Source organism: Streptomyces sp. NBC_00820 (assembly GCF_036347055.1).
GTDB lineage: Bacteria > Actinomycetota > Actinomycetes > Streptomycetales > Streptomycetaceae > Streptomyces.
The window spans coordinates 1,935,001-2,161,534 of record NZ_CP108882.1; the positions used below are offsets into that span (position 1 = coordinate 1,935,001).

Annotated in this window: 206 protein-coding genes, 1 pseudogene and 1 riboswitch (2 of these 208 running past the window's edge); of the genes and pseudogenes, 98 read left to right on the forward strand and 109 right to left on the reverse strand. The window is 71.9% G+C overall.

What is annotated here, in order from left to right:
• From OIB37_RS08860 to OIB37_RS08870, 3 genes are all read left to right on the forward strand, one after another.
• Positions 1-385: the 3' portion of a sporulation protein gene (locus OIB37_RS08860; protein WP_330456980.1), read on the forward strand. It extends 398 nt beyond the left edge of the window; 385 of the gene's 783 nt are visible here — the last part of the coding sequence; the start codon falls outside the window, past its left edge; it ends in the stop codon at positions 383-385.
• Between the two features lie 204 nt (positions 386-589).
• Positions 590-1,129 carry a YbhB/YbcL family Raf kinase inhibitor-like protein gene (locus tag OIB37_RS08865; RefSeq protein ID WP_330456981.1) on the forward strand — a complete coding sequence of 180 codons (540 nt, stop codon included), beginning with the start codon at positions 590-592 and terminating at the stop codon, positions 1,127-1,129.
• A 170-nt stretch (positions 1,130-1,299) separates the two neighbouring features.
• Entirely contained in the window at positions 1,300-1,806 is a 507-nt protein-coding gene (locus OIB37_RS08870) for an HNH endonuclease (protein ID WP_330456982.1), read from the forward strand.
• Between the two features lie 81 nt (positions 1,807-1,887).
• On the opposite strand, the gene OIB37_RS08875 is transcribed toward OIB37_RS08870, so the two are convergent.
• The 3 genes from OIB37_RS08875 to OIB37_RS08885 all read right to left on the reverse strand — a co-directional run bounded on the left by OIB37_RS08875 (position 1,888) and on the right by OIB37_RS08885 (position 4,253).
• Positions 1,888-2,847, reverse strand: coding sequence for an SPFH domain-containing protein (locus OIB37_RS08875; RefSeq protein ID WP_330456983.1), 960 nt, complete (start codon positions 2,845-2,847; stop codon positions 1,888-1,890).
• A gap of 111 nt (positions 2,848-2,958) precedes the next feature.
• Entirely contained in the window at positions 2,959-3,390 is a 432-nt protein-coding gene (locus OIB37_RS08880; RefSeq protein WP_330456984.1) for an NfeD family protein, read from the reverse strand.
• Positions 3,391-3,461: 71 nt separating this feature from the next.
• The gene (locus OIB37_RS08885) at positions 3,462-4,253 is read right to left on the reverse strand and encodes an ABC transporter ATP-binding protein (RefSeq protein ID WP_330456985.1); all 792 of its coding nucleotides are present in this window, start codon (positions 4,251-4,253) and stop codon (positions 3,462-3,464) included.
• 150 nt (positions 4,254-4,403) lie between these two features.
• On the opposite strand from OIB37_RS08885, the gene OIB37_RS08890 reads away from it, so the two are divergent.
• Entirely contained in the window at positions 4,404-5,192 is a 789-nt protein-coding gene (locus tag OIB37_RS08890; protein WP_330456986.1) for a hypothetical protein, read from the forward strand.
• Positions 5,193-5,385: 193 nt separating this feature from the next.
• Here OIB37_RS08890 and OIB37_RS08895 read toward each other — a convergent pair whose 3' ends face one another.
• The 3 genes from OIB37_RS08895 to OIB37_RS08905 form a co-directional block, all read right to left on the reverse strand.
• A complete protein-coding gene (locus tag OIB37_RS08895; RefSeq protein WP_330456987.1) occupies positions 5,386-5,634 on the reverse strand; it encodes a chaplin in 249 nt (82 codons plus the stop codon).
• 171 nt (positions 5,635-5,805) lie between these two features.
• A complete protein-coding gene (locus OIB37_RS08900; RefSeq protein ID WP_330456988.1) occupies positions 5,806-6,447 on the reverse strand; it encodes a response regulator transcription factor in 642 nt (213 codons plus the stop codon).
• Positions 6,440-7,585 (reverse strand): GAF domain-containing sensor histidine kinase, encoded by a 1,146-nt coding sequence (locus tag OIB37_RS08905; RefSeq protein WP_330456989.1) that lies wholly within the window; start codon positions 7,583-7,585, stop codon positions 6,440-6,442. The genes OIB37_RS08900 and OIB37_RS08905 overlap by 8 nt, the downstream gene beginning before the upstream one ends.
• Positions 7,586-8,377: 792 nt before the next feature.
• Between OIB37_RS08905 and OIB37_RS08915 the strand changes: the two genes are divergently transcribed.
• Positions 8,378-9,070, forward strand: a complete 693-nt coding sequence (locus OIB37_RS08915) for a transglycosylase SLT domain-containing protein (RefSeq protein WP_443058129.1) — start codon at positions 8,378-8,380, stop codon at positions 9,068-9,070.
• A gap of 114 nt (positions 9,071-9,184) precedes the next feature.
• On the opposite strand, the gene OIB37_RS08920 is transcribed toward OIB37_RS08915, so the two are convergent.
• A complete protein-coding gene (locus OIB37_RS08920; RefSeq protein ID WP_330456991.1) occupies positions 9,185-11,740 on the reverse strand; it encodes an ABC transporter ATP-binding protein/permease in 2,556 nt (851 codons plus the stop codon).
• Positions 11,741-11,981: 241 nt separating this feature from the next.
• Between OIB37_RS08920 and OIB37_RS08925 the strand changes: the two genes are divergently transcribed.
• A complete protein-coding gene (locus OIB37_RS08925) occupies positions 11,982-14,099 on the forward strand; it encodes a streptophobe family protein (protein WP_330456992.1) in 2,118 nt (705 codons plus the stop codon).
• Between the two features lie 259 nt (positions 14,100-14,358).
• The gene (serB, locus tag OIB37_RS08930) at positions 14,359-15,567 is read left to right on the forward strand and encodes a phosphoserine phosphatase SerB (RefSeq protein ID WP_330456993.1); all 1,209 of its coding nucleotides are present in this window, start codon (positions 14,359-14,361) and stop codon (positions 15,565-15,567) included.
• A 60-nt stretch (positions 15,568-15,627) separates the two neighbouring features.
• On the opposite strand, the gene OIB37_RS08935 is transcribed toward serB, so the two are convergent.
• From OIB37_RS08935 to OIB37_RS08950, 4 genes are all read right to left on the reverse strand, one after another.
• On the reverse strand, positions 15,628-16,146 hold the full coding sequence (locus tag OIB37_RS08935) for a SixA phosphatase family protein (protein WP_330456994.1): 519 nt from the start codon (positions 16,144-16,146) through the stop codon (positions 15,628-15,630).
• A 79-nt stretch (positions 16,147-16,225) separates the two neighbouring features.
• Positions 16,226-16,432 carry a hypothetical protein gene (locus OIB37_RS08940; protein WP_330456995.1) on the reverse strand — a complete coding sequence of 69 codons (207 nt, stop codon included), beginning with the start codon at positions 16,430-16,432 and terminating at the stop codon, positions 16,226-16,228.
• 174 nt (positions 16,433-16,606) lie between these two features.
• Positions 16,607-16,726, reverse strand: a complete 120-nt coding sequence (locus OIB37_RS08945; protein WP_330456996.1) for an SGM_5486 family transporter-associated protein — start codon at positions 16,724-16,726, stop codon at positions 16,607-16,609.
• Positions 16,727-17,035: 309 nt separating this feature from the next.
• Positions 17,036-18,418, reverse strand: coding sequence for a CynX/NimT family MFS transporter (locus tag OIB37_RS08950; protein ID WP_443058130.1), 1,383 nt, complete (start codon positions 18,416-18,418; stop codon positions 17,036-17,038).
• Between the two features lie 73 nt (positions 18,419-18,491).
• Between OIB37_RS08950 and OIB37_RS08955 the strand changes: the two genes are divergently transcribed.
• On the forward strand, positions 18,492-19,184 hold the full coding sequence (locus OIB37_RS08955) for a FadR/GntR family transcriptional regulator (protein ID WP_330456998.1): 693 nt from the start codon (positions 18,492-18,494) through the stop codon (positions 19,182-19,184).
• On the opposite strand, the gene OIB37_RS08960 is transcribed toward OIB37_RS08955, so the two are convergent.
• From OIB37_RS08960 to fabG, 3 genes are all read right to left on the reverse strand, one after another.
• Positions 19,162-19,512: a hypothetical protein gene (locus OIB37_RS08960; protein ID WP_330456999.1), complete on the reverse strand. Its 351-nt coding sequence runs from the start codon at positions 19,510-19,512 to the stop codon at positions 19,162-19,164. The genes OIB37_RS08955 and OIB37_RS08960 overlap by 23 nt on opposite strands.
• A gap of 256 nt (positions 19,513-19,768) precedes the next feature.
• Entirely contained in the window at positions 19,769-20,536 is a 768-nt protein-coding gene (gene fabI, locus OIB37_RS08965) for an enoyl-ACP reductase FabI (protein WP_330457000.1), read from the reverse strand.
• A gap of 5 nt (positions 20,537-20,541) precedes the next feature.
• Positions 20,542-21,246 carry a 3-oxoacyl-[acyl-carrier-protein] reductase gene (gene fabG / locus OIB37_RS08970; RefSeq protein ID WP_330457001.1) on the reverse strand — a complete coding sequence of 235 codons (705 nt, stop codon included), beginning with the start codon at positions 21,244-21,246 and terminating at the stop codon, positions 20,542-20,544.
• Between the two features lie 248 nt (positions 21,247-21,494).
• On the opposite strand from fabG, the gene OIB37_RS08975 reads away from it, so the two are divergent.
• The 3 genes from OIB37_RS08975 to tyrS are packed head-to-tail and all read left to right on the forward strand — an operon-like array spanning position 21,495 to position 25,734.
• Positions 21,495-23,018, forward strand: a complete 1,524-nt coding sequence (locus tag OIB37_RS08975; RefSeq protein WP_330457002.1) for a TldD/PmbA family protein — start codon at positions 21,495-21,497, stop codon at positions 23,016-23,018.
• The gene (locus tag OIB37_RS08980; RefSeq protein ID WP_330457003.1) at positions 23,015-24,409 is read left to right on the forward strand and encodes a metallopeptidase TldD-related protein; all 1,395 of its coding nucleotides are present in this window, start codon (positions 23,015-23,017) and stop codon (positions 24,407-24,409) included. Before OIB37_RS08975 ends, OIB37_RS08980 begins: the two co-directional genes overlap by 4 nt.
• 56 nt (positions 24,410-24,465) lie before the next feature.
• The gene (gene tyrS, locus OIB37_RS08985) at positions 24,466-25,734 is read left to right on the forward strand and encodes a tyrosine--tRNA ligase (RefSeq protein WP_330457004.1); all 1,269 of its coding nucleotides are present in this window, start codon (positions 24,466-24,468) and stop codon (positions 25,732-25,734) included.
• Positions 25,735-25,791: 57 nt separating this feature from the next.
• Here tyrS and OIB37_RS08990 read toward each other — a convergent pair whose 3' ends face one another.
• A complete protein-coding gene (locus tag OIB37_RS08990; protein ID WP_330457005.1) occupies positions 25,792-26,070 on the reverse strand; it encodes a GlsB/YeaQ/YmgE family stress response membrane protein in 279 nt (92 codons plus the stop codon).
• 246 nt (positions 26,071-26,316) lie between these two features.
• Here OIB37_RS08990 and OIB37_RS08995 point away from each other — a divergent pair, with 246 nt between their 5' ends.
• Complete coding sequence (locus OIB37_RS08995; protein ID WP_330457006.1) at positions 26,317-26,751, forward strand: DUF3099 domain-containing protein; 435 nt, start codon at positions 26,317-26,319, stop codon at positions 26,749-26,751.
• A 213-nt stretch (positions 26,752-26,964) separates the two neighbouring features.
• Entirely contained in the window at positions 26,965-27,192 is a 228-nt protein-coding gene (locus OIB37_RS09000; RefSeq protein WP_330457007.1) for a hypothetical protein, read from the forward strand.
• Here OIB37_RS09000 and moaA read toward each other — a convergent pair.
• The 3 genes from moaA to OIB37_RS09015 form a co-directional block, all read right to left on the reverse strand.
• Complete coding sequence (gene moaA / locus OIB37_RS09005) at positions 27,175-28,164, reverse strand: GTP 3',8-cyclase MoaA (protein WP_330457008.1); 990 nt, start codon at positions 28,162-28,164, stop codon at positions 27,175-27,177. The two genes, OIB37_RS09000 and moaA, sit on opposite strands and share 18 nt — an antisense overlap.
• Before the next feature lie 163 nt (positions 28,165-28,327).
• Positions 28,328-29,953: a solute symporter family protein gene (locus tag OIB37_RS09010; RefSeq protein WP_330457009.1), complete on the reverse strand. Its 1,626-nt coding sequence runs from the start codon at positions 29,951-29,953 to the stop codon at positions 28,328-28,330.
• Positions 29,950-30,306, reverse strand: a complete 357-nt coding sequence (locus OIB37_RS09015; RefSeq protein ID WP_330457010.1) for a DUF485 domain-containing protein — start codon at positions 30,304-30,306, stop codon at positions 29,950-29,952. The genes OIB37_RS09010 and OIB37_RS09015 overlap by 4 nt, the downstream gene beginning before the upstream one ends.
• Positions 30,307-30,604: 298 nt before the next feature.
• Between OIB37_RS09015 and OIB37_RS09020 the strand changes: the two genes are divergently transcribed.
• From OIB37_RS09020 to OIB37_RS09030, 3 genes are all read left to right on the forward strand, one after another.
• Positions 30,605-32,137, forward strand: coding sequence for a S8 family peptidase (locus OIB37_RS09020; RefSeq protein WP_330457011.1), 1,533 nt, complete (start codon positions 30,605-30,607; stop codon positions 32,135-32,137).
• 64 nt (positions 32,138-32,201) lie between these two features.
• Positions 32,202-33,743: a S8 family peptidase gene (locus OIB37_RS09025; protein WP_330457012.1), complete on the forward strand. Its 1,542-nt coding sequence runs from the start codon at positions 32,202-32,204 to the stop codon at positions 33,741-33,743.
• A 92-nt stretch (positions 33,744-33,835) separates the two neighbouring features.
• Positions 33,836-35,212 (forward strand): CoA transferase, encoded by a 1,377-nt coding sequence (locus tag OIB37_RS09030; protein ID WP_330457013.1) that lies wholly within the window; start codon positions 33,836-33,838, stop codon positions 35,210-35,212.
• 129 nt (positions 35,213-35,341) lie between these two features.
• On the opposite strand, the gene OIB37_RS09035 is transcribed toward OIB37_RS09030, so the two are convergent.
• Both OIB37_RS09035 and OIB37_RS09040 read right to left on the reverse strand, forming a co-directional pair.
• Positions 35,342-36,388, reverse strand: coding sequence for a zinc-dependent alcohol dehydrogenase family protein (locus tag OIB37_RS09035; RefSeq protein WP_330457014.1), 1,047 nt, complete (start codon positions 36,386-36,388; stop codon positions 35,342-35,344).
• Positions 36,389-36,464: 76 nt separating this feature from the next.
• On the reverse strand, positions 36,465-37,319 hold the full coding sequence (locus OIB37_RS09040) for a sterol desaturase family protein (protein ID WP_330457015.1): 855 nt from the start codon (positions 37,317-37,319) through the stop codon (positions 36,465-36,467).
• 365 nt (positions 37,320-37,684) lie between these two features.
• Between OIB37_RS09040 and OIB37_RS09045 the strand changes: the two genes are divergently transcribed.
• From OIB37_RS09045 to OIB37_RS09065, 5 genes are all read left to right on the forward strand, one after another.
• Positions 37,685-38,671: a DEDDh family exonuclease gene (locus OIB37_RS09045; RefSeq protein WP_330457016.1), complete on the forward strand. Its 987-nt coding sequence runs from the start codon at positions 37,685-37,687 to the stop codon at positions 38,669-38,671.
• Positions 38,672-38,817: 146 nt separating this feature from the next.
• The gene (locus OIB37_RS09050; protein ID WP_330457017.1) at positions 38,818-39,051 is read left to right on the forward strand and encodes a hypothetical protein; all 234 of its coding nucleotides are present in this window, start codon (positions 38,818-38,820) and stop codon (positions 39,049-39,051) included.
• A gap of 16 nt (positions 39,052-39,067) precedes the next feature.
• On the forward strand, positions 39,068-39,898 hold the full coding sequence (locus OIB37_RS09055) for an SURF1 family cytochrome oxidase biogenesis protein (protein ID WP_330457018.1): 831 nt from the start codon (positions 39,068-39,070) through the stop codon (positions 39,896-39,898).
• 134 nt (positions 39,899-40,032) lie between these two features.
• A complete protein-coding gene (locus tag OIB37_RS09060; protein WP_330457019.1) occupies positions 40,033-41,853 on the forward strand; it encodes a glycoside hydrolase family 15 protein in 1,821 nt (606 codons plus the stop codon).
• Between the two features lie 5 nt (positions 41,854-41,858).
• Complete coding sequence (locus OIB37_RS09065) at positions 41,859-42,614, forward strand: SDR family oxidoreductase (RefSeq protein ID WP_330457020.1); 756 nt, start codon at positions 41,859-41,861, stop codon at positions 42,612-42,614.
• 140 nt (positions 42,615-42,754) lie between these two features.
• Here OIB37_RS09065 and amaP read toward each other — a convergent pair whose 3' ends face one another.
• Genes amaP through OIB37_RS09090 form a run of 5 tightly spaced genes read right to left on the reverse strand, consistent with a single transcriptional unit; the run spans position 42,755 to position 45,127 of the window.
• Positions 42,755-43,336: an alkaline shock response membrane anchor protein AmaP gene (gene amaP / locus OIB37_RS09070; RefSeq protein WP_330457021.1), complete on the reverse strand. Its 582-nt coding sequence runs from the start codon at positions 43,334-43,336 to the stop codon at positions 42,755-42,757.
• 5 nt (positions 43,337-43,341) lie between these two features.
• A complete protein-coding gene (locus OIB37_RS09075) occupies positions 43,342-43,986 on the reverse strand; it encodes a DUF6286 domain-containing protein (protein ID WP_330457022.1) in 645 nt (214 codons plus the stop codon).
• Complete coding sequence (locus tag OIB37_RS09080) at positions 43,983-44,405, reverse strand: hypothetical protein (RefSeq protein ID WP_443058131.1); 423 nt, start codon at positions 44,403-44,405, stop codon at positions 43,983-43,985. The genes OIB37_RS09075 and OIB37_RS09080 overlap by 4 nt, the downstream gene beginning before the upstream one ends.
• The gene (locus OIB37_RS09085; protein WP_330457024.1) at positions 44,402-44,596 is read right to left on the reverse strand and encodes a hypothetical protein; all 195 of its coding nucleotides are present in this window, start codon (positions 44,594-44,596) and stop codon (positions 44,402-44,404) included. Before OIB37_RS09085 ends, OIB37_RS09080 begins: the two co-directional genes overlap by 4 nt.
• A gap of 54 nt (positions 44,597-44,650) precedes the next feature.
• Complete coding sequence (locus OIB37_RS09090) at positions 44,651-45,127, reverse strand: Asp23/Gls24 family envelope stress response protein (protein ID WP_330457025.1); 477 nt, start codon at positions 45,125-45,127, stop codon at positions 44,651-44,653.
• An 87-nt stretch (positions 45,128-45,214) separates the two neighbouring features.
• Between OIB37_RS09090 and OIB37_RS09095 the strand changes: the two genes are divergently transcribed.
• Positions 45,215-45,949, forward strand: a complete 735-nt coding sequence (locus tag OIB37_RS09095; RefSeq protein ID WP_330457026.1) for a nucleopolyhedrovirus P10 family protein — start codon at positions 45,215-45,217, stop codon at positions 45,947-45,949.
• Positions 45,950-46,045: 96 nt separating this feature from the next.
• On the opposite strand, the gene OIB37_RS09100 is transcribed toward OIB37_RS09095, so the two are convergent.
• From OIB37_RS09100 to abc-f, 3 genes are all read right to left on the reverse strand, one after another.
• Complete coding sequence (locus OIB37_RS09100; protein ID WP_330457027.1) at positions 46,046-46,846, reverse strand: enoyl-CoA hydratase/isomerase family protein; 801 nt, start codon at positions 46,844-46,846, stop codon at positions 46,046-46,048.
• A gap of 129 nt (positions 46,847-46,975) precedes the next feature.
• Entirely contained in the window at positions 46,976-47,197 is a 222-nt protein-coding gene (locus tag OIB37_RS09105; RefSeq protein WP_004002281.1) for a helix-turn-helix domain-containing protein, read from the reverse strand.
• Between the two features lie 335 nt (positions 47,198-47,532).
• Entirely contained in the window at positions 47,533-49,131 is a 1,599-nt protein-coding gene (abc-f, locus tag OIB37_RS09110; protein ID WP_330461799.1) for a ribosomal protection-like ABC-F family protein, read from the reverse strand.
• Between the two features lie 342 nt (positions 49,132-49,473).
• On the opposite strand from abc-f, the gene ypfJ reads away from it, so the two are divergent.
• Complete coding sequence (gene ypfJ / locus OIB37_RS09115; RefSeq protein WP_330457028.1) at positions 49,474-50,361, forward strand: KPN_02809 family neutral zinc metallopeptidase; 888 nt, start codon at positions 49,474-49,476, stop codon at positions 50,359-50,361.
• Positions 50,362-50,451: 90 nt separating this feature from the next.
• Positions 50,452-50,865, forward strand: a complete 414-nt coding sequence (locus tag OIB37_RS09120; RefSeq protein ID WP_330457029.1) for a VOC family protein — start codon at positions 50,452-50,454, stop codon at positions 50,863-50,865.
• 148 nt (positions 50,866-51,013) lie between these two features.
• Here OIB37_RS09120 and OIB37_RS09125 read toward each other — a convergent pair whose 3' ends face one another.
• The 3 genes from OIB37_RS09125 to OIB37_RS09135 all read right to left on the reverse strand — a co-directional run bounded on the left by OIB37_RS09125 (position 51,014) and on the right by OIB37_RS09135 (position 54,524).
• Positions 51,014-52,294, reverse strand: coding sequence for a hypothetical protein (locus OIB37_RS09125; RefSeq protein ID WP_330457030.1), 1,281 nt, complete (start codon positions 52,292-52,294; stop codon positions 51,014-51,016).
• A gap of 341 nt (positions 52,295-52,635) precedes the next feature.
• Positions 52,636-53,763, reverse strand: coding sequence for an alpha/beta hydrolase (locus tag OIB37_RS09130; protein ID WP_330457031.1), 1,128 nt, complete (start codon positions 53,761-53,763; stop codon positions 52,636-52,638).
• Positions 53,764-53,834: 71 nt separating this feature from the next.
• Positions 53,835-54,524: a class II aldolase/adducin family protein gene (locus OIB37_RS09135; protein ID WP_330457032.1), complete on the reverse strand. Its 690-nt coding sequence runs from the start codon at positions 54,522-54,524 to the stop codon at positions 53,835-53,837.
• Positions 54,525-54,763: 239 nt separating this feature from the next.
• On the opposite strand from OIB37_RS09135, the gene OIB37_RS09140 reads away from it, so the two are divergent.
• From OIB37_RS09140 to cobI, 10 genes are all read left to right on the forward strand, one after another.
• Positions 54,764-55,519 (forward strand): lysozyme, encoded by a 756-nt coding sequence (locus tag OIB37_RS09140; protein WP_330457033.1) that lies wholly within the window; start codon positions 54,764-54,766, stop codon positions 55,517-55,519.
• A gap of 143 nt (positions 55,520-55,662) precedes the next feature.
• Positions 55,663-56,925: an inorganic phosphate transporter gene (locus OIB37_RS09145; RefSeq protein ID WP_330457034.1), complete on the forward strand. Its 1,263-nt coding sequence runs from the start codon at positions 55,663-55,665 to the stop codon at positions 56,923-56,925.
• Between the two features lie 34 nt (positions 56,926-56,959).
• Entirely contained in the window at positions 56,960-57,187 is a 228-nt protein-coding gene (locus tag OIB37_RS09150; protein WP_330457035.1) for a hypothetical protein, read from the forward strand.
• 323 nt (positions 57,188-57,510) lie between these two features.
• A riboswitch (cobalamin riboswitch) is annotated at positions 57,511-57,631 on the forward strand.
• Between the two features lie 98 nt (positions 57,632-57,729).
• Complete coding sequence (locus OIB37_RS09155; protein WP_330457036.1) at positions 57,730-58,674, forward strand: cobalamin biosynthesis protein; 945 nt, start codon at positions 57,730-57,732, stop codon at positions 58,672-58,674.
• Positions 58,671-60,179 carry a cobyric acid synthase gene (locus OIB37_RS09160; RefSeq protein ID WP_330457037.1) on the forward strand — a complete coding sequence of 503 codons (1,509 nt, stop codon included), beginning with the start codon at positions 58,671-58,673 and terminating at the stop codon, positions 60,177-60,179. The genes OIB37_RS09155 and OIB37_RS09160 overlap by 4 nt, the downstream gene beginning before the upstream one ends.
• Positions 60,176-63,898, forward strand: coding sequence for a cobaltochelatase subunit CobN (gene cobN / locus OIB37_RS09165; RefSeq protein ID WP_330457038.1), 3,723 nt, complete (start codon positions 60,176-60,178; stop codon positions 63,896-63,898). The genes OIB37_RS09160 and cobN overlap by 4 nt, the downstream gene beginning before the upstream one ends.
• Positions 63,895-65,901: a putative cobaltochelatase gene (locus tag OIB37_RS09170; protein WP_330457039.1), complete on the forward strand. Its 2,007-nt coding sequence runs from the start codon at positions 63,895-63,897 to the stop codon at positions 65,899-65,901. Before cobN ends, OIB37_RS09170 begins: the two co-directional genes overlap by 4 nt.
• Positions 65,901-66,500 carry a cob(I)yrinic acid a,c-diamide adenosyltransferase gene (gene cobO / locus OIB37_RS09175; RefSeq protein WP_330457040.1) on the forward strand — a complete coding sequence of 200 codons (600 nt, stop codon included), beginning with the start codon at positions 65,901-65,903 and terminating at the stop codon, positions 66,498-66,500. The genes OIB37_RS09170 and cobO overlap by 1 nt, the downstream gene beginning before the upstream one ends.
• Positions 66,494-67,879 (forward strand): cobyrinate a,c-diamide synthase, encoded by a 1,386-nt coding sequence (locus tag OIB37_RS09180; RefSeq protein WP_330457041.1) that lies wholly within the window; start codon positions 66,494-66,496, stop codon positions 67,877-67,879. The genes cobO and OIB37_RS09180 overlap by 7 nt, the downstream gene beginning before the upstream one ends.
• Positions 67,876-68,607 (forward strand): precorrin-2 C(20)-methyltransferase, encoded by a 732-nt coding sequence (gene cobI, locus OIB37_RS09185; RefSeq protein ID WP_330457042.1) that lies wholly within the window; start codon positions 67,876-67,878, stop codon positions 68,605-68,607. Before OIB37_RS09180 ends, cobI begins: the two co-directional genes overlap by 4 nt.
• Before the next feature lie 14 nt (positions 68,608-68,621).
• On the opposite strand, the gene OIB37_RS09190 is transcribed toward cobI, so the two are convergent.
• On the reverse strand, positions 68,622-69,353 hold the full coding sequence (locus tag OIB37_RS09190) for a ZIP family metal transporter (protein WP_330457043.1): 732 nt from the start codon (positions 69,351-69,353) through the stop codon (positions 68,622-68,624).
• A 204-nt stretch (positions 69,354-69,557) separates the two neighbouring features.
• Here OIB37_RS09190 and cobM point away from each other — a divergent pair, with 204 nt between their 5' ends.
• The 6 genes from cobM to cobC are packed head-to-tail and all read left to right on the forward strand — an operon-like array spanning position 69,558 to position 76,142.
• Positions 69,558-70,376 (forward strand): precorrin-4 C(11)-methyltransferase, encoded by an 819-nt coding sequence (cobM, locus tag OIB37_RS09195; protein ID WP_330461800.1) that lies wholly within the window; start codon positions 69,558-69,560, stop codon positions 70,374-70,376.
• On the forward strand, positions 70,373-71,674 hold the full coding sequence (gene cbiE, locus OIB37_RS09200; protein WP_330457044.1) for a precorrin-6y C5,15-methyltransferase (decarboxylating) subunit CbiE: 1,302 nt from the start codon (positions 70,373-70,375) through the stop codon (positions 71,672-71,674). The genes cobM and cbiE overlap by 4 nt, the downstream gene beginning before the upstream one ends.
• Positions 71,671-73,374 (forward strand): precorrin-3B C(17)-methyltransferase, encoded by a 1,704-nt coding sequence (gene cobJ / locus OIB37_RS09205; protein WP_330457045.1) that lies wholly within the window; start codon positions 71,671-71,673, stop codon positions 73,372-73,374. Before cbiE ends, cobJ begins: the two co-directional genes overlap by 4 nt.
• Complete coding sequence (locus tag OIB37_RS09210) at positions 73,371-74,021, forward strand: precorrin-8X methylmutase (RefSeq protein ID WP_330457046.1); 651 nt, start codon at positions 73,371-73,373, stop codon at positions 74,019-74,021. The genes cobJ and OIB37_RS09210 overlap by 4 nt, the downstream gene beginning before the upstream one ends.
• Complete coding sequence (locus tag OIB37_RS09215; protein WP_330457047.1) at positions 74,018-74,971, forward strand: sirohydrochlorin chelatase; 954 nt, start codon at positions 74,018-74,020, stop codon at positions 74,969-74,971. Before OIB37_RS09210 ends, OIB37_RS09215 begins: the two co-directional genes overlap by 4 nt.
• A complete protein-coding gene (gene cobC / locus OIB37_RS09220; protein WP_330457048.1) occupies positions 74,961-76,142 on the forward strand; it encodes an Rv2231c family pyridoxal phosphate-dependent protein CobC in 1,182 nt (393 codons plus the stop codon). The genes OIB37_RS09215 and cobC overlap by 11 nt, the downstream gene beginning before the upstream one ends.
• 151 nt (positions 76,143-76,293) lie before the next feature.
• On the opposite strand, the gene OIB37_RS09225 is transcribed toward cobC, so the two are convergent.
• Positions 76,294-77,361 (reverse strand): SCO1860 family LAETG-anchored protein, encoded by a 1,068-nt coding sequence (locus OIB37_RS09225; RefSeq protein ID WP_330457049.1) that lies wholly within the window; start codon positions 77,359-77,361, stop codon positions 76,294-76,296.
• Positions 77,362-77,722: 361 nt separating this feature from the next.
• Positions 77,723-78,139 (reverse strand): IS200/IS605 family transposase, encoded by a 417-nt coding sequence (gene tnpA, locus OIB37_RS09230; protein WP_330455731.1) that lies wholly within the window; start codon positions 78,137-78,139, stop codon positions 77,723-77,725.
• A 25-nt stretch (positions 78,140-78,164) separates the two neighbouring features.
• On the opposite strand from tnpA, the gene OIB37_RS09235 reads away from it, so the two are divergent.
• A complete protein-coding gene (locus OIB37_RS09235; RefSeq protein WP_330457050.1) occupies positions 78,165-79,388 on the forward strand; it encodes an RNA-guided endonuclease InsQ/TnpB family protein in 1,224 nt (407 codons plus the stop codon).
• A gap of 56 nt (positions 79,389-79,444) precedes the next feature.
• Here the strand turns inward: OIB37_RS09235 and OIB37_RS09240 are convergent, their stop codons facing one another.
• From OIB37_RS09240 to OIB37_RS09255, 4 genes are all read right to left on the reverse strand, one after another.
• A complete protein-coding gene (locus OIB37_RS09240) occupies positions 79,445-80,536 on the reverse strand; it encodes an amidohydrolase family protein (protein ID WP_330457051.1) in 1,092 nt (363 codons plus the stop codon).
• A gap of 42 nt (positions 80,537-80,578) precedes the next feature.
• Positions 80,579-81,418: an amino acid ABC transporter ATP-binding protein gene (locus OIB37_RS09245; RefSeq protein ID WP_330457052.1), complete on the reverse strand. Its 840-nt coding sequence runs from the start codon at positions 81,416-81,418 to the stop codon at positions 80,579-80,581.
• Positions 81,415-82,248: an amino acid ABC transporter permease gene (locus tag OIB37_RS09250; RefSeq protein ID WP_330457053.1), complete on the reverse strand. Its 834-nt coding sequence runs from the start codon at positions 82,246-82,248 to the stop codon at positions 81,415-81,417. Before OIB37_RS09250 ends, OIB37_RS09245 begins: the two co-directional genes overlap by 4 nt.
• Positions 82,249-82,385: 137 nt before the next feature.
• Positions 82,386-83,225 (reverse strand): transporter substrate-binding domain-containing protein, encoded by an 840-nt coding sequence (locus OIB37_RS09255; RefSeq protein WP_330457054.1) that lies wholly within the window; start codon positions 83,223-83,225, stop codon positions 82,386-82,388.
• A gap of 219 nt (positions 83,226-83,444) precedes the next feature.
• Here OIB37_RS09255 and OIB37_RS09260 point away from each other — a divergent pair, with 219 nt between their 5' ends.
• From OIB37_RS09260 to thpD, 5 genes are all read left to right on the forward strand, one after another.
• Positions 83,445-84,545 (forward strand): pyridoxal-phosphate-dependent aminotransferase family protein, encoded by a 1,101-nt coding sequence (locus tag OIB37_RS09260; protein WP_330461801.1) that lies wholly within the window; start codon positions 83,445-83,447, stop codon positions 84,543-84,545.
• 311 nt (positions 84,546-84,856) lie between these two features.
• Positions 84,857-85,375, forward strand: a complete 519-nt coding sequence (gene ectA, locus OIB37_RS09265) for a diaminobutyrate acetyltransferase (RefSeq protein ID WP_330457055.1) — start codon at positions 84,857-84,859, stop codon at positions 85,373-85,375.
• 168 nt (positions 85,376-85,543) lie between these two features.
• Complete coding sequence (gene ectB, locus OIB37_RS09270; protein ID WP_330457056.1) at positions 85,544-86,815, forward strand: diaminobutyrate--2-oxoglutarate transaminase; 1,272 nt, start codon at positions 85,544-85,546, stop codon at positions 86,813-86,815.
• 21 nt (positions 86,816-86,836) lie between these two features.
• Complete coding sequence (locus OIB37_RS09275; protein ID WP_330457057.1) at positions 86,837-87,241, forward strand: ectoine synthase; 405 nt, start codon at positions 86,837-86,839, stop codon at positions 87,239-87,241.
• Positions 87,242-87,246: 5 nt separating this feature from the next.
• The gene (gene thpD, locus OIB37_RS09280) at positions 87,247-88,134 is read left to right on the forward strand and encodes an ectoine hydroxylase (protein WP_330457058.1); all 888 of its coding nucleotides are present in this window, start codon (positions 87,247-87,249) and stop codon (positions 88,132-88,134) included.
• 81 nt (positions 88,135-88,215) lie between these two features.
• Here the strand turns inward: thpD and OIB37_RS09285 are convergent, their stop codons facing one another.
• The 3 genes from OIB37_RS09285 to OIB37_RS09295 all read right to left on the reverse strand — a co-directional run bounded on the left by OIB37_RS09285 (position 88,216) and on the right by OIB37_RS09295 (position 91,303).
• A complete protein-coding gene (locus OIB37_RS09285; protein WP_330457059.1) occupies positions 88,216-89,277 on the reverse strand; it encodes an aminotransferase class V-fold PLP-dependent enzyme in 1,062 nt (353 codons plus the stop codon).
• Positions 89,278-89,371: 94 nt separating this feature from the next.
• Complete coding sequence (locus tag OIB37_RS09290) at positions 89,372-90,091, reverse strand: DsbA family oxidoreductase (protein ID WP_330457060.1); 720 nt, start codon at positions 90,089-90,091, stop codon at positions 89,372-89,374.
• A gap of 213 nt (positions 90,092-90,304) precedes the next feature.
• Positions 90,305-91,303 carry a GlxA family transcriptional regulator gene (locus OIB37_RS09295; RefSeq protein WP_330457061.1) on the reverse strand — a complete coding sequence of 333 codons (999 nt, stop codon included), beginning with the start codon at positions 91,301-91,303 and terminating at the stop codon, positions 90,305-90,307.
• Between the two features lie 49 nt (positions 91,304-91,352).
• On the opposite strand from OIB37_RS09295, the gene OIB37_RS09300 reads away from it, so the two are divergent.
• On the forward strand, positions 91,353-92,738 hold the full coding sequence (locus OIB37_RS09300) for an MFS transporter (RefSeq protein WP_330457062.1): 1,386 nt from the start codon (positions 91,353-91,355) through the stop codon (positions 92,736-92,738).
• Here OIB37_RS09300 and OIB37_RS09305 read toward each other — a convergent pair.
• Positions 92,698-93,306 (reverse strand): DUF1349 domain-containing protein, encoded by a 609-nt coding sequence (locus OIB37_RS09305; protein WP_330457063.1) that lies wholly within the window; start codon positions 93,304-93,306, stop codon positions 92,698-92,700. The genes OIB37_RS09300 and OIB37_RS09305 overlap by 41 nt on opposite strands.
• Before the next feature lie 51 nt (positions 93,307-93,357).
• Positions 93,358-94,887 (reverse strand): aldehyde dehydrogenase (NADP(+)), encoded by a 1,530-nt coding sequence (locus OIB37_RS09310; RefSeq protein ID WP_330457064.1) that lies wholly within the window; start codon positions 94,885-94,887, stop codon positions 93,358-93,360.
• Positions 94,888-95,102: 215 nt separating this feature from the next.
• On the opposite strand from OIB37_RS09310, the gene OIB37_RS09315 reads away from it, so the two are divergent.
• Both OIB37_RS09315 and OIB37_RS09320 read left to right on the forward strand, forming a co-directional pair.
• A complete protein-coding gene (locus tag OIB37_RS09315; RefSeq protein ID WP_330457065.1) occupies positions 95,103-95,876 on the forward strand; it encodes an IclR family transcriptional regulator in 774 nt (257 codons plus the stop codon).
• A gap of 134 nt (positions 95,877-96,010) precedes the next feature.
• A complete protein-coding gene (locus OIB37_RS09320) occupies positions 96,011-97,462 on the forward strand; it encodes a peptidoglycan D,D-transpeptidase FtsI family protein (protein WP_330457066.1) in 1,452 nt (483 codons plus the stop codon).
• Between the two features lie 48 nt (positions 97,463-97,510).
• Here OIB37_RS09320 and OIB37_RS09325 read toward each other — a convergent pair whose 3' ends face one another.
• The 6 genes from OIB37_RS09325 to OIB37_RS09350 form a co-directional block, all read right to left on the reverse strand.
• Complete coding sequence (locus OIB37_RS09325; protein ID WP_330457067.1) at positions 97,511-98,962, reverse strand: NCS2 family permease; 1,452 nt, start codon at positions 98,960-98,962, stop codon at positions 97,511-97,513.
• A 187-nt stretch (positions 98,963-99,149) separates the two neighbouring features.
• Positions 99,150-99,944 (reverse strand): HAD family acid phosphatase, encoded by a 795-nt coding sequence (locus OIB37_RS09330; protein WP_330457068.1) that lies wholly within the window; start codon positions 99,942-99,944, stop codon positions 99,150-99,152.
• A gap of 163 nt (positions 99,945-100,107) precedes the next feature.
• A complete protein-coding gene (araD, locus tag OIB37_RS09335) occupies positions 100,108-101,829 on the reverse strand; it encodes an L-arabinonate dehydratase (RefSeq protein WP_330457069.1) in 1,722 nt (573 codons plus the stop codon).
• Positions 101,830-101,837: 8 nt separating this feature from the next.
• Positions 101,838-102,737: a dihydrodipicolinate synthase family protein gene (locus OIB37_RS09340; RefSeq protein ID WP_330461802.1), complete on the reverse strand. Its 900-nt coding sequence runs from the start codon at positions 102,735-102,737 to the stop codon at positions 101,838-101,840.
• A gap of 8 nt (positions 102,738-102,745) precedes the next feature.
• Entirely contained in the window at positions 102,746-103,402 is a 657-nt protein-coding gene (locus OIB37_RS09345) for a GntR family transcriptional regulator (protein WP_330457070.1), read from the reverse strand.
• A 193-nt stretch (positions 103,403-103,595) separates the two neighbouring features.
• Positions 103,596-104,183 (reverse strand): TIGR03086 family metal-binding protein, encoded by a 588-nt coding sequence (locus OIB37_RS09350; protein ID WP_330457071.1) that lies wholly within the window; start codon positions 104,181-104,183, stop codon positions 103,596-103,598.
• Between the two features lie 177 nt (positions 104,184-104,360).
• On the opposite strand from OIB37_RS09350, the gene OIB37_RS09355 reads away from it, so the two are divergent.
• Positions 104,361-105,599 carry an MFS transporter gene (locus OIB37_RS09355; protein ID WP_330457072.1) on the forward strand — a complete coding sequence of 413 codons (1,239 nt, stop codon included), beginning with the start codon at positions 104,361-104,363 and terminating at the stop codon, positions 105,597-105,599.
• Here OIB37_RS09355 and OIB37_RS09360 read toward each other — a convergent pair.
• Entirely contained in the window at positions 105,536-106,708 is a 1,173-nt protein-coding gene (locus tag OIB37_RS09360; protein ID WP_330457073.1) for a hypothetical protein, read from the reverse strand. The genes OIB37_RS09355 and OIB37_RS09360 overlap by 64 nt on opposite strands.
• Positions 106,705-107,646 carry a 5-dehydro-4-deoxyglucarate dehydratase gene (locus tag OIB37_RS09365; protein WP_330457074.1) on the reverse strand — a complete coding sequence of 314 codons (942 nt, stop codon included), beginning with the start codon at positions 107,644-107,646 and terminating at the stop codon, positions 106,705-106,707. The genes OIB37_RS09360 and OIB37_RS09365 overlap by 4 nt, the downstream gene beginning before the upstream one ends.
• A gap of 243 nt (positions 107,647-107,889) precedes the next feature.
• Here OIB37_RS09365 and OIB37_RS09370 point away from each other — a divergent pair, with 243 nt between their 5' ends.
• Positions 107,890-108,714 carry an NAD-dependent epimerase/dehydratase family protein gene (locus tag OIB37_RS09370; RefSeq protein ID WP_330457075.1) on the forward strand — a complete coding sequence of 275 codons (825 nt, stop codon included), beginning with the start codon at positions 107,890-107,892 and terminating at the stop codon, positions 108,712-108,714.
• A gap of 214 nt (positions 108,715-108,928) precedes the next feature.
• Here OIB37_RS09370 and OIB37_RS09375 read toward each other — a convergent pair whose 3' ends face one another.
• Entirely contained in the window at positions 108,929-109,300 is a 372-nt protein-coding gene (locus tag OIB37_RS09375; protein ID WP_330457076.1) for a hypothetical protein, read from the reverse strand.
• A 569-nt stretch (positions 109,301-109,869) separates the two neighbouring features.
• Here OIB37_RS09375 and OIB37_RS09380 point away from each other — a divergent pair.
• The 6 genes from OIB37_RS09380 (at position 109,870) to OIB37_RS09405 (ending at position 116,368) form a co-directional block, all read left to right on the forward strand.
• A complete protein-coding gene (locus OIB37_RS09380; protein ID WP_330457077.1) occupies positions 109,870-110,640 on the forward strand; it encodes a DeoR/GlpR family DNA-binding transcription regulator in 771 nt (256 codons plus the stop codon).
• 222 nt (positions 110,641-110,862) lie between these two features.
• Positions 110,863-112,239: an ABC transporter substrate-binding protein gene (locus OIB37_RS09385; protein WP_330457078.1), complete on the forward strand. Its 1,377-nt coding sequence runs from the start codon at positions 110,863-110,865 to the stop codon at positions 112,237-112,239.
• Entirely contained in the window at positions 112,236-113,183 is a 948-nt protein-coding gene (locus OIB37_RS09390; protein ID WP_330457079.1) for a carbohydrate ABC transporter permease, read from the forward strand. The genes OIB37_RS09385 and OIB37_RS09390 overlap by 4 nt, the downstream gene beginning before the upstream one ends.
• Positions 113,180-114,061, forward strand: a complete 882-nt coding sequence (locus OIB37_RS09395; RefSeq protein WP_330457080.1) for a carbohydrate ABC transporter permease — start codon at positions 113,180-113,182, stop codon at positions 114,059-114,061. Before OIB37_RS09390 ends, OIB37_RS09395 begins: the two co-directional genes overlap by 4 nt.
• The gene (locus tag OIB37_RS09400; protein ID WP_330457081.1) at positions 114,058-115,047 is read left to right on the forward strand and encodes a zinc-dependent alcohol dehydrogenase family protein; all 990 of its coding nucleotides are present in this window, start codon (positions 114,058-114,060) and stop codon (positions 115,045-115,047) included. Before OIB37_RS09395 ends, OIB37_RS09400 begins: the two co-directional genes overlap by 4 nt.
• A 103-nt stretch (positions 115,048-115,150) precedes the next feature.
• Positions 115,151-116,368 carry a TerD family protein gene (locus OIB37_RS09405; protein WP_330457082.1) on the forward strand — a complete coding sequence of 406 codons (1,218 nt, stop codon included), beginning with the start codon at positions 115,151-115,153 and terminating at the stop codon, positions 116,366-116,368.
• Positions 116,369-116,695: 327 nt separating this feature from the next.
• Here OIB37_RS09405 and OIB37_RS09410 read toward each other — a convergent pair whose 3' ends face one another.
• Positions 116,696-118,123, reverse strand: a complete 1,428-nt coding sequence (locus OIB37_RS09410) for a hypothetical protein (RefSeq protein WP_330457083.1) — start codon at positions 118,121-118,123, stop codon at positions 116,696-116,698.
• Positions 118,124-118,391: 268 nt separating this feature from the next.
• Between OIB37_RS09410 and OIB37_RS09415 the strand changes: the two genes are divergently transcribed.
• Positions 118,392-120,218, forward strand: a complete 1,827-nt coding sequence (locus OIB37_RS09415) for an endonuclease/exonuclease/phosphatase family protein (protein WP_330457084.1) — start codon at positions 118,392-118,394, stop codon at positions 120,216-120,218.
• 21 nt (positions 120,219-120,239) lie between these two features.
• Here the strand turns inward: OIB37_RS09415 and OIB37_RS09420 are convergent, their stop codons facing one another.
• Both OIB37_RS09420 and OIB37_RS09425 read right to left on the reverse strand, forming a co-directional pair.
• Entirely contained in the window at positions 120,240-120,977 is a 738-nt protein-coding gene (locus tag OIB37_RS09420) for an SRPBCC family protein (RefSeq protein ID WP_330457085.1), read from the reverse strand.
• Positions 120,978-120,991: 14 nt separating this feature from the next.
• The gene (locus tag OIB37_RS09425; protein WP_330457086.1) at positions 120,992-121,594 is read right to left on the reverse strand and encodes an ArsR/SmtB family transcription factor; all 603 of its coding nucleotides are present in this window, start codon (positions 121,592-121,594) and stop codon (positions 120,992-120,994) included.
• 152 nt (positions 121,595-121,746) lie between these two features.
• Here OIB37_RS09425 and dapA point away from each other — a divergent pair, with 152 nt between their 5' ends.
• Positions 121,747-122,640 (forward strand): 4-hydroxy-tetrahydrodipicolinate synthase, encoded by an 894-nt coding sequence (gene dapA / locus OIB37_RS09430; protein ID WP_330457087.1) that lies wholly within the window; start codon positions 121,747-121,749, stop codon positions 122,638-122,640.
• Here the strand turns inward: dapA and OIB37_RS09435 are convergent, their stop codons facing one another.
• Entirely contained in the window at positions 122,641-123,864 is a 1,224-nt protein-coding gene (locus OIB37_RS09435; RefSeq protein WP_330457088.1) for a WD40 repeat domain-containing protein, read from the reverse strand. It abuts the gene before it with no gap.
• Positions 123,861-124,412 carry a SigE family RNA polymerase sigma factor gene (locus tag OIB37_RS09440; RefSeq protein WP_330457089.1) on the reverse strand — a complete coding sequence of 184 codons (552 nt, stop codon included), beginning with the start codon at positions 124,410-124,412 and terminating at the stop codon, positions 123,861-123,863. Before OIB37_RS09440 ends, OIB37_RS09435 begins: the two co-directional genes overlap by 4 nt.
• 318 nt (positions 124,413-124,730) lie before the next feature.
• Here OIB37_RS09440 and OIB37_RS09445 point away from each other — a divergent pair, with 318 nt between their 5' ends.
• Positions 124,731-128,204, forward strand: coding sequence for a GH92 family glycosyl hydrolase (locus OIB37_RS09445; protein ID WP_330457090.1), 3,474 nt, complete (start codon positions 124,731-124,733; stop codon positions 128,202-128,204).
• A gap of 101 nt (positions 128,205-128,305) precedes the next feature.
• Here the strand turns inward: OIB37_RS09445 and dapD are convergent, their stop codons facing one another.
• The 9 genes from dapD to OIB37_RS09490 all read right to left on the reverse strand — a co-directional run bounded on the left by dapD (position 128,306) and on the right by OIB37_RS09490 (position 136,047).
• Positions 128,306-129,292, reverse strand: a complete 987-nt coding sequence (gene dapD / locus OIB37_RS09450) for a 2,3,4,5-tetrahydropyridine-2,6-dicarboxylate N-succinyltransferase (RefSeq protein WP_330457091.1) — start codon at positions 129,290-129,292, stop codon at positions 128,306-128,308.
• Positions 129,293-129,482: 190 nt separating this feature from the next.
• Entirely contained in the window at positions 129,483-129,815 is a 333-nt protein-coding gene (locus tag OIB37_RS09455; RefSeq protein WP_330457092.1) for a metal-sulfur cluster assembly factor, read from the reverse strand.
• A complete protein-coding gene (sufU, locus tag OIB37_RS09460; protein WP_330457093.1) occupies positions 129,812-130,279 on the reverse strand; it encodes a Fe-S cluster assembly sulfur transfer protein SufU in 468 nt (155 codons plus the stop codon). The genes OIB37_RS09455 and sufU overlap by 4 nt, the downstream gene beginning before the upstream one ends.
• 16 nt (positions 130,280-130,295) lie before the next feature.
• Positions 130,296-131,552, reverse strand: coding sequence for a cysteine desulfurase (locus tag OIB37_RS09465; protein WP_330457094.1), 1,257 nt, complete (start codon positions 131,550-131,552; stop codon positions 130,296-130,298).
• Positions 131,549-132,313: a Fe-S cluster assembly ATPase SufC gene (gene sufC / locus OIB37_RS09470; protein ID WP_330457095.1), complete on the reverse strand. Its 765-nt coding sequence runs from the start codon at positions 132,311-132,313 to the stop codon at positions 131,549-131,551. The genes OIB37_RS09465 and sufC overlap by 4 nt, the downstream gene beginning before the upstream one ends.
• A gap of 7 nt (positions 132,314-132,320) precedes the next feature.
• Positions 132,321-132,641: a non-heme iron oxygenase ferredoxin subunit gene (locus OIB37_RS09475; protein ID WP_330457096.1), complete on the reverse strand. Its 321-nt coding sequence runs from the start codon at positions 132,639-132,641 to the stop codon at positions 132,321-132,323.
• Positions 132,638-133,822, reverse strand: a complete 1,185-nt coding sequence (sufD, locus tag OIB37_RS09480; RefSeq protein WP_330457097.1) for a Fe-S cluster assembly protein SufD — start codon at positions 133,820-133,822, stop codon at positions 132,638-132,640. The genes OIB37_RS09475 and sufD overlap by 4 nt, the downstream gene beginning before the upstream one ends.
• 60 nt (positions 133,823-133,882) lie before the next feature.
• Positions 133,883-135,304 carry a Fe-S cluster assembly protein SufB gene (sufB, locus tag OIB37_RS09485; protein ID WP_330457098.1) on the reverse strand — a complete coding sequence of 474 codons (1,422 nt, stop codon included), beginning with the start codon at positions 135,302-135,304 and terminating at the stop codon, positions 133,883-133,885.
• Positions 135,301-136,047 (reverse strand): helix-turn-helix transcriptional regulator, encoded by a 747-nt coding sequence (locus OIB37_RS09490; RefSeq protein ID WP_330457099.1) that lies wholly within the window; start codon positions 136,045-136,047, stop codon positions 135,301-135,303. Before OIB37_RS09490 ends, sufB begins: the two co-directional genes overlap by 4 nt.
• A gap of 183 nt (positions 136,048-136,230) precedes the next feature.
• Here OIB37_RS09490 and OIB37_RS09495 point away from each other — a divergent pair, with 183 nt between their 5' ends.
• The 4 genes from OIB37_RS09495 (at position 136,231) to OIB37_RS09510 (ending at position 139,952) form a co-directional block, all read left to right on the forward strand.
• A complete protein-coding gene (locus OIB37_RS09495; RefSeq protein ID WP_330457100.1) occupies positions 136,231-137,022 on the forward strand; it encodes an aminoglycoside N(3)-acetyltransferase in 792 nt (263 codons plus the stop codon).
• Between the two features lie 77 nt (positions 137,023-137,099).
• A complete protein-coding gene (locus tag OIB37_RS09500; RefSeq protein WP_330457101.1) occupies positions 137,100-138,077 on the forward strand; it encodes an ABC transporter ATP-binding protein in 978 nt (325 codons plus the stop codon).
• Positions 138,074-138,862, forward strand: coding sequence for an ABC transporter permease (locus OIB37_RS09505; RefSeq protein ID WP_443058132.1), 789 nt, complete (start codon positions 138,074-138,076; stop codon positions 138,860-138,862). Before OIB37_RS09500 ends, OIB37_RS09505 begins: the two co-directional genes overlap by 4 nt.
• Before the next feature lie 79 nt (positions 138,863-138,941).
• The gene (locus OIB37_RS09510) at positions 138,942-139,952 is read left to right on the forward strand and encodes a COX15/CtaA family protein (RefSeq protein ID WP_330457102.1); all 1,011 of its coding nucleotides are present in this window, start codon (positions 138,942-138,944) and stop codon (positions 139,950-139,952) included.
• A 1-nt stretch (position 139,953) separates the two neighbouring features.
• Here the strand turns inward: OIB37_RS09510 and OIB37_RS09515 are convergent, their stop codons facing one another.
• The 4 genes from OIB37_RS09515 to OIB37_RS09530 all read right to left on the reverse strand — a co-directional run bounded on the left by OIB37_RS09515 (position 139,954) and on the right by OIB37_RS09530 (position 143,458).
• On the reverse strand, positions 139,954-140,694 hold the full coding sequence (locus OIB37_RS09515) for a nucleotidyltransferase domain-containing protein (protein ID WP_330457103.1): 741 nt from the start codon (positions 140,692-140,694) through the stop codon (positions 139,954-139,956).
• Between the two features lie 41 nt (positions 140,695-140,735).
• On the reverse strand, positions 140,736-141,842 hold the full coding sequence (locus OIB37_RS09520; RefSeq protein ID WP_330457104.1) for an amidohydrolase family protein: 1,107 nt from the start codon (positions 141,840-141,842) through the stop codon (positions 140,736-140,738).
• A 202-nt stretch (positions 141,843-142,044) separates the two neighbouring features.
• On the reverse strand, positions 142,045-142,359 hold the full coding sequence (locus OIB37_RS09525) for a hypothetical protein (RefSeq protein ID WP_330457105.1): 315 nt from the start codon (positions 142,357-142,359) through the stop codon (positions 142,045-142,047).
• 109 nt (positions 142,360-142,468) lie between these two features.
• Positions 142,469-143,458: a heme o synthase gene (locus OIB37_RS09530; RefSeq protein WP_330461804.1), complete on the reverse strand. Its 990-nt coding sequence runs from the start codon at positions 143,456-143,458 to the stop codon at positions 142,469-142,471.
• A gap of 388 nt (positions 143,459-143,846) precedes the next feature.
• Between OIB37_RS09530 and tkt the strand changes: the two genes are divergently transcribed.
• Genes tkt through pgl form a run of 5 tightly spaced genes read left to right on the forward strand, consistent with a single transcriptional unit; the run spans position 143,847 to position 150,521 of the window.
• Positions 143,847-145,949, forward strand: a complete 2,103-nt coding sequence (gene tkt, locus OIB37_RS09535) for a transketolase (protein ID WP_330457106.1) — start codon at positions 143,847-143,849, stop codon at positions 145,947-145,949.
• Positions 145,950-145,983: 34 nt separating this feature from the next.
• Positions 145,984-147,102, forward strand: coding sequence for a transaldolase (tal, locus tag OIB37_RS09540; RefSeq protein ID WP_330457107.1), 1,119 nt, complete (start codon positions 145,984-145,986; stop codon positions 147,100-147,102).
• A gap of 1 nt (position 147,103) precedes the next feature.
• Positions 147,104-148,642, forward strand: coding sequence for a glucose-6-phosphate dehydrogenase (gene zwf / locus OIB37_RS09545; RefSeq protein ID WP_330457108.1), 1,539 nt, complete (start codon positions 147,104-147,106; stop codon positions 148,640-148,642).
• Positions 148,639-149,742 carry a glucose-6-phosphate dehydrogenase assembly protein OpcA gene (gene opcA / locus OIB37_RS09550; RefSeq protein ID WP_330457109.1) on the forward strand — a complete coding sequence of 368 codons (1,104 nt, stop codon included), beginning with the start codon at positions 148,639-148,641 and terminating at the stop codon, positions 149,740-149,742. Before zwf ends, opcA begins: the two co-directional genes overlap by 4 nt.
• Positions 149,739-150,521, forward strand: coding sequence for a 6-phosphogluconolactonase (gene pgl / locus OIB37_RS09555; RefSeq protein WP_330457110.1), 783 nt, complete (start codon positions 149,739-149,741; stop codon positions 150,519-150,521). Before opcA ends, pgl begins: the two co-directional genes overlap by 4 nt.
• Positions 150,522-150,592: 71 nt before the next feature.
• On the opposite strand, the gene OIB37_RS09560 is transcribed toward pgl, so the two are convergent.
• The 5 genes from OIB37_RS09560 to OIB37_RS09580 form a co-directional block, all read right to left on the reverse strand.
• Positions 150,593-151,432 (reverse strand): carbohydrate ABC transporter permease, encoded by an 840-nt coding sequence (locus OIB37_RS09560; protein ID WP_330457111.1) that lies wholly within the window; start codon positions 151,430-151,432, stop codon positions 150,593-150,595.
• Positions 151,429-152,787 carry an ABC transporter permease subunit gene (locus OIB37_RS09565; protein ID WP_330457112.1) on the reverse strand — a complete coding sequence of 453 codons (1,359 nt, stop codon included), beginning with the start codon at positions 152,785-152,787 and terminating at the stop codon, positions 151,429-151,431. The genes OIB37_RS09560 and OIB37_RS09565 overlap by 4 nt, the downstream gene beginning before the upstream one ends.
• 8 nt (positions 152,788-152,795) lie before the next feature.
• Complete coding sequence (locus OIB37_RS09570) at positions 152,796-154,130, reverse strand: ABC transporter substrate-binding protein (RefSeq protein WP_330457113.1); 1,335 nt, start codon at positions 154,128-154,130, stop codon at positions 152,796-152,798.
• Positions 154,131-154,168: 38 nt separating this feature from the next.
• Positions 154,169-155,791 carry a glycoside hydrolase family 13 protein gene (locus OIB37_RS09575; RefSeq protein WP_330457114.1) on the reverse strand — a complete coding sequence of 541 codons (1,623 nt, stop codon included), beginning with the start codon at positions 155,789-155,791 and terminating at the stop codon, positions 154,169-154,171.
• Between the two features lie 222 nt (positions 155,792-156,013).
• Complete coding sequence (locus OIB37_RS09580) at positions 156,014-157,285, reverse strand: ABC transporter substrate-binding protein (protein ID WP_330457115.1); 1,272 nt, start codon at positions 157,283-157,285, stop codon at positions 156,014-156,016.
• Between the two features lie 122 nt (positions 157,286-157,407).
• Here OIB37_RS09580 and OIB37_RS09585 point away from each other — a divergent pair, with 122 nt between their 5' ends.
• From OIB37_RS09585 to OIB37_RS09595, 3 genes are read left to right on the forward strand one after another with little or no spacing between them, the layout of a single operon-like run.
• Positions 157,408-157,926: a PadR family transcriptional regulator gene (locus OIB37_RS09585; protein WP_330457116.1), complete on the forward strand. Its 519-nt coding sequence runs from the start codon at positions 157,408-157,410 to the stop codon at positions 157,924-157,926.
• Positions 157,919-158,668, forward strand: coding sequence for an ABC transporter ATP-binding protein (locus OIB37_RS09590; protein WP_330457117.1), 750 nt, complete (start codon positions 157,919-157,921; stop codon positions 158,666-158,668). Before OIB37_RS09585 ends, OIB37_RS09590 begins: the two co-directional genes overlap by 8 nt.
• Before the next feature lie 51 nt (positions 158,669-158,719).
• Positions 158,720-161,002: an ABC transporter permease gene (locus tag OIB37_RS09595; protein ID WP_330457118.1), complete on the forward strand. Its 2,283-nt coding sequence runs from the start codon at positions 158,720-158,722 to the stop codon at positions 161,000-161,002.
• A gap of 69 nt (positions 161,003-161,071) precedes the next feature.
• Here the strand turns inward: OIB37_RS09595 and OIB37_RS09600 are convergent, their stop codons facing one another.
• From OIB37_RS09600 to uvrC, 12 genes are all read right to left on the reverse strand, one after another.
• Entirely contained in the window at positions 161,072-161,833 is a 762-nt protein-coding gene (locus OIB37_RS09600; protein WP_330457119.1) for a DsbA family protein, read from the reverse strand.
• Positions 161,834-161,958: 125 nt separating this feature from the next.
• On the reverse strand, positions 161,959-163,647 hold the full coding sequence (gene pgi, locus OIB37_RS09605) for a glucose-6-phosphate isomerase (RefSeq protein ID WP_330457120.1): 1,689 nt from the start codon (positions 163,645-163,647) through the stop codon (positions 161,959-161,961).
• A gap of 441 nt (positions 163,648-164,088) precedes the next feature.
• A complete protein-coding gene (locus tag OIB37_RS09610) occupies positions 164,089-164,424 on the reverse strand; it encodes an RNA polymerase-binding protein RbpA (RefSeq protein WP_003957010.1) in 336 nt (111 codons plus the stop codon).
• A gap of 232 nt (positions 164,425-164,656) precedes the next feature.
• Positions 164,657-164,893 (reverse strand): preprotein translocase subunit SecG, encoded by a 237-nt coding sequence (gene secG, locus OIB37_RS09615; RefSeq protein ID WP_330457121.1) that lies wholly within the window; start codon positions 164,891-164,893, stop codon positions 164,657-164,659.
• A 107-nt stretch (positions 164,894-165,000) separates the two neighbouring features.
• Positions 165,001-165,756: a triose-phosphate isomerase gene (tpiA, locus tag OIB37_RS09620; RefSeq protein WP_330461805.1), complete on the reverse strand. Its 756-nt coding sequence runs from the start codon at positions 165,754-165,756 to the stop codon at positions 165,001-165,003.
• Between the two features lie 39 nt (positions 165,757-165,795).
• Positions 165,796-167,007: a phosphoglycerate kinase gene (locus tag OIB37_RS09625; protein ID WP_330457122.1), complete on the reverse strand. Its 1,212-nt coding sequence runs from the start codon at positions 167,005-167,007 to the stop codon at positions 165,796-165,798.
• Between the two features lie 135 nt (positions 167,008-167,142).
• The gene (gene gap, locus OIB37_RS09630; protein ID WP_330457123.1) at positions 167,143-168,153 is read right to left on the reverse strand and encodes a type I glyceraldehyde-3-phosphate dehydrogenase; all 1,011 of its coding nucleotides are present in this window, start codon (positions 168,151-168,153) and stop codon (positions 167,143-167,145) included.
• A 298-nt stretch (positions 168,154-168,451) separates the two neighbouring features.
• Positions 168,452-171,415: a M14 family metallopeptidase gene (locus OIB37_RS09635; protein ID WP_330457124.1), complete on the reverse strand. Its 2,964-nt coding sequence runs from the start codon at positions 171,413-171,415 to the stop codon at positions 168,452-168,454.
• A gap of 202 nt (positions 171,416-171,617) precedes the next feature.
• Positions 171,618-172,607 carry a DNA-binding protein WhiA gene (gene whiA, locus OIB37_RS09640; RefSeq protein WP_330457125.1) on the reverse strand — a complete coding sequence of 330 codons (990 nt, stop codon included), beginning with the start codon at positions 172,605-172,607 and terminating at the stop codon, positions 171,618-171,620.
• The gene (locus OIB37_RS09645) at positions 172,598-173,692 is read right to left on the reverse strand and encodes a gluconeogenesis factor YvcK family protein (protein WP_330457126.1); all 1,095 of its coding nucleotides are present in this window, start codon (positions 173,690-173,692) and stop codon (positions 172,598-172,600) included. Before OIB37_RS09645 ends, whiA begins: the two co-directional genes overlap by 10 nt.
• Positions 173,689-174,678: an RNase adapter RapZ gene (gene rapZ, locus OIB37_RS09650; protein WP_330457127.1), complete on the reverse strand. Its 990-nt coding sequence runs from the start codon at positions 174,676-174,678 to the stop codon at positions 173,689-173,691. The genes OIB37_RS09645 and rapZ overlap by 4 nt, the downstream gene beginning before the upstream one ends.
• Entirely contained in the window at positions 174,675-176,852 is a 2,178-nt protein-coding gene (gene uvrC, locus OIB37_RS09655) for an excinuclease ABC subunit UvrC (RefSeq protein ID WP_330457128.1), read from the reverse strand. Before uvrC ends, rapZ begins: the two co-directional genes overlap by 4 nt.
• Positions 176,853-177,184: 332 nt before the next feature.
• Here uvrC and OIB37_RS09660 point away from each other — a divergent pair, with 332 nt between their 5' ends.
• Positions 177,185-178,132, forward strand: a complete 948-nt coding sequence (locus OIB37_RS09660; protein ID WP_330457129.1) for a hypothetical protein — start codon at positions 177,185-177,187, stop codon at positions 178,130-178,132.
• Between the two features lie 130 nt (positions 178,133-178,262).
• On the opposite strand, the gene OIB37_RS09665 is transcribed toward OIB37_RS09660, so the two are convergent.
• Positions 178,263-178,691 carry a Rieske (2Fe-2S) protein gene (locus OIB37_RS09665; RefSeq protein WP_330457130.1) on the reverse strand — a complete coding sequence of 143 codons (429 nt, stop codon included), beginning with the start codon at positions 178,689-178,691 and terminating at the stop codon, positions 178,263-178,265.
• A gap of 278 nt (positions 178,692-178,969) precedes the next feature.
• Here OIB37_RS09665 and OIB37_RS09670 point away from each other — a divergent pair, with 278 nt between their 5' ends.
• On the forward strand, positions 178,970-179,143 hold the full coding sequence (locus OIB37_RS09670; RefSeq protein WP_330457131.1) for a hypothetical protein: 174 nt from the start codon (positions 178,970-178,972) through the stop codon (positions 179,141-179,143).
• Positions 179,140-180,069, forward strand: a complete 930-nt coding sequence (locus tag OIB37_RS09675; RefSeq protein WP_330457132.1) for a carbohydrate kinase family protein — start codon at positions 179,140-179,142, stop codon at positions 180,067-180,069. Before OIB37_RS09670 ends, OIB37_RS09675 begins: the two co-directional genes overlap by 4 nt.
• A gap of 260 nt (positions 180,070-180,329) precedes the next feature.
• Here the strand turns inward: OIB37_RS09675 and uvrA are convergent, their stop codons facing one another.
• Positions 180,330-183,389, reverse strand: a complete 3,060-nt coding sequence (uvrA, locus tag OIB37_RS09680) for an excinuclease ABC subunit UvrA (protein ID WP_330457133.1) — start codon at positions 183,387-183,389, stop codon at positions 180,330-180,332.
• A gap of 226 nt (positions 183,390-183,615) precedes the next feature.
• On the opposite strand from uvrA, the gene OIB37_RS09685 reads away from it, so the two are divergent.
• Entirely contained in the window at positions 183,616-184,305 is a 690-nt protein-coding gene (locus tag OIB37_RS09685) for a maleylpyruvate isomerase family mycothiol-dependent enzyme (RefSeq protein WP_330457134.1), read from the forward strand.
• 46 nt (positions 184,306-184,351) lie between these two features.
• Positions 184,352-185,008, forward strand: a complete 657-nt coding sequence (locus OIB37_RS09690; RefSeq protein WP_330457135.1) for an MBL fold metallo-hydrolase — start codon at positions 184,352-184,354, stop codon at positions 185,006-185,008.
• Between the two features lie 38 nt (positions 185,009-185,046).
• Here OIB37_RS09690 and aroQ read toward each other — a convergent pair whose 3' ends face one another.
• Entirely contained in the window at positions 185,047-185,520 is a 474-nt protein-coding gene (aroQ, locus tag OIB37_RS09695) for a type II 3-dehydroquinate dehydratase (RefSeq protein ID WP_330457136.1), read from the reverse strand.
• A 211-nt stretch (positions 185,521-185,731) separates the two neighbouring features.
• Between aroQ and OIB37_RS09700 the strand changes: the two genes are divergently transcribed.
• Positions 185,732-187,006: an MFS transporter gene (locus tag OIB37_RS09700; protein WP_330457137.1), complete on the forward strand. Its 1,275-nt coding sequence runs from the start codon at positions 185,732-185,734 to the stop codon at positions 187,004-187,006.
• Positions 187,007-187,079: 73 nt separating this feature from the next.
• On the opposite strand, the gene OIB37_RS09705 is transcribed toward OIB37_RS09700, so the two are convergent.
• The 3 genes from OIB37_RS09705 to OIB37_RS09715 form a co-directional block, all read right to left on the reverse strand.
• Positions 187,080-188,180 carry a calcium:proton antiporter gene (locus tag OIB37_RS09705; RefSeq protein ID WP_330457138.1) on the reverse strand — a complete coding sequence of 367 codons (1,101 nt, stop codon included), beginning with the start codon at positions 188,178-188,180 and terminating at the stop codon, positions 187,080-187,082.
• 99 nt (positions 188,181-188,279) lie between these two features.
• Complete coding sequence (locus tag OIB37_RS09710) at positions 188,280-189,281, reverse strand: TerC/Alx family metal homeostasis membrane protein (protein ID WP_330457139.1); 1,002 nt, start codon at positions 189,279-189,281, stop codon at positions 188,280-188,282.
• Positions 189,282-189,602: 321 nt separating this feature from the next.
• A complete protein-coding gene (locus OIB37_RS09715) occupies positions 189,603-190,181 on the reverse strand; it encodes a TerD family protein (RefSeq protein ID WP_330457140.1) in 579 nt (192 codons plus the stop codon).
• A gap of 320 nt (positions 190,182-190,501) precedes the next feature.
• On the opposite strand from OIB37_RS09715, the gene OIB37_RS09720 reads away from it, so the two are divergent.
• The 5 genes and pseudogenes from OIB37_RS09720 (at position 190,502) to OIB37_RS09740 (ending at position 196,836) form a co-directional block, all read left to right on the forward strand.
• A complete protein-coding gene (locus OIB37_RS09720) occupies positions 190,502-191,488 on the forward strand; it encodes a hypothetical protein (RefSeq protein WP_330457141.1) in 987 nt (328 codons plus the stop codon).
• Positions 191,485-193,563 carry a hypothetical protein gene (locus OIB37_RS09725; protein ID WP_330457142.1) on the forward strand — a complete coding sequence of 693 codons (2,079 nt, stop codon included), beginning with the start codon at positions 191,485-191,487 and terminating at the stop codon, positions 193,561-193,563. The genes OIB37_RS09720 and OIB37_RS09725 overlap by 4 nt, the downstream gene beginning before the upstream one ends.
• A complete protein-coding gene (locus OIB37_RS09730; RefSeq protein ID WP_330457143.1) occupies positions 193,560-194,507 on the forward strand; it encodes an AAA family ATPase in 948 nt (315 codons plus the stop codon). The genes OIB37_RS09725 and OIB37_RS09730 overlap by 4 nt, the downstream gene beginning before the upstream one ends.
• A 52-nt stretch (positions 194,508-194,559) precedes the next feature.
• Positions 194,560-195,909, forward strand: a pseudogene (locus OIB37_RS09735) (SAV_2336 N-terminal domain-related protein); the annotation flags it as partial.
• 333 nt (positions 195,910-196,242) lie between these two features.
• Complete coding sequence (locus OIB37_RS09740) at positions 196,243-196,836, forward strand: TerD family protein (RefSeq protein WP_330461806.1); 594 nt, start codon at positions 196,243-196,245, stop codon at positions 196,834-196,836.
• A gap of 49 nt (positions 196,837-196,885) precedes the next feature.
• Here OIB37_RS09740 and uvrB read toward each other — a convergent pair whose 3' ends face one another.
• The gene (uvrB, locus tag OIB37_RS09745; RefSeq protein ID WP_330457144.1) at positions 196,886-199,033 is read right to left on the reverse strand and encodes an excinuclease ABC subunit UvrB; all 2,148 of its coding nucleotides are present in this window, start codon (positions 199,031-199,033) and stop codon (positions 196,886-196,888) included.
• A gap of 40 nt (positions 199,034-199,073) precedes the next feature.
• A complete protein-coding gene (locus tag OIB37_RS09750; protein ID WP_330457145.1) occupies positions 199,074-199,952 on the reverse strand; it encodes an MHYT domain-containing protein in 879 nt (292 codons plus the stop codon).
• A gap of 279 nt (positions 199,953-200,231) precedes the next feature.
• On the opposite strand from OIB37_RS09750, the gene OIB37_RS09755 reads away from it, so the two are divergent.
• The 4 genes from OIB37_RS09755 (at position 200,232) to OIB37_RS09770 (ending at position 203,738) form a co-directional block, all read left to right on the forward strand.
• Positions 200,232-201,101, forward strand: a complete 870-nt coding sequence (locus OIB37_RS09755) for a glycerophosphodiester phosphodiesterase (RefSeq protein WP_330457146.1) — start codon at positions 200,232-200,234, stop codon at positions 201,099-201,101.
• A gap of 55 nt (positions 201,102-201,156) precedes the next feature.
• The gene (locus OIB37_RS09760) at positions 201,157-201,711 is read left to right on the forward strand and encodes a methylated-DNA--[protein]-cysteine S-methyltransferase (RefSeq protein WP_330457147.1); all 555 of its coding nucleotides are present in this window, start codon (positions 201,157-201,159) and stop codon (positions 201,709-201,711) included.
• Between the two features lie 192 nt (positions 201,712-201,903).
• Positions 201,904-202,812 (forward strand): pseudouridine-5'-phosphate glycosidase, encoded by a 909-nt coding sequence (locus OIB37_RS09765; RefSeq protein WP_330457148.1) that lies wholly within the window; start codon positions 201,904-201,906, stop codon positions 202,810-202,812.
• Positions 202,797-203,738 (forward strand): carbohydrate kinase family protein, encoded by a 942-nt coding sequence (locus OIB37_RS09770; protein WP_443058133.1) that lies wholly within the window; start codon positions 202,797-202,799, stop codon positions 203,736-203,738. Before OIB37_RS09765 ends, OIB37_RS09770 begins: the two co-directional genes overlap by 16 nt.
• Before the next feature lie 384 nt (positions 203,739-204,122).
• On the opposite strand, the gene OIB37_RS09775 is transcribed toward OIB37_RS09770, so the two are convergent.
• The gene (locus tag OIB37_RS09775; RefSeq protein WP_330457150.1) at positions 204,123-204,917 is read right to left on the reverse strand and encodes a methyltransferase; all 795 of its coding nucleotides are present in this window, start codon (positions 204,915-204,917) and stop codon (positions 204,123-204,125) included.
• Between the two features lie 176 nt (positions 204,918-205,093).
• Between OIB37_RS09775 and corA the strand changes: the two genes are divergently transcribed.
• Complete coding sequence (gene corA / locus OIB37_RS09780) at positions 205,094-206,221, forward strand: magnesium/cobalt transporter CorA (protein WP_330457151.1); 1,128 nt, start codon at positions 205,094-205,096, stop codon at positions 206,219-206,221.
• A gap of 43 nt (positions 206,222-206,264) precedes the next feature.
• Here corA and OIB37_RS09785 read toward each other — a convergent pair whose 3' ends face one another.
• Entirely contained in the window at positions 206,265-206,897 is a 633-nt protein-coding gene (locus tag OIB37_RS09785) for a uridine kinase (protein WP_330457152.1), read from the reverse strand.
• A gap of 63 nt (positions 206,898-206,960) precedes the next feature.
• Here OIB37_RS09785 and OIB37_RS09790 point away from each other — a divergent pair, with 63 nt between their 5' ends.
• Both OIB37_RS09790 and OIB37_RS09795 read left to right on the forward strand, forming a co-directional pair.
• A complete protein-coding gene (locus OIB37_RS09790) occupies positions 206,961-207,662 on the forward strand; it encodes a DUF2293 domain-containing protein (RefSeq protein ID WP_330457153.1) in 702 nt (233 codons plus the stop codon).
• A gap of 466 nt (positions 207,663-208,128) precedes the next feature.
• Positions 208,129-209,616 (forward strand): glutamate synthase subunit beta, encoded by a 1,488-nt coding sequence (locus tag OIB37_RS09795; RefSeq protein ID WP_330457154.1) that lies wholly within the window; start codon positions 208,129-208,131, stop codon positions 209,614-209,616.
• Positions 209,617-209,658: 42 nt separating this feature from the next.
• Here the strand turns inward: OIB37_RS09795 and OIB37_RS09800 are convergent, their stop codons facing one another.
• Positions 209,659-210,213, reverse strand: a complete 555-nt coding sequence (locus OIB37_RS09800; protein WP_330457155.1) for a carboxymuconolactone decarboxylase family protein — start codon at positions 210,211-210,213, stop codon at positions 209,659-209,661.
• A gap of 47 nt (positions 210,214-210,260) precedes the next feature.
• Between OIB37_RS09800 and pdxR the strand changes: the two genes are divergently transcribed.
• Positions 210,261-211,706: a MocR-like pyridoxine biosynthesis transcription factor PdxR gene (pdxR, locus tag OIB37_RS09805; protein ID WP_330457156.1), complete on the forward strand. Its 1,446-nt coding sequence runs from the start codon at positions 210,261-210,263 to the stop codon at positions 211,704-211,706.
• A gap of 176 nt (positions 211,707-211,882) precedes the next feature.
• Here the strand turns inward: pdxR and OIB37_RS09810 are convergent, their stop codons facing one another.
• On the reverse strand, positions 211,883-212,137 hold the full coding sequence (locus OIB37_RS09810) for a DUF397 domain-containing protein (protein WP_330457157.1): 255 nt from the start codon (positions 212,135-212,137) through the stop codon (positions 211,883-211,885).
• Positions 212,138-212,998 (reverse strand): helix-turn-helix domain-containing protein, encoded by an 861-nt coding sequence (locus tag OIB37_RS09815; RefSeq protein WP_330457158.1) that lies wholly within the window; start codon positions 212,996-212,998, stop codon positions 212,138-212,140.
• A 217-nt stretch (positions 212,999-213,215) separates the two neighbouring features.
• On the opposite strand from OIB37_RS09815, the gene OIB37_RS09820 reads away from it, so the two are divergent.
• From OIB37_RS09820 to OIB37_RS09830, 3 genes are all read left to right on the forward strand, one after another.
• Positions 213,216-214,019, forward strand: a complete 804-nt coding sequence (locus OIB37_RS09820) for an ATP-binding protein (protein WP_330457159.1) — start codon at positions 213,216-213,218, stop codon at positions 214,017-214,019.
• A gap of 44 nt (positions 214,020-214,063) precedes the next feature.
• Positions 214,064-214,468 (forward strand): hypothetical protein, encoded by a 405-nt coding sequence (locus OIB37_RS09825; protein WP_330457160.1) that lies wholly within the window; start codon positions 214,064-214,066, stop codon positions 214,466-214,468.
• A gap of 329 nt (positions 214,469-214,797) precedes the next feature.
• On the forward strand, positions 214,798-216,744 hold the full coding sequence (locus OIB37_RS09830; RefSeq protein ID WP_330457161.1) for an ABC transporter ATP-binding protein: 1,947 nt from the start codon (positions 214,798-214,800) through the stop codon (positions 216,742-216,744).
• A gap of 20 nt (positions 216,745-216,764) precedes the next feature.
• Here the strand turns inward: OIB37_RS09830 and OIB37_RS09835 are convergent, their stop codons facing one another.
• The 3 genes from OIB37_RS09835 to OIB37_RS09845 all read right to left on the reverse strand — a co-directional run bounded on the left by OIB37_RS09835 (position 216,765) and on the right by OIB37_RS09845 (position 218,749).
• Positions 216,765-216,941, reverse strand: a complete 177-nt coding sequence (locus OIB37_RS09835; protein WP_330457162.1) for a hypothetical protein — start codon at positions 216,939-216,941, stop codon at positions 216,765-216,767.
• Positions 216,942-217,063: 122 nt separating this feature from the next.
• Positions 217,064-217,708, reverse strand: a complete 645-nt coding sequence (locus OIB37_RS09840; RefSeq protein ID WP_330457163.1) for a DUF899 domain-containing protein — start codon at positions 217,706-217,708, stop codon at positions 217,064-217,066.
• A 267-nt stretch (positions 217,709-217,975) separates the two neighbouring features.
• Entirely contained in the window at positions 217,976-218,749 is a 774-nt protein-coding gene (locus tag OIB37_RS09845; protein ID WP_330457164.1) for a nucleotidyltransferase domain-containing protein, read from the reverse strand.
• Positions 218,750-218,935: 186 nt separating this feature from the next.
• Here OIB37_RS09845 and OIB37_RS09850 point away from each other — a divergent pair, with 186 nt between their 5' ends.
• Both OIB37_RS09850 and OIB37_RS09855 read left to right on the forward strand, forming a co-directional pair.
• The gene (locus OIB37_RS09850) at positions 218,936-219,349 is read left to right on the forward strand and encodes a RidA family protein (RefSeq protein WP_330457165.1); all 414 of its coding nucleotides are present in this window, start codon (positions 218,936-218,938) and stop codon (positions 219,347-219,349) included.
• Positions 219,349-219,837: a GNAT family N-acetyltransferase gene (locus OIB37_RS09855; RefSeq protein WP_330457166.1), complete on the forward strand. Its 489-nt coding sequence runs from the start codon at positions 219,349-219,351 to the stop codon at positions 219,835-219,837. The genes OIB37_RS09850 and OIB37_RS09855 overlap by 1 nt, the downstream gene beginning before the upstream one ends.
• A gap of 15 nt (positions 219,838-219,852) precedes the next feature.
• On the opposite strand, the gene OIB37_RS09860 is transcribed toward OIB37_RS09855, so the two are convergent.
• Positions 219,853-220,566 carry a uracil-DNA glycosylase gene (locus tag OIB37_RS09860; RefSeq protein WP_330457167.1) on the reverse strand — a complete coding sequence of 238 codons (714 nt, stop codon included), beginning with the start codon at positions 220,564-220,566 and terminating at the stop codon, positions 219,853-219,855.
• Positions 220,567-220,932: 366 nt separating this feature from the next.
• Here OIB37_RS09860 and OIB37_RS09865 point away from each other — a divergent pair, with 366 nt between their 5' ends.
• Positions 220,933-221,442, forward strand: coding sequence for an RNA-binding S4 domain-containing protein (locus OIB37_RS09865; protein ID WP_330461807.1), 510 nt, complete (start codon positions 220,933-220,935; stop codon positions 221,440-221,442).
• 259 nt (positions 221,443-221,701) lie between these two features.
• Here OIB37_RS09865 and OIB37_RS09870 read toward each other — a convergent pair whose 3' ends face one another.
• Positions 221,702-222,394: a class I SAM-dependent methyltransferase gene (locus OIB37_RS09870; protein WP_330457168.1), complete on the reverse strand. Its 693-nt coding sequence runs from the start codon at positions 222,392-222,394 to the stop codon at positions 221,702-221,704.
• 418 nt (positions 222,395-222,812) lie between these two features.
• Here OIB37_RS09870 and OIB37_RS09875 point away from each other — a divergent pair, with 418 nt between their 5' ends.
• Entirely contained in the window at positions 222,813-223,109 is a 297-nt protein-coding gene (locus tag OIB37_RS09875; protein ID WP_330457169.1) for a DUF6343 family protein, read from the forward strand.
• A 123-nt stretch (positions 223,110-223,232) separates the two neighbouring features.
• Here the strand turns inward: OIB37_RS09875 and OIB37_RS09880 are convergent, their stop codons facing one another.
• From OIB37_RS09880 to rpsA, 4 genes are all read right to left on the reverse strand, one after another.
• Positions 223,233-223,613, reverse strand: a complete 381-nt coding sequence (locus tag OIB37_RS09880; RefSeq protein WP_330457170.1) for a tetratricopeptide repeat protein — start codon at positions 223,611-223,613, stop codon at positions 223,233-223,235.
• Between the two features lie 49 nt (positions 223,614-223,662).
• Positions 223,663-224,301, reverse strand: a complete 639-nt coding sequence (coaE, locus tag OIB37_RS09885; RefSeq protein WP_330457171.1) for a dephospho-CoA kinase — start codon at positions 224,299-224,301, stop codon at positions 223,663-223,665.
• 212 nt (positions 224,302-224,513) lie between these two features.
• Complete coding sequence (locus tag OIB37_RS09890; protein WP_330457172.1) at positions 224,514-225,452, reverse strand: PAC2 family protein; 939 nt, start codon at positions 225,450-225,452, stop codon at positions 224,514-224,516.
• A 282-nt stretch (positions 225,453-225,734) separates the two neighbouring features.
• A protein-coding gene (rpsA, locus tag OIB37_RS09895; protein WP_330457173.1) for a 30S ribosomal protein S1 crosses the window boundary here: on the reverse strand, positions 225,735-226,534 show its 3' portion. The gene runs 700 nt beyond the window's last position; only the last 800 of its 1,500 coding nucleotides appear in the window; its start codon lies off the right edge, out of view; the stop codon is at positions 225,735-225,737.

The window sequence follows — 226,534 nt, forward strand, 5'->3', positions numbered from 1 at the left end:
CCTCGACCCGATCAACGTGCACCCGCTGCCGGCGCAGAAGGCGATCCTCGACGCCTTCATCCAGCTGGGCTTCCGCTTCAAGCACGCGGACATGGAGCGCGGCCACATCCGGGGCACCCGGCAGCGGCTGCCGTTCTACCAGGAGATCGAGTTCCACCCGCCGGCGCAGTACCGGGGACTGAACCAGGTCGAGCTGAGCTTCGTGGCGGACGAGCACGCGATGGACGTCATCCTGGAGATGGACAAGAAGCCGGGTCTGTTCAGCGAGGGCTCGGACACCTTCCGGTCCTTCCAGGTGGGGCTGCACGACTTCCACACCACCGACTGGGCGGCGTACCTCAACCAGTGGCTGTCCGAGGTCGGCAGCCGGCGCAACTGGTTCTAGGGGGTGTCTCCCCGATCTTCGCGGGTCCGCGACGCCCGGCACGGCACCTCGCCACACGGCCGAACCGCCCACGTACGCCCAGTACGAGGACGATCCGACCGCACGCCGAGGCACCGCACCGGACGCCGCGGCCTGATCCACAAAGATCGAAGAGACACCCCCTAGGCTCAAACCACTGAACGGAACCGATCAGGAGGTATCCAGGTGACCGAGCTCAAGCGGCGGCCGCTCCCCCATGACTTCCATCCGCCCGTGCCGTCGTTCACGGTGACGAGTGAGGACGTCGAGGAGGGCGGGATTCTGCGGGACGCCCAGGTCTACGCGGAGGGGAACATGTCTCCGCAGCTGAGCTGGGCGGGCTTCCCGCCGGAGACCAAGAGCTTCGCCGTGACCTGCTACGACCCCGACGCACCGACCGGCAGCGGGTTCTGGCACTGGGTCCTGTTCGACATCCCGGCCTCCGTGACGGAGCTGCCGGCGGGTGCGGGCAGCGGCACTTTCGTGGGGCTGCCCGAGGGTGCCGTACAGGTGCGCAACGACTACGGGACGAAGGACTTCGGCGGTGCGGCTCCGCCGCCCGGTGACGGTCCGCACCGATACGTCTTCACCGTGTACGCGGTGGACGAGGAGAAGCTCGGTCCGGACTCGGACGTGTCTCCCGCCGTCGTCGGTTTCAATCTGCGGTTCCACACGATCGCGCGTGGACAGCTCGTCGGGGAGTACGAGAACCCCGGAAAGGGCTGACGGCCCGCCGCCGATCTCAGCCGAGCGTTCCTGGAACGTTTGCCCGCCTCTGGTCTTGGAAGTGATCGGAGGCGGGCATTTTTTTATTGCGTTGTCCATCTCGGCGCGCCCGTACAGAGTTGATCCGAGCCCGCCCGGGGGTGGGCGGGCGCACACGGGAGGTGGGCGGGATGCGTGACACGTTGGTCCTCAACGCGAGCTTCGAGCCGCTGTCGACGGTGACTCTGAACCGAGCGGTCGTCCTGGTGCTGCAGGACAAGGCGGTGGTCGAGCAGGCCCATCCCGAGCTGCGCATGCGCGGTGCGGATCTGGACATACCCGCACCCCGGGTGATCAGGCTGTGCCGGTACGTACGAGTGCCGTTCCGAAGACAAGCGCCCTGGTCGAGGCGGGGGGTGCTGGTCAGGGACCGGCACCGGTGCGCGTACTGCGGGCGGCGGGCGACGACCGTGGACCACGTGGTGCCGCGGGCGCAGGGTGGGCAGGACACGTGGCTGAACACGGTCGCCGCGTGCGCGGAGGACAACCACCGCAAGGCCGCCAGGACACCGGAGGAGGCGGGGATGACGCTGCTGCGCCCGCCGTTCGAACCGACGCCCCAGGACGCGATGCTGCTGGCGCTGGGGCCGGACGACTTCGACGCGCTGCCGCAGTGGCTGGCTCAGCCCGCCGCCTAGGGGGTGCGCGAAAGAGGGGCTCGCCTTCCTGGGAAGGCGAGCCCCTCTTTCGCGTGCGGGTGAGATCGCGTGCGGGTGAGATCAGTCGATCGACGGCTTCTCTCGGCGTTCCGTGCTCGCGCCACCGCTCTGGTGCGGGACGGAACCGCCGCCACCGCCACCGCCCAGGCCGCCGAAGTTGCCCATCGCGCCGGACAGGCCCTTGAGGGCGTCGCCGATCTCGCTGGGGACGATCCAGAGCTTGTTGGCGTTGCCCTCGGCGATCTTGGGGAGCATCTGGAGGTACTGGTAGGAGAGGAGCTTCTGGTCGGGGTCGCCGGCGTGGATCGCCTCGAAGACCGTACGGACCGCCTGCGCCTCGCCCTCGGCGCGCAGGGCGGCGGCCTTGGCCTCGCCCTCGGCGCGCAGGATCTGGGACTGCTTCTCGCCCTCGGCGGTGAGGATGGCCGCCTGGCGTGTGCCCTCGGCGGTGAGGATCGCGGCGCGCTTGTCCCGGTCGGCGCGCATCTGCTTCTCCATCGAGTCCTGGATGGAGGTCGGCGGCTCGATGGCCTTCAGCTCGACACGGTTGACGCGGATGCCCCACTTGCCGGTGGCCTCGTCGAGGACGCCGCGCAGCGCCGCGTTGATCTCCTCGCGGGAGGTCAGGGTCCGCTCCAGGTCCATGCCGCCGATGATGTTGCGCAGTGTGGTGACGGTGAGCTGCTCGATCGCCTGGATGTAGCTGGCGACCTCGTAGGTGGCGGCCCGGGCGTCGGTCACCTGGTAGTAGATGACGGTGTCGATGTTCACGACCAGGTTGTCCTGGGTGATCACCGGCTGGGGCGGGAACGGTACGACCTGCTCGCGCAGGTCGATGCGGTTGCGGATGGTGTCGATGAACGGGACCACGATGTTGAGGCCCGCGTTCAGGGTGCGTGTGTAGCGGCCGAAGCGCTCGACGATGGCGGCGCTGGCCTGTGGGATGACCTGGATGGTCTTGATCAGGGCGATGAAGACCAACACCACCAGAATGATCAGGACGATGATGACCGGTTCCATCGTGTTCCCCGTACCCCTCTCTGCCTGGGCGACTGCGGCAGATCCTGTGGTTGTCGAAGATCTTGCTGGTCGAGTCTGACAGACCGTTGGGCAACTCGGGGGCCAGATAGCTCAGATGACGATCGCGGTGGCCCCTTCGATCTCCACGACGTCCACCTCCTGGCCGACGTCGTAGGCGCGGCCGGTGTCGAGGGAGCGGGCCGACCAGACCTCCCCGGCGAGCTTGATGCGGCCGCCGGAGGAGTCGACGCGCTCCAGGACGACGGCCTGCCTGCCCTTCAACGCGTCCACGCCGGTGGCCAGTCGGGGGAGCCCGCGTGCGTGCCGGGCCGCGATGGGGCGGACGACGGCGATGAGGGCGACCGAGACGACGACGAAGGCGAGGACCTGGGGGACGGCGCCGAAGCCGAGGCCGGCGACGATCGCGGCCGCGACGGCTCCCACCGCGAGCATGCCGAACTCCGGCATCGCGGTGACCACGAGCGGGATTCCGAGCGCCGCCGCACCGACGAGCCACCACACCCATGCCCCGATGTCGTTCACGTGGTCATGGTAGGGCCGGGGCCGGGCGGCGGACAGGGTGCGTACCGGATGCGGACCGGGACGCGGCGGCGTCAGGACAGGGGCAGACCGTGGGCGGTCCAGCGGTCGCCGACCTGCTCGACGACGAGGGGGAGGCCGAAGCAGAGGGAGAGGTTGCGGGAGGTGAGTTCCAGCTCGATCGGTCCGGCGGCGAGGACCTTGCCCTGGCGGATCATGAGGACGTGGGTGAAGCCGGGGGCGATCTCCTCGACATGGTGGGTGACCATGATCATCGAGGGGGCGATGGGGTCGCGGGCGAGGCGGCCGAGGCGGCGGACCAGGTCCTCGCGGCCGCCGAGGTCGAGACCGGCGGCGGGCTCGTCGAGCAGGAGCAGCTCGGGGTCGGTCATCAGGGCGCGGGCGATGAGGGTGCGCTTGCGTTCGCCCTCGGAGAGGGTGCCGAACTTGCGGTCCAGGTAGTCGCTCATGCCGAGGCGGTCGAGGAAGGCGCGGGCGCGCAGCTCGTCGACCTCGTCGTACTCCTCCTGCCAGTGGGCCGTCATGCCGTAGGCGGCGGTCAGGACGGTCTCCAGGACGGTCTGGCTCTTGGGGAGCTTCTCGGCCATGGCGATGCCGGCCACGCCGATGCGCGGGCGCAGCTCGAAGACGTCGACCTTGCCGAGGGTGTCGCCGAGGATGCTGGCGGTGCCCTTGCTGGGGAAGAGGTAGCTGGAGGCGACGTTCAGGAGGGTGGTCTTGCCGGCGCCGTTGGGGCCGAGGATGGCCCAGCGCTCGCCCTCCTTCACCGACCAGGAGACCTGGTCCACGAGAGCCCGGCCCTCACGGACCACGGATACGTCCTGAAGCTCCAGAACATCGCTCATGAGCGCGTTGTCTCCCCTTGCAGTGTGCCGGTCTCGGCTGTCGCGTACGCCTGTGGGCTCGGTCCGCCGCGCCGTGGGCGCAGCCCCCTATGAAATCTACGCCACGCGTACACCGCTCCATCCCATCGGTCCGGTCCTTAGGGTGGGTGCATGCTCTCGGAACCACGTTCAGGACGTCTCGCCGCTTGGGGAAATGCCCTATTGGCCGGATTTACCTCTCCGGATGACGCCGCACTCGCCATCGTCGGGGAGGACGCGGTGCACCGGGTGGAGGGGCTGCCGGGTGAGTCCGCTCCGGTCGGGCTGACCCTCGCCCTGGGGCGGCTGCGGTCGCTGGGGGCGACGGGGCTGCGGGTGGCGCTGCCCGTGCCGGGGCATCCGCTGGGGCTGAGCGGGCCGCCGGAGTTCAACGCGCGGGCGCTGGAGGCCGAGGAGGCCGCGGTCTGCTTCGGTGCCGCGTTCGGGCTGGTGCCGAAGGTGTACGAGGCCGGGCCCGCGGGCGATGTGCACGTCGAGGTGGTCTGGCACGTGCTGCCGGTGCGGGAGGCGCCGCCCGCCGACGTGCCGTCGCTGGGCGAGGCCGAGCGGGAGCTGGCCGAGGCCCTGCGGGAGGCGACCGTGGTGCTGTCGCGGCTGGACGTGGCCGGGTCGGGTCCGGTGGCGGAGGCGGCCATCGAGGCGTACCGGGCGCGGGCCGAGCACGGGCGGGAGGTTCTGGCGCCGGGTTATCCGCAGCGGGCGGTGCGGGTGCTGGAGCTGGCGCGGCGGGTCGGGCTGCTGGTGTCCCTGGCGTACGACAACGGGCACGGGGGCGCGGTCAGTTCCGCCGAGATGGCGGCGCGGGCGGAGGCGCTGCGGCCGGTGGAGCGTACGGCCCGGCGGGCGCAGGTGGCGGCGTACAACTCCGTTGTGGAGGAGCGGGAGCGCGGGAGCCGCTGAGCGGTGGCGTCCGTTGCCCGGTGTTCAGGGGGGCGCGGTGCGCCCGCGTGCGTGTCCGCGTGTGTGTCCGCGTGTGTGTCCGTGGGGCTGGGCGCTCCCAGATCCCCGCTGCGGCCCTGAGCGGGCCGCCTCCTCGACGCCGGACGGGCTGGAGTGCCCGTCCGGCGTCGAGGAGTGAACCTGGTTACGTCGCTCAGCGGTTGAGGCCGAGGTTGCCGAAGGCCGGGTTCAGGATGCCGATGACGCTCACGCTGTTGCCGACGGCGTTCACCGGGACGTGCACCGGGACCTGGATGACGTTGCCCGAGACGACACCCGGGGAGCCCTTGGCCTGACCGTCGGCGTGCGAGCCGTGGGTGGTGGCGGAGGCCATCCCCGCGCCGGCGGCCACCAGGCCTCCGGCCACCATCGTCACGGCTGCTGCCTTCTTCAGGTTCTTCACTGTCCAACCCCTCCTAGGCGTTCACCGCGACGATTCGCCGCGGCACGCACTGGAGAACGGCCGCGAGGGCCGGAGGATGCGCCATCCGGGTGACATTCCCACGACGGTATGAATCTCAGTCCGGAGTGGAACCCTCCGTATTGTCGTGGGCGACGCGGAGGCCAGGACGTCTCAGCCGGTCACCCCGTGGCGTACGGCCCACAGCGCGGCCTGGGTGCGGTCGGAGAGGTCGAGCTTCATCAGGATGTTCGAGACGTGTGTCTTGACGGTCTTCTCGGACAGCACCAGGGCGCGGGCGATCTCCCGGTTGGAGCGGCCGTCGGCTATCAGACCGAGCACCTCGCGCTCCCGCTCGGTGAGCGAACCGCCTCTGCCCTGACCGGAGGTGGCCTCCTCCTGGGAGAGCAGGGCACCGGCCACCTCGGGCTGGAGCAGGATGTGGCCGGCGTGGACCGAGCGGATGGCGCCCGCGAGCGCGTCGGGGTCCACGTCCTTGTAGACGTATCCGGCCGCGCCCGCGCGCAGGGCCGGTACGACCGTGCGCTGTTCGGTGAAGCTGGTGACGATCAGCACGCGCGCGGGGTTGTCGAGTTCGCGCAGTCCGCGCAGGGCGTCGATGCCGTCCATGCCCGGCATCTTGATGTCCATGAGGACGACGTCGGGGCGCAACTCCTCGGCGCGGGCGACCCCTTCGGCACCGTCGGCGGCCTCGCCGACGACCTCGATGTCGTCCTGGACCTCCAGGAAGGTGCGCAGGCCCCGGCGGACGACCTGGTGGTCGTCGACGAGCAGCACCTTGATCGCGTCAGCCACCGGGGACCTCCATCTCGATCGTGGCGCCCTTGCCGGGCGCCGATTCCACGGTCAGCGTGCCGCCCACGCCGCTCGCCCGGTCCCGCATGGAGACGAGGCCGAGGTGGCGTCCGGCGCGGCGGACCGTCGTGGGGTCGAAGCCGCCGCCGTCGTCGGTGACGCGCAGGACGACCCCGCCTCCGCGCCGGCCGACGGTGACCTCGACGTGCTCGGCGCCGGAGTGGCGCAGGGCGTTGTGCAGGGCCTCCTGGGCGACGCGGAGCAGCGCCTCCTCCTGGGCCGCGGGCAGGGCGCGGAAGCCGGTGGCGGCGAACGTCACCCGGGCGGTGTGGGCGCGGTCGAGCACCTGTATCTGGGTGCGCAGGGTGGCGACGAGGCCGTCCTCGTCCAGGGCCGCGGGGCGCAGCTCGACCACGGCGGCGCGCAGTTCGTCGGCGGCCTCGGCGGCGAGCGCGGCCACCTGGTGCAGTTCGCCCTTGGCGCGGGCGGGGTCGCGGTCGACGAGGGCGGCGGCGGCCTGGGCGGTCAGGCGCAGGGAGAAGAGTTTCTGGCTGACCGCGTCGTGCAGTTCATGGGCGAGGCGGGAGCGCTCCTCGGCGATGGTCAGTTCGCGGCTGCGCTCGTACAGGCGGGCGTTGGTGAGGGCGATGGCGGCGTGCTGGGCCAGGGTGTCGAGCAGTTCCTCGTCCTCCGCGGTGAAGCCGCAGCCCCCCTCGGGTTTCGGGCAGTTCTTGTTGGCGAGGAAGAGCGCGCCGATGACTTCGTCGCCGTCGCGGATCGGCAGGCCGAGGAAGTCGACGAGGTCCGGGTGGGCGGCGGGCCAGCCTTCGAAGCGCGGGTCCTTGCGCACGTCGGCGAGACGCTCGGGCCGGGCCTCGTGCAGCATCGCGGCGAGGATGCCGTGCTGGCGGGGCAGCGGGCCGATGGCCTTCCACTGGGCGTCGCTGACGCCGTCGACGACGAACTGGGCGAAGCCGCCGTGGTCGTCGGGGACGCCGAGGGCGGCGTACTGGGCGTCGAGCAGTTCACGGGCGGAGGCGACGATCGTCTTGAGGACGTCGCGCACCTCCAGGTGCCTGCTCATGGCCAGCAACGCGGCGCTCACCGCGGCGAGGCCGGACCGGGGACCTTGACTCATGTCCTCACGGTACCGGCGGGGTGTGACAACGCGGATCGGACCTGTGACGGCCCGCCCGGGGCCGATGGGCCTAGGTCTCACGGGGTAGGCCGCCGGGCACGGCCGTACGACGTACGCCGAGGGTGCCGGCCGTGCGACGCGCCTCGCGGGTGCCCGGGCGGGCGGTGGGCCGTGCGACGCGGGTGCCGGGCGGGCGGTGGGCGGTCGAGCTGCTGGAGGCCGCCGGAGGCCGTGGTACCCGCGCGCGAGCGGGCGGGCCCGCAGGAGTAGGGGTGCGGTTGCCGGGCGGGGCGTGACCGGTGCCCGAGGAGTCGCCGAGCGGGCGCGGCGACGGGCCGTGGTGGGCGCGGGTGTCCGGTGCGGAGGGGCTCGGGGCGCCGCGGGAGCACGGGCGGACACCGCTGCTCCTCTACGGAGCGGGACCGGACGCGTCCGGCCGACCCTCCCCGGAGAGGTCCTCACCCAGAGCATTGCGTCAGCAACTCCCGGTGAGACCGATCTTCGCGCCATGTGAGGCCGCACATAGGGTGCACATCACGTACGAACGGACATAGGAGATAAAGCCATCCCGTGCGAGCGGGACAGACGTACCGATCTGTACCGATTTGCCCTTGGCTGATCCACTACCCGGCTTCGTACATCACACCTTTGCCAGGGCATTTTGCTGCCGCTAAGAATTGCTCTCGTCGCTCAGCGCCGTGGGTTTCCCCCCGCGGCGTTCGTGTGGGAGGAGCCGATTCCCCCGGCGGACGCAGGAGCGACCTCCGCGCTCATACGAGAGGTCCATCAGCTATGCCCGAGAACATCCTCAACCGTCTCCATCGTCGTGGTCGAGCCATGAACAAGCAGCAGAGGACCGCCCTCGCCGGTGTCAGCGTGCTCGGTGCCGCTGCCATCGCGCTGTCCGCGGTTCCCGCGCACACCGGGACCGTCGACACCGGTGCCACGGCCGCCGCCGCTGCCCCGGTGCAGTACGACGGCTCCGCGGTCAAGACCATCAAGGGCACGCTCACCGACCAGCTCGCGACCGACACCGTCAAGCTGGACACCATCGAGGCGCACAAGCAGGCCGACGCCAAGAAGACCACCGAGGTGCGCGCCGAGCAGGCCACGAGCCGCTCCGCGCAGCGTCTGCCGATGCAGACCGTGGCCGCGAAGACCTACGCGAACTCCCTCGACGGCTGGATCCGCCACTCCCTGGACATCATGCACTCCAAGGGCATCCCGGGCAGCTACTCGGGCCTGCACCGCAACATCATCCGGGAGTCCTCCGGCAACCCGATGGCCATCAACAACTGGGACATCAACGCGATCAACGGCATCCCGTCGAAGGGTCTGCTCCAGGTCATCCAGCCGACCTTCAACACGTACCACGTGACCGGCACCTCGTGGAACATCTACGACCCGGTCGCCAACATCACCGCCGCCGCCAACTACGCGGCTCACCGGTACGGCTCCATCGACAACGTCAACAGCGCGTACTGAGGCCTGCGCGGACCTCTCGCCCGACGGGTGAAGGGCGGCACCCCCACAAGGGGTGCCGCCCTTCACGTCGTGGCGCCGCGGACGCTGCCGCCGCTGCCGGCGCGCCCTCTGCCGCTACTTCCGCATGACCTCCGGCTCGTGCCGGCGCAGGAAGCGGGAGACGAAGAAGCCGCAGATCACACCGAGGACGATCAGCGCGGCCATGTCCAGACCCCAGGCGGAGGCCTGGTGGTCCCAGAGCGGGTCCGTGCTGCCGGGGTCGTCGGTGTTCGGGGCGATGTTGTTGAAGTCCAGCGTGGTGCCCGCGGCCCCCACCGCCCAGCGCGACGGCATCAGGTACGAGAACTCGTTGACGCCGATCGTGCCGTGCAGGGTGAAGAGGCAGCCGGTGAAGACGACCTGGATGATCGCGAACATCACCAGCAGCGGCATGGTCTTCTCGGCGGTCTTCACCAGCGAGGAGATCACCAGGCCGAACATCATCGAGGTGAAGCCGAGCGCCATGATCGGCAGGCACAGCTCCAACAGGGTCGAGCCGCCGAGGACGAGGCCCCGGTCGGGGAGCTCCCGGCTGGAGAAGCCGATCAGGCCGACCATCAGGCCCTGGAGCACGGTGATGGCACCGAGCACGACCACCTTCGACATCAGGTACGCCGACCGGGACAGACCCGTCGCGCGCTCCCGCTCGTAGATGACCCGTTCCTTGATCAGCTCACGGACCGAGTTCGCGGCGCCCGCGAAGCACGCGCCGACCGCGAGGATCAGCAGGACGGTGGTCGCCGTGCCGTTCGGCACGGGGAATCCGGTCTTGGCGTTGACCGGGTTCACCAGCAGGCCTCTGTTGTGGTCGATCAGCAGGCTGACCGCGCCGAGCACCGCCGGCAGGATCACCGTCAGCGCCAGGAAGCCCCGGTCGGAGCCGATGACCGACACGTACCGCCGTATCAGGGTCATCAGCTGTGAGCCCCAGCTCTGCGGCTTGTGCGGCTTGACGGCCTGCGGCGGGGGCATGTGTACGGACTGCGGGGCGACCGCGTCGATGTCCGCGGCGTACATCTGGTAGTGCTGCGAGCCCTTCCAGCGGCCGGCCCAGTCGTAGTCGCGGTAGTTCTCGAAGGCGGAGAAGACGTCGGCCCAGCTGTCGTAGCCGAAGAAGTTCAGGGCCTCCTCCGGGGGCCCGAAGTAGGCGACCGCGCCGCCCGGGGCCATCACCAGCAGCTTGTCGCACAGGGCCAGCTCGGCCACCGAGTGGGTGACCACCAGGACCGTGCGGCCGTCGTCGGCCAGGCCGCGCAGCAGCTGCATGACATCGCGGTCCATGCCCGGGTCCAGGCCCGAGGTCGGCTCGTCCAGGAAGATCAGCGACGGCTTGGTGAGCAGCTCCAGGGCCACCGAGACACGCTTGCGCTGGCCACCGGACAGGGAGGTGACCTTCTTGTCCTTGTGGATGTCCAGCTTGAGCTCGCGCAGCACCTCGTGGATGCGGGCGTCGCGCTCCTTCGGCGTGGTGTCGGCCGGGAAGCGCAGCTTGGCCGCGTACTTCAGGGCCTTCTTGACGGTCAGCTCCTTGTGCAGGATGTCGTCCTGCGGGACCAGACCGATGCGCTGACGCAGCTCGGCGAACTGCTTGTACAGGTTCCGGTTGTCGTACAGCACCTCGCCCTCGTTGGCGGGCCGGTAGCCGGTGAGCGCCTTGAGCAGCGTCGACTTGCCGGAACCGGAGGGGCCGATGACCGCGATCACCGACTTCTCCGGGACGCCGAAGGAGACGTCCTTCAGGATCTGCTTGCCGCCCTCGACCGTGACGGTCAGGTGGCGCGCGGAGAAGGAGACCTCACCGGTGTCGACGAACTCTTCCAGGCGGTCGTCGACGATGCGGAACGTGGAGTGGCCGACGCCGACGATGTCGTTCGGGCCGAGCAGCGTCGTGCCGCCCTTGGCGATCGGCTGGCCGTTGACGAACGTGCCGTTGTGCGAACCCAGGTCGCGGATCTCGAAGCGGCCGTCGGGAGTCGACTGGAACTCGGCGTGGTGCCGGGAGACCTGCAGGTCGGAGACGACCAGCTCGTTGTCCAGGGCACGGCCGATGCGCATCACGCGGCCGAGGGCGAACTGGTGGAACGTCGTGGGGCTGCGGTCGGTGTAGACCGGCGGCGCCCCCGCGCCACCACCGGGGACCTTCTGGACGTACTGCTCGCTCGGGCCGCCCTGCTGCTGCGGGAACGGCGCGGGCTGCTGCCAGTCGTTCTGCGGTGCCTGCTGGTGCGCGGCGGCCTGGTACGGGTCCTGCTGCTGCGGCGCCTGCTGCGCCCAGCCGGCCCCCGCGCCCTGCGCGGCGTACGGTGCCGCCTGCTGCTCGGGCTGCGCGGCCGGGGCGGCGGCACCGGAGAGGTTCAGACGCGGCCCGTCGGTCGCGTTGCCGAGGTGCACCGCCGAACCGGGGCCGATCTCCGTCTGCTGGATCCGCCGGCCCTGCACGAACGTGCCGTTGGTGCTGCCGTGGTCCTCGATGACCCAACTGCGGCCGTTGAAGCCGACCGTGGCGTGACGCCAGGAGACCCTGGCGTCTTCGAAGACGATGTCACCCTGCGGATCGCGTCCGAGGGCATAGGGCCTGGACGGGTCGAGCGTCCAGGTCCGTCCGTTTGATTCCAGTACGAGTTCAGGCACTCCATGCCCCACTGAGTTGTCCCCCGAATTACCCCCGTCATGGGGAGTCTAGGGATGTCGAACATCGTGGGGAACTATTCCAGGCTCCGCCTCCTGACCGAAAGCCGGGCCTTGCGCGGCGCGCCCGCACGCGCTTCAACTCGCCCCGTTGACGGGGTTGAAACCGGGCCGGAGAGTGGTAATCCCCCGCGAGGGGGACAAGCGCGGCCGCGGTACCGCGCCGCGGATCGGGGGGTCTGCCATGACTTCGGCAACCGGCATCGAGCGGACAAGGCAAGGGACTTCGCTGCCCTGGGGGGATGTGCTGCTGTCGGCGATCGCCGCTGTCAGCTGGGCGTTGATCGGGATGGCGGCCACGGCCGCACTCGGCCTCCATCTGCTGGGGGCGGACACGGCGGGCTCACTGGGCCCCATGACAGCGGCAGTTGTGGCCCTCGGGGCGGGTGGTTCGGTCTCCCCCTCGGGCGATGTGTCCGCCTTCGGTCTGAAGGGCGCCGAGGCGCACACCGCCATCGAGATCACGCCACTGGGGGTGAGCCTGGCCGGCGCCCTGCTCCTGTCGTGGTTCTTCCTACGGTCCCTGCGCGCGGCCGGAGTTGAGATCGCTCCGGCCGAACTCCTGGCCCGGGCGGGGACGGTGGTTGGGCTCTTCGCGGCGATGCTCGGTGGGCTGGCCTGGGCCGGACACGACGTCATCACGATCGACGGCGGCTCGCTCGGCCTCGACCGGCTGACCGGCGGGGGCGGCAAGGGAGACGGAGGCGGAGGCGGAGGCGGGATCAGCATCCCCGGCATCGGCGATCTCGGGGACATCGGGGGGATCGGGGACATCGGCGGGCTGCTGCCGGACCGGATAGGCGACCTGATCCATGCCAAGGCGGCCGTCGGCTTCACCGTCGACACCGTGCCCACCGTCCTCGGCGCGCTCGGCTGGTCCACCGGAGTCCTGCTGATCGCCCTGCTCGCCTCCCGCCGCACTCCCCTGCCGCCCGGCTGGAACGCCGTGCACCGGGTGGTACGGCCGGCCTGTTCGGCGCTCGTCACCGTGTTCCTGGCCGCCGTCGCGGCCGGGCTCGCGGCGGCGGCGTACGCGGCGATCGGCGACGACCACCCACGGCGGATCGCCGGCGCGGCCCTGCTGGGCGCGCCCAACGGGGTCTGGCTCGGCGTCCCGCTCGGCCTCTTCGTCCCCTGGGACGGCAAGGCCACCGGCGTGCTGGGCACCCTGCTCCCCCACCCGCTGGACCGGCTGCTGAGCGACGGGTCCGACCGGCCGGTCACCCTGAGCCGGCTCGCCGGCCTGGACGGGCGGGTGTGGCTGCTGGCGGTGGCGGCGGCCCTGGCGATGCTGCTCGCGGGCGTACTGACGGCGGTACGCACACCGGTGCCGGTGCCGGTGCCGGGTCCGGGTCCGGGTCCCGGTTCGGGTCCGGGTTCGGGTTCGGGTCCCGGTTCGGCGGCGGTACGGACACCGGTGCCGGGCACGGGGCCGACACCGGTACCGACGCCGAGGCCGGGCACGGGCGTCGACCTGCGCTTCGTCGGACACTGCGCGCTCCGGCTCGGCACCGCGACCGCGCTCGCGCTGCCCTTGCTCGCCTGGCTGACGGACGTCTCGGCGAACGCCTCGCTGTCCGTGCTCGGCTTCGACGCCTTCGGCGCCGGCATCACCCTGCACGGCCGGCTCGGCATGGCGTTCCTGCTGGGTGCCGGGTGGGGGGCGGCAGCCGGGGCCGCGGGGGCGCTGCTGGCCGGGGTCACGGGAGCGGCGGGGGCTCGGGCGGTGCGGCCGGGGCGGCCCGGGCGGGTGGCCGGGGGTCAGCCGGGGGGCTACGGCCGTGCGGGCGAGGCCTCAGGAGACGGCGGCGGGGCCGGAGCCCGTGGCCCTGGGGACAGGGGTGGACCGTACACGCCGGGCACGCCGTACCGGCCGCCGAACCCGGACACGAACCCATACCTCCGGGTGCCGGGGGAGCTGCGCGAGGGGCCGCAGGACGCGCGGCCGCCGTCGCCGTGGGGGCCGGGCGGTACGGGGAACTCCGGGGGACACGGAGCTCCTGGAGGAGGCAGGGGTCCCGGAGGTCCCGGGAATCCCGGAGGTCCGGGAGGCGTCGCAGGTCCCGGAGACCCCGGAAGGGCCGGAGACCCCGGGAATCCCGGGAATCCCGGGGACGATGTCTCCGGTGCCCCCACCATCGCCGGCTCCTTCGGCTCGCTTCCGCCGCTGCCCCGGAACCGTCCCGGCAGGCGGCCGCGCGACCCCTCGCGGGACAGGTCGGACGGACCCGGCGAGGGGCCACCGCCACCACCTCCGCCTCCCCCGATGCCCCCGCCGCCGTCCGGGAGGCCCAGGAGGTGAGCCCGCCCGCGGGCGGACGCGGGCATAGGAGGGCGCCCGCGGACGGAGGAGGAGACCCCGGCGTGCCCGGGAAATGGGGCGCCGGCGTCGTCGCCATGGGACAGTCGGGGTGGGTCCGGGGTCCTGTCGGGGTGCCGGACCGGATGAACCGTCGTCGGCAGGCAAGATCCCCGACACCGGCCGGACACTCATTGTTCCGTGTCCGTCAGGCGGACCACTCGGGCGAAGGGCACTGGGTGCCGGATACGGTGGTGACACCATGAGCGCTTCGCAGACCTCCGAGGTCCCCACTCTCCTCGTCAAGATTTTCGGCAAGGACAGGCCGGGCATCACGGCCGGCCTCTTCGACACCCTTGCCGCCTATGTCGTCGACGTGGTCGACATCGAGCAGGTCGTCACGCGGGGCCGGCTGGTGCTGTGCGTGCTGATCACTCCGCCGCCGGCCGGGCTCGAGGGCGACCTCAGGGCCACGGTGCACAGCTGGGCCGAGTCGATGAAGATGCAGGCGGAGATCATCTCCGGCCACGGCGACAACCGTCCGCGCGGCATCGGGCGCTCGCTGGTGACCGTCCTCGGCCATCCGCTGACCGCCGAGTCGACGGCCGCCATCGCCGACCGGATCGCGAAGGCCGGCGGCAACATCGACCGTATCTTCCGCCTCGCCAAGTATCCGGTGACCGCGGTGGAGTTCGCCGTGTCCGGTGTCGGGACCGAGTCGCTGCGCACGGCGCTGGCGTCCGACGCGGCGGCACTCGGTGTCGACATCGCCGTCGTCTCGGCGGGCCTGCACCGGCGTGCCCAGCGGCTGGTGGTGATGGACGTGGACTCCACCCTCATCCAGGACGAGGTCATCGAGTTGTTCGCAGCGCACGCCGGCTGCGAGGACGAGGTCGCCGCGGTGACGGCGGCCGCGATGCGCGGGGAGCTGGACTTCGAGCAGTCGCTGCACGCGCGTGTGGCCCTGCTGAAGGGGCTGGACGCCTCGGTGGTGGAGAAGGTGCGCGCCGAGGTCCGGCTGACGCCGGGCGCGCGTACCCTCATCCGGACCCTGAAGCGGCTCGGCTACCAGGTCGGGGTGGTGTCCGGCGGGTTCACCCAGGTCACGGACGATCTGAAGGAACGGCTGGGGCTGGACTTCGCGCAGGCCAACACGCTGGAGATCGTCGACGGGAAGCTGACCGGCCGGGTCACCGGGGAGATCGTGGACCGGGCGGGCAAGGCGCGGCTGCTGCGCAGGTTCGCCGCGGTGGCGGGGGTGCCGCTGGCGCAGACGGTGGCGATCGGTGACGGCGCCAACGACCTGGACATGCTGAACGCGGCCGGTCTGGGCGTCGCCTTCAACGCCAAGCCGGTGGTCCGCGAGGCGGCGCACACGGCGGTGAACTTCCCCTTCCTGGACACGGTCCTGTATCTGCTGGGCATCACCCGCGAAGAGGTCGAGGCGGCCGACACGCACGACGAGGACTGACCCGGACACGAGGAGGGCCCGGTACCGCCGCGGTACCGGGCCCTTCTGTCGTGTGTGGGGTCACTCGGAGGGTTCCCAGTAGTCCTGGAGCGTGGCGGTGCCCGGCTCCAGGCTCTTCCAGCTGCCGCCGTAGGACAGCAGCGCGAAGCCCGCGGCGGGGAAACCGCGACGCCTCATCCGCTCGCGGGCCTCGCCCTCGGACTCGCCGGCCAGGATGTCGGCCACGCCGTGCATGCCGGGGTTGTGGCCGATCAGGATCACGTTGCGCACGTCGTCCGGGATCTCGTTCAGCAGGGCGATCAGCTCGCCGGGCGAGGCCTCGTAGGCCCGCTCCTCGTAGACGGTTTTCGGCCGGTGCGCGAGTTCCGGGACGGCGAGCTTCCAGGTCTCGCGGGTCCGGACGGCACTGGAGCACAGGGCCAGGTCGAAGACGATGCCGGTGCCGGCCAGCCTGCGGCCAGCGACCACGGCGTCCTTGCGGCCCCGCTCGGCGAGCGGGCGGTCGTGGTCGGACACCTGGGGCCAGTCGGCTTTCGCATGCCGGAAGAGGACGATCTTGCGGGGTTCTGCGACGCTCATGCGACCCAGCTTCGCATGAAACAGGCCACCTGGCGCAGGGAGTTGACATGCGGATTCACCCCTGCGGGAGGGTCAGGATTCAGCGCGCCATGAACTGCTGGACGTACGCGAAGAGCTGGGTGACGGCCGGGTCGCCGCTCGCCGCGTGCGCGTCCGTCGGGTTCAGTATCAGCGCGAGCAGGGCGACGAAAGCGAGCGCGGGCAGGGCGAGCGCCCACCAGGGCAGCCGGATGTCGACGGCACCCGTGGTCGCCGGGTGGGACCGGGTGTGCGTTCGGGCCCGCATGGCGGCCTCCGTTGGTCTCCGAGTGCTCCCACGGCCCTGTGCCGCGGTCACATCTCGAAGTTACGGACTTCCGGACCCTCAACCCATCCGGAAAGCCACCCACTTGACCCTGAACCTCACCCCCTAGGGGACAGGGGGGCCAGCCCCACCATCAGGGCACCGGGCACCCACGGTTCAGGGCGAGGCGAGCGTCGCGATGATGCCGATGATCACGAAGATGGCGAAGAACGAGCCGAAGACGATCAGCATCTTCTTCTGGCCGTTCTTCGGGTTCGGGTCGAGCACAGGCTGCATACGCCCAGTCTCGCACCCTTCGTCCGGGGCGGACGCGGTGGGGCGGCGCGACGCGCCGCGTCCGGCGGTTCGTGACCGGCGTACCGCGTCCGGCGGTTCGTGACCGGCCGGTCACTGCGGTTCGTGACCGGCGGCCCGCCAAGGCCTAGGGGGTGTCGTTTGGATCAGGCCGGATCAGGCCGCGGCGTCCGGTGCGGTGCCTCGCAAGGCGGAGGATCTGCCGCGTACCGGACGTACTCGGCTGATCCGACAACGCGGCGAGGTGCCGTGCCGGGCGTCGCGGACCCGAGCTGATCCAAACGACACCCCCTAGCGGGCCGCTTCGCTCTCGACCGTACGGTCGCGGCCCGCCAGGAAGCCGACCGCCATCTGCGGCAGCATCAGGGCCGCCATGAGGGCGAGCGGCACTCCCCAGCCGCCGCTGTGCTGGTAGAGCACGCCGACCAGCAGCGGACCGGGGATGGAGATCAGGTAGCCCGTGCTCTGCGCGAAGGCGGACAGCTGGACGACGCCCGGACCGGTCCTGGCACGCATGCCGACCATCGTCAGCGCCAGTGGGAAGGCGCAGTTGGAGACGCCGAGCAGCAGGGCCCAGGCCCACGCTCCGGCGGCCGGGGCCAGGTACAGGCCGGTGTAGCCGGCGAGGCCGCAGACGCCGAGGGCCAGCACGATGGGCCCCTGGTGGGGCAGCCGGGTGGCGAGGCGCGGGATGACGAAGGCCAGCGGCACGCCCATCACCATGGTGACCGCGAGCAGCACGCCCGCCGTGCCGGCCGGGACGCCCGCGTCGCGGAAGATCTGCGGCATCCAGCCCATGGTGATGTAGGCGGCGGTGGCCTGGAGCCCGAAGAAGACGGCGAGCGCCCAGGCGGTACGGCTCCGGGTGATCCGCAGCGGGGCGGCCCGGGGGTCCTCCGCCGCGCGGGCCGGCTCCTGGGCGGGCCCGGCGCCCCGGCCGCGCACCAGCGGGATCCAGGGCAGTACGGCGGCGGCCGCGAGCCCTGCCCACACGGCGAGGCCGGTCCGCCAACTGCCCCCCAGGGCATCCGTCATGGGCACGGTGACGGCGGCGGCGAGGGAGGTGCCGAGGGCGAGGGCCATCGAGTAGAGGCCGGTCATGGAGCCGACCCGGTCGGGGAACCAGCGCTTGACGATGACCGGCATCAGCACGTTGCTGACGGCGATGCCCATGAGGGCGAGCGCGCTGGCGGCCAGGAATCCGGCCGTGCCGCCGGCGTAGGGCCGTATCAGCAGGCCCGCGGTGATGGCGACCATGCCGGCGCACACCACGGCACCCGCGCCGAAGCGGCGGGCCAGGCGGGGCGCGGTGATGCCGAAGACGGCGAAGCAGAGCGGCGGCACGGAGGTGAGCAGTCCGGCGACGCTGCCGCTCATCCCGAGTCCGTCACGGACCTCCTCCAGGAGTGCGCCCAGGCTGGTGATGGCCGGGCGGAGGTTCAGCGCGGACAGCACGATGCCGACGACGACCAGCCGTGTCGCCCACGCGCGCGTGGCGGGCGTGGGCGCGGGAGCCGCCCCGGCCGGCGTCCGCGCGGGGCTCGCTCCGGATGCCGTCTCCGTGCCGCTCACCTCGGCCGGCACCTCTGGGCGCGTCTCGTGCGTCCTCTCCTCGGCGAACTTCTCCGTACGGGTTTCCGCGGTCCGTGTTTCCTCGCTGGCCATGCCGACCATCATAGAATCATGGGATGATTGGTTGTCCATCCCCGGGACGCCTCCGCCCCGGCTCCTCGTGCGAAGGTGTGCCATGCCCCTGAGCCACCCCCGCCGTTCGGCGCTGTCCGAGCAGGTCATCGCCGAGCTGCGCCAGCAGATCACCTCGGGCGAGTGGCCGGTCGGCGCCCGCATCCCCACCGAGCCGGAACTGGTGGAACAGCTCGGCGTCGCCCGCAACACCGTCCGCGAGGCCGTACGGGCGCTCGCGCACAACGGTCTGCTGGACATCCGCCAGGGCTCCGGCACCTACGTCGTGGCGACGAGCGAGCTGGCCGGCGTGATGCAGCGCAGGTTCGCCGCCGCCGACACCCGGCACATCGCCGAGCTGCGCTCCACGCTGGAGTCCGCGGCGGCGAAGCTGGCCGCCGAGCGGCGCACCGAGAAGGACCTCAAGCAGCTGGACACGCTCCTGGTGCGGCGCGAGGAGGCCTGGGAGAGCGGGGACGCGGAGGCCTTCGTGACCGCCGACGCGACGTTCCACCTGGCCGTGGTGGCCGCCTCGCACAACGACGTCATGACGGCGATGTACGCCGACCTGGGCGAGGTGCTGCGGGACTGGCTGCGCGCGGACGTCGGCACCCGGCTGACGCCGGAGGCGCACATGGATCACACCCGGCTGGTGGACGCGATCCGCGCGGGCGACGCGGAGGCGGCCGCAGCGGAGGCCGCGAGCTACCCGTTCCTTTGCCGTCCGGACAGGTTCAGCGCACCTTCTGGTGGCTGATCCAGACCGAGCGGACTTCCTTCCAGCACCGGCCGGTCAGCCGTACGGTCATGGCGGCCCCGGTGTCCGCGGGGGCGCTGTCGGTGTCGATGTCCCACCAGCGGGCGCACTCGATGTGCAGGCGTACCCGGTCCGTGTCGACGTAGGGGTTGTGGCAGTAGGTCACGACGTGCGAGCCGTCCACGGCGGTACGGCAGGCGGCGCCGAACAGTTCCGGCGCGGGAGGCTTGCCGTCGCTCACGCGCGCGTGGGGCGTCGCTTCGCACGGCAGGGACAGGACGAGGGCCGCGGCCACGGTCACCGGGGTCAGGCTGCGGAACAGACGCACAAGGGAACCTCCTCGGCAGGGCTGCGGAGGGATGCGCGAGAGGTGTGCGAGGCGCACGAAGTGTGCGAGGTGTACGCGGTCTGCGAGGGGTGCGAGGTCTGCGAGAGGTTTACGTAATCCAGGGTGCGCGGCGAGGGCGGTGATCACCCGGCCGGTGGGCCGAACGGGTGACGGCCGTCCGGGTCATACGAGCCGAGGCCCGCACCCGGGTGGGTGCGGGCCTCGGCCGTGGTCCGAGCCTCGGCGGCGGCTGTGATCAGGCGCCGATGGCGTGCAGGCCGCCGTCGACGTGGATGATCTCGCCGGTGGTCTTCGGGAACCAGTCGCTCAGCAGGGCGACGATGCCCTTGCCGGCCGGCTCCGGGTCCTTCAGGTCCCACTCCAGCGGGGCGCGGGTGTCCCACACGGAGGCCAGCTCGCTGAAGCCCGGGATGGACTTGGCGGCCATGGAGCCGAGCGGGCCGGCCGAGACGAGGTTGCAGCGGATGTTCTGCTTGCCCAGGTCGCGCGCCATGTAACGGCTGGTGGCCTCCAGGGCGGCCTTGGCCGGGCCCATCCAGTCGTACTGCGGCCAGGCGTACTGCGCGTCGAAGGTCAGACCGACGACGGAGCCGCCGTTCTGCATCAGCGGCAGGCAGGCCATGGTCAGCGACTTCAGGGAGAACGCCGAGACGTGCATGGCGGTGGCGACCGACTCGAACGGCGTGTTGAGGAAGTTGCCGCCGAGCGCGTCCTGGGGCGCGAAGCCGATGGAGTGGACGACGCCGTCGAGGCCGCCCAGCTCCTCGCCGACCACGTCGGCCAGGCGCGCGAGGTGCTCCTCGTTGGTGACGTCCAGCTCGATGACCTTGACCGGCTTCGGCAGCTTCTTGGCGATGCGCTCGGTCAGCGTGGGTCGCGGGAACGCGGTCAGGATGATCTCCGCGCCCTGTTCCTGGGCCAGCCGGGCCGCGTGGAAGGCGATGGAGGCCTCCGTCAGCACACCCGTGATCAGGATGCGCTTGCCCTCGAGAATTCCGCTCATGGTGATCAGTGACCCATTCCCAGTCCGCCGTCAACGGGGATGACGGCTCCAGTGATGTACGAGGCGTCGTCCGAGGCGAGGAACCGCACCGTCGCGGCGATCTCCTCCGGCTGCGCGTAACGGCCGAGCGGCACCTGCGACATGATGCCCTCGCGCTGCTCGTCGCTGAGGGCGCGGGTCATGTCGGTGTCGACGAAGCCGGGGGCGACGACGTTGAAGGTGATGTTGCGCGAGCCCAGCTCTCGGGCCAGGGAGCGCGCGAAGCCGACCAGGGCGGCCTTGGAGGCGGCATAGTTCGCCTGCCCCGCCGAGCCGAGCAGTCCGACCACGGAGGAGATCAGGACGACGCGGCCCTTCTTGGCCCGCAGCATGCCGCGGTTGGCACGCTTGACGACCCGGAAGGTGCCCGTGAGGTTGGTGTCGATGACCGAGGTGAAGTCCTCCTCGGACATGCGCATCAGCAGCTGGTCCTTGGTGACGCCGGCGTTGGCGACGAGGACCTCGACCGGACCGTGCTGGTCCTCGATCTCCTTGTAGGCCTGCTCCACCTGCTCGGAGTCGGTGATGTCGCACTTGACCGCGAGGAAGCCGGCCGGCGGCTCACCCGAGCGGTACGTGATCGCGACCTTGTCGCCGGCGTCGGCGAATGCGCGGGCGATGGCGAGGCCGATGCCCCGGTTGCCTCCGGTGACGAGAACCGAGCGGCTCAACGGATCACCCTTTCAATTGCGGTCTGCTGCGTTTCGACAACCCGCCCGAACACCTCGATGACAGGCGGCTTCATCGAAAACCTATCGGTAGTGCCGCTTCGCGGGGCAAGGGGGCACCGACAGTGGCTCGGGTGTGTCCCTGTCGGATCCCTACAGAAAGCACCGGAGCCCGGCCGAAACCTGTAGTGCCCGGGCCGGCTCCCGCGACATGATCTGACCCGACAGGCGACGACAGCAGGGAGACCTCCGTGCCCCATTCCATCGACGAAGCGTTCCTCGCGCTTCCGCTACGCGCTCTGGCCGACGCCGCGCTCGCACGGGCGCGTGCGCTCGGTGCAGAGCACGCGGACTTCCGGTTCGAGCGGGTGCGCAGCGCGTCCTGGCGGCTGAGGGACGCGAAGCCGGCCGGTACGTCGGACACCACCGACCTCGGCTACGCGGTCCGGGTCGTGCACGGCGGTACGTGGGGCTTCGCCTCCGGGGTGGACCTGACCATGGACGCGGCGGCGAAGGTCGCCTCGCAGGCGGTGGCGATGGCGAAGCTCTCCGCCAAGGTGATCAAGGCGGCGGGCTCGGACGAGCGAGTGGAGCTGGCCGACGAGCCGGTGCACGCCGACCGGACGTGGGTCTCGTCGTACGAGATCGACCCGTTCTCGGTACCCGCCGAGGAGAAGGCGACGCTGCTCGCCGAGTGGAGCGCGCGGCTGCTGGCCGCGAAGGGCGTGAACCACGTGGACGCCTCGCTGCTCACCGTGCACGAGAACAAGTTCTACGCCGACACCGCGGGCACCGTGACCACCCAGCAGCGGGTGCGGCTGCACCCGGAACTGACCGCGGTGTCGGTGGACGAGTCCAGCGGCGAGTTCGACTCGATGCGGACCGTCGCGCCGCCCGTGGGGCGCGGCTGGGAGTACCTGACGGGTACGGGCTGGGACTGGGACGGCGAGCTGGAGCGGATCCCGGAGCTGCTGGCCGAGAAGATGCGGGCGCCGAGCGTGCGGCCGGGGCTGTACGACCTGGTGGTCGACCCGTCAAACCTGTGGCTGACCATCCACGAGTCCATCGGCCACGCCACCGAGCTGGACCGCGCGCTCGGCTACGAGGCCGCCTACGCCGGCACCTCCTTCGCCACCTTCGACCAGCTCGGCAAGCTGCGCTACGGCTCGGAGCTGATGAACGTCACCGGCGACCGCACCGCCGAGCACGGCCTCGCGACCATCGGGTACGACGACGAAGGTGTCGCGGCGCAGTCCTGGGACCTGGTGAAGGACGGCACGCTCGTCGGGTACCAGCTGGACCGCAGGATCGCGAAGCTGACCGGGTCCGAGCGGTCCAACGGGTGCGCGTACGCCGACTCCCCCGCGCACGTGCCGGTGCAGCGCATGGCCAACGTGTCCCTGCGGCCGGATCCGGCCGGGCTCTCCACCGAGGACCTGATCGGGGGCGTCGACCGGGGCATCTACGTCGTCGGCGACCGGTCCTGGTCGATCGACATGCAGCGCTACAACTTCCAGTTCACCGGGCAGCGCTTCTTCAAGATCGAGAACGGGCGGATCACCGGGCAGCTGAAGGACGTCGCCTACCAGGCGACGACCACCGACTTCTGGGGCTCGATGACGGCCGTCGGCGGCCCTCAGACCTATGTCCTCGGCGGTGCCTTCAACTGCGGCAAGGCCCAGCCGGGCCAGGTCGCCGCGGTGTCCCACGGCTGCCCCTCGGCCCTCTTCCGAGGCGTCAACATTCTGAACACCACGCAGGAGGCAGGCCGATGAGCGCCCGCAGCAACAAGCCGCACGAGATCGTCGAGCAGGCCCTCGCGCTGTCCCGGGCCGACGGCTGCGTCGTCATCGCCGACGAGCAGTCGACCGCCAACCTGCGCTGGGCCGGCAACGCGCTCACCACCAACGGCGTCACCCGCGGCCGTACCCTCACGGTGATCGCGACCGTGGACGGCCAGGAGGGCACCGCCTCCGGTGTCGTGTCGCGCTCCGCGGTGACGGCGCGGGAACTGGAGCCGCTGGTGCGGGCCGCCGAGGCCGCCGCGCGCGGGGCCGGGCCCGCCGAGGACGCGCAGCCGCTGGTCGGCGGTGTGCCGGAGTCCCCGGACTTCCGGGACGCGCCCGCCGAGACCTCCTCCGCGGTGTTCGCCGACTTCGCCCCGGCGCTCGGTGAGGCCTTCGCGACGGCGCGTGCGGGCGGTCGCGAGCTGTACGGCTTCGCCAACCACGAGATGGTGTCGACGTACGTGGGGACCTCCACGGGGCTGCGGCTCAGGCACGACCAGCCGACCGGCACGCTGGAACTGAACGCCAAGTCCCCGGACCACACGCGCTCGGCTTGGGCGGGCCGCTCGACGCGGACCTTCAAGGACGTCGACCCGGGCGCCCTCGACGCCGAGCTGGCCGTACGCCTGGGCTGGGCCGAGCGGCGGGTGGAGCTGCCCGCGGGCCGCTACGAGACGCTGCTGCCGCCGACCGCGGTCGCGGACCTGCTGATCTACCAGCTGTGGTCGGCGTCGGGCAGGGACGCGGCCGAGGGCCGGACGGTGTTCTCCCGGCCGGGCGGCGGCACCCGCGTCGGCGAGCGGCTCACCGGGCTGCCGCTGAGCCTGCGCAGCGACCCGAACGAGCCGGGCCTGGAGTGCTCGCCGTTCGTGGTCGCCCACTCCTCCGGCGGCGACCAGTCGGTGTTCGACAACGGGCTGCCGGTGCGCTCCACCGAGTGGATCGACGAGGGGGTGCTCCGGAATCTGACCACCACCCGGCACAGTGCGGGCCTGACCGGGCTGCCGGTCGCCCCGGCCCTCGGGAACCTGATCCTGGACGGCGGCGAGGACCGTTCCCTGGAGGAGATGGTCGCGGACACCGAGCGCGGGCTGCTGCTGACCTGCCTGTGGTACATCCGCGAGGTCGACCCGGCGACGCTGCTGCTCACGGGCCTGACCCGGGACGGCGTCTACCTCGTGGAGAACGGCGAGGTGACCGGTCAGGTGAACAACTTCCGGTTCAACGAGTCGCCGGTGGACGTGCTCGGCAGGGCCTCGGAGGCGGGCCGTACGGAGAAGACGCTGCCGCGCGAGTGGAGCGACTGGTTCACCCGTGCCGCGATGCCCGCGCTGCGCATCCCGGATTTCAATATGAGCTCTGTCAGCCAGGGCGTATAACCTCGTAGTCGGCTGTCACCCGACGGCCGACTGATCATCAAGGAGACACGAGAACCGTGACGGACATCGTCGACGAGCTGAAGTGGCGTGGGCTGTTCGCCCTGTCCACCGACGAGGACGCTTTGCGCAAGGCGCTCGCGGACGGTCCCGTCACGTTCTATTGCGGCTTCGACCCGACCGCGCCGTCGCTCCATGTGGGACATCTGGTGCAGGTGCTCACCGTGCGCCGGCTCCAGCAGGCCGGACACCGGCCGCTGGCGCTGGTCGGCGGCGCGACGGGCCAGATCGGTGACCCGCGCCCCACCGCCGAGCGTACGCTGAACGACCCGGAGACGGTGGCCGGCTGGGTGGGCAGGCTGCGCTCCCAGATCGAGCCGTTCCTGTCCTTCGAGGGCGAGAACGCGGCGATCATGGTGAACAACCTCGACTGGACCGCGAACCTCACCGCGATCGAGTTCCTGCGGGACATCGGCAAGCACTTCCGCGTCAACAAGATGCTGACGAAGGACTCCGTGGCCCGCCGCCTGGAGTCCGACCAGGGCATCAGCTACACCGAGTTCAGCTACCAGCTCCTGCAGGGCATGGACTTCCTGCAGCTGTACCGGCGGTACGGCTGCACGCTCCAGCAGGGCGGCAGCGACCAGTGGGGCAACCTCACGGCCGGTCTCGACCTGATCCACCGGCTGGAGCCGGAGGCGGAGGCGCACGCGCTGGCCACCCCGCTGATGACCAAGGCCGACGGCACCAAGTTCGGCAAGACCGAGGGCGGCGCCATCTGGCTCGACCCGGAGATGACGACGCCGTACGCGTTCTACCAGTTCTGGCTGAACGTGGACGACCGGGACATCACGAAGTACATGCGGATCCTCTCCTTCAAGTCCCGCGAGGAGATCGAGGAGCTGGAGCGGCAGACCGAGGAGCGCCCGCAGGCCCGTGCCGCGCAGCGTGCGCTGGCCGAGGAGCTGACGACGCTGGTGCACGGTGCCGAGCAGACGGCCGCCGTGATCGCCGCGTCCAAGGCGCTGTTCGGTCAGGGCGAGCTGGCGGAGCTGGACGAGCGGACGCTGGCGGCGGCGCTGTCCGAGGTGCCGCACGTCCAGGTCGCCGAGCTGGGTCTGGTGACCGACCTGCTCGCCGAGACCGGCCTGGTCGCGAGCAAGTCGGCGGCGCGCCGGACGGTCAAGGAGGGCGGTGCCTACGTGAACAACGTGAAGGTGACCGCCGAGGACGCGGTGCCGGCCGCCGGGGACCTGATCCACGGCCGCTGGCTGGTGCTGCGCCGGGGCAAGAAGAACCTGGCGGCGGTCGAGGTCAAGGGCGCCTGAGTCAGAGTGAAGGGCGGCTTCCCGTGCGCGGGGAGCCGCCCTTCGCCGTGTCCGCCCTCAGGCCCGCGCTCTGCGTTTGCCCAGCGTCTCGCGGTAGAGGATGTCGCCGACGAACACGATGATGATCGCCGCGACGAGCTGGAAGACGTGCCGGCTCCAGTCGATGCCGCGGGTCGTCTCGACGCCTGCCGCGCGGGCGACGGCGTTGCCCACGAGGGCGCCGAGAATGCCACAGATGGTGGTCAGCCACAGGGGGCTGTGCTGCTTGCCCGGGATGAGCGCCTTCGCGATGAGGCCGAGCACGAATCCCACGATGATCGCCCACAGCCAGCCCATGGCCGCCTCCTCGTCCGTATGTATGTGTGCATTGGGGCCAGTCTGGGCGCACGGGCCGTACGGCGCCTGCCGGATACCCTCGTACGTACCCCGGGTGGTGGTGTTCGCGCAGGCGGGAGGCGACCCGGTCTCGTGGGCGGCGGGGGCGCGGCGTACCGTGGGAGGTGTTCCGGCCCGGTTCCCCGCCGAGCCCGGGCGTCGAGTGCGGGCCGGGGAGAGTCCGATGCGGGCGGATGGTGGAATGTGATGCGGAAGCAGCACGGCGGCGGCGTCCAGGTGTTCCGGATCACCGGCGCCCGGACCGGGCTCGCCGAGGACGTACGGGGCCGGCAGCGGCGGTACGTCATCTCGATGGCGATCCGTACCGTGTCGGTGATTCTCGCGGCCTCGCTCTGGAACGTGGAACGGTACGTCGCGATCGTGGCGCTGGTGCTGGGCGCGCTGCTGCCCTATGTCGCCGTGGTGATCGCGAACGCCGGCCGGGAACGGCCGCCTTCGCTTCCGTCGACCTTCGTCACCACGCCGATGAAGGTGGGGGCGCCTTCCACGCTTTCGCCGGTGGCGGAGATCGCGCCGCCCGCGCGGGAGGCAGAGGCGGAATCCGCGAAGGGTGACGTACCGCCGGATCCCGCGGCGGGGGCGGCCGGGAGCGGTCCTACCGGGCCTGACCACGGAGCGTGAGGCAAGCGGAGCGCGGGTTCCCGCCAAGCTCAGGAAAAGCTCAGATCAATCGTGCAGTTCCGGTGCCGGGCGGCAGGTGACCCGTGACATACTGCGTACGCGCTCCGCATCCCCCGTCGGAGCGACAGACCGACGCCGGGCAGCTCCCCCCGTGGCTGCTCGGCGTCGCCTTGTTCGCACCCGTTTTCCGCACCCGTTCTGTGAGACGAAGCCGTGAGTGAGCCGACGCCGATCTGTTCCGCCAAGGGGTGTCGTGCCGACGCCGTGTGGGTGCTGGCGTGGAACAACCCCAAGGTCCACACGCCGGAGCGGCGCAAGACGTGGCTCGCGTGCGACGAGCATCGCGAGCATCTGTCGCAGTTCCTCGGGGTCCGGGGCTTCCTGAAGGATGTCGTGCCGTTCACCGAGTGGGACGGGACCGGTTCAGCCGCCGATCGCTGACATGGGCCGGTCCGGCTGCACGAACGACGGGTCGTCCAGTCCCGCTCCCGCCTTCTTGCCCCACATCGCCTGACGCCAGACGCGGGCGATCTCCTCGTCGGGCGCGTCGGAGCGCAGGGCCGTGCGCAGGTCGGTCTCCTCCGTGGCGAAGAGGCAGGAACGTATCTGACCGTCCGCGGTGAGACGGGTGCGGTCGCAGGCCGCGCAGAACGGGCGGGTGACCGAGGCGATCACGCCGACCCGCTGCGGGCCGCCGTCGACCAGCCAGCGCTCCGCCGGTGCCGAGCCGCGCTCCGCCGTCCCCTCGGGGGTGAGGTCGAAGCGGGTGCGCAGCGAGGCCAGGATGTCGGCGGCGGTGACCATGCCCTCGCGCTTCCAGCCGTGCTGGGCGTCCAGGGGCATCTGCTCGATGAAGCGCAGTTCGTACTCGTGCTCCAGGGCCCAGGCCAGCAGGTCGGGGGCCTCGTCGGCGTTCAGGCCGGGCATCAGGACCGAGTTGACCTTGACCGGGGTGAGACCGGCGTCGTGGGCGGCCGCGAGACCGTCGAGGACGTCCTTGTGGCGGTCGCGGCGGGTCAGGGTCTTGAAGACGTCCGGGCGCAGGGTGTCGAGGGAGACGTTGACCCGGTCCAGGCCCGCCTGCTTCAGGGCGGCGGCGGTCCGCTTGAGACCGATGCCGTTGGTGGTGATCGACATCTGGGGGCGCGGGGCGAGGGCCGCGACGCGCTCGACGATGCCCACGACGCCGGGGCGCAGCAGCGGCTCGCCGCCGGTGAAGCGGACCTCCTCGATGCCGAGCAGGCGTACCGCGATGTCGATCAGGCGGACGATCTCGTCGTCCGTGAGCAGATCGGGCTTCGCCAGCCACTGCAGGCCCTCCTCGGGCATGCAGTAGGTGCAGCGCAGATTGCACCGGTCGGTCAGCGAGACCCTCAGGTCGGTGGCCACTCGGCCATAGGTGTCGATGAGCACGTGGGCCCCCTCCCTCGTTCTTCGGTACGGAGCGTTCATCTCCTGCCACCTGCGAGCCTACGCGAGACCACCGACATCGACAGCCGCTCAGCCCCCGTGCGATACGACGAAGCCGCGTCGCGGGGACCGTGCGGGCCCCGCGGCGCGGCTGATGTCGCGGATCTCAGTGCGCTCCGGTGCCGGTCAGGGACCGTACCTCCAGTTCGGCGTACTTGCCGGCGTCCGGGACCTCCTTGGACAGCAGGGTGCCCACCACGCCCAGCAGGAAGCCGACCGGGATCGAGATGATTCCCGGGTTCTCCAGCGGGAACCAGTGGAAGTCGGCGTCGGGGAACATCGAGGTGGGTTTGCCCGACACGACCGGCGAGAACAGCACCAGGCCGACCGCGGTGACCAGGCCGCCGTAGATCGACCACAGGGCGCCGGAGGTGGTGAACCGCTTCCAGAACAGGCTGTAGAGGAGGGTCGGCAGGTTCGCGGAGGCGGCGACGGCGAAGGCGAGGGCCACCAGGCCGGCCACGTTCAGGTCGCGGGAGAGGGTGCCCAGGACGATCGAGACGGCGCCGATGCCGACGGTCGCGTACCGGGCCGCGTTGATCTCCTGCTTCTCCGTCGCCTGGCCCTTCCTGATGACGTTGGCGTAGATGTCGTGGGCGAACGACGAGGACGAGGCCAGGGTGAGGCCGGCGACGACCGCGAGGATGGTGGCGAAGGCGACCGCGGAGATGGTGGCCAGCAGGATGGCGCCCCAGCTGGAGTCCACGCCCCCGAGGTGCAGCGCGAGCAGGGGGGCGGCGGTGTTGCCCGCCTTGTTGGAGGCGATGATCTCGTCCGGCTTGATCAGCGCGGCCGCGCCGAAGCCGAGGGCGAGGGTCATCAGGTAGAAGGCGCCGATCAGGCCGATCGCCCAGATCACGGACTTGCGGGCGGCCTTGGCGGTCGGGACCGTGTAGAAGCGGATCAGGATGTGCGGCAGGCCCGCGGTGCCGAGGACCAGGGCGATGCCGAGGGAGAGGAAGTCCAGCTTGGTGGTGCCGGTGGCGCCGTACTTCAGGCCGGGCTCCAGGAACGCCGAGCCCTTGCCGCTGTTGTCGGCGGCCTTGCCGAGCAGGTCCGAGACGTCGAAGTGGAACTTCAGCAGGACCAGGAAGGTCAGCAGGACGGCACCGGCGATCAGCAGGACCGCCTTGACCATCTGGACCCAGGTGGTGCCCTTCATGCCGCCGATGGTGACGTACACGATCATCAGGACGCCGACCAGGGCGACGATGCCGATCTTGCCGCCGTCGCTGGTGATGCCCAGGAGCAGGGAGACGAGGACGCCCGCGCCGGCCATCTGGGCGAGCAGGTAGAAGATCGACACGACGATGGTGGAGACGCCGGCGGCCGTACGGACGGGCCGCTGGCGCATCCGGTAGGCCAGGACGTCGCCCATCGTGTAGCGGCCGGAGTTGCGCAGCGGCTCGGCGACCAGGAGCAGGGCGACCAGCCAGGCGACCAGGAAGCCGATGGAGTACAGGAAGCCGTCGTAGCCGAACAGGGCGATGGCGCCGGCGATGCCGAGGAAGGACGCGGCGGACATGTAGTCGCCGGAGACGGCGAGGCCGTTCTGGAAGCCTGTGAACTGCCGTCCGCCGGCGTAGAAGTCGGCGGCGTCCTTGGTCTGGCGGCCGGCCCAGACGGTGATAACGAGGGTCGCGGCGACGAACACCGCGAACAGTGTGATGATCAGCGGCCGGTGTTCGCTCGCCTCGCCGGCGGCGAGCAGGGTGTGCTGTGCGGGGCTCATGCGCCGCCCTCCATCCGGGACTTGATGGCCTCGGCCTTGGGGTCGAGCTTGGCGGCGGCGTGGCGCGCGTACCACCAGGCGATGAGGAACGTGGTGAGGAACTGAGCGAGGCCCAGGACGAGGGCCACGTTGATGTTGCCGGCCACCTTGGTGCCCATGAAGCCGCCCGCGTAGTTGGAGAGCAGGACGTACAGCAGGTACCAGGCGATGAAGGCGATGGTCAGCGGGAAGGCGAAGGAGCGGTGCGCGCGGCGCAGTTCACCGAACTCCGCGCTGTGCTGCACCTCGGTGAACTCCTCGGTGGAGGGAAGGTGGGCCGGTGATTTGGCGGGGGGCGGTGTCTCGGTAGCCACGGAGTCTCCTCGTGTCACGGACATGCGCTGTCGGACTTCGCTCGGACAGGGATCACGCTACCGGGAGTCACCGTTCGCATTCCGAAGGTGATCCCGGCGGGGGGCCGCGATCCTGATGGGCCCCCCGTCCACGGTCACGGCGCCACGCGCGGAGGGGTTCAAGTCCGTCCGGCTCTTTCGGATTGCCCCTTTCGTAGATCAGCCCGTGGAGATAGCTTCACCCTGCGCACTCGTCATGTACCTGCCCGAGCACCACCGTGTCTCGGGCGGATCCGTCTTCGGATGATGTGGAGATCCCATGGCTCATCTGCGTTCCAGACGCCGGCTCGCACTGGCCGTGCCGGTCGTACTGTCCCTGACCGCGTCGTTCGGCTTCCTGCCCTCGGCGGCCTCGGCGGCGACAGTGACGGCGACGACCACGGCGGCGCGGGCGGCGGACTCTCCCCTCCTCGCCTATGTGGTCAACACCAGAGCGGACCATCACACGATCGAGTCGGTGCTGCGGGCGGTCGCCCGCAACGGCGGAACCGTCGTGGCGAGTTACGACCGCATCGGGGTGATCGTCGCGCACTCGGCGAACCCCGGATTCGCGGAGCGGATGCGCGCGGTGCGCGGCGTCGACTCCGCGGGCGCGACGCGCACCGCGCCGCTGGCCCCGGCGGGGACCACGGACGAGGGAGCCGTGCGGGTCCTGTCGAAGGCGGAGGCGGCGAAGGCCGCCAGGAGCGCGACGGCCGGTCAGGAGCCCCTGGAGGCCGACCAGTGGGACCTGCGGGCGATCGGCGCCGACAAGGCGGCGGCCGTCAACCCGGGGAGCAGGAATGTGACCGTCGGGGTGATCGACACAGGCGTCGACGACACCCACCCGGACATCGCCCCGAACTTCTCCCCCTCGCAGAGCGCCAACTGCGTGAGCGGCAAGGCGGACACGACCTACGGCGCCTGGCGTCCGGCGGACGCCGACCACTACCACGGCACCCATGTGGCGGGCGAGATCGCCGCGGCCCGCAACGGGATCGGCGTGGCGGGTGTGGCCCCCGGGGTGAAGGTGGCGAGCATCACCGTGGCCCAGCCGGACGCCACCTCGCTGTTCTACCCGGAGAGCGTGGTCTGCGCCTTCGTGTTCGCGGCGGACCACGGCATCGAGGTCACCAACAACAGCTACTACGTCGACCCGTGGCTGTACAACTGCATGGACGACCCCGATCAACGTGCCATCGTCGACGCGGTCAACAGGGCCCAGCTGTACGCACAGCGCAAGGGCACGCTCAATGTGGCCTCGGCCGGCAACTCCAACGACGACCTGGACGCGGACGCGCTCACGGACGACTCCAGCCCGGACGACTCGACGGCCGGCACGCGCACGGTCGACCCGCACACGTGCTTCGACGTGCCGACCCAGCTGCCCGGGGTGGTCACCGTCAGCGCGGTGGGCGTCAAGGGCACGAAGTCGTACTACTCCAGCTACGGCCGGGGCGTCGTCGACGTGGCGGCACCGGGCGGGGACAAGTTCCAGATCCCGGACACGCCGTCGCAGAACGGCCGCATCCTGTCCACGCTGCCGAACGGCCAGTACGGCTTCCTCCAGGGCACGTCGATGGCGTCCCCGCACGTCGCCGCCGTGGCCGCGCTGCTGAAGTCGGCCCACCCGCACGCCACCCCGGCCCAGTTGCAGGCCCTGCTGAAGGCCCAGGCGGACAACCCGGGTTGCCCGAGCGCGCCCTACGACGGTGACGGCGACGGGGTCGTGGACGCGACCTGCGCCGGCGGCAAGCGCGTGAACGGCTTCTACGGCTTCGGGGTCGTCGACGCGCTGCGCGCGGTCAGGTAGACGCCACCGGCACGGCTTCCCGCACGGCACGCTCGTACCGCGAACGAACTGGAGAGACAGACACATGACAGCGCCCCAGCCGCGCTTCCGCCGCGCCCTGGTGATCCCGGTCGGGATGGCCATGGCCACGGCCCTCGCGTTCCTGCCCGACGTCACCGCGTCCGCGGCCGACGGCACGTCCCCGGCAGCCGCCGTCCGCACCACGGCCGGCGACGGAACCTCGCTCAGCTACGTCGTCAACGTCCGTCCCGGGCACGGCGTCTCCGCGCGCGTGAAGAAGGCCATCGCCGAGGCCGGCGGGTCGGTGGTGATCGCGTACGACCGGATCGGCGTGATCGTCGTCCACTCCGCGAACCCGGACTTCGCCAGGACCGTCCGCGGGGTCCGCGGGGTGGACTCGGCCGGCGCCACGCGCAACGCGCCGCTGCCCGCCCAGTCCACCACCGACGTGGGCACACCGAAGGTGCTCAGCGCCGGGGAGGTCGCGGCGGCCGGCGCCGGGGCGGCGGCCGGGCAGGACCCGCTGGAGCCGCTCCAGTGGGACCTGCCGGCCATCAAGGCGGAAAAGGCGCACGAGAAGACGCTGGGCAGCCGGAACGTCACGGTCGCCGTCATCGACACGGGCGTCGACGACACCCACCCGGACATCGCGCCCAACTTCGACCGCGACGCCTCCGCCAACTGCGTGTCGGGCAAGCCGGACACGACGGACGGCGCCTGGCGTCCGAGCGCGTCGGAGAGCCCGCACGGCACGCACGTGGCGGGCGAGATCGCGGCCGCGAAGAACGGCGTGGGCGTCACGGGCGTGGCGCCGGGCGTCAAGGTGGCGGGCATCAAGGTCGCCAACCCGAACGGCTACTTCTACACGGAGGCCGTGGTCTGCGGCTTCGTGTGGGCGGCCGAGCACCACGTGGACGTGACCAACAACAGCTATTACACCGACCCGTGGTACTTCAACTGCACCACCGACCCGGACCAGAAGGCGCTCGTCGACGCCGTCACCCGGGCCTCTCGGTACGCGGAGAGGAAGGGCACGGTCAACGTCGCGGCGGCGGGCAACGAGAGCTACGACCTCGCCTCCCGCTCGATCACGGACCCGGTGTCCCCGAACGACGGCACCCCGTCGGACCGGGTGATCGACCCGCGCAAGTGCTTCGACATACCGACCCAGCTGCCGGGCGTGGTGACCGTCGCCGCGACCGGGGCGAAGGGCCTGAAGTCGTCCTTCTCCAACTACGGCCTCGGTGTCGTCGACATCGCGGCGCCCGGCGGCGACTCGACGGGCTATCAGAAGCCGGAGCCCCCGGCGACCAGCGGTCTCATCCTGGGCCCGCTGCCGGGTGGCAAGTGGGGCTACATGGCCGGTACGTCGATGGCGACGCCGCACGTCGTCGGTGTTGCCGCATTGATCAAGTCAACCCATCCGCACGCCTCCGCCGCACTGGTCAAGGCTCTGCTGTACGCGGAGGCCAACGCCACGCCGTGCACGGATCCGTACGACATCGACGGTGACGGCAAGGTCGACGCGGTGTGCCAGGGGTCGAAGAACCACAACGGCTTCTACGGCTGGGGCACGGCGGACGCGCTGGCCGCGGTGACCAGGTAGGGCCCTGTGCGGGGCGGGTCGGCCGGGCGGCGAGCCCGGTCGACCCGCCCCGCACGCATATGTTGATTGAATCAATAATGCATAGTGCAGTCATGACAGACATCAAGTTCGCCTGGACCGCACTGGGCGGCGACCCCGCGCTGACTTCGCGCCTGTCCACGGTCGAGCGCACGGGGACCCTGGAATCGCGCCTGCCGGTACGGCAGCTGGCGCGCGCCTGCGTCGGCGCGTGTGCGCTGGCCGCCGCCGAACTGGGGGCGCGGCGGGCCGGGCTCGGCGAAGTTCCCCGGGCGGTGGTGGACGACGGGGCGGTCGCCGCCGCCTTCCACAGTGAGCGGCTGCTGCGGATGGACGGGCGGGCGCCGGTGTCCTTCGCACCGCTGTCGCGTTTCTGGCGGACGACCGACGGCTGGGTGCGCACCCACGCCAACTACCCGCACCACCGGGCCCGGTTGCTCGCCGCGCTGGGCCTGTCAGAGGGCGCCTCGGTGGAGGAGGCGGCGGGCCGGTTCGCCGAGCGCACCGCCCTGGAGACGGAGGAGGCGGTGTACGAGGCCGGCGGCCTCGCCGTGGCCCTGCGCACCCCCAAGGAGTGGGCGGCCCACGAGCAGTCCGCCCACCTGGCCGCGCGGCCGCTGGTCGAACGCGAACTGCTCGGCCCGGCACGCGCACGCGTGCTCCCGCCACTCGACCCGGCCACCGCTCCCCTGCTGCCGGCCGCCGGGCTCCGCGTCCTGGACCTGACCCGGGTCCTGGCCGGTCCGGTCGCCACCCGCACCCTCGGGCTGCTCGGCGCCGAAGTGCTGCGCCTGGACGCGCCGCACCTGCCCGAACTGGCCGACCAGCACGCCGACACGGGCTTCGGGAAGCGGTCGGCGGCCCTCGATCTCGCCGTCGGCCGGGACGCCTTCGAGGAACTGCTCGCCTCCGCGGACGTCGTGGTCACCGGCTACCGGCCGGGCGCCCTGGACCGGTTCGGGCTGTCCCCCGAGGCGCTGGCCGAGCGGCGCCCGGGCCTGGTCGTGGCGCAGGTGTCGGCGTGGGGCGCTTACGGCCCCTGGCGCGGACGGCGCGGCTTCGACAGCCTGGTCCAGGTGGCCACCGGGATCGCGGCGACCGAGGGCTCGGCCGGGGAACCCGGCGCGCTGCCCGCGCAGGCCCTGGACCACGGCAGCGGCTATCTGCTGGCGGCGGCCGTGCTGCGGGCGCTGGCCGAGCAGTCGTACGACGGGCACAGCCGGCTGGTGCGGCTGGCGCTCGCCCGGACCGCGCGCTGGCTGACGGACGGGATCGAGCCCGCGCCGGCCACGGGTGCCGCCCATGAGGGGCCGGACGCCTGGCTGGCCGAGACGGACAGCCGTCTCGGCCTGCTGCGGTACGCCCTGCCACCGGTGTCCTTCACGGGCGGCCCGGCCGACTGGGCGCGGCCTCCGGTGCCGTGGGGTTCGGACGCGCCGGTCTGGAGCTGAGTACGGTCCGGAGCCGAGCAGGCGAACGGCCGGGCTGTGCGCGCTGTCGCACGGCCCGGCCGTCACGTGTGTGCCGCGACGGCCGGCCGGCGGGTCGGTCCGGTCGCCGGTGACGCGGTCGTCGTCGGCTCAGCCGTTGGTGACGATCACCTTGAGCGCGGTGCGCTCGTCCATCGCCTTGTAGCCGTCCGGCACGCCCTCGATGCCGACGGTCATGTCGAACACCGGCGAGGGGTCGATCGTGCCGTCGAGGACGTCGGGCAGCAGCTCCGGGATGTAGGTGCGGACCGGGGCGACGCCGCCGCGCAGGGCGATGTTGCGGTCGAACATGACGCTGAGGTCCAGGCCGGTGCCGCTGCCGTGGGGCACGCCCACGAAGCCGATCGCGCCGCCGTCGCGGGTGATGTTCACGGCCGTCCGCATGGACTGCTCGGTGCCGACCGCCTCGACCACGCCGTGCGCGCCCTGGCCGCGGGTGAGCTCGCGCACGGCCTCGACGGCCGCGTCCCCGCGCTCGGCAACGACGTCGGTGGCGCCGAAGCGGCGCGCGATGTCGGTGCGGGCCTCGTGGCGGCCGAGGGCGATGATGCGCTCGGCGCCGAGCCGCTTGGCGGCCAGCACGGCGCACAGGCCGACAGCGCCGTCACCGACCACGGCGACCGTGGCACCGGGGCGGGCGCCCGCGCCGAGGGCGGCGTGGTGGCCGGTGCCGAGGACGTCGGAGAGGGTCAGCAGGGCGGACAGCAGGTGGTCGTCGGAGGCCGCCTCCTTGGGCAGCTGGACGAGGGTGCCGTCGGCGAACGGCACGCGGACGGCCTCGCCCTGGCCGCCGTCGTAGCCGACGGAGCCCCAGAAGCCGCCGTGTTCGCAGGAGGTCGTCAGGCCCTCGCGGCAGTAGTCGCAGACGCCGTCGGACCACATGAAGGGCGCGACCACCAGGTCGCCGCGCTTGAGGGTGCCGACCTCGGAGCCGATCTCCTCGACGATGCCGAGGAACTCGTGCCCGATGCGCTGTCCGGCCTGACGCGCCGCCTCACCGCGGTAGGCCCACAGGTCGCTGCCGCAGATGCAGGAGCGCAGCACGCGCACGACGGCGTCGGTGGGCAACTGCACCACGGGCTCGGGGACGTCCTCCACGCGCATGTCGAACGGGGCGTGGATGGTGGTGGCGCGCATGGCGAGGATCCTTCTCGTGCGGTGTCGTGCGGTGCGCCCGAAGGGTGGTCGAGCGCAGTTCACGGTACGCCGTCGCTCACTCGGGCCGCGCGTCGAGGGTGGGTGCCGGCTGCCAGCCGGGTCCCCGGAACACCCGCCCGGCGCGTTCGCGCCACCCGGACGCGTTCCTGAGGTCCCGCGCGATGGCCGCGTACTCGTGCGTGGCCACCTTGATCGGGTTGAACGTGTCGATGTTCTTGGTCAACCCGTAGACGGGCCGTTCCGCCTCCGCGGCGAACGTGCCGAAGAGGCGGTCCCAGACGATGAGGATCCCGCCGAAGTTCCGGTCGAGGTAGCCGCCCTGGGAGGCGTGGTGCACGCGGTGGTGGGAGGGCGTGTTGAACACGGACTCGAACCACCGGGGCATCTTGTCGATCCGCTCGGTGTGGATCCAGAACTGGTAGACGAGGTTGACCGAGGAACAGAAGGCGAGCGCGGCCGGGTGCACGCCGGCGGCGACGAGGGGGACGTAGAACGGCCAGACGGTCAGCGAGGTCCAGGGCTGGCGGAGCGCGGTGCTGAGGTTGAACTTCCTGCTGGAGTGGTGGACGACATGGCAGGCCCACAGGACGCGGATCACGTGGTGGCCGCGGTGGGACCAGTAGTAGAGGAAGTCCTGCGCGAGCAGCATCGGCGCCGGCGTCCACCACAGGACGGGCACGCGCAGCGGGGTGAGGGCGTAGACAGCCGTGTAGATCGCGACGACGGGGATCTTCCACAAGGCGTCGAAGGCGAGGCTGCCGAGCCCCATGGACATGCTCGTCGCGGTGTCCTTCGCCTCGTATCCGGCCGCCTCCTCGTCGGGATGGAGGCGGACGCCGATCATCTCGACGACGGTCAGCAGCAGGAAGGCGGGTATCGACCAGACCACGGCATCGGGGAGGTTCGGCATGGGTGCACCGTAGAGCCGCCGGCCGGCCGGGAACAGAGGTTGTTACCCATAAGTATGGCCGGGCCCCCGCCGCCCGCGGTGAAGGCGAGGAGGCCGGCCCAGGCCGCGTGACCGGGGCCGGCCGGTTCGTCCGGGCCGCCGCTCGGCTCCACGCGCACGTGCGCCTTCCGCGCGTCCCGCGCGGTGAGGCCCGGCCGCCGCCCGGACCAGGCCCCGCGCCCCCAACAGCCGTGCCGGCTCGGCCGGTTCCGCGGCCTTCCGGGCACGCACGGGCGTACGGGAGCCGAGCGCGGGGCCGGACCGCGGGCCGGACCGCGGCACCTCAGGGGCGGCGCTGTCAGTCGGGGCCCGTATCCTCAGTGACCATGCTCGAAGACCGTGCGACCGCAGTGTCCGCCCCCACCCAGTGGCCGGCCGCGTACCCGAAGGGATACGCGGTCGTTGACGTGGAGACCACCGGCCTGGCCCGGGACGACCGGATCATCTCCGCGGCCGTGTACCGGCTGGACACGCGCGGCGAGGTCGAGGACCACTGGTACACGCTGGTCAACCCCGAGCGCGATCCGGGCCCCGTGTGGATACACGGACTGACGAGCGACGTGCTCGAAGGGGCGCCGCTCTTCGCGGACGTCGCGGAGGAGTTCGCGGCCCGCCTGGACGGCCGGGTGCTGGTGGCGCACAACGCGGTCTTCGACTGGCAGATGATCGCGCGGGAGTACGCGCGCGCAGAGCGCGAGGCGCCGGTACGGCAACGGCTGTGCACCATCGCGCTGTCCAAGGAGCTGGCGCTGCCGCTGCCCAACTTCAAGCTGGAGTCGCTGGCAGCGCACTTCGGGGTCGTACAGCAGCGGGCGCACCACGCGCTGGACGACGCGCGCGTGCTCGCGGAGGCGTTCCGGCCCAGCCTGCGGGCCGCGGCGGCAGGCGGCGTACGGCTGCCGCTGCTGGAGTGCCGCCCGCTGACGGAGTGGTCGGACGCGCCCCGGATCGGCCGGCAGGCGAGCGGAAGTCACGGCGACCACCGGCAGGGCGGTTGGCGCCCGTCCCGGAAGCGGCCCGCCTGTCCCTACCCCAACCCGGGGCGGTACGAAGACGGCAGACCTCTCAAGCAGGGCATGCGGGTGGCGTTCTCCGGCGACACGTCCACCGAACGGGAGCTGCTGGAGGACCGGGCGACCGAGGCCGGGCTGCACGTGGCGACCAGCCTGTCCCGGCTGACCAGCCTGCTGGTCACCAACGACCCCGACTCCGGCACCTCGAAGGTGGTGAAGGCCCGCCAGTTCGGCACGCCGGTCGTGGACGAGGCGGCCTTCGGGCAACTGCTCCGGGACGTCGAGCCCGCCGCCGGATGACCGCGCCCGGGCGACCACGCCCGGGTGACCGTGCCCGGGCGATCGCGCCGAGCGACCGCACCGAGTGACCGTACGGATGGGTGATTGTCGGCGACTCGCCCGGCGCCCGCTCGCCCGGGAGTCGGTGACGGCTCACCCTGTGGCGCATGGCGAGATGCGAAGTTTGCGGCAATGACTACGGAATGACCTTCGAGGTCCACGCACAGGGTGCTGTGCACGTGTTCGACTGCTTCTCCTGCGCGATCCACCGTATGGCCCCGATCTGCGAGCACTGCCGGGTGCAGATCATCGGGCAGGGCGTGGAGGTGGACGGCCACTGGTACTGCGGCGCCCACTGCGCGCGGGCCGAGGGGAAGACGGGGGTGGTGGACCGGGTGTGACCCGGTACCCGCCCGAATGCACCCCACGGCCCGGGGGTACCGTCGTGGGGTGCACCGCTACCGCTTCCTGCTGACCCTCCAGTGGGTGATCCTCACCCTCGTCTCGATCGCCCTGATCCCGACGATGATCAAGCTCGGTTTCTGGCAGCAGCACCGGTACGAGGAGCGCACGGCCCGCAACAACCTGGTCACGAGCGCGCTGCACGCCAAGCCGGTGCCGGTGGAACGGCTCACCTCCCCCGGGCACGCCGTGACCCGCACCGAGAGGTACCGGACCGTCACCGCGACCGGCGCCTTCGACCCCTCCCGCGAGGTCGTGGTCCGCCGTCGGACCAACTCCGACGGCGAGGTCGGCTTCCACGTCCTGACCCCGTTCGTCCTGGCGGACGGCAGGGTGCTGCTGGTCAACCGCGGCTGGATCCCGGCGAACGGGGTGCAGACCGCCTTCCCCAGGATCCCCGCGCCACCGGCCGGCCGGGTCACCATCACCGGCCGGCTGAAGCCCGACGAGACCACCGCGGCGAGCGGCATCAAGAACGTCAAGGGCCTGCCCGACCGGCAGATCATGCTGATCGACAGCGCGCAGCAGGCGCGCCGGCTCGGCGCGAAGGTGGTCGGCGGCTACGTCGAGCAGACCGCGCCGGAGCCCAGGGGCGACTCACCGGAGCAGATCACCGACCCCGGCAGCGAGGACGCCCCGCTGAACTACGCGTACATGATCCAGTGGTGGCTGTTCGCCGCGGCCGTGCCGGTGGGCTGGTGGTTCCTGGTCCGCCGCGAGATCCGCGACCAGGAGGAGGCGGTGGCCGAGGGCACGCCGGAGGAGCCGGAACCGGCCGCCGTCTGACGGCCGCCCGAGCCACCCTCCCGGTGGGCCCGGCGCACCTGGCACACCCGGCGCGCCCGGCGTGTCCCGGAGAAACGTCACTCCCCCGGCGCACCACCTGATTGGCCCCCAGGGTCGCAGGGAAACCGCATCCCGTGAACGCGCGCATCGAGGACTACGCCCTCATCGGGGACGAGCAGACCGCGGCCCTGGTCGGCCTGGACGGCTCGATCGACTGGCTGTGCCTGCCCCGCTTCGACTCCGGCGCCTGTTTCGCCCGGCTCCTGGGGGACGAGGACAACGGTCACTGGCGGATCGCCCCGAAGGGCGCGGACGTCTGCACGCGCCGCGCCTACCGCCCCGACACCCTCGTCCTGGACACCGAGTGGGAGACCGCCGAGGGCACGCTCCGCGTCACCGACCTGATGCCCCAGCGCGAACGCGCCCCCGACGTCGTCCGCATCGTCGAGGGCGTCAGCGGGCGGGTCACCGTACGCAGCACGCTCCGGCTGCGCTTCGACTACGGGTCCATCGTCCCGTGGATGCGCCGCTCCAACGGCCATCGGGTGGCCGTCGCCGGGCCGGACTCGGTGTGGCTGCGCACCGAGCCCCATGTGCGCATCTGGGGCGAGGACTTCGGCACCCACGCGGAGTTCACCGTGGGCGAGGGCGAGCGGGTCGCGTTCGTGCTGACCTGGCACCCCTCGCACGAACCGCGTCCGCCGCTGATCGACCCCTACGCGGCGCTCAGCACCAGCGTCCGGGACTGGCGGCGCTGGACGAACCGCTGCCGCTACGAGGGGCCGTACCGGGACGCCGTCGTACGGTCCCTGCTCACGCTCAAGGCCCTCACCTACCGCCCGACCGGCGGGATCGTCGCCGCGGCCACCACCTCGCTGCCCGAGGAACTGGGCGGGGTGCGCAACTGGGACTACCGCTACTGCTGGCTGCGCGACTCCACGCTCACCCTCGGCGCCCTGCTGTCCGCCGGTTACAAGCAGGAGGCCGAGGCCTGGCGCGACTGGCTGCTGCGCGCGGTCGCGGGCGACCCCGCGGACCTGCAGATCATGTACGGCCTGGCGGGCGAGCGGCGGCTGCCGGAGTGGGAGCTGCCCTGGCTGGCCGGCATGGCCGGCTCCCGCCCCGTACGGGTCGGCAACGGCGCCGTCGACCAGCTCCAGCTGGACGTGTACGGCGAGGTGATGGACTCGCTGGAGCTGGCACGCGCCGCCGGCCTGTCCACCAAGCCGCACATGTGGTCGCTGCAGTGCGCGCTGATGAAGTTCCTGGAGTCGGCCTGGCGGCAGCCCGACGAGGGCCTGTGGGAGGTGCGCGGCGGTCGGCGGCAGTTCGTGCACTCCAAGGTGATGGTGTGGGTGGCCGCCGACCGCGCCGTACGGACGCTGGAGCGGCATCCCGAGCTGACCGGCGACCTGGCGGCCTGGCGGGCGATGCGCGACGAGGTACACGCCGAGGTGTGCGAGCGGGGCTACGACCCACGGCGCAACACCTTCACCCAGTACTACGGTTCGCGTGAACTGGACGCCTCGGCGCTGCTGATCCCCCGCTTCGGCTTCCTGCCGCCCGACGATCCGCGGGTGATCGGCACGGTCGACGCGATCCGCGCGGACCTGGGCCACGACGGCCTCGTGCGCCGGTACGACACCGACGCCGTCGGCGTCGACGGGATGCCCGGCGGCGAGGGCGCCTTCCTCGCCTGCTCGTTCTGGCTGGCGGACGCCCTGCACATGACGGGCCGCCCCGACGAGGCCCGGGAGCTGTTCGAGGAGCTGGTGGGCCTCACCAACGACGTGGGTCTGCTGGCCGAGGAGTACGACGCGGTGGCCGGCTGCCAGTTGGGCAACTACCCGCAGGCCTTCAGCCACATCGCCCTGGTGAACAGCGCCCTCACCCTGTTCGGGGACGAGCCGGTCGTGGGGGCCGGAGACTGCCGGGACGGCCACGGGGCAGGATAGGGGCCATGGATCTTGGACTGAAGGACCGGGTGTACATCGTCACCGGCGCCACGCGCGGGCTGGGCCACGCCGCCGCGCGGCAGCTGGTGGCCGACGGGGCGAAGGTGGTCATCACCGGGCGCGACGAGAAGCGGGTGGCCGAGGCGGCCGCCGAACTGGGCCCGGACGCGGTGGGCGTGGCCGCCGACAACAGCGACACGTCGGCTCCGGAGCGGCTGATCGCGGCCGCGCGGGAGCGTTTCGGCCGTTTCGACGGCATTCTCATCAGCGTCGGCGGACCGCCGCCCGGGTTCGTCGCCGACAACACGGACGAGCAGTGGCGTGACGCGTTCGAGACGGTGTTCCTCGGCGCGGTGCGGTTCGCCCGCGCCGCCGCGGCCGCGCTGGAGCCGGGCGGGGTCATCGGGTTCGTGCTGTCCGGGTCGGTGTACGAGCCGATTCCGGCACTGACGATCTCCAACGGGCTGCGGCCCGGACTCGCCGGTTTCGCCAAGTCCCTCGCGGACGAGCTGGGGCCCCGGGGCATCCGGGTGCTGGGGCTGCTCCCGGCGCGCATCGACACGGATCGCGTGCGCGAGCTGGACGGGATGTCGGCGGACCCCGAGGCCACCCGCGCGGCCAACGAGTCCCGGATCCCGCTGCGGAGGTACGGGAAGCCGGAGGAGTTCGGGAAGACCGCGGCGTTCCTGCTGTCTCCCGCGGCCTCTTATCTGACCGGGATCATGGTGCCGGTGGACGGGGGCATGCGGCACGGGTTCTGACGGCCCGCCTGTTTGAGGAGGTACGTGGCCGCGCGGGACGCATGACACGCGCGGGGACGCTCGGGCCGCGCGGGCCGCACACGGATACGCGCTGGATGCGTCCCTTGGGCCGGCGTCACCGCCCGGGCCGGGCCCGGTGGTCAGGTCACCCGGTCCGCACGGTGTCTGACCGCCTTCAGCCGTACCTCCGTCGGGAGTGACGCCAGGCCCGCCGACTCCCGCGCGTGGGCCAGCGCATGGGTGGTGAAGTCGGTCAGCGCCGCCTCCGGGGCCGCGTCCGGCTCCAGCCGGAGCCACGCGCGGGCCCTCGGGGCCGTACGGCGGCCCGTCAGGACGACCGTCGCCGAGGCCACGCCCTGCCGACGGGCAGCGTCCTCGGCGACGGCGGCTTCCAGCGTCCTGCCCCTCAGCAGGGCGCTCCCGCCGTCGCCGGTGTCGATCAGGAGCTCGGCCGTCCGGTGGCGGCGCAGGACGGACGCCAGCCACCACAGGGCGAGCAGGACGAGGACGGCCAGGCCCGCGATGACGGCCGGCCACCACCAGCCGGCGTTCCGCCAGCGGGTGCGCTCGGCGGCGCTGAGCAGGGCGTCGTGCGGGCCGGAGTGGATCCACCAGTGGGGCGGCGGCGCGCCGAGGCCGACGGCGAGCACCGACCCGCCGAGCGCGAGCAGCAGCAGGCCCACGAGTGCGAGCAGGACGCGGTTGACGGTACCTCCGCGCATGGTTGTCAGCCCTTCTTCCGTCCGGGGCGCCGGACCCGCACCGACACCGCGGGCGGGCGGGTCAGACCGAGTCCCTGGACCGCGTCGGCGAGCGTGGCGTCCAGGTCGGCGTGGACCTCGTCGAGGTCGCGGAAATGCGCGTCCGCGCGGACGTCGGCCTTGCCGCGGCGCATCCGCACGCGTACCGCCCGTACGCCGGAGATCTCCATGGCCCGGTCGCGCAGCACCAGGGCCGCCGCCTCGCGCGCCAGCGCGGCACGCACGTCGGGGCGCGGGCGCAGCATGGGCAGCAGGCGGCGCAGGCCGGGAGTGACGGCGAGGAGGATCAGCCACATGCCGAGGGCGGCGACGACGGCCGCCCCCGCCAGCACCCAGGTGTCGTCCAGCGGGCGTCCCGCGAGCTGCCGGGCCAGCGCGCGGCGCCAGTACATGGCGGGGTGGTCGGCGCGGACGGCGCAGACGTCGTACAGCAGGAGGCCGGCGCCGGCCAGGAGGAGCAGGGCGACGATGCCCGCCGGGACGCGGCGCGGCGACCAGAAGCGGCCGCTGCCGGCGGGGAGCGGGAGCGCCGGGGTCTTGGGGGGCCTGCCCGGGTCCTCGGGGACGGGCAGGGGCCGGGTGGGGTGCTCGGTCGGCCGGGGCTCGCTCATGGCGTCCTCCCGTGTGGCTCGCCGGGTGCCGGGGTCAGGTGCAGCCGCTCGATCTCGACGGCGACCTCCGGCACCGCCATGCCCGCCAGCTCGCCCACCCGCTCCACGACGTGGCGGCGTACGGCGGCACAGCGGGCGCCGATGTCGCAGGGATGGGCGAGTTCGAGGTGGACGCGGACGCGGGCCGTGGCGACCGGGGTGGCCTCCCCCTGCGCGCGGCGGGGGGACTGATGGCGTACGACGACCGTGGCGTGCGGGGCCGCGGCGCCCTCGGGCAGCGGGGTGAGCGCCTCGCGCGCGGCCTGCGCGGCGATCTTCGCGACGACCCGGTCGGCGATCCGGGTGGCGCCGCGTTCTCCCGGCGGCACGACGGTCAGGGGCGGGCGTGCCGTGCCGGTCTCCGGGTTCACGGCGGTCACCGCCGCCGGTCGCGCCGGTCGCCCCGGGTGTGGAAGAGGTCGCCCAGCTCCAGGTCGCCCTCCACGAACCTGCCGACCACGAAGCCGACGGCCCCCAGCGCGGCCACCAGCAGAAACGCCCCGAACCCGCCGAAGTATCCGGCGAATCCCAGTGCCATTCCGGCGATCATGCCGACCACGGCCATGCTCATTCCGCGCTCCTCAGCTCGTCAGACATGCTCTGCCGGATGTCCCGTGCCCGGGTCTCACTGGATACGAGGCTGCTCGGGCTGCTCCTCCTCCTCGTCCGGGAGTTTGACGTCGCTCACCGCGATGTTGACCTCGACGACCTCGAGTCCGGTCATGCGTTCCACGGCGGCGATCACGTTCTCGCGTACGGCGTGGGCGACATCGCCGATGGACACGCCGTAGTCCACGACGATCTCCAGGTCCAGCGCGGTCTGCACCTCGCCGACCTCGGCCTTCACACCCCGGCTCACCGCCTTGGAGCCGCCGGGCACGCGGTCGCGCACGGCTCCGAAGGTGCGGGCGAGACCGCTGCCCATGGCGTGGACCCCGACCACGTCCCGTGCGGCGAGCCCGGCGATCTTCTCCACGACTCCGTCGGCGATGGTCGTCCGTCCGCGGGTCGCCGGGTCCCCGCCGCCACGCCGGATGGCCTTGCGGACGGACACCTGCGCCTCGGTGTCGGTCTCCAGCGTCGTCGTTGTGTTCTCGGTCATCGTGGCCCGTCCCTTTCGGTCGTCCTTCACGGACCACCGTAAGCACGCTTTCCCCATCGCGCGCCGGAGATGCGGCAGGCTGGAGGAATGACGTCGGACGGATGGACCCAGGCGGTACGGCAACAGCTCGGGCTGGGCAGGCTGCTGCCGCTCGGCAGCGCGCGGGACGGCGCGTGGATCGCGGAAGGGGCGGTCGCGGCGGTGCTGGGGGGTGCGGTGGCGCGGGAGGTGCCGGAGGTGCGGCTGGGCGTGCCGCGGATCTCGCTCGCCGATCCGGAGGACGTCGACGAGCCCGTCGTACCGCCCCCGCCGAGTGCGCTGCCGCCGGGCGCGCTGCGGGTGACGGCGGACTTCGCGGCGGCTCCGGGCGAGCCGCTGCCCGCGACGGCGGCCCGGCTGCGGGCGGTGCTGGCGGCGGCGTCCCGGCGCCTCGGCCTCGAGGTCACGGAGGTGGACCTGCGGGTGACCGACCTGCTGGAGGCGGCCGACGGGCAGCCCGCGCCGGTGCGCCCGCCGCGGCCGCCGGCGGCCCGGGAGGCCACGGACCCCGAGGAGTCCCGCGCGGCCGCGGCCGCGCTCGCCGTCCCCGGGGTCGCCCGGCTGACCGGCTCGCTGGGGGGTCTGGGCCGTGCGGTGCACATCGAGCAGCGGGCGGAGGGGGCCGGGGAAACGGCCTCCCTGCCGCGGCTGCACGCGCGCGTGGAGCTGGCGACGGCCGCGGACGAGCGGGCCGTGGAGGTGGCCCGGCGGGTACGCGAGGCCGTACGGGGCGCGCTGGCCGGTCACCCGACGGTGGCGGTGCTGGTCACGTCGGTGGGGTGACCGGCTGCATCCGGGAACTGGGGCGACCGGCTCTGCCCGGGAAGCGGGGCGACAGGCTCTGCCCGGGAAGTGAGCCGGTCCGCGTGGCGCGGGCGGTCAGTCGCCGATGCCGGCCAGGTCCCGCAGGCGCCGGGCCTGGGCGGCGCGTTCGGCGGCGCGCTGCTCCTCGTACGTCCGGTCCGCGGCACCGCGCAGCAGCGCCTTGGTCTCCACCACGGCGTCGCGCGGTGCGGCAAGGAGCGCGGTGACCAGGTCCTGGACGGCGCCGTCGAGTTCCTCGGTGGGCACGGCGAGGTTGGCCAGCCCGGAGGCCACCGCCTCCCCGGCCTGGACGAAGCGCCCGGTCGCGCAGATCTCGAGCGCGCGGGCGTACCCCACGAGACCGACGAGCGGATGCGTGCCGGTCAGGTCCGGGACCAGGCCGAGGCTCGTCTCACGCATGGCGAACTGCACGTCGTCCGCGACGATGCGCAGGTCGCAGGCGAGCGCGAGCTGGAACCCGGCACCGACGGCGTGTCCCTGGACAGCGGCGACGGACACGAGGTCGCTGCGTCGCCACCAGGTGAACGCCTCCTGGTATCCGGCGATGACCGCGTCGAGCCCGGCGTCGTCACGGCGCGCGAGATCGATGAAGGTCGGCTCGCCCTCGATCCCCTCGGGGGTGAACATCTGCCGGTCCAGCCCTGCGGAGAAGGACTTGCCCTCACCGCGCAGCACGACGACACGGACGGAGCCCGGCAGCAGTCGGCCCGCTTCGGCCAGGGCACGCCACAGAGCGGGGCTCTGCGCGTTGCGCTTGGCCGGGTTGGTCAGCGTCACCGTGGCGAGCGCGTCGTCGACGGTGAGCCGTACGCCGTCCTTGTCGAGGACAGGAGCGACGTCCTGGGGCGAAGCCATGGTTGCGCCTCCGATGGGTGCGGTCGTCACGCAGTGCCGTACGGCATGCGAAGTGACTGCACAGTAACCACCCGGCCGATCAGGTCATCGACCGGGTGGCCACCATCGAAGCCGATGGGCCGCCCGGAATCAGGACGATGCGGCCTTCTTGCCCCGCGTCGCACCGCCACGCCCACGAAGCGTGACGCCCGACTCGCTGAGCATCCGGTGCACGAAGCCATACGAGCGGCCGGTCTCCTCGGCCAGCGCTCGGATGCTCGCACCGGAGTCGTACTTCTTCTTCAGGTCTGCCGCGAGCTTGTCGCGCGCGGCGCCGGTAACCCGGCTGCCCTTCTTCAGAGTCTCGGCCACCCGTGCCTCCTCATGGGAAGTGCGCTCTGGTCTCCTCATGATCACCCCTCCGGGGCGTGATGGCCACCCATTCGGCAAGGTCCGTGAGACATCGTTGTGACGACAGGAGCGGGTCCCCACATACGGAATCACGCATTCCACGGCGTGGCGCTCGCACGGCCGAACGGGTGGATTCGCGAAGTGCCAGGTCAGGGACGCGAAACGGCCGACCCCTTGGTGCTCAAGGGATCGGCCGCGAAATCCGTGTACGACACACCTCGGTACGAGGAGATCTCACACAGATGGTGGATCACGGATCGGCTGAATGATCCATACGCAGTGGATCAGGCGTTCGATCAAGCCAGGGCGACGAGATCCGCGTAGTCGGAGCCCCACAGGTCCTCCACGCCGTCCGGGAGCAGGATGATCCGCTCCGGCTGGAGCGCCTCCACGGCGCCCTCGTCGTGGGTGACCAGGACGACCGCGCCCTTGTAGGTGCGCAGGGCACCGAGGATCTCCTCGCGGCTGGCGGGGTCGAGGTTGTTGGTCGGCTCGTCGAGGAGCAGGACGTTCGCGGAGGAGACGACCAGGGTGGCGAGGGCGAGACGGGTCTTCTCGCCGCCGGAGAGGACTCCGGCGGGCTTGTCGACGTCGTCGCCGGAGAACAGGAACGAGCCGAGCGTCTTGCGGACCTCGACCAGGTCCAGGTCCGGGGCGGCCGAGCGCATGTTCTCCAGGACCGTGCGCTCGGGGTCCAGGGTCTCGTGCTCCTGGGCGTAGTAGCCGAGCTTGAGGCCGTGGCCGGGGACGACCTCGCCGGTGTCGGGCTGCTCCGCTCCGCCGAGGAGGCGCAGCAGGGTCGTCTTGCCGGCGCCGTTGAGGCCGAGGATGACGACCCGGGAGCCCTTGTCGATGGCCAGGTCGACGTCGGTGAAGATCTCCAGCGAGCCGTACGACTTCGACAGGCCCTCGGCCATCAGCGGGGTCTTGCCGCAGGGCGCGGGCTCGGGGAAGCGGAGCTTGGCGACCTTGTCGGACTGGCGGACCGCCTCCAGGCCGGCGAGCAGCTTGTCGGCGCGCTTGGCCATGTTCTGCGCGGCGACCGTCTTGGTGGCCTTGGCGCGCATCTTGTCGGCCTGCGAGTTCAGCGCGGCGGCCTTCTTCTCGGCGTTCTGCCGCTCGCGCTTGCGGCGCTTCTCGTCGGCCTCGCGCTGCTGCTGGTAGAGCTTCCAGCCCATGTTGTAGACGTCGATCTGGGCGCGGTTGGCGTCCAGGTAGAACACCTTGTTGACGACCGTCTCGACCAGGTCGACGTCGTGGGAGATCACGATGAAGCCGCCGCGGTAGGTCTTCAGGTAGTCGCGCAGCCAGACGATCGAGTCGGCGTCGAGGTGGTTGGTGGGCTCGTCGAGCAGGAGCGTGTCGGCGTCGGAGAAGAGGATCCGGGCCAGTTCGATACGGCGGCGCTGACCGCCGGAGAGCGTGTGCAGCGGCTGGCCGAGGACGCGGTCGGGCAGGTTGAGCGCGGCGGCGATGGTGGCGGCCTCGGCCTCGGCGGAGTATCCGCCCTTGGTGAGGAACTCCGTCTCCTGGCGCTCGTACTGCTTGAGGGCCTTCTCGCGGGTGGCACCCGCGCCGTTGGCGATGCGCTGCTCGTTCTCGCGCATCTTGCGGATCAGCACGTCGAGGCCGCGCGCGGACAGGATGCGGTCGCGGGCCAGGACGTCGAGGTCGCCGGTGCGGGGGTCCTGCGGGAGGTAGCCGACCTCGCCGGAACGGGCGATCTGGCCGGCGGCCGGGATGCCTTCACCGGCCAGACACTTGGTGAGGGTGGTCTTGCCCGCGCCGTTGCGGCCGACGAGGCCGATGCGGTCACCCTTGGCGATACGGAAGGTGGCGTTCTCGATGAGGACGCGCGCACCCGCGCGCAGCTCGATACCGGAGGCGGAGATCACGGACATACTCCAGGGCGTACAGGGTGGGCGGTGGGCGGCTGAGGGCGTTCCCGCCGTCTAATGCGCGAGGAGAATGGCCATGGGCCAAGTCTAACGGGGCCGTGCAAGGGGTTTTCCTTGCGCCCGCGTGTCCGCGCCGGTCCCCGGGGCGGACGTTGCCTGGTGGCGCGCGGTCCGGGGACCCCCGAGCGGGGCGGGCTGTGGCGTACGGCACTCCGCCGGGGGTGATCGGCGCGGGCGTACCCCGTTCGGGGGTTCGTTCGGCGGGGTCGGAGCTGGTCGGGTAAGGATGGCGCCAGGACGCGGGCGACGGGCGCGGCGTGGGCAGAGGACGGTGGGCGCGTGCAGTTCGACGACGACGCGGGTCTGGACACGTCCGAGGTCCAGGACGCCCGCAGGAGCCGGATCCCGGGCGGCCGGGCGACCATCGGCGGCGGTCTCGTCGGCCTGGTCGGCCTGCTGCTGGCGCTCTTCGTGGGCGTCGGCCCCGATCAGCTCGGCCTGACCGACGGGGACTCGCCCACGTCGACCTCCTCCTCCCTCTCCGAGGTCCAGCAGACGTGCCGCACCGGGCGCGACGCGAACACCCGGGACGACTGCCGGGTGGTGGCGGTGGTCAACAGCGTGCAGGACTACTGGACGCAGGAGTTCCGGCAGCACGAGGCCAGGTACACCCCGGCGCCGACCGTCTTCTTCAACGGGCAGATCTACACCGCCTGCGGCGCGGCGACGTCGGCGGTGGGGCCGTTCTACTGCCCCCGGGACCGGAAGGTCTATCTGGACCTCGGTTTCTTCGACGAACTGCGGACGAAGTTCGGGGCGAGCGGCGGGGCGTTCGCCCAGGCGTACGTCGTGGCGCACGAGTACGGCCATCACGTGCAGGACCTGATGGGCACCCTGGGCCGCACCCAGGACGGGCTGGCCGGCGCCAACAGCAACTCGGTGCGGACGGAGCTGCAGGCGGACTGCTACGCCGGGGTGTGGGCGCACCACGCGACGACGACGCCGGACGAATCGACGGGCCGGCCGCTGATCACCAGCCTGACGCAGGCCGACATCCAGGACGGTCTGGACGCGGCGGCGGCCGTGGGTGACGACCGGATCCAGGAGCGGTTCCAGGCGAGGGTGACGCCGGAGACGTGGACGCACGGCTCGGCACAACAGCGGCAGCAGTGGTTCGGGCAGGGGTTCCGGACCGGGGACCCGGCCCGGTGCGACACGTTCCGCTGAGGCGGGGCCTGCCGCGCCGAGGCGTTGTCGGTGGCGGCTGCGAGACTGAACGGCGAGTCTCCACAGGACCGGCACGAAGGAGTGATCGGTATGGCGGGTACGGGCGGTGGACGGCCGAGTGTCTATCCGGCGCTGCTGTACACGGACGCGAGGGCGGCGATCAGACAGCTCACGGAGGCCTTCGGTTTCACCGAGCTGTCGGTGTACGAGACGGAGAGCGGCACCGTGCTCCACGCCGAGCTGGTCCAGGGTGCCGGCGCGGTGATGGTCGGCTCCAAGGGGCGCGGTGGCGTCTTCGACACGGTGATGAAGGACGCGGGGCCCGCGGGGGTGTACGTCGTCGTGGACGACGTCGACGCCCACCACCAGCGGGCCGTGGAGCACGGCGCCGAGATCCTGATGCCCCCGACCGACCAGGACTACGGATCGCGGGACTACATGGCCCGGGACGCCGAGGGCAACATCTGGAGCTTCGGGACGTACGCCCCGGAGATCGGCGTCTGAGCGGCACCTGAGAGGCCCGCGCACCGCTGCCGCGGGCCGTCCCCCGGCGCCGCCCACTCCCCCGGTCGGCGCCCGGCCGCCCCGAAACCCCCGACGGCGCCCGGTCGCCCACCCGGCCGCGCCTGCCTGTCCCTCGGCTGTCCCGCGGCTATCCCCCGGTGTGGACCTGGAAGGCGGCGCGGCGTACGGCCTTGGCGAGGGCCGGGTCGGGGTGGGCGGCGGCGAGCGCGACCAGGACCTGCACGGTGCGCGGGTGACCGACGGCACGCACCTCGTCCAGCAGCATGGGCACGGTGGGCTGCACCGCGGCCTCCAGGTGCCGTACCAGCACGTCCGTCTCTCCGTGGTCGGCGACGGCGGCGGCCGTGTCGACCCACAGCCACGTGGCCTCCTCGCGGGTGAGCACCTCGTGGGCGTCCTCCGGGTCGACGCCGTCGTGCTCGGCGAGCCACAGCAGTGCGTACGGTCTGAGCGCCGGCTCGTCCAGCACGGCGCGCACGTCGGGCTCGGCGGGGGCGCCGACGACGCGCAGCGCCTCGAAGGCGAGGCCGCGCAGCAGGGCGTCCTCACCGCGGGCGGCGTGGATCAGTTCGCCCACGGCGCTGCCGACGGGGCGGGCGGCGAGCCAGGCGCGGTACTCGGCGCGGGCCGCGTTGGGGCGGAGCTGGGCGCAGCCGCGGAGCATGTCCTCGGCGGCGTGCTCGATGTTGCCTGCGGGGCTCTGCGCGGCCACGCAGATCTGCTCCAGCTTGACCCAGACCGCCCAGCTGCCGAGCGGGGTGAGCGTGGCGTGGCCGTCGCCGTGGGTGAGGGCGCCGACGGCGGCGAGGGCCTCGACGGCCCAGTCCAGGAGGGGGTCCAGCCGGGTGCCGGGGGCGGCGGGCACGGGCTCGGGCGCGGGTGCGGGTGCGGCCTGGCCGAGCGGTTCGGCGGAGCCGGGCGCGTAGGAGACCTCGCAGCGCGCGGTGCGCAGTTCGGTGACCCGCTGCTGGAGCAGGTCGAGCAGCTGCTCGACCGGGACGGGACCGGCGGAGAGCTGGAGGAAGGAGAGCACCTGGGGCATGGCCGAGACCACTTCGGCGACAGCGGCCGGCTCGTGGTCCTCGGGCTCGGGGCAGGCGAGGGACCAGGCGTCGAAGAGCGCGACCCAGCCGCGCAGCACGGCGCTGTCGTCGCGGTCCCAGGCGCGCAGGCGCCAGCTGGGGCGCGCGGTGTCCCCGTGCACCTCGACGAGTCCTGCGAGGCGGGCGGTGTCCCACTCGGCGCGGACCTGGGCGGCGCTCAGGCCGAGTTCGGCGGCGGCGAGTTCGGCGGTCGCCGCGGAGAGGGTGGCCTTGCCGTCGGCGGTGGCGCCGTCCCGGCCGGGGCCCAGGGAGGCATCGGCCCAGCGCGCGACGCGGACCGCGCCGAGCAGACCGGTGCGCGCCATTCTGGCCAGTTCGGAGGGGGCGGGGGTGCCCTCCGGAGGCCGGGGTGCGGAGCGGCGGGGGCGGCGCTGGTTCACAGCTCTGGGGGCGGCGGCCAGGGGTCGAGGTCGGACGAGTCGGAGCCTGGAGTCGCGCGGGATACGGGACGTCACGGGGTGCAGTCTTCCGGTTGACGGTCCGAAAACCCAAACGGAATGTCACGGGGGGCGACGAAGCTGGCCAACGCACGGTGCGACGTGACGGGTGAGGAGACGTGATCAGGCCAGTCGTACGGCTGTGCGCGCCCTTGAGCGGAACGGCGGGAACCGGTCCGCGGCCCGGTTCCCGGAACGTGCCGGGCGGCTCACATCAGCGGGATCAGGAAGCGGCGCAGGCGCTCCTCGTACTCCTCGGGGTTCACGTTCCACATCGCCGCGTGCGGGGCCTGCGGCACGGGGTGCAGGGCGACGAGGTCGGGGCGGCGCTCGGCGAGGCGGCGGGAGTACTCCCACGGGGCCACCTGGTCGTCCGGGCCGTGGAAGATCAGGGTGGGTACGGCGAGCAGTTCGGGGTCGGTGGTCTCGGTGACCTGGTCGGCGGTCAGTCCGGCACGGCCCTGCGCGGCCCGCACCGCGAGCGGCAGCAGGGGTCCGGGGGTGTGGTGGGCCCGGGCGAGGGCGCGCAGCGTGGCCTCCCAGTCGAGCACCGGCGAGTCGAGGACCAGGCCGGCGATGCGGTCGCGCACGGCGGAGTGCTCGGCGGCGCGCAGGGCCATGGTGGCGCCGGTGGACCAGCCGAGCAGGACGACCCGGCGGGCGCCGTAGCGGACGGCGTAGCGGATCGCCGCGTCGACGTCGCGCCACTCGGTCTCGCCGAGGTGGCTCAGGCCGTCCGGCGGGCGCGGGGCGCCGAGGTCGCCGCGGTAGGCGAGGGCGAGGACGGGCACGTGGCGCTCGTGCAGGAACCGCATGACGTTCATGGCCTGCTCGCGGGTGGTGCCCAGGCCGTGCACCGCGATCACCCAGGTGTCCCGTGCGCCGGGCACGAACCAGGCGGGCAGGGCGCCCAGCTCGCCGGGCACGTCGATGTCGGCGTGGTCGAGGCCGAGGGCGGTGCTCGGGTTGCCGACGTACACGTTCGGGGTGAGCCAGACGTCGTCGCCGGCGGCGAGGGTGCCGTGGGTGACGCGTTCGAGGCGGCGTACGACGGTGTCGGCGGTCTGCCCGGCCGAGGGCGTCACCGGGCCGACGACCGCGTGGGAGCCGTCACCGGCCAGGCCGTAGGTGCCGGGGCGCAGGGAGGCCAGGTGGCGGGTGAGCGTGATCCGGCCGGGCGCCGTCGCGTGCACGGTGAGCCGTGGCTCGGTGGGCAGCGGGCGTCCCGGAGGCGCCTTCAGCGCGGCGGCACTCGCCAGCCGTCCGGCGGCCACGGCCGCCGCCCCGGCGGCCAGCACGGTGGTGAGGGCGGCGGCGGCCGCTTTGGCTGTACGCACCCGTCCAGTGTCGTGGGCGTCACCGGCCCCGGCCAGCGGAGGGGCGGGGCCGGTGCGGGTGCGGGCGGCCGTCACGCCCGCTGGCCGTACCCCTTCAGCCGTCCTGCGACCTCCGACAGCTGGGTCTGCGTCAGGAGGGACGGGCTCAGCCCCGGCACCGAGGACGCGGTGAGCCACAGGCGGCACATCCACTCCAGTTGGGCGGTGTGGTCGTAGGCGCGGCCGAGGGTGGGGGCGTAGGTGATCGTGCCGTGGTTCTGCAGGAGGCAGGCGGAGCGGCCGGCGAGGGCGCGGAGCATGTTCCGGGCCAGTTCGTCGGTGCCGTACGTCGCGTAGGGCGCGACCCGGACGGGGCCGCCGAGGGCTGCGGTCATGTAGTGGATCGCGGGCAGCTCGGTGACGAGGGTGGAGACGGCGGTGGCGTGCACGGCGTGGGTGTGGACGACCGCGCGGGCGTCGGTGGTGCGGTAGACGGCGAGGTGCATGGGCAGTTCGCTGGTCGGTACCAGCGTGCCGAGCAGTTGCCGGCCGTCGAGGTCGACGCCGGTGATGTCCTCGGGGGTCAGCCGGTCGTAGGGCACGCCCGAGGGCGTGACCAGCACGATGTCCCCGACGCGCGCCGAGACGTTGCCGGAGGTGCCGACGACCAGCCCGTCGGCCACGGTCCGCCGGGCCGTCGCGACCAGCTCCTCCCAGACCCGCGCCTCCTCGCCGTCCGCTTCCCTGACTTCCCCGTCCGCGTGCCGCCGCTGTTCAGCCATGCGGCGATCCTGCCAGGCGGCCCGGCCTGCGGGGAGAGGGCCGACCGCCCGATTCGGCCCGCCGGGGCGGACGTACGCCGGCCGCCGCCGAACGGCCGTCCCCGGCGCGGCGGTCGTACCACCGAACGAGCGGACATCGCCGCGAGGCGGCCGTAAATCGGCGGCCCCGGCGACGGCCCGGCGTTCAATGATCCTTCTCGCCCGCTGGACCCCGCTCCGCCGCCACCCCGGGGGGACGCATGGCCCGTGATCGCACACCTTCCCGCAGCCGCGCCGGCGTCCTCGCGGCGGCCACGGCGGCGCTCGCCCTCGCGGGTTCCCAGGCCGTCGCCGCCGGGCCGTCGGCGGCCGTGGCGGGCCTGCCCAGGGGGCACGACGTGTCGTCCCATCAGAAGCACGTCGACTGGGCAGCCGTCCGGTCGCGGGGCGCACGGTTCGTATACGTCAAGGCGACCGAGTCCACGGACTACCGCAACCCGTACTTCGCCCGGCAGTACGGGGGCGCGCGGCGGGCGGGCCTGATCCGGGGCGCGTACCACTTCGCCCTGCCGGACCGGTCCTCCGGCGCACGTCAGGCCGCCTTCTTCGTGCGGCACGGCGGAGCCTGGCGGGCGGACGGGCGGACGCTGCCGCCCGCGCTCGACATCGAGTACAACCCGTACGACGCGCACCACAAGTGCTACGGGCTGAGCCGGACCCGGATGGTGCGCTGGATCCGGTCGTTCAGCGACGAGATCAAGCGGGAGACGGGCCGCCGTCCGGCCATCTACACCACCACCCACTGGTGGAAGGCGTGCACCGGCAACAGCCGCGCCTTCGCCGCGAACCACGCGCTGTGGATCGCCAGTCACGGCACGCCGGACCCCGGATCGCTGCCCGGCGGCTGGCGGCACTGGACCTTCTGGCAGTACGGCATCAAGGGCGGTCTACCGGGTGACCAGAATCTCTTCAACGGGTCCCCCGGCAGGCTGCGGGCCTTCGCGCGCGGCCGTTGACCAAGTGGCGCCTGGGGCGTCGGTCCCGAGCGGAATCCAGACCCCCCGATCCGGACACCACCGAGCCTGCCTCAGTTCACCTTCCGTTCACCCGGGTTGCTTACGGTCCAACAGCCAATGACCTCGAACGATTGCCTGGGTAAATGGAAAACTTCTCGCTGATCCTCGCGATTGTGGTGGTAACCGCACTCGCGTTCGATTTCACGAACGGTTTTCATGACACCGCCAACGCGATGGCCACGACCATCTCGACCGGTGCACTCAAGCCCAAGGTCGCGGTGGCCATGTCCGCCGCCCTCAACCTTGTGGGCGCTTTCCTCTCCGTGGAGGTCGCCAACACGATCTCCAAGGGTCTCGTCGATGAGAACGGCATCCGTCCCGAGGTCATCTTCGCCGCCCTGACCGGCGCGATCCTCTGGAACCTGGTGACCTGGCTGGTGGGGCTGCCCTCCAGTTCCTCCCACGCCCTGATGGGCGGCCTGATCGGCGCCACCGTCGCCTCCGCCGGCTTCGGCGCGGTCCACGGTGACGTCCTCGTCACCAAGGTGCTGCTCCCGGCGGTCGCCGCACCGATCGTGGCCGGCCTCGCCGCCATGCTCTCCACCCGCTTCTCCTACGGCATCGGCAAGAACGCCGACGGCGAGGCCACCCGCAAGGGCTACCGCGCCGGCCAGATAGCCTCCGCCGGCCTGGTCTCCCTGGCCCACGGCACCAACGACGCCCAGAAGACGATGGGCATCATCACCCTCGCGCTGATCGCGGGCGGCACCATCGCCCCCGGCTCGAACCCTCCCACCTGGGTGATCCTCTCCGCCGGCCTGGCCATCGCGCTCGGCACCTACATCGGCGGCTGGCGGATCATCCGCACCATGGGCAAGGGTCTGACCGACCTGGAGCCGCGCCAGGGCTTCGCCGCGCAGACCAGCGCCGCCACGGCCATCCTGGCCTCCTCCCACCTCGGCTTCTCCCTCTCCACCACCCACGTCGTCTCCGGCGCGGTGATGGGCGCGGGTGTCGGCCGCAAGGGCGGCGTGGTCCGCTGGTCCACCGCGACCCGCATGTTCGTCGCCTGGGCGCTGACCCTGCCGGCCGCCGCGCTGGTCGGCGCGGGCGCCGAGTCCGTGACGGACCTCGGCGACTGGGGTACCGCGCTCGTCGCCGTCTTCCTGATCGCCTCCAGCGCCGCGATCTGGAAGTTCTCCCGCCGCGAGGTCGTCGACCACACCAACGTCACCGCCGACGACGCCACCACCGAGCCGATCGGCGCGGTCACCGCCGCCATGGCCGCGGTCGCCCCGCCGCCCACCGGCGCGGTCACCGAGGACCTGGCGATCACCATCCCGGCCCAGGCCATCGCCGAACCGGCCCCCGCGACCCCGGCCATCCCGCCGGCCGCCACGGTCTGACCCCCGCGCCCCGGTAACCGAAGGAAGCATCCTCATGAAGATCGACTGGGCGGCCATCGGCTCCGTCTTCGGCGTCAGCCTCCTGGTGGCCGTCGGCCTGGTGGCCCTGTTCACCCTCGGCATCAACGGCCTGGCCCGCCGCGAGAAGGCCGTCGCGCAGGGCGGCTCGGCGGCGCTCGCGCTGGCCGGCGCCTACGTCTGCTTCGCGGCGTGCGCGGCCGCGGTGGCGTACGGCATCAGCCTGATCGTCGCGAAGCCCTGACCCGACGGTCCTGACTGCGCGCCCTGGCTCGACGGTCCTGACTGCGCGCCCTGGCTCGACGGTCCTGACTGCGCGCCCTGGCTCGGCGGTCCTGACTGCGTGTCCTGACTGCGCGTGCAGACTCGGCCGGTCGCGGCCGGGTCGCCCGGCCGAACGAACGACCCGGCCACTGAACGACCGGCTGAACGGCTCCTCCCGGCATGTGCCGCGGGGAGCCGTTCGCATGTCCCGGTGGCGCTCGGGCGGCCGGGGTGTGGGGCTCAGCACACTCTCCCCCCGCAGGTCAACGGCAGGTTGACGTCGTTCCGGGCGCATGGTGGACTTCCCAGGCCATGTACGGCGGCAGCAGAGGAAGTCCGGTGCGAATCCGGCGCGGTCCCGCCACTGTCACCGGGGTAGGAACCCCCGGGAGCCAGGAACTCTCGCCGCCGGTCTCGTCGAACCAGGGCGTGGACACCCTGAGTGAGGACATACCGCCATGCTCGGCTGCCCGTTGAGGACAAGTACCAGGATCGCCCCTGTGCCCACGGCCGGCTGAGCCGATGGGTGCCGATCGCACTTACGCGTACGGTGCCGCCGCCGGCCTCCTGGGCGACCTGCTCCTCGGCGATCCCCGCCGCGGGCACCCCGTCGCCGCGTTCGGCCGGGCCGCCGGAGCCGTGGAACGCGTGCTGTGGCACGACCACCGCGGCTGGGGCGCGCTGCACACCGCCGTGTGCGCCGGTGGCGCCGTGGCCCTGGGTGCCGTGGCCGAGCGCGCCGTACGCCGCTCCCCCGCCGCCCGCCTCGCGCTGACCGCCGCCGCCGCCTGGTCCGTCGTCGGCGGGACCTCGCTGGCCCGGGAGGCGCGGGCCGTCGGGCGTGCCCTGGAGGCCGGGGACGTGCCGGCCGCCCGCGCCCGGCTGCCGCATCTGTGCGGCCGCGACCCGCAGGCCCTCGACGCCGACGGGATCGCCCGGGCGGTGGTCGAGTCGGTCGCCGAGAACACCTCCGACGCCGTCGTGGGCGCGCTGGTGTGGGGCGCCGTGGCCGGGGTGCCGGGGCTGCTGGGCTTCCGGGCGGTCAACACCCTCGACGCGATGGTGGGCCACAAGTCGCCCCGCCACCGGCGCTACGGCTGGGCCTCCGCCCGCCTCGACGACGTCGCCGGCTGGCCCGGCGCCCGACTGACCGCCGTACTCGCCACGCTCGCCGGACCCGACCCGCGCGGGGCCGCACGGGCCTGGCGGGCCGACGCCCGCCGGCACCCGAGCCCCAACGCCGGGCCCGTCGAGGCCTCGTTCGCGGGCGCCCTCGGCGTGCGGCTCGGTGGAACGCTGGCCTACGGCGGCCGCGTCGAACACCGGCCCGTGCTCAACGGGGCCGCCGGGCGGTCCGTCAGCGTGGCCGACATCGACCGGGCCGTACGGCTCTCCCGCCGCGTCGGCCTGCTCGCGCTCGGCGTCACCGTCGCCGCGCGCACCATCGTGAAGGGACGTGGAAAGTGAACGGTGGTCTCCTCGTCGCCGGCACCACCTCCGACGCCGGCAAGAGCGTCGTGACGGCCGGCATCTGCCGGTGGCTGGTGCGCCAGGGCGTCAAGGTGGCGCCCTTCAAGGCGCAGAACATGTCCCTCAACTCCTTCGTCACCCGCGAGGGCGCGGAGATCGGGCGGGCACAGGCCATGCAGGCCCAGGCGTGCCGCGTCGAGCCGACCGCGCTGATGAACCCCGTGCTGCTCAAGCCCGGTGGTGAACAGAGCAGCCAAGTGGTGCTGCTGGGAAAGCCGGTGGGCGAGATGAGCGCCCGCGGCTACCACGGCGGGCGCCAACAGCGGCTCCTCGGCACGGTGCTGGACTGTCTGGCCGAGTTGCGGGGCACGTATGACGCGGTGATCTGTGAGGGGGCCGGTTCACCCGCCGAGATCAATCTGCGGCGCACCGACATCGTCAACATGGGGATCGCGCGGGGGGCGCGGCTGCCCGTGCTCGTCGTCGGCGACATCGACCGCGGCGGCGTGTTCGCCTCCTTCTTCGGCACGGTCGCCCTGCTCTCGCCCGAGGACCAGGAGCTGGTCGCCGGGTTCCTGGTGAACAAGTTCCGCGGGGACGTCTCGCTGCTGGAGCCCGGCCTGGACATGCTGCACGGGCTCACCGGACGGCACACCTACGGCGTGCTGCCGTTCCGGCACGGCCTCGGCATCGACGAGGAGGACGGCCTCAGGGTCTCCCTGCGCGGCACGGTCCGGGAGTCGACGGTGGCTCCCCCGCACGGCGAGGACGTGCTGCGGGTCGCCGTCTGCGCGATCCCCCTGATGTCCAACTTCACCGACGTGGACGCGCTGGCCGCAGAACCGGGCGTCGTCGTGCGGTTCGTGGACCGGCCCGAGGAACTGGCGGACGCGGACCTGGTGGTGGTCCCCGGCACGCGCGGGACCGTACGGGCGCTGGAGTGGCTGCGCGAGCGCGGCCTGGCGGACGCCCTCGTGCGCAGGGCCGCCGAGGGGCGGCCGGTCCTCGGCGTCTGCGGCGGCTTCCAGCTGCTCGGGGAGCACATCGAGGACGAGGTCGAGTCGCGCGCCGGGTCCGTCCCGGGGCTCGGCGTGCTCCCGGTGCGGGTGCGGTTCGCCCGCGAGAAGACCCTGACCCGGCCGGTGGGCGAGGCCCTCGGCGAGCGGGTCGAGGGGTACGAGATCCATCACGGGGTCGCCGAAGTCCTCGGTGGAGAGCGCTTCTTGGACGGCTGCCGGGTCGGCCGGACCTGGGGCACCCACTGGCACGGTTCGCTGGAGTCGGACGGCTTCCGGCGGGCCTTCCTGCGCGAGGTGGCCGCCGCCGCGGGGCGCCGCTTCGTGCCGGCCCCCGACACCTCGTTCGCCGAGCTGCGCGAGGAGCAGCTGGACCGGCTCGGCGACCTGATCGAACAGCACGCGGACACGGACGCGCTCTGGCGGCTCATCGAGTCGGGCGCGCCGCAAGGACTGCCTTTCATTCCACCGGGAGCGCCCGCATGAGCACAGTGTTGTTGTTGTCGACCGCCGACACCGATCTGCTGGCGGCCAGGGCCTCCGGCGCCGGGTACCGCATCGGCAACCCGACCCGCGTCGACGTCGCCGGCGAGCTGCCCGGACTGGTCGACGGCGCGGACATCGCCGTCGTACGGCTGCTGGGCGGCAAGCGCGCCTGGGAGGACGGGCTGGCGGCGCTGCGGGTGGCCGGGGTGCCGACCGTGCTGCTGGGCGGCGAGAGCGTGCCGGACGCCGAGCTGATGGCCGAGTCGTCGGTGCCGGCGGGTGTGGTCGCGGAGGCGCTCAGGTACCTGGTCGAGGGCGGGTCCGCCAACCTGCTGGAGCTGTCCCGGTTCCTGTCCGACACCGTGCTGCTGACCGGCGAGGGTTTCGAAGAGCCGCGGAAGATGCCGGAGTTCGGGGTGCACGGCGAGCGTGCCCTGGTGGCCGGCCGGCCGACCGTGGGTGTGCTCTTCTACCGGGCGCACGAGCTGAGCGGCAACACCGCCTTCGTGGACACCCTGTGCGACGCGATCGAGGACCGGGGGGCCAACGCCCTTCCCGTGTACTGCGGTTCGCTGCGCGGCGCGGACGCCGGGCTGTACGAGCTGCTGGCGAAGGCGGACACCCTGGTCGCCACCGTGCTGGCCGCGGGCGGCACGCACGCCTCGCAGGCCTCGGCGGGCGGAAAGGATCCAGTGGTGCGAAGCACCTCCGTTGAGGGTGGTGGTGGGAGACGGGCGGGCGAGGAGGCGTGGGACGTCGGGGCGCTCGCCGACCTCGACGTGCCGGTGCTGCAGGGGCTCTGCCTGACCTCCTCGCGGAGCGCCTGGGACGAGTCGGACGCCGCCCTGTCCCCCATGGACGCGGCGATGCAGGTCGCGATCCCGGAGTTCGACGGGCGGCTGATCACCGTGCCGTTCTCCTTCAAGGAGCAGGGCCCCGACGAGGTCCCGGTGTACGTCGCCGACCCCGAGCGGGCCGGCCGGGTCGCCGGAATCGCCGTACGGCACGCCGCGTTGCGGCACAGGCCGAACGCGGAGAAGAAGGTCGCGCTCGTCTTCACCGCCTATCCGACGAAGCACTCGCGGGTCGGCAACGCGGTCGGCCTGGACACTCCGGCGTCGGCCGTGCGGGTGCTGGACGCGCTGCGCGACGCCGGCTACGGCGTCACCGGACACCCCGCCGAGGGCGACGAGTTGATCCACCGGCTCATCGCGGCCGGCGGCCACGACGTGGAGTGGCTGACCGAGGAGCAGCTGGCGGCCGCGCCCGCGCGGGTGCCGCTCGCGGACTACCGGGCCTGGTTCGACCGGCTCGAACCAGGGCTGCGGGAGGGCATGCTGGAGGCCTGGGGCGAGCCGCCGGGCAGCCTGTACGTGGACGGCGACGACATCGTGCTCGCCTCCCTCCGGTTCGGGAACGTCGTGGTGATGATCCAGCCGCCGCGCGGCTTCGGCGAGAACCCGATCGCGATCTACCACGACCCCGACATGCCGCCCTCCCACCACTACATGGCGGCCTACCGCTGGCTGGAGGCCGCGACGTCGGAGGGGGGCTTCGGCGCGGACGCGATCGTGCACATGGGCAAGCACGGCACGATGGAGTGGCTGCCCGGCAAGGGGCTGGGGCTGTCGCGCGGATGCGCGCCGGACGCCGTACTCGGTGAACTGCCGCTGATCTACCCGTTCATCGTCAACGACCCCGGCGAGGGCACCCAGGCCAAGCGGCGCGGGCACGCCACCGTGGTCGACCACCTGGTGCCGCCGATGGCGCGCGCCGACACCTACGGGGATCTGGCCAAGCTGGAGCAGCTGCTCGACGAGTACGCCCTCGTCTCCGACCTGGACCCGACCAAGGCGCCGGCCGTGCGCGCGCAGATCTGGACGCTGGTCAAGGCGGCCGAACTCCACCACGACCTGCACGTGGACGACCAGCCGGACGACGACGACTTCGACGCGTTCGTCATGCACATCGACGGCTACCTGTGCGAGATCAAGGACGTGCAGATCCGGGACGGTCTGCACATCCTCGGCGGCGGCCCGGAGGGCGAGCCGCGCGTGAACCTCGTGCTGGCCGTGCTGCGCGCCTCGCAGATATGGGGCGGGCAGGCCGACGCGCTGCCCGGACTGCGCGCCTCGCTCGCGGCCCACTTCGATCTGGTGGAGAAGGAGTTGCTGGCCGAGCCGGGCGCGCCGGTGAAGGTGCCGGTGGAGCTGACGGACCTGGTGGAGGGGCCGTCCCGTACGGCGTCCGACGCGATCGACCTGCTGGAGCAGCTGTGCCGGCGGCTCGCGGAGGGCATGGAGTCCCGGGCGTGGGACGGCGCGGCCGTACGACCGCTGCTGCGTGACGTGCTCGGCTTCGAACTCGCCGACGCGGTGTCCGTGCTGGAGTTCGCCTGCGCCGAGGTCGTACCGCGCCTCGCCCGGACCACCGACGAGATCGGGCACATCCTGCGCGCGCTGGACGGCGGTTACGTCCCGGCGGGCCCCTCGGGCTCCCCGACCCGCGGCCTGGTCAACGTGCTGCCGACCGGCCGCAACTTCTACTCCGTCGACCCCAAGGCCATTCCGTCCCGCCTGAGTTGGGAGGTCGGGCAGTCGCTGGCGGACTCCCTCGTCCAGCGGTACCTCCAGGACACCGGCGCGTATCCGAAGTCGGTCGGCCTGACGGTGTGGGGCACGTCGGCCATGCGGACCCAGGGCGACGACATCGCCGAGATCCTGGCCCTGCTGGGCTGTCGCCCGGTGTGGGACGACGCCTCGCGCCGGGTGACCGGCTTCGAGGTCGTGCCCCTGGCGGAACTGGGCCGGCCGCGCATCGACGTCACGGTCCGCATCTCCGGTTTCTTCCGCGACGCGTTCCCGCACGTGGTCGGGCTGATCGACGACGCGGTACGGGCGGTGGCGGAGCTGGACGAGCCGGCCGAGTCCAACTACGTGCGGGCGCACGTGGAGGAGGACACGGCGGAGCACGGTGACCGGCGGCGCGCGACGGCCCGCGTCTTCGGCTCGAAGCCGGGTGCCTACGGGGCGGGGCTGCTGCCGCTGATCGACGCGCGGAACTGGCGCTCGGACGCCGACCTCGCCGAGGTGTACGCGGTGTGGGGCGGTTACGCGTACGGGCGCGGGCTCGACGGGCGCGCGGCGCGCGGGGACATGGAGACGGCGTTCCGGCGGATCGCGGTGGCGGCGAAGAACGTCGACACCCGCGAACACGATCTGGTCGACGCGGACGACTACTTCCAGTACCACGGCGGCATGGTCGCCATGGTGCGGCACCTGACGGGCGCCAGCCCCGAGGCGTACGTGGGTGATTCTGCGGTACCGGACCAGGTGAAGACCCGCACGCTCGGCGAGGAGACGCACCGCGTCTTCCGTGCGCGCGTGGTCAACCCCCGCTGGATGGCGGCCATGCGCCGACACGGCTACAAGGGCGCCTTCGAGATGGCGGCGACCGTGGACTACCTGTTCGGGTACGACGCCACGGCGGGTGTGGTCGACGACTGGATGTACGAGAAGTTGTCGGCCGAGTACGTGTTCTCGCCGGAGAACCAGGACTTCATGCGGAAGTCCAACCCGTGGGCCCTGCGCGGCATCACGGAGCGCCTGCTGGAGGCGGCGGACCGGGGGCTGTGGGCGGAGCCGGACGCGGACACGCTGGAGCGGCTGCGCGCCACCTACCTCGAACTTGAAGGCGACTTGGAGGGCGACGAGAAGTGAGTACCCCCTTTCCGTTCACGGCCGTCGTCGGCCAGGACGACCTGCGGCTCGCGCTGCTGCTGAACGCGGTGTCGCCCGCGGTCGGCGGTGTGCTGGTGCGCGGCGAGAAGGGCACGGCCAAGTCGACTGCGGTGAGGGCCCTTTCGGCGCTGCTTCCCGAGGTGGCCGTCGTCTCCGGCTGCCGTTTCTCCTGCGATCCGGCGGCACCGGACCCGTCCTGCCCGGACGGGCCGCACGAGGTCGGGAGTGGGGCGCAACGGCCCGCGCGCATGGTCGAGTTGCCCGTCGGCGCCTCCGAGGACCGGCTGGTCGGAGCCCTCGACATCGAGCGGGCTCTCGCCGAGGGCGTGAAGGCCTTCGAGCCGGGGCTGCTGGCCGACGCGCACCGCGGCATCCTGTACGTCGACGAGGTCAATCTGCTCCACGACCATCTGGTCGACCTGCTGCTGGACGCCGCCGCGATGGGCGCCTCGTACGTGGAGCGCGAGGGTGTCTCCGTACGGCACGCCTCGAAGTTCCTGCTCGTCGGCACCATGAACCCCGAAGAGGGCGAACTGCGGCCCCAGTTGCTCGACCGGTTCGGACTGACCGTGGAGGTCGCGGCCTCGCGGGAGCCGGAGCAGCGCGTGGAGGTCGTGCGGCGCCGGCTGGCGTACGACGACGATCCGGCCGGGTTCGCCGCACGGTGGGCCGGCGAGGAGGCCGCCGTACGGCAACGGATCATCGCCGCAAGGAAGTTGTTGCCGCAGGTGCGGCTGGGCGACGGGGCGCTGCGGCAGATCGCGGCGACCTGTGCCGCGTTCGAGGTCGACGGCATGCGCGCCGACATCGTGATGGCGCGGACCGCCACCGCGCTGGCCGCGTGGGCCGGACGGACGGATGTGCTCGCCGAGGACGTGCGGCAGGCCGCCCTGCTGGCGTTGCCGCATCGGCGCAGGCGGAACCCGTTCGACGCTCCGGGGCTGGACGAGGACAAGCTGGACGAGACGCTGGAGGAGTTCTCCGGGGACGACGACCCCGATCCCGACGGGCCCGGCGGCGGAGGCGACGGCGGGCAGCCGTCGCCCGACGAAGGTCCGCAGGGCGGCGACACGGGCGCCCAGCCCGAGGCCGGCGAGGGCGGGGAGCCTCAGCCTGCCGGTGCCGGGCCGGGAGAGCGGTCCCCCGCGCGGGCCGCCGAACCCTTCCGCACCAAGGTGCTCAGCGTGCCCGGTATCGGTGAGGGCGCGGCCGGGCGGCGGTCGCGGGCCCGGACCGAGCACGGGCGGACCACCGGGTCCCGGCGTCCTCGGGGCGCGCTGACCAAGCTGCACCTGGCCGCCACCGTGCAGGCCGCCGCCCCGCATCAGCGGGCGCGCGGGCGCTCGGGTCCGGGGCTGGTGCTGCGCCGGGACGATCTTCGGCAGGCGACGCGTGAGGGGCGCGAGGGGAACCTCGTGCTGTTCGTCGTGGACGCCTCCGGGTCGATGGCGGCGCGGCAGCGGATGAGCGCCGTGAAGGGCGCTGTGCTGTCGCTGCTGCTCGATGCCTACCAGCGGCGGGACAAGGTCGGTCTGGTGACCTTCCGCGGCTCTTCCGCGGACGTGGCGCTGCCGCCGACCTCCTCCGTGGACGCGGCCGCCGTCCGGCTGGAGTCGCTGCCGACCGGTGGCCGTACGCCGCTCGCGGCCGGGCTGCTCAAGGCGCACGAGGTGCTGCGGGTGGAGCGGCTGCGGGATCCGGCGCGGCGGGCGCTGGTCGTGGTGGTGACCGACGGGCGGGCCACCGGTGGCCCGGAGCCGGTCGCGCTGGCGGGGCGGGCGGCGCGGCTGTTCGCGGCCGATTCGGTCGCCTCCGTGGTCGTGGACTGCGAGTCGGGGCCGGTACGGCTCGGGCTCGCGGGGCGGCTCGCGGGTGAGCTGGGCGGTACGGCGGTGACGCTGGAGGAGTTGCGGGCCGACTCGATCGCCGGGCTGGTCAGGGATGTACAGGGGACCAAGGGAACTTCCAGGAGGGCCGCGTAGTGCCGCAGGGACAGCCGAGTGTCGTACCCGAGGACGGCCTGACCACGCGTCAGCGGCGTAACCGCCCGCTGGTCGTCGTGCACACAGGTGTCGGCAAGGGCAAGTCGACGGCCGCGTTCGGGCTCGCGCTGCGGGCCTGGAACCAGGGGTGGCCGATCGGGGTGTTCCAGTTCGTCAAGTCCGCGAAGTGGAAGGTCGGCGAGGAGCGGGCGCTGCGCGTGCTCGGGGACTCCGGCGAGGGCGGGACCGTCGACTGGCACAAGATGGGCGAGGGCTGGTCCTGGGTGCAGCGGGACGCGCAGATGGACAACGAGGAGAAGGCGCGCGAGGGCTGGGAGCAGGTCAAGCGTGACCTGGCGGCCGAGTCGTACCAGCTGTACGTGCTGGACGAGTTCGCGTACCCGATGCACTGGGGCTGGATCGACACCGAGGAGGTGGTCGAGGTGCTGCGGAAGCGGCCCGGTACCCAGCACGTGGTGATCACCGGGCGGAACGCGCCGGAGAAGCTGGTGGACTTCGCGGACCTCGTGACGGACATGTCCAAGGTCAAGCACCCCATGGACGTGGGGCAGAAGGGGCAGAGGGGCATCGAGTGGTGACCTCCGTTCCCCGGCTGGTGATCGCCGCGCCGGCGTCCGGCAGCGGCAAGACCACCGTCGCCACCGGGCTGATGGCCGCGTTCACCGCGCGGGGGCTCGCCGTGTCTCCGCACAAGGTCGGGCCGGACTACATCGACCCCGGGTACCACTCGCTCGCGACGGGGCGGCTGGGGCGGAACCTCGACGCCTATCTGTGCGGGCCGGAGCTGGTCGCTCCGCTGTTCCTGCACGGTGCGCGGGGGGCCGATCTGGCCGTCGTCGAGGGTGTGATGGGGCTGTACGACGGGGCCGCGGGTGAGGGTGAGCTGGCGTCCACGGCGCATGTCGCGAAGCTGTTGCGGGCGCCGGTGGTGCTGGTCGTGGACGCGTCGTCGCAGTCGCGGTCGGTGGCGGCGCTGGTGCACGGGTTCGCGTCGTGGGATCCGGAGGTCCGGGTCGGGGGCGTGATCCTGAACAAGGTCGGGTCGGACCGGCACGAGGAGCTGCTGCGGGAGGCGCTGGATTCGGCGGGGGTGCCGGTGCTGGGGGTGCTGCGGCGGGCGGCTCAGGTGGACACGCCGTCGCGGCATCTGGGGCTGGTGCCGGTCGCCGAGCGGCGTGCGGCCGCGGTCGAGGCGGTGGCGGCCATGGGCGCGCAGGTCGCCGACGGGTGTGACCTGGACGCGCTGATGGCGCTGGCGCGGAGCGCGGGTGCGATGTCGTGTGCGGCCTGGGACGCGGCCGAGGCCGTGGATTCGCCCGCCCAGGACCACCCGACCCGGTCGGCCGACAAGCGTGCGCCCCGGATCGCCGTCGCCGGTGGTGCCGCCTTCACCTTCTCCTACGCCGAGCACGCCGAGCTGCTCACCGCCGCCGGCGCCGACGTCGTCACCTTCGATCCGCTGCGGGACGAGGAACTGCCCGAGGGGACGGGCGGGTTGGTGATCGGTGGCGGGTTTCCCGAGGTGTACGGCGGTGAGCTGTCCGCCAACGAACCCCTGCGCAAGGCCGTCGCCGAACTCGCCTTCAGCGGCGCTCCCGTGGCCGCCGAGTGTGCCGGGCTGCTGTACCTGTGCCGGGAGTTGGACGACCTGCCGATGTGCGGGGTGCTGGACGCCTCGGCGCGGATGAGCGAGCGGCTGACTCTCGGCTACCAGGACGCCGTGGCGCTCGGAGACAGTGTGCTGGCCGTCGCCGGGACCCGGATGCGGGGGCACGAGTTCCACCGGACGGTCGTCGAGCCCGGGGCCGGAGCCGCTCCCGCGTGGGGCGTGCGGGCGCCGGTGCGGCGGGTCGAGGGTTTCGTGCAGGGGGGCGTGCACGCGAGTTATCTGCACACGCACTGGGCGGCCGAGCCCGGTGTGGCCCGTCGGTTCGTGGAGAGGTGCCGGACGTCATGAGCAGCAGGCTGGTCGGAGTCGGGGTGGGTCCCGGTGACCCGGAGCTGGTGACCGTGAAGGGGGTCAACGCCCTGCGCGCGGCCGAGGTCGTCGTCGTACCGGTGATGGACACGGGTGAGCGCGGACGGGCCGAGGCGACGGTGTCGCACTACGTGCCGCCGGAGAAGGTGGTCCGCGTGGTGTTCGCGCTGAACGAGCGGACGGACCGGGCGCGCCGGGAGGCCGCGTGGGACGCGGCGGGCGCGAGGGTCGCCGAGTTGCTCGCGGCGCACGGGTCGGTGGCCTTCGCGACCATCGGGGATCCGAACGTGTACTCGACGTTCACGTATCTGGCGCAGACCATCGCGGAGCTGGTGCCGGATGTCGTGGTCGAGACCGTGCCCGGGATCACCGCGATGCAGGACCTCGCGGCACGGTCGGGTGCCGTGCTGACGGAGGGGACCGAGCCGCTGACGCTGGTGCCGGTGACGGCGGGCGCCGCGGCGCTCAAGGAGGCGCTGGCCGGGCCGGGGACGGTCGTGGCGTACAAGTTCGGGCGGCAGGCCGCCGAGGTCGCCGACGCGCTGCGGGAGACCGGGCGGCTCGGGGACGCGGTGTGGGGGTCGGCGCTCGGCCTCGCGGAGGAGTCGGTACGGCCGGCCGCGGAGCTGGACGGGACGCCGCTGCCGTATCTCTCCACGCTGATCGCGCCCCCGCGGCGCGACGGCGGGCGGGGCGGGAAGTTGTGAGGCGGGCGCCGGGCTCAGCCGCCGGAGACGCCGACCACCAGCCAGATGAACGCCGCGCCGGCGATCGTGCACAGCAGGGTGGAGCGGGCGGGGTGCTCGTGGTGGGCCTCGGGGAGGATCTCGGCGGCGGCGAGATAGAGCAGCACGCCGCCGAAGAGGCCGAGATAGCCGCCGAGCAGCGCTTCCGGGATGTGGAAGAAGATGGTCGACAGGGCGCCGACGACGGGCGCGAAGGCGTCGGCCAGCAGCATCGCCACGGCCCGGCGGCGGGCGTTGCCGTACAGGCTCGTGATGGTGAAGGTGTTGAAGCCGTCGGCGAAGTCGTGCGCGATCACGGCGAGCGCGACGGACGTGCCCATGCCGCCGCCCACCTGGAAGGCCGCGCCGATCGCCACGCCGTCCATGGCGCTGTGGCCGACCATCGCCGCGGCGGCCGTCAGGCCCACCTCGGGCGCGCGATGGTTGTGCTCGTCGCCGCCGTGGGCAGCCTGGCGCGCGGCCAGGGTGCGCTCCACCAGGTGGGCGAGCAGGAAGCCGGCCACGAAGAGCAGCAGGGCCGCGGGTACGCCGAAGATCTCGTTGCCGGCCGCGCGCAGCGCCTCCGGCAGCAGGTCGAGGCCGACCACGCCCAGCATCAGGCCGCCCGCCAGGCCCAGGACCAGGTGGCGACGGTCGGTCACACGCTGTGCCGTCCAGCCGCCGGCCAGCGTCATCAGGAACGCGCCGAGCGCGACGAAGACCGCCATAAGCACTTGCTATCCGATGGAGGCCCCTTTGCGCACATCCGGCGCCTCCGAAAACGCCCCAGATCCTGACTTTCCACACATCTCATCAGCGTATTTGCGCCATCCCCGCCGTCGCTGACCTCCCGCTCTGTCATCTCCATCCCGCTTCATTCCCGCCGCCGCGCGGGTTTCCGTACGAGAGGACTCCCCTCCATGGCCGCTTCCATGGCCGATGCCCCCACCGGCAAGGTGACGTTCGTCGGTGCCGGCCCCGGCGCCGCCGATCTGCTGACGTTCCGCGCCGCGCGCGCGATCGCCGAGGCGGACGTGGTGATCTGGGCGGCCAGCCTGGTGCAGGCGGACGTGCTCGACCACGCGCGTGAGGACGCGGAGATCCTGGACTCGGCGGCCATGCCCCTGGAGGACGTCGTGGCCGTCTACCGGCGGGCGCACGACACGGGCCTGCGGGTGGCGCGGATCCACTCCGGGGACCCGGCGCTGTGGGGCGGGACGCAGGAGCAGGTGGACCGGTGCGCGGAGATCGGGATCGCCACGGAGATCGTGCCGGGCGTCTCGTCCTTCTCCGCCGTCGCCGCGCTCGCGGGGCGCGAGCTGACGATCCCGGAGGTGGCCCAGTCCGTGATCCTCACCCGGCTCGGCGGCGGCAAGACGCCGATGCCGCCCGGCGAGGAGGTGCGCGAGTTCGCCCGGCACGGCACCACCATGGCGGTCTTCCTCTCGGCGGCGCGCAGCGGGCAGCTGGTGCGCGAGCTGCTGGAGGGCGGCTACCCGACCAGCACCCCCGTGGTCGTCGCCCATCAGGCGACCTGGCCGGAGGAGCTGATCGTGCGATGCACGATCGGAACGCTGGAGGAGACGGTCAAGGAGCACAAGCTCTGGAAGCACACCCTCTTCCTGGTCGGCCCGGCCCTGGACGCCCACGGGACCCGCTCGCACCTGTACCACCCCGGCCACTTCCACGGCTACCGCAAGGCCGACCCCGAGGCGCGGCGGGCGTTGCGCGAGCGGGGGGCGAACAGTTGATCACGGTCGTCGGTACGGGGACGGGCGCGCCGGTTCCCGAGGACGTGCTCGCCGGGGCCGCGCTGGTGGTCGGCGGGCGGCGGCATCTGGACGCGGTACGGCTGCCCTCGGGTGCGGAGCGGATCGTGCTCGGACCGCCGGCGCCCGCCCTGGACGCGATCGCGGAGTACGTCGGCAAGGAGCTGCCGGTGGTCGTGCTGGCCTCCGGCGATCCCGGGTTCTTCGGGATCGTGCGGGCGCTGGCCGAGCGGTTCGGGGCCGGGTCGCTGGACGTGCGGCCGGGGGTGTCCTCGGTGGCCGGCGCGTTCGCGCGGATCGGGCTGCCGTGGGACGACGCGGTCGTGGTCAGCGCGCACGGGCGTGATCTGCGTACGGCCGTCAACATGTGCCGGGCGCATCCGAAGGTGGCGGTGCTGACCGGGCCCGGCTCCGGTCCGGCCGAGCTGGGCGCCGCGCTGGCCGCCGACGCCGAGGACACCGTCACCGGCACCGGCACCGGCCACCGGGGCGGCGACGCTCACGGCCCCGGCCGGCGAACGCTCGTCGTGGTGCGCGCGCTCGGCGATCCGGAGCGCGAGCGCGTGGAGCGGGTGACGCCCGCCGAGGCCGCGGCCCGCGACTGGGGCACGGCGGTGAGCGTGGTGCTGTGCCTGGACGAGGCACGGGCGCTGGGCGGGGTCCGTACGGTCGCCGGGGTGCCCGCGCGGCCCGCGCGCTGGGCGCTGGAGGAGAGCGCGTTCGCGCACCGCGACTCGATGATCACGAAGTTCGAGGTGCGGGCGCTGGCGCTGGCCCGGCTCGGGCCGGGTCCGGGCGACCTGGTGTGGGACGTCGGCGCGGGCTCGGGCTCGGTGGCCGTGGAGTGCGCGCGGCTCGGCGCGGCCGTGGTCGCCGTCGAGAAGGCCCCGGACGGGGTGGAGCGGATCCGCGCCAACGCGGACGCGCACGGCGTCGGCGTGCGCGTGGTACACGGCACCGCGCCGGACGCGCTGTCCGGCCTGGCCGACGATCCCGACGCCGTGTTCATCGGCGGCGGCGGGCGCGAACTGCCCGCCGTGGTCGACGCGTGCGCGCGTCGGGCGCGGCGGACCGTCGTCGTCGCCATGGCCGCGCTGGACCGGGTGCCGGCGGCGCGCGAGGCGCTGGCACGGGCCGGATTCACCTGTGACGGCGTGCTGTTGCAGTCGTCGCGGCTGGCACCGCTGCCGGGAGACGTGACCCGGCTGGCCGCGACCAATCCCGTTTTCCTGCTGTGGGGCGTCAGAACCCCCGTTCCCGATGAAGGAGTTGCTCAGTGATCGGCCTCATTTCCGCCACCGCGGCGGGGGCGGTGGCACGCGACCGGCTGGCCGCGGCGTGGCCCGACCGCACCCGGGTGTACGACGGCCCCGTCGGGGAGGCCGTGCGGGTCGCCTTCGCGGAGTGCGAACAACTGGTGTGCTTCCTGGCGACGGGCGCGGTCGTACGGCTGCTCGCACCACTGCTCGGCGACAAGGCGGCCGACCCGGGCGTGGTGTGCGTGGACGAGACGGGCCGGTTCGCGGTGTCGCTGCTCGGCGGCCACGGTGGCGGTGCCAACGAACTCGCCCGCGAGGTGGGCGCGTCGCTCGGCGCCGAGCCGGTGGTGACGACCGCGACGGACTCCGCCGGCCTGCCGGGTCTCGACACCCTCGGGTTCCCCTTCGAGGGGTCACTCGCCGCGGTGTCGCGGGCCCTGCTGGACGGCGAACCGGTCACCCTGGAGGCCGAGTTGGCGTGGCCGCTGCCCGCGCTGCCGACCTCGGCGCAGGGGTCGTACACCATCCGGCTCACCGACCGGGCGGTCGAACCGGGCGAGCGTGAGGTGCTGTTGCGGCCGCCGTCCCTCGTCGTCGGCGTGGGCGCCTCCAGGGGTGCCCCGGCCGAGGAGGTGCTCGGGCTGATCCAGGATGCGCTCCGGGAGGCGGGTCTGTCGGCGGCGTCGGTGGCCGAACTCGCCACCGTGGACGCCAAGTCGGAGGAGCCGGGCATCGTGGCGGCCGCCGAGCGGCTGGGGGTGCCCCTGGTGACCTACCCGGCCGGGCGGTTGGCGGCCGTCGAGGTGCCGAACCCCTCCGACGCGCCCCTCGCCGCTGTCGGCACCCCGTCGGTGGCCGAGGCGGCGGCGCTGGCGCGCGGCGGTGAACTCCTCGTGCCCAAGCGGAAGTCCGAGCGTGCCGACGGGCAGCCGGCCATGGCGACCTGTGCCGTCGTACGGCGTCCGGGGCGCGGGCGGCTCGCGGTGGTGGGGCTCGGACCCGGCGCCCGGGACCTGCTCACGCCGCGCGCGGCCGACGAACTGCGGCGCGCCTCTGTGCTGGTGGGGCTCGACCAGTACGTCGACCAGATCCGCGATCTGCTGCGGCCGGGCACCCGGGTGCTGGAGTCGGGGCTCGGGGCCGAGGAGGAACGCGCCCGTACGGCGGTCTCAATGGCCCGCGAGGGGCACGCGGTGGCGCTGATCGGCAGCGGGGACGCGGGGGTGTACGCGATGGCGTCGCCCGCGCTCGCCGAGGCCGCCGACGACATCGACGTGGTCGGCGTGCCGGGCGTGACGGCGGCGCTGGCCGCCGGGGCGATCCTGGGCGCGCCGCTGGGCCACGACCACGTGTCGATCAGCCTGTCCGACCTGCACACGCCGTGGGAGGTCATCGAGCGGCGGGTACGGGCGGCGGCCGAGGCCGACATCGTCGTCACCTTCTACAACCCGCGTTCCCGGGGCCGGGACTGGCAGTTGCCGAAGGCGCTCGCGATCCTCGCGGAGCACCGGGAACCGGCGACGCCGGTCGGGGTCGTCCGCAACGCCTCGCGGCCGGACGAGTCGAGCCGGCTGACCACGCTGGCCGCGCTGGACCCGGCGACGGTCGACATGATGACGGTGGTCACCGTGGGCAACACCGCGACCCGGAACATCGCCGGGCGGATGGTGACCCCGCGCGGCTACCGCTGGCAGGAGAGCACGCGGGAGGACGCCCGATGAACGCTGCGAACGCCGCGAACGCCGTGACCGCCGTGAATGCCGTGACCGCCGTGAACCCCGCCGACCGTGTGGTCCACCCGATCGAGCAGGAGTCCTTCCGGCGGCTGCGCGCCCGTCTGGACACCTCGCACCTCGCGCCGCTGACCCGGGCCGTGGTGGAGCGGGTCATCCACTCCGCGGCCGACCTGGAGTACGCGGACGACCTCGTCCTGGCCGAGGGCGACCTGGTGAAGGCGCATGCCGCGCTGCACGCCGGGGCGCCCGTGGTCGTGGACGTGGAGATGGTCGCGGCCGGCATCACCCGCCGGGAGACCGTCTGCCGGCTGAAGGACGCCAAGTCCGGCCCTGGACTGACTCGTTCGGCCCATGCGGTCCGGCTCGCGTACGAGGAGGTCGGGCCCGGAGCCCTGTGGGTGATCGGCTGTGCGCCGACCGCCCTGGAGGAGCTGCTGACCCTGGACGCCGCCCCCGCGCTCGTCATCGGCCTGCCCGTCGGCTTCGTCGGCGCGGCCGAGTCCAAGGAGGCGCTGCGCGCGAGCGGGCTGCCCGCCGTGAGCAACGTGTCCGAGAAGGGCGGCTCGGCGGTCGCCGCCGCCGCCCTCAACGCCTTGCTGTACCATCCGATCACCCCGGAGGAGACCCCGTGACCACCCCGCCGCCCGCCCTGCTCATCGCCGGCCACGGCACCCGGGACGAGGCCGGAGCCGAGGCGTTCCGCGACTTCGTACGGGAGTTGGGCCGCCGTCACCCCGAACTGCCCGTCGCGGGCGGCTTCATCGAGCTGTCCCCGCCGCCGCTGGGCGACGCCGTGACCGAGCTGGTCGGACAGGGCGTACGGCGGTTCGCCGCCGTGCCGTTGATGCTGGTGTCCGCCGGACACGCCAAGGGTGACATCCCGGCCGCGCTGGCCCGCGAGAAGGAGCGGCACCCGGGCATCTCGTACAGCTACGGGCGCCCGCTCGGCCCGCATCCGGCGCTGCTGAACGTGCTGGAGCGGCGCCTCGACGAGGCCCTCGGGGACACCGCCCGTACGCCCGAGGAGCGCGCGGAGGTGACCGTGCTGCTGGTGGGGCGCGGGTCCACCGACCCGGACGCCAACGCCGAGGTGCACAAGGCGGCGCGGCTGCTGTGGGAGGGGCGCGGGTACGCAGGTGTGGAGACGGCGTTCGTGTCGCTGGCGGCGCCGGACGTACCGAGCGGGCTCGACCGGTGCGCCCGGCTGGGGGCGCGGCGGATCGTGGTGCTGCCCTACTTCCTGTTCACGGGGATCCTGCCGGACCGGGTGCGGCGGCAGACCGGGGACTGGGCGGCCGCGCATCCCGAGACCGAGGTGCGGTCGGCGGACGTCATCGGGCCCGAGCCGGAGCTGCTGGACCTGGTGATGGAGCGGTACAGGGAGGCCGTCGAGGGCGACCTGCGCATGAACTGCGACTCGTGCGTGTACCGGATCGCGCTGCCGGGGTTCGCGGACAAGGTGGGGCTGCCGCAGCAGCCGCACTTCCACCCGGACGACGACGACCACCACCACGGGCCGGGGCAGGAGCACGGTCACGGGCACCACCATCACGGGGGGCACTCACACAGCCATGCGCACTGACGGCACCGGGAACGGACCGGGTGGCGGGCACGGCCTGGGCACCCGGGGCGGGCTGGACGGCGGGTACGACCGGGAGACCCGGGGCGGGCCCGACAGCGAGCACGACCGGGAGACCCAGGGCGGGCCCGACAACGGCCACGACCTGCGGCATCACGGGGACGCCGAGGTGCGGGACGACGGGGCCGCGCTGGTCGACCTCGCCGTCAACGTGCGCGCGGACACGCCGCCGGCCTGGCTGCGGGACGAGATCGCCGCGTCGCTGTCCTCGCTGGCGGCCTATCCGGACGGACGGGCCGCGCGGGCGGCGGTGGCGGCGCGGCACGGGCTGCCGGTGGACCGGGTACTGCTGACGGCGGGGGCGGCGGAGGCGTTCGTGCTGCTGGCGCGCGCGCTGAAGGTGCGTCGACCGGTCGTCGTGCACCCGCAGTTCACCGAGCCCGAGGCGGCGCTGCGGGACGCGGGGCACACCGTGGACCGGGTGCTGCTGCGGGCCGAGGACGGGTTCCGGCTGGACGCGGCGGCGGTTCCCGAGGACGCGGATCTGGTGGTGATCGGGAATCCGACGAACCCCACGTCCGTGCTGCATCCCGCGGACAGCGTGGCGCGGCTCGCCCGTCCCGGGCGGACGCTGGTGGTCGACGAGGCGTTCATGGACGCGGTGCCGGGTGAGCGGGAGGCGCTGGCCGGACGGACGGACGTACCCGGGCTGGTGGTATTGCGCAGCCTGACCAAGACGTGGGGGCTGGCGGGGCTGCGGATCGGGTACGTGCTGGCCGACCCCGAGGTCGTCGCCTCGCTGGAGCGGGCGCAGCCGCTGTGGCCCGTCTCCACCCCCGCGCTGGCCGCGGCCGAGGCGTGTGTGGCGCCTAGGGCGCTGGCGGAGGCGGCGCACGCGGCGCACCGGATCGCGTCGGACCGGGGCCATCTGGTGGCGGGGCTGGCCGCGTTCGCCCCGTACGGGGTGCGGGTGGTGGAACCCGCCGAGGGGCCGTTCCTGCTCGTACGGATTCCCGGGGCCGCCTCGGTACGACGGCGGTTGCGCGAACTCGGCTACGCGGTACGGCGTGGGGACACGTTCCCGGGGCTCGGCGAGGAGTGGGTACGGGTGGCGGTGCGGGACCGGGGCACGGTCAGGGGGTTCCTGCGGGCACTGTCCGCCGTGCTGACGTGACCGGACCCCCGTAGCCCCCTCGCCCACCCGCGCCGGGCGGGGTCCCGCCCGGGTGCCTCGGCGCGATCGCCTCGGCACCGGTGAGACCCCGCCCGGCGCGGGTGCCGGCCGCCGGCCCGTGCCGCGGTCGGCGACCGCGCCGGCCGTCGGCTCAGCCCTTGCGCCTGCGCACCACCGTCACCACTCCCCCGCCCACCAGCAGCAACGCCACCGCGCCGCCCGCGATGTACGGCGTCGCCGAGGCGCCGCCGGTCGCCGCCAGGTCGGCCCGGACCGTCTGGGGCTTGACCCCGGAGGCCGCGTCAGGGCTCGACGTTGTCCGAACGGCCGGGTCCTGACCGGATGCCGGGGAGTCGGCCTGGTCCTGGCCCGATGCCGGGGAGCCACCGTGGTCCTGACCGGATACCGGGGAGCCGGCCGGGTCCTGACCGGATGCCTGAGAGCCGGCCGGGTCGTGACTCTGTGCCGGATGGCCGGTGGGGCGGTGCATCGGGGACTCGCAGGTGGCCTTGGCGAGGGTCAGAGTGCCCTCCACCTCCGCCACGTTCAGCTTCAGGGGGTTGACGGACACCTTGAGTTCGAGGGCGGTGGCGGCCGCCGTGCGGGTCGTCGTGCGGTGCTGGGCGTAGGAGAGGCCGACCTCGCCCACGCCGGGGACCTTCACCCGGGTCGGGCCGCCGACGGTGAGGGTGACGCGCCTGCCCAGGATCGTGATGCTGCCGAGGGCGTTCGCGGAGGCGGTGGGCGCCTTGCCCACCTCGCAGACGGCGTCGGCGGTGACCGTGCCGACCTCGACGAGGGACAGCAGCGGCAGTCCGGGAACGTGGAGCCGGGCGTTGACCAGGCGGACCGAGCCCTCGGCGCGTTTCGCGGTCACCGTGGCCCTGGCCGAGGCGACGTCCGCGCCGAGGACGGTGAAGGGCCTGCCCCCGTTCACGCCGTCGAGCCGGGCCGACAGCGCCGTCCTGTCGGCGCTGCTCGGTGCCTGGACCTCGTTGAGCGAGACCGCGAGCGGGACGTTCACGGTCTTGTTGAGCAGGGACACGTCGAGCCCGGCGCGCAGGACGACGGCGGAGGCGCGACCGTGCTTCCCGGTCGTGTGCTCACCGGTCGCGTGCGCCGCGCTCGCGCCGAGGAGCACGGGAGCCGCGGTCACGGCGGTCACCGTCGCGAGAGCGGCGAGACGACGTGCGGGCATAAGGAAGTTGTTGCTGTTCAAGGCGGTGGGACCCCCAGACGGGACATGCTTGGGACCCGACCACCCTTACGCACTGTGGGTGAACGGTCAGCAATCCTGAGTTACTTCACTCATTCGTGGATATTCCGCACGCCTCTTCGAATCATCAAGCACACGCGTTCCCTTCGTTCCGCGTGCCCTCGACGTGCCCTCCGTGAGCTCTCCGCGTGCCGCTACCGGGATTCATTCGCAGCGCATAGGGCTTCAGTCCGGTGGTGAAGTGAATCTTGTCGTGGCGACGCGGAGCGTTGCGGATTCCTGGCCGGCGGAGCCGGACATCGCGTGTTCACCACCCGTGGTGCGGAGCACCGCGATGGCTGGTCCCGGCGGAGCCGGGTGATGCTCACACGGGCCGGTTCTGTTGCTCGATGTACTGCTTGACCACGGAGAGCGGGGCGCCGCCGACAGTTCCGGCGAAGTAGGACCCGGACCAGAGCTTGTTGGCCCGCCAGTAGTGGCGCACCAGGTCGGGGAACTCCTGGCGCAGACGGCGGGAGGAGACACCCTTGAGGGAGTTGACCAGCTTCGTGACGGCGACCTTGGGCGGAAAGTTCACCAGGAGGTGGACGTGATTGTCCTCGCCGTTGAACTCCACCAGTTCGCACTCGAAGTCCTCGCACACCGACCGCATGATCTCCTCCATGCGTGTCAGATGAACATCCGTGAACACCTTGTGCCGGAACTTGGTCACGAAGACCAAGTGCACATGCATCACGAAAACACAGTGCCGGCCAGTCCTGATCTTCTGCATTTCGCCCATAACCCAAGTATGTATCGTGGCCGTCATGCAGCTTCGGTACAGCTTCCGCCTGTACCCGGACACCGCCCAGCGCGCCGCGCTGGCCCAGGCATTCGGGTGCGCCCGCGTCGTGTTCAACGACGCGGTGCGCGCCCGCGAGGAAGCCCGGAGGACGGGCGCAGTGTTCCCGACGGCCGGTGAGCTGTCCAAAAAGCTGATCACCCAGGCCAAACAGACTGCGGAGCGCTCCTGGCTGGGGGAGGTGTCCTCGGTTGTGCTCCAGCAGGCCCTGCGCGACGTGGAGGCCGCCTACCGCAACTTTTTCACCTCCCTCAAGGGCATCCGCAAGGGACCGAGAACGGGTGCACCGAGGTTCAAGTCCCGCAAGGACAAGCGGCAGTCGATCCGGTTCACGGCCAATGCCCGCTGGTCGGTCACTGACAGTGGGCGGCTGAACCTGCCGAAGGTCGGCGCGGTGAAAGTGAAGTGGTCCCGCGCCCTGCCCGCCACCCCGACGTCGGTCGCCGTGATCAAGGATGCGGCCGGGCGCTACTTCGCCTCGTTCGTCATCGACACCGACCCGGCCGCCGACGCCGTCCGGATGCCCGACAGTGACCAGACAGTCGGCATCGACCTCGGGCTGACGCACTTCGCCGTCCTTTCCGACGGCACGAAGATTGACTCCCCGCGGTTCCTGCGGCGCGCGGAGAAGAAACTCAAGAAGACCCAACGCGAGCTGTCCCGTAAACAGAAGGGATCGAAGAACCGCGAGAAGGCCCGACTCAAGGTCGCTCGCGCCCACGCACAAGTGTCCGACGCCCGCCGTGAGTTCCACCACCGGCTCTCCACACAGCTGATCCGCGACAACCAAGCGATCGGCGTGGAAGACCTGGCGGTCAAAGGACTCGCACGCACCAGACTGGCGAAGAGTGTGCATGACGCGGGCTGGTCGCAGTTCGTACACATGCTGGAGTACAAAGCGGTCAGGTACGGGCGGACCCTGGTGAAGATCGGCCGGTTCGAGCCGACCAGCCAGGTCTGCTCACAGTGCGGGGCCAAGGACGGCCCCAAGCCCTTGCGCATCCGGACCTGGACCTGTGCCGCCTGCGGTGCGGTCCATGACCGGGACCACAACGCCGCGAAGAACGTCAAGACGGCCGCCGGACTGGCGGTTGCAGCCTGTGGAGCGCAGATAAGACCAGGACCCGTCCTGGCGCAGCGCGACGAAGCAGGAAGCCACGGATTCTCCCCCGAACCTCGTGCCGCGTAGCGGCACGGCATCGGACGAGAAGGCCAGAATCCTCGGGCTTCAGCCCGAGGAGCAAGTCAATCCACCACGCGCCCGTTCAGCACCACCCGTCGCGGCGCCGCCAGTACGCGCACGTCCGCCCGGGGGTCCGCCTCGTACACGACGAGGTCGGCGGGTGCGCCCTCCTCCAGGCCGGGGCGGCCGAGCCAGGCGCGGGCCGACCAGCTCGTCGCGGCGAGCGCGTCCACCGGGGGGATGCCCGCGGTGACCAGTTCGGCGACCTCGGCCGCGACCAGGCCGTGGGCCAGGGAGCCGCCCGCGTCCGTGCCGACGTACACCGGGATCCCGGCGTCGTAGGCCCCGCGGACGGTGTCGTAGCGGCGCTTGTGCAGCCGGCGCATATGGGCCGACCAGCGCGGGAACTTGTCATCGCCGCCGGCCGCGAGGCGCGGGAAGGTGGCGATGTTGACGAGGGTCGGGACGATCGCGACGCCGCGCTCGGCGAACAGCGGGATCAGGTCCTCGGTCAGCCCCGTGGCGTGTTCGACGCAGTCGATGCCTGCCTCGACCAGGTCGCGCAGCGAGCTCTCGGCGAAGCAGTGCGCGGTGACGCGGGCGCCGAGGCGGTGGGCCTCGGCGATGGCGGCCTGTACGGCCTCGCGGGGCCAGCAGGGGGAGAGGTCGCCGAGGTCGCGGTCGATCCAGTCGCCGACGAGCTTGACCCAGCCGTCGCCGCGCCGGGCCTCCTGGGCGACGTACGCGACGAGTTGGTCCGGCTCGATCTCGTGGGCGTAGTTGCGGATGTAGCGGCGGGTGCGGGCGATGTGCCGGCCGGCCCGGATGATCTTCGGAAGGTCGTCGCGGTCGTCGGTCCAGCGGGTGTCGGAGGGCGAGCCCGCGTCACGGATGAGGAGGGTGCCGGCCTCCCGGTCGGTGAGCGCCTGCTTCTCGGCGGTGTCCGCGTCCACCGGGCCGTGCGCGTCGAGCCCGACGTGGCAGTGGGCGTCGACGAGGCCGGGCAGCGCCCAGCCCTCGACGGTGCGGACGTCACCGGCGCCGGCGGGGCGGTCGTAGGAGATCCGGCCCCCGACCACCCACAGCTCGTCGCGGACGTCCTCGGGCCCGGCCAGGACCCGGCCCCTCACGTGCAGCACCGCGTGATCGCTCATGTACCGCACCTTAGTGAGCGACCGGGCCGCCCCGACAGGGTGCTAGGACTTCGTCCCGTCGGACCCGGCGGCGCCCGTGGCCCCGGCAGCCCCGTCGGACCCGGAGGCCCGGTCGGAGGTCCCCTCCTCCACCTCGGCCATGGCCGGGTCGAGGACGCGGGAGAGGAAGTGACGGGTGCGCTCGTGCTGCGGGTTGCCGATGACCTGCTCGGGGCTGCCGTCCTCGACGATCACGCCGCCGTCCATGAAGACGACGCGGTCGGCGACCTCGCGGGCGAAGCTCATCTCGTGCGTGACCACCATCATGGTCATGCCCTCCTCGGCGAGCCCGCGCATCACCGCGAGGACGTCACCGACGAGTTCCGGGTCGAGGGCGGAGGTCGGCTCGTCGAACAGCATGACCTCGGGGCCCATGGCGAGCGCGCGGGCGATGGCCACGCGCTGCTGCTGGCCGCCGGAGAGGGAGGCGGGGTGCGCGGACGCCTTCTCGGAGAGGCCGACACGGGCCAGGTTCTCGGCGGCGATCCGCTCGGCCGTCGCCTTGTCCCGCCCGAGGACCCTGCGCTGCGGGAGCGTGAGGTTCTCGGTGACGCTGAGATGCGGGAAGAGGTTGAACTGCTGGAAGACCATGCCGATACGGCGGCGTACGGCGTCGATGTCGACGTCGGGGTCGGTCACCTCGGTGCCGCCGACGAAGACCTTGCCGTCGGTGGGCTCCTCGAGCAGGTTCACGCAGCGCAGCAGGGTGGACTTGCCGGAGCCGGACGGGCCGATGACGCAGACGACCTCGCCCTGGCCGATCTCCAGGTCGATGCCGCGCAGGACCTGGTTGCCGCCGAAGGACTTGTGCAGGCCCTCGACCTGGATTTCGGGACGGCTCACCGGATCTCCTTCTGGGCCTTGGCCTCCATGCGGCGCGCGACGAAGCCGAGCGGGATCGTGATCAGCAGGTAGCAGAGACCGGCGACCAGGATGGGCGTGGAGTTGGCGGTGGTGCTGGCCAGGTCGTTGCCGAACTTGGACAGTTCGCGCTCCTCCAGCGTGACGCCGAGGAAGAGCACGAGCGAGGAGTCCTTGACGACCTGGACGAGTTCGTTGGTCAGCGGGGGCAGGATGACGCGGAACGCCTGCGGGATGATGACGGAGACCATGGCCCGCACGGGCGAGAAGCCCAGGGAGCGGGCCGCCTCCATCTGGCCCTTGGGCACCGCCTGGATGCCGGCGCGGATCGTCTCCGCCATGTAGGCGGAGGAGACGAGGCCGAGCGCGACGGCGACCTTGCCGTAGATGCCGCCCGGATACTCGATGTCCGGGAAGGCGAGCGGCACGCCGACGCCGACGAAGATGAAGATCAGCAACGCGGGCAGCCCGCGGAAGATCTCGATGTAGATGCCGGCGACCCAGCGGTACGGCCCCACGGACGACAGGCGCATCAGGGCGACGATCATGCCGAGCGCCAGTCCCACGACGAAGCCGGACAGGGTGTAGAGCGCGGTGTTCTTCAGCGCCAGGATGATGATGTCCGGGAACATCTGCCCGGCGATGCCGACCTGGGCGAACTGGTTCCGCAGGCGTCCCCAGTCCGCCGTCGCCGCGAACGCGGCCACGGCGGCGACGAAGAGGGCGTACTGCGCCCCACGGGAGAGCCTGCGCCGCTGCCGGCGTGTCAGGCCCGTCTTCCTGGGCTGTATGCGGGTGTCGGTTTCGGTCATCGGGTCAGCGTGTCCGTACGGGTCGTGGGGGGGGAGGGCGGAATCGGCCGTGATCCGGCGGGCGGAACAGGCCGGGGCCGGACCGGACCGGCCGGGGCCGGGCGGATCAGGCCCGGGCCGGGCGGATCAGGCCGGGGTCAGGAGGCCGGGGAGGCGGCGGCGGCGTCGTACGGGCCGATCCACTGCTCGTAGATCTTCTTGTAGGTGCCGTCGGCCTTCGCGTCGCCCAGCGCCTTGTTGATCGCGGCGAGGAGCTTGGTGTTGCCCTTCTTCACCGTGAAGCCGTACTGCTCACCGGTCTTGATGTTGTCGACGACCTTGAAGGCGTCGGCGTTGGCCTTGTCCTTCAGCCAGCCCTGGACCACCGGGTAGTCGATGACGACCGCCTGCACCTGGCCGGTGCGCAGGCCGTTGAGGAGCGCGTCGGAGGAGTGGAAGGAGACCGGGTCGAGGCCCTTGCTCTTGGCGAAGTCCTCACCGGTGGTCTGCGCCTGGGCGCCGAGCTTCTTGCCCTTGGCCTTGGCGTCGGCGAGGGAGTGGATACCGCTCTTCTTGTCGACGAGGACGGCCTGGGTGGCCTCGAAGTACGGGTCGGAGAAGTCGACGTTCTTCTTGCGCTCGGGGGTGATCGTCATGCCCGCGGCGGCCAGGTCGCACTGGCCGGAGTTGAGGAAGGCGCCGGTCTTGAAGTTCTCGAACGGCGTGTCCAGGGTCTGCTGCTTGACGCCGAGGTCCTTGGCGACGAGGTCGACGAGGGAGACGTCGAAGCCCTGCACCTTACCGTCGACCTCCGACTGGAAGGGCGGGTAGGGCAGGTGGGTGCAGACGGTCAGCTGGCCGGCCTTGACGAGGTGGACTCCCTTGGCGGTGGTCTTGCCGCTCCCCCCGCCCGACGAGCAGCCGGCCACGAGCGCGAGCCCGGCCGTCGCGGCGATGGCTACCAGGAGGCGGGTCCTGCGTCCGAGGATCGTGTTCATGGGCGGATCTCCCTGTGGGGGGAATGCGACGTCTGGGGGGAACTGCGGGTTCCGATTATAAGGAGATGTTTGGGGTCCTCAAATCAAACCCATGGCCTCAGGGCCGTCCGGCCTAAGAAGTCGCCGGTCGCAGGGCGTATGGAGGGGAGAGTTACCCTCGTCTCGGCCGGCCGTCCGGGCCGGCCCCCGTGGACCCTCGTGAGCGAAGAGAGCACCGCCGTGACCCACCCCTTCCTCGATCTGCCCCCGCTGGACGCCGGGCGGTTCGCCGCCATCGAGGACCGGGTGGCCCGGCTGCTGGACACCCGGCAGGACGTCGTGATCACGCAGGGCGAGGCGCTGCTGCCGCTCGAGGGAGCGATCCGCGCGGCGGCGAGCCCCGGGACCGTGGCCCTGAACGTGATCACGGGTCCGTACGGGCAGACCTTCGGCGACTGGCTGCGGGACTGCGGCGCGACCGTGCACGACCTGTCCGTCCCCTTCCACACGGCGGTGACGGCCGAGCAGATCCGGGCGGCGCTCGCCGAACACCCGGAGATCGACTTCGTGTCGCTGGTCCACGCGGAGGCGGCGACCGGCAACACCAACCCGGTCGCGGAGATCGGCGAGGTGGTCCGGGAGCACGGCGCGCTGTTCTACCTGGACGCGGTCGCCTCCGTCGGGGCGGAGCCGGTGCTGCCGGACGCCTGGGGCGTGGACCTGTGCGTGATCGGGGCACAGAAGGCGATGGGCGGCCCGGCGGGCGTGTCGGCGATCTCGGTGAGCGAGCGGGCCTGGGCCCGGATGGCGGCGAACCCGAACGCCCCGCGCCGCTCCTACCTCTCCCTCCTCGACTGGAAGGAGCGCTGGATCGACGGCGGCCGCAAGGCGCTGCTGCACGCTCCGGCGCAGCTGGAGATGCTGGCGCTGGAGGCGTGCCTGGAGCGGATCGAGGCGGCGGGCCTGGAGACGGTGATGGACCGGCACCGTGACGCGGCGCTGGCCGTGCGGGCCGGTGTGGCGGCCCTGGGCGGGGGCCTGGAGCCGTACGTGTACGAGGCGCGGGACGCGGCGCCGGTCGCGACGACCCTCCGGGTGCCGTCGGAGCTGGTGGCCTCCGAGCTGGTGGCCCTGGCCCTGGCGGGCGACCCCACGCTGCCGCTGGCCGCCGGTGGCGGAGCGCTGGCCAAGGAGATGATCCGGGTCAACCACTACGGCGCCGACGCGACCTCGGACACCGTGCACCGCTGCCTGGCGGCCCTCGGCGCCGCGCTCGCCGAGCGGGGGCTGACGGTGGACCTGGCGGCGGCGCGCCGCGCGGCGGACGAGGCGTGGCACTGACGGCAGACGCCCACGAAACAGCGGCTCACGCGAAAGGCGCGGGCCGCTTTTCGTTTCCCCGGCGCGAATTCGAATCGTCTTCAGCATTCTCGCGAATTCATCGATGATGGCCTTCCATATGCGTCTGCCCGCTTTTTGCGAGGCTAAACAGGGTGGGTTTCCAGCGCGTTTCGATGTTGTGACGGACCCCACAACCAAGCACTTTTGCCCTATTTTGAGCTAGGTCAAAACCGACATAACGCAGAGTCTGAGGGTCGTCGCCGCCACCCCGGCCGTGCATTTATGAATTTGCCTCGCTAAATTCCTGCCCCATGACTGCCGCACCAGCAGACCTGTTCATCGACCGCCCGGCACCTGCCGACGGGGCCGCCCTGTGGCGGCTCGCGAAGGACTCGAAAACCCTCGACCTGAACTCCTCCTACAGCTATCTGCTGTGGTGCCGGGACTTCGCCGGCACCTCCGCGGTGGCCCGGGACGAGGACGGTCGGCCGGTCGGCTTCGTCACCGGGTACGTGCGGCCCGAGCGTCCCCGCACCCTGCTCGTCTGGCAGGTGGCCGTCGACCCCGCCCACCGGGGACGCGGCATCGCCGCCGCGCTCCTGGACGGGCTGACCGCGCGCCTCGCCGCCGAACGCGGGATCACGGGCGTGGAGACCACCATCACGCCCGGCAACACCGCCTCCGAGCGCCTGTTCTCCTCGTTCGCCGCCCGGCACGGGGCGGACCTCACCCGCGAGGTGCTGTTCCCTGCCGACCTCTTCCCCGACGGCCCGCACGATCCCGAGGTCCTGCACCGCATCGGCCCGCTGACCCGGATCCCGGCGCACTGACCGACGCCGGCCGCACCGGCCGCACACGCCGCACGCCGACCGCACCGCCGGGTGCCCGGCAGCACCGCCGCACCACACCGCCGCACCGCCGGGCGCACCCGCACCCACCGCACCGACCCCGCCCAGCGCATCGACGCCGTACCGACGCCGTACCGAGGAGCGATTCACGTGACCATCACCCAGCCCGACCTCAGCGTCTTCGAGACCGTGGAGTCCGAGGTGCGCAGCTACTGCCGGAGCTGGCCCACCGTGTTCGACCGCGCGCGGGACAGCCGGATGTACGACGAGGACGGCCACGCCTACCTCGACTTCTTCGCCGGCGCCGGCTCACTCAACTACGGCCACAACAACCCGGTCCTGAAACGGGCCCTGATCGACTATCTGTCCCGGGACGGGGTCACCCACGGCCTGGACATGTCGACCACGGCCAAGCGGACCTTCCTGCAGACCTTCCAGGACCTGGTGCTGCGCCCGCGCGATCTGCCGTACAAGGTCATGTTCCCCGGGCCGACGGGCACCAACGCCGTCGAGTCGGCGCTCAAGCTCGCCCGCAAGGTGAAGGGGCGGGAGGCGATCGTGTCGTTCACGAACGCCTTCCACGGCATGTCGCTGGGCTCCCTCGCCGTGACCGGCAACGCCTTCAAGCGGGCCGGCGCCGGTGTTCCGCTGGTGCACGGCACGCCGATGCCGTTCGACAACTACTTCGACGGCCAGGTCCCCGACTTCCTGTGGTTCGAGCGGCTGCTGGAGGACCAGGGCTCCGGCCTGAACAAGCCCGCCGCCGTGATCGTGGAGACCGTGCAGGGCGAGGGCGGCATCAACGTCGCCCGGCCCGAGTGGCTGCGCGCGCTCAAGGAGCTGTGCGAGCGGCAGGACATGCTGCTGATCGTCGACGACATCCAGATGGGCTGTGGCCGTACGGGCGCCTTCTTCTCCTTCGAGGAGTCCGGCATCACGCCCGACATCGTCACCGTGTCGAAGTCGATCAGCGGCTACGGTCTGCCGATGTCGCTGTGCCTGTTCAGGCCCGAGCTCGACATCTGGGAGCCGGGCGAGCACAACGGCACCTTCCGCGGCAACAACCCCGCCTTCGTCACCGCCACCGCGGCCCTGGAGGCGTACTGGACCGACGGCGCCGCGATGGAGAAGCAGACCCGGACCCGGGGCGAGCAGGTCGAGCGCGAGCTGATCTCGATCACCGAGGAGAACCTCGCCGACGTGAAGGACTACCGCGGCCGCGGCCTGGTGTGGGGCCTGGAGTTCCACGAGAAGGCGCGGGCCTCACGGGTCGCCCGGCGGGCCTTCGAGCTCGGTCTGCTGATCGAGACGTCAGGACCGGAGGGCGAGGTGGTCAAACTGCTGCCCGCCCTCACCATCACCCCCGACGAGCTGGACGAGGGTCTGAGCATCCTCGCCCGCGCCGTCCGGGAAACCGTCTAGCGAGGAGGAGGCACACACTCCATGATCGTTCGATCGTTCAAGGACATCGAGGGAACCGACCGGCACGTCAAGGCGAAGTCCGGCACCTGGGAGAGCAAGCGGATCGTCCTCGCCAAGGAGCGCGTCGGCTTCTCCCTGCACGAGACGATCCTGTACGCCGGGACCGAGACGTCGATGTGGTACGCCAACCACGTCGAGGCCGTCGTCTGCACCAGGGGCGAGGCCGAACTGACCGACCACGAGACCGGGGAGACGTACACCATCACCCCCGGCACCCTGTACCTCCTCGACGGCCACGAGCGGCACACGCTGCGCGTCAAGGAGGACTTCCACTGCCTCTGCGTGTTCAACCCGCCCGTGACCGGACGGGAGGACCACGACGAGAACGGCGTCTATCCCCTGCTCACCGAGCCCGAGGAGGTCTGACTCCCATGACCACCGTCACCGACCTGTACCCGAGCCGCGGCACGAGCGAGGTGGCCGTCCCGCGCCAGGACCCGGTCGTCTGGGGCGCCCCGGACACCCCGGGCCCGGTGCCGGCCGCCGGTCTTCAGGCCTACGAACGGGACGGCTTCCTCACCGTCGACCAGTTGATCACCCCGGACGAGGCCGCGGTCTGCCGGCGTGAGCTGGACCGGATCGTCGCCGACCCGGCGATCCGGGCCGACGAGCGCGCGATCGTCGAGCCGCGGTCGAACGAGATCCGCTCGGTCTTCGAAGTGCACCGGATCAGCGAGGTGTTCGCGAACCTGGTGCGCGACGAGCGGGTGGCCGGCATGGCCCGGCAGATCCTCGGCTCGGACGTGTACGTCCACCAGTCCCGGATCAACGTCAAGCCGGGCTTCGGCGCGAGCGGCTTCTACTGGCACTCGGACTTCGAGACCTGGCACGCCGAGGACGGCCTGCCGAACATGCGCACGGTGTCCGTCTCGATCGCGCTGACCGAGAACCACGACACCAACGGCGGCCTCATGATCATGCCGGGCTCGCACCGGACGTTCCTGGGATGCGCCGGGGCCACGCCCGAGGACAACTACCGCAAGTCGCTGCGGATGCAGGACGCGGGCACGCCGTCCGACGCGGCACTGACCGAGCTGGCGGGCGAGCACGGCATCCGGCTGTTCACCGGCCGGGCGGGCTCGGCGACCTGGTTCGACTGCAACTGCATGCACGGCTCCGGCGACAACATCACGCCGTTCGCGCGCAGCAACGTCTTCATCGTGTTCAACAGCGTGGAGAACACGGCGGTGGAGCCGTTCGCTGCGCCGGTGCGGCGGCCGGAGTTCATCGGCGCGCGGGACTTCACCCCGGTGAGGTAGCCGCACGGTGGCCCACCGCGGCCACTCCCCCGGACACCGGGCCGGGCCTCTTCGTGGGACAGGAGGCCCGGCCCGGTCATGTCAGCCGGAGAGCACGTCCAGCAGGCGGTCGACGTCCGCGGGCGTGTTGTAGAGGTGGAAGGACGCGCGGAGGTTGCCCGCGCGGTCGGACACCTCGATCCCCGCCTCGCTCAACTCCCTTTGCCGGGAGCCGAGTCCGGGCACCGAGACGATCGCCGAGCCGGGAGCGGGCAGGGCCTCGTGGCCCAGGGTCGCGAGGCCCGCGCGGAAGCGGTCGGCCAGGCCCAGGTCGTGAGCCTGTACGGCGGCCACCCCGAGTTCCTCGATCAGTTCGAGGGAACGGCGCACCCCGGCATAGGTGAACAGGGCCGGACTCACGTCGAACCGCCGTGCGGAGTGGGCGAGTTCGAGGACCGGTCCGTAGCAGCTCTCCCACGGCCGCTCGGCCGCCACCCAGCCGGCCAGCAGCGGGGTCAGGCCCCCGAAGTCCTCCGGGACGGCCAGGAACGCCGCTCCGTGCGGGCCGGCCAGCCACTTGAAGGTGGTGGCGACGGTGAAGTCGTAGGCGCCGGCGTCCATCGGCAGCCAGCCGGCGGCCTGGGAGAAGTCGACGTAGGTGCGCGCGCCGTGCGTGCGGGCCGCCTCGCGCAGGTCCGCCAGGCCGGCGATCCGGCCGTCGGCGGACTGCGCGGCGCTGACCGCGACGAGGGCGGTGCCCGGCCGGACGGACTCGGCGAGGCGTTCCAGCGGCACCGCGCGGACCTTGAGGTCACCGCGCGCGTGGAAGGGGTTCACGACGGAGGTGAAGTCGTCCTCGACGGTGAGGACTTCGGAGCCCCCGGGCAGGGACGCGGCGATCAGCCCGGTCTGGGCCGCGACGGAGGGGCCGGCCACCACCCGGGTGACGGGGACACCCGCCAGCCGGGCGAACGCCGCCCTGGCGGCCTCGACGTCTTCGAACAGCGGGTCGAGCGGCCGGCCCTCCGCGCGGATCGCCACCGCCTCGTGCAGGGCGCGGACGGTACGGGCCGGGAGCAGGCCGCTGCTCGCGGTGTTCAGGTAGGTGTTCTTCGGGGCGAACTCGGCGCGGACGAGGCTCTCGAACGTCTCCGTGGTCTCCATGGGACCACTCTGCGGCCCCGCCGGGACCCCGTCCATCGAGATGTGTTGCACGGATCCACTCAGGAACGCTTATACATCCGCGCCACCTGCGGTTTCAGCCCTGCTGCGGCACCGCGCACCCGTCCGGGCCGCAGGCGCCGGCGTCACCCTGATCGACCAGCTTCAGCGGGGAGCGCTCGCCCCACGCCTGGGTGAGGGCCTGGGTGAAGACCTCGGCGGGCTGGGCGCCCGAGACGCCGTACTTGCGGTCCAGGACGAAGAACGGCACGCCGTTCGCGCCGAGCTGGGCGGCCTCGCGCTCGTCGGCGCGGACGTCGTCGGCGTAGGCGGTGGGGTCGGCGAGCACCTTGCGGGCCGCGTCGGCGTCCAGGCCGGCCTCGGCGGCCAGCTCCACGAGCCGCTCGTCGCCCTCGGTGAAGACGGACCGCTCCTCGGCGAAGTTCGCCCGGTACAGGATCTGGATCAGCTCGTCCTGCCTGCCCTGCTCCTTGGCGAAGTGCAGCAGGCGGTGCATGTCGAAGGTGTTGCCGTGGTCGCGACCCCGGGTGCGGTAGTCCAGGCCCTCTGCGGTGGCCTGGGCGCCCAGGTTGTCCTCGCCGGCCTCGGCCTGTGCCTCGCTCATGCCGTACTTCTTGGTGAGCATGGCGAGCACCGGCTGGGCGTCGCCCTTGGCGCGGCCGGGGTCCAGCTCGAAGGAGCGGTGGATCACCTCGACGTCGTCGCGGTGCGGGAACGCCGCCAGCGCCTTGTCGAAACGGGCCTTTCCGACGTAACACCAGGGGCAAGCGATGTCGGTCCAGATTTCGACGCGCATGGTTCGGCTCTTTCCGGGGTCGTACGGGGGCGGAGGCTCTCCCCACCGGGTACGTGAACGTTCAAGCAGCCGCGTTCATTCCCCGGGCTCGGCGTTACGCGGGAACGGATGGTTGTCGCCCTCGGCGGGCGGCGCGGCACGGATCACCGGAGCGCCGATCGCGCGGCCGCACGTCCGCACGTCCGCACGCCGGCACGTCCACACGCCCGCTGATCACGCGGCCGAGGTCGCGACCGCGCCGTCGGCGGTTACCCGCCGGGTGAACTGCGCGCGGTAGGCGCTCGGGGTGAGGCCGGTCCGGCGGACCAGGTGGGCGCGCAGCGAGTCGGCGGTCCCGAGGCCGCAGGCGGTGGCCACCCGGTCCATCGGCAGGGTGGTGGTCTCCAGCAGTTCCTTCGCGCGTTCGACGCGCTGGTGCAGCAGCCACTGCAGGGGGCTGACCCCGCTCTCGGCGTGGAAGCGGCGGGTGAGGGTGCGCACGCTGACACCGGCGTGCCGGGCCAGGTCGGTGAGGGTGAGCGGCTTGTCGAGGTTGCGCATGGCCCAGCCCCGGGTGTCGGCGCAGGCGTTGCCGCGCTCGGGCGGCAGCGGCGTCTGGGTGAACTGGGTCTGGCCGCCGGGGCGGACGGGTGCGACCAGGGTGAGCCGGGCGACCTGGTTGGCGACGGCGGCGCCGTAGTCGGTGCGGATGAGGTGCAGGCACAGGTCGAGGCCGGCGGCGTAGCCGGAGGAGGTGAGGAACTGGCCGTCCTGGGCGTAGAGGACGTCGCCCTGGACCTCGATGTCGGGGTGGCGGCGGCGCAGTTCCTCCGCGTGCGCCCAGTAGGTGGTGGCCTTTCGGCCCTTGAGCAGGCCCGCCTCGGCGAGCGAGAAGGCGCCGGTGCAGATGGAGGCGATGCGCACGCCCGCGGCGGCGGCCTCGCGCAGGACCTGCGGCACCCTCGGGTCCGGCGAGAGGGGCTTGCCGGTGCCCGCCACGATCACGGTGTCCGCGTCCCGCAGCGCCTCCAGTCCGTGCGGCACGTGCAGGGCGAGGGCGCCGGTGGTGGGCACGGGGCCCGGGTCGGGCGCGCAGATCACCACCTCGTAGCCGGGACGTCCGCCGATCTCGACCTTCCCGAAGAGCAGCTCGGGGATGGCGAGGGTGAACATCGACACGGGCGGCGACGCGAGGACCGCGACACGGAGCATGGCCAGAACCTCCGGATGCATGGCGTTCAGGCCACTACTGTACGCCGGAAGAGATCCGCAGCATGGGGGCATGCCGACAGACCAGATCCTCACCGAGCCACAACTGAACAAGAAGTCACGGGAGTTGACGCACAGAGTCGCTCCGGCGCTCACCCTGGCGGCCGCCATGCTCGGCTCAGCGCTGATCACCCTCGACGCGACCGTGGTGAACGTGGCCCTGCCGGCCATCGGTTCCTCGCTGGGCGGCGGAATGGCCGGACTGCAGTGGGTGGTCGACGCCTACACCCTCGCCTTCGCCGCCCTGATGCTGTCCACGGGCGCCTTCTCGGACCGGGCCGGGGCGAGCAGGGCGTACGCCGTCGGCATCGCCGTCTTCACCCTCGCCTCGGCGGCCTGCGGGCTGGCGCCGAACCTCCCGGCGCTGATCGGGGCGCGGGCGGTGCAGGGCGTGGCCGCGGCCGTGGTCCTGCCCGCCTCGCTGGCCCTGGTGCGGCAGGCGTATCCCGACCCGGTACGGCGGGGCCGCGCGGTGGCCACCTGGGCGGCCGGCGGGTCGACGGCGCTGGCGCTGGGCCCGGTGGCGGGCGGGGCGCTGACCACGGCCTGGGACTGGCGGGGGATCTTCTTCGTCAACCTGCCGCTGGGCCTGGCCGCGCTCGCCCTGCTGCTGCGCGCGCCCCGCTCGGAGCGCCGGCCCGCGCCGCTGGACCTGCCGGGCCAGGCGGCGGCCGTACTCGCCCTGACGGCACTGACGTTCGCCGTGATCGAGGACGGTACGACATCGGTCGTGGCCTGGGTCGTGGCTGTCGCCGCCGCCGCGCTGTTCGTGCGGATCGAGTCACGGCAGCCGCACCCCGTCGTCCCGCTCGGGCTGTTCCGCGACCGGGCGGTGCGCGTGGCCGTCGCCACGGGGGCGGCGTGCAGCGTGGCGTTCTACGGGATGATCTTCCTCTTCTCGCTCTTCTTCCAGCAGGTACAGGGCCGTTCGGCGCTGTACGCCGGACTGCTGTTCCTGCCGATGACCGGGCTGATCGCGGTGACGAACGTGGTGGCCGGCAAGCTCGCGGGACGCTACGGACCCCGGCTGCCGCTCCTGCTCGGGCAGGCGCTCGCGGTGGCGGGCCTGCTGGCGCTGTTCGCCGTCGACGTCCGCACGCCCGCCGTCGTGGTGGCCGTCCTCCTCGTCCCGATGGCCCTCGGTGTGGCGCTGGCCATCCCCACCCTGACGGCCGTGATGCTGGACGCCGTGCCGGCCGAGCGGGCGGGGCTGGCGGCCGGGGTGCTCAACTCGGCGCGGCAGGTGTCCGGCGGGCTGGGGATCGCGGTGTTCGGTGCGCTGGTCTCCGGCGGCTTCGCCACGGGGACGCGGGCGAGCCTGGCCGTCGCCGCGGCCCTGCTCGCCGCGACCCTCCTCCTCAGCTGCCGTCTCGGAGGTCGCCCGGCCACGCGTCCCTGAACTCGATGTGGTCGTAGGTGACCACGCACCCCTCCCCCAGCGGGGACTGGGTCATGAACCCGACCAGCGCGGCGCCCGTCTCCTTCTCCTCGCCCAGGGTGAAGAGCCGGACGAAGGTCCAGCGCACACCGTCCCGGGAGGCGTGGAAGGCGAGCGCCCGCCCGGTCCGGCTGATCCGCAGCCACACCGAACTCCCCTCCACCGTGAAGGCGTTGGAGTCGTCGGAGTGTCCCCGGGTGACCACCGTGCAGACGGTGGGCACGTCCGGGGAGTACTCCAGGCAGAGTTTGGCCCAGGCCCGGTCGCCGACGTGGACGTAGAGCACGCCGGCGTCGAAGGCGGCGGCGAAGCCCACGGTGACCCGCGCGATCAGCTGGAAGTCGCCCTCGGGCGCCCCGAGCAGCCGGGGCGCGTCGGAGGCCGGGTCCAGGGCTTCCCCCGTCGGCGTCACGAACCGGTCCTGCCGGGGGCCCGCCCAGCCGGTGAGCACACCGTCCTCGTACGACCAGTTGCCGTCGGGCCCGTAGGTCCGCAGGGAGAAGGGGAGTTCGGGGATTTCGAGATCCATTGCCGGATTCTCGCAGGACCGCCCTGCGGGCCCGCCCGACGGCGGCGGGGGCTACCGCTCCAGAACTCCGTCGATCCGCCGGGGAAGCCCCAGCGGGTTCCCGTCGCGGAGCTCCTCCGGCAGCAGCGCCTCGGGCGCGTTCTGGTAGACGACCGGCCGCAGCCACCGCTCGATGGCCGTGCCTCCGACGGACGTCGAGGTGGAGGTCGTCGCGGGGTAGGGCCCGCCGTGGTGCTGCGCCGGTGCGACCGCCACCCCCGTCGGCCACCCGTTCACCACCACACGCCCGGCCAACGGCGTCAGCTCGGCCAGGAGTTCGGCGCCACGCCCCTCCCCCGCGGCCTCCTCGGAGGACAGCTGGACGGTCGCGGTGAGGTTGCCCGGCAGCCGCCGCAGCACCGCGGCCGCCTCGGCCTCGTCCTCGTACCGCACCACCACGCCGACCGGCCCGAAACACTCCTCCAGAAGCAGGTCGTGCGCCCCCTCCCCGGCCAGCCTGCTCGCCGGCACCGTGAGGAACCCCGCGCTGACCGTGTGCTCGCCGCCCGCCCCCGGTGTGACGGGCGAGCCCACCCCGGGCAGCGCGGCCCGCTCGGCGACGCCCCTGACGAAGGCGTCCCGCATGCGGTGGTCGAGCAGTACACCGGCCTCGGTGGCGCTGACGGCGTCGGTGAGGGACTTGACCAGCCCGTCTCCCGCCGCACCGGACGGCACCAGCACCAGTCCGGGCTTCACGCAGAACTGGCCGACGCCGAGCGTCATGGACCCGGCGAGTCCGGCGCCTATGGCCTCCGCCCGTTCGGCCGCCGCCGCCTCGGTCACCAGGACCGGGTTCAGCGAGCCCAGCTCGCCGTGGAAGGGGATGGGCACCGGACGCGCGGCGGCCGCGTCGAACAGGGCGCGCCCGCCCCGCACCGACCCGGTGAAGCCCGCGGCGGCGACCAGCGGATGCCCGATCAGCTCGACGCCCGCGTCGAAGCCGTGCACGAGTCCGACGACGCCCTCGGGGATGCCGTGGGCCGCGGCGGCCCGGCGCAGCACCTTGGCGACCAGCTCGGACAGGGCCGGGTGGTCGGGCTGGGCCTTGACGACCACCGGGCACCCGGCGGCCAGCGCGCTCGCGGTGTCGCCGCCGGCGACGGAGAAGGCGAAGGGGAAGTTGGAGGCGGCGTAGACGGCCACGACACCGAGCGGGATCTTGTAGCGGCGCAGGTCCGGAACGGGCGGGGTGGCGGTGTCGTCGGGGTGGTCGACGACGACGTCCAGGAAGGCACCTTCGTCGACGATGCCGGCGAAGGCCCTCAACTGATATGCGGTCCGGGCGAGTTCGCCGGTCAGCCGGACGGGGCCGAGGGCGGTCTCGGCGTCGGCGGCCTCGATCAGCCGGTCCCCGGCCGCCTCCAGGCCCGCGGCGGCCGAGCGCAGGAAGGCGGAACGGACCGCGCGGTCGGCCAGGGCGCCGCGGGCGGCCCGCGCCGCCGTGACGGCCGCGTCCACCTCCTGGGCGGTGGCCTCCACCGCGACCTGTTCGCGCTGCTTTCCGGTGCGCGGGTCGACACTCCAGACTGGTGCTGCTGCCACCGCGGGTACCTCCAGACAAGGCCGCATTTTCCCGGTCGGCCATCAGGGCGTTCGATATACTGAACGCCGTCTCTGATGGTGAATGAGCTGATCGGAGACTACCTATCCGGGCCCTCGTATATCTAGATCCTCTGTCCAGGTATCCAGGTCCTCGAACCAGGTTCTTCCATCAGGTTCTCCAAGCAGGTTCTCCTCCAACGAAGGGGTCACGGGCGATGTCGGCAGGCGAGGCAGGCGGCGGGGCGCAGGTCAAGTCCGCGGTGCGGACCGTGGAGTTGCTCGAGTACTTCGCCGGCCGTCCCGGCATGCACTCCCTCGCGGCAGTCCAGGAGGCCGTGGGCTACCCCAAGTCCAGCCTGTACATGCTGCTGCGCACGCTCGTGGAGCTGGGCTGGGTGGAGACGGACGCGACGGGCACGCGGTACGGCATCGGGGTGCGGGCGCTGCTGGTCGGCACCTCCTACATCGACGGCGACGAGGTGGTGGCGGCGGCCCGGGCGACTCTGGACCGGCTCTCCGACGACACCTCGGAGACCATCCACCTGGCCCGCCTCGACGGCACGAACGTGGTCTACCTGGCCACCCGCCAGTCGCAGCACTACCTGCGCCCCTTCACCCGCGTCGGCCGCCGGCTGCCCGCGCACTCCACCTCGCTCGGCAAGGCGCTGCTCGCCACGCACACCGACGAGCAGGTGCGGGGGCTGCTGCCCGAGACGCTGCCCGCGCTTACCGAGCACACCATCACCGACCGGGAGCAGCTGATCGAGGAGCTGCGCCAGGTCCGCGAGCAGGGCTTCGCCGTGGACCGCGAGGAGAACACCCTCGGCCTGCGCTGCTTCGGCGTCGCCATCCCCTACCGCACCCCGGCACGCGACGCCATCAGCTGCTCGGTCCCGGTGGCCCGGCTCACCCCGGCCCACGAGCAGCTGATCAAGGACGCCCTGTTCGACGCACGGGACCGGCTGACCCTGGCGACACGCAGACTCTGACCCGGCAGCGCCGGGCTCCGAGGCCCGCGTGAGGTCCGCGTGAGGTCCGCACGCGGAACGCGAGCTGAGCGTGTGATGAGAAAAACGGCCGCGCGGGAACGTTCACGCCCGCTCCGCTCGTCCTGACGGGTGGGATGAACACAACGATCAGGCGGGCGTCCGTCTTCGCGCTGCTGCTCGTGCTCGCTCTGCTGGTCAGGGCGACCTGGGTGCAGTTCTACGACGGCCAGGCTCTCGCGGACGACAACAACAACCGTCGGAACGCGATCAAGACGTACTCCCGGCCACTGGGCAACATCATCGTGGCCGGGAACTCGATCACGGGTTCGGCACGGACGAAAGGCGGCGACCTCGCCTACAAGCGCACGTACAAGGACGGCGAGCTCTACGCCCCGGTGACGGGCTACGCCTCGCAGGCCTATGCCCCGACCCAGCTGGAGGGCATCTACAAGGACCTGCTCAACGGCTCGGACACCCGGCTGAAGACGGTGCTGAACGTCGTCACCGGCGAGCACACCGATCCGGGCAACGTGCTCACCACGATCGACCCGGCCGTGCAGAAGGCCGGTTACCGGGCGCTCGCCGGCAAGAAGGGCGGGGCCGTGGCCATCGACCCGAAGACCGGCAAGATCCTCGCGATGGTGTCGACGCCGTCGTACGACCCCACCGAGCTGACGGACGCGAACACCGCGGGGCCCGCCTGGAAGCGGCTCACCACGGACAAGGACAAGCCGCTCGTCAACCGGGCGCTGCGCCAGCCGCTGCCGCCGGGCTCGACGTTCAAGCTGGTCGTGGCCGCGGCCGCGCTGGAGAGCGGGCTGTACAAGGACGTCGACACGAACACCGACAGCCCGGATCCCTACACCCCGCCGGGCACGACACACGTGCTGGTCAACGAGAACAAGTCGGCCCCTTGCAGGAACGCCCGGATCCGGGTCGCCCTGGAGTACTCCTGCAACAACGTCTTCGGCAAGATGGCCGTCGACCTGGGCCAGGACAAGGTGCGGGCCATGGCCGAGAAGTTCGGCTTCAACGACGAGAAGCGGGACGTGCCCTTCCGGGCCTGGGCCAGCGTCTACCCGTCGGACATGGACAAGCCCCAGACCGCCTACTCCGGCATCGGCCAGTTCGACGTCACCGCGACCCCGCTGCAGATGGCCATGGTGTCGGCGGTGATGGCGAACGGCGGCAAGCTGGTCTCGCCGCACATGGTCTCGCAGATCACCGACAGTGGTGGTGAGGTGCTGGAGGACTACGACGACGCGGGGACGAAGCAGATCGTCAGCTCCTCGACCGCCGAGCAGCTGCGGTCGGCGATGGAGTCCGTGGTGAAGGACGGCACCGGTACGAACGCCCTGATCGACGGGGTGACCGTCGGCGGCAAGACCGGTACCGCCCAGCACGGCGAGAACAACAGCAAGACGCCGTACGCCTGGTTCACGTCCTACGGCAGGTCCGACAGCACCAGCAAGGAGATCGCCGTCGCGGTGATGGTCGAGCAGTCGGGCGCCCTGCGCTCGGAGGTCAGCGGCAACGGCCTGGCGGCGCCGGTGGCCAGGGCGATGATGCAGGCGGCACTCAAGTAGGCGCCCCGTGCGCGGGGGCGGTTCGTCCGAACCGCCCCCGCGCTCGCCTCACTTGACGCCCAGCACCTGCTCCACGGGGTCGATCGCGAAGTACACGAGGAACAGCGCCGAGACGCCCCACAGCAGCCAGTTGACCTCCCTGGCCTTGCCCACCACCGTCTTGATGACCACGTAGGCCACGAAGCCCGCGCCGATACCGTCGGTGATGGAGTAGGTGAACGGCATCGTGGCGATGGTGAGGAAGGCCGGGACGGCGATCTCGTGGTCGTCCCAGTCGATGTGCTTGACGTGGGTCATCATCAGGAAGCCCACCGCGATCAGCGCGGGCGCCGCCGCCTGGAGCGGGACGATGGTGAGCAGCGGGGTGAGGAAGAGCGCGAGGCCGAAGAGACCGCCGGTGACCAGGTTGGCGAAGCCGGTGCGGGCGCCCTCGCCGACGCCGGCGGCGGACTCGATGTAGGCGGTGCTGGAGGAGGCCGAGCCGACACCGCCGGCGACGGCCGCGGCGCCGTCGATGAGCAGGACCCGGCCGATGCCCGGCACCTGCCCCTCGTCGTCGAGGAGCCCGGCCTCGGCGCTGATGCCGACGATGGTGCCCATGGCGTCGAAGAAGTCGGACAGCACGAGGGTGAAGACGAGCAGGACGGCGGTCAGGACACCGGCCTTGGCGAAGCCGCCGAACAGGCTGAAGTGACCGATCAGCCCGAAGTCCGGGGCTGCGACGACCTTGTCGGGGACCTTCGGGGTGGTCAGGCCCCAGCTCTTGATGTCGGCGACGGTGTCGACGGCGATCGCGACGGCCGTCATCGCGACGATGCTGATCAGGATGGCGCCCTTCACCTTCCGGGTCAGCAGCGCGATGGTCAGCAGCACGCCGAGGCAGAAGACGAGGACGGGCCAGCCGGTCAGTCTGCCGACGGCGCCGAGCTGGACGGGCACGGTGGTGTGCGCGGCGTCGGGGACGCGGCTGACGAAGCCGGCGTCCACGAAGCCGATGAAGGCGATGAACAGGCCGATGCCGACTCCGATGGCCTGCTTCAGCTGCCGCGGGATCGCGTCCATGATCGCCTTGCGGAGCCCGGTGAGGACCAGGAGGCAGATGACGAGGCCTTCCAGGACGACCAGGCCCATCGCGTCGGGCCAGCTCATCAGCGGCGCCAGCTGGAAAGCGACGACGGCGTTCAGGCCGAGCCCCGCGGCGATGGCGAGCGGAAGGTTGCCGCCGACGCCCATGACCACCGTCATCACGCAGGCCACCAGCGCGGTGGCGGTGACGAGCTGGCCGGTGTCGAGGGAGTGCCCGAACTTGTCCTTGGCGCTGCCCAGGATGATCGGGTTCAGGACGAGGATGTACGCCATGGTGAAGAACGTGGCGAGGCCGCCGCGTATCTCCCGGCCGAAGGTCGATCCCCGTTCGGAGATTCTGAAGTACCGGTCGACGCCGTTGCCCGTGGGTGGCACGGCGCCGGACCGCTGGTCCGCCTTCTGCGTCTCGGACATGCCCGACACCAACTCCTAATCATCAACGGGGTGTTGTGCGGATGCTGGCTGGATTGTTCCCCCGGGCGACCGGTTTCAGGTTCCCTTCGTGTTACGGAATGGACGCGGGAAGCGGGCCGGCCCCCGCCCCGGCGGGAACCGCCGGGGACGAGGGCCGGATGCGGACAGCCGCCCGGGACGCGGGACTTCAGGACACGAAGTACGTCGGGTTCGGCAGCTTGTAGGTGCGGTCGGCGTGGCCGCCGTCCAGGTCCGAGTACTGGTCGCCGAAGTTGGCGATGATGTCGTACCCGAGGTCCTCGATGTGTCCTCGGGTGCCGCCCTTGTACTGCACGGTCGTACAGGTCCAGGTCGTCGCGGTGGCGCATCCGCTCAGGTAGGCCGGCGGGTTGGCCTTGTCCTTGAGGAACATGTGGCCGGCGTCGAGGTTCACGTCGGCGCCGATCTTCTTCAGGTTCTCCACGGCGCCGGCGCGCTGGGCCTCGCTGAGACCGGAGTTGTAGAAGACCTCGACGCCCTTGGACTGGGCGTACCGGACCAGCTCGGCGCTGCCGAACACGGCCGGACGGTCGGCCCGGTTCACGTAGTCGTTCCACGTCGTGGCGTTGTACGTGTAGTTGTAGCGCTTCTCGTAGTCGAGGCTGAGCAGCAGCGTGTCGTCGATGTCGAAGACGACGGCCGGCTTCTTTCCGTGGCGGTGGTCCTTGCGGGCCGCCTTGTCTATGTAGTTCCTGGCGTCGGCGTCGATCCGCGCCAGGTCCTTGGCGTACGGGCTGTCCGGGGACGCCTGGTACACGCCGCTCGCGTCGGCGGTGGTGCCGTAGTACGTGTCGATGTCCTTCACCAGGAGCCCGATGTTGTAGGGCTCGTGGGTCGAGTTCGCCGTCGACTGACCGGCACCGGCCGCGCCGGCACCGTACAGCGCCGTACCGCCGAGAACGCAGGCGGCGCCGACGGCGGCCGCTCTGAGGGACTTCCGCATGGAATCTCCGGATCTGATGAGTGAGGATCAGGCCACGCACTGTCTACGCGCATCAACCCGGCGTTGCGAGGCGTGTTATCCGATCGATACGCATCCCGGGCGGTCCCGGGCAGTTCCCAGCAGTCCCGAACAGGACGGCCCGCGAGGAGGGCGGCGGGAGGGGTCAGCCCGCGTACGGGTCCGGTGCCTCGCCCGGGCGGGCGAGGAAGGCGAAGTCGCAGCCCGCGTCGGCCTGGGTGATCTGGTCCTCGTAGAGGGCGCCGTAGCCGCGCGTGTACCGGGCGGGCGGTGGGGTCCACTCGGCTTTCCTGCGCGCCAACTCCGCTTCCTCCACGTGGAGACGGAGACTGCGGGCGTCCACGTCCAGGGTGATGAGGTCGCCGGTGCGGACCAGCGCGAGCGGGCCGCCGACGTAGGACTCGGGGGCCACGTGCAGTACGCAGGTGCCGTAACTCGTGCCGCTCATACGGGCGTCGGAGACACGGACCATGTCCCGCACGCCCTGCTTGAGCAGGTGGTCCGGGATCGGGAGCATGCCGTACTCGGGCATGCCCGGTCCGCCCTTGGGGCCGGCGTTGCGCAGCACGAGCACGCTGTCGGCGGTGATGCCGAGCGCGGGGTCGTCGATGGTGCGCTGCATCGTGCGGTAGTCGTCGAAGACGACGGCGGGGCCGGTGTGCCGGAGCAGGCGGGGCTCGGCGGCGATGTGCTTGATGACGGCGCCGTCCGGGCAGAGGTTGCCGCGCAGCACGGCCACCCCGCCCTCGGGCGCGACCGGGTTGTCCCGTGGCCGGATGACGCCGTCGTGGTGCACCCGCGCGCCCGCGAGCTGCTCGCGCAGGGTGTCGTACGAGACCGTGGGCCGGTCGAGGTGGAGCAGGTCGGGAATGCGGGAGAGGAATCCGGGCAGGCCGCCCGCGAAGTGGAAGTCCTCCATGAGGTACCGCTGTCCGCCGGGGCGGACGTCGGCGAGGACGGGGACCGTGCGGGCGATGCGGTCGAAGTCGTCCAGGGTGAGCCGTACCCCGGCCCGGCCCGCCATGGCGATCAGGTGGATCACGGCGTTGGTGGAGCCGCCGAGACCGAGAACGGTGGTGACGGCGTCCTCGAAGGCCTCCCGGGTGAGGATGTCGCCCGGCCCGCGGTCCTGGTGGATCAGTTCGACGACCGTCCGGCCCGCCGTGGCGGCCATCCGTTCGTGCCCGGAGTCCACCGCCGGGATGCTGGAGGCGCCCGGCACGGTCATGCCGAGGGCCTCCGCCGCGGCCGTGAGCGTGGACGCCGTGCCCATGGTCATGCAGTGGCCGGGGGAACGGGCCAGGCCGCTCTCCAGCTCGGCCATCTCGCAGTCGCCGATGAGGCCGGCCCGCCGGTCGTCCCAGTACTTCCACATGTCGGTGCCGGAGCCGAGGGTCTCACCGCGCCAGTGGCCCGGCAGCATGGGTCCGGCCGGGACGAAGACGGCGGGCAGGCCGGCCGAGGCCGCGCCCATCAGCAGCGCGGGCGTGGACTTGTCGCAGCCGCCCATGAGCACCGCGCCGTCGACGGGGTACGACCGCAGCAGTTCCTCGGTCTCCATCGCGAGGAGGTTGCGGTAGAGCATGGGCGTCGGCTTCTGGAAGGTCTCGCTGAGCGTGGAGACCGGGAATTCGAGGGGGAAGCCGCCCGCCTGCCACACCCCGCGTTTGACGGCCTGGGCGCGCTCGCGCAGGTGGACGTGGCAGGGGTTGATGTCGGACCAGGTGTTGAGGACGGCGACGACCGGCTTGCCGAGGTGTTCCTCGGGCAGGTAGCCGAGCTGGCGGGTGCGGGCGCGGTGGCTGAAGGAGCGCAGGCCCTCGGTGCCGTACCACTGGTGGCTGCGCAGCTCCTGCGGTTCACGCACGGCCTTCCTCACCGCACCCACGAGGCGGCGATGGCGGCGACCTCGGCGCGCTCGTCCCCGGACAGCGGCGAGCTCGGCGGGCGGACGTCCGCGCGGCACAGGCCGAGCGCGGCGAGGGCTTCCTTGACGACGGTGACGTTGTTCGCCGAGCCGTGGGCGGCCCGCAGTTCCTCGAAGCGGCGGATCCGTTCCCACACCCTCATGGCGGCCGGGTGGTCGCCGGCCCGCAGCGCCTCCAGCATGGTCAGGGACAGGGCCGGGGCGACGTTGACGAGTCCGGAGGTGAACCCGGTGGCGCCCGCGCCGAAGTAGCCGGGGGCGTAGCTCTCGGCGAGGCCCGCCACCCAGGTGAAGCGGTCCAGGCCGGCGTCCCGGGCGAAGGCGGCGAAGCGCGCAGCGTCCGGGACGGCGTACTTGACGCCGATGACGTTCGGGCAGTGGCCGGCCAGTTCGGCGAGGAGGGCGCCGGGGAGGCGGGGGTCGCGGACGTAGGGGACCACCCCGAGGCCGGGCACGGACTCGGCGACGGCACGGTGGTAGGCGACCCAGCCGGCCTCCGAGACGTAGGGGTGGACGGGCTGGTGGACCATGACCATCCGGACGCCGAGGGCGTGGGCGTGCCGGGCGGAGGCGACGGCGGTGGGCAGGTCGTGGCCGACGCCGGCCAGGACGGTGGCGCGGTCTCCCGCCTCGTCCACGGCCAGTTCGACCACCAGACGGCGTTCCTCGGGGGCGAGGGCGTAGAACTCGCCCGTGTTCCCGCACGGGGTGAGGGTCTTGATCCCGGCGTCGATGAGGCGGCGCAGCAAGGCCCGGCAGGCGGTCCGGTCGACCTGGCCGTCCTCGGCGAAGGGGGTCACGGGGATGGCCACCACGTCGGCCAGGGCGGCCCGTTCGGCCGCGAACATCGGGCTGCTCACTGTTGTCCTTCCTCCGGGCGCGACGCGGGGAAGGCCCGCCGGGTGAACGAGGTGATGTGGGTGTGCAGGGCGCTCGCGGCGCCGTCCGCGTCGCCGCCTCGCGCGAGGCGGAGGATCTCCCGGTGCTCGGCGGCCTCCCGCTCCCAGGAGGGGTCGGCCGCCCAGGCCACGGCCGAGACGAGCGCGGCCTGGTCGCGGACGTCGTCCAGCATCCGGGTGAGCAGCGGGTTGCCGCACGGCAGGTAGAGGGCGCGGTGGAACGCGCGGTTGGCGAGGGCCCGTTCGGCGGGGCCGGGGGCGGTGTCCGCCCGGTCCAGCGCGTCCGCGGCGGCGTCGAGAGGAGCCCCGCGGGTGACCGTGCGGCGCAGGGCCTCCGGTTCCAGCAGCAGCCGTACGTCGTGGACCTGGCGCGCCATGTCCGCGTCCACCGTGCGTACGGTGACGCCCTTGTACTGGCTCGTCACGACGAGGCCGGTGCCGGCGAGCGTCTTCAGCGCCTCGCGCACCGGGGTCTTGGACACCCCGAACGACGCGGCCAGTTCCGTCTCGACGAGCGCCTGCCCGGGAGCCAGCGCGCCGGTCAGGATGCGGTGTCTGATCGCCTCCAGCACGTACTGCGTGCGGGACGGGATCGGCGTGGGCACAGCGGTCACGGGCGCCTCCCGGTGACACGGCCGCGCGGGCCCGCGGCCGTGAACTCACGTACCGCGCCTCGTATATGACGTATGACGTATGACGTACGAGGCGCGACGCGTCGAAGTTAGGAGGGGGGCCGCGTTTCGTCAATGCCGCTGACGAAAGAGGCCCGCGGGGGTCCGCCGCGGCGCGGCGGGTGTCCCCCCGGCCCTACGGCCGCCATCCCGGGTCGCGGCCGCTCAGGCTCACCGCGTGCTCCAGCGGCGGGGCGTCCTGCGGGACCGGTACGACGGGGCCGAAGGGGCCGCGTTCGCGGTCGAGGCCGGCCGCCGCACCGGTGAGGAAGCCGAGGGCCGCCTCGACGACGGCGGCGTCGGGTTCGTAGGGCAGGCCGAGGGCGCGGGCCAGGTCCCAGCCGTGGATCACCAGCTCGTCGGCGACGACGGCGCCGGCGACCGCGCCGGGCAGGTCCACGCCCCCGGCGCGGGTCGTGCCGGTCCACGCCGACGGCTCGCGCCAGGCCTCGGCCAGTTCGTCGAGCGCCTCGGCCAGCCGCTCGCGCCAGTCGGGGGCGAGTTCGGGGAGCCCGGCCTCCGGGCTGGTGTCGGTCGTCGGGCCGAGGTCCTTGCGGGCGGCGTCCCGGAAGGCGACGGCCAGCCCGGTCAGATGGGCCAGCAGGTCCCGCACCGTGTAGTCCGGACACGGGGTGGGATCCGGCAGCCGCTCGTCGCTCACCTTGCCGGCGAGCTCCGTGAGGACCCGGGTCTGGGCACCGAGATCGAAGATGGGGTGGGTCATGCCGTGCTCCTTGCGCGTGGGGGGCGGGGACATCCGTACCCGGGTACGGGGGTGACATCCGTACCCATGAGTGACCCGCCGGGGCACGGGAACTCATCGGTACGCCCCTCACCGGCGCGCCGGACGAGGCATCCGCCCGATCCGCGCCCACCCTCCTTAGGGCCACGATGACCAGGCATGACGAAAACGAAAAACGGCGGTACGAGGCGCGTGCTGCGCGACCGCGACGCCGGTCTGTACCTCGCGAGTGTGGTGGTGTCCGCGTTCGGCACGTCCGCGCTGGGCCCGGCCTGCGGCATGTGGGTGAAGGACCTCACCGGCTCGAACGGCCTGGCCGCCCTGTGTCTGCTCGCCACCTGGGCGCCCACGCTCGCCGGCCCGCTGCTCGGCACGATCGCCGACCGCCTGCCCCGCAAACCCCTGCTGATCTGGGCCGACCTCGGCCTCGGTGCCGTCCTCCTCACCCTCTTCGCGGTGCGCTCCCGCGACGACCTGTGGCTGCTCTTCACCGTGCTGCTGGTGTACGGCACGGTCGTCGCCGTCCGTGATCCGGCCGAGTCCGCCGTCGTCACCGGCGTCGTCGGCCCGGAGCTGCTGGGTGACCTGGGCGGGCTCCGGACGACCGCCGTGGAGGGCATGAAGCTGGTGGCCCCGCTGACCGGTGCGGCCCTGTACGCGGCGTACGGCGGGGCCGCGGTCGCCTGCCTCGACGCCGGCACGTTCGCGCTGGCCGCCGCCGTGTGGCCGTTCGTCCGCGTCCGCGAGGAGCCGCCGCGGCCCCGGGCGGGCGGCGGGCGCGCGCAGGCGGCCGAGGGCGTCCGCGAGCTGTGGGGGCATCCGCTCCTGCGTCCGCTGGTGCTGGCCGGCGGTGCCACGATGTTCCTCTCCAGCCTGAGCAGCACCATGACGTACGGCGTCGTGGACGCCCTCGGGCACTCCCCCGCCTACGCGGGTGTCCTGTACGCCGTCCAGGGCGCCGGCTCGACGGCGGTCGGGCTGGTGTCGGGAGCGGCGCTGCGCCGGCTGGGCGCGCGCCGGTTCGCGGCGGCCGGGATCGCGCTCACGGCGGTCGCGGTGGCCGCGCGGGCGGTCCCGTCGGACCCGGTGGTGCTGGCGGGCAGCCTGGGGATCGGCCTGGGGCTGCCGTGCGTGCTGATCGCCGCGTTCACCGCCGTGCAGCTCGAGACGCCCGGCCCGCTGCTGGGCCGGGTGACCGCCACCGCCGGCACGCTGATCTTCACACCGACCGCCGTCGGGCTGGCCGTCGGGGCCGGCCTGGTCGAACTGGCCGGCCCCGCGCCGCTGTTGCCCGTGTACGGCGTGGCGCTCCTCGCCACGGCGGCGTCACTCGTTCAGCGCGTGGACAGCGCCTCGCGCACTACCGACAGGTCCCCGTCGGACGCCAACCCGGCGTGATACAGGCGCAGTTCCGTCGCCCCCTCGGCACGCGCGCGTGCCGCGTCGGCCGCGAGGGTGCCCGGGCTGCCGCCCATGCCGGTGACCACCGGGAAGTTGGCGGCGAGGACCGCGCCCTCCCGCGCCCGCTCGGCGAAGGGTGCCAGCAGCGCCGTACCGTCCGTGCCGCCCGCGCACGGGACGACCACGCCGTCCGCGACGGACAGGATGTGGGCGGGGTCGACGCCGGCGTTGGCGCCGCAGTGGTACGGCACCGGGTCCGCGTGCAGCAGCACCTGGAAGCCGTCGGGCGCGGCGGCGCGTACAGCGGTGACGGCCGCTTCCTGGAGGGTGTGGGCCGTCCGCTCGCGCCACGCGCGCGTGGCGGACGCCGTCTCCTCGCCGAGGAGCTTTCGGACGGCCGCCCAGTCCCCGTCGTCCGCCGCACCGCGCCACAGCGGTTCCAGCGCGGCCCGTACGGCTCCCGCCAACGCGTCGGCGTCCAGGCCCTGTTCGCCGTAGCCGGCGCGGCAGTCCGGGCAGAAGCACAGCGACAACAGGTACTGCCCGGCGTCCCCGAGGGCGATCCCGGCGGTCTTGTCGTGGGCGTGCAGGTGCTGGAGGCCGTACCAGCCGAGGGATTCCAGTTCGGTGCCGCGGGCGCCGGGGCGTACGGCGGCCTCGGCGGCGAGGCCGGTCAGGTACGCGCGGGTGGCGGGCTGGGCGATGCAGGGCGCCCACGGGTAGCGGTCGCCGTAGGCGTTGACGACCGAGGTGTCCGGGTGTTCGGCGCCCAGGCGGGAGCTGTGCGCCAGGACCACCCAGCTGTGCACCTCCAGGCCGGCCGCGGCGAGTGCCTCGGCGGCCTGCCCGTAGGCGTCGCCGGGGGCCCAGTGTCCCGCGGGGTACGGCCGCAGGGCCCGGCCCGCCCAGCGGTCGCCGGCGGGGTAGAGGACGGCCGCGTGCTCGGCGGTGACGACGCGGTGGCGGGGGTGGCGCGGGGTCAGGGCGCGGGTGGAGTGGTAGGCGGAGGCGAGGGTCACCTGCTCCACGCCGAGTCCGGCGATCCGGGCGGGGGCGTCGGGGTCCCCATTGACGTCCCAGGGGTAGACGAACGCCGACGCCTTCACGCACCCTCCTCCAGCAGCGCGTGGCCGCGGTCGACGAGCCGGGCGAGTTGCTTGACGTGATCCTCGGCGGGCTCGTGCAGCGGGGGCCGGACCTCGCCGACGTCCAGGCCGCGCAGCCGTACGCCCGCCTTGACGAGGGAGACGGCGTATCCGTGGCCCTGGGCGCGCAGTTCGACGAACGGGCGGTAGAAACCGTCCAGCAGGCGGCGCGCGGTGGCCTCGTCGCCCGTCTCCAGCGCCCGGTGGAAGGCCAGGGCGATCTCGGGGGCGAAGCAGAAGACGGCGGAGGAGTACAGGGTGATGCCGAGGGCACGGTAGGCGAGCTGGGTCTGCTCGGCGGTGGGCAGGCCGTTGAAGTACAGGAAGTCGCCCGGGACTTCGGTGCGGACGGCGCTGACGATGCGCTGCATCAGGTCCAGGTCGCCGACGCCGTCCTTGAGGCCGATGACGCCTTCGGTGCGGGCGAGTTCGACCACGGTCGGCGGGGTGAAGACGGCGTTGTCGCGCTGGTAGACGATGACCGGCAGGGCGGTCGCCGCGGCGATCTCCCGGTAGTGCCGCAGCAGACCCTCCTGCCCGGCGACGACGAGGTACGGCGGCAGGGCGAGGAGTCCGTCGGCGCCCGCCTCCTCGGCGAGCCGCGCGTAGCGGACGGCGAGCGCGGTGCCGTAGCCGGCGCCCGCGATCACCGGGACCCGGCCCTCCGCCGCCTCGACGGCCGCGCGCACGCAGGCCTCGAACTCCTCCGGGAGCAGCGCGTGGAACTCGCCGGTGCCGCAGGCGGCGAACACGGCGGCGGCTCCGGCCTCGACGCCGCGGCGCACATGGGCGCGGTAGACGTCGAGGTCGACCGAGCCGTCGGGGCCGTAGGCGGTGACGGGGAAGAACAGCGGCCCGCTGGGGTCGCTGAGCCGGGCGGCGAGAGGGACTGACGTCACGGGCGCTCCCTGTCGGTGCGTGCCACGGGTGCACGAATCTGATCGGTGTCCATATCTCTGAACGGCATCACGCTAAAGGCCGCCCACAAGGGCGGTCAAGCGGGCGAACCACCAACACAGCACCGGATTTCCGCACTCCACGGCACACTTGACCGCACGGCTCGGCCCTCTCTAGCGTGTCCACGGATGTGAATCGCATCCACACATGCGGCCGTTGACTCAAGAACCGCAAGGAGATCGAGGATGCCCGCTCCCCGCACCCTGCTGCTCACCGGCGCCGCCGGCGGCCTCGGCACCCTGATGCGGTCCCTGCTGCCGGCGTACGGCTACACGCTGCGCCTGTTCGACGTGCGCCCCGTCGAGGACGAGCCGGACGCCATCACCGCGGACCTCGCCGACAAGGAGGCGCTGCGCGAGGCGGTGCGGGGCGTGGACGCGGTCCTCCATCTCGCGGGCATCTCCCTGGAGGCGCCGTTCGAGAAGATCCTCAAGGCGAACATCGAGGGCACGTACAACCTCTACGAGGCCGCCCGCCACGAAGGAGTGCCCCGGATCGTCTTCGCCTCCTCCAACCACGCCGTCGGCTACACCGCGGCGCCACAGGGTGCCGTACCGCTCGATCCCGGCGCGCTGATCCCGGTCGGCACCCCGCGCCGCCCGGACACCTTCTACGGCCTGTCCAAGTCCTTCGGCGAGGACCTGGCGCAGCTCTACTGGGACCGGCACGGCCTGGAGACCGTCTCCGTGCGCATCGGCTCCTGCTTCCCCGAGCCCACCAGTGTGCGCATGCTCTCGCTGTGGCTGAGCCCCGCCGACGGCGCCCGCCTCTTCCACGCGTCCCTGACCGCCGAGGAGGTCGGCCACACGGTCGTCTACGGCTCCTCGGCCAACACCCGTCTGTGGTGGGACCTGTCGTCCGCCCGGGCGCTCGGCTACGAGCCGCGGGACGACTCCGAGCCGTACGCCGCCGAACTGATCGCCGCACAGGGCGAAATGGACTCGGCGAACCCGGCCCACAGCCACCTGGGCGGCCATTTCGTGAACGACCCGCCGATCTGGCCGTACTGAACGATCCGGAACGGCACCGGGCCTCTTGCGCGCGCCCCGGACGAGCAAGGCCGCTCCGCGACGACCACCGGGCGCGGGCGGGGCCCTGCGGGATTCCGCCGGGGATTCCGCCGGGGATCACCGAAGAGCGGCCTCCCGGCGCCGCCTCACGGTCGACACCGGTCAACGCCGGTCGGCGCCGGTCAACACCGGGACTCGTCGTCGTGCTTGGCGACTAGTTTGCCGCCGTACCGCCCTCCGGGGCGTCGAAGCGCACGGAACGGACCTCCAGGGTGTCCTTGGCCGGCTTGCCGTGTGCCCTCAGCCGCCAGGCGGAACCCTCGCAGTTCGCGCCGAGGTAGACGGTCACGGCGGTGTCGGTGTCGTTCTGCGGGCCGTAGCCGGGGAGTTCCTCGTCGTCGCCGACGCCGTAGAGGTTGATGCACTTGCCGCTGTGCGGGTCGGCGAGGGCGACGTGCTGCTCCTGGCCGTAGCCGTCGACGTACTTGTAGTGGAAGCTGCCCTGGGCCGCCTGGGCGGAGCCGGCCATGGACAGGGCGAGGGCGAGGGCGCCGAGGGAGGCGCCGAGGGTGGTGCGGAGCTTCATGACGGGAGGGATCCCTTCCGAAGATGATCAAGGGGTACCGCGGAGCCGACCCTAGAAGGGCGGACGGCGGCGAACCGGTCCGCCGGGCCGTCGGCTCCCGCACGCCCCCGGAGTGTCACCCGCTCGGGTCAGGCACAGGCCGGCGCCGGACGGTCGCCACCGCCGCCGCCCCGGCGGAACACACCGGCCCCCCGGTTCCCTCGCGGACCGTCACCCGTGCCCGGCCCCCCACGACCGTCACGAAACGACTGTCACGAAACGACCGTCCCGAAGTGTCCGCCGCGGCCTTCGGCCCGGCCGAAAACGATCGATCTTCATGGCGGGCGGGCAGCAAACGGGCGCGCCCGCCGCCGTGTTCGGGCATCGGAGCTGCCCGATCTCACGTCCCGGCACACAGCAGCCCAGGTCCGAGGCGGGCACAGCCAGAACCGAACGGGCACATGCGGGCACCATCGGACGCGCAACAGGCCTGGTCACCGCCGCGCACGCGCTGTAGAACTTTCCCCCGAGGGCCTCACCGGGCCCGAACGGGCACAGCACGGCAAGGCAAGGCAGGGGAGGTGTCGGCGATGACGGCGATGACCGCGGAGGAACGACAGCGCGAGATCGTCCAGGCCGCCCGCCGCACGGGTTCGGTCGACGTCACCACGCTCGCCACCGAACTGGGCGTCGCCAAGGAGACCGTACGACGCGATCTGCGGGCCCTGGAGGACCACGGGCTGGTCCGCCGCACGCACGGCGGCGCCTATCCCGTGGAGAGCGCCGGCTTCGAGACGACCCTCGCCTTCCGCGCCACCAGTCACGTCCCCGAGAAGCGCCGGATCGCGGCCGCGGCGGCCGAGCTGCTCGGGGACGCCGAGACCGTCTTCGTCGACGAGGGCTTCACCCCGCAGCTCATCGCCGAGGCGCTCCCCCGCGACCGGCCGCTGACGGTGGTCACCGCCTCCCTGGCCACCGCCGGGGCGCTCGCGGAGGCCGAGAACACGACGGTGCTGCTGCTGGGCGGCCGGGTGCGCGCCGGCACGCTGGCCACCGTCGACCACTGGACGACCAGGATGCTGGCCGGGTTCGTCATCGACCTGGCGTACATCGGCGCCAACGGCATCTCCCGCGACCACGGGCTGACCACCCCCGACCCGGCGGTCAGCGAGGTCAAGGCCCAGGCGATCCGTGCCTCCCGCCGCACGGTCTTCGCCGGGACGCACACCAAGTTCGGCGCGGTGAGCTTCTGCCGGTTCGCCGAGGTCGGCGCCCTGGAGGCCGTCGTCACCAGCACGCTGCTGCCGGCCGCCGAGGCCCACCGCTACTCGCTCCAGGGCCCGCAGGTCATCCGGGTCTGACCGCACGCCCGAGGCCCCTCCGGGCCACCGCACCACCGCCGCCGCTCCACGGTCACCGCACCGCAGTCACCGTTCCACTTTCACCGCACCGCACCGCAGTCACCGCACCGCCCGGCCGTCCGCCGTACCTCCAGCGAGCCGCACGGCCGCTCCAGCACACCTCGACACCCGCATCCCGTCCCCGTCTTCCCAAGACCATCAGCGATCAGGAGTACCCCTTCCATGCGAACCCAGAGCCGACGAACGCCACGCGTCCTCCTCGCCGCGGCCGCCGCGGGAACGCTCGCCACCCCCCTGCTCACCGGCTGCGCGGGCGCAGGCGGCGCGGGCGGGAGCGGATCCTCCGCCCACTCCATCAACGTCCTGATGGTGAACAACCCGCAGATGGTGGAGCTCCAGAAGCTCACCGCCGCCCACTTCACCAAGGAGACCGGCATCAAGGTGAACTTCACCGTGCTGCCGGAAAACGATGTCAGGGACAAGATCAGCCAGGACTTCGCCAACCAGGCGGGCCAGTACGACATCGCCACGCTCAGCAACTACGAGATCCCGATCTACGCCAAGAACGGCTGGCTCCACTCCGTCGACTCCTACGTCAAGAGCGACACCGCCTTCGACCAGCAGGACATCCTCGCCCCGATGCGGCAGGCGCTGACCGGAGCGGACGGCAAGCTCTACGGCGAGCCCTTCTACGGCGAGTCCTCCTTCCTGATGTACCGCAAGGACGTCCTGGAGAAGAAGGGCCTGACCATGCCGGCCCACCCGACCTGGAAGCAGGTCGCCGACCTCGCCGCCAAGACGGACGGCGCCGAGTCCGGGATGAAGGGCATCTGCCTGCGCGGCCTGCCCGGCTGGGGCGAGGTGATCGCCCCGCTGACCACGGTCGTCAACACCTTCGGCGGCACCTGGTTCGACAAGGACTGGAAGGCGCGCGTGGACTCCCCGGAGTTCAAGAAGGCCGTCCAGTTCTACGTCGACCTGGTCCGCAAGCACGGCGAGTCCGGTGCCGCGCAGTCCGGCTACGCCGAGTGCCTGAACAACATGACCCAGGGCAAGACGGCCATGTGGTACGACGCCACGGCGGGCGCGGGCTCGCTGGAGGCCGCCGGTTCCCCGGTCAAGGGAAAGATCGGCTACGTGCCGGCCCCGGTCGACAGGACCGAGAGCTCCGGCTGGCTCTACACCTGGGCCTGGGGCGTCCAGAAGGCGTCCAAGCACCCCGACGACGCCTGGAAGTTCATCTCGTGGGCGTCCGGCAAGGGCTACGAGAACCTCGTCGGGAAGACGTCGGGCTGGTCCGACGTGCCCGCGGGCAAGCGCGCGTCGACCTATGACATACCGCAGTACACCAAGGAGGCGGGCGCCTTCGCGGACGTCACCCGGGACGCCATCGCGGGCGCCAGGCCGCAGGACCCGGGCGTGCAGCCCCGGCCCGCGCCCGGCATCCAGTTCGTCGGCATCCCCGAGTTCACCGACCTGGGCACCAAGGTCGCCCAGGAGATCAGCAGCGCGATCGCCGGCCGTCAGTCCGTGGACAGCGCGCTGAAGAAGTCGCAGCAGTACGCCGAGGCCGTCGGCAAGAAGTACGAGGGATCATGACCGTGACGACATCGGCCCCGGTCGCCGCCGCCACCGCGCGGCCGGCGGCCCGGCCCTCGAACCGCATGCGCGCCTGGGTCACCCGGGCCCCGCTGCTGCCCGCGCTGATCTTCATGATCGCCGTGACCCAGCTGCCGTTCGTGGCGACCCTGGTGATCTCGTTCTTCAAGTGGAACGCGCTCTACCCGGACGACCGCCACTTCACCGGCCTGTCCAACTACGCCGACGTGATCAGCACCCCCGAGCTGCGCCAGTCGGTGTGGACGACCGTCCTGCTGACCGCCTCCGTGGTGCTGGCCTGCATGCTGCTCGGACTGGTGCTGGCGCTGCTCCTCGACCGCCGCTTCCGCGGCCGGGGCGTCGTGCGCACCATGCTCATCGCCCCCTTCCTGCTGGTGCCGGTCGCCGCCGCCCTGCTCTGGAAGCACGTGCTGTTCAACCCCGAGTACGGCCTCTTCAACGGCGTACTGCACTGGCTCGGGGGAAGCGGGGCGCCGCAGCCGGACTGGATCTCCGAGATGCCGCTGACGGCGGTCGCCGCCTCGCTGGTGTGGCAGTGGACGCCGTTCATGATGCTGATCCTGCTGGCCGGGCTGCAGAGCCGCGACCCGGAACTGATCGAGGCAGCCCGGATGGACGGCGCGGGCGACTGGCAGGTGTTCGTCCACATCACCCTGCCGCACCTGCGGCGCTACCTCGAACTGGGCGTGCTGCTGGGTTCGATCTACATCGTGCAGAACTTCGACGCCGTGTTCACGATCACCTCCGGTGGTCTGGGCACCGCGAACCTGCCGTACACCGTCTACCAGACCTTCTACCAGGCGCACGAGAACGGTCTCGCCTCCGCCGCCGGTGTCCTCGTCGTCATCGGTTCGATCGTCATCGCGACCTTCGCCCTGCGCGTCGTGTCGTCCCTGTTCCGTGAGGAGGCCCCCCGCGCATGACGACCTCCGTCACCGCTCCCGCGCGCGGTCACGCGCCGCGGCCGAGCCGCTCCGGCCCCGGTCTGAAGGGCGCCGTCCTGTCGGTGGCCGCCTGGCTGGCCGGCATCCTGTTCGTCCTGCCCCTGCTCTGGATGGCGCTGACGTCCTTCCACTCCGAGGCGGACGCGGCGACCAACCCGCCCTCCCTCACCGCCCCGCTCACCCTGGACAGCTACCGCGAGTTCTTCGGCCTGGGCGGCGGCGCGAGCCCCTGGCCCTCGCTGATCAACTCGACCACGGCGTCTGTGGCCTCCACGGTGCTGACCCTGCTCCTGGCGCTGCCGGCCGCGTACGCGCTGTCCATCCGGCCGGTGAAGAAGTGGACCGACGTCCTGTTCTTCTTCCTGTCCACCAAGATGCTGCCGGCCGTGGCGGGCCTGCTGCCGATCTACCTCTTCGCCAAGGACGCCGGGCTGCTGGACAACGTCTGGGCCCTGGTCGTGCTCTACACCTCGATGAACCTGCCGATCGCGGTGTGGATGATGCAGTCCTTCCTCGCCGAGGTGCCGATCGCGATCATCGAGGCGGCGCAGATCGACGGTGCCAGGCTGCCCACGGTCCTCGGCCGGGTGGTGGCGCCGATCGCCCTTCCGGGCATCGCCGCGACGGCCCTGATCTGCTTCATCTTCAGCTGGAACGAGCTGCTGTTCGCCCGGGTCCTGACGGGTGTCGTCGCCGAGACCGCCCCCGTCTTCCTGACCGGCTTCATCACCAGCCAGGGCCTGTTCCTGGCCAAGGTGTGCGCCGCGTCGCTCGTCATCTCCCTGCCGGTGCTCGCCGCGGGGTTCACCGCCCAGGACAAGCTGGTCCAGGGTCTGTCGCTTGGAGCCGTGAAATGAAGGCCGCCGTCATCGAGTCCGTGGGCCGTGCCGTCGTCACCGAGGTCCCGGACCCGACACCCGGCCCGCGCGAGGTCGTCGTCGAGGTGGCCGCCTGCGGCCTGTGCGGCACCGACCTGCACATCCTCCAGGGCGAGTTCGCCCCGAAGCTGCCGATCGTCCCCGGGCACGAGTTCGCGGGCGAGGTGGTCGGCGTCGGCACCCAGGTCACCGAGGTCGCGGTCGGCGACCGGGTCGCCGTGGACCCCTCCCTGTACTGCTACGAGTGCCGCTTCTGCCGTGACGGCCACAACAACATGTGCGAGCGGTGGGCCGCGATCGGTGTGACCACGGCCGGCGGCGCGGCCCAGTTCGCGGTGGCCCCCGTGGCGAACTGCGTGAAGCTGCCCGAGCACGTGCGCACCGAGGACGCGGCCCTCATCGAGCCGCTGTCCTGCGCGGTACGCGGGTACGACGTCCTCAACTCCCGGCTCGGTGCCAACGTCCTGATCTACGGCTCCGGGACCATGGGCCTGATGATGCTGGAGCTGGCCAAGCGCACGGGCGCGGCGAACGTGGACGTGGTCGACCTGAACCCGGCGCGTCTGGAGACCGCCCGGCGGCTCGGCGTCTCCGGCTCCGCGGCGAACGCGGACGAGCTGGAGCGCCCGCGGGGCTGGGACGTCGTCATCGACGCGACCGGCAACGCGGCGGCCATCCAGGACGGCCTGGGCCGGGTTGCCAAGGCGGGCACGTTCCTGCAGTTCGGGGTGGCCGACTACGCGACGCGGGTCACGATCGACCCGTACCGCATCTACAACCAGGAGATCACCATCACCGGCTCCATGGCGGTGCTGCACAGCTTCGAGCGGGCGGCCGACCTGTTCGCGGGCGGGGTGCTCGACCCGGACGTGTTCATCAGCGACCGCGTTCCGCTGGAGCAGTACCCGCAGGCGCTGGAGCAGTTCGCGGCGGGGGTGGGACGCAAGATCGTCGTGGTGCCCTGAGCGGTGCCCCGAGTGGATCCACCGCGCTCTGGGCCGATCGGGGGGCGGGCCGCGGGTAAGGGAACGGCAAAGTGATGTCGTTCGTTCACCCGGCATGACAGCTATGACCCCTGGCTCGAACACCCCTCTGCCGGTCGCCCGGGTGACGGTGGACGTCGCCGCCCCGGTGCGGCTCGACGTGTCGGGCCTGCTGCTCACCGCCGACGGCAAGGTGCGCTCCGACGACGACTTCATCTTCTACAACCAGCCCACGGGACCGGGTGTGACGTACCGGTCCGGCGGGGGCACCGCGCCCGACGCGATCACGATCGACACGGCCGCCGTGCCACCGGACATCGAGAAGATCGTGGTCACGGCCAGCCCGGACGCGGCGGGCCGGACCTTCCAGGGCGTCGAGCCGACGGCCACCGTCCGCGACACGGACGGTGGCACGGTGCTGGCCACGTTCACCCCGCCGCAGCTCGGCACCGAGACCGCGCTGGTGGTCGTCGAGATCTACCGGCGCGGCGGCCAGTGGAAGGTCCGCGCGGTCGGCCAGGGGTACGCCGAGGGACTCGCCGGCATCGCGACCGACTTCGGCGTGTCGGTGGAGGAGCCGGCCGCCGCCTCGGCGGCCCCGCCGCAGCAGCCGGTCGCGCCGCCTCCGCCGCCCGCGCCCCCCGCCGTACAGTCGCCGGTGGCCCCGCAGGTCCCGGCCGCTCCCCCGGCCCCGGCCACTCCGCCGCCCCCGGCGCCCGGCGCCGGGAAGATCAACCTCGACAAGGGCCGCGTCAGCCTCCGGAAGAACCAGACCGTGTCCCTCGTCAAGGGTGGCAGCCCGCTGCTCTCCCAGGTCAGGATGGGCCTCGGCTGGGAGCCCGCGTTCCGCGGCAAGGACATCGACCTGGACGCCTCGGTCATCGCCTACGGCCCGCAGCGCAACCACATCGACAGCTGCTACTTCGGCAAGCTGACGATCCTGAACGGCGCGATCAGGCACTCCGGCGACAACCTCACCGGTGAGGGCGGGGGCGACGACGAGGTGATCACGGTCGACCTCGGCCGGATCCCCCAGGAGGTCACCGGCCTGGTCTTCACGGTCAACTCCTTCTCCGGCCAGAAGTTCACCGAGGTCGCCAAGGCCTACTGCCGCCTGATGGACGCCGCCACCGGCGAGGAACTGGTCCGCTTCGACCTCACCGGCGCCGAGCCCCAGACCGGCGTGCTGATGGCCAAGCTCGTCCGCCAGTTCTCCGGCGAGTGGGACATGACGGCGATGGGCGACTTCGTGAAGGCGCGCACGGTACGGAACATGGCGGAGCCGGGAGCCAGGGCCCTGTAGCCCGACCGGCACCCTGCCGCACCCCGGAACCGGCCGAAACCGATCGAAACCGACCGAGAGGCCGAAGCTGACCCGGGCGGCCCGAAGTGAAGCCGGGCGGCCCGAGTCGGACCGGGGCGGACCGAAGCGGACCCGGGCGGACCGGGGCGGGCGCCGTGAGCGCCGGTGTGGCCCGCGCTAGCGAAGGAGCGCGGGCCACGCTCAGGCCGCACCGGTCAGGCCCTCACGCCCTCACGGCGCCGTGGCTCCGCGAGGGCGTGGCTCCACGAGGGCGTGGGCCGTGGCCGTTCCTCCGGCCGTCGCTCGACCCGCCGCTCGACCCGCCGCTCAACCCGTCTGCTGCGACCGGGCCTTGAACGCGGCCTTGCGGGCCTCCTTGGCGACCCGCTTGTCCGGGTGCAGCCGGCCCATCGCCTCCAGCACGTCCGCGGTGTCGGGGTGGTCCACCCGCCAGGCGGCCGCGAAGAAGCCGCCGTGCTGGGCGGCGAGGCCCTCCACCAGTGCCTGGAGTTCCTCGGAGTTGCCCTCGGCCCGGAGCTGGGCGGCGACGGTGTCGATGGTCAGCCAGAAGACCAGGTCCTGCGACGGCGGGGGCACGTCGGCGGCACCCCGCTCGCTCAGCCAGACCCGGGCGAGGCCGCCCAGTTCGGGGTCGCCGAGGACCGCTCGCAGCGCCGGTTCGGCCTCCGGGCCGACCAGGGACAGGGCCTGCTGGCAGCGCAGCCTGCGCAGCGGCGCGCCGGCGTCGGCGCCCCGCGCGGCCGACAGCAACTCCCGCGCCGAGGCGAGCGGTTCACGCTGGGCGAGCCACTGCTCGGTCTCGGCGCGGGCGGCGGACTGTCCGAAGCGGGCGGTGGCGTCGAGGAGCGCGTCGGCGCCCTTGTCGGCGAGTTCCCCGACGGCGGGGGCGTCGAAGCCGGCCTCCAGCAGGCGCGCCCGCAGGCCGAACGCGCCGAGCGGGGTGAGGCGGACCATGCCGTAGCGGGAGACGTCGGTGTCGTCCACGGGCGCGGCGGGCTCCTCGTCCGCATCGGCCATGAGCGCCTCGTCGACGGGGTCGTAGTCCACCAGGCCGATGGGCTCCAGCAGCCGGAACTGGTCGTCGAGGCGCATCATCGCGTCGGAGACCTGCTCCAGGACGTCGTTGGTGGGCTCGTCCATGTCGCTGGGCACGATCATGGAGGCGGCGAGGGCGGGCAGCGGCACCGGGCCCTCGCCGGAGCCGTCCTCGCTGACGGTCAGCAGGTAGAGGTTGCCGAGGACGCCGTCGAGGAACTCGGACTCGGCCTCGGGGTCCCAGTCGAGTGACGAGAAATCGATCTCGCCGCCCTCGTCCAGGGCGTCGACCAGGCCGTCGAGGTCGGGTACGCCCGCGTCCGCGATGACGGTCTCCAGGGCGGCGAGCCAGACCGCGAGCACGTCGTGCGGGGAGCCGCCGGTGAGCAGCGCCAGCTCCTCGCCGGCCGCCACGGTCCCGGCCTCCTCGTCGGTGATCTCGACGAGACCGGCGTCCACCGCCACCCGCCAGGCCTCACTGGCGTAGGCGGCGGCGTCGTCCCCGCTCAGCCCGAGCAGTTCGGCGGCGGCGGCCAGCTGGTCCTCGGCCAGTCCGCCGCCGGCGTCCACGCGGGTGTCGGGTCCGGCCCAGCGGGCGAGACGCGCGGCACGGGAGAGCAACGGGGTGGACAGCGCGGCGCGCGCCAGCTCCGCTTCGGGGTGCAGCCGCACGGGCGGCAGGGGGGAGCTGTCTGACATCGGCTGGTTCTCCTCGGACACCAAATAAGGACTCGGCGGCTCAGCCTAGACGGATTTCCACCCATGCCGCCTGGTTCATCTTCCCGCCCACGACCGTACATGGCCGAAACCTTGACAACTCCCCACGCCAGGCTGGAGATTGACGCGCGTAGAAGTTGGGGGGACAACTGTTCACTCGGCTCTGCGCGTGTCACACAGGGCTACGAGCCCCACACGCTCCCGCCCCACCCTCGTCCCGGCGCTCACGCACGTCCCCCGGAGGGATCCCTTGCCGAGCAGGTCTTCCGCGCGCCTCGCCGCGCTCACTGTCGCCGCTGTCTGCAGCGCGGCGTCCACCGTCGCCCTCACGTCGCCCGCGCACGCCGATTCCGTGCGCATCCACGACGTGCAGGGCACCACTCGCACATCGCCGCTCACGGGCCAGAAGGTGACGGACGTCCCGGGCATCGTCACGGCCACCCGCACCTACGGCTCCTCCAAGGGCTTCTGGCTCCAGGACCCGACGCCGGACGACAACCCGGCGACCAGCGAAGGCGTGTTCGTCTTCACCAGCTCGACCCCGAAGGTCGCGGTCGGCGACTCGGTCACGGTGACCGGCACGGTCTCCGAGTACGTCCCGGGCGGCGCGTCCACCGGCAACCAGTCGCTGACGGAGATCACCAAGCCGGTGATCACCACGGTCTCCACCGGCAACGAGGTCCCGGCGCCGACGGTGATCGACAAGCGCGCGGTGCCGGACGTGTACACCCCGGCCGGAGACACGGCGGCGGCCGGCTCGGTCAACGCCCTGACCCTGGACCCGCAGCGGTACGCGCTGGACTACTACGAGTCCCTGGAGGGCATGAACGTCCAGGTCGCCGACGCCCGGGTGGTCACGGCCACCGACCCGTACAGCGAGCTGTGGGTGACGGTGAAGCCGCGCGAGCACCGCACCCACCGCGGCGGCACGCTCTACGGCTCCTACGACTCCCAGAACACCGGCCGGCTGCAGATCCAGTCGCTGGGCGCGACCGCCGCCTTCCCGAAGGCGAACGTCGGCGACACCCTGGAGGGCACCACCACCGGCCCGCTGGACTTCAACCAGTTCGGCGGCTACACGCTGGTCGCGGGCAAGCTGGGCACGCTGGTGAGCGGTGGCCTGGAGCGCGAGACGACCCAGAAGCAGTCGGCCCGCGAGCTGGCGGTGGCGACCTACAACGTCGAGAACCTCGACCCGTCGGACGCCACCTTCGGGCAGCACGCCGCCGCGATCGTGAACAACCTGCAGTCGCCGGACATCGTCTCGCTGGAGGAGATCCAGGACGACAACGGCGCCAAGGACGACGGCACGGTCGGCGCGAGCGCGACGGTCACCAAGCTGATCGACGCGATCGTCGCGGCGGGCGGCCCGAAGTACGACTGGCGCTCGATCGACCCGGTCAACGACCAGGACGGCGGCGAGCCCGGCGGCAACATCCGCCAGGTGTTCCTGTTCAACCCGGAGCGGGTGTCCTTCACCGACCGCGCGGGCGGCGACTCCACCACCGCCGTCGGCGTCACCAAGGTCCACGGCAAGGCCCAGCTGACGGCCTCCCCGGGCCGGATCGACCCGGCGAACGCGGCCTGGACCAGCAGCCGCAAGCCGCTGGCCGGCGAGTTCGTCTTCCGCGGCAAGACGGTGTTCGTGATCGCCAACCACCTCAACTCCAAGGGTGGCGACCAGGCGCTGACGGCGCAGTACCAGCCGCCGGTGCGCAGCTCGGAGACCCAGCGCCACGCGCAGGCGACCGAGGTGAACGCGTTCGTCAAGGACATCCTGTCCGTCCAGAAGAACGCGAACGTCATCGCGCTCGGCGACATGAACGACTTCGAGTTCTCCGGCACCGCGCAGATACTCGAAGGCGACGGCGACCTGTGGTCGGCGATCAAGTCGCTGCCGAAGAAGGAGCGTTACACCTACGACTACCAGGGCAACGAGCAGGTCCTGGACCAGATCCTGATCAGCCGGGCGATCCGGTGCGACGGCGACTTCGCGTACGACAGCGTGCACATCAACTCGGAGTTCAACGACCAGATCAGCGACCACGACCCGCAGGTGCTGCGCTTCCGCCCGTAGCGGTCGCGGCCGGGCCGGCCGTCAGAACTGGCTGAACATGCCGTTCAGCCAGTCCTGCCAGGCCCTCTCGTTCGCCCCGGCGTCGGCGTCCGGCGCGAAGTCGTGCACGCTGATGCCGAGGGGCGCGCCCCAGTGACCGCGCCCGAAGAAGCGGATGAGGGCGCTGTCGGTACGCAGCCCGATGAAGTACGGGCTGCGGTAGTCGAGTACGGCGTCCAGGGTCCGCCCACCGGGGCCCTGGACGCGGACCTCGGTACCCGCCGCCGCGTCGTCCGTCAGGCCGAGGGCGCGGGCGGCGGTGGCGAGCGCCCGCGGGGTCGCCGAGGCCGCGGGCCCGTTCAGCTGGGCGAAGGTGACCGGGCTGGGCGCGAAGTGCGTGAGGTACTCGCACAGGGTGTGCAGATAGAAGTTGGTGTGCTTGCTCGCACCGTCGTACTGGTTGTTCCAGTCGTCGGTGAAGACGCCGCTGTGGACGTAGCGCACCCAGGCGTGGCGGCCCTCGTCGCGGGGTTCGATGGTGTAGTCGAGCTGGTTGAGCGACTGGGCGGGCATGCCCACGTTCTCGCTGCGGCTGGTGTAGCGGTGGGGCGGGTCCCAGGCGGTGACGGTCGACCCGAAGGGTCCCTGGCCGCCCTCCCGGGGCTCGGGCGGGTCCATGGGCCACAGATAGCCGCCGGTACCGGTGGTGACGGCCTCCCAGACCTTCTCCGGCGGGACGTCGACCTCGAACTCGCGGACGATCTCGAATTCCTTGGACATGGCGGGGCTCCTGCTCAACTGTCGAGGGTGGGACGGTCTTTGACCGTGGGGTGGAGAGCGACGACGATCCGGTGGTCACGGCCGCCTTCGGCGCCGGGTGCGTCGTACTTGCGGATCAGGGCGCTCACGCCCGCCGTCAGCTCCTGCACGAAGGCCGCGCGGTCGGCGGCGGAGGCGAAGCGGACCTCGCCGTCCAGGGCGTAGGTCGCCAGTCCCTTGCGGGCCTTGGCGGCGCCGGTGATCAGCGCGCCGACGTCCCGCACCAGGCGGGCGCCGAGCGCGAGCAGCCAGCGCGCGGAGAGCTGGTCGCGGAAGCGGTCCGGGTCGGGCTGCACGGGGGCGAGGGCGGCCGGCGAGATGACGTACGACGCGGCGGTCGCGCGCATCAGCCGCTCGGTGACGTTGCCCTTGCGGCGCTCCCCCGCAAGCTCGACCAGGCCGTGCCGTTCCAGCGTCTTGAGGTGGTAGTTCACCTTCTGCCGGGGCAGCCCGACCCGGCCGGCCAGCATGGCGGCGGAAGCGGGCTCGGCGGCCAGTTCGGCGAGCAGCCTGGCCCGTATCGGGTCGAGCGATACGGCCGCCGTCTCGGGGTCCTCGATCACGGTCACGTCCAGCATGCGCCCACCCTCCCACCGAAAACTTTTTTTGTCCAGGCGAGTGAAGTTGTCGGCGAACGGGACGCATCCGACCCCACCAGTCAGCGATTCTTAGCAATATTGGGTAGCAGAATTAAGTAGAGCTTCACCTTTGCGGTGTCGAGACTTGTTCCATGACGAACCGACTCCGGCCCTTCGGCCGCACGCTCTGCGCGATGATCACCCCCTTCACCGAGGCGGGCGCGCTCGACCTGGAGGGAGCCCGGCGGCTGGCCGCCCGGCTGGTGGCGGAGGGCTGTGACGGCCTGGTCCTGAACGGCACCACGGGCGAGTCCCCGACCACCACGGACACGGAGAAGGCTGAGCTGATCACGGCCGTCCGGGACGCGGTGGGCGACGGTGTCGCCCTGGTGGCGGGCGTCGGCACCTCCGACACCCGTCACACGGTCGAGCTGGCCCTCGCCGCCGAGAAGGCGGGCGCCGACGGGGCGCTGGTGGTGACGCCGTACTACAGCAGGCCGCCGCAGGAGGCGGTGGAGGCACACTTCCGCCAGGTCGCCGACGCGAGCGGTCTGCCGGTGATGCTCTACGACATCCCCGGCCGCACCGGCACCCGGATCGAACCGGAGACGATGATCCGCCTCGCCGGGCACCCGCGGATCGTGGCGGTCAAGGACTGCTCCTACGACTTCCTCGGCACCCAGAAGGTGCTGGCGCGCACGGACCTGGCCTACTACGCGGGCTGCGACGAGCACGTCCTCGCCCTGTACGCCGTCGGCGCGGCGGGCTGCGTGAGCACGGTGGCCAACGCCGTACCGGGCGCGGTCGCCGCCGTCCTGGACGCCTTCGACGCCGGCGACACGGCCCGGGCGACCGAACTCCAGTTGCGGATCACGCCGTTGATCGAGGCGATGATGGACGCGGGCCTCCCCGGCACGGTCACGGCCAAGGCCCTCCTCGCCGGAATCGGCCTGCCCGCGGGCCCGGTGCGCGCCCCGCTGCTGCCCGCCGGCCGGGAGACGGCCGACGGGCTGCTGGCGTTGCACGGGGAGTTGACGGCCGTCTGATCACCGCTCGGCGAAGACGGGCACCCAGCCTTCCTCACCGGTGAGGGAAAATGGAGCCGGGCCGCTCAGCGGTACGACCTTGCCGCTTCCGATGGTGACCAGCACGAGCCGGGGACGGTACAGCCCCGACCCCGGCATCCGCTCCCAGGCGAGGAGCCGGCGGTCGTCCACCCAGGCGAGCAGTTCCGCGCCGCGCACCCTGGCGGTCTCCTCGCCGGTGAGCGGGTCCACGATCTTGGACCACGACCTGTCCTTGGCCTCGGCCGTCAGACCGAGCGCGGCACGCCGCCCGTCCGGGGAGAGCCGGGCGGGGACGTCCGCCCGCAGGAACCGCTCGTCCGCGGGCGCCGCGACCTCCTTGCCGGCAAGGTCGTAGAACCGCTCGGAACCGTCCCTGCCGCTGACGCTGCGGGCGTACACCAGCTCGCCGTCGCGGGAGAAGGCGAAATCCTCCTGGCCCGCGTCATTGCGCCCGGGCACGACCTCGCTCCAGGTCTCCTTGCCGGTGGCCACGTCGACGACGGAGAAGCCGGTACGGCTCGACGAACCGGGCGGCGCGAACCACGCGTCCGGCGCCGCCGTGTCCCCGTTCGCCGGGGTCGCCTTCTCGCGCAGGCCGGGATCCTCGCTGTACGTCGTCGCGACCAGCTCGCTCCCGTCGCGCGAGTACGCCAGCGCGCCGACCCCGTGGCCGACCGGGATCCACCGTTCGACCCGGCCCGTGGCGAGGTCGAGCAGGCCGATGCGGCGCGCGGGCAGGTTCCGTTCCAGGACGGCGGCGGTCCTCGCCCCGGGGGCGACGGCGACAGACCTCCACCTGGAGTCCTTCTCGTACGTCCCGGTCCGCGGGTCGAGCAGCCAGTAGGTGCTCTCGTAGACGCCCTTGCCGTCCGCCCGCACGCGGATGTGGCCGGTGCGGTACGCGGCCAGCGTCACCTTCCCCGCGGCGATCAGGTCCCGGGGCGGCGACTGGTCCGGGTGCGCCAGGACCCCGGACCCACCGAGCACGCCCGCCGGACGTACGTCGCGCGGGCCCGAGTCCAGCAGCGGCGCCCGCACGCCGACCGCGATCACGGCGACCACCGCGGCGGCCGCGGCCGTGAGCGCGCGGGTACGGCGACGCCGGCACACGCGCAGCACCCGGTCGGCGAACCCCGGCCGTGCCGGGGGCTGTTCGGCGGCCTGCTCGCGCAGTGTCTCGCGCACGATCTCCTCGACGTTCACGGACGCACCTCCACGGGCGAGAAGTCACGGGACGGCTGCCGGCCGGGGCCGTCGAGCGCGGCCAGTTCGGGGGCGAGCGTGCGCAGCCGGGCCAGGGAGCGGTGGGTGGTGGACCGTACGGTGCCGACGGAGCAGCCGAGCAGCCGGGCCACGTCGGCCTCGGGCAGGTCCTCGAAGTAGCGCAGCACCAGCACGGTGCGCTGGCGGGCGGTGAGCCGGGACAGGGCGGAGCGCAGCACGAGCCGCAGTTCGGCGACGCCGGAGGCGTCCGGGGCGGCGGCGGCCTCGGGCGGCTCGGCGACCGTCACCTCGCGCCGCGGCCACTTCAGCCGCCAGCGGCTGACCTGCTGGCGGTACAGGACCTGCCGCACATAGGCCTCCGGCTCGTCGATCCGCTGCCAGCGCCCGGCCGCCTTGACCAGCGCGTTCTGCAGCAGGTCCTCGGCGGCGTGCCGGTCCCCGCCGGTCAGCAGCACGGCGGTCCTCAGCAGCGCGGACGACCTGCCGGCCACGAACTCCCGGAAACTCTCCTGCGCTTCGGCATCCATCGCCACCTTCTCTTCTCCGGCCCCGGCCCGCTGCCGGGCCCCTCCACCCTGTGTGACGCGCGGGACGGCGTACGACTATGCCTGCCGCCACGGGAATATCCACCACGCCGGAATCCGCGCAGTGAACTTCCTTGCCAGAACGTCCTGTTGGCACCGTTGACACATCCTCAGCGCAGGCGTTTCACTCGACACTCGTGCGTGGCAACGTTGTCAGACCGCCCCGGAGCGGCCGGCACCCTGCCCGTCGCCGGCGTCAGCGGTTCCCCGGCGCCGTCGGCACCTCATGTGCGAAGCACGAGCCGCTGTGGAGGCAGCCTGATGGTCCGACCTCGACGTTCTGGTGCACCACTCGCCCCCAAGAGATTCCGCCGACGTCTCGCCCTGGTGTCCGTCCTGGGCCTCGTCGCGCTCCCCGTCCCGGCGATCGGGGGCGCCTACGCCGCGACCGCCGCGACGCCGGCCTTCGTGAAGGATCCCGCGTCCCTCGTCAACCCCCTCATCGGCACCTCCGGTGCGGTGGACACCTTCCCCGGCCCCGACATGCCGGCCGGCATGGTGCAGTGGGGTCCGGACACGACGCCCGACCGCCCCGCGGGCGGCGGCTACGAGTACGACGACAAGAAGATCTCCGGCTACAGCCTCACCCACGTCTCCGGACCCGGCTGCGGCGTCGCGGGCGACCTGCCCGTCCTGCCGGTGACCGGCGCCCTCCCGGGCAACCTCGGCAGCACCTCCGTCGGGTTCGGCCACGGGGACGAGCAGGCGACCGTCGGCTCCTACCGGGTGACCGACGCGAACGGGGTCACGACCCGGCTGACCGACACCACCCGCGCCGGTCTGGGCACCTTCACCTTCCCCGCGGGGCAGCAGGCGAACCTGCTGTTCAAGCTCAGCGGGGGCGCCACACAGGTGGACGGAACGCGCGTCCAGGTGGTGAACAAGAAGGAGATCAGCGGAGCGATCGACAGTGGTCACTTCTGCGGCGCGGGCAACCGGTACACGCTGCACTTCGACATCAAGTTCGACCAGCCGTTCACCGCGAGCGGCACCTGGGTCGGCGGCACCGTCAACCCCGGTGCGACGTCGCTGAAGGCGGGCAGGGCCCGGCAGGACCTTCCGGCGCATCCGTCGGGAGCGCTGAAGGAGAAGCACTTCACCGTCCCCGCGGCACCGTCCCCGACCGTCCACGGCAGCGGCGGCCCCTCCTCCGGTACGCCGTCCCCGGCCCCCGGCGCCGGCGGCACTCCCCGGGCGTCCGCCACCGGCGGGAGCGCTGCGGGCGCGAGCGCGTCGGGCAAGAACGCCTCGGGCAACAGCTCCGCGGGCAAGGCCGTCGAGCCGCCCACGACGGGCGCGAACGGCATGTACCTGACCTTCGACACCTCCTCGGACGCGACGGTGAGCGCGAAGGTCGGCATCTCGTACACGAGTGACGCGAACGCGGCGGACAACCTCTCCACCGAGATCAGGAACTGGAACGCCGACGCCGTGGCGCGGGCGAACCACGACGCCTGGAACGCGGTGCTGGACAAGGTCCGGATCGGCGGCGGCTCCCCTGACCAGCAGACGCAGTTCTACACCGCGCTCTACCACGCGCTGCTGCACCCGAACGTCTTCTCCGACGCCAACGGCCAGTACATGGGCATGGACAACCAGGTCCACAAACTGGCCAAGGGCCAGCAGGCCCAGTACGCCAACTACTCGGGCTGGGACACCTACCGCTCCCAGACCCAGCTGATGGCGATGGCAGAGCCGAAGGTCACCAGTGACGTGGTCACCTCGATGCTCAACGGCTACGACCAGACGGGCCTGCTGCCCAAGTGGGCCTCGAACAACGGCGAGAGCTACGTGATGGTCGGCGATCCGGCCGCCGGCATCATCGCCGGCGCGTACGCGTTCGGCGCCCGGGACTTCGACACGGACAAGGCGCTGGCGGCGCTCCAGCACGAGGCGACCTCCCCGAACAACGACCGCCCCGGCGAGTCGGTGCGGGACGCCAAGGGCTATCTCCCGCTGGACGAGAACGACTACGGCTGCTGCAACTTCTACGGCCCGGTCTCCACGCAACTGGAGTACGACTCCGCCGACTACGCCCTCGCGTCCTTCGCGAAGTCGCTCGGCAGGACGGCCGTGTACAAGCAGTTCGCCACCCGCGCCCAGGACTGGATGAACGTCTTCGACCCGCAGACCGGCTACATGCACGGCAGGAACAAGGACGGCCAGTTCGTGGGCGGGTTCACCGCCGGCACCTCCAACGGCTTCGTGGAGGGCACGTCGGCCCAGTACACGCCGATGGTCCCGTTCAACCTCCAGCAGCTCATCCAGGCACGGGGCGGCGCGAAGGCGTACTCGTCCTACCTGGACAGCCTGCTCGACGACATCGCCCACCCGGGCGGCACCGACGCCGACCTGAGCAACGAGCCCAGTGTGGAGATCCCCTGGGAGTACGACTACACGGGTGAGCCGTGGAAGACCCAGGCAGCGGTCCGGGACGCCCAGCGGAAGCTGTACTTCAACGCCCCGGTCGGCTCCTTCGGCAACGACGACCTCGGCGCGATGAGCTCCTGGTACGTCTGGTCCGAGCTCGGCATGTACCCGCAGACCCCGGGCACCGACACCCTGGCCCTCGGCAGCCCGGTGTTCCCGGTGGCCGAGGTGACCCTCGCGGGCGGCAGGACCGTGCGGATCAACGCGCCCCAGGCCGCGCCCGATGCGCCGTACGTGCAGTCGCTCGACGTCAAGGGCAAGGAGTGGAGGACGTCCTGGCTGACGTACCAGCAGTTCAAGGGCGCGGGCACGGTCGACTTCACGCTCGGCACCACGCCGGACAAGTCCTGGGCGTCAGGCCCATCAGCGGCGCCGCCGTCGGACACCACGGGCGGCGGCCGGGTGCTGGCCGCGACCGGTCCCACGAGCGACGGCCTGGTGCTCCAGCCGGGCGCCTCCGGTGACGGCACGCTGAACCTGACCAACCTCGGCGACACGTCCGTCACGGTCGACTGGAAGGCGACGGCACCCCCGGGCGTCTCGCTGGACTCGGCGTCCGGCTCGGTGACGGTGCCCGCGTCCGGCAGCGCCGAGGCGAAGACCGGTGTGACGGCGGGCACGGACGAGGGCACCTTCCCGGTCACGTTCGCGCTGACCGACCACGACACCGGTGCCGCGCTGACCGGGGCGGCCCTGCGCGTGGCCGTGGCCGAGGCAGGTGAGCTGTGGCCGTACGCCACCAACGAGGGCATCTACCCCGACGGCGCGGCCTTCTCGAGCGGCTTCGACGGCGGCGGCTGGGCGTTCTCGCAGAACGCGCTGTCGGCGGCGGGCGTCCAGAGCGGCGGGACCGTCACGGTCGACGGTGTCTCCTACCTCTGGCCGACGGTGAAGTCCGGTCAGGTGGACAACCTGGAGATGGCCGGCCAGACCATCCCGATGCCCGCCGGCACCTCGGGCGCGTCGCTGGGCCTGCTGGGCACGGCGACCAACGCCCCGACCGACGGCAGCGGGGTCTCCGGCACGGTCACCGTCACCTACACCGACGGCACCACCGCCAGGGCGACCGTCGGCTTCTCCGACTGGACGCTCAACGCCGGTGCGACCAAGCCGGTGCCAGGCGACACGACGGCCGTCACCACGGGCTACCGCAACACCGGCAGCGGCGGCCGTGACAGCGTGAAGACCTACGTCTTCGCCACCAAGGTCCCCCTCGACCCCGCCAAACAGGTCGCTTCGATCACCCTCCCGGTGACGGGCTCGACCGGCACGGACCACCTGTTCGCCTACGGCTTCGGGCAGTAGGCGGCGCCGGTCACGAGAACGGCGGGCCGGCTCCCGGGCGTTGTGCCCCGGAACCGGCCCGCCGACTCGATGCGGCGGGCACAACCACCCGCCGCCACAGATCAGTTGTGGCTGTGCAGGACCTCGTTCAGGCCGCCCCACACCGCGTTGTTCGGGCGGGCCTCGACCGCGCCGGTGACCGAGTTGCGGCGGAAGAGGATGTTGGAGGCGCCGCTCAGTTCGCGGGCCTTGACGATCTGGCCGTCGGGCATGGTGACGCGGGTGCCCGCGGTGACGTAGAGGCCGGCCTCGACCACGCACTCGTCGCCCAGCGCGATGCCGACGCCCGCCTCGGCGCCGATCAGGCAGCGCTCGCCGATGGAGATGATGACGTTGCCGCCGCCGGACAGCGTGCCCATGGTGGAGGCGCCGCCGCCGATGTCCGAGCCGTCGCCGACGATCACGCCCGCGGAGATGCGGCCCTCGACCATCGACGTGCCGAGCGTGCCGGCGTTGAAGTTGACGAAGCCCTCGTGCATGACCGTGGTGCCCTCGGCGAGGTGGGCGCCCAGGCGGACCCGGTCGGCGTCGGCGATGCGGACGCCCTTGGGGGCGACGTAGTCCGTCATGCGCGGGAACTTGTCGATCGAGGTGACCTGGAGGTGCAGGCCCTCGGCGCGGGCGTTCAGGCGCACCTTCTCGACGTCGTCCACGGCGACCGGGCCGAGCGAGGTCCAGGCGACGTTGGCGAGGTGGCCGAAGATGCCGTCCAGGTTCTGGCCGTGCGGCTTGACCAGACGGTGCGAGAGCAGGTGCAGGCGCAGGTAGGCGTCGTGCGCGTCGATCGGCTTGTCGTCGAGCGAGGCGATGACCGTGCGGACCGCAACCACCTCGACGCCACGGCGGGCGTCCGGGCCGATCGCCGCGGTGGCGCCGTCGCCCAGGAGTTCCACGGCCCGCTCGGCGGAGAGCCGCTCGCTGCCGGCGGGGCCCGGCTCGGCGACCAGCTCGGGGGCCGGGAACCAGGTGTCGAGAACGGTGCCGTCGGAGGCGAGGGTGGCGAGACCGGCGGCGACGGCGCCGGTGGTACGGGAAGCAGTGTCGGTCATACGGAAAACCTAACGTGGGGAGGGTCGCCGGGCCTAACCGGTGGCGCGTGCCGGAAACCCGGGGTGGGCAGGGGCGGTCCCCGCGTGTGCGAGGGGCCCGGGCGCACGTGAAGCGGCGGTACCCGTGGGGTACCGCCGCTTCACACGTGTCTCACCCGCACGAGCGGACCCGGCGCGGAGGCAGGGGATCTCAGACGTTGAAGCCGAGGGCCCGCAGCTGCTCCCGGCCGTCCTCGGTGATCTTGTCCGGGCCCCACGGCGGCATCCAGACCCAGTTGATGCGCAGCTCGCTGACCAGGCCGTCGGTGACGGACTTGGCCTGGTCCTCGATGACGTCCGTCAGCGGGCAGGCCGCCGACGTCAGGGTCATGTCGATGGTCGCCACGTTCGAGTCGTCGATGTGGATGCCGTAGATCAGGCCGAGGTTGACGACGTCGATGCCCAGTTCGGGGTCGACGACGTCCATCAGGGCCTCGCGGAGTTCTTCCTCCGAGACCGGCTTCATCTCTGCGGTGTCGGTCATGCCGTCTTCCTTTCGGCGTCGGCTCCGCTCAGTGCCTGAGCCGTCGCGTCCTTCCACGCCATCCAGCTCAGGAGAGCGCACTTGACCCGCGCGGGGTACTTGGAGACACCGGCGAACGCGACCGCGTCCTCCAGCACCTCCTCCATCGCGTCGTCGGGCTCGATCTTGCCCTTGGACTGCATCAGCTCCAGGAAGGTCTCCTGGATCTTCTGCGCCTCGGCCAGCTCCTTGCCGACCAGCAGTTCGTTCAGCACGGAGGCGGAGGCCTGGCTGATGGAGCAGCCCTGGCCCTCGTAACTGACGTCCTCGACCGTCGTGCCGTCGTACTTCACACGAAGGGTGATCTCGTCGCCGCACGTCGGGTTCACATGGTGTACCTCGGCGTCGCCATCCCTCAGACCACGCCCGTGCGGGTGCTTGTAGTGGTCCAGGATGACTTCCTGGTACATCGAGTCCAGCTTCACCTTGTCAGCACGCCCCTCAGCCGAAGAAGTTCCGTACGTGCTCCAGTCCGTCGACCAGAGCGTCGATCTCGGCCGGCGTGGAGTACAGATAGAACGACGCTCGCGTGGTCGCGGGAATTCCGTACCGCAGGCAGACCGGCCGCGCGCAGTGGTGGCCGACGCGCACGGCGATGCCCTGCTCGTCGAGGACCTGGCCCACGTCGTGCGGGTGGATGTCGCCGAGCGTGAAGGAGATCGCCGCGCCGCGGTCCTCGGCCGTGGTGGGGCCGATGATCCTCAGGTCGGGGACCTCCTTGAGCCGCTTCACCGCGTACTCGGTGAGCGCGTGCTCGTGGGCGAGGATCTTGTCCATGCCGATCGAGTTGAGGTAGTCGATCGCCGCGCCGAGGCCGACGGCCTGGGCGATCGGCGGGGTGCCCGCCTCGAACTTGTGCGGCGCCGGGGCGTACGTCGAGGAGTGCATCGAGACCGTCTCGATCATCTCGCCGCCGCCGAGGAACGGAGGCAGGTCCTCCAGCAGCTCCTGGCGGCCCCAGAGCACGCCGATGCCCGTCGGAGCGCACATCTTGTGACCGGTGAAGGCCACGAAGTCGGCGCCGAGGGCCTGGACGTCCAGGGGCATGTGGGGAGCGGCCTGGGAGGCGTCGATGCAGACCAGCGCACCGACCTCCTGGGCGCGGCGCACGATCGCCTCGACCGGGTTGACCGTGCCCAGGATGTTGGAGACCAGCACGAAGGAGACGATCTTCGTCTTCTCGGTGATGATCTCGTCGATGTTGGACAGGTCGAGGCGGCCGTCGTCGGTGAGGCCGAACCACTTCAGCTTCGCGCCCGTGCGCTGCGCGAGCAGCTGCCACGGCACGATGTTGGAGTGGTGCTCCATCTCCGTGATGACGATCTCGGTCTCGTGGTCGACCCGGTAGGGCTCGTCGGCCCAGCCGAGCATGTTGGCCACGAGGTTCAGCGACTCGGAGGCGTTCTTGGTGAAGATCACCTCGTCGCGGCTGGGCGCGTTGATGAACTCGGCGACCTTGTCGCGCGAGCCCTCGTACAGCGCCGTGGCCTCCTCGGCGAGCACATGCACACCGCGGTGGACGTTGGCGTTGTAGCGCTCGTAGTACTCACTGAGTGCGTCCAGCACCTGGCGCGGCTTCTGCGAGGTCGCCGCGTTGTCCAGGTACACGAGCTTCTTACCGTCGTGGACCGTGCGGTCCAGGATGGGGAAGTCCTTGCGGATCGCCTCGGTGTCGAGGAGGCCCGGCAGCTGTGTCACGCGGATGCGCCACCCTTCGTGTACGCCTCGTAGCCCTCGTTCTCCAGCTTGTCGGCGAGCTCGGCGCCGCCGGACTCGACGATGCGGCCGCCGGAGAAGACGTGAACGAAGTCGGGCTTGATGTAGCGCAGGATGCGCGTGTAGTGGGTGATGAGCATGGTGCCCACCTCGCCGGTCTCGCGGACGCGGTTGACGCCCTCGGAGACGATGCGCAGCGCGTCGACGTCAAGGCCGGAGTCGGTCTCGTCGAGGATCGCGATCTGCGGCTTGAGGAGCTCCAGCTGGAGGATCTCGTGGCGCTTCTTCTCACCGCCGGAGAAGCCCTCGTTGACGTTGCGCTCGGCGAAGGACGGGTCCATCTGGAGCTCCGCCATGGTCTCCTTGACCTCCTTCACCCAGGTACGCAGCTTGGGGGCCTCGCCGCGGATGGCGGTGGCGGAGGTGCGCAGGAAGTTGGAGACCGAGACGCCGGGGACCTCGACCGGGTACTGCATCGCGAGGAACAGGCCGGCGCGGGCGCGCTCGTCGACGGACATCGCGAGGACGTCCTCGCCGTCGAGGGTGACGGTGCCCTGGGTGATCGTGTACTTCGGGTGACCCGCGAGCGAGTAGGCGAGGGTCGACTTGCCGGAGCCGTTGGGGCCCATGATGGCGTGCGTCTCGCCCTGCTTCACGGTGAGGTCGACGCCCTTGAGGATCTCCTTCGTGGCGTTGTCGGCCTCGACGGTGACGTGCAGGTCTCGGATTTCAAGCGTTGCCATGGGTGCCTCAGGACTCCTGGGAGAGGGAGACGAGCACGTCGTCCCCTTCGATCTTTACGGGGTATACGGGGACGGGGCGCGTCGCGGGAAGGTTGGCCGGCTTGCCGGTGCGGAGGTCGAAGCAGGAACCGTGCAGCCAGCACTCGATCTGGCCGTCCTCCACCTCGCCCTCGGAGAGGGAGACGTTCGCGTGCGAGCAGATGTCGTAGATCGCGAACACCTCGCCCTCGGTCTTGACCAGCGAGACCGGCGTGCCGTCGAGTTCCACCCGCTTGGGGGTGTCCTCCTCCAGCTCGCTCAGTCCGCAGGCGCGCAGGAAGCTGGTCATGCGACCGACGCCTCCAGCTCCTCCTCGATCTTGGCGAGCAGGCGCTCCTCGATGTCGGCGACACCGATCTGCTGGACCAGCTCGGCGAAGAAGCCGCGGACCACCAGACGGCGGGCCTCGTACTCCGGGATGCCGCGGGCCATCAGGTAGAAGAGCTGCTCGTCGTCGAAGCGGCCGGTGGCGGAGGCGTGGCCGGCGCCGACGATCTCGCCGGTCTCGATCTCCAGGTTCGGCACCGAGTCGACGCGCGCGCCGTCCGTGAGGACGAGGTTGCGGTTCATCTCGTAGGTGTCGGTGCCCTCGGCCGAGGCCTCGATGAGCACGTCGCCGATCCAGACCGCGTGGGCGGCCTCACCCTGGAGCGCGCCCTTGTAGACGACGTTCGACTTGCAGTGCGGGGTGTTGTGGGTGACCAGCAGGCGGTGCTCCTGGTGCTGGCCGGCGTCGGTGAAGTACAGGCCGAACAGCTCGGCCTCGCCGCCGGTGCCGGCGTACTCGACGCGCGGGTGCAGACGGACGACGTCGCCGCCGAAGGTGACGACCACGGACTTGAAGGAGGCGTCCCGGCCGATCAGGGCGTTGTGCTGGGCCACGTGCACGGCCTTGTCGTCCCAGTCCTGGACGGAGACGACGGTCAGCTTGGCGCCGTCGCCCAGGATGTAGTCGACGTTGGCGGCGAGCACGGCGTCGCCGGTGTGGTCGATGACGACCACGGCCTCGGCGAAGGCGCCCAGCTCGATCACCTGGTGGGCGAAGACGGTGCCGCCCTCGCCGTGCACCGCGATGCGGATCGGCTCGGTGAGAACGGTGTCCTTCGGGACGCTCACGACCGAGGCCTGCTCGAAGGCGGAGTACGCCTGGGCGGCGACGCGGTCCACCGGGGTGCCCGCCTTGCCCAGGCGCGCGTCGTCACGGCCGACGGTCTCGACGGTGACGCCCTCGGGGGCCTCCACGGCGACCTTCATGCCGTTGCCGGTGGCGACGGCGGTGCCGTCGTGCAGACCGCGCAGGCGCTCCAGCGGGGTGAACCGCCACTCCTCCTCGCGGCCGTGCGGGACGGGGAAGTCCGCGACGTCGAAGGAGGGGGGCGCGCTCATGCGGGAGACGACGGTCGACTCCGCGGCGACCGCGATCGAGCCCGCGGTGGTAGAGCCCACAGGGATGTTCTGAGCCTCAGCCATGGCTGTCGTAATGCTCGCTTTCTTGCGTAAAGGGCCTGGACGGGGAGTACGGTGCGGCGATCAGCCGACCGAGCCCTCCATCTGCAGCTCGATCAGCCGGTTCAGCTCCAGCGCGTACTCCATCGGCAGTTCCTTGGCGATCGGCTCGACGAAGCCGCGCACGATCATCGCCATGGCCTCGAACTCGGACAGACCGCGGCTCATCAGGTAGAAGAGCTGGTCCTCGGAGACCTTGGAGACGGTCGCCTCGTGGCCCATGGAGACGTCGTCCTCGCGGACGTCGACGTACGGGTACGTGTCCGAGCGGGAGATCGTGTCGACGAGCAGCGCGTCGCACAGCACGTTCGACTTCGATCCGGCGGCGCCCTCGCCGATCTCGATCAGACCGCGGTAGGAGGTGCGGCCACCGCCGCGCGCGACCGACTTGGAGACGATGTTGGACGACGTGTTCGGTGCCATGTGGACCATCTTGGCGCCGGCGTCCTGGTGCTGCCCCTCGCCCGCGAAGGCGATGGAGAGGGTCTCGCCCTTGGCGTGCTCGCCCATCAGGTAGACGGCCGGGTACTTCATCGTCACCTTGGAGCCGATGTTGCCGTCGATCCACTCCATGGTCGCGCCCTCGTACGCCACGGCGCGCTTGGTGACCAGGTTGTAGACGTTGTTCGACCAGTTCTGGATGGTCGTGTAGCGGCAGCGGCCGCCCTTCTTCACGATGATCTCGACCACCGCGGAGTGCAGCGAGTCCGAGGAGTAGATCGGCGCCGTGCAACCCTCGACGTAGTGCACATAGGCGCCCTCGTCGACGATGATCAGGGTCCGCTCGAACTGGCCCATGTTCTCCGTGTTGATACGGAAGTAGGCCTGGAGCGGGATCTCGACGTGCACACCCTTCGGCACGTAGATGAAGGAGCCGCCGGACCACACCGCGGAGTTCAGCGACGCGAACTTGTTGTCGCCCACCGGGATGACGGTGCCGAAGTACTCCTTGAAGAGCTCCGGGTGCTCCTTGAGCGCCGTGTCGGTGTCCATGAAGATGACACCCTGCGCCTCGAGCTCTTCGTTGATCTGGTGGTAGACGACCTCCGACTCGTACTGGGCGGCGACACCGGCGACGAGGCGCTGCTTCTCGGCCTCCGGGATGCCCAGCTTGTCGTAGGTGTTCTTGATGTCCTCGGGCAGGTCCTCCCAGGACTCAGCCTGCTTCTCGGTGGAGCGCACGAAGTACTTGATGTTGTCGAAGTCGATGCCCGAGAGGTCCGAGCCCCAGTTCGGCATGGGCTTCTTCGCGAAGAGCTTCAGGCCCTTGAGGCGCAGCTTCGTCATCCACTCCGGCTCGGACTTCTTCGCCGAGATGTCAAGGACGACGTCCTCGTTCAGGCCGCGCTTCGCTGCGGCACCGGCTACGTCGGAGTCGGCCCAGCCGTATTCGTACTTGCCCAGGCCCTCGAGTTCGGGGTGAGCAGTCTCCGTGGGGAGAGTCATGCGGGGTTCCTCCCGGCCGTGCTTGCAGATGCGTGGCTCTGATCGGTCTTCGAATTCTTGGGGATGAACGTCGTGCAGACGCCGTCGCCGTGCGCGATGGTCGCCAGTCGCTGAACGTGAGTCCCCAGCAGTTCGGCGAAGATCTCCGTCTCCGCCTCGCACAATTGCGGGAACTGTTCCGCCACGTGGGCGACCGGACAGTGGTGCTGGCACAGCTGTTCGCCGACCGGTGCGCTGCGCGCCGTAGCAGCGTACCCGTCCGCGCTCAAGGCCTTGGCCAGCGCTTCGGTGCGCTGTGCGGGGGCGACACCCTCGACGGCCTTGCGGTACTCACCCGCCTGGGCGCTGATCCGGGCGCGGGCGAAGGCGGCGACCGCCTCGGCCCCGCCCTCCCGCTCGGCGATCCAGCGCAGGGCGTCCACGGCGAGCTTGTCGTAGGACTGGTCGAAGGCGTCGCGGCCGCAGTCGGTCAGTACGAACACCTTGGCAGGACGGCCTCGTGTGCGCGCGCCGTAGACACGCTGCTCGCGGGGCTCGACGACACCGTCGGCCACAAGGGCGTCCAGGTGCCGGCGTACGGCGGCCTGGGTGAGTCCCAGCCGGCCGGCCAGTTCGGCGACGGTCGACGGGCCGTGGTCCAGGATGGACCGCGCGACCCGGTTGCGCGTCGAGCGCTCTCCGGTCGCGAGCTCCTCCTGGGGAGTCCCCATCGGGGCTTCCCGAGCCTCACCGACGTTTTTCACAACGCCATTGTTGCGTAATTCCTCAGGGCCTGACAAGCCGCACATGGATCATCGAGTGGTGCATTACATCACTTAGGTACACCTAACCTGACCTGCGGAAACGATCTTCCGACCGGTCGCTCCGGCACCGCTCACCAGGTAATTCGATGGCGTTCGGGGCCCTGGCGGGGAAGACTCCGGACCATGCCGACACCCCTGCGGACCGGACCTCTCGTCACCCGCGGCTCGATCGCCGCGCAGCTGCTCACCCTGGGTGTCGAGCCCGGCGAGACCCTGCTCGCACATTCCTCCCTGAGTTCCCTCGGCTGGGTCAACGGAGGAGCCGTCGCCGCCGTCCAGGGACTGCTCGACGCCCTCGGCCCGGACGGCACCCTCGTCGTCCCCTCCCAGAGCGCCGACCTGTCCGACCCGGCGGCCTGGAGCAGGCCTCCGGTGCCCGAGGACTGGTGGGAGGAGATCCGGGCCACGATGCCCGCCTACGACCACCGGATCACCCCCACCCGCGGGGTCGGCGTGATCCCGGAGACCGTACGGACCTGGCCGGGCGCCCTGCGCAGCGCGCACCCCCAGACCTCCTTCGCCGCCGTCGGACCGCGCGCCGCCGAGATCACCGGGGACCACGCCCCCGACTGCCGGCTGGGCGAGCGGAGCCCGCTGGCCCGGCTGGAGAAGCTCGGCGCCCGGGTCCTGCTGCTCGGCGCGGGCTACGACGCCTGCACCAGCTTCCACCTGGCCGAGTACCGCATCCCGTCCCCGACGGAGCGGGTCGGCCGGCCGGCTCCGGGCGGCGGCTGGGAGACGGTCGCCGAGGTGTCGATCACCTCCGACCGCTTCGACGAACTGGGCCACGACTTCGAACGCGACCGGCCCGTCGTGCGCGGGACGGTCGGCGCGGCCGCCGTACGGCTGTTCCCGGTGGCCGACGCCGTGGCCTACGCGGAGCGGTGGCTGAGCGTGCACCGCCCCCGCGAATGACCGTGCGCCTCCCCATGAGGAGGACTTCCCGCACCCCCGCGCCCGAGCGCCGCGGCGCCTCCCTAGACTCTTGAGCCATGCGAAGTGAGCCCGCCCGCCCGTCTCCCGACCACCACCCCTCAAGGAGACGCTTCGCGTCGCACCCGCTCATCGAGGTCCAGGCCCTGGTGAAGCGGTACGGCACGAAGACCGCGGTGAACGGCCTCGACCTGGCGGCCCGGGCGGGCGTGACCGCCGTACTCGGCCCCAACGGGGCGGGGAAGACGACCACGGTCGAGACCTGCGAGGGGTACCGGAAGCCGGATTCCGGCACGGTGCGCGTCCTGGGCCTCGACCCGGTACGGCAGTCCGCCGAGCTGCGCCCGCGCATCGGCGTGATGCTCCAGTCCGGCGGCGTCTACTCCGGCGCCCGCGCGGACGAGATGCTGCGCCATGTCGCCAGACTGCACGCGCACCCGCTGGACGTGGACGCGCTCGTCGAACGCCTCGGGCTCGGCTCCTGCGGCCGGACCGGCTACCGGCGGCTGTCCGGCGGCCAGCAGCAGCGCCTCGCGCTCGCCATGGCCGTGGTCGGACGCCCGGAACTGGTGTTCCTGGACGAGCCCACCGCGGGCCTCGACCCGCAGGCCCGCCGGGCCACCTGGGACCTGGTCCGGGACCTGCGCGCCGACGGCGTCTCGGTGATCCTCACCACCCACCACATGGACGAGGCCGAACAGCTCGCCGACGACGTCGCGATCATCGACGGCGGCCGGGTCATCGCCCAGGGCTCCCCCGAGGAGCTGTGCAAGGGCGGCGCCGAGAACACCCTGCGCTTCACCGGCCGCCCCGGCCTCGACGTCGCCTCGCTGCTCAAGGCGCTCCCCGCCGACAGCGCGGCCGCCGAGCTGACCCCCGGGTCCTACCGGGTCATCGGCGAGATCGACCCGCAACTGCTGGCCACCGTGACCTCCTGGTGCGCCCAGCACGGAGTGATGCCCGACCGGATCTCGGTGGAGCGGCACACTCTGGAGGACGTCTTTTTGGAGCTGACCGGCAAGGAGCTGCGCTCGTGACCACCACGACAGGTACCACCGCGACGGGTACCTACGCCCCCAAGCCGGGCGCCGCCCCGCTCCCCCGCATGATCGCGGCCCAGGCGGCGCTGGAGACGAGGATGCTGCTGCGCAACGGCGAGCAGCTGCTGCTGACCGTCGTGATCCCGACGCTGCTGCTCGCCCTGTTCAGCTCGGTCGACATCGTCGACACCGGCGCCGGCAAGGCCGTCGACTTCCTCGCCCCCGGCATCCTGGCCCTCGCCGTGATGTCCACGGCGTTCACCGGGCAGGCCATCGCGACCGGCTTCGAGCGCCGCTACGGCGTGCTGAAGCGGCTCGCGTCCTCCCCGCTGCCTCGCTGGGGCCTGATGACCGCGAAGACGGCGTCCGTGCTGGTCACGGAGGTGCTCCAGCTGATCCTGCTGACAGCGATCGCCTTCGCGCTGGGCTGGTCCCCGCACGGCAACCCGGCCGCCGTCCTGCTCCTGCTGCTCTTCGGCACGGCCGCCTTCTCCGGGCTCGGCCTGCTGATGGCCGGCACCCTGAAGGCGGAGGCTACCCTGGCCGCCGCCAACCTGGTCTTCCTGCTGCTGCTCGTCGGCGGCGGGGTGATCGTGCCGCTGGAGAAGTTCGGCACGGCCGGGCAGCACGTGCTAGGCCTGCTGCCCATCTCCGCGCTCTCGGACGGCCTGCGGGACGTGCTCCAGCACGGGGCCGCCATGCCGTGGGGCGACCTGGGCATTCTCGCCGTCTGGGCCGTCGTGGGGCTGGCCGCGGCCGGGAAGTTCTTCCGCTGGGAGTGACCCCGCGCGGGTGGCGAGTGCCCCCGCACGGGTGACGGTCCGGACCCCTCGTGAAAGCGTGCACAATCCTCCGCCTACGATGGTGCGCGTGCCAAAGCTGACCCCCGCCGACGCCGCAGCGGCTCTGCGCAACCCGCTCGCCTTCATCGCCGAACGCTGGACTCCGGCCCCCCGGACGGTCCAGCGGGCGGCCCTCGCCGCGCTTGTCATGTCGGTGGTCATCGTGGTCACCGGCGGTGCCGTACGGCTGACCGGCTCGGGCCTCGGCTGCCCGACCTGGCCCACCTGCACCGACGACTCGCTGACCACCACCAGCGCGATGGGCGTCCACGGCGCCATCGAGTTCGGCAACCGCATGCTGACGTACGTGCTGTGCGCGGCCGTCGGCTGGGCCATCGTCGCCGCCCGCTCCGAGAAGCCGTGGCGGCGCGGCCTGACCCGGCTGGGCTGGGCCCAGTTCTGGGTGGTCATGGGCAACGCGGTGCTCGGCGGCATCGTCGTGCTGGTCGGCCTGAACCCGTACACCGTCGCCGCGCACTTCCTGCTGTCCACGGCGCTGATCGCCGTCGCCGCGGTGATGTGGCAGCGCACCCGTGAGGGTGACGAGGCGCCGCGTCCGCTGGTCGGCAAGGCCGTGGCGCAGCTGGTGTGGTTCCTGGTGGGCGCCTCCCTGCTGCTCATCGTGGCCGGCACGGTGGTGACCGGCGCGGGTCCGCACGCGGGTGACACCAGGGAGGTCCACCGGATTCCCGTCGACTGGGAGACGGTGGCCAAGCTGCACGCCGTGCTCGCCTGGATCGTGGTGACGCTGACGTTCGCGCTGTGGTTCGTCCTGAAGGCGGTCGACGCCCCGAAGAGTCCGCTGGCCCGCACGCGGGAGCTGTTCCTGATCCTGCTCGGGCAGGGGGTCATCGGCTACGTCCAGTACTTCACGCACCTCCCCGAACTCCTCGTCGGCCTGCACATGCTCGGCTCCTGTCTGATCTGGATCTGGGTCCTGCGGGTCCTGCTGTCGCTGCGGGAACGCCCCGCTCAGGTCGCGGGCCTGCCCGCACCCGCGGCCGAGGTCGCGGTGGGCACGCGCGCCTGAGTCACCCGTACGTGGTGACCAGCCCGTCGATCGCCGGCCCCAGGTAGGCACGCGTCAACCCGGCCCGGCGGTCGAGCCACTCGGCTGACGCCGGGGCGGGACCCTGGTCGTACCGCCGCCGCTCGATGTCGGCCAGGACCTCCGCGGGAGCACCGAGTCCCGCCAGTTCGGCGAGCGCCTGCCGCTTGGAGATCAGCCGCCCCTCGCGCAGCGTGACGGTGGCCCGGGCGAAGGTCAGCAGTCCCAGGTCGACCCAGATGTCCTGCCGCCACACCCTGGCCTTGTCCACCGCGGGCCGCCAGAAGTCCCGCTGGTCGCGTACGACGAATTCCCCGAGTTCGAGGTCCGTCACCTCCGGAAGCAGGCCGGCCGGCGGCTCACCGTGCAGCACCCGGCCGAAGGCGTGCAGCTCGCGCCGCGTGACGGGGGTGACCGGGCGGCGCATGACATGGCCGTGCGCCCAGGTCGGATGGGACCGCCCGGGGTCGGCCGACGAGGCCGGGGTGAGATAGCTGCAGTGCAGCTTTCCGGCGAGAGGCTCGGTCCGCATCCGGCGGTGCAGCGTCACCACCTCCCGTACGACTCCCGGGCCGGTGCCCTCGGGCAGCACCGCGATCAGATCCAGGTCGCTGCGACCCTCCTGATAGTCCCCGCCGGCCAGGGAACCGTGCGCCCAGACGGCGAGCGGCCGTAACGGCGTGAGATCGCGCAGGAAACGGGCAAGGAGGGCGTCGGTAGGCATCGCCCCAGTCTGGAGAGCGGCCACCCGTCCGACAAGACCCCTCACCCCAGCCGGTAAACCCGCCGCGCGTTGTCCGCCGCGATCATCCGGGCCACCCGCTGCGCGTCCCCCAGACTCCACGCGCCGTCGGTGACCCAGGCGCCCAGCACCCGGGTCAGGGCCTCGCGGAACAGGTGGGCGCCGACGACGTGCAGCTCGGGCAGGCCGTGGGCGCCGCTGGAGAAGAGGATCTTGCCGAAGGGGGCCAGTTCCAGGGTCTCGGCGAGGACGGTGGCCGCGCGGGCTCCGGTGCGTACGAGGGCTGCGCCGGAGTCGGCGTACACGTGCGGGAAGACGCCGGCCAGGTGGGCGGCGTGGCGGTGGTACGGGTAGCCGTGCAGCAGGATCAGGTCGGTGCCGAGGCCCGCCGTGGCCCGCACGAAGTCGCTGAGCAGCACCGGGTCGGTGCGATCGATGCGGGAGCCGGGCTCGCCCAGTCCGGCGTGCAGTTGCAGGGGCAGTCCGGAGGCGACCGCGATCCACAGCAGGTGGCGCAGCAGCACCGGGTCGGTCAGGGGGCCACCGACCCGGCGTCCGGCCAGCCAGCGGCCGGCCGCGCCCCGCACCTCGCCCGGCCCCGGCGGTTCGGGCGCGAGCGCCAGGCCGTTCCTGAGCCCGGCCACGGAGGTGAAGGCGACCGCCTCCCCGGCCGCACCGTGCACCGATTCGGCGAGGTTGGCGAGGAAGGACTCGACGGTCCCGGAGGTGTCGGCGACCTGTTCGGCGAGGAGTTCCAGCCGGACGATCTCGCGCGCCGCGGCGTCTCCCGCGGACCCCAGTTCGGCGGGTTCGGTGAGGTCGCCGGGCAGGCCGGTGTCGACGAGGTAGGTGGTGATGCCGCTGCCGCGCAGCAGTCTGCGGCCCGCCTCCAGGACGCCCAGTTCGCGGCGCCGGGCCAGATAGCGGGCGGGCGGGGCGTGCGGCTCCAGGCCCAGCAGGGGCGGACACCAGCGGCGTAGGGCGAAGCCGGTCTGGGTGTCGAAGAGGGTGGTGCCCGGCGCCGGTGGGCCCTCGGTACGCGCCAGCCAGGCCTCGAAGGTGCCGAGGCCCAGCTCCGTACGCAGTACTCCGTGGCAGTACTGGTCCACGAGGGACGGCGTTTCGATCATCCCGGGCTCCCCGGCGTGGACGCTGTGCTGCTACAGGTCCCTAACGGGTGAAGACCGGTTCAGGTGGCGGCAGACGGCCCAAAGGGGCGTGGGACTGTCCGGAACTCGCGCCTCGGCGACGGACCGGTGGCCGCCCGCTCGCCGCCACCGGCCACCCGGCGCCTCGGCGACGGACCGGCCGCCGCCACCCGGCGGGCTCCGCTCAGATCTGGATGCCCGCCATCCGCTTCCACTCGTACGGCCCCGTCTTCACGCTCGCCGCGAACTCGCCGTCGAAGGACTCGTGGGCCGTGACGCCGGCCTTCTCCATGGCCTGCTGGGCGATGCCGACGCTGGGGGCCACCAGGTTGCCCCACTCGCCGTCCTCGCCGACCAGCGCGATCCGGGCGCCGAGCTCGCCGATGTAGGCCACGTTGCCGCCGGCCCCGCCGTGCGCCTTCGCGAAGGCGCTGATCTGATGGGCGAGGCGCTTCACCGTGCGCTCGGCCCTCGCGTCAACCTGCTGCGTTTCTGCCATGACCAGGATGCTACCGACGGGTAGATCAAACGGCGACGGGAGGGGTGCGTGGCCTGGGCCACGCACCCCTCCCGTCGGAAGCGACAAGCGTCGGAAGCAATAAGGGGGACTACCGCAGGAAGGGGTCCACCGCGACCGCGACGAAGAGGATCGACACGTAGGTGATGGACCAGTGGAACAGCCGCATCTCCTTCAGCTTGGCCCCGCTCACCTCGGCCTTGGCCCGGTTCTGCAGCCCGTGCGCCTCCCAGAGCCAGAAGCCGCCGGCCGCGAGGGCCACCGCGGTGTAGAACCAGCCGGTGTAGCCGAGCGGCTGGAGCAGCAGGGAGACGGCGACCATCACCCAGCTGTAGATGACGATCTGCCGGGCGACCACCTTGTTGGAGGCGATGACCGGGAGCATCGGCACGCCCACGCGCGCGTAGTCCTCCTTGACCTTCATGGACAGCGGCCAGTAATGCGGCGGGGTCCAGAAGAACATGACGAGGAAGAGAATGACCGGCGCCCACGACAGGGAGTCCGTGACGGACGACCAGCCGATGAGCACCGGGAGGCAGCCGGCGATTCCGCCCCACACGATGTTCTGCGAGGTGCGCCTTTTGAGGATCATCGTGTAGACGACGACGTAGAAAAGCAGCGCTCCGAGTGACAGCCACGCGGACAGCCAATTGACGGTGAATCCGAACAGCAGCGTCGAGACGACCGCGAGCGTGATGCCGAATGCGAGGCATTCACGCGGGCTGACCAGGCCGGTCACCAGCGGCCGCTGCGAGGTGCGGTCCATCAGGGCGTCGATGTCCCGGTCGATGTACATGTTCAGCGCGTTCGCGCCACCGGCGGAGAGGTAGCCGCCGAGGCAGGTGAGCAGGACCAGTCCGAGGTCCGGCACCCCCTGCTGAGCCAGGAACATCACCGGCACTGTGGTGATGAGCAGCAGCTCGATGATCCGCGGTTTGGTCAGTGCCACGAAGCCCTTGACGCGGGCCCCGAACGTCCGGTGAACCGGGCCCTGGCTCGCACCACCGAGCTCCCCCATTGCCTTAACGGCATGGGTGGTGGCCCCAACCGCTGGACGGGATTCGACGGCCGTCACGCACACCCCTGACAGAGACATCCCAGCGAGCCTCCCCGTGATGAGGTCCGTGAGGTCGGATCAGGGGGCTCGCGCGTACCACGCCACTTTAGACGTTGCCCAGACCCCGGCCTTCGCGGGGGTCGACTCGTGTTGGCGGCCGCCGCATACGAGGTGTCTCCCAGCTCGATTGAGCAGTCAGATGAGCGGCTCCGTATTCATGTGCCGAATGCGTTGTCGGCCAGTCGGGAGGCGGATCGCGCGGACTCCCGGCAGTCTGGAATGACTCGAAAAAACGCACGTCCTCACGGGGGTAGGCTCGACACGGCCGGTGGGCAGGCAGCGCACCGGCGGCCGGGTGGGCAGACGCCCCGAAGACCGGCGACCCATATGTGGAGAGGAGCCCTGAACCAGGGTGAGCACCAAGCCGACCACCACAGACCTTGACTGGACCGAGCTCGACCAGCGGGCCGTGGACACCGCCCGTGTCCTGGCCGCCGACGCCGTACAGAAGGTCGGCAACGGCCATCCCGGTACGGCGATGAGCCTGGCCCCGGCCGCCTACACCCTCTTCCAGAAGGTGATGCGGCACGACCCCGCGGACCCGGAGTGGGTCGGCCGCGACCGCTTCGTGCTGTCCGCCGGACACTCGTCCCTGACTCTCTACACGCAGCTCTTCCTGGCCGGCTTCGGCCTGGAGCTGGACGACCTGAAGGCCTTCCGCACCTGGGGCTCGAAGACCCCGGGTCACCCGGAGTACGGCCACACCAAGGGCGTCGAGACCACCACCGGCCCGCTGGGCCAGGGTGTGGCGAACGCGGTCGGCATGGCGATGGACGCCCGCTTCGAGCGCGGTCTGTTCGACCCGGAGGCCCCGCAGGGCGAGTCGCCCTTCGACCACTACGTCTTCTGCATCGCCGGTGACGGCTGCCTCCAGGAGGGCGTCTCCGCCGAGGCCTCCTCGCTGGCCGGCCACCAGAAGCTCGGCAACCTGGTCCTGCTGTGGGACGACAACCACATCTCGATCGAGGGCGACACCGAGACGGCCGTCTCCGAGGACACCATCAAGCGGTACGAGGCCTACGGCTGGCACGTGCAGCGCGTGGACTCCAAGGACAACGGCGACATCGACCCCCGTGCCCTGTACGAGGCCATCGAGACGGCCAAGGCGGTCACCGACCGGCCGTCCTTCATCGCGATGCGCACGATCATCGCCTGGCCGGCCCCGAACGCCCAGGACACCGAGGCCGCCCACGGCTCGGCCCTCGGCGACGACGAGGTCGCGGCCACCAAGCGCGTCCTCGGCTTCGACCCGGAGAAGTCCTTCGAGGTCTCCGACGAGGTGCTCGCCCACACCCGGGAGGCCCTCGACCGCGGCCGGCAGGCCAAGGCCGAGTGGAACAAGTCCTTCCAGGAGTGGCGCGACAGCAACCCCGAGCGCGCGGCCGAGTTCGACCGCATCAGCAGCGGCAAGCTGCCGGCCGGCTGGGAGGAGAAGGTCCCGGTCTTCGAGACGGGCAAGGGCATCGCGACCCGTGCCGCTTCCGGCAAGGTGCTGCAGGCGCTCGGTCCGGTCATCCCCGAGCTGTGGGGCGGTTCCGCCGACCTCGCCGGGTCGAACAACACGACCATCGACAAGGACAGCTCCTTCCTGCCGGCGGGCAACCCGCTGCCGGAGGCCAACCCGTACGGCCGCACCATCCACTTCGGCATCCGCGAGTTCGCGATGGCCGCGGAGATGAACGGCATCACGCTGGCCGGCAACACCAAGGTCTACGGCGGCACCTTCCTGGTGTTCTCCGACTACATGCGCAACGCCGTGCGCATGTCGGCGCTGATGCACCTTCCGGTGACGTACGTGTGGACGCACGACTCCGTCGGTCTCGGCGAGGACGGCCCGACCCACCAGCCGGTCGAGCACCTGGCCGCGCTGCGCGCGATCCCCGGTCTGAACGTCGTCCGCCCGGCGGACGCCAACGAGACCGCGATCGCCTGGACCGAGGTCCTCAAGCGCTGGACCAAGGAGTACGGCAAGGGCCAGCCGCACGGTCTGGTGCTCAGCCGCCAGGGCCTGCCGGCCTACGAGCCGAACGACGACGCCGCGCGTGGCGGTTACGTCATGTTCGAGGCCGAGGGTTCCGACGGGCAGAAGACCGAGCCGCAGGTCATCCTGATCGCCACCGGTTCCGAGGTGCACGTGGCCGTCGAGGCCCGCGAGCGGCTCCAGTCCGAGGGCGTCCCCACCCGCGTGGTGTCCATGCCGTGCGTGGAGTGGTTCGACCAGCAGGACCAGGGGTACCGGGACGCGGTGCTGCCGCCGTCCGTGAAGGCGCGCGTCGCCGTGGAGGCCGGCATCGGCCTGACCTGGTACCGCTTCGTGGGCGATGCCGGCCGCATCGTCTCCCTGGAGCACTTCGGTGCGTCCGCCGACGGCAAGGTCCTCTTCGAGGAGTTCGGCTTCACCGCGCAGAACGTGGCCGACAAGGCCCGGGAATCCCTCGCCGCCGCCCAGCGCTGACGCTGACATACGACACGTAGGAGATGCAATTTCCATGACAGACGCACTCAAGCGCCTCTCCGAAGAAGGCGTCGCGATCTGGCTGGACGACCTGTCGCGCAAGCGGATCACGTCCGGCAACCTCGCCGAACTGATCGACCAGCAGCACGTCGTGGGCGTCACCACCAACCCGACGATCTTCCAGAAGGCCATCAGCAGCGGCGACGGCTACGAGCAGCAGCTCGCGGACCTCGCCGCCCGCAAGGTGACCGTCGAAGAGGCCATCCGCATGATCACCACGGCGGACGTCCGCGACGCCGCCGACATCCTGCGCCCGGTCTTCGACGCCACCGACGGCCAGGACGGCCGGGTCTCCATCGAGGTCGACCCGCGCCTCGCGCACAACACCCGGGCCACCGTCGCCGAGGCCAAGCAGCTGGCCTGGCTGGTGGACCGCCCCAACACCCTGATCAAGATCCCGGCCACCAAGGCGGGTCTGCCGGCGATCGCCGAGGTCATCGGCCTCGGCATCAGCGTCAACGTCACGCTGATCTTCTCGCTGGAGCGCTACCGCGCGGTCATGGACGCGTACCTCACCGGCCTGGAGAAGGCCAAGGAGCGCGGCCTGGACCTGTCGCTGATCCGCTCCGTGGCGTCCTTCTTCGTGTCCCGCGTGGACTCCGAGATCGACAAGCGCCTGAAGGCCGTCGGCACGGACGAGGCCGAGGCGCTGCGCGGCAAGGCCGCCCTCGCCAACGCGCGCCTGGCCTACCAGGCCTACGAGGAGGTCTTCTCCTCCGACCGCTGGAAGGCCCTGGCCGCCGACGGCGCCAACAAGCAGCGTCCGCTGTGGGCGTCGACCGGTGTGAAGGACCCGTCCTTCCCGGACACGATGTACGTCACCGAGCTGGTCGCGCCGAACACGGTCAACACCATGCCGGAGGCCACCCTCGAGGCCACGGACGACCACGGCGAGATCACCGGCGACACCGTCTCCGGCACCTACGAGCAGGCCCGCGCCGAGCTCGACGCGGTGGAGAAGCTCGGCATCTCCTACGACGACGTCGTCCAGGTCCTGGAGGACGAGGGCGTGGAGAAGTTCGCGGCGTCCTGGAACGACCTGCTCAAGTCGACGGAGGCGGAGCTCAAGCGCCTCGCCCCTACGGAGGGCTGAGTTGTCACGTCTTCCCGGTTCCGGAGCGAACCCGCTTCGTGATCCCGCCGACCGACGGCTCCCGCGCATCGCGGGGCCGTCGGGCCTGGTGATCTTCGGCGTCACGGGTGACCTGTCCCGCAAGAAGCTGATGCCCGCGGTGTACGACCTCGCCAACCGGGGTCTGCTGCCGCCGGGCTTCTCGCTGGTGGGCTTCGCCCGCCGTGAGTGGGCGCACGAGGACTTCGCCGCCGAGGTCCACGACGCCGTCAAGGCGCACGCCCGTACGCCGTTCCGTGAGGAGGTCTGGCAGCAGCTCATCCAGGGGATGCGCTTCGTCCAGGGCACCTTCGACGACGACGAGGCCTTCGAGCGGCTGCGCGGCACCATCGAGGAGCTGGACAAGGCACAGGGCACGGGCGGCAACTTCGCCTTCTACCTGTCCGTGCCGCCGCGCTCCTTCCCGGTGGTCATCCAGCAGCTGAAGAAGCACGGTCTGACCGACCAGAGCGGTGGCTCCTGGCGCCGCGCGGTCATCGAGAAGCCGTTCGGCCACGACCTGAAGTCGGCCGAGGAGCTGAACAAGGTCGTGCACGAGGTGTTCGAACCGGACCAGGTGTTCCGGATCGACCACTACCTCGGCAAGGAGACCGTCCAGAACATCCTGGCGCTGCGTTTCGCCAACACGATGTTCGAACCGATCTGGAACCGGTCCTTCGTGGACCACGTGCAGATCACCATGGCCGAGGACATCGGCGTCGGCGGCCGTGCCGGTTACTACGACGGCATCGGCGCCGCCCGTGACGTCATCCAGAACCACCTGCTCCAGCTGCTCGCGCTGACCGCGATGGAGGAGCCCGCCTCCTTCGACGCGGACGCGCTGGCCGCGGAGAAGACCAAGGTGCTCGGCGCCGTCCGGCTGCCGAAGGACCTGGGCCGGCACAGCGTGCGCGGACAGTACGCGGCCGGCTGGCAGGGTGGCGAGAAGGTCATCGGCTACCTCGAAGAGGACGGCATCGACCCGAAGTCGAAGACCGACACCTTCGCCGCGATCAAGGTAGGCATCGACAACCGCCGCTGGGCGGGTGTCCCCTTCTACCTGCGCACCGGCAAGCGGCTCGGCCGCCGGGTGACGGAGATCGCGGTCGTCTTCAAGGCGGCCCCGCACTCCCCGTTCGACCACACGGCGACCGAGGAGCTGGGCGAGAACGCGATCGTCATCCGCGTCCAGCCGGACGAGGGCATCACGGTCCGCTTCGGCTCGAAGGTTCCGGGCACCTCGATGGAGATCCGGGACGTTTCCATGGACTTCGCCTACGGCGAGTCGTTCACGGAGTCGAGCCCGGAGGCGTACGAGCGGCTGATCCTGGACGTGCTGCTGGGCGACTCCAACCTCTTCCCGCGTACCGAGGAGGTCGAGCGCTCCTGGGAGATCCTCGACCCGATCGAGGAGTACTGGGACAAGCACGGCACTCCCGCGCAGTACAAGTCGGGCACCTGGGGTCCGGCCGAGGCGGACGAGATGCTCGCACGAGACGGACGGAGCTGGCGCCGGCCATGAAGATAGACCTGACCGACACCACCGCCGGTGAGATCAACAAGGCGCTCGTGCAGGGCCGCCGTGCCATCGGCACTCCCGCCGTGGGCATGGTCCTCACCCTCGTCATCGTCACCGACGAGGAGAACGCCTACGACGCCCTGAGGGCCGCCAACGACGCGTCGCGCGAGCACCCCTCGCGCACGGTGGTGGTCATCAAGCGCGTCTCCCGTTCCCCGCGCGACCGCAGCACCTCGCGGGTCGACGCCGAGGTGCGGGTGGGCGCGGAGGCGGGGACCGGCGAGACGGCCATCCTGCGGCTGCACGGCGAGGTCGCCGAGCACGCCGACTCGGTCGTCCTGCCGCTGCTGCTGCCGGACGCCCCGGTCGTGGTGTGGTGGCCGGTGAACGCGCCGCTGGACCCGGCCAAGGACCCCCTTGGCGCGCTGGCCCAGCGCCGGGTCACCGACACCTATGCCTCGGAGCAGCCGGTGCGGGAGCTGTCGGCCCGCGCCGCGGCCTACACGCCCGGCGACACCGACCTGTCCTGGACCCGGATCACGCCGTGGCGTTCGATGCTGGCGGCGGCCCTGGACCAGGTGACGTGCAAGGTGAAGGCCGTCGAGGTGGAGGGCGAGGAGTTCAACCCGAGCTGCGAGCTGCTCGCGATGTGGCTCGCGGACCGGCTGCACGTGCCCGTGCGGCGCACGCTGTCCTCGGGCCCCGGTCTGACGGCGGTCCGCATGGACACCGACCACGGCCCGATCACCCTGGACCGGGCGGACGGCTCGCTGGCCACCCTGTCCATCGAGGGCCAGCCGGCCCGCGCGGTCGCGCTCAAGCGGCGGGAGACCGCCGAGCTGATCGCGGAGGAGCTGCGCCGGCTCGACCCGGACGACACCTACGCGGCCGCGCTGCGCTACGGCGTGGAGCGGCTGAGGTCCGTACCGCAGGCCGCCGCGGCGAAGGAGGCCGCTCCCGTGGAGCCGGCCCAGGCCCCGGAGGCCTCCGCCGCGGTGGAGGAGCCGGCCGCCGCCGAGGACCCGGTGGTGGACGCCGCGCAGGCGCCCGCGAAGAAGGCGGCCGCCAAGCGGTCCCCGGCGAAGAAGGCGGCGGCGAAATGAGCACCCCCCAGCTGGTCGTCCACCGTGACAAGGAGCTGATGGCGCAGGCCGCCGCGGCCCGTCTGATCACGAAGATCGTGGACGCGCAGGCCTCCCAGGGCCACGCGTCCGTGGTCCTCACGGGCGGCCGCAACGGCAACGGGCTGCTGGCCGCGCTGGCGGCGTCCCCCGCCCGGGACGCCATCGACTGGGGCCGTCTCGACCTGTGGTGGGGCGACGAGCGCTACCTCCCCGAGGGCGACCCGGAGCGCAACTACACGCAGGCTCGCGAGATCCTGCTGGACTCCGTACCGCTGGACCCGGCGCGCGTGCACCCCATGCCCGCGTCCGACGGCCCGTACGGTGCGGACGTGGACGCGGCGGCCGAGGCGTACGCGGCGGAGCTGGCCAAGGCGGCCGGGCCGGAGAACCACGGCTCGGTGCCCGTGTTCGACGTGCTGATGCTGGGTGTCGGACCGGACACGCACGTGGCCTCGCTCTTCCCGGAGCTGCCCGCGGTGCGTGAGACGGAGCGCACGGTGGTGGGCGTCCACGGCGCCCCCAAGCCTCCGCCGACCCGGGTCTCCCTCACCCTGCCCGCGATCCGTTCGGCCCGTGAGGTCTGGCTCCTCGCGGCCGGTGAGGACAAGGCGCAGGCGGTGGCCATCGCCCTGTCGGCGGCCGGAGAGATCCAGGCCCCGGCCGCGGGGGCCCGCGGGCGTGCCCGCACCCTGTGGCTGCTGGACACGGCGGCGGCCTCGCAGCTGCCGCGCTCGCTGTATCCGCCGGCCTCCCCGTGAGGGTGTGAACCGGCCGTGAGAAAAGGGGCGGTGGGGGCTTCGAGCCCCCGCCGCCCCTTTTTCCTGTGCCGCTACTTCACGGATCCGGCCATGACCCCCTGCACGAAGTGCCGCTGGAACGCGAAGAACACGGCCACGGGCACGATCAGGGAGAGGAACGCGCCCGGCGCCAGGACGTCGATGTTGCTGCCGAACTGACGGATCTGGGACTGGAGTTCCACGGTCAGGGGCTGGGCGGAGCTGTCGGCGAAGAGCAGGGCGACCAGCATGTCGTTCCAGACCCAGAGGAACTGGAAGATGGCCAGGCTGGCGATGGCGGGGCGGCCGACCGGCAGGACCAGGCTGGTGAAGATGCGCCACTCGCCGCCGCCGTCCATGCGGGCCGCCTCCAGCATCTCCTTCGGCATCTCGGCGAAGTAGTTGCGCAGCAGGAACACCGCGAACGGCAGGCCGTAGGCCACGTGGAAGAGGACCACGCCGGGGATCGTGCCGAACAGGCCCAGCTGGCCGAAGAGTTTGGCCACCGGCAGCAGGCCGATCTGGACCGGCACCACCAACAGGGCGACCACCAGCAGGAAGAGCGGTTCGCGGCCGGGGAAGTCCAGCCAGGCGAAGGCGTATCCGGCGAGGGCGGCGATGACGACGACCAGGACGGTCGCCGGCACGGAGATCAGCACGGTGTTCCAGAAGGCCTGGGTCATCCCGGCGTTCTTCAGCAGCGCCGTGTAGTTGTCGAAGGACAGTTGGCCGGGACCGGCCAGGGCCGTCCACCAGCCGCCCTTCGCGGTGTCGGCCGCCGAGCGCAGGGAGGAGACGAACAGTCCCGCGAGCGGGGTGAGCCAGACGAGGCCGATCACCACGAGGAACGCCTGCACCAGGCCGTTGCCCAGGCCGCGCCGGACCGCGTTCATCGCTGACTCCTTCTGAAGCGGCGGACGTTGAAGACCATCGCGGGGACCACGAGCAGCAGGAGCAGCACGCCGAGGGCGCTGCCGAGGCCCTGGTTGTTGCCTCCGCCGAAGGACACCAGCCACATCTGGGTGGCGAGCACGGTGGCGTCCTCCTGCACCGGCCCGGGCGCGATGATGTAGACGAGGTCGAAGACCTTCATCACGTTGATCACGAGGGTGACGAAGACGACCGTGAGGACGGGCGCCAGCAGCGGGACGGTGATGCGGCGGAAGATCTGCCACTCGCTCGCCCCGTCGATCCGGGCCGCCTCCAGGGCGTCCCGGGGCAGCGCGGAGAGGCCCGCGCCGATCAGCACCATCGCGAAGCCGGTCCAGATCCACAGGTAGGCGCCGATGATCGCCGGGGTGACCAGGGCCGGGCCGAGCCAGGAGACGCCCTGGTAGGGCGGGGCGAAGTTCGACTCCGGCAGCTTCAGCGTGTACGAGCCGGCGTGCAGCCCGGTGAGGCGGAAGGAGCCGTCGGCCGCGGTCGTGGTGCTCGCGACCGTACCGCCGCCGCGTACCGCCTCGACCTTCATGCCGGGCAGGCCGCTCTCGTGCGGGTCGACCTGCCCCTGTCTGCCTCCCCCGCCGGGGGTGAAGTCCAGGTAGACGACGCCGCGCAGTTCGCCGGCCGCCGTCTCGCGGGGGGCCTCGGACGCGGGTTCGGCCCCCTGGGGCAGGTCTCCGGGCAGCACGCCGACCATGGGCAGCGTCACCGAGTCACCCGGTGACACGCTCGCGGTCGTGGCGTACGAGCCGTCGCGGCCCGGGGTGAGCCCCTGCCCGTCGCGGGCCCGGGCCGTCGGGTAGGACGACGTGCCCTTGAAGGCGTCGTGGACGGAGACCACGGCCGCGTTGAGCACGCCCTTGTCGGGGTCCTCGTCGTAGGCGAGCCGGAAGACGATGCCGGCGGCGAGGAAGGAGACGGCCATCGGCATGAACAGCAGGAGTTTGAAGGCGGTGGCCCAGCGGATCTTCTCGACCAGGACGGCCAGGACGAGGCCGAGTCCGGTGAGCAGGGCCGGGGCCACGACCACCCAGACGACGGTGTTGCGGACGGCCTTCAGCGTGGCCGGGTCGCGGAACATCTCGGTGTAGTTGTCGCCGCCCACGAACCGGGTGCCGGAGGCGTCGAAGAGGCTGCGGCCGACGGAGAACAGGACCGGGTAGACGACGAGCGCGCCGAGCAGGAGCAGCGCGGGGAAGACGAAGAGCAGGGCGATCAGCCGGGCGCGCCGCCGGCGCGGCGCTGTGGCGCCGCGGCCGGCGGCCCGCAGGCCCGCCTGCTCCTTGACGAGTGCGGAGGCGGTCATGTTTCCGCTCAGCCCTGGTAGGCCTTGGCCGCCGCGGACTCCAGCTTCGCGGCGGTGCCCTTGGCGTCGGAGGGGTCGCGCAGGAAGTCCTGGAGCAGCTTCCACTCGCCCGCGCCCTTGGTGCCGCCGAACGCCGCCGGTGCCTGGTCGGACATGTCGAAGCGGACGGAGTCGGCGTCTCCCGCGGCGACGAGGGACTTGGCGGTGGCGCGGGTGACGTCGTCGCCGTAGGAGGCGAGGTCGAGCTTCTTGTTCGGGGACAGGAAGCCGCCCGCCTTCGCCCACACGGCCGCGGCCTCGGGCGTGGCCAGGAACTCCAGGAGCTTCATGCCGGCCTCGGCGTTCTTGCCGTCCTTGAGGACGACGGCCGCGTCGCCGCCGCTGACCACGGGGGCGGTGCCGCCGTCGACCGCGGGGAACGGGAAGAAGTCGGCGTCCTTGCCGACCGTCTTGCCGAACTGGTCGTGGGCGACGCCCGCGACGAAGTCGCCCTCGTAGACCATGCCGGCCTCGGGCTTGGGTCCGAACACCTTCTCCACCGAGCCCGGGAAGTCGGTGTTGAGGGCCTCCTTCTGGCCGCCGGCGACGAGCTGCTTGTCCTTGAAGAGCTTGCCGAGGGTGGTGAGTGCCTTGACCACGCTCGCGTCGGTCCACTTGATCTTGTGGGTGGCGAGGGCGTCGTACTTCTCGGGTCCGGCCTGGGAGAGGTAGATGTTCTCGAACCAGTCGGTGAGGGTCCAGCCGTCCTGTCCGGCGACCGCGAAGGCGGCGAGGCCGGAGTCGGAGACGGTGTGGCCGGCCTTCAGCATCTCCTCGTAGGTCCCCGGGGCCTTGACCCCGGCCTGCGCGAGGGCGTCGGGGCTGTACCAGACGGTCGACTTGTGGGCGGCCTTGAAGTACAGGCCGTACAGCTTGCCGTCGACGCTGCCGTAGTTCTTCCACACGGGTGCGAAGTCGGCGCCGATCGTCTGCTCGGCGGTCGGGGACAGCGGCTTGAGCCAGCCCTGCTTCGCGAACTGCTGGAGCACACCGACCTGCGGGACCATCACGACGTCGGGCGCGTTGCCGCCCTCGATCTTGCTGCCGACGACGGTGGAGACGTTGTCGCCGGTGGACATGAACTGCGTCTTGGCGCCGGTCTTCGCGGTGAACGCGTCCAGCACCTTCTGGAAGTTCTTCTGCTCGCTGCCGGTCCAGACACCGGCCACGGTGACGGTCCGGCCGCTGAGTGCCTTGTCGCCGCCGCCCGCGGCGACCGGGGTGCTGCCGCCGCAGGCGGTCGTGCCGAGTGCCAGGGCGAGGGTGGTGCAGCCGGTGAGCAGGGTGGTACGTCGTCGCATCATCGTTGATGTCCCTTCGGTGGGTGGGCAGGTGACAGAGATCAGAGGCCGGCGAGCCACCAGGCGGCCGTCGAGCCGGGCAGCTCCCCGGCGGGGCAGGGGCCGCTGGCGAGCAGGGGGGTGCCGGGGGCGGGGGCGGCGGCGGGTGCCGTACCGAAGTTGACGGCGCAGACCAGGCCGTCGCCGCGGACGAAGGCGAGAACGTCCGGCTCGGTGTCCAGCCAGCGCAGCGTGCCCTCGCCCAGCTGGGGCAGGGAGGCGCGCAGTTGGAGGGCGTCGCGGTACAGGTGCCAGGAGGAGCGGGTGTCGGCGAGGGCGCGCTCGGTGGCGTACTCGGCGAACCACTCGGGCTGCGGCAGCCACGGCTCGGCGCCCCCGGTCCCGTCGGTGAAGCCGAACGGGGAGGCCTGCCCCGACCAGGGCAGCGGTACGCGGCAGCCGTCGCGGACGTGGGTGCGGCTTCCGGTGCGGTGGAAGATGGGGTCGGTGAGGACGTCGTCGGGCAGGTCGACGACCTCGGGCAGGCCCAGTTCCTCGCCCTGGTAGATGTACGCCGATCCGGGCAGCGCCAGCATCAGCAGCGCGGCGGCGCGGGCACGGGCGGCGCCGAGGCCGCTGCCGGTGGGGGCGGGTTCGCCGTAGCGGGTGACGGTGCGGACCTGGTCGTGGTTGTTGAGGACCCAGGTGACCGTGGAGCCGGTGCCGGCGATGTCCTGCACGGCCTCGGAGACGACCTTGCGGAAGGCGTCGGCGTCCCAGGGGGTGCGGAGCAGGTCGAAGAAGAACGCCTGGTGGAGTTCGTCGGGGCGGACGTACCGAGCGTGTTCGCGGGCGCTGGGCACCGACACCTCGCCGACCAGCAGCCGTTCGTGGCCGTCGCGGGCGGTGTACTCCTCGCACACCGCGCGCCAGTGCCGCCACACGTCGTGCACCTCGGGCTGGTTCCAGGCGAGCGGGTTGACCGAGTCGCGAGTGCGGGCGTCGGCCTCCGGGTCGTCGGCGTCGGGCAGTCCGGGGTGCTTGTAGAGTCCGGCGGCGACGTCGATGCGGAAGCCGTCGACGCCCCGGTCCAGCCAGAAGCGCAGGACCTGGTCGAACTCTGCGGCCGTCCCGGGCTCGCGCCAGTTCCAGTCCGGCTGTTCGGGCGTGAACATGTGCAGGTACCACTGACCGGGGCGGCCGTCCGCCTCGGTGACCCGGGTCCAGGCGGGGCCGCCGAACATGGCGTGCCAGTTGTTGGGCGGCCGCGTGCCGTCCGGGCCGCGGCCCTCGGCGAAGTGGAAGCGGGCGCGGGCCGGGCTGCCGGGCGCGGCGGCGAGTGCCTCGCGGAACGCGGGGTGTTCGCTGGAGCAGTGGTTGGGGACGATGTCCAGCAGCACCTTGATGCCGAGCCGGTGGGCGTCCGTCATCAGCAGGTCGAATCCGGCGAGGTCGCCGAAGAGCGGGTCGACGTCGCGGTAGTCGGCCACGTCGTAGCCGTGGTCGTGCTGGGGCGAGGGGAAGAAGGGGCTCAGCCAGATCCCGTCGACGCCGAGCTTCTTCAGGTACGGCAGTCCGGCCCGGACTCCGGCCAGATCGCCGACGCCGTCACCGGTGCTGTCCAGGAAGCTGCGGACGTACACCTGGTAGATGACCGCGTCGCGCCACCAGTGGTGCCTGTTCAAACCGTTGACCTGTCTCGTGAGGGCAGCAGTGATGCATGCATGTTAGGTAGGCGTTTCACGAGGGTGTCAATGAAAAGAACAGCGGGCATCGCGGAGTTGGGCGCTGAAATGCCGACTTGTCCGGGCGGGCTGAGCCCAGTTGAGATGTGGGCGTTACTTAACAGGTAACTAGTTGGCTGGATAACCAGGTGCCTGCGCGGCCGGAGCCGGCCGGCCGGACGACTACCGTCGGGCGACGGCGTCGAGCTCCCGGGCCAGTCGCCGTACCGCCGCCCCGGGCGTCTCGCGCCCGGTCAGCGCGTCCTGCACGACCGCCTGCACCACCAGGCTGACCTGGTCGTAGTGCGGGCTCTTGGGGCGCGGGGCGGCGGTGAGGACGGCGGTGCGCAGGGTCGGCAGGTAGGGGAACCGCCGTACCAGCGCGGGGTCTTCGTAGAGCGCGGCGCGTACGGGCGGCAGCGCGCCCCGGGTGAGCACCTCGCGCTGGACACGCTCGCTCGTGAGGTACGCGATCAGGCGCGCGGCCGAACCGGGGTGCCGGGCGTGTGTGTTGACGGCCAGGTCGGAGCCGCCCAGCACGCTTCTGCCCGGCCCGTGCGGTCCCGGCAGCGGTACGGCGCCGATCCGGCCGGCGACCGGGGAGCCGGGGGCCGAGGCGACGGCGTAGGCGTAGGGCCAGTTGCGCAGGAAGAGCAGCCGGCCGTCCTGGAAGGCCCGCTTGGACTCCTCCTCCTTGTACGTCATCGCCTCCTTCGGGATCCAGCCCTCGCGCAGGCCCCGGGCGAGGAAGCCGATGCCCTCGCGGGCGGCGTCGGAGTCGACGGTGACGCGGGTGCCCTCGTCGCCGAGGATCGAGCCGCCCGCCGAGTACACGGCCTCGGCCACGTTGACGGTCAGGCCCTCGTAGGGCAGGAACTGGCCCGCGTAGCCGCCGAGGCCGTACTTCGGCGCGACGGTCTTCGCGTCGTGTTCCAGCTCGGCCCAGGTGCGCGGCGGCCGTACGCCCTCCTTGGCGAGGACGTCCTTGCGGTACAGCAGCAGTCCGGCGTTGGTGACGTACGGGACGGCGTACAGCCGCCCGTCGTAGGTGGCCGTGTCCACGACCGGGGGCAGGAAGCTCTTCAGCGGGAAGCGGCCCGGGGGCAGCGGGCGGATCCAGCCGGCCGCCGCGAACTCCGAGGTCCAGTTGACGTCGATGTTGAGCACGTCGAACCGGCCCCGGTCGCCGCCGCGCAGGTCGGTGGTCATCTGCGCGTGGGTCTCGTCGGCGGAGTCCGGCAGCTCGACGAGGGTGACCTTCTCGGCGGGGTGGGTACGGTTCCAGCCCTGGAGCAACGGGCCGAGGTAGCCGGTCAGATCGCCGGCGGTGGCCAGGGTGAGCGGGCCTCGCGCGTCACCGCCGCCCTCGTCGGCCCGGGCGCCGGAGGCGACACAGCCGGTCAGGATCACGGCCAGTACGAGGAGTCCCCTGCCGGCGGCGCGCACCCACCGCATAGGTTCCTCCCCGTGCACCGGCGCCGGGCACCGTCGCCCGGGGTCAGAGGCCATGTATACCGGTTGGGCGATGGGCGATACTAGGGCCTGCGGCACATCACGCGGACAGGAGGACAGCACGAGTGCGCCTGCCCCTCCTGGCACTCCTCGCACGCGGTCCCGCCCACGGCTACGAGCTGAAGCAGGACCTTGAGCAACTGCTGGGCTCCGCGTACCCTCAGCCGAACGTCGGCCAGATCTACGTGACCCTCGGCCGCCTCGAGAAGTCGGGGCTGATCGAGGGTGAGGACGTCGAGCAGGCCGGCCGGCCCAACAAGAAGGTCTACCACCTCACCGACGCCGGGCGGGAGGCGCTGCACGCCTGGTTCGAGGAGACCGAGGACGAGCCGCGGGTACGGGACGAGTTCTTCATGAAGCTCGCCGTCGCCCCGCAGACCGGTCTCGCGGACCAGATCGCCCTCATCAACAGACAGCGGCGCCAGTACCTCAACACCATGCGCGACCTGTCGAGGCTGGCCGCGGCCGAGAACCGGGACAACCGAGTCGCGCACCTGCTCATCGAGGGCGCGATGCTGCACCTCCAGGCCGACCTCGACTGGCTGGAGCGCTGCCAGGAGGAGCTGGAGGGCTTGAGTGAGTGACGGCGGGCCTCCCGTGCTGCGGGCCGAGGGGCTGGTGAAGACCCATCACGGCGAGGGCGCGCCCGCGCGTGCCGTGCGCGGGGTCGATCTGAGCGTGGCACGGGGCGAGTTCGTGGCGATCACCGGCCCGTCCGGGGCCGGGAAGTCGACGCTGCTGCACCTGCTCGGCGGGCTCTTGCGGCCCGACGAGGGCAGCATCTGGCTCGACGGCCGCCGCACCGACTCCTTCGGCGAGGCGCGCTGGGCGGTGGAGCGCCGCAAGGCCATCGGGATCGTCTTCCAGTTCTTCAACCTGGTGTCGAACCTGTCGGTCGCGGACAACGTCGAGCTGCCCGCTCTGCTGGCCGGCGTCCCGCCGAAGCGTGCCCGGGCCGAACGCGAGGACCTCCTCGCGGAACTGGGCCTCCAGGGCAAGGAGCGCAGCATGCCGGGCGAGCTGTCCGGCGGCGAGCAGCAGCGGGTCGCCCTGGCCCGCGCGCTGGTCAACCATCCGCCGCTGCTGCTCGCCGACGAGCCCGCCGGCAGCCTGGACAGCAAGGGGACCCGCGAGGTGATGCGGCTGCTGTCCCGGTTCCACGGGCGCGGGCAGAGCATCGTCCTCGTCACCCACGACGCCCGCCTCGCGAGCGCCGCCGACCGCGTGATCAGCTTCTTCGACGGCCGCATAGCCGACGACGCCGCACTGGCCGGCACGACGTCCCGCAGGCCCGGGATCTCCGGCGTGCTGGAACTGAAGGACTGACCGTGGTGTACGACCCTCCGATCCGCCGGCCCCGGACGAGGGGCTGAGCCCGTGCGTGCCACCCTGCGCTGGGCCCACTCCGATCTGCGCACGCACCGGGGCGAGGCACTGTTCCTCACGCTCGCCACCGCCGGCATCGTCGCCTCCCTGCTGCTGGCCGCCGCCCTCTTCGGCTACGCCACCAACCCCTGGCAGCGCACCTTCACGCAGGCCCGCGGCGCCCACGTGTGGATCCACACCGTGCCCTCCGCCGACGCCCGCGAGCTGGCCCGGCTGGACGGGGTCCTGTCGGTCGCCGGCCCCTACCGGACCGAGGCCGTCACGGTCGCCGCCCGCGGCGCCCGCGCCTCGGTGGAGCTGCGCGTCACCCCGCGCCTGCCCTCCGTAGGCCGTCCGCTGCTCACCGCGGGCCACTGGCTGGATCCGGCCGACCCGGACGGCGTGGTCCTGGAGAGCGGCCTCGCCCGGGCCCTGCTGGCCGAGCCCGGCGACACCCTCACGCTGCCGGGGACGGCCCGCAGGCTCACCGTCGAGGGCGTCGCCGACAGCGCCGAACCCCCGTACAGCCCGGGCGAGCAGCCGGGGCTGATCTGGGCACCGCCGTCCGCCGTGCGCGCCGCCGGGGGCCAGGTGACCGGGCTGCGCCTGCGGAATCCGGCCGACACGGACTACGCGGTGCAGCGCGCGGTGACCGTGCTGGGGGCGGGCACGGTCGGCGAGGTCTCCACCTGGGAGCAGGCGCGGGCCGAGGCGCAGGGCGACAACCGGCTGCTGGGCCAGGTGCTCGGCCTGTTCGGGCTCGGCGCGCTGGCGGCCGCGGGACTCGCCGTGCACGGGGCGATCGGCACCCGGATCCGCGGTCATCTGCGGGACATCTCGGTGCTGAAGGCGATCGGTTTCACGCCCGCCCAGGTGGTGCGGATCTTCCTGCTCCAGCATCTCGCCTACGCTGTGCTGGGCGCGCTGGCCGCCGCCTCGCTCATCGAGGGGCTCGGCGGCCGGATACCAGGGCGGCTCGGCGACGCGGTGGGCGTGTGGCAGGGGCTGCCCGGACACACCATGACCGTGGGCGCGGTCTCCGCGGGCACGGTGCTGTTCATCGGCCTGACGACGGGGCTGGCGGCCTGGCGCGCCGGCCGGGTGCCACCGGTTCCGGTGCCGCGCCCGTCGGCTCCGGCGGGCGGAGGTCTGACCGGCGTGGCCCGGCGGGCGCTGGGGCTGCGGCTGCCGGCCGCGCTGGTCCTGGGCTGCCACAAGACGTTCGCGGGGCGCGGCCGTTCGCTGGCCGCGCTCGCCCGGCTGACGCTTCCGCTGCTGCTGATCGTGGTGGCGCTCAGCGCGTGGACCACCATCGACCGCTTCCACAGCGATCCCGCCCGGGTGGGACTGCCGGCGGCGCTCACGGTCCGCTCGGACGGCGCTCTGAGCGACGGCGGGGTACGGGCCCTGCTGGCGCGGGACCCCCGGATCGCCGAGGCCTATCCGGGCGTCGAGGTGGCCGCGCTGGTGCCCGGCCAGACCGGGACGATCGCCCTGCGCGGCCTGGGCACGCGCACCCGGCCCTACCCCTACGCCCTCGCCGAGGGCCGCGCCCCGCACGGACCGGACGAGGCGGTGGCCGGTCAGGGGCTGCTGGACCTGCTGCACGCGCGGGTCGGCGACTGGGTGCGGATGACGGTCGGCGAACGGCCGCAGATCCTGCACATCGTCGGCCGCGGCATCGAGCCGCAGAACGCCGGCCGGGTGGTGACCGCCTCCCTGGACACCCTGCGCGCCAACGACCCCCGGCTGACCCCGGCCTTCTACCAGCTCCGTCTCCGTCCGGGCGCCGACCCCCGCGGCGTGTCCTCGCGTCTCGCCGAGGCCGGCGCCGGACACCTGGACGTGCACCCCGTGACGAACCCGGCGGACGGCCTGTCCCCGCTGCGCGCGGTGGTGGCCGGGCTGGTCGCCGTGCTGGCCCTCATCGGGCTGGTCGAGCTGCTCGGCGCCATCGGCGGGACCGTCCGCGAGGGCGAGCGGGACGTGCTCGCCCTGCGGGCGATCGGCATGTCCCCGCGCCAGATCACCGCGATCACCGTCACGGCGACGAGCTGTACGGCCCTGGGGGCGGCCGTCGTCGCCACGGCGCTGGGGCTGCCGCTGGCGCACCGGCTGATCGACGCCGAGGGCGACTCCAGCGGCATCGGCGCCGGCATCGCCCGGTCGCCCTCTCCCGGCCTGCTGTTCCTGACGGGCGCGGGCGCCGTGCTGGGGGCGGCGGCGCTGTCCGCGCTGCCGGCGGCGAGGGCGGCACGCCGCCGGCTGGCGGACACGCTGAGCGCGGTGGCGTGACGCCTGCCCGGCGCTGACCGCGGGGGCGTGACGCCTGCTCAACCCTGACCGCGGTGGCGTGACGTCTGCTCAGAGGGTGACGTCACGCCATTCGTCGGGGTGTTCCCCGATCAGCGCCAGCAGACCGGCGAAGCGTTCACCGGAGAAGAGCACGGCGTTGTTCCGTGCCGGAATCCGTTTGCCGTCTATCTCGGCGGTGGGGGTGCCCGGCCCCTGCGGGCTCCCGGCCCCGCCGGCACGCTCGTACACCTTCTGGGAGGCGGTCACGAACGAGCGGTACTTCATGCTCCTGACCGCCGAGTCGAAGGCCGGACCGCGCAGCCCCTCCACCTTCCCCGCCAGCTCGAGCAGGCGGGCGTCGGTGAATCCGTCGGTGCTCTCGGGAGGCTGGTGGGCGAAGAGCACGTCGTGGTACTCGGCGAACCTGCCCGCCTCCAACGCGGCCCGCAGGGCGTTGACCGCCTTCTCCGAGCCCTTGCCGCCGAGCCGGCCGTCCAGGAAGGAGGCGAGGGTGTACTCCGTCTTCGTGATCCGGTGGAGGGCCGTGTCACGCAGCACCGGCGCGCCGCCCTCGGTCTCGAACTCCTCGCACACCGGGCAGCGCGGGTCCTCGTACAGGTGCACGGTGATCGCCGCGTCGGGGTCGCCGACGGTGATCGTCGTCCCGTCCGCCGACAGCCGCTCCGGCACGTCCCCGAGCCCCGCATACGCCGGCGTGAGCTCCGCTTCCCCGCTCCCGTGCCCCGTCGGGTGGTACCGGGTGCCGCAGCCCACCGCCGACAGCCCCAGCACAGCCACCGCGACCGCCGCGGCGAACCCCTTGCTTCTCATCCGTATGTCCTCCCCTGAAGTCAGGAACCTTAGGGGATGCATATGACAAGCGCGCCGGAATTGCCGTGGCGGTGGGTGAGGAGGCGCGGGCGCGGTGGGCGCGGTGGGCGTGACAGGTCCCCGCGTCAGCCGCGGCCGCGCAGTTGCCGGTACTTGGCGACGAGGCTCTTCGTGGAGGCGTCCAGGCCGGGGACGTCGGCGCCTTCGGTGAGGGCGGGCTCGATGCGCTTGGCGAGGACCTTGCCGAGCTCCACGCCCCACTGGTCGAAGGAGTCGATGTTCCAGACGGCGCCCTGGACGAACACCTTGTGCTCGTAGAGGGCGATGAGCTGGCCGAGCACGGACGGGGTCAGCTCGCGCGCGAGGATCGTGGTCGTCGGGCGGTCGCCCTGGAAGGCCTTGTGCGGGACCAGTTCCTCCGGCACGCCCTCCGCGCGGACCTCCTCGGCGGTCTTGCCGAAGGCCAGGGCCTGGGTCTGGGCGAAGAAGTTGGCCATCAACAGGTCGTGCTGGGCCTTGAGTTCGCCGCTCAGCTCGGCGACCGGCTCGGCGAAGCCGATGAAGTCGGCGGGGATCAGCTTGGTGCCCTGGTGGATGAGCTGGTAGTAGGCGTGCTGGCCGTTGGTGCCCGGGGTCCCCCAGACGACCGGGCCGGTCTGCCAGTCGACCTCCTTGCCGTCCCGCGCCACGTGCTTGCCGTTGGACTCCATGTCCAGCTGCTGGAGGTAGGCGGTGAACCTCGACAGGTAGTGGCTGTACGGCAGCACCGCGTGCGACTGGGCATCGTGGAAGTTGCCGTACCAGATGCCCAACAGGCCCAGCATCAGCGGGACGTTGGCCTCGGCGGGCGCGGTGCGGAAGTGCTCGTCGACGGTGTGGAAGCCGTCCAGCATCTCGCGGAAGCGGTCCGGCCCGATGGCGATCATCAGGGACAGGCCGATCGCGGAGTCGAAGGAGTAGCGGCCGCCGACCCAGTCCCAGAACTCGAACATGTTGGCCGTGTCGATGCCGAACTCGGCGACCTTCTCGGCGTTGGTCGACAGCGCCACGAAGTGCTTCGCGACGGCGGACTCTCCCCCACTCTCGAATTCACTCGAGTGGGAGGTGCCCCCATCCAGCGCGTCCAGCAGCCAGGTGCGCGCGGAGGTGGCGTTGGTGATCGTCTCGATGGTGGTGAACGTCTTGGAGGCGATGATGAACAGCGTCTCCTCGGGGTCCAGGTCCCGGGTCGCCTCGTGCAGGTCGGCGCCGTCCACGTTGGAGACGAAGCGGACGGTGAGGTCGCGGTCGGTGAAGCCGCGCAGCACCTCGTAGGCCATCGCGGGGCCCAGGTCGGAGCCGCCGATGCCGACGTTGACGACGTTCTTGATGCGCTTGCCGGTGTGTCCCGTCCACTCACCCGAGCGGACGCGGTCGGCGAAGCCGCTCATCCTGTCGAGCACGGCGTGCACGGCCGGGACGACGTTCTCCCCGTCGACCTCGATCACCGCGTCGCGCGGGGCGCGCAGGGCGGTGTGCAGCACGGCCCGGTCCTCGGTCGTGTTGATCTTCTCGCCGCGGAACATGGCGTCCCTGAGGCCGAAGACGTCGGTGGCGGCGGCCAGCTCGCGCAGCAGCCGCAGCGTCTCGTCGTTGACCAGGTGCTTCGAGTAGTCGACGTACAGGTCACCGACCTGGAGGGTGTACCCGGTGCCGCGCTCCGGATCGGCGGCGAACAGGTCCCGCAGGCTCGTGCCGGCCAGTTCCTCGCGGTGCTTGGCGAGCGCGGTCCACTCGGGCGTCTGGTTGAGCCTGGTACGGGTGTCTGCGTTCATATCCGGTTTCCGCCTTCTTTCCTGCACCTGTCCGCTTGCGTCCCTTGCCCCGCTGCCGGGTCCAACCTAGTTGATCAGCTCGTGGGACGAGAGGGCGTGACGCCGTTCCGCGGGGCGTCCACGGGTCCATGGATACGTGCGGATCGCGGGCCGGTCTCAGCGGGGCGGCGGCCGGACCGGAAGAGGGCGGCCGGGAGCAGGGCGGGCGGGAGCAGGGCGGCGGCAGGGCGGGCGCGTCCCCGCGTCACCGGGCCGGGAGACCGCGGCGGCCGTCCACAGCCACCCGAGTCCCCCGCGCCACGCGAGCACGCCTGCTCCCCTTGCCCCGGCCACCGGTCACGTTCACGGCCACGGGGACAAGGCGCTCCCCCGCTCGATCGAAGCCGAGGGCGAGGGAAAGCTCCCTTGAGTGGGGGAAAGGTCCCTCGAAGGAGACAACTCCTAGATCTCGCCCCGCAGTTTGGCGAGCGCCTCGGCGAGGATGGCCTCGCCGTCCGCGTCGCTGCGCCGCTCCCGTACATACGCGAGGTGCGTCTTGTAGGGCTCGGTGCGCGGCGGGTCCGGCGGGTTGTCCCGGTCCTGTCCGGCGGGAAAGCCGCAGCGCGGGCAGTCCCAGGTGTCGGGGACCTGCGCGTCGCTGGCGAAACTGGGCTGGGTCTCGTGCCCGTTGGAGCACCAGAAGGAGATGCGCAGCCGGGGTGCGGACTCGCCGCGCTCGGCCTCGCCCATCGGCCCCGCCCCGACCCGGCTTCCCCGGATCGCGTTGCCACTTGCCACGGTCGTAACTCCCTGCGTGATGGTGCCGCGAAGCGAGTCGGCGTGACGCTTCGCCGCGAGCGCCTCAGTCTACGTAAGGCCCAACGCGCGTCCAGGGATTGGAGTTACCACCCCGCACCTAGACGCAAGCCCCATGATAGGCCGCGCTCAGGAGCGCGTACCGAACATGGGGCCTTACGTACGGAATGTATGTACTTGTGAGACGATGATCAGCTGTTCGCCTGAAGGCGTCTCAGCTGCTCGACTTCATCAGAACGCTCAGGACGATGATGGAGGCGAACCACAGCAGGCCGATCACGATGGTGATGCGGTCGAGGTTGCGCTCGGCGACCGAGGAGCCTCCGACGGACGACTGCATGCCGCCACCGAACATGTCGGAGAGGCCGCCGCCCTTCCCCTTGTGCATCAGCACCAGCAGCATCAGCAGCAGGCTGAAGACGATCAGGGCGATCGAGAACCCCAAAACCACGGCTGGACCAACTTCCTCGGATTCGGATGGACTGCGGGGGCACAGCACCAGGCTGTGCCCCCGCAAGGGTACGACGTATCGTCGCTACCGCCTACTCACGGCCGGACCTACTGATCGCGGAAGCGCACGATCTTGACGAACTCGTCGGTGTCCAGCGAGGCACCGCCCACCAGGGCGCCGTCGATGTCGGGCTGCGCCATGATCTCGGCGACGTTGCCGGCCTTCACGGAGCCGCCGTACTGGATGCGGACCTTGTCGGCCACGTCCTGCGAGTACAGCTCGGCGATCTTGGCGCGGATCGCGGCGCAGACCTCCTGGGCGTCCTCGGTGCCGCAGACCTTGCCGGTACCGATGGCCCAGACCGGCTCGTAGGCGACCACGACGGTCTCGGCCTGCTCGGCCGGGACGTCCTTCAGGCCGCCCTCGAGCTGGGCGAGGGTGTGGGTGACGTGGTTGCCCGCCTCGCGGACGTCCAGCTCCTCGCCGACGCACAGGATCGGGGTCAGGCCGTGCTTGAAGGCGGCCTTGACCTTGGCGTTCACCACGTCGTCGGTCTCGTGGTGGTACTGCCGGCGCTCGGAGTGGCCGATCACCACGTAGGTGCACTTCAGCTTGGCCAGCATCGGACCGGAGATCTCGCCGGTGTAGGCGCCCGAGTCGTGCCGGGAGATGTCCTGGGCGCCGTACCTGATCTTGAGCTTGTCGCCGTCGACCAGGGTCTGCACGGAGCGCAGGTCGGTGAAGGGCGGCAGGACGGCGACCTCGACGGCCTCGTAGTCCTTGTCGGCCAGCGCGAAGGCGAGCTTCTGGACGTGCGCGATGGCCTCGAGGTGGTTGAGGTTCATCTTCCAGTTGCCCGCCATGATCGGCGTACGGCCGGAAAGATTGGATGCTGCCAACGGTCAGTCCTCCAGTGCGGCGAGACCGGGGAGCGTCTTGCCCTCGAGGTATTCGAGGGAGGCGCCGCCACCGGTCGAGATGTGGCCGAATGCCTTCTCGTCGAAACCGAGCGTACGCACGGCCGCGGCGGAGTCACCGCCGCCCACGACGGTGAAGCCATCCGAGTCGACGAGGGCCTGGGCGACCGCCTTGGTGCCCTCGGCGTAGTCGGGGTGCTCGAAGACGCCCATGGGACCGTTCCAGAAGACGGTCTTGGCGTCGGCGAGCTTCGAGGCGTACAGCTCCCGGGTCTTCGGGCCGATGTCCAGGCCCTCCTCGTCGGCGGGGATCTTGTCCGCGTCGACCAGAGTGGGGTGGGAGGGCGCCTTGGTCTTCAGGTCCGGGAAGTCCGGGGAGACCAGGACGTCGACGGGAAGCACCAGCTCCACGCCGTTCTTCTCGGCGCGCTCCATGTACTCCTTGACGGCCGGGATCTGGTCCTCCTGGAGGAGGGAGATGCCGACCTCGTGGCCCTTGGCCTTGAGGAAGGTGTAGGCCATGCCGCCGCCGATCAGCAGGCGGTCGGCCTTGTCGAGAAGCTTGTCGATCACGGCGAGCTTGTCGGAGACCTTGGCGCCGCCGAGCACGACGACGTAGGGGCGCTCGACGTCCTCGGTGAGCTTCTTCAGGACGCCGACCTCGTTCGCGATCAGGTAGCCGGCGTAGTGCGGCAGCCTGGCAGGGAGGTCGTAGACCGAGGCGTGCTTGCGATGCACCGCACCGAAGCCGTCACCGACGTAGACATCGGCCAGAGCGGCCAGCCGGTCGGCGAACTCACCGCGCTCGGTCTCGTCCTTGGAGGTCTCGCCGGGGTTGAAGCGCAGGTTCTCGATGACCGCGACCTGGCCGGGCTCCAGGCCGTCGACGGCCGCGTGGGCGGCGGGTCCGACGGTGTCCTGGGCGAAGGCGACCGGGGCGCCGAGGAGTTCACCGAGCCGCTCGGCGGCGGGCAGCAGCGAGAAGGCCGGGTCCGGGGCGCCCTTGGGGCGGCCCAGGTGCGAGGCGACGACCACCTTGGCGCCCGCGTCCGCGAGGGCCTTGATGGTGGGCAGCACGGCGCGGATGCGGCCGTCGTCGGTGATGGTCCCGTCGGCCAGGGGCACGTTGAGGTCGGCGCGGACGAATACCCGCTTGCCGTTGACACCGTCGGCGAGAAGTTCGTCGATCGTCTTCATTTGAGTGGACTCCTGAGGAGGGCTCTTGATGCCTCTGATCGTAAAAGGCCGTGGTCCGTGCGTGAGACAGGGCCCGGGCAGCGCGGCCGTGCGCTGCCCGGGCCCTGCTATCACTTCAAGGTCCTGCTGGGGTGATCAGAGCTGGTTGCCGACGAAGACCGTGAGGTCCACGAGGCGGTTGGAGTAGCCCCACTCGTTGTCGTACCAGCCCAGGATCTTCACCGTGTTGCCGTCCTGGACCATGGTCAGGGACGAGTCGAAGGTGCAGGAAGCCGGGTCGCCGACGATGTCCGAGGAGACGATCTCGTCCTCGGTGTAGGCGAGGAAGCCCTTGAGGGCGCCGTCCTCGGAGGCCTTCTTGAACGCGGCGTTGACCTCGTCCTTGGTGACCTCGCGCTGGAGCTCCACGACCAGGTCGGTGGCCGAGCCGGTCGGGACCGGGACGCGCATGGCGATGCCGTCCAGCTTGCCCTTGAGCTGCGGCAGGACCAGGGCGGTGGCCTTGGCGGCACCGGTGGTCGTCGGGATGATGTTCTCGGCGGCGGCACGGGCGCGACGCAGGTCCTTGTGCGGGAAGTCAAGGATGCGCTGGTCGTTGGTGTACGCGTGCACCGTGGTCATCAGACCGCTGACGATGCCGAAGTTCTCGTCCAGGACCTTCGCCATCGGCGCCACACAGTTGGTGGTGCAGGAGGCGTTGGAGATGACGTGGTCCGTCGCCGGGTCGTACTTGTCCTGGTTGACGCCCATGACGATGGTGATGTCCTCGTCCTTGGCCGGAGCCGAGATGAGGACCTTCTTGGCGCCGCCGGCCAGGTGCTTGGCGGCGTCCTCACGCTTGGTGAAGATGCCGGTCGACTCGATGACGATGTCGACGCCCAGCTCGCCCCACGGGATGTCCGCGGGGTTGCGCTCGGAGAGCACCTTGATGGTGTGACCGTCGACCGTGATCGTGTCGGCGGTGTGCGTGACCTCGGCCTTGAGACGACCCAGGATCGTGTCGTACTTGAGCAGGTGCGCCGTGGTCGCGGTGTCACCCAGGTCGTTGACGGCCACAACCTCGATGTCGGCACCCTGCTCCAGCAGTGCGCGGAAGTAGTTACGCCCGATACGGCCGAAGCCGTTGATGCCTACGCGGATCGTCACGAACCGATCTCCTCGTTGGTACGCCGGCCATGCGGTGCCGGCGAGCTGTATTTGGGATGTCCCCGACCACCCCCGACCCTACCCCTCTGGGGGCCCCGAGGTGACATCGAGATGCCGCATACACGGGCAGGCGGTCCGTACCCACCAGTAGGGGTACGGACCGCCCCGGATCGTGGTTCGTTTCAACCCCATTTGATAGGGAGTGACGGTGCTTTCTGACGGTCTTTTCACTCGTTCGTGAGCGGGTCGGCTCACCTGAGGAGGCCCCTCTCGACGCACTGTTGAGAGGGGCCTCCGCTCACTTGTCGAGTGAGGCCAGTGCCTTGCGCAGCAGAGCCGTCCGGTCGGCCGCCGACGGCACCTGTTCCAGCCCGAATCCGAGCAGCACGGTGTCGTCGGTCGTGACGGCTCCGTAGGTCTGGAAGAGGGTGCCGGTGCGCGTCCAGTCCTTCAGCACCGCCGGGCTGCCCTCGGGGGGGCCGGCCGCCTTCCAGGCGCCCAGGGACGTCTCGAAGCCCTCCGTCTCCCTGGCGGCCGCGCCGATGACGAGCGAGGCGTCGTCGACGAGGACGCCGTGCCCGCCGCTGCCCGGGTCCGTGACGTAGCTGATCGACACCTCGATGGTCTTGCCCGCGTACGCGCTCAGGTCGAAGCCCACCTGCTGCCAGCCCGCCGAGCTGCCGGTGAGGCTGTTCCACGCGCCGGTGGTCCCGGTCGCGGTGCAGGTGTTGCCGCCGAGCGTCAGATAGTGCTTGAGCCACGGGTGCTCGGCGATCAGGAACCCGGCCCCGCACTCGGACGGCACGGACGTGCGCGTGGCCCCGCCCGTCTCCGGCAGGGTCGTCCAGTCGTCGGCGCCCACGGTGTGGACCTCGACGACCGCGTGGTCGTAGCCGGGCTCGGTGTCCCACAGCAGCCGGGTGCTCAGGGCCGGCTTCTCGGCGGCGGTGACACCGCTGAGGTCGACGGTGCGGGTCAGGCGCTTGTAGGCGTCGTCGGTGTGGACGGCGGCGGCCATGGCGGAGCCGCTGTACGGCCCGTAGGGGTTGACGGTTCCGGCGAAGCGGCCCGCGCCGGCGCTCTTGAACTGCGGGTAGGTGGCGGGGGCCAGCTCGTCGGAGGTGACGCCGTAGGTGCCGGCCTTGTCGAGCGGGTTGCCGGGTGCGTCACCGAGAGCGCCGGAGAAGCCGTCGAGGCCGCCCGCGCCGGTGAAGCCGGTGGCGCCCTTGGTGGACGTACGGCTGTAGGCGCCCAGGTAGTACTGGCTGAAGTCGTCGGACAGGGTGCCCTCGCCGAGGTCGACGTTGCCGCCGGCCTGCTCACCGGCCTCGATCAGCCGGCCGCCCTCGTTGAGGTAGGCACGCAGCTGGAGCTGGGTGGCGTTGCCCGGACCGCCGGTGCCCGAGTAGTGCACGACGGTCCTGAAGTGCCCCAGCACGCCGAGCGCGTCCGGGGCGCCCTGGGTGGCCACGTCCCACACGATCGCCTTGTGCCCGGCCGCCTTGAGCGCGGCCACGTACGTCTGCGCCTGAGTGGCGGCCGCACCCTCCTCGGCGACGACGAGGGTGTCCGCCTTCGGCCGCTCGGCGACGGTGTAGGTGAAGCGGGAGCTGGAGACCTTCTTGCCGCTCGCGGTCTCGCCGGTGAACCAGACCTCGACCTTGTCGCCCGGCACGCCGTCCTGAACCTTGGCCCGGTACTCGTCGAAGTACAGATGGTCCGCGCCGCCGTACGTCTCGCCGCCCTTCCAGGCCTTGAGCGCCTGGTCGAGCGTACGGCCGCCGTTCACGCGGTACTTCAGCTCCTTGTCCCGGACCGCCTTGCGGGCGACGACCGAGACCTCCTGGTCGGCGCCGCGGGAGTACGACGTGGAGAACGCGGCCGGGGTGAAGTCGGCGGCGCTCAGTCCGACGGCGGAGGCCGGCCGGTCCGGGTGGGCGGCGGTCTCGGCGACCGACAGCGCGAACGGGACGTTCTTCTGGAACTCCTGCTGGATCAGCTTCTCGTCGTCGGGGAAGTTGAAGACCGACTGGCAGTCGGCCGCCTTCCAGGCGTCGTCCGGGTCGATGTCCGAGGCGGTCTGGCAGGTCGACATCTCGGGGGTGAACATCGCCATGCCGTCGACGTTCCCGGCATGGCCGTCCGCCTCGCCGTTGGTGGTGTACAGCTCCGAGGAGACCTGGGAGTGGTAGCCGGGGATCGCCGGGTTGTCGGGGGTGCCGGCGAGCGCCTTGTAGAGCACGTCGTCCGGGGTGGGGGTGGCGACCTGCCAGCCGACCCCGTAGAGGAGGAGTTCGGCGGCGGAGTGGTAGTTGATGCCGTAGGTGAACCCGACGCGCTTCTCGAAGGCGTCCAGGGCCTTGGTCTCGGGCTCGGACTCCGGACTCGCGCCGCGGTAGGTCTCACTGGTGGGGTTGGGGGACGAACCCTCGTCGTCGTAGCCCCACTTGTAGGGGAAGTTGCGGTTGAGGTCGACGCCGTCGCCCGTGCTGATGACGCCGTCGCCGTTGACGTCCCGCAGGTTCTTGCGCCACAGGCGGGTGTCGGAGTCCCGGAAGGTGTAGTCGTAGCCGTCGGGGTTGGCCGAGAGGACGAACCACAGTTCGGTGGAGTCGACGATCTTCTTGACGCGCCGGTCCGTCTTGTAGTGGTCCAGGTAGTAGTGCATCAGACGCCGCGTCATCTCCGGCGTGATCCACTCGCGCGCGTGCTGGTTGGACACGTACAGCACGGAGGGCTTCGAGCCGTCCCGCGACGTCTTCGCGTTCCTGGTCAGCTTGAGCGCGAGGATGTCCTGGCCGCCGACGGTCTTCCCGATGGACTCGACCTTGGCGAGGCCGGGGTTGGCCTGCGCGGTCCGCAGGATCTCCTCCTTCAGTCCGCCGCCGCCGCTGTAGGGGCGGAACACGCCCTGCGCGGCGTCCTCGACGCGCGTCTCGGCCTTGGCGGAGAGGGAGTGCTCGGTGAGGCCGACCCCCTGCTTCCGCAGCTTCCCGGCCTGCTCGCCGGTGAGGTAGACCTCGACGGCCGTCTTCCCCTTCCCGGCCACCTGGTCACCGAGTTCGTGGGCGTCCTGGCCCGCCTTGAGCAGCAGGGGCACCTGCTCGCGGGTCACTTCCGCGCGGTAGACCTTGACCTCGGAGCCGTCGCCGGAGGTGGCGCCGGTGGAACCGCCGTTCTGTGCCTGGGCGACGGGCGTGAGGCTCGCCGCGCCGACGAGCAGCGCGGCGACGCCGAGGACCGATCTCGCTCTGTGTCTCATGAACCCCCCTAGCGGTGGTCCGCCACAGCGGCGAACAGGTTGCCAGGCTCATGTCACTCCATGATCGAGTCAAGGGGGCCTCAGGGACACGCGAACGCCGGTGTCTGCCACCCGAACGGGCGTAGGCACCGGCGCTACGGCGACGCCGCCGACGGCATGTCCCGGCTCGGCCGGGGCACCACCGTCGACGGCGTGTCCCGGCTCAGCCGGCCAAGTTCTCCGCCAGATCCTCGGACAGGTTCGCCTCCGTGCTGGGGATGCCCAGGTCGGAGGCGCGCTTGTCGGCCATCGCCAGCAGTCGGCGGATCCGGCCGGCGACCGCGTCCTTGGTCAGCGGCGGGTCGGCGAGCGCGCCCAGCTCCTCCAGGGAGGCCTGCTTGTGCTCCATGCGCAGCCGCCCGGCGGCCGCGAGGTGCTCGGGAACCTCGTCCGCGAGGATCTCCAGGGCCCGCTGGACACGGGCACCCGCGGCCACCGCGGCCCGGGCCGAGCGGCGCAGGTTGGCGTCGTCGAAGTTGGCGAGCCGGTTGGCGGTGGCCCGCACCTCACGGCGCATCCGCCGCTCCTCCCAGGCCAGCACGGACTCGTGCGCCCCGAGCCGGGTGAGCAGGGCGCCGATCGCGTCGCCGTCGCGTACGACGACCCGGTCGACCCCGCGGACCTCACGGGCCTTGGCGGCGATGGCGAGTCTGCGGGCGGCGCCGACCAGCGCGAGCGCGGCCTCCGGGCCCGGGCAGGTCACCTCCAGGGAGGAGGAGCGGCCCGGCTCGGTGAGCGAGCCGTGTGCCAGGAACGCCCCGCGCCAGGCCGCCTCCGCGTCGCACGTGGCCCCGGAGACCACCTGCGGGGGCAGACCGCGGATCGGGCGCCCCCGGCCGTCGACGAGGCCGGTCTGGCGGGCCAGCTGGTCCCCGCCGGCGACCACGCGCACGACGTAGCGCGAGCCGCGGCGCAGGCCGCCGGGTGCCATCACGATCAGCTCGGAACTGTGGCCGAAGATCTCCAGGATGTCCCGCTTGAGCCGGCGTGCCGCCATCGCGGTGTCCAGCTCGGCCTCGATCACGATGCGCCCGCTCACCAGATGCAGGCCGCCGGCGAAACGCAGAATGGCGGAGACCTCCGCCTTCCTGCAGCAGGTCCGGGTGACGGGGAGCCGGGAGATCTCGTCCTTCACCGCTGCCGTCATCGCCATGGGCCGATCCTTCCATGCATCCGAAAAATACGGTCGTACGCGGCGGCCAACAGCTCCGGATCGTGCCGGGGGCTTCCGTCGGTCCGTGCCACGGGCGCCAGCTCGACCGCGGCTCCCAGCCGTTTGGCGGCTTCGGTGAGTGAGTCACGGTCGGGCACGGCGGCCTCGTCGGCCAGCACCACGTCCAGGGCGAGTTTAGGGGCGTGTCGCCCCAAAACCTCCAAATGACGCTGCGGGGAGAAGCCCTCGGTTTCTCCCGGCTGCGGCGCGAGGTTCAGGGACAGGACCTTACGGGCCTTCGTCTGGGTGAGGGCGTCCAGCAGCTCCGGGACGAGCAGGTGCGGGATGACCGAGGAGAACCAGGAGCCGGGGCCGAGCACCACCCAGTCCGCGTCCAGGACGGCGGCGACGGCCTCGGGGACGGCCGGCGGATCGTTCGGCACGAGGTGCACGGACTGCACCTCGCCCGGGGTGAGGGCCACGGTGGCCTGGCCGCGGACGGTGTCCACGTCCTCCGGCCGCTCCGGGTCGTGGCCCTTGACCAGGGCCTGCAGCTCCAGGGGTACGGCGGACATGGGCAGCACCCGCCCGTGCGCGCCGAGCAGCTTGCCGACCAGGTCCAGGGCCTGCACATGGTCGCCGAGCTGTTCCCACAGCGCGACGATCAGCACGTTGCCGACCGCGTGGTCGTGCAGGTCGCCCTGCGACTGGAAGCGGTGCTGGATGACCCGGGACCAGGTCTGGCCCCAGTCGTCGTCGCCGCACAGCGCGGCCAGCGCCTTGCGCAGGTCGCCGGGCGGCAGCACGCCCAGTTCGTCGCGCAGGCGCCCGCTGGAGCCCCCGTCGTCGGCCACCGTGACCACGGCGGTGAGGTCACCGGTGATCCGGCGCAGCGCGGCGAGGGAGGCCGACAGGCCCATGCCGCCGCCGAGGGCGACCACCTTCGGCTGGGTGCCGCGGCGGCGGGGGCGGCCGCCGCGGGCCTCGGCGGGGCGGGCCGCGCGGGCCTCGGCCGCGGCACGGCTCGAGCGTCCCTCCGGCACCATCCGGCGCAGCCTGCCGAGCCGCCGTGTACGTTCCGTCATTCCCGTCCCATGTCCCGGTGTACGACCACCGTCTCCACACCCTCGGCCGCGAGGCGCGCGGCGAGTTTCTCCGACATCGCGACCGAGCGGTGCTTACCGCCGGTACAGCCGATGGCGATGGTCACATACCGCTTGCCCTCGCGCCGGTAGCCGGCGGCGATCAGCCGCAGCAGCTCGGCGTACCGGTCCAGGAACTCCTTGGCGCCGGGCTGGTTGAAGACGTAGGCGGCGACCTCCTCGTTGAGCCCGGTGTACGGGCGCAGCTCCGGGACCCAGTGCGGGTTGGGCAGGAACCGCATGTCCGCGACCAGGTCGGCGTCGACGGGCAGGCCGTACTTGAAGCCGAAGGACATCACGGTGGCCCGCAGCTCGGGCTCCTCCTCGCCGGCGAACTGGGCGTCCATCTTGGCCCGCAGTTCGTGCACGTTGAGGCTGGAGGTGTCGATCACCAGGTCGGCGTCGCCGCGCAGCTCGCGCAGCAGCTCGCGCTCGGCGGCGATGCCGTCGACGATGCGGCCGTCGCCCTGGAGGGGGTGCGGGCGGCGCACCGACTCGAAGCGGCGCACCAGGGCCTCGTCGGAGGACTCCAGGAAGACGATGCGCCGGGTGACGTGCTTGGTCTCCAGGTCGGCGAGGGACTCGCGCAGGTTGTCGAAGAAGCGCCGGCCGCGCACGTCGACGACGACCGCGATCCGCGCCACGTTGCCCTGGGAGCGGGCGCCCAGCTCCACCATGGTGGGGATCAGCGCCGGCGGGAGGTTGTCGACGACGAACCAGCCGAGGTCCTCCAGGCACTTCGCCGCGGTCGAGCGGCCCGCTCCGGACATGCCGGAGATGATCACCAGCTCGGGGATGGCCGTTTCCGGGGCCCCGGCCGGTGTGACGTCCGTACTCACCTGTGCTCCGTTTTCCTGGGCCGCCTGCCGCGGCTCCCCCGCGGGAGCCTGTTCTCGGCCCGCTGTGGGCTGTGCGTCGTGCTCGGTCATGTCTGCTGCCCCCGTCGTTCGTCCGGGACGCCCGCGGTGACGGGCTCCTCCGGGGAACCCCCCGTCGTGCCGGGTTCCTCGTCCTCGATGATCTCTCCGGTCGCCGTGTTCACGGCAGGTGCGGCCGGGACCGCCCGGGCGAGGGCCGCGGCGATGGTCTCGGCCGTCTTGCGGCCTATGCCGGGCACCTCCTGGATCTGCTCGATTGTGGCGGACCGCAGCTTCTTCACCGAGCCGAAATGCTTGATGAGCGCCTGTTTGCGGGTGTCGCCGAGGCCGGGCACGTCGTCCAGGGGACCGGAGCGCAGGCGCTTGGCGCGCTTGGCGCGCTGGTAGGTGATGGCGAAGCGGTGGGCCTCGTCACGGACGCGCTGGAGGAGGTAGAGGCCCTCGCTGGTGCGGGGCAGGACCACCGGGTCGTCCTCGCCGGGCACCCAGACCTCCTCCAGGCGCTTGGCGAGGCCGCACACGGCGATGTCGTCGATGCCCAGCTCGTCCAGGGCGCGCCGGGCCGCCGCCACCTGTGGCTGTCCGCCGTCGACCACGACGAGCTGGGGCGGATAGGCGAACTTCCTGGGGCGGCCGTCGTCGTCCTTGAGGGAGTGGGCGAGTACGTCGCCGTCGAGGAGCGCGGGGCTGTCGGCGGGCGTGTCCGGGCCGCCGGCGGGCGTGGTGCCGTCGAGGGGCTGGCCGCCGCCAAGGGGCCGGCTGCCGTCGAGGGGCGCGGCGCCTTCGGCCGGGGCGGCCTCGTCGTCGGCCCACTCCCCCGTCCTCTCCTTCTCGGCGAGGTAGCGACGGAAGCGGCGGGTGATCACCTCGTGCATGGAGCGGACGTCGTCCTGGCCGGCGAAGCCCTTGATCTGGAAGCGGCGGTACTCGCCCTTGCGCTGGAGGCCGTCCTCGAAGACGACCATGGAGGCCACCACGTCGTCACCCTGCAGGTGCGAGATGTCGTAGCACTCGATCCGGAGCGGAGCGGCGTCGAGGTCGAGGGCCTCGGCGATCTCCTCCAGGGCGCGCGAGCGTGTGGTCAGGTCGGAGGCGCGCTTGGTCTTGTGCAGGGCGAGGGCCTGCAGGGCGTTGCGCTGCACGGTCTCCATCAGCGCCTTCTTGTCGCCGCGCTGCGGGATGCGCAGCGAGACGTTCGCCCCGCGGCGGCCGGTCAGCCACTCCTGGACCGGTTCGACCGGCTCGGGCAGCGCCGGGACCAGGACCTCCTTGGGGACGGCGTCCCCGGTCTCCTCGCCGTAGAGCTGCTGGAGAGCGTGCTCGACGAGGCCGCCGGTGGTGACCTCCTCGACCTTGTCGGTGACCCAGCCGCGCTGGCCGCGCACCCGCCCGCCGCGGACGTGGAAGATCTGGACGGCCGCCTCCAGCTCGTCCTCGGCGACGGCGATGAGGTCGGCGTCGGTCGCGTCGGCGAGCACGACCGCGCTCTTCTCCATGGCCTTCTTCAGGGCCCCGATGTCGTCGCGCAGGCGGCCCGCCCGCTCGTACTCCATCTCGTCGGCCGCCTCCGTCATCCGGTTCTCCAGACGGCGGAGGTAGGTGCCGGTGCGGCCGGCCATGAAGTCGCAGAAGTCGTCGGCCAGCTCCCGGTGCTCCTCGGGGGTGACCCGGCCCACACAGGGGGCGGAGCACTTGCCGATGTAGCCCAGCAGGCAGGGACGGCCGGTGCGGGCGGCGTTCTTGAAGACACCGGCCGAGCAGGTGCGCACCGGGAAGACGCGCAACAGCAGGTCCACGGTGTCCCGGATGGCCCACGCGTGGCCGTACGGGCCGAAGTACCGGACGCCCTTCTTCTTGTGACCGCGCATCACCTGCACGCGCGGGAACTCCTCGTTCATCGTGACCGCGAGGTAGGGGTAGCTCTTGTCGTCGCGGTACTTGACGTTGAACCGGGGGTCGTACTCCTTGATCCAGGAGTACTCCAGCTGGAGCGCCTCGACCTCCGTGGACACCACGGTCCACTCCACGGACGCGGCGGTGGTCACCATCGTCCGGGTGCGCGGGTGCAGGTTCGCCAGGTCCTGGAAGTAGTTCGCCAGGCGCTGGCGCAGGCTTTTCGCCTTTCCGACGTAGATCACCCGGCGGTGCTCGTCGCGGAATCGGTACACCCCGGGAGAGTCCGGGATCTCACCCGGCCTGGGGCGGTAGCTGGAGGGGTCGGCCATGTCTCACACCCTACTGGCGAGCACCGACACCGCGTCGGGCCTGTGGACAACGCCGGACGACGCCGGCACCCGGATGGTTCAGGGCCCGCGGGCACCGGCCGGGCGGCGGGAGCACGGCTCGGCCGGTGTGAGCCGGAGCCCATGTCCAGGGTGTTGTCGGGGTCTGGTCAACACGCTTCAATGCGGGGGAACTCGGGGCCCCGCACACCGGCGTGCGCCTGCCCGCGCGCCCGTACGCATGCGCGCACGGCACCCCGCGGGGCAGGGCCCCGGGATCCCCGCGCCAACGGTCTGACCAGCCGTTGTGACACCTCACAGAAAGGCTCCTGTGCATGCGGCATGCCACAGAGCACACGGACGTCGTCCTCACGGAACTGGAGGACGTCCTGCGGGGCGGCCCCTTCCACGTGGCGCTGCGCGCCGCGATCACCGCCCGCGGACTGCCGCTCCAGCGCGTGCAGCACCACCTGTCGCGCTACGGGGTGAAGGTCGGCGTGACCAGCCTGAGTTACTGGCAGCAGGGGGCCCGCCGCCCGCAGCGGCCCGAGTCCCTGCGCGCCGTACGGGCCCTGGAGGAGATCCTGCGGCTGCCGGAGGAGTCCCTGATCCGGCTGCTCGCCGAGTCCGACGGGCACGCCTCCGCCGGGCGCCACGCGCCCCGCTCCTACCGCTCGCTGATCGAGGCCTCCGGCGCCCTGGACCGGCTCCGGGCCGAGCTGGGCTGGTCCCTGGACGGCGGACTGCACTCCCTGGGCCATCACGAACGCGTCCGCATCGGCGCCCGCCGCGAGCTGGTGGGCCGGGAGTCCCAGCACATCGTCCAGGCCCACCGCGACGGCGTGGACCGCTTCGTCGCCGTCCACCACGGCGACCCCGGCTGCAGACCGCGCGACATGACCGTCCAGGCGCTGGAGAACTGCCGTACCGGACGCGTCCGCCTGGACCAGGACACGGGGGTACTGGTCGCCGAGCTCCTCTTCGGCACCCGGCTGCGCTCCGGCGACACCTTCCTGTTCCGGTACGGCATCGCCGACGGCACCGCCGGGATCTCGCGCGAGTACGTCCACCGCTTCGGCGCACCCGGCGGCCAGTACGCCCTTCAGGTGCGCTTCGACCCGGCCGCGCTGCCGGTGCGCTCCCACCGCTTCACCCAGCCGGTGCCCGCGGCGCCGCGCGGCGGCCGGCAGGAGCTGCCCGTCAGCCGGGCGCACCACAGTGTGCACGTGGTCGAGCCCCGGACCAGACCGGGCCTGCTCGGCATCGCCTGGGAGTGGGAATGAGCGCCTGAGGGCGCCTCGGGGAGGAGTCGCGCCCCACCTCGGGGATGAGCCGCGAGCGCATCGCCCGAGCACATCGCCTCGCGTCGGCGTCGGCTTAGGCGTTCGGCGTCGGCGCCGAACGCGGGGGCGGTCAGGCGTCCGGACCGGCGACGATCCTGCCCTTGGACGCCTTCACCGGCAGCTCGGTCAACGGCTCGGTGGCCGGCGCCTGGACCACCTTGCCGGTCACGGCGTCGAACTCGCTGCCGTGACAGGGGCAGATCAGGGTCGTCCCCTGGAGCTTGTTGATGGCACACCCCGCGTGCGTGCAGATGGTGCTGTACGCCTTGAGGGCCCCGTTCCCGTCCCTGCTGACCACCACGTTGTGGTCCCGGTAGAGCTTGGCGCCGCCCTTCGCGACCTCGCTCTCGGCACCGAGATCGACGGGCGCGGTGGGGGTCGCCGCGGCGGAGGAACCGTTCCCGGGCGCCGAGCAGGCCGCGAGGCCCAGCCCGGCGGCCGGGACCACGGCGGCCCCTCGAAGGACGGTACGGCGGCTCGCGGACGGTCGGGCGGGCATCTGTGTCTCCACTGGTCAGAGGGCGTGCAGGCCGACGATACCCGGGCAGAACGGCCGGCCCGGGGTCGGGGGCGGTGCGCGGACCAGAGGGTGGCGCGGGGGCGGATCAGGGGCGGCTCGGAGGAGGGACAGCCGCGTAAACGCTTGCGCAAGCGTTTACGCGCGGACTTCGGATGGGATACCTTCCCGCCCGGAGGAGCCGCCCGGCCGGTCCGGACGCCTGAGCGTCCGACGGCAAGCGGCACCGCCCGGATCAGCAGCCCAGGGAGGGGAAAACGATGCCGACGACGACGGACCGGCCGCCCAGGACAGTGCGGCCGCCCCGCACCCTCGGCCACCGCCGCACCCTCGGCTGCCCGGAGGAACCGGCCGGAGCCGATGTCACCCCGCCCGCCGGCGGCAGGGGAAGCACCCCACCGTCCGCGCCGCCCGAGAAGGGAACCGCCTCGTGATCGTCGTCGCCGGTGAGGCACTGATCGACCTCGTACCGCAGGGCCCGGGCGCTCTGGCGGACCTGAAGCCGGCACTCGGCGGCGGCCCGTACAACACCGCCGTCGCCCTCGGCCGCCTCGGCTCCCCCACCGCCTTCCGCTCCCGTACGTCGTACGACGCGTTCGGCGAGGCACTGCTGGACGGGCTGCGCCGGGCGGGAGTGGACGTGTCCGGCGTGCAGCGCGGCCCGGAGCCGACCACGCTCGCGGTCGCCACCCTCGACGCCGCCGGCTCGGCCGCCTACTCCTTCTACGTCGACGGCACGGCCGACCGCCTCTTCACCGCCCCGGCGGCCCTGCCCGCCGGCACGCGCGCGGTGTCCTTCGGCACCTGCTCGCTCGTCCTGGAGCCGGGGGCGAGCGCCTACGAGGAGCTGATGCGGGCCGCGGCCGGCCAGGGCCTGTTCACCGCGCTCGACCCCAACATCCGGGCGGGACTGATCCCGGACGCGGACGCCTACCGGGCGCGTTTCAGGAGCTGGCTGCCCTCGGTGACCCTGCTGAAGCTGTCCGCGGAGGACGCCGAGTGGCTGGGCGGCACTCCGCGGGAATGGCTGGCCGCGGGGCCGCCGGCCGTGGTGCTCACGCGGGGCGGGGACGGTCTCACCGTCTTCACCCGGGACGGCTCGGAGCATTCCGTAGCGGGCGAGAAGGTCGACGTCGTGGACACCATCGGCGCCGGCGACACCGTCAACGCGGCTCTGCTGCACGGCCTGTCCGCACAGAACGCGCTGACCCCGGACACCCTCGCCGGCCTGGGCGCCGACGGCTGGCGAAGACTGCTGCGGTTCGCCGCGCGCGCGGCGGCGATCACCTGCTCCCGAGCGGGTGCGGAACCTCCTTTCGCGGCCGAGCTGGGCGAGTTGGGCGCACTGACCGATCTGTGAGCCCCGGCGGGGACCTGCCCGGGGTGGGTACGCGGCGCCGCCGAACGCCGTCCGGGTGGGCGGATCCCGGTGACGGATGACGAGGGACGGTGCGCCGCCACCGGACGCTCCGCGGGTCTGGGTCTGGGTCTGGGTCCGGGGCCGGGGCCGAGGCCGCGGAACCGGGGTGGCTGATGAGAGAACGAGCGGCGCCCCACGGGAAGTTCCCGTGGGGCGCCGCATTTGTGATGCTATGTCAGACCGAGGTCCGGATCGCCGCCTCAGGCCTTGGGGGCCCGCGTCGTCTTCTTCCCGGGGGCCGCCTTCTTGGTGGACGCGGCAGCCTTCTTCGTGACCGCGGCGGCCTTCTTGGTCGCCGTGCTGTTGACCTTGGCCGTCACCGTCTTCTTCGCCGCCTTCTTCGCGGCCGGCCTGGCCGCGGCCGTCTTCCGGGCGGCCGTGCCGCGCTCGGCCTTCACCGGCACCGCGTCACTGACACGGTCGGCGCCGAGGACCTCGCGCAGGAACTTGCCGGTGTGGCTGGCCGGTACGCCCGCGACCTCCTCGGGCGTACCCTCGGCGACCACGAGACCGCCGCCGGCGCCGCCCTCGGGTCCCATGTCGACGAGCCAGTCGGCGGTCTTGATCACGTCGAGGTTGTGCTCGATGACGATGACCGTGTTGCCCTTGTCGACCAGGCCGGAGAGCACCTTCAGCAGCTTGCTGATGTCCTCGAAGTGCAGACCCGTGGTCGGCTCGTCGAGCACGTAGACGGTGCGGCCGGTGGAGCGCTTCTGCAGCTCGCTGGCGAGCTTGACGCGCTGCGCCTCACCGCCGGACAGCGTGGTCGCGGACTGGCCGAGCCGGACGTAGCCGAGGCCGACGTCCTTCAGGGTCCGCAGGTGCCGGGAGATGGCCGGGACTGCCTCGAAGAAGTCGGTCGCCTCCTCGATCGGCATGTTCAGCACCTCGGCGATGGACTTGCCCTTGTAGTGGACCTCCAGGGTCTCCCGGTTGTACCGGGCGCCGTGGCAGACCTCGCACGGGACGTAGACGTCCGGGAGGAAGTTCATCTCGATCTTGATGGTGCCGTCGCCCGCGCAGTTCTCGCAGCGGCCGCCCTTGACGTTGAAGGAGAAGCGTCCCGGCAGGTAGCCGCGGACCTTCGCCTCGGTGGTCTCGGCGAACAGCTTGCGGACGTGGTCGAAGACGCCGGTGTAGGTCGCCGGGTTGGACCGCGGGGTGCGGCCGATGGGCGACTGGTCGACGTGCACGACCTTGTCGACGAGATCGTCGCCGTCCACGCGCGTGTGCCGGCCGGGGACGTTGCGCGCACCGTTCAGCTCGCGGGCCAGGTGCGTGTAGAGGATGTCGTTGACCAGCGTCGACTTACCGGATCCGGAGACGCCCGTGACGGCGGTGAACAGGCCCAGCGGGAAGGACACGTCGATGTCCTGGAGGTTGTTCTCGCGGGCGCCGTGCACGGTCAGCTGCCGGGACGGGTCGCGGGGGCGCCGTACGTCCGGGAGCGGGATCGACTTGCGGCCGGAGAGGTACTGGCCGGTCTGCGACTCGGCGTTGGCGAGCAGCTCCTTCAGGTGGCCGCTGTGCACGACCTTGCCGCCGTGCTCGCCGGCGCCGGGGCCGATGTCCACGATCCAGTCGGCGACCTTGATGGTGTCCTCGTCGTGCTCGACGACGATGAGCGTGTTGCCCATGTCGCGGAGCCGGACCAGGGTCTCGATCAGCCGGTGATTGTCGCGCTGGTGCAGACCGATGGACGGCTCGTCCAGGACGTACAGCACGCCGACGAGACCGGAGCCGATCTGGGTGGCCAGGCGGATGCGCTGGGCCTCGCCGCCGGAGAGGGTGCCCGCCGCGCGGTTGAGGGAGAGGTAGTCCAGGCCGACGTCGACCAGGAACCGCAGCCGCTCGTTGACCTCCTTCAGCACCCGCTCGGCGATCTTCTTGTCGCGGGCGTTCAGCTTCAGCTCGCCCAGGAACTCCGCGCAGTCGCTGATCGACATCGCGGCGATCTCGGCGATCGACTTCCCCATGATCGTGACGGCGAGGACGATCGGCTTCAGACGCGTGCCCTCACAGGTGGGGCAGGGCACCTCGCGCATGTAGCCCTCGAAGCGCTCGCGGCTGGCGTCACTCTCGGACTCGCTGTGCCGGCGCTTGACGAAGGGCACCGCGCCCTCGAAGGCCGTGGTGTACACGCGCTCGCGGCCGTACCTGTTGCGGTAGCGGACCTCGATCTGGGTCTTGTGGCCATGGAGGAGGGCCTTCTTGGCCCGCTGCGGCAGACCCGCGAAGGGGATGTCGGTACGGAAGCCGAGGGCGTCGGCGAGGGCGCCGATCAGGCGGGAGAAGTAGTCCTTGGTGTGCCCGTGCGACCAGGGGTGGATGGCGCCCTCGTCGAGGGACTTCTCCTCGTCCGGGACGATCAGCTCCGGGTCGACCTCCATGCGCGTGCCGATGCCGGTGCACTCGGGGCAGGCGCCGAAGGGCGAGTTGAAGGAGAAGGAGCGCGGCTCCAGCTCCTCGAAGGACAGGTCGTCGTACGTGCAGTACAGGTGCTCCGAGAACATGCGCTCGCGCTCGGGGTCGTCCTCGGGAAGGTCCACGAAGTCGAGCACGACCATGCCGCCGGACAGGCCGAGGGCCGTCTCCACGGAGTCGGTGAGGCGGCGCTTGGCGGAGTCCTTGACCGTGAGGCGGTCGACGACCACCTCGATGGTGTGCTTCTCCTGCTTCTTCAGCGTCGGCGGTTCGGACAGCTGGATGATCTGCCCGTCCACGCGCGCGCGGGAGTAGCCCTTGGTCTGGAGGTCGGAGAGGAGGTCGACGAACTCGCCCTTGCGCTCACGCACCAGCGGCGACAGCACCTGGAAGCGGCTCCCCTCCGGCAGCTCCAGGACCTTGTCGACGATGGCCTGCGGCGACTGGCGCGCGATGGGCCGGCCGCACTGCGGGCAGTGCGGCTTGCCGATGCGCGCGAAGAGCAGGCGCAGGTAGTCGTAGACCTCGGTGATGGTGCCGACCGTCGAGCGCGGGTTGCGGGAGGTCGACTTCTGGTCGATGGAGACCGCCGGCGAGAGGCCCTCGATGAAGTCGACGTCCGGCTTGTCCATCTGACCGAGGAACTGCCGGGCGTACGAGGAGAGCGACTCCACGTAGCGGCGCTGGCCCTCCGCGAAGATCGTGTCGAAGGCCAGGGAGGACTTGCCCGACCCGGACAGGCCCGTGAAGACGATGAGCGAGTCACGAGGCAGGTCGAGCGAGACGTTCTTCAGGTTGTGCTCGCGCGCGCCACGGACGATGAGACGGTCGGCCACGCCGGTCCGCACCTTTCTTCAGAGAAGTGCCAGGGGCCGGAACCCCCGTGCTTCTTCGAGACTAGGGGGAGCCACTGACAACGCCGGTCGGATTCCCGGTTGCATAACAATCCCCGGCCTTCCAGCATGCCCGACGTCACCGCCGACGATATAGCACGTGCTTTCGATTTGCGGGGGTGGTTCATCACCTTCACCCGAAGGTGTGGCCAGGTCTAGGGTCGGCCCCATGATTGATCACGCTCATGACCTGGCATGTGTACGCGACGCGACGGAACGGCTCCTCACCGCTGCCGCCGGACTGGACAACGCGGCGGCCGCCGAGCCGTCACGGCTTCCCGGCTGGACACGGGGACATGTTCTGGCTCACGTCGCCCGCAACGCCGACGCGCTCGTGAACGTCCTCCAGGGCCGTCCCATGTACCCGAGCGCCGAGGCGCGTGACTCCGACATCGAGCGGGACGCCCCGCGCGCCCTGGACGCCCAGATCGCCGACGTGCGCGAGAGCGCGGCACGGTTCCGGGCGACGGGGGCCGAGCCGGCGGACTGGACGCGCACGGTGGAGCTGCGCAACGGCGTCACCGACTCCGCGGCCCGGGTGCCGTTCCGGCGGTGGGCCGAGGTCGAGCTGCACCACGTGGACCTCGGGACCGGCTACGAGCTGGAGGACCTTCCCGCGGAGTTCGTCGAGCGCGAGATCGACTTCCTGGCGGAACGCTTCGGCGGCCACGAGGACGTGCCCTCGACGGGCCTGGCCACCGACGAGGGGAAGATCTGGACCACCGGCGGCGGCGCCACCGGCGGCCCGGTCGTGGTCGAGGGTCCGGCCGCCGAGCTGCTCGGCTGGCTCTCCGGACGCCGCGACGGCTCCGCGCTGACGGTGAAGGGCGGCACCCTGCCGACGCTTCCCCCGCTGTAGCGCGACGGCGGTCCGCCGGGCGCTCCCCCGCTATAGGCTGATCACCATGACGTACAGCGGAGAGGTCAAGGTCGGCGGACCGGCCGACGTGCACGAGCTGAAAGACCTGATGATCACGAAGGTCGCGGTCGGCCCGATGGACAACAACGCCTATCTGCTGCGCTGCCGGGCCACCGACGAGCAGCTCCTGATCGACGCGGCCAACGACGCGCACGCGCTCCTCGGCACGATCGGCGACGACGGCATCGCGGCCGTCGTCACGACGCATCAGCACGGTGACCACTGGCAGGCGCTCGCCGACGTCGTCGCGGCCACGGGCGCCCGTACCTACGCCGGCCGCGAGGACGTCTCCGGCATCCCGGTGCACACGGACGTCCCGGTGGACGACGGCGACGTCATCAGGGTGGGGCGGGTGGAACTCACCGCGCGCCATCTCGTCGGGCACACCCCCGGCTCCATCGCCCTGGTCTACGACGACCCCCACGGCCATCCGCACGTCTTCACCGGCGACTGCCTCTTCCCGGGCGGTGTCGGCAACACGCACAAGGACCCCGAGGCGTTCGCCGAGCTGATCCGCGACGTCGAGACGAAGATCTTCGACGTGCTGCCGGACGAGACCTGGGTCTACCCGGGACACGGCAACGACACCACGCTGGGCGCGGAGCGACCGCATCTGCCGGAGTGGCACGCGCGCGGTTGGTGAGCCCGGTCGGTGGGCGCGGTCGGTGCGCGCGCCGGGCGCTACGCCTCCGCCCGCGCCGCGCCCAGCAGCGTGGCGACCCGCTCGACGCCGAACACGTACCCCTGCACCCCGCAGCCCGCGATCACGCCGTCGGCGCGCAGGGAGACGTACGAGTGGTGCCGGAACGACTCGCGCTGGTGGATGTTGGAGATGTGGACCTCCAGCACGGGCATGCCGTCGCAGGTGTTGAGCGCGTCCAGGATCGCGATCGAGGTGTGGGAGTAGGCGCCGGGGTTGATGACGATCCCGCAGTGGCCGAGGCGCGCCTCGTGGATCCAGTCCACCAGCTCGCCCTCGTGGTTGGACTGCCGGAAGTCCACCGTGCCGCCGTACACGGCCGCCGCCTCGGCACACAGCGCCTCCACGTCGGCGAGCGTGTCCCTGCCGTAGATCTCGGGCTGGCGCTGGCCCAGGAGGTTCAGGTTGGGCCCGTTGAGGATCATGATCGGGGCGCTGGCCAGGGTGCGGGGCACGGTTCCTCCGGTCCGTTCGGTGCGGTGCGTCTGCGACCGCTGCTCGGACCCGGTCTATCACGGTGCGTGCGGCGCGTGTCCGGCCGCGTGCGCCGACCACCCTGGTGTGCGCCGCGCCCGCCGTGATCACCTCCGCGCGCCCCCGTAACTGCCGGTCACTGTGGGTAGTTGACGCGACATGCACCGTGTACGCACCGTAAGGGCACCTTCCATGGCCAGGCTGGCGGGCGCCTCGCTCGCCGGGACCGCGATCGAGTTCTACGACTTCTTCGTCTACGGCACCGCGGCTGCTCTCGTCCTGGGGCCGCTGTTCTTCCCGACGTTCTCGCCGATGGCGGGGACGCTGGCGGCGTTCGGGACGTTCGGGGTGGGGTTCGTGGCCCGGCCACTGGGCTCGGCGCTGTTCGGTCATCTCGGCGACCGGCGCGGCCGGCGCCCGGTGCTGGTCCTCTCGCTGCTGCTGACCGGCGCGTCCACGGTCGCGGTGGGGTGCGTGCCGTCCTACGGCACACTCGGCATCGCCGCCCCCGTGCTGCTGCTGGTCCTGCGGTTCCTGCAGGGACTGGGGCTCGGCGGGGAGTGGGGCGGCGCCGTGCTGCTGACCGCCGAGCACGCACCGGCGGAGCGGCGTGGCCTGTGGTCGTGCTTCCCGCAGGTGGGACCCGCGCTGGGCTTTCTGCTCGCCAACGGGATCATGCTCGCCCTGTCGGCCTCGCTGTCCGACGCGCAGTTCGCGCAGTGGGGCTGGCGGGTGCCGTTCTGGGCCGCCGGGGCGCTGGCGCTGGCCGGGCTGTGGCTGCGCTCCTCGCTCACCGAGAGTCCCCGCTTCCTGGAGATCGACGACCACGCGCGCGTGCCGCTCGTGGAGGTCGTACGGCACCACGGGCGGCTGGTGCTGCTGACGGCCGGAGCGCTGGCCGCCGGGTACGCGGTGTTCTACGCGGTGACGACCTGGTCCCTGGCGTACGCGACGGAGCGGCTCGGGGTCAGCCGTACCGTCATGCTGGTCTGCGTCATGGCCGCCGTGGTGGTGCACGGAGCGCTCACCCCCCTCATGGCGCTGCTCGGGGACCGGTACGGGCGACGCCCCATGTGCATGACCGGATGCGCGGCGTGCGCGCTGTGGATGCTGCCGATGGTCGCGCTGCTGGCGACCGGCGAGCCCCTGCTGATGTTCGTCGGCATCCTGGGCGCGCTGATCGCCTTCGTCACGATGTTCGCGGTGATCGCCGCGTATCTGCCGGAGCTGTACGAGGCCCGGGTGCGCTGTACGGGGGCCGCCGTGGGCTACAACCTCGGCGGGGTGTTCGGTGGCGCTCTGACCCCGATCGTGGCCACGGCGCTCGCCGAGCACGGCGGGCGCGTTCCGTGGGGCGTGGGCGTGTATCTGACAGGGATGGCCCTGCTGAGTCTGGGCTGCTTCGCGCTGCTCCCGGAGACGCGGCCGGTTCCCGTGCCCCCGGCGGTGGAGCCGGCCACGGGCTGAGCGGGCCACGGGCTGAACGGGCCACGGCCTGAGCGCGTGGTCGAGGCGGGCCGCTCCGGAGGGGGCCGAGCGGCTACGGGTTGACCGCCAGTTCCAGATAGGCGGCGAACAGCACCAGGTGGACACCGCCCTGAAGGGGCGTGGCCCGGCCCGGCACCACCGTCAGGGAGCTGACGACCACGGTCAGTGCGAGCAGCAGCATGTCGGTCGCGCCGAGGCCGAGGACGAGCGGTCCGGACAGCCAGACGGAGGCGAGGGCGACGGCGGGGATGGTCAGGCCGATGCTGGCCATCGCGGAGCCGAGCGCGAGGTTGAGGCTGGTCTGCACGCGGTCGCGGCGGGCGGAGCGCAGGGCGGCGATCGTCTCCGGCAGCAGCACGAGCAGGGCGATGATCACACCGACGACCGCTTGGTGCAGGCCGGCCGCCTGCACGCCGGACTCGATGGTGGGTGACACGCCCTTGGCCAGGCCGACCACGCCGACCAGCGCGAGACCGAGCAGGCCGAGGCTGGTCCACGCCGCGCGCGCGGAGGGGGCCGCGGCATGGCCGTCCGCGGTGATCACCTCTCCCTGCCGGGTGATCGGCAGGAAGTAGTCGCGGTGCCGCACGGTCTGCGTGGCCACGAACAGGCCGTACAGGACCAGTGAGGACAGCGCCGCGAACGTCAGCTGCACGGTGGAGAACTCCGGGCCGGGCTTGCTGGTGGTGAACGTCGGCAGCACCAGGCTGAGCGTGGCCAGGGTCGCCACCGTCGCCAGGGCGGCACCGGTGCCCTCGGGGTTGAACACCGCGGTGCCGTGGCGCAGGGAGGCGACGAGCAGACAGAGCCCGACGACACCGTTGCAGGTGATCATCACGGCGGCGAAGACGGTGTCGCGGGCCAGGGTGGAAGTCTTGTCGCCCCCGTCGGCCATCAGGGTCACGATCAGGGCCACCTCGATGACCGTGACCGCGATGGCCAGTACCAGGGAGCCGAAGGGCTCACCGACGCGGTGGGCGACCACCTCGGCGTGGTGCACCGCCGCCAGGACGGCCCCCGCGAGCACCAGGCCCATCAGCCCGACGACCGCCCCGGGCTGCTCACGTCCCCACGTGAAGATCAGCAGGACGATCGCCAGCACCGGCACCGAGAACGTCCAGTGCGCGGCGAGCGACCCGAGCCGAGTGATCATGGGGCGATCGTGGCAGACGCGTGCGGGCTTCGCATTCCGCCCTTCCGGGATCTCCCGGGCGTGCCTCCGGGAGATCCCGGTCGCTCTTCCGGGGACCGCTCAGACGTCGACGCTGTTCTTCGAGGCGCCCTCGCGGCCCGTGTGCCCCGCCTCGGCGGCCGCCTGCTTCCTGGACGCCACGAGGCTGGTGACGGTGGTGACGACCAGGACGGCGCAGATCACGCCGAGGGAGACCGGGGTGCTGATCTCGGGGACGTGGACACCGGACTCGTGCAGCGCGTGCAGCAGCAGCTTGACGCCGATGAAGCCGAGGATGACCGACAGGCCGTACGACAGGTGGACCAGCTTCTTCAGCAGGCCGCCGATGAGGAAGTACAGCTGCCGCAGGCCCATGAGGGCGAAGGCGTTGGCGGTGAAGACGATGTACGGGTCCTGGGTCAGGCCGAAGATCGCGGGGATGGAGTCCAGCGCGAAGAGCACGTCGGTGGTGCCGATGGCGAGCATCACGACCAGCATCGGGGTCATGACCCGCTTGCCGTTCTGCCGGATCCACAGCTTGGTGCCGTGGTACCGGTCGGCGACGCCGAACCTGTGCTCGACGGCCTTCAGCAGCTTGTTCTCCTCGTACTCCTCGTCGTGCTCCTCCGCTCGCGCCTCCTTGATCAGCTTCCAGGCCGTCCAGATCAGGAAGGCCCCGAAGAGGAAGAACACCCAGGAGAAGCCGGCGATGATCGCGGCTCCCGCGGCGATGAAGGCGGCCCGCAGGACCAGGGCTATGAGGACGCCGACGAGCAGGACGCGCTGCTGGTACTGCGAGGGCACCGAGAACTTCGCCATGATCAGGACGAAGACGAAGAGGTTGTCGACGCTCAGCGACTTCTCGGTGATGAAGCCCGCGAAGAACTCCCCGGCCGGCTGGCCGCCGCCGAACAGGAGCAGGCCGAGGCCGAAGAGACCGGCCAGGGCGATCCAGACGACGGTCCAGATGCCCGCTTCCTTGACCGAGACGTCGTGCGGCTTGCGCCCGATGAAGAAGTCGATGGTGATCAGGGCGGCGAGGCCCACGATGGTGAGGACCCACAGGGTCAGGGAGACGTCCACAGCACCTCCGGCATGTCGAAACGGCCAACACTTCAGCGTTGTCGCTGCCGGAGGTCTCTTCCACCCGGGACGGGCCGGCGTCCCGGGATCCGCTTCGATCCGTACTGACGGGTGCGCCGCATTCAGGGAGTACTCCCCTCCGCACGGAAAACAGTACCCGATCACCAAGAAAAGGTAAAGAGGAAAGTAAAGGATAGTCCAAATTACCTGCTCAGAGGCTTTTACCTGTGCTTGACTCGACCGCGACCCGTCTCAGATCCCGGCTCGGCCGCCCACGGATCCGGGACACCGTCCGCCCACCGGGACCCGGACACCGTCCGCCTACAGATGGGGCACGATCGCCGGGGCCAGATCCTGGATCGTCCGGCCGTGACCGGGTTCGCCGATGGCCTGCATGCTCCAGCCGTCGCCCTGCCGGGTCACCTTCGCCATGATCTGAGCCGTGGCCGAGCCGCCACCGGTGAGGGTGTAGCGGGCCAGTTCCTGGCTGGTGCTCACGTCGACCAGCCGGCAGAACGCGTTCTCCACCTCGGCGAACGTCTGTCCGCTGAAGGAGTTCACCGTGAACACGATCTGGTCGATGTGCGCCGGGACGCGCTGGAGGTCGACCATGATCGACTCGTCGTCACCACCCCGGCCGGCGCCGCCGACCAGATTGTCGCCGGTGTGACGGACGGACTCGTCGACGCTCACGAGATGGCGGAACCAGACGACGTCCACCACTTCCTTGCCGGTGAAGAGGACGGCCGAGGCATCCAGGTCGACCTCGCGGGTGCGGCTTCCGAAGAGGCCGCGGCGCTGGGCCGCCTTCCATCCCAGGCCCATCCGGACCGCGGTCAGCGTGCCACCGCCGGACTTCTGGAGACTGACGGCCTGCCCCTTGGACAAGTTGACGCTCACGCGGGTCCCCTCCTCTGCCGTGTCGTGGGCTCGGCACCCCGACATCCGGCGATCTGTGCGCTTTGCGTTCACCTTATGAGCGAGGGCCCCGGACATCACCATCCGGTGGAAGTCTTTGTGGCAAGTCTGCGACACAGCCACCCACGCCCGGCCCCCTGGTCGGGTCACCGACCGGCCCGCCGCCCCGAGCGCACGGCATGCCCCCGTCGAAAGCGCTGAACGGGCAGCCCCGGCACCTCTCCGCCTCTACGCTTCTGTCGGCGATCCGATCAGGAGCAGTCGCACGGTTGTGGGTGCGACACGGGGGCGACGGGGGTGCGATGAGACCTCGGCTGGTGTTCGTGCACGGGATCGGCGGTCCACGGGACGCCGCGGCGGAACTGGCCGCCTGGACTGGCGCGCTGGCGGCGGGAATGCGCGCCGCGGGTCATTCCGCGGTGGCCGACGGTCTGTCGAACGGCGACGTCGACTGCCGCTTCGTCCACTACGCCGATCTCTTCCGGCCCGCGCAGGCCCAGGGCTCCGCGGTCGGAGTCGAGGACGAGGACTCCGCGCGGCTGCTCCTCGAACTGCTCGACGAGGTTCTCGCCGGCCTCGCCGGGTCGCTCCCGGACACGTCTGGTTCCGAGCACGACGCGCAGGTGACCCGGGTCCTCTCCCACGCGCGCCTGCAGACCGCCCCGCAGGCACAGGAACAGGGCACGATGGCCGGGGCGCGCCGTGCCCTGAACGCGGCCACCACCGTGCTGTCCCTGCGGATGTTCCGTGGCCTGGGGCAGTGGACCGCCCCGAAACTCATGGTGCGCGACCTGGGTCAAGTGGCCCGTTACGTAGCCCGCTGTGAGGCCGACGAGTCGGGGACCACCCTCGACGCCCGCATCCGGAACCGGGTGGCGCGGGAGCTGGGTTCCTCCGCCACGGTCCTGGTCGCCCACTCCCTGGGCAGTGTCGTCTCCTGGGAGACCCTGCACGAACACGCCCCGCGGATCCGGCTCCTGGTGACACTGGGCTCGCCGCTCGGCATGCGGACGGTCGTGTGGCCGAGGCTGGTGCCCCGGCCGCAGCGCACTCCCGAAGGGGTGGACGCGTGGCTGAACTTCTTCGACCACGACGACCCGGTCGCCGTACGCCCCCGGCTGGAGGAGGATTTCGGCCCCAACAGCGCGCGGGTGCTGCCGGTCAGCAGGAGGGTCGACTCCGTGGGCTTCTGGGTCCACCCGGCCAGGCTGTACCTGGAGCAGGCCGCCGTGGCCGGCCCGGTCGCCGAGGCGCTGCGCGCCGCCGCGGCCACCGCAGAAGAGCGATGACCCCGGCCTCGCTGCCCCCACCGCGCCACCTGCTGGTGATCGGGGCCCAGTGCGCCGCCATGGGATACCTCGACCGGCTGACGGAATCGGCCACGCTGCTGCACGGCGTACTGTCCGAGCCGAGCCTCGGAGGCTGTGTTCCGGGCCTGCCCGACGGCCGTTCCCTGCTGCTGGGGGAGGGCCTGACGGCCGAAAGCGTCGTGGGGGACGTGCGCGCCGCGTACCGCTTCGCGGGCGAGCGCGGAGCCGTCCTCGTACTGGCCCTGCTCGGACACGGCTTCGTCCCGGGGACCACGAGTTCGCTCTACTACATGGCCGGCGACTCCCGGCCCGAGGAGCGCGACCACGCCGTCGAGGTGGGCCCGCTGCTGCGGGACGCGGCCGACCGGGACGGCGTGCACGGGGTCGTCTGCGTCGTGGACACCTGCCACGCCGGCGGTGCGATGCCCGATTCCCGGGAGCTGGCGGCCGGAGTGCGGGGCGGCAGCGCGCGGCTGGCGGTGCTGACCTCCTGCGGGGCCGCCCAGCCGGCCATCGATCTCAGACTCTCCCGGGAGCTCGCCGATCTCCTCCAGCGGGGCGATGCCGAGGGCGGCCGCTTCATCGACATCGGTACGGCCGCCCGCGCGCTGCGCAGCCGGGTGCTCGGCCAGAACGTCGGGTTCCAGGACTGGGACGGTCACCCGTTCGCGCGGGAGCCGTTGTGGCTCGTGCCCAACACCCGGCATCCCGAGCACTCCACGCCGCGTTCCGGCGCCCTCGGGCCGCGTGCGCGGGAGGAGCTCGCCGCCGCCCTCGCCGCCCTGGAGCCGCCGATCGCCCACGGCCGGCTGCCCGCCTCGGTCGACGACGCCACGGACCTGCTCGGCATCCTGACCGCCCGGCCCGCCGACCCCATGACCCAACGGGCCGTGCGTGCCGTGAAAGGTGTCGTCATCGCCTTCCGCACCATGGCCCTGCTGTCCGACTGGCTCGGCGGCGAGGTCACCACCGCACATCTGCGGCGGGCGCTCGGTGCCGTGCTCACGGCCGAGGCGCAGCGTCCGACGGCAGTGCCCCGGCCCACCCTCGCGGAGGCCGTCGACCATTTCGTCCACGAGTTCCCGGTCACCGATCCGGACTGTCTGCGCCGGCTCACCCGGTTCGTGGTCCTGCTGGGCACGGAGGCCGGGCAGGACCCCGCCGATCCCGTCGTCAAACGCTGGGCCCGGTCCGTCGACGCCTCCGTCGCGCTCAACGACGCGCTCGACTTCGCGCGTGAGCTGCGCGACGACCGGCTGCTCAGCCTGGTGGTCAGCCTGCACGCGTCGCTGACCGGGGACTGGCCCGACTCGGTGGACGCGTGGCTGCTCCAGGACGGTGCCGTGGTCGGCCACGAACAGTACGGGACACCCGATGCCGACCAGGCGCGGGTGGAGGAGGTGCTGGACGAGGCGGTGCTCTGGGCGGAGGAGGAGGCCCGGGAACGGGGCTTGCGGCTGCACCGGATCGACGTCGCGCTGCCCGCCGCCAGACTGCTGGACTGGCATCCCGAGGAGACCGGCCTGGGCGTGTGGCTGGGCCACCAGTTCGCCGTGGTCCTCCACTGGAGCGGGCGGCTCGCTCCCACCCGCCCGCTGCGACGGCTGCACAACGTGGTGAAGGACCGCTGGGAACGCATGCTGGGCTGCACCACCGGCGTACCCGTGGACTGGCTCGACCGGCACACCGTACGCGACCCCGAACTGCTGCGCGGCGAACTGCGCAAGGGCCGGTACGCCAGGGGCATCGGGCTGCTGTACCACCCGGCAGGCGACGAGGCGCTGATGGAGACGCTGCTGTCCTACACGCCGGTGTTCTTCTGGCCTCGGCGCGACAGTCACCATGCCGCCGGGCGGGACTGTCTCGACCAGTACTGGCCGACCATGCCCATGGGCCTGACCCACGCCTACCGGCGGCGCTGGCTCGGCGACGACGGGGAGCCGGTCGCCGACCTGCGGGCCGTGTGGGACAGCGGGGAGTGGCTGGCGTTCTGCCAGAGCATCTCCCAGCGGGTGCCGCCGGCGGAAACCTGTCCCGGCAAGGAGGAGACATGACCTGGAACACGTTCTACACCGGTACCGGGGAACCCCGTCCGCACACCTGGCTGCCTCCCGCGCCGCCCTGGCGGACGTTCCCGCACCGGCCGTCCGGGGATGTCTTCCAGCCTCCCGAAGGACTGACCGACGCCGTCAACGCCGCGCTGTGCCTGCGGCGTCCGCTGCTCATCACCGGCCCGCCGGGCTCCGGCAAGTCGACGGTGATCGAGCAGGTGGCCCTCGAACTGGGCCTCGGGGCGGTGCTGCGCTGGCAGATCACCTCCCGCAGCACCCTGGCCGACGCGCTCTACCGCTACGACGCCCTGGGCCGGATCCACGCCCACCGGCTCGCGCAGGACCGTCACGACGCCCCTGGCTCGCCGGACGACATCGCCGCCTTCCTGCAGCTGGGCCCGCTGGGTACGGCCCTGCTGCCCACCCGCAGGCCTCGCGCCCTGCTCATCGACGAGATCGACAAGGCCGATCTCGACCTTCCCGGTGACCTCCTCGACGTGCTGGAACGCGGCGAGTACACCGTCGTCGAACTGCTGCGCGAGAATCGGAGGGCGGCCGAGGTGCGCACCTGGGAACCGGAGGTCGTGCACGGCATCGAGAACGGCCGGGTCCGCTGCACGGAGTTCCCGTTCATCGTCATGACGAGCAACGGTGACCAGGAGCTGTCGCCGGCCTTCCTGCGCCGCTGCGTCCGCTACACCATGCCTGTTCCCACGGTGTCGCTGATGCAGGCCGTGGTGCGCCGGCATCTGGGCCTGGAGGTCCGTGAGCAGAGCCCCGAGGCGGATCTCGTCCGGGAGTTCGTCGAGCGCGTGGCGGCGGGCGAGACGGTCGCGGTCGACCAGTTGCTGAGCACCATCCATCTCCTCAACGGCACCGCGGTGACCGATGCCGCCGAACGGGAGCGTGTGAAACGGCTGCTGATGAAGGACCTCTCACGTGCCTGATCCCGGGTCCGCGGGAGCGCCGGGCGACGCGCTGGCGAGCGTCGTCCGGGCGGTGCTGCGCGCGGATCCCGGGCGGGACGCGCTGGGGCTCGCGGAACTCCTGTGGCTCGCCGGGCTCGGCTCGCCCCCGCCCGCGGCGGCCCCCGAAGCAGCTCGGAGCTTCCCCGGCGCGCTCGCACCCCCGTGGAAGGCACCCGGCGCCGACACGGGCCCCGCCGCGCTCGCGCCCGCACCGGCGGAACCCGACGCGAGCGACGAGACGCCCGACGCCGAGGACGAGGGGGTCCCCGAACGGCCCGTCGCGGTCCCCGGCCACCAGCGGCTCCTGAGGGAACGTGACCTGTCGCGCGCGCTTCGTCCGTTCAGGCGGAGGTGGCCGCACGGCCGCCTCCGCCACCTGGACGTCGACTCCACCGTGGCGGAGTACGGCCGTACCGGCGAGCTCTCGCCCGTGTTCTCGCCCGCGCCGGAGCGCTGGTTCGATCTGACGCTGGCCGTGGACCGCAGTACCTCCATGTCCGTCTGGCAGGAGACGGCCGACGAGCTGGGCCGCCTGCTGGCCTCCCTCAACGCCTTTCGTACGATCCGGATGCTCACGTTCGACGCCGACCTGCCCGCTCCCGCGCTGCGTCACCACGTCGCACGTCCCGCGCACGGTGCCCAGCTCTCCGGTCCGGCGCGGCCCGGGCCGCGCGGGCTCGTCCTCGTCTTCTCGGACTGCACGGCCCGCGCGTGGCGGAGCGGGCACCTCTGGGAGCGGCTGCACCAGTGGGGGCGCAGGAGCGTGACCACCCTCGTCAACCCGCTTCCCACGCGCATCTGGCGGCACGTGGGCGTGGACCTCTCCGCGGTCCGGGTCACGTCTCCGGGGGTACCGGGAGCCCCGAACGGCGGGCTGCGCTTCCGGGCTCCGCCCCGGGCGGGGGGACTGCCGGTACCGACCGTCACCCTGTCGGCGCAGCCGCTCGCGCGCTGGGCACACACACTGATGCGGTGCAGTCCGGTCGGGTGCGACGCGCTGCTGGTGCCCGCGTCCGGCGGACGGGCCGTGGAGCGGTGGGAGGCGCCCGCCGAGGCGGACGGTGTGCGGGAGGACGGGGACGCGCTGGCGAAGGCCTTCCACAACCGGGCCTCGGCCGCGGCGGCGCGGCTGGCCGTGCTGTGCTCGCCCTTTCCGGAGTTCGGTATTCCGCTGCTGCGGCTGATCGCGGAGGAGCTCGTACCCCGTGCCACGGAGTCCGACCTGGCGGAGTTCCTCGTCGGCGGGCCCGTCGTCCCCGGCAAGCGGCCCCCGGCCGGCGACGCGGAATCGGCGTGGGTGCGGTACCGGCCGGCGGCCCGGGAGCACTTCATCTCCCTGCTCAGTTCACGCGAGGCGTGGCAGCTCTACGACGTGCTGACCCGGGCCGTGGCCCGCGGTCCCGTGCTGCGGACGCGTCCGCGGGGTACCGGGCGGCTGCCGGGCGGGAGTTCCTGGGCGGCCCTGGCGGGCGGGGCAGCGCTGGCGGAGGCGCCGGCACAGGTGCTGAAGCTGCTGGGGATCGTGCTGGCTCAGGAGCAGGCCGAGGCGCCGGCCGAGAACCTGGCCGGCCAGGCCGCGGAGAGCGACGGGGCCGAGGGCCCGGTCGACGACGCGGTCGAAGGTCGGGCCGAAGGCGCAAACCCCGCCGAGGGTGCGGCGGAGGCGGGCCCTACCGGTGAAGCCGACGAGGAGCGTTTGACCGAGGACAGGTACGTGACGGTCTCAGACGGGAGGTCCGTCACCCTGCGCCGGGGGGAGACGATCAGCCTGACGCAGGCCGGGATCAGTCCCCGGAGCGCCATCCGCATCGAGACGAGCTGGACCTGCCGTCGCCGTCGTGGTCTGTTCCGGAACCGCAGCGAAGAAATCGACATGGACGTCTCCGCGGTGCTCTTCAGCGAGAGGCAGCCGGTGGACGTGGTGTTCTTCCGTCACCTCCTCAGCGACGACGGGTCCGTCCGGCACAGCGGAGACAGTCTCGACTCCTCCCGCGCCGGCACCGGCACCGAGTCGCTCCTCGTCGACCTTCGCCGCGTCCCCGTGCACGTCGACGCCATCGTCATCACGCTGAACTCCTTCACCGGCCAGTCGCTCGCCGTGGTCGAGAGCGTGACCCTCGGTCTCGTCGATCTGGATCGAGAACACGAGACGGCCGTCTATCCCCTGGCCGGAGGCGGCACACACACCGCGTGCATCCTGGCCAGACTCAGCCGCGCGGGAACCGATTGGTGCTTGACGGCCCTGGGGATCCCGGCGAGCGGCCGCACGTTCCAGGACCTGATGCCGGCGATACTGCCCCTCCTCTAGCGGGCGGCGGACCCGGCGAAGCCACACCGGTCCGCCCCCGCCCGCGCGTCTACGCGAGGCCTGCCTCCCGCATCTGCCGCAGTTCCTTCTTCATCTCGGAGACCTCGTCGCGCAGCCGGGCCGCGATCTCGAACTGCAGCTCGGCGGCGGCGGCGCGCATGCGCTCCGTCATCTCCTCGATCTGCTCGGCGAGTTCGGCCGCCGGACGGTCCGTGGGCACCGCGCCGGCCGCCTTGCCCTTGGCGGACTTGCCGGCCTTCGTGCCCTTGGCCGCCTTGTCGCCGAGTGACGGAACGGGAGACTTGGCCCCCTTGCCGTCCTTCAGCTTGCGGTATCCGGAGCCCAGCAGTTGTTCGGTGTCGATCTCCTCGCGGGCGATCTGCGCGACGATGTCGTTGATCTTCTTGCGCAGCGGCTGCGGGTCGATGCCCTTGGCCTTGTTGTACGCGACCTGCTTCTCCCGGCGCCGGTTGGTCTCGTCGATGGCCTTCTCCATCGCCGGGGTGATCTTGTCGGCGTACATGTGGACCTGGCCGGAGACATTGCGCGCCGCGCGGCCGATGGTCTGGATCAGCGAGGTGCCGGAGCGCAGGAAACCCTCCTTGTCGGCGTCCAGGATGGCCACCAGGGACACCTCGGGCAGGTCGAGGCCCTCGCGCAGCAGGTTGATGCCGACCAGGACGTCGAACTCGCCGGAGCGCAGCTCGCGCAGCAGTTCCACACGGCGCAGGGTGTCGACGTCGCTGTGCAGATAGCGCACCTGGATGCCGAGTTCCAGGAAGTAGTCGGTGAGGTCCTCGGCCATCTTCTTGGTGAGCGTGGTGACCAGGACGCGCTCGTCCTTCTCGGTGCGCTTGCGGATCTCGTGCACCAGGTCGTCGATCTGGCCCTCGGTGGGCTTGACCACGACCTCCGGGTCGATCAGGCCCGTCGGGCGGATGATCTGCTCCACGACGCCGTCACCGCGCGACAGTTCGTAGGCGCCCGGGGTCGCCGACAGGTAGACGGTCTGCCCGGTGCGCTCCTGGAACTCCTCCCACTTCAGGGGCCGGTTGTCCAGCGCGGAGGGCAGCCGGAAGCCGTGGTCGACCAGGGTGCGCTTGCGGGAGGCGTCGCCCTCGTACATGGCACCGATCTGCGGGACGGTGACGTGCGACTCGTCGATGACGAGCAGGAAGTCGTCCGGGAAGTAGTCGAGCAGGGTGTTGGGCGGGGAGCCGGGCGCGCGGCCGTCGAAGTGCATCGAGTAGTTCTCGACACCGGAGCAGCTGCCGATCTGGCGGAGCATCTCGATGTCGTACGTGGTGCGCATCCGCAGGCGCTGGGCCTCCAGGAGCTTGCCCTGCTTCTCCAGCTCGGTCAGGCGCTCGACCATCTCCTTCTCGATGTCGTTGACGGCCCGCTCCAGGCGCTCGGGGCCGGCGACGTAGTGAGAGGCGGGGAAGACGTACAGCTGCTGGTCGTCGCTGATGATCTCGCCGGTGAGCGGGTGGAGCGTGGACAGCGCCTCGATCTCGTCGCCGAACATCTCGATGCGGACGGCCAGCTCCTCGTAGACCGGGAAGATCTCGATGGTGTCGCCGCGGACCCGGAAGGTGCCCCGGGTGAAGGCCGTGTCGTTGCGCGTGTACTGGATGTCGACGAAGCGGCGCAGCAGGTCGTCGCGGTCGATCTCGTCGCCGACCCGCAGGGGGACCATGCGGTCCACGTACTCCTGCGGGGTGCCGAGGCCGTAGATGCAGGACACCGAGGCGACCACCACGACGTCACGGCGGGTGAGCAGCGAGTTCGTCGCCGAGTGGCGCAGGCGCTCGACCTCCTCGTTGATCGAGGAGTCCTTCTCGATGTAGGTGTCCGACTGCGGGACGTACGCCTCGGGCTGGTAGTAGTCGTAGTACGAGACGAAGTACTCGACCGCGTTGTTCGGCAGGAGCTCGCGGAACTCGTTGGCCAGCTGGGCGGCCAGCGTCTTGTTCGGCGCCATCACCAGGGTGGGGCGCTGGAGCTTCTCGATCATCCACGCGGTGGTGGCGGACTTGCCGGTGCCGGTCGCGCCCAGCAGGACGACGTCCTTCTCACCGGCCTCGATGCGCTTGGCCAGGTCGGCGATGGCCGCCGGCTGGTCGCCGCTGGGCTGGTAGGAGCTGACGACCTCGAAAGGCGCCACCGTGCGTTCGATGTGGGAAACGGGCCGCATGGGATCCACCGTACGACCCCGCACTGACAACCGGCCCGGGTCAGCGGTTCTGCGGGGTGCGGGAGGCCAGGGAGCCGGACCGGCGGAGCGGCCCGCGGCCGGCGTCGAGGGCGGGGTGACGGTCCTGGTGGTAGGCGACGGCGGCGGCGGGAACACCCGGCTTGTCCTCGGCCGGGGTCCGGGGCGGCCGGCCCGTGATCACCAGCGGGTCGAACACCATGACGACTCCGGCGAGGATCAGGAAGGCCAGTGGTCCGATCAGCATCGGCGCGAGCACGGCGGTCGGTGAGCCGGCCGTGGTGGTTCCCGGGGTGCCGTGCAGGTGGACGGTGAGGGCGGCCATACCGGTGTAGTGCATGCCGCTGACGGCCAGGCCCATGCCCAGGCTCGCTCCGATGCTCCACACGAAGCCGCGGACGTGTCCGGCTGCCCAGAGGGCGCTGGTGGCCGCCACGACGGCTATGACGACGGAGGCGCCCACGGTGACCGTGTTGTACGCGAACCGCCCGTCGAAGTGCATGCTCGCCATGCCGAGGTAGTGCATCGAGGCGATGCCCAGACCGGTGATCGTGCCGCCGGTGAAGAGGGGGGTGCCGGTGGCGCCCCGGTAGCCGACGATGAATATCCCCACGCCCACCATGACGATGGCCAGGCCGAGGCTCGCGTAGGTCATCGGTTCGTCGTAGTGGATGGGCGCCTTCTGGATGCTGAAGCCCATCATGGCGACGAAGTGCATGGTCCAGATGCCGGAGCCGATCGCGGCCGAGCCGAGCGCCAGCCACGCGGGCCGCCAGCGGTCCGTGACCAGCAGGGACCGGGTGGTGCAGCGCAGGCCGAGGGCGCCTCCGAGGCAGGCCATGAGAAAGCCGACCAGAGGGGTGACCACCCCGTAGCTGAATCCGTCGACCGTGCCTTGCATGCGCGGCTGCCCTTCCGCTTTCGTGCGTCCCGGAATATCCGGGATGTACCCCCGTCCCAGGACCGCGAAGGCGGTCTGGGTTGTCGCTGAGAGTATGACCCCCACCGGATTGGTCGAACGATTTTCCGGCAAAGAAACACGGCCTTGCCCCAGTTGTGCGGCACTGGTGAGCGGAGTTGGACGCGGACGTTCATTCTGTGGTCGTCCTGCGCGTGCGTGTCCCCGGTCCGCTGCGGACAATCTGATGCTGTCGGTATTCGTTCGACGCGAGGAGTACGCATGCACGCGCGTGCCGCTGCTGTCACGGCCACGGCGATCCTGGGCACCACGGCCCTGCTGTCCCCGGGTTCCGCCGCCCGGGCCGGCGAGACCGGCGCACCCACGGTGGTCGCACACCGCGGCGCCTCCGCCTACGCTCCCGAGAACACCCTGGCCGCCATCGACAAGGCCGCCGAGCTGGGCTTCACCTGGGTCGAGAACGACGTCCAGCGCACCAAGGACGGCAGGCTGGTCGTCATCCACGACGACAGCCTGGCGCGCACCACGAACGTCGAGGACGTCTTTCCGGGCCGGGCGCCCTGGAAGGTGAAGGACTTCACCGCCGCCGAGATCGCCCGGCTGGACGCGGGCGGCTGGTACTCCCCCGCGTACAGGGGCACGCGCGTGCCGACACTGGAGCAGTACATGCGCCGGGTCGAGCGCAACCACGAGAAGCTGCTCCTGGAGATCAAGAACCCCGAGCTGTACCCCGGTATCGAGCAGCAGACCCTGAAGCTCCTCGGCAACGAGAACTGGCTGGACCGGCGGCACCTCGGACGGCTCATCGTGCAGAGCTTCAGCGCGCGGAGCGTGCGGACCGTGCACGACCTCAAGCCCGCTGTCACCACCGGCTTCCTGGGCAGTCCGCCGGTGTCGCAGCTGCGGCAGTACGCGCGCTTCACCGACCTGATCAATCCCTCGTACGGGTCGGTCTCCGCCGGTTACGTCTCCGCCGTGCACGCCGTCACGGGTCCGCATGCCAGGCGGCTCGGGGTGTTCGCCTGGACGGTGGACGACGCGGCCACCGCCCGGAAAGTGAAGGGTTACGGCGTCGACGGCGTCATCAGCAACAAGCCCGACGTGGTGCGGGCGGCGCTGGGCGCGCGGTGAGCGGTGCCCCTCGGCGGCGGGCGGCGCTGTCAGTGGCGGGTCGTACGGTGGGCCCATGGACACCCATGGGCAGGACGAGCGGCGGGTCGTATGGGCCGTCGTGGGCACCGGCATCGGCCCGCTGCTGCTGGCCGCCACACGCGACGGGCTGGTCAACGTCGTCTTCCACGTCACCGACGCCGTGCGCGAGCGGGCGCTGGAAGGGCTGTCGGCCCGGCTGGGCGCCGAGCCCGTCGAGGATCCGGGCTCACCGCTGCTCGCCGAGGCGATACGGCAGCTCGAGGAGTACTTCGCCGGGCGGCGCCAGGCCTTCGAGCTGCCCCTGGACTGGTCACTGATCTCCGGCTTCAACCGGCAGGTGCTGCGTGAGCTGGCCTCCGGCGTCCCGTACGGCACGGTGGTGGGATACGGCGATCTGGCCGGACGGGTCGGCCGGCCGGCCGGGGCGCAGGCGGTGGGCGCCGCGATGGGTGCCAACCCGCTGCCGGTCGTCGTGCCGTGCCACCGGGTGGTGGAGAGCGACGGTGGCATCGGCGGATTCGGGGGTGGTCTGGAGACCAAGCGCAAGCTGCTCGCCCTGGAGGGTGTGCTGCCCGAGCCGCTGTTCTGAGGGTCCGGACACCGCAGCCGGCCGTACCCGGCCCGTACGCGCCGGGTACTGCCGGCTGCGCGCGGGGGGGGCTGGGACGGGACGGCGACGGGCTGCGCCGATGTCGCCGTAGGGGGCGGTGGCGTTTAGCCGGGCTCAGGGCCCGCCAGAGATCCAGAGGTGAGTACGGACCGACGGACAGGAGGCGGGCACATGGTGCTGGTGATGTCGCAAGAGGTCCGGGAGGCGCTCGGGGCGGGGCGGCCCGTGGTGGCCCTGGAGTCCACGATCATCGCGCACGGGCTGCCGCGTCCGCACAATCTGCGGGTGGCGCGGGAGCTGGAGGACGTGGTGCGGCGGGAGGGTGCCGTGCCCGCGACCATCGCCGTGCTGGACGGGCGCCCGCACATCGGGCTGGACGGGGAGCAACTGGAGCGGGTCGCGAACGAGGACGGCATACGCAAGCTGGGCCATCGTGATCTGCCGTTGGCCGTGGCGACGGGGGCGAGCGGGGCGACCACGGTCTCGGCGACCGCGCACCTCGCGGCGCTGGCGGGCATCCGGGTGTTCGCCACGGGCGGGCTGGGTGGTGTGCACCGGCAGTGGACGGTGACGCAGGACGAGTCGGCCGACCTGGGGCTGCTGGCGCGGACGCGGATCACCGTGGTGTGCGCGGGGGTGAAGTCGGTCCTGGACGTGCCGGCGACCCTGCAGCGGCTGGAGACACTGGGCGTGGCCGTCGCGGGGTACGGCACCGGGCGGTTCCCCGGCTTCTATCTGTCCGACTCCGGGTATCCGGTCGACTGGACGCTGCGCGACCCGGAGCAGGTGGCGGACGTCATGCGGGCGCAGGACGCGCTCGGCGCGCGGGAGTCGGCGCTGATCGTCGCCAATCCGGTGCCTGAGAAGGAGCAGCTCGATCCCGCTCTCCACGCGCGCGTGCTCGCCGGCGCGCTCGACGCCTGCGACAAGAAGGGGATCACCGGTCAGGCCGTCACCCCCTTCCTGCTCGACCACCTGGTCCGGGAGACGGACGGCGCGTCACTGAGGGCCAACCTGGCGGCGGTGCGCGGCAACGTGCGGCTGGCGGCGCGCGTCGCCGTGGCGTGGGCGCGGGGGTGAGCACGGGCCGGGCAGGGGCGCTGCTGGTCGTCGGGGACGTCATCACCGATGTCGTCGCGCGGCACCGGGGCCCGCTCGCGGCGGGCACCGACACCGCCGCCGCGATCCGGACGCTGCCGGGTGGCGCGGGTGCCAACGTGGCCTGCTGGGCCGCCGACGCGGGCTGCCCGGACGTGCGGCTGCTGGGACGGGTGGGCGCGGACACGGCACGCTGGCACGAGCGGGAGCTGGCCGCGGCCGGGGTGCGGCCCCGGCTGGTGGTCGATCCGGAGGCCGCGACCGGCACGGTGATCTGCCTCGTCGACACGGGGGCCGCGGCCGAGCGCACCTTCCTCACGGACAGCGGAGCGTCGCTGCGGCTCGAACCCGCCGACTGGTCGGACGCGTTGCTCGACGGGGTCGCCCGGTTGCATCTGTCGGGCTACCTGCTGTTCTCGGAGCCGAGCCGGGCCGTCGCGGGGCTGGCGCTCGCGGCGGCACGCGCGCGTGGGGTTCCGGTCAGCCTGGATCCGGCGTCGGCGGGCTTTCTCCTGGGCCTGGGGATGGACCGTTTCCTGGCGTTCGCGGAAGGGCTGGACGTGCTGCTGCCCAGCCGGGACGAGGCCTGCCTCCTGACCGGGCTGTCCGACTGGGCGGACGCGGCGGCCAAGTTGAGCCGGCTCGTCCCGTTGGTGGTGGCCAAGTCCGGTGCGCGCGGGGCGCTGGTGGCCCGGTCGGGGTCCGTGCTCGCGCGCGTTCCGGCCGCACCGGCGACCCCGCGGGACACCACCGGTGCCGGTGACGCCTTCACCGGGGCGTTCCTCGCCGCGCTGGTCGCGGGCGCGGATCCCGTGGCGGCGGCGGAACACGGGTGCCGGGCGGGAGCGCGGGCGGTGGAACAGGTGGGCGCCAGACCACCGCGTCCACGCGCGGGCGAGCAGGCCTGAGCAGTTCGGAAAGAACTGAAGAACTGGAGGGCAGGTTCCAGGCCGTGTCCGCGACGTGGCGCCAAGTCTGCCCGCAGGGCGGGGGTGTACGCGGGCGAGTCCGGCAACATGGCTGGGGTTGCCCCCTGCTCGTAGAGCTTGGGGGAGTGCGTGCCAGACGCCGCAAGGCTGGGGGCACCTCCCACGCCCTTGAGGCAGTGGGGGAGGGACTTCGCGGACAGAACATCTAGGGGTGTCGTTTGGATCAGGTCGGATCAGGCCGCGGCGTCCGGTGCGGTGCATCGCAAGGTGGAGGATCTGCCGCGTACTGGACCGGCTGATCCGACAACGCGGCGAGGTGCCGTGCCGGGCGTCGCGGACCCGAGCTGATCCAAACGACACCCCCTAGCCCTTGCGGCCCCATGCCGAGATCATCGGCGCGGTGGCCAGGTCCATGCCGCCCGCTTCCACGTGGGCCAGGTGACGGTCGATCTCCTCGTCCGTGGCGAGGCCGGCGGTCACGAGCCGGTCGCGGATCTGGCGGACCGTGGCGGACTCCAGGGCGGCGCAGGCGGGTGAGGTCATGGGGAAGTAGGCATCGGCCTCCACCTGGCACAGTCCGGCCTCCCGGAGCAGGCGCGGGAGTTTGCGGCCGTAGGCCAGATCGGCGCCGCGGTCGGCGAGGAGCTTGCGGAAGCCCTGCCTCAGCCGGTTGGCGAGTTGCTGCTCGGGGCCGTGCTCGTCGGGGCAGATCAGCGGCTGCAGGGCGGGGTCGGCGTCCTCGATCAGCAGCCGTCCGCCGGGGCGCAGCGCCTTGATCATCGTTCGCAACGCGCGTTCCCGGTCCGGCACATGGACGAGGACCAGCCGGGCGTGCACCAGGTCGAACCCCTCCCCCGGCGGCTCCTCCGCGCCCACGTCGTGGGCCCGCACCTCAACCGGGGGCCGGGCCACGGCGGCGAGCCGCGAGGTGTCGATGTCGGTGGCGACGACCTTGCCGGTGGGACCGACCTTCTTGGCGAGCCAGGACACCACCGAGGTGCCGCCGGCGCCGACCTCCCAGCAGCGCCAGCCGGGGCCGAGTCCGAAACCCTCGAGGTGCCGGAAGGTCGTGGGATCGAAGAGCGAGGCGAAGGCGTCGAAGCGCTCCCCCGCCTCGTTCTGCTGGTTGTCCAGAAGGTAGCCGTTGGATCGCGTCATGCGACGATCATCCCAGTCGCCCCGTCGGCCGGAAGCCGCCGACGCTCCGTCCACAGACGGGAACAAAGCGGAACTTGCTGTTCCCACAGGCTTACCCATGCTTTGCGCCGGGCTGGCACACTGACCGGGCACGGCGCGAAAGCGTTGCACGGGGAGTTCCACGCGAGGAGACCCAGATGTCCATGGCAGGGAATCTGCGGAAGGTCACGGGACTGCGCAGGGTCGGCGGCCTGCGCAGAGTGGCGCGGCTTGGCCGACGGCGGCCGCGCGTGGACCTGAGTCATCCCGCCAGGTCGCCGCTGGGCTCCTCGGTGGTGAACTGCGTGACGTACCGGGACGGTGTCCGGGTGCCGGGCAGCGCGGACCTGGTGGACGCCGTACGGTCGGTGCGCAAGAACGGCGAGGGGTTCGTCTGGCTGGGGCTGCACGAGCCGACGGACCGCGAGTTCGCCGGAATCGCCGAGCTGTTCGACCTGCACCCACTGGCGGTGGAGGACGCGGTCGAGGCCCATCAGCGGCCGAAGCTGGAGCGGTACGGGGAGACGCTCTTCGCGGTGTTCAAGACCGTCTGTTACGTGGAGCACGAACAGCTGACGGCGACGAGCGAGGTGGTGGACACCGGCGAGATCATGGTGTTCGTCGGCGAGGACTTCGTCATCACGGTCCGGCACGGGCGGCACGGTTCACTGGGCCCGCTGCGCGAGGAACTGGAAGCGGAGCCGCGGCAGCTCGCGAAGGGGCCGGCGACGGTGCTGCACGCGATCGCGGACCATGTCGTGGACGACTATCTGAGTGTCACGGACGCGGTGCAGGCCGACATAGACCAGGTCGAGACGGACGTGTTCTCGGAGAGCGGCGCACGGACCGATCCCGGGCGGATCTACCAGCTGAAGCGGGAACTGCTGGAGCTGAAGCGGGCGGTGGTGCCGCTCGCACGGCCGGTGGAGGACCTGGCCACCGAGAAGATACGTGTGATCGACCCGGAGATACGGGCCTACTTCAGGGACGTGCTGGACCATCTGATGCGGGCCAAGGAGCAGATCGCCGCGTTCGACGAACTGCTCAACTCCATATTGCAGGCACACCTCGCGCAGGTGACGGTCGCTCAGAACGAGGACATGCGGAAGATCACGGCATGGGCGGCGGTGATCGCGGTGCCGACGATGGTCTGCGGCGTCTACGGCATGAACTTCGATCACATGCCCGAGCTGCACTGGCGGTTCGGCTATGCGCTCGTCATGGGCGTGATGGCGCTGTCCTGTGTCGCGCTCTACCGGGGCTTCCGGCGCAACGGCTGGCTCTGACGCCCGTCACCGCGCGCGTCCGGGAGGACCCCGGCCGTTCGGCTCACCCCCGCCAGGCGGGGTGCCGTGGGTCGTCGGCGCGAACGAGGACGTCGGCGGTGGCGGCCGGGTCGGTCTCGGACTCGTAGCGCTCGAAGGCGGGGAGGATCCAGTGGTCGCTCTCCGGGGTACGGCGGCGCAGGGCGCCCGGGGAGAGGAGGACGTGGACGGTCAGGTCGAAGGGGAACCAGTGCCGCATGAGCAGGGGGCCGTGCAGCAACAGCACTCCGCCCGGCGGGAGTCGGACGTAGGCGCTGCGGGTGGCGCGGTCGGTGACCGGATCCCACAGGTCGGGAAGGACGCGGCCGTCACCCCCGGGATCCAGCGGGCCGAAGACCTCACGCCATAGGGCGCTCGTGTCGAACCAGCCTCCGTAGTACGACTCCACGTCCCGTCGTCCGTGTTCCAGACGGAGCGAGGCAGGACGCAGGAAGTCCTCCGTGTCCACGACGAGCGAGGGCCTGCCGCGCACCCGCAGCGCCTCGGCGACCCGCTCGGCCAGATCTCCCGGCTGCGCGGCCGGCGCCCCGTCGAAAGCCACCCGGGGCCACGCGCCGCCGTCCGCCGGCTCCAGCCCGAGCAGCCGGTCGGCAAGCTGCTCGGCGAGCCGGTCCCAGGTGATCGCTTCGAGTCGCACAGGCCCATGATGCCGGGTGGTGCGCGGCGGTGGGCAGGGGCGGGGAAGGGGAATGAACCGCTTATGACTCGTCCTGTGGCTCCCCTCTCCCCCGGCGGGCCTGTCGTCGTGCAGCCGCTGCGGCGCAAGCGGTGCGCCGGGTGCCGGCGAGGGCCGCTGTCGCTGCTGATGCTGGAGGAGGGAGCGCCGCGCTGCCTGGACTGCGCCGATCTGGGGCATCTGGTGTTCCTGCCGCGCGGCGATGCCGCGCTGACGCGGAGAGCGCGGGAGGAGAGCGCGCTGTCGGCGGTGGTGGTGCGCTACAACCGGCGCAGAAGCAGGTACGAGCGGCAGGGCCTGCTCGTGGAGGAGGCCGCGCTGACGCGGGCCGAGGAGCGGTGTCTGGCGGACGCGGAGGCACGGAACCGGCGGCGGGCCCGGGACGCGAAGCGCAGGGCCGCGGAGGACGAGCGCTTCGCGGACGCGTTCACGGCGGAGATCGGGCGGCTGTTTCCCGGCTGCCCTGCCGGGCGGGCCCGGGAGATCGCGGCGCACGCGTCCGTGCGGGGCAGCGGGCGGGTCGGGCGCAGCGCGGACGGGCGGGCGCTGTCCGAGGGGGCCGTGACCTCGGCGGTCATGGCCTCCGTACGGCATCTGGACACGCAGTACGACCAGCTGCTGATGAGCGGCATGTCCCGGCACGAGGCGCGGCGGCGGATCGCCGGAGCGGTGGAGGGCGTGATGCGGGGGTGGGGGTGGCGGGAGGAGGTGGCTGACACCGGCTGAGGGGACGTCGGTCCCGGGCGGGCGGCCTTACGGCACCGCTGGACACCGCCGGCACGGCCAGCACCGCGGCACCACCGGCACCGCCGGGGCCGCCGGGGCCGCCGGGGCCGCCGGGGCCGGCCTGGGCCGCCGGGGCCCCGTGGCCGCCCAGGAGCGTGCCGGGGCCGCCCCAGAAGGGGGCGGGGGCCTGTCCGGCCTGTCCCGGGGCGGCGGGGGAGCATGTCCGGCCCCGCGGCCGCGGGAAGCCTCGTGGCAGGGCCCGGGTCGCCGCTCTGCGGGGCTGTCGGTGGCGACGTATCGTGGCCGAAAGCGTGCCCACTGAGTCGAAGGAATGCCTGCACAGTGTCGTGAGACTGCCGGATGTGTGCCGGCCGCGCACCGGGAGCGGGCCGGGACGTGCCGTCCGAGGAGGCGCGGCTCGGCGTACACCCGGTGGCCCCGGTCTGCGTACGCGAGGAAGACGACCATGGCCGATCCGAAGGGCTTCATGCGCACGCCGCGCCAGGAGTGGCCGCGGCGGCCCGTCGAGGAGCGGGTCCGGGACTGGGCCGAGGTGTACGTCCCGGGCGCGCTGCTGCCCGTCATCAGCGCGCAGGCCGACCGGTGCATGGACTGCGGCATCCCCTTCTGCCACGACGCGTGCCCGCTGGGCAATCTGATCCCCGAGTGGAACGACCTGGTCTCCCGTGAGGACTGGCGGGCGGCGAGCGAACGGCTGCACGCCACGAACAACTTCCCCGAGTTCACCGGCAGGCTGTGCCCGGCGCCCTGCGAGGCGGGATGTGTGCTCGCGATCAACCAGCCGGCCGTCACCATCAAGAACGTCGAGTGCGCGATCGCCGACCGGGCCTGGGAGGAGGGGTTCACCCCGCCGTGCCCGCCGGAGCGGCTGTCCGGGAAGACCGTCGCGGTGATCGGCTCGGGGCCGGCCGGGCTCGCCGCCGCGCAGCAGCTGACGCGGGCCGGGCACACGGTCGCCGTGTACGAGAGGGACGACCGGCTCGGCGGACTGATGCGGTACGGCATCCCCGAGTTCAAGATGGAGAAGCGGCATCTGGAGCGCCGGCTGGAGCAGATGCGGGCCGAGGGGACCAGGTTCCGTACGTCGACGGTGGTCGGGCGGGACATCCCGGCGGCCGAGCTGCGGACACGGTACGACGCCGTGGTCGTCGCCACGGGCGCCACGGCGTGGCGGGAACTTCCGGTGCCTGGCCGGGAGTTGTCCGGGATACACCAGGCGATGGAGTACCTGCCGCTGGCCAACCGGGTGCGCGAGGGGGATCTGGAGGTCTCTCCGCTGTCCGCGGCGGGCAAGCATGTGGTGATCGTGGGGGGCGGCGACACCGGCGCCGACTGTCTGGGTACGGCGGTGCGGGACGGGGCCGCGTCCGTCACCCAGCTGGACATCTACGCGCAACCGGGTGCCGCGCGCGACGAGGACGCCGAGCCGTGGCCGACGTATCCGAAGATCTACCGGCTGTCGGCCGCGCACGAGGAGGCGCGGGATCTGCGGAGCGCCCCGGCGGCGGACGCGGACGCGCGGCTGTTCGCCGCCTCCACGCTCCGCTTCGCCGGGGACGGCGCCGGGCACGTACGGTCGCTGCACCTCGTCGAGGTCGACGAGCTACGGCAGCCGCTGCCGGGCACCGGGCGCATGATCCCGGCCGACCTCGTCCTGCTCGCCCTCGGCTTCTCGGGCCCCGACCGCGAGGACGGGCTCATCGATCAGCTGGGACTGGAACTGGAGCCCCGCGGCACGCTCGCCCGGGACGGCGGCTTCGCGACCAACGTGCCGGGGGTGTTCGCGGCCGGGGACGCGGCCCGCGGCCAGTCGCTCATCGTGTGGGCCGTCGCGGAGGGGCGGGCGGTCGCGGCTGCCGTCGACCGCTATCTGACGGGCAGTTCGTGGTTGCCGGCGCCGATATCGCCGTACGACCGCCCGATGGCCGTGTAGGAACCGCCCCTCACTTCGACCACCCCTCACTTCGACCGCCGGTCACTTCGCCCGCTGGTCCGTCCCCGCGACCTTGCCCGTGGCCAGGGCCACCCTGTTCCACGTGTTGATGGTGAGGATCAGGGCGAGGACGTGGGCGAGTTCCTCCTCGTCGAACCAGGCGGCGGCCTCGGCGTAGACGGTGTCGGGTACGCCTCCGTCGGCGACGAGGGTGACCGCCTCGGTCAGGGCGAGGGCCGCCTGCTCCTTCGGGGTGAAGAAGTGCCGCGCCTCCCGCCATACGGCGACCATGTGCAGCCGGTCCTCGCTCTCGCCGGCCCTGCGGGCGTCGTTGGTGTGCATGTGGAGGCAGTAGGCGCAGTGGTTGAGGTGCGAGGCACGGATCTGGATCAGCTCGACGAGGTCCGGGGCGAGGCCCGTGCGGGCGGCGGCGTCGAAGCCGATGAGGGCGCGGAAGGCCTTGGGGGCGGACTTCGCGAAGTCCAGGCGGGTGCGGGCCTCCCCGGCAGGGGCGCCGGGGGCCGCGGAGGGGACCTCCGAGGCGGTCGTCGAGGGGGCGGTGGTGTGCGCGGTGCCGGTCGTCTTCGTCGTCGTCATGCAGGTAAACCTACGAGCCCGAAAGACCGTCGGTAGGGTGCATTTCCATGGCGGAATCATGGGTCAATCCGGCGGAGCGTATCGGTGCCGACCTGCATCTGGAGCTGTCGGGGCCGGGCGGGCGGCGGGCGGCGCTGATCCGGGCGCTGCGGGAGGCCGTGCGCGGTGGCCGCCTGGCGCCCGGTACCCGGCTGCCGCCGTACCGCTCGCTCGCCGCCGACCTGGGGCTGGCCCGCAACACGGTCGCCGACGCGTACGCGGAGCTGGTCGCGGAGGGCTGGCTGAGCGCACGGCAGGGGTCGGGCACGCGGGTGGCCGACCGCGCACGGCCGCTGCCGGCCGCCGAGAGGGTGCCCGGAAAGATGTCCGGGCAGGTGTCCGGGAAGGTGCCTCCGCGCGTGCGTACGGCGCGGCACGACCTGCGGCAGGGTACGCCGGACGCGTCGGCGTTCCCGCGGACGGCCTGGTCGGCCTCGTACCGCAGGGCGTTGCAGGCGGCGCCGAACGAGGCGTTCGGACCCGGGGATCCCGCCGGGCGCCACGAGCTGCGCGAGGCACTCACCGAGTACCTCGCCCGCACGCGTGGGGTGCGCAGCACGGCCGACCGGATCGTCGTCTGCTCCGGCTTCGCGCACGCGCTGCGGCTGCTGTTCGGGCAGGGCGGCGCGGGTGTGCTGCGCGGTCCGCTGGCCGTCGAGGCGTACGGGCTGGGGTTCCACCGGGAGCTGCTCGCGGCGGCGGGCACACGGACCGTACCGCTGCCGCTGGACGAGCACGGGGCACGCGTGGCCGGGCTGGGGCGGGAGCGGGCGGTGCTGCTCACTCCCGCGCACCAGTTCCCGACCGGGGGGCCGCTGCATCCGGAGCGGCGGGCGGCGGTGATCGACTGGGCACGCGCGCGTGGGGCGGTGGTTCTGGAGGACGACTACGACGGCGAGTTCCGCTACGACCGCAGACCCGTCGGCGCACTCCAGGGGCTCGACCCCGAGCGGGTGATCCACATCGGCTCGGTCAGCAAGAGCCTGTCACCGGCGCTGCGGCTGGGCTGGATGGTACTGCCGCAGCGGTACGTCGGCCCCGTGCTCGCGGCCAAGGGAGAGCGGGAGGGGTGGGCGAGCGGACCGGATCAGCTCGCGCTCGCCGACTTCTTGGTCTCGGGGTCGTACGACCGCCATGTGCGGCGCATGCGGCAGCGTTACCGGAGCCGCCGTGACCGGCTGGTCGCGGCGCTCGCCGCGCACGCGCCGCACGTCGAGGTGACCGGCATCGCGGCCGGGCTGCACGCGGTGCTGCGGCTGCCGGCCGGCACCGAGCGGTCCGTGCTGAAGGCGGCCGCCTGGCAGGGCGTCGCCCTGGACGGACTCGCCGCGTTCCGGCATCCGGAGACCGGGATGCCTGCGGCCGACGGTCTGGTGGTCGGGTACGCGACGCCCGCGGAGCACGCCTTCGAGGCGGCTCTGGAGGCGTTGTGCGGGGTCCTGCCGCCGGGGTGAGTGCCGGGGCACGGGACTCTTGCGATGCGGCACGGACGCCGGAGGGCGGCACGGACACGTGCCGCCCTCCGGGAGCGAGCGGCTCTCCGGGAGTGCAGGGGGTGGTCGCTGTGGCGGGGGGATCAAGTCGGTTCCGGGCGGGGCAAGTCGGGACACGCAGTAAAAACAAGGGTCGATCAGGACAGCAGGAAGTCGGCCTCCCCCGCCTTCGCGCCCTGGATGAAGGCGGTCATCTCGTCCGTGGTGTAGATCAGCGCCGGGCCGTCCGGATCGGTCGACTGGCGCAGGGCTATCCGTCCGTCGGCCAGCTTCATCGCCTCCAGGCAGTTGCCGCCGTTGCCGCCGCTCCAGGGCTTGTGCCACCCTTCGCTGCCCAACTCCCGTGCGGGCATGCCGTTGTAGACGCGGTCACGCGCCTTGATGAGGTCCATTCACAGCTCCTTGCGGAGATCCCGCAGGATCTCCTTCGTGCGTTGTGCCGTGGCGGCCTGCGCCGCCATGCGGTCCATGACCTCCAGGTGGGTCGCCACCTCGGAGCGCGCGTCCAGGTAGACGGCGCCGGTCAGGTACTCGCTGTAGACCATGTCCGGAAGTTCCGGCATGGCGAATCGGAACAGCACGAAGGGCCCGTACGTCCCCGGGTGGGGGCCGTTGGCGAACGGGGCCACCTGGAGCGTCACATGGGGCAGCTTCGTGGCGTCGAGCAGCTTGTCGATCTGCGCGCGCATCACCTCCGGGCCGCCGACCGGGCGGCGCAGGGCGGTCTCGTCCATGACCACCCAGAAACGGGGGGCGTCGGAACGGGTGAGCAGTGCCTGGCGCCGCATGCGCAGGTCGACATGGCGCTCGATGTCGTCGGGGCTCGTCTGGCCGATGGCGCCCGACTTGAGCACACCGCGCGCGTAGTCCTCGGTCTGCAGCAGTCCGGGCACGAAGTGCGGCTCGTAGGAGCGGATGAGTGCGGCCGCTCCCTCCAGGCTGACGTACATCGAGAACCAGCCGGGCAGGATGTCGTGGAAGCGCTGCCACCAGCCCGGCCTGTTGGCCTCCTCGGCCAGCCGCACGAAGAGGTCGGCCTCGTCGTCGGGAACGTCGTAGGTCTTCAGCAGCAGTTGGAGGTAGGGGATCTTGAGGGCGACCTCGGCCATCTCCATGCGGCGGACGGTGGCGGGGGCGACCCGGAGGACGCGCGCGGCCTCCTCTCGCTTCAGGCCGGCGCGCTCCCGTAGGTCCAGCAGGCGCCGACCGAGGACGACCTGGCCCACGGTCGGCGCGGACCGCGGTTCGCTCACGCTCCCACCTCCGACAGAAGAAATCCCGTTGCGGCCAAGGAGGTCCCGCTCCGGCCGAAGCATCCCCACAGCCCTGCGGCGCCGTTCGAAGACCACTTCACCGACCCGGTCCGGATCGGTGACGGTCCCAATTGGCGCCGCTCTGGGTGCTGTTGCGAGCAGTGTGCCACGGCCTTTGACCGAGTCACACAACACTCTGCATTTTTCAGAGTGACACTTGCCAAGTGTTCATGGCACCGAGATAGTGGCAAGCGTGATTCCGTCCGCGCCCTTAGGAACAGACGTCGCCGCAGACCGTCTCGGTCTCGGCGCCGATGGGGTTCCCCCCGCTCGCACATGTCCGAGCGCGGGGGGAGGAGAAGTGCCCGGTGTGGGCGCCGCAGAGCGCCGGTTCCGGTTCGAGCTGGCCGTGCATCCGGGTACCCCGGCACAGGCGAGACGCCTGACGCGCGCCCGGCTGACCGAGTGGTCGGTGTGCGACGAGACCTGCGACGACACGGTCCTGGTCGTCTGCGAGCTGGTCACCAACGTGGTGGTGCACACCGCGAGCAGTCGCGTGGTGTGCGAACTGCGCGAACAGGACGGCACGGTGCGCGTGGCCGTACGCGACGAGGGCTGTGCGTCCGACGCCCCCCACCCCTACCCACAGCGTCCCGACGAGGAGCACGGGAGGGGGTTGCTCCTCGTCGGCACGCTGTGCCGGGCCTGGGGAATCCACGAGGACGGCCCGGGTCTGCTGATATGGGCCGAGCTGCCCCACCGGACGGAGGGAGCCCAGGACACCGCCGGGCACCACGACACCGCCACCGGGCACCACGACGGCCTCGGCACACCCGACGGTCTCGGCGCACCCGGCGGTCTCGGCGCACCCGGCGACCTCCACGCGTCCGACGGCCTCGGCTGCCGTAACGATCTCGGCTGGGGCACCCGCCCCAAGCCCGGCACGTCGGGCGACCAGGACGAGAGCGTGCCGCCGAAGCCCCGGAACGGGTCGGTTCCGGCGCCGCGGGGTCGCGGATGAGGGCCCGGGTGAACGGCGCCGACGATTCCGCCCGGTCACTGGGCATGAACACACTCGTACACCTCGGGCGGATGCGGCCGGCGCCGGAGCCGGATCGGGAACCGGCTCACCGGCTGTCCGTGCCCGAGGGCATGACGGCCCCGCTCGGCTGCGACGCCGTGGCCGTGCCGGCCCTGATCGGACAGATGATCGTCCCGCGGCTGCCGCGGGTGGGGTGCGTGTACGCCGACGGCACGCGCTGGTGGTGGATCGTTCCGGCGGACTCCGACTACGCCCTCCCCTGGCCGGCCCCCGCCCACTACACCCCCGGCGCCCTGGTCCCGCACGCCGCCCGGCTGATCCACCGCCCCGAGGGCACGATCCCCTACACCCCGCCGATCCCCCTGTACCTGGCCCTGTGCCGGGTGACGGGCACGAACCCGGACTGGTCCCGGCCCGTCCCGGCGTAGCCACCGCGCCCGGTCCGGCGCAGCCACCGCGGCCAGGTCCGGCGCGGAAGGCACCGGACGCCTGGCGCGGACACCCGGTACCGCTCCAGGACGGGTTCCACCGCACCTCCGTACTCCCGCGCCTCCGTACCCCCGCGCCTCCGTACCCCCGCGTCCCTGTACCCCGCGCCTCCGTACCCCCGCACCGCGCACCTTCGCGCCTCCGCACCCTTCCGCTTCGCCGTCCGCACCCCTTTCACGCCCCCGGCACCCCCTCGCGCGCCCTGCCCCCGCCGCCGTCCCGCCCGGGATAGTGGCCGTTTGGTCCTGTCCCGGGGAGGAGGTGCGCGGTGCGCAAGAGGCGGGGGGCGGCCGGCCCCGAGGTCTCGGAGTCGGAGCGGCTGCTGTTCGGGGGGCAGCTGCGGTACGACATGGGATGGAACGAGCACTCCGAAGCGTTTCTGGAGCTGAGCTTCCGGGCGATGATGGCGCGGCTGCCCGGCATGCTGGCGTCCAGCCTCCGGCTGGCCCGGCAGGCGGACCCACGGGCCGCGCGTACGGTGCTGGTCGCCGAGGTGGGCCGGGGCGTGGCGCAGGCGGTGAGCCTGCTGGCCGTGAACAGCGCGCTGGGCCGGCTGCTCGGCGGGGCGGACGTCGAACAGCGGCTGCGAGCCGCCGTACCGGCTCTGGTGGTCATGGCCGCCGTCCTGCTGGTCGCGGCGCTGCTGCGGGCCGCCTCGACCTACGCCACCGGGCGGCTCGAACCCAAGGTGGAACGGGTCGCGACCGAGCTGTACCTGGAACGTGCGTCGAATGTCGAGCTGTCCGCGATCGAGGACCACGCCTTCCACAAGCTGCTGGACACCGCGCAGTACGGAGCCCAGTCCGCGCGCCGGATGATCTCGTACAGCGCCCGCGTGATCAACGCGATGATCTCGCTGATCACGGCGGCCGGCGTCCTGACCGTGCTGCATCCCGCGCTGCTGCCGCTGCTGGTCACCATGACGCTGCCGAGCGCCTGGAGCGCCCTGACCAACGCCCGGCGCCGGTACGAGTCCTTCCACACATGGGTGCAGCACGCCCGGGCCGGGCATCTGATCGGCAGTCTGCTCACCGAGCCGGGTGCGGCGCCGGAGATCCGGGTGCACGGCGTCGGACCCTTCCTGCTGCGGCACTACCGGGCCATGTCGGAGACGGCGGAGGCGGAGCAGGCGCGGCTGTCCCGGCTGGCCGCCCGGACCGGCCTGATCGCGGCCACCTGGACCGGCGTCGCGACGCTCGCCACGTACGCCACGCTGGGCGCGCTGCTGCTGGGCGGCACGATGGCCCTGTCGGTGGCCGGTACGGCGGTCATCGCGATCCGCACGGGATCGGCGAGCCTCGACACGCTGGTCCTGGAGATCAACCAGTTGCACGAGGAGGCCCTGTTCGTGGGTGATCTGCAGCGGCTGTACGGGGAGGCGGCCGAGCGGGCGATCCCGGTCGGCGGCGAACCCCTGCCCGAGGACCCCAAGGAGATCCGGTTCGAGAACGTCACCTTCAGCTATCCGGGGGACGCCGCCCGCCCCGCGCTGGACGACGTGAGCCTCTCCCTGCCGCTCGGCCGGATCATCGCGCTCGTCGGCGAGAACGGCTCGGGCAAGACCACCCTGGTCAAGCTGCTCGCCGGGCTGTACACACCGGACCGCGGGCGGATCCACTGGGACGGCGTCGACGCCGCGACCGCGGACCGGCGGATGCTCGCCGAGCGCATCGCGATGGTGGCGCAGGACTTCAAGCGGTGGCCGTTCACCGCCCGGGTGAACGTGGCCGTCGGCCGCTCGTCCGCTCCCCTGACCGAGGAACGACTGGCCGCGGCGGTGGTGGAGGCGGGGGCCGAGGAGGTGGTGGCGGACCTTCCGCGCGGCCTGGACACGCTGCTGGCCCGCAACTTCAGCGGCGGACACGAGCTGTCCGGCGGCCAGTGGCAGCGCCTCGGCATCGCGCGGGCCGCCTACCGGCGCGGGCACATCCTGATCGTGGACGAGCCGACGGCGGCGCTGGACGCGCGGGCCGAGCTGGAGGTGTTCGAGAAGATCAGGGCGCTGGCGGCCAACGGCCAGACCGTCGTCCTGATCACCCATCGGCTCGCCTCGGTCCGCCACGCCGACCTGGTGCACGTGCTGGAGCAGGGGCGGCTGGTGGAGTCCGGGACACCGGAGGAGCTGCTGGCCAAGGGCGGCGTCTACGCGGAGCTGTACGCGCTGCAGGCGGAACAGTTCACGGCGCCGGTGCCGGCCCCCAAACCGGCGGCCTGAGCGGCCCGGCCCCACTCCCCTCAGTCGGCGGAGTCATGACCGCGCACGATCACGAGGAAGGTGTCCGTCGCGAGGTCCATCACGACCTCGGCGGGCAGTCCTTCGAGCCGCCGCGCTCGCGCGAACTCCTCCGCGGGCCATGATCCCCGCGGGCCACCGGCGGGAAAGCGGCCGAGCACGGTTCGCCCGTTCACCATCTCGCACCTCCAGAAGGCGTCGTACTTATTGGAGTTAACGCCTGGGAGGAGGGAACGGCTCGCTCAGTGACGCGACTGAGACATGGTCGACACCTTTGGCGGCAGGACCGGCACGTTCCGTATCAGTCCTCGTACTCGTCGTGATGGCGAAGCCGGTCGCTGCCGTGCGGACGCCGCCCGAGGGCCGTCAGGTCGAGCAGACCCCCGATGGTGCCGAGTCCGTCCAGTCCTTCGTCGTACACCGAATAGGTGTGGAAGATCCGGTCGCGCTCCCGGAGGAAGCAGCTGAGGCCCGGGCGCTCGACCGGGTCCCCGGCCCGGTCCACGGTCGCCTCGAAGTCGCGGTTGAAGTCGCTGTGGCAGGAGGAGTACCAGGGCACCGCCCAGCCCATCCGCGCCTTGAACGGCAGGATGCGGGTGAACGGCGCCCGGGAGACGGCCGCGAAGGAGGTGTTGCGGGCCCGCAGGTGGGCGAGGTGGCCCACCTGGTCGAGGAAGGCCGAGCAGCACGGGCAGCCGGCCTCCCACTCGGGCGCGAACATGAAGTGGTGGACGACGAGCTGGGCACGGTCCTCGAAGAGGTCGCGCAGGGTGGCCTTTCCGTCGCCGCCCTCGAAGACGTACTCCGGGTCGACCTCGACCATGGGCAGCCGTCGCCGCTCGGCACTGAGCGCCGCTCGCGCGCTGCTGACCGCCTCCTCCTTGCGCTGCAACTCCTCGCGCGCCGCCCGCCACTGCTCGCGCGAGACGATCTCCGGAAGCGACATGGGCCCTCCTGTACGACGGTCGGTTCAAGGTGCTGACCGCCACCGCGCGCGGAACTCATCGGCGCGCGCCGAGTTTTTTTCCGCGCCACCGCGGAGTCGGCGCCGAACAGGGTGCGAAGCCGGTGCCGAGCAGGCTGCGGAGCCGGTGCGAAGCCGGTGCCGAGCAGGCCGCGGAGCCGGTGCGAAGCCGGTGCCGGGCCGCCACCGGACCGCCGTCGAACCGCTGTCGAACCGCCGTCGACCGACGCCCAGCCGCTCGACGGGGGCTCAGCGCGCGGACTCCAGGCCCAGGCCCAGTACCTCCTCCGCTTCCTCCAGGGCATGCGTCAATGCCTTCGGCTCCGGTCGCAACGCGCCCACCACCGTGTCGATCCCCCGCAGCCCGGCGCGCTCCAGCAGCCGCTTCTCGTTCGTCACCCACTCCCCGCGCGCCGCCAGCACCGCGTGACCGGCCTGCGCGGCAGCAAGGGCCATGGCGCCGGCGACCTCGGTGAGACGGGCGTGCGGGGCGTGGTTGGCCTTGGCGTAGGACAGGGTCGCGCGGGCGATGCCGGCCCAGCGCTCGGCGGCGCTGCGGCGCAACGCGTCGGGGTAGGCGGCGGGACGGGGCAGCCGGCCGCGCAGCACCTGGTTGACGGCCAGTTCCGCCACGACCAAGTAGCTGGGAATCCCGGCGAGATGGAAGAGGAGCGGCTCCACCCGGAACCGCCCCTGCCCCGCCTCGGCCAGTTCGCGCTCCACGACGTCGAGGTCCCGGTAGTGCACGTCGACCCGCCGCCCGTCGATGGTCAGCCACGCCCCGCCGTTGAACACACCGCCGCCCCAGGCGCCGACCTCGCAGACCTCGCCCTCCCAGCCGATCGCGCGCAGGTCGTCGGGGTCGAAGGGGCCGCGGTAGTAGACCGCCAGGTCCCAGTCGCTGTCGGGGGTGTGCGTGCCCTGGGCCCGGGACCCGCCGAGGGCCACGGCCCGGACCGTGGGGAGGGCGGCCAGCCGGTCGGCCGTGGTGGAGAGGAACTCGGAGTCGGAAAGAGCGGACATGGCGATCCTTCCAGGAAGCACGAGCGGCCGGTGCCGGGAACCTGGGCCCGGCCGGACGGCACTCCTTCCGACGGGTAGGCCGAGGTGGCGTCCGGGCTCCGGAGGGTACAGCGAAAATCGGGTGCGCCGGTCCGGAGCGGCCCCGGATGATGGGGAGGTTGACCACCCTTCACTCCAGGAGCCGCCGTGATCAAGCGAGTTACCGTGCCCGGACTCTTTCCGCCACCCACGTACTCCCACGCCTCCCTCGTCGAAGCGGGCACGAAGCTCGCGTTTCTCGCGGGGGCCGTGCCCTTGGACGAGAAGGGCGAGCTGGTCGGAGCGGGAGATCCGGTGCGGCAGGCCGAGCAGGTGATCGGCAATCTGCGGGAGCAACTGCACGCCGTCGGCAGCGCCTTGGAGCATGTGGTGTCGACCGAGGTGTATGTGGTGAGCGGCGAGACCTCCGTGCTGTCGGCGGTGTGGGAGGTGGTCGAGTCCTCGGGGCTGAGCCGTGGGCCGCACTCGTCCACCCTGCTCGGGGTCTCCTGCCTCGGCTACACCGGCCAGTTGGTGGAGATCACGGCGACGGCCGTGGTGCCGGAGCCGGAGGTCGCGTGATGACGGCCCCTGTCGTTCTGCGCCGGGCGGTGGCGGCGGACGCTCGCGCGGCCGCCGACGTCTGGCTGCGGTCCTTCGCCGCCGCGCTGCCCACAGTCGTCCGGCCACGCTCGGACGACGAGGTGCGGGACTACATCCGGGACGTGGTCGTCCCCCTGCGGGAGACCTGGGTCGCCGAGACCGAGAACGAGACCGAGAGCGAGAGCGGGGGCGGGGGCGGGGGCGGGATCGTCGGCTTGATGGTCCTCGACGGGGACCTTCTGTCCCAGCTGTACCTGGACCCCGGCTGGCGGGGGCGCGGCCTCGGCGACCGGTTCGTCGCGCTGGCCAAGGAGCGCAGTCCCGGCGGGCTGTCCCTGTGGACCTTCCAGGTCAACAAGCCCGCCCACCGGTTCTACGAGCGGCACGGCTTCACGGCCGTCGAGTTCACCGACGGCAGCGGCAACGAGGAACGGGAGCCGGACGTGCGGTACGTGTGGCGGCCCTGACCCGACGGCGCGTACTCACGGCCGCCGTGTCCGCTGGTCCAGCCCGGCCGCGTCCGCTGCCGTGCGCAGCACCTCGCGCAGCATCCCGGGGGTGAGCCGGCCGGTGAAGGTGTTGCGCTGGCTGACGTGGAAGCAGCCGAAGACGTCCAGACCGTCGAGTACGACCCGGGCTCCGTGGGCGAAGGCCGGGCGAGGGCGGGGAACGTTCCAGCCCGCCTCGGTGAACGCGGGCATAGCGGCCTGCCAGCCGAAAGCGCCCAGGATCACGGCGGCCCTGAGGGTCGGGCGCAGCAGCTCCAGTTCCGTCACCAGCCAGGGGCGGCAGGTGTCGCGTTCGCCCGGGGTGGGCTTGTTGGCGGGCGGGGCACAGTGCACGGGGGCGGTGACGCGGACACCGTACAGTTCCAGGCCGTCGTCGGCGCTGGCGGAGGTGGGCTGCGAGGCCAGCCCCACGTCGTACAACGCCTGGTAGAGCACGTCTCCGGAGCGGTCTCCGGTGAACATGCGGCCGGTGCGGTTGCCGCCGTGCGCGGCGGGCGCCAGCCCGATGATCACCAGGCGGGCGTCGGCCGGCCCGAAGCCGGGCACCGGCCGCCCCCAGTACGTCCACTCGGCGAACGCCGCGCGCTTGGTGCGGGCCACCTCCTCGCGCCACTCCACGAGCCGGGGACAGGCCCGGCAGCCCGCGATGCGCCGGTCGAGCCGGGCCAGGCCGCTGCTGTCGTCCATACGGCCACCGTATGCCGGGGCCGATGGGGCGGGCGCCCGGTGAGGGTCCGGACGGCGCCCCTCCTGCCCCACCGGAAATCGCGTCCCGGTCCATCACCTCCAGGAGTTAGGGTCGGCACTATGGCTCTGGCTTCCGAAGACGCGGACGAGAACGCGCACCGCCACACCGGCGGCCCGGTCGAGACGGCCCCCACCGGACATCCCGAGGATTCCGCGCCTGCCGGGGCCCGGAACGGCACCCCGCCCACGTCGAGGCCCGACGCCTCCTCCGTGTCGCAGACGGACGCCCAGCCCGAAGCCCAGGCCGCCCCCCGTCCGGACGGCCGGCCGGACGAACAGTCGCTCGACCCGCAGATCGCCGCCGCCATGGCCGCGGCAGAGGCCGCCGGACCGGCAGCCGGCGCGACGGTCCGGATCGACAGCTGGATCTGGGCCGTACGCCTGATCAAGACCCGCTCCCAGGGCGCCACCGCCTGCCGGGGCGGCCACGTCCACGTCAACGGCGAGCGCGTGAAGCCCGCCTACTCCGTGCGCGTCGGCGACGAGGTCCGTCTGCGGAACGAGGGCCGGGAACGCGTCGTGATCGTCAAGCGCCTGATCCGCAAGCGGGTCGGCGCCCCAGTGGCCGCCCAGTGCTACGTCGACAACTCCCCTCCGCCCCCGCCCCGCGAGTCCGTGGCCCCGGCCGGTCTCCGCGACCCCGGCACCGGCCGCCCCACCAAGCGCGACCGCCGCGAGATGGAACGACTGCGCGGGATGGCGGGCCTGGGCGGCCCAGGGGGACCTGGCGGACCGAGCGGACCAGGCGGACCGGGCAGGCGCGGCGGATCAGGTGGAGCCGGCCGAGCCGACCGGCCAAGCGGCCCCGGCCAGTGACCTGAGTCGGAGATCTTCCGGTGGTTCGCAAGTCTCGCCCTGCTCGCCGCCGGTCCGGCTTCACCCTGGCCGCACAAGCCCGGCCACACAGCCCGGCCGCACGGTACTGCCCACAGAGCTCGCAGCCCGCAGCCCGCTCCGCACAGCCCCGGGTGACTGAACCGGCGTCCCGCAACGCTCCGCCCGCGCCGGGGAATCACGGTTGCCGTCACCGAGGCAGCCCGCCGAGCCCAGCCGGTCCCGTGGAGACCATCGACTCTCAGGCCACAGGCACCGCCTTCACCCAGATCCCGTCCGGGGTCAGATACGTGTCCACCTCCAGTCCTGCTTCCTCCAGCGCGGCCTCGAACTGTTGCTTGGTCAGGGCGCGGCTCCGGAAGGTCTGGGACCAGGACGCGTCCGGGAACTCGTACTCGGCGCGCACCGCGTCGACTCCGTCACCGACAGGTTCCGCGGACACGATCCGCACGGTGAAGCCGCTCGGGTCGACCCGTTCCCTCGGGACGTTCGTGTGGTAGTCCGCGCCCTCCCGCTGGATGAGGACGCAGCCGCCCTTCGCCACGTGCCGGGCGCAGGTGCGCAGCATGCCCCGGCGCACCTCGACGTCTCCGGCGTGCACGAGGAACGACGCGAGCATCACCACGTCGAACTGCTCGTCCAGGGCCAGGTCTTCGATCGGGCCGCGTATCGTGCGCGCCCCGCGTACGCGGCTGAGCATCTCGGCGGACTCGTCCACCGCCGTGACCGTGAAGCCGCGTTCCAGCAGGGCGTGGGTCACCCGGCCCACCCCGCTGCCCAGCTCCAGGACGTGCGCCCCCGCGGGCACTGCCGCGGCGATGACGTCCGGCTCGTCGCCCACCGGCAGCCTCGCGTACAGCTCGACCGCGCAGCCGTCCGGAGTGATCGAACCGGGTCCTGTTCCTTCGTATCCCTCACGCATCTCGACCGTCATGCCCGAACAACGGGCGCCATCCGTACGCGAGTTCCCCTCCCGCCCGGGTTCACACGTTCGAGCGAATCACCCCGCGACGGGAACCGACCGCGCCAGGGGTCTTCGCGTGCCCAGGTCATCACCCGTGCCGTGCGCCGCAGGGCGACCAGTTCGTCGATGTCCTCGTGCGGTACCGCCAGGTCGAGAAACAGCTCGCGCAGATCGTCGGCGTCCGGGGCCAGTACGAGTCCGATCCGGGTCCGGCCCGGTCCGGGTCCGGTCCGGGTCCGGGTCCGGGTCCGGGTCCGGGTCCGGGTCCGGGTCCGGGTCCGGGTCCGGGTCCGGGTCCGGGTCCGGCAGTACCGCGCGCCCCCTTCGGCGCACGGCGTTGGTGAACGTCCCGGCCGGAGAGTACGTTGCAAGGAGGAGTGGTGGTCCTATGCGTACGGGCAGTGAACCGGCGACCGCGCGCAGTGCGCTGCGGGCACGCTTGTGGCTGAGCGTCTGGGGAGTGGCCTGGGCGATCTTCGGCACGGCGGCTTTCGCGCTCACCGGGCACCTGGGCTGGGCGATCGCGTGCGGTGTGCTGTGGGTGGTGGTCACCGTCGACATGACGATGATCCTCAGGCACCTCCGGCAGGGGCCGCACTACCAGCCGGGCCGCGACATACCGCCGTACCGCCCGCCGGACAGCGGGCCGCCCTTCCGGCGGCCACCACGCCACCGCCACCCCTGAACGGCACACCCCCGACCGGCCCCCAGGAACCCCCAGCGACCGGGAATCCCCCGCGCTCAGGCGTCCCAGTACGCAGGCATCCCCAACTCTCAGACATCCCCAACGCTCAGGAATCCCCAACGCTCAGGAGTCGAAGCGGGCCGCCTTCAGGTACTGCGGGTTGGGGTCGAGCGCGGCGGCCAGCCGGAAGTGACGCTTCGCCTGGACGCCCCGGCCCTGCCGCTCGTAGGTGCGGGCGAGCGCGAAGTGCGCGAAGGCGTTGTCCGGCTCGCGCTCCAGCACGATGGTGAACTCCAGCTCGGCAGGCCGCAGTTGAGCAGCCGCGAAGAAGGCTCGCGCGCGCAGCAGGCGAGCCGCGGTGTTCTCGGGGTACGCGGCGATGACTTCGTCGAGCAGCTTCACCGCGCCCCGCGGGTCCCGCGCGTTGAGCAGTTGCTCGGCGGCGCGGAAGTCGATGACATGCGTCTCCGGAGTACGTCCGGTCGATCCGCTGGTCTCGGGCACGGCAGAGTCCTTCCCTCGCTGCCGCGCTCCAACGCCCCGACGGGGCCCGCTATTCCGGGCCGGCCCCGTCGGGATTCCCGCCGGCTCCCGACTCGTGCGCCTGGCGCGCGAGGTCGTCCCACACCTGCGCCACGCGCTTCTTCAGGGCGTCCAGAGGTACGTCGTTGTCGATCACGATGTCGGCGATCCGCACGCGCTGTTCGCGGGTCGCCTGTGCGGCCATGCGCGCGCGTGCGTCGGCCTCCGTCATCCCGCGCAGCCGGACCAGCCGGTCGAGCTGGGTCCCGGGACCGGCGTCGACGACGATCACGAGGTCGTACAGCGGCGCCAGGCCGTTCTCGGTGAGGAGCGGCACGTCGTGGACCACGACGGCGTCGGCGGCCGCCGCGCTCTCCAGTTCGCGGGAGCGGGCGCCCACGAGGGGGTGCACGATCGCGTTGAGGGTGGCGAGCTTCGCGGGGTCGGCGAACACGATGGAGCCGAGCTTCGGCCGGTCCAGGCTGCCGTCGGGGGCGAGGACCTCCTGGCCGAAGGCCTCGACTACGGCGGCGAGACCGGGCGTTCCGGGCTCGACGACCTCGCGCGCGATGCGGTCCGCGTCGATCAGCACGGCCCCGTGCTCGACGAGCAGCCGCGACACCTCGCTCTTGCCGGCGCCGATGCCGCCGGTCAGGCCCACTTTCAGCATGAGCGGAAGCTTAGGCCCTGCCATCGACAGGGCCGCCCCCGGCTCCCAGAGCACTCAGGGGCGCCACTCGGGGATCTCCGGGCGCCACTCGCAAAGCCTCGGGCGCCGCGCGGAAACTCCGGACACGACGCGAAAGCCCTCCGGAGGCGCCGCGCGGGATCTCCAGACACGGCGCGGAACCCATCCGGGGGGCGCCACGCGGCGGCCGGGTCCTAGCTCTCGCCCTCTCGCTCCGCGAGGAACCGCTCGAACTCGCGCCCGATCTCGTCGGCGGACGGAATGTCGACCGGTTCGGCGAGCATGTTGCCCCGGGTCTCGGCGCCGGCGGCCGCGTCGTACTGGTGCTCCAGACCCTGGACGAGCGCGGTCAGTTCCTCGTCGCCCTCCTGGATCTGCCGGTCGATCTCCGTCTGCGTGCGGTGTGCTTCCGTGCGCAGCGCGTGGGCGATGCCGGGAAGGACGAGTCCGGTGGCGGCCGTGATGGCCTCCACGGCGGTCAGCGCGGCATCCGGGTACGCGGAGCGGGCGATGTAGTGGGGCACGTGCGCGGCGACGCCGAGGACGTCGTGGCCGGCGTCGATGAGACGGTATTCGAGCAGCGAGGCCGCGCTGCCGGGCACCTGCGCCTCGTCGAAGAGGCTGCTGTGGCCGGGGACGAGGTCGGTGCGGTTGCCGTGCGGGGTGAGGCCCACGGGGCGGGTGTGCGGAACGCCCATGGGGATGCCGTGGAAGTTCACGGACATGCGTACGCCGAGCCGTTCCACGATCTGCCGTACGGCCGCCGCGAACCGCTCCCACTCGACGTCCGGTTCGGGGCCGGACAGCAGCAGGAAGGGCGCGCCGGTGGCGTCCTGGACGAGGCGGACCTCGATGGAGGGCACCTCGTAGTCGGCCCAGCGGTCGCGCTTGAACGTCAGCAGCGGGCGGCGGGCTCGGTAGTCGACGAGCCGGTCGTGGTCGAAACGGGCCACGACCTGGTGGGGCAGTGAGTCGAGGAGCCGCTCGACGATCTGGTCGCCGGTCTCGCCCGCGTCGATGTATCCGTCGAAGTGGTAGAGCATGACCAGACCGGCCGACTCCTGGGCGAGCGCCATGTCGACGACTGCCAGCCCCTTCGGCTCCCATGCGTACAAACCCTGCGGATCAAGCACTGTGACCGCCCCTCCTCGTGTTCGTACAGCACAACACGCCCCGAGACACGAGCATTCCCGCCCCCGTTGACACTCTGTCAGCGGCCCCGCCGAAACGGGGAAGGGATCACTTCCCCGCCCGGCCCGCACCAACCTCTTCAGGGGCGTGGGGAACCGCGCGAGCGGCCCGGAGGCGAGCCGCACTCGAAGGGTGGCGGAAAGCGTCCGGAAAACACCTGAGGGGCCGCACCTCGAAAGGTGCGGCCCCTGCAGGGACTACCGGCTAAGCCCAAGGGCTAGCGATCAGCTCTGGCCGCCGGCCAGCTTCTCGCGCAGCGCGGCCAGCGCCTCGTCCGAGGCGAGGGCACCAGAGGTGTCCGCACCCTCGGAGGAGTACGAACCGCCACCGCCACCGGCAGCGGCCGGGGCAGCAGCCTCGCCGCCCTCGGCGGCAGCGGCCTCGTCGGCCTCGCGGGACTTGATGACCTGAGCCTGGTGCTGCTCGAAGCGCGTCTGCGCCTCGGCGTACTGGCCCTCCCACGCCTCGCGCTGGGTCTCGTAGCCCTCGAGCCAGTCGTTGGTCTCGGGGTCGAAGCCCTCGGGGTAGATGTAGTTGCCCTGGTCGTCGTAGGACGCGGCCATGCCGTACAGGGTCGGGTCGAACTCGACCGAGGCCGGGTCGGCACCGAAGGACTCGTTGGCCTGCTTCAGCGAGAGGCTGATGCGACGACGCTCGAGGTCGATGTCGATGACCTTGACGAAGATCTCGTCGTTGACCTGGACGACCTGCTCCGGGATCTCCACGTGGCGCTCGGCCAGCTCGGAGATGTGGACCAGACCCTCGATGCCCTCGTCCACGCGGACGAACGCACCGAACGGAACCAGCTTGGTGACCTTACCCGGGACGACCTGACCGATCTGGTGGGTCCGGGCGAACTGCTGCCACGGGTCTTCCTGCGTCGCCTTCAGCGACAGGGAGACACGCTCGCGGTCCATGTCGACGTCGAGGACCTCGACGGTGACTTCCTGGCCGACCTCGACAACCTCGGACGGGTGGTCGATGTGCTTCCAGGACAGCTCGGAGACGTGCACCAGACCGTCGA

Bases quoted from the DNA above. Each gene is read 5' to 3' on its own strand.
- OIB37_RS08870 (WP_330456982.1), top strand. From the start codon at position 1,300: ATGCGTGACACGTTGGTCCTCAACGCGAGCTTCGAGCCGCTGTCGACG.
- OIB37_RS08875 (WP_330456983.1), bottom strand. From the start codon at position 2,847: ATGGAACCGGTCATCATCGTCCTGATCATTCTGGTGGTGTTGGTCTTC.
- OIB37_RS08885 (WP_330456985.1), bottom strand. From the start codon at position 4,253: ATGAGCGATGTTCTGGAGCTTCAGGACGTATCCGTGGTCCGTGAGGGC.
- OIB37_RS08890 (WP_330456986.1), top strand. From the start codon at position 4,404: ATGCTCTCGGAACCACGTTCAGGACGTCTCGCCGCTTGGGGAAATGCC.
- OIB37_RS08905 (WP_330456989.1), bottom strand. From the start codon at position 7,585: ATGAGTCAAGGTCCCCGGTCCGGCCTCGCCGCGGTGAGCGCCGCGTTG.
- OIB37_RS08915 (WP_443058129.1), top strand. From the start codon at position 8,378: ATGCCCGAGAACATCCTCAACCGTCTCCATCGTCGTGGTCGAGCCATG.
- OIB37_RS08925 (WP_330456992.1), top strand. From the start codon at position 11,982: ATGACTTCGGCAACCGGCATCGAGCGGACAAGGCAAGGGACTTCGCTG.
- serB (WP_330456993.1), top strand. From the start codon at position 14,359: ATGAGCGCTTCGCAGACCTCCGAGGTCCCCACTCTCCTCGTCAAGATT.
- OIB37_RS08935 (WP_330456994.1), bottom strand. From the start codon at position 16,146: ATGAGCGTCGCAGAACCCCGCAAGATCGTCCTCTTCCGGCATGCGAAA.
- OIB37_RS08940 (WP_330456995.1), bottom strand. From the start codon at position 16,432: ATGCGGGCCCGAACGCACACCCGGTCCCACCCGGCGACCACGGGTGCC.
- OIB37_RS08945 (WP_330456996.1), bottom strand. From the start codon at position 16,726: ATGCAGCCTGTGCTCGACCCGAACCCGAAGAACGGCCAGAAGAAGATG.
- OIB37_RS08950 (WP_443058130.1), bottom strand. From the start codon at position 18,418: ATGGTCGGCATGGCCAGCGAGGAAACACGGACCGCGGAAACCCGTACG.
- OIB37_RS08955 (WP_330456998.1), top strand. From the start codon at position 18,492: ATGCCCCTGAGCCACCCCCGCCGTTCGGCGCTGTCCGAGCAGGTCATC.
- fabI (WP_330457000.1), bottom strand. From the start codon at position 20,536: ATGAGCGGAATTCTCGAGGGCAAGCGCATCCTGATCACGGGTGTGCTG.
- OIB37_RS08980 (WP_330457003.1), top strand. From the start codon at position 23,015: ATGAGCGCCCGCAGCAACAAGCCGCACGAGATCGTCGAGCAGGCCCTC.
- OIB37_RS08990 (WP_330457005.1), bottom strand. From the start codon at position 26,070: ATGGGCTGGCTGTGGGCGATCATCGTGGGATTCGTGCTCGGCCTCATC.
- OIB37_RS08995 (WP_330457006.1), top strand. From the start codon at position 26,317: ATGCGGAAGCAGCACGGCGGCGGCGTCCAGGTGTTCCGGATCACCGGC.
- OIB37_RS09010 (WP_330457009.1), bottom strand. From the start codon at position 29,953: ATGAGCCCCGCACAGCACACCCTGCTCGCCGCCGGCGAGGCGAGCGAA.
- OIB37_RS09020 (WP_330457011.1), top strand. From the start codon at position 30,605: ATGGCTCATCTGCGTTCCAGACGCCGGCTCGCACTGGCCGTGCCGGTC.
- OIB37_RS09025 (WP_330457012.1), top strand. From the start codon at position 32,202: ATGACAGCGCCCCAGCCGCGCTTCCGCCGCGCCCTGGTGATCCCGGTC.
- OIB37_RS09030 (WP_330457013.1), top strand. From the start codon at position 33,836: ATGACAGACATCAAGTTCGCCTGGACCGCACTGGGCGGCGACCCCGCG.
- OIB37_RS09035 (WP_330457014.1), bottom strand. From the start codon at position 36,388: ATGCGCGCCACCACCATCCACGCCCCGTTCGACATGCGCGTGGAGGAC.
- OIB37_RS09040 (WP_330457015.1), bottom strand. From the start codon at position 37,319: ATGCCGAACCTCCCCGATGCCGTGGTCTGGTCGATACCCGCCTTCCTG.
- OIB37_RS09045 (WP_330457016.1), top strand. From the start codon at position 37,685: ATGCTCGAAGACCGTGCGACCGCAGTGTCCGCCCCCACCCAGTGGCCG.
- OIB37_RS09050 (WP_330457017.1), top strand. From the start codon at position 38,818: ATGGCGAGATGCGAAGTTTGCGGCAATGACTACGGAATGACCTTCGAG.
- OIB37_RS09055 (WP_330457018.1), top strand. From the start codon at position 39,068: ATGCACCCCACGGCCCGGGGGTACCGTCGTGGGGTGCACCGCTACCGC.
- OIB37_RS09065 (WP_330457020.1), top strand. From the start codon at position 41,859: ATGGATCTTGGACTGAAGGACCGGGTGTACATCGTCACCGGCGCCACG.
- amaP (WP_330457021.1), bottom strand. From the start codon at position 43,336: ATGCGCGGAGGTACCGTCAACCGCGTCCTGCTCGCACTCGTGGGCCTG.
- OIB37_RS09075 (WP_330457022.1), bottom strand. From the start codon at position 43,986: ATGAGCGAGCCCCGGCCGACCGAGCACCCCACCCGGCCCCTGCCCGTC.
- OIB37_RS09085 (WP_330457024.1), bottom strand. From the start codon at position 44,596: ATGAGCATGGCCGTGGTCGGCATGATCGCCGGAATGGCACTGGGATTC.
- OIB37_RS09090 (WP_330457025.1), bottom strand. From the start codon at position 45,127: ATGACCGAGAACACAACGACGACGCTGGAGACCGACACCGAGGCGCAG.
- OIB37_RS09095 (WP_330457026.1), top strand. From the start codon at position 45,215: ATGACGTCGGACGGATGGACCCAGGCGGTACGGCAACAGCTCGGGCTG.
- OIB37_RS09100 (WP_330457027.1), bottom strand. From the start codon at position 46,846: ATGGCTTCGCCCCAGGACGTCGCTCCTGTCCTCGACAAGGACGGCGTA.
- OIB37_RS09120 (WP_330457029.1), top strand. From the start codon at position 50,452: ATGGCGGGTACGGGCGGTGGACGGCCGAGTGTCTATCCGGCGCTGCTG.
- OIB37_RS09125 (WP_330457030.1), bottom strand. From the start codon at position 52,294: ATGGCGCGCACCGGTCTGCTCGGCGCGGTCCGCGTCGCGCGCTGGGCC.
- OIB37_RS09135 (WP_330457032.1), bottom strand. From the start codon at position 54,524: ATGGCTGAACAGCGGCGGCACGCGGACGGGGAAGTCAGGGAAGCGGAC.
- OIB37_RS09140 (WP_330457033.1), top strand. From the start codon at position 54,764: ATGGCCCGTGATCGCACACCTTCCCGCAGCCGCGCCGGCGTCCTCGCG.
- OIB37_RS09145 (WP_330457034.1), top strand. From the start codon at position 55,663: ATGGAAAACTTCTCGCTGATCCTCGCGATTGTGGTGGTAACCGCACTC.
- OIB37_RS09150 (WP_330457035.1), top strand. From the start codon at position 56,960: ATGAAGATCGACTGGGCGGCCATCGGCTCCGTCTTCGGCGTCAGCCTC.
- OIB37_RS09155 (WP_330457036.1), top strand. From the start codon at position 57,730: ATGGGTGCCGATCGCACTTACGCGTACGGTGCCGCCGCCGGCCTCCTG.
- cobN (WP_330457038.1), top strand. From the start codon at position 60,176: ATGAGCACAGTGTTGTTGTTGTCGACCGCCGACACCGATCTGCTGGCG.
- cobI (WP_330457042.1), top strand. From the start codon at position 67,876: ATGAGCAGCAGGCTGGTCGGAGTCGGGGTGGGTCCCGGTGACCCGGAG.
- OIB37_RS09190 (WP_330457043.1), bottom strand. From the start codon at position 69,353: ATGGCGGTCTTCGTCGCGCTCGGCGCGTTCCTGATGACGCTGGCCGGC.
- cobM (WP_330461800.1), top strand. From the start codon at position 69,558: ATGGCCGATGCCCCCACCGGCAAGGTGACGTTCGTCGGTGCCGGCCCC.
- OIB37_RS09210 (WP_330457046.1), top strand. From the start codon at position 73,371: ATGAACGCTGCGAACGCCGCGAACGCCGTGACCGCCGTGAATGCCGTG.
- cobC (WP_330457048.1), top strand. From the start codon at position 74,961: ATGCGCACTGACGGCACCGGGAACGGACCGGGTGGCGGGCACGGCCTG.
- tnpA (WP_330455731.1), bottom strand. From the start codon at position 78,139: ATGGGCGAAATGCAGAAGATCAGGACTGGCCGGCACTGTGTTTTCGTG.
- OIB37_RS09235 (WP_330457050.1), top strand. From the start codon at position 78,165: ATGCAGCTTCGGTACAGCTTCCGCCTGTACCCGGACACCGCCCAGCGC.
- OIB37_RS09240 (WP_330457051.1), bottom strand. From the start codon at position 80,536: ATGAGCGATCACGCGGTGCTGCACGTGAGGGGCCGGGTCCTGGCCGGG.
- OIB37_RS09250 (WP_330457053.1), bottom strand. From the start codon at position 82,248: ATGACCGAAACCGACACCCGCATACAGCCCAGGAAGACGGGCCTGACA.
- OIB37_RS09255 (WP_330457054.1), bottom strand. From the start codon at position 83,225: ATGAACACGATCCTCGGACGCAGGACCCGCCTCCTGGTAGCCATCGCC.
- ectA (WP_330457055.1), top strand. From the start codon at position 84,857: ATGACTGCCGCACCAGCAGACCTGTTCATCGACCGCCCGGCACCTGCC.
- OIB37_RS09275 (WP_330457057.1), top strand. From the start codon at position 86,837: ATGATCGTTCGATCGTTCAAGGACATCGAGGGAACCGACCGGCACGTC.
- thpD (WP_330457058.1), top strand. From the start codon at position 87,247: ATGACCACCGTCACCGACCTGTACCCGAGCCGCGGCACGAGCGAGGTG.
- OIB37_RS09285 (WP_330457059.1), bottom strand. From the start codon at position 89,277: ATGGAGACCACGGAGACGTTCGAGAGCCTCGTCCGCGCCGAGTTCGCC.
- OIB37_RS09290 (WP_330457060.1), bottom strand. From the start codon at position 90,091: ATGCGCGTCGAAATCTGGACCGACATCGCTTGCCCCTGGTGTTACGTC.
- OIB37_RS09295 (WP_330457061.1), bottom strand. From the start codon at position 91,303: ATGCATCCGGAGGTTCTGGCCATGCTCCGTGTCGCGGTCCTCGCGTCG.
- OIB37_RS09300 (WP_330457062.1), top strand. From the start codon at position 91,353: ATGCCGACAGACCAGATCCTCACCGAGCCACAACTGAACAAGAAGTCA.
- OIB37_RS09305 (WP_330457063.1), bottom strand. From the start codon at position 93,306: ATGGATCTCGAAATCCCCGAACTCCCCTTCTCCCTGCGGACCTACGGG.
- OIB37_RS09315 (WP_330457065.1), top strand. From the start codon at position 95,103: ATGTCGGCAGGCGAGGCAGGCGGCGGGGCGCAGGTCAAGTCCGCGGTG.
- OIB37_RS09320 (WP_330457066.1), top strand. From the start codon at position 96,011: ATGAACACAACGATCAGGCGGGCGTCCGTCTTCGCGCTGCTGCTCGTG.
- OIB37_RS09325 (WP_330457067.1), bottom strand. From the start codon at position 98,962: ATGTCCGAGACGCAGAAGGCGGACCAGCGGTCCGGCGCCGTGCCACCC.
- OIB37_RS09330 (WP_330457068.1), bottom strand. From the start codon at position 99,944: ATGCGGAAGTCCCTCAGAGCGGCCGCCGTCGGCGCCGCCTGCGTTCTC.
- OIB37_RS09340 (WP_330461802.1), bottom strand. From the start codon at position 102,737: ATGTTCGCGGCCGAACGGGCCGCCCTGGCCGACGTGGTGGCCATCCCC.
- OIB37_RS09350 (WP_330457071.1), bottom strand. From the start codon at position 104,183: ATGACCCACCCCATCTTCGATCTCGGTGCCCAGACCCGGGTCCTCACG.
- OIB37_RS09355 (WP_330457072.1), top strand. From the start codon at position 104,361: ATGACGAAAACGAAAAACGGCGGTACGAGGCGCGTGCTGCGCGACCGC.
- OIB37_RS09370 (WP_330457075.1), top strand. From the start codon at position 107,890: ATGCCCGCTCCCCGCACCCTGCTGCTCACCGGCGCCGCCGGCGGCCTC.
- OIB37_RS09375 (WP_330457076.1), bottom strand. From the start codon at position 109,300: ATGAAGCTCCGCACCACCCTCGGCGCCTCCCTCGGCGCCCTCGCCCTC.
- OIB37_RS09380 (WP_330457077.1), top strand. From the start codon at position 109,870: ATGACGGCGATGACCGCGGAGGAACGACAGCGCGAGATCGTCCAGGCC.
- OIB37_RS09385 (WP_330457078.1), top strand. From the start codon at position 110,863: ATGCGAACCCAGAGCCGACGAACGCCACGCGTCCTCCTCGCCGCGGCC.
- OIB37_RS09390 (WP_330457079.1), top strand. From the start codon at position 112,236: ATGACCGTGACGACATCGGCCCCGGTCGCCGCCGCCACCGCGCGGCCG.
- OIB37_RS09395 (WP_330457080.1), top strand. From the start codon at position 113,180: ATGACGACCTCCGTCACCGCTCCCGCGCGCGGTCACGCGCCGCGGCCG.
- OIB37_RS09400 (WP_330457081.1), top strand. From the start codon at position 114,058: ATGAAGGCCGCCGTCATCGAGTCCGTGGGCCGTGCCGTCGTCACCGAG.
- OIB37_RS09405 (WP_330457082.1), top strand. From the start codon at position 115,151: ATGACCCCTGGCTCGAACACCCCTCTGCCGGTCGCCCGGGTGACGGTG.
- OIB37_RS09410 (WP_330457083.1), bottom strand. From the start codon at position 118,123: ATGTCAGACAGCTCCCCCCTGCCGCCCGTGCGGCTGCACCCCGAAGCG.
- OIB37_RS09420 (WP_330457085.1), bottom strand. From the start codon at position 120,977: ATGTCCAAGGAATTCGAGATCGTCCGCGAGTTCGAGGTCGACGTCCCG.
- OIB37_RS09425 (WP_330457086.1), bottom strand. From the start codon at position 121,594: ATGCTGGACGTGACCGTGATCGAGGACCCCGAGACGGCGGCCGTATCG.
- dapA (WP_330457087.1), top strand. From the start codon at position 121,747: ATGACGAACCGACTCCGGCCCTTCGGCCGCACGCTCTGCGCGATGATC.
- OIB37_RS09440 (WP_330457089.1), bottom strand. From the start codon at position 124,412: ATGGATGCCGAAGCGCAGGAGAGTTTCCGGGAGTTCGTGGCCGGCAGG.
- OIB37_RS09445 (WP_330457090.1), top strand. From the start codon at position 124,731: ATGGTCCGACCTCGACGTTCTGGTGCACCACTCGCCCCCAAGAGATTC.
- dapD (WP_330457091.1), bottom strand. From the start codon at position 129,292: ATGACCGACACTGCTTCCCGTACCACCGGCGCCGTCGCCGCCGGTCTC.
- OIB37_RS09455 (WP_330457092.1), bottom strand. From the start codon at position 129,815: ATGACCGACACCGCAGAGATGAAGCCGGTCTCGGAGGAAGAACTCCGC.
- sufC (WP_330457095.1), bottom strand. From the start codon at position 132,313: ATGGCAACGCTTGAAATCCGAGACCTGCACGTCACCGTCGAGGCCGAC.
- OIB37_RS09475 (WP_330457096.1), bottom strand. From the start codon at position 132,641: ATGACCAGCTTCCTGCGCGCCTGCGGACTGAGCGAGCTGGAGGAGGAC.
- sufD (WP_330457097.1), bottom strand. From the start codon at position 133,822: ATGGCTGAGGCTCAGAACATCCCTGTGGGCTCTACCACCGCGGGCTCG.
- sufB (WP_330457098.1), bottom strand. From the start codon at position 135,304: ATGACTCTCCCCACGGAGACTGCTCACCCCGAACTCGAGGGCCTGGGC.
- OIB37_RS09495 (WP_330457100.1), top strand. From the start codon at position 136,231: ATGCCGACACCCCTGCGGACCGGACCTCTCGTCACCCGCGGCTCGATC.
- OIB37_RS09500 (WP_330457101.1), top strand. From the start codon at position 137,100: ATGCGAAGTGAGCCCGCCCGCCCGTCTCCCGACCACCACCCCTCAAGG.
- OIB37_RS09510 (WP_330457102.1), top strand. From the start codon at position 138,942: ATGGTGCGCGTGCCAAAGCTGACCCCCGCCGACGCCGCAGCGGCTCTG.
- OIB37_RS09515 (WP_330457103.1), bottom strand. From the start codon at position 140,694: ATGCCTACCGACGCCCTCCTTGCCCGTTTCCTGCGCGATCTCACGCCG.
- OIB37_RS09520 (WP_330457104.1), bottom strand. From the start codon at position 141,842: ATGATCGAAACGCCGTCCCTCGTGGACCAGTACTGCCACGGAGTACTG.
- OIB37_RS09525 (WP_330457105.1), bottom strand. From the start codon at position 142,359: ATGGCAGAAACGCAGCAGGTTGACGCGAGGGCCGAGCGCACGGTGAAG.
- tal (WP_330457107.1), top strand. From the start codon at position 145,984: ATGACAGACGCACTCAAGCGCCTCTCCGAAGAAGGCGTCGCGATCTGG.
- opcA (WP_330457109.1), top strand. From the start codon at position 148,639: ATGAAGATAGACCTGACCGACACCACCGCCGGTGAGATCAACAAGGCG.
- pgl (WP_330457110.1), top strand. From the start codon at position 149,739: ATGAGCACCCCCCAGCTGGTCGTCCACCGTGACAAGGAGCTGATGGCG.
- OIB37_RS09560 (WP_330457111.1), bottom strand. From the start codon at position 151,432: ATGAACGCGGTCCGGCGCGGCCTGGGCAACGGCCTGGTGCAGGCGTTC.
- OIB37_RS09565 (WP_330457112.1), bottom strand. From the start codon at position 152,787: ATGACCGCCTCCGCACTCGTCAAGGAGCAGGCGGGCCTGCGGGCCGCC.
- OIB37_RS09570 (WP_330457113.1), bottom strand. From the start codon at position 154,130: ATGATGCGACGACGTACCACCCTGCTCACCGGCTGCACCACCCTCGCC.
- OIB37_RS09580 (WP_330457115.1), bottom strand. From the start codon at position 157,285: ATGCGGTGGGTGCGCGCCGCCGGCAGGGGACTCCTCGTACTGGCCGTG.
- OIB37_RS09600 (WP_330457119.1), bottom strand. From the start codon at position 161,833: ATGAGAAGCAAGGGGTTCGCCGCGGCGGTCGCGGTGGCTGTGCTGGGG.
- pgi (WP_330457120.1), bottom strand. From the start codon at position 163,647: ATGAACGCAGACACCCGTACCAGGCTCAACCAGACGCCCGAGTGGACC.
- tpiA (WP_330461805.1), bottom strand. From the start codon at position 165,756: ATGGCGGGCAACTGGAAGATGAACCTCAACCACCTCGAGGCCATCGCG.
- OIB37_RS09625 (WP_330457122.1), bottom strand. From the start codon at position 167,007: ATGAAGACGATCGACGAACTTCTCGCCGACGGTGTCAACGGCAAGCGG.
- OIB37_RS09635 (WP_330457124.1), bottom strand. From the start codon at position 171,415: ATGAGACACAGAGCGAGATCGGTCCTCGGCGTCGCCGCGCTGCTCGTC.
- whiA (WP_330457125.1), bottom strand. From the start codon at position 172,607: ATGGCGATGACGGCAGCGGTGAAGGACGAGATCTCCCGGCTCCCCGTC.
- OIB37_RS09645 (WP_330457126.1), bottom strand. From the start codon at position 173,692: ATGACGGAACGTACACGGCGGCTCGGCAGGCTGCGCCGGATGGTGCCG.
- rapZ (WP_330457127.1), bottom strand. From the start codon at position 174,678: ATGACCGAGCACGACGCACAGCCCACAGCGGGCCGAGAACAGGCTCCC.
- uvrC (WP_330457128.1), bottom strand. From the start codon at position 176,852: ATGGCCGACCCCTCCAGCTACCGCCCCAGGCCGGGTGAGATCCCGGAC.
- OIB37_RS09660 (WP_330457129.1), top strand. From the start codon at position 177,185: ATGCGGCATGCCACAGAGCACACGGACGTCGTCCTCACGGAACTGGAG.
- OIB37_RS09665 (WP_330457130.1), bottom strand. From the start codon at position 178,691: ATGCCCGCCCGACCGTCCGCGAGCCGCCGTACCGTCCTTCGAGGGGCC.
- OIB37_RS09670 (WP_330457131.1), top strand. From the start codon at position 178,970: ATGCCGACGACGACGGACCGGCCGCCCAGGACAGTGCGGCCGCCCCGC.
- OIB37_RS09685 (WP_330457134.1), top strand. From the start codon at position 183,616: ATGATTGATCACGCTCATGACCTGGCATGTGTACGCGACGCGACGGAA.
- OIB37_RS09690 (WP_330457135.1), top strand. From the start codon at position 184,352: ATGACGTACAGCGGAGAGGTCAAGGTCGGCGGACCGGCCGACGTGCAC.
- OIB37_RS09700 (WP_330457137.1), top strand. From the start codon at position 185,732: ATGGCCAGGCTGGCGGGCGCCTCGCTCGCCGGGACCGCGATCGAGTTC.
- OIB37_RS09705 (WP_330457138.1), bottom strand. From the start codon at position 188,180: ATGATCACTCGGCTCGGGTCGCTCGCCGCGCACTGGACGTTCTCGGTG.
- OIB37_RS09720 (WP_330457141.1), top strand. From the start codon at position 190,502: ATGAGACCTCGGCTGGTGTTCGTGCACGGGATCGGCGGTCCACGGGAC.
- OIB37_RS09725 (WP_330457142.1), top strand. From the start codon at position 191,485: ATGACCCCGGCCTCGCTGCCCCCACCGCGCCACCTGCTGGTGATCGGG.
- OIB37_RS09730 (WP_330457143.1), top strand. From the start codon at position 193,560: ATGACCTGGAACACGTTCTACACCGGTACCGGGGAACCCCGTCCGCAC.
- uvrB (WP_330457144.1), bottom strand. From the start codon at position 199,033: ATGCGGCCCGTTTCCCACATCGAACGCACGGTGGCGCCTTTCGAGGTC.
- OIB37_RS09750 (WP_330457145.1), bottom strand. From the start codon at position 199,952: ATGCAAGGCACGGTCGACGGATTCAGCTACGGGGTGGTCACCCCTCTG.
- OIB37_RS09755 (WP_330457146.1), top strand. From the start codon at position 200,232: ATGCACGCGCGTGCCGCTGCTGTCACGGCCACGGCGATCCTGGGCACC.
- OIB37_RS09760 (WP_330457147.1), top strand. From the start codon at position 201,157: ATGGACACCCATGGGCAGGACGAGCGGCGGGTCGTATGGGCCGTCGTG.
- OIB37_RS09765 (WP_330457148.1), top strand. From the start codon at position 201,904: ATGGTGCTGGTGATGTCGCAAGAGGTCCGGGAGGCGCTCGGGGCGGGG.
- OIB37_RS09775 (WP_330457150.1), bottom strand. From the start codon at position 204,917: ATGACGCGATCCAACGGCTACCTTCTGGACAACCAGCAGAACGAGGCG.
- corA (WP_330457151.1), top strand. From the start codon at position 205,094: ATGTCCATGGCAGGGAATCTGCGGAAGGTCACGGGACTGCGCAGGGTC.
- OIB37_RS09790 (WP_330457153.1), top strand. From the start codon at position 206,961: ATGACTCGTCCTGTGGCTCCCCTCTCCCCCGGCGGGCCTGTCGTCGTG.
- OIB37_RS09795 (WP_330457154.1), top strand. From the start codon at position 208,129: ATGGCCGATCCGAAGGGCTTCATGCGCACGCCGCGCCAGGAGTGGCCG.
- OIB37_RS09800 (WP_330457155.1), bottom strand. From the start codon at position 210,213: ATGACGACGACGAAGACGACCGGCACCGCGCACACCACCGCCCCCTCG.
- pdxR (WP_330457156.1), top strand. From the start codon at position 210,261: ATGGCGGAATCATGGGTCAATCCGGCGGAGCGTATCGGTGCCGACCTG.
- OIB37_RS09810 (WP_330457157.1), bottom strand. From the start codon at position 212,137: ATGGACCTCATCAAGGCGCGTGACCGCGTCTACAACGGCATGCCCGCA.
- OIB37_RS09825 (WP_330457160.1), top strand. From the start codon at position 214,064: ATGAACACACTCGTACACCTCGGGCGGATGCGGCCGGCGCCGGAGCCG.
- OIB37_RS09835 (WP_330457162.1), bottom strand. From the start codon at position 216,941: ATGGTGAACGGGCGAACCGTGCTCGGCCGCTTTCCCGCCGGTGGCCCG.
- OIB37_RS09840 (WP_330457163.1), bottom strand. From the start codon at position 217,708: ATGTCGCTTCCGGAGATCGTCTCGCGCGAGCAGTGGCGGGCGGCGCGC.
- OIB37_RS09845 (WP_330457164.1), bottom strand. From the start codon at position 218,749: ATGTCCGCTCTTTCCGACTCCGAGTTCCTCTCCACCACGGCCGACCGG.
- OIB37_RS09855 (WP_330457166.1), top strand. From the start codon at position 219,349: ATGACGGCCCCTGTCGTTCTGCGCCGGGCGGTGGCGGCGGACGCTCGC.
- OIB37_RS09860 (WP_330457167.1), bottom strand. From the start codon at position 220,566: ATGGACGACAGCAGCGGCCTGGCCCGGCTCGACCGGCGCATCGCGGGC.
- OIB37_RS09865 (WP_330461807.1), top strand. From the start codon at position 220,933: ATGGCCGCGGCAGAGGCCGCCGGACCGGCAGCCGGCGCGACGGTCCGG.
- OIB37_RS09870 (WP_330457168.1), bottom strand. From the start codon at position 222,394: ATGACGGTCGAGATGCGTGAGGGATACGAAGGAACAGGACCCGGTTCG.
- OIB37_RS09875 (WP_330457169.1), top strand. From the start codon at position 222,813: ATGCGTACGGGCAGTGAACCGGCGACCGCGCGCAGTGCGCTGCGGGCA.
- coaE (WP_330457171.1), bottom strand. From the start codon at position 224,301: ATGCTGAAAGTGGGCCTGACCGGCGGCATCGGCGCCGGCAAGAGCGAG.